Origin of the sequence: Burkholderia contaminans (assembly GCF_029633825.1) — a bacterium.
GTDB lineage: Bacteria > Pseudomonadota > Gammaproteobacteria > Burkholderiales > Burkholderiaceae > Burkholderia > Burkholderia contaminans.
In genome coordinates this window covers 692,060-922,745 of the sequence record NZ_CP090642.1, presented here as the reverse complement: position 1 = coordinate 922,745, position 230,686 = coordinate 692,060, and the positions used below count along the sequence as shown (strand labels likewise).

At 67.2% G+C, this 230,686-nt stretch carries 192 protein-coding genes and 7 pseudogenes (2 of these 199 cut by a window edge); 116 read left to right on the top strand and 83 right to left on the bottom strand.

Annotated features, from left to right (window positions below):
- From LXE91_RS36265 to argE, 4 genes are all read left to right on the top strand, one after another.
- Positions 1-716, top strand: the 3' portion of a protein-coding gene (locus LXE91_RS36265) for a flavin-containing monooxygenase (protein WP_039342420.1). It extends 637 nt beyond the left edge of the window; 716 of the gene's 1,353 nt are visible here — the last part of the coding sequence; the start codon falls outside the window, past its left edge; the stop codon is at positions 714-716.
- A 75-nt stretch (positions 717-791) separates the two neighbouring features.
- The gene (locus LXE91_RS36260) at positions 792-1,241 is read left to right on the top strand and encodes a RidA family protein (protein WP_039342422.1); all 450 of its coding nucleotides are present in this window, start codon (positions 792-794) and stop codon (positions 1,239-1,241) included.
- Entirely contained in the window at positions 1,238-1,915 is a 678-nt protein-coding gene (locus LXE91_RS36255) for a DUF1028 domain-containing protein (RefSeq protein WP_039342424.1), read from the top strand. Before LXE91_RS36260 ends, LXE91_RS36255 begins: the two co-directional genes overlap by 4 nt.
- Positions 1,908-3,071 carry an acetylornithine deacetylase gene (gene argE / locus LXE91_RS36250; protein WP_039342427.1) on the top strand — a complete coding sequence of 388 codons (1,164 nt, stop codon included), beginning with the start codon at positions 1,908-1,910 and terminating at the stop codon, positions 3,069-3,071. Before LXE91_RS36255 ends, argE begins: the two co-directional genes overlap by 8 nt.
- 71 nt (positions 3,072-3,142) lie before the next feature.
- Here argE and LXE91_RS36245 read toward each other — a convergent pair whose 3' ends face one another.
- A complete protein-coding gene (locus tag LXE91_RS36245) occupies positions 3,143-4,066 on the bottom strand; it encodes a LysR substrate-binding domain-containing protein (protein WP_039342428.1) in 924 nt (307 codons plus the stop codon).
- Positions 4,067-4,462: 396 nt separating this feature from the next.
- Between LXE91_RS36245 and LXE91_RS36240 the strand changes: the two genes are divergently transcribed.
- Positions 4,463-5,884: a purine-cytosine permease family protein gene (locus tag LXE91_RS36240; RefSeq protein WP_039342430.1), complete on the top strand. Its 1,422-nt coding sequence runs from the start codon at positions 4,463-4,465 to the stop codon at positions 5,882-5,884.
- 103 nt (positions 5,885-5,987) lie between these two features.
- Here the strand turns inward: LXE91_RS36240 and LXE91_RS36235 are convergent, their stop codons facing one another.
- The 10 genes and pseudogenes from LXE91_RS36235 to LXE91_RS36190 form a co-directional block, all read right to left on the bottom strand.
- Complete coding sequence (locus LXE91_RS36235; RefSeq protein ID WP_039342432.1) at positions 5,988-8,267, bottom strand: FdhF/YdeP family oxidoreductase; 2,280 nt, start codon at positions 8,265-8,267, stop codon at positions 5,988-5,990.
- A gap of 125 nt (positions 8,268-8,392) precedes the next feature.
- Positions 8,393-11,239, bottom strand: coding sequence for an ATP-dependent Clp protease ATP-binding subunit (locus LXE91_RS36230; protein ID WP_039342435.1), 2,847 nt, complete (start codon positions 11,237-11,239; stop codon positions 8,393-8,395).
- A 621-nt stretch (positions 11,240-11,860) separates the two neighbouring features.
- Positions 11,861-12,130 carry a hypothetical protein gene (locus LXE91_RS36225; protein ID WP_039342437.1) on the bottom strand — a complete coding sequence of 90 codons (270 nt, stop codon included), beginning with the start codon at positions 12,128-12,130 and terminating at the stop codon, positions 11,861-11,863.
- Positions 12,131-12,232: 102 nt separating this feature from the next.
- Positions 12,233-13,048, bottom strand: coding sequence for a family 1 encapsulin nanocompartment shell protein (locus tag LXE91_RS36220; RefSeq protein ID WP_039342440.1), 816 nt, complete (start codon positions 13,046-13,048; stop codon positions 12,233-12,235).
- A gap of 508 nt (positions 13,049-13,556) precedes the next feature.
- Positions 13,557-13,697 (bottom strand): annotated as a pseudogene (locus LXE91_RS36215) (Dyp-type peroxidase); the annotation flags it as partial.
- A 191-nt stretch (positions 13,698-13,888) separates the two neighbouring features.
- Positions 13,889-14,110 carry a hypothetical protein gene (locus LXE91_RS36210; protein WP_046197085.1) on the bottom strand — a complete coding sequence of 74 codons (222 nt, stop codon included), beginning with the start codon at positions 14,108-14,110 and terminating at the stop codon, positions 13,889-13,891.
- 27 nt (positions 14,111-14,137) lie between these two features.
- Entirely contained in the window at positions 14,138-14,797 is a 660-nt protein-coding gene (locus tag LXE91_RS36205) for a hypothetical protein (RefSeq protein WP_135370818.1), read from the bottom strand.
- Positions 14,798-15,074: 277 nt separating this feature from the next.
- The gene (locus LXE91_RS36200) at positions 15,075-15,749 is read right to left on the bottom strand and encodes an HNH endonuclease family protein (RefSeq protein ID WP_198113704.1); all 675 of its coding nucleotides are present in this window, start codon (positions 15,747-15,749) and stop codon (positions 15,075-15,077) included.
- Between the two features lie 159 nt (positions 15,750-15,908).
- Positions 15,909-16,793: a DUF262 domain-containing protein gene (locus LXE91_RS36195; protein WP_198113703.1), complete on the bottom strand. Its 885-nt coding sequence runs from the start codon at positions 16,791-16,793 to the stop codon at positions 15,909-15,911.
- Between the two features lie 463 nt (positions 16,794-17,256).
- Positions 17,257-18,318, bottom strand: a complete 1,062-nt coding sequence (locus LXE91_RS36190) for a Dyp-type peroxidase (RefSeq protein WP_039342446.1) — start codon at positions 18,316-18,318, stop codon at positions 17,257-17,259.
- Between the two features lie 365 nt (positions 18,319-18,683).
- Between LXE91_RS36190 and LXE91_RS36185 the strand changes: the two genes are divergently transcribed.
- The 6 genes from LXE91_RS36185 (at position 18,684) to LXE91_RS36160 (ending at position 22,391) form a co-directional block, all read left to right on the top strand.
- On the top strand, positions 18,684-19,064 hold the full coding sequence (locus LXE91_RS36185; RefSeq protein ID WP_039342449.1) for a LysR family transcriptional regulator: 381 nt from the start codon (positions 18,684-18,686) through the stop codon (positions 19,062-19,064).
- A complete protein-coding gene (locus tag LXE91_RS36180) occupies positions 19,061-19,510 on the top strand; it encodes a phosphate-starvation-inducible protein PsiE (RefSeq protein ID WP_039342451.1) in 450 nt (149 codons plus the stop codon). Before LXE91_RS36185 ends, LXE91_RS36180 begins: the two co-directional genes overlap by 4 nt.
- Before the next feature lie 54 nt (positions 19,511-19,564).
- Positions 19,565-19,762 (top strand): hypothetical protein, encoded by a 198-nt coding sequence (locus LXE91_RS36175; protein WP_039342454.1) that lies wholly within the window; start codon positions 19,565-19,567, stop codon positions 19,760-19,762.
- 67 nt (positions 19,763-19,829) lie between these two features.
- Complete coding sequence (locus LXE91_RS36170; RefSeq protein ID WP_039342457.1) at positions 19,830-20,285, top strand: DUF1269 domain-containing protein; 456 nt, start codon at positions 19,830-19,832, stop codon at positions 20,283-20,285.
- A gap of 34 nt (positions 20,286-20,319) precedes the next feature.
- Positions 20,320-20,574: a hypothetical protein gene (locus tag LXE91_RS36165; RefSeq protein ID WP_039342460.1), complete on the top strand. Its 255-nt coding sequence runs from the start codon at positions 20,320-20,322 to the stop codon at positions 20,572-20,574.
- Between the two features lie 392 nt (positions 20,575-20,966).
- Positions 20,967-22,391 (top strand): aminotransferase-like domain-containing protein, encoded by a 1,425-nt coding sequence (locus LXE91_RS36160; RefSeq protein WP_046543606.1) that lies wholly within the window; start codon positions 20,967-20,969, stop codon positions 22,389-22,391.
- 43 nt (positions 22,392-22,434) lie between these two features.
- Here the strand turns inward: LXE91_RS36160 and LXE91_RS36155 are convergent, their stop codons facing one another.
- Positions 22,435-23,595: an NAD-dependent formate dehydrogenase gene (locus tag LXE91_RS36155; RefSeq protein ID WP_039371518.1), complete on the bottom strand. Its 1,161-nt coding sequence runs from the start codon at positions 23,593-23,595 to the stop codon at positions 22,435-22,437.
- Positions 23,596-23,832: 237 nt separating this feature from the next.
- Between LXE91_RS36155 and LXE91_RS36150 the strand changes: the two genes are divergently transcribed.
- Together LXE91_RS36150 and LXE91_RS36145 are read left to right on the top strand one after the other, a co-directional pair.
- Positions 23,833-25,365 carry an FAD-dependent oxidoreductase gene (locus LXE91_RS36150; protein ID WP_039371521.1) on the top strand — a complete coding sequence of 511 codons (1,533 nt, stop codon included), beginning with the start codon at positions 23,833-23,835 and terminating at the stop codon, positions 25,363-25,365.
- Positions 25,366-25,402: 37 nt separating this feature from the next.
- Entirely contained in the window at positions 25,403-25,780 is a 378-nt protein-coding gene (locus tag LXE91_RS36145) for a DUF5594 family protein (protein WP_039371523.1), read from the top strand.
- A 38-nt stretch (positions 25,781-25,818) separates the two neighbouring features.
- Here LXE91_RS36145 and LXE91_RS36140 read toward each other — a convergent pair whose 3' ends face one another.
- Positions 25,819-26,037, bottom strand: coding sequence for a DUF6566 family protein (locus LXE91_RS36140; protein ID WP_039371527.1), 219 nt, complete (start codon positions 26,035-26,037; stop codon positions 25,819-25,821).
- Positions 26,038-26,171: 134 nt separating this feature from the next.
- Between LXE91_RS36140 and LXE91_RS36135 the strand changes: the two genes are divergently transcribed.
- The 9 genes and pseudogenes from LXE91_RS36135 (at position 26,172) to LXE91_RS36095 (ending at position 34,762) form a co-directional block, all read left to right on the top strand.
- On the top strand, positions 26,172-26,810 hold the full coding sequence (locus LXE91_RS36135; RefSeq protein WP_039371530.1) for a MarC family protein: 639 nt from the start codon (positions 26,172-26,174) through the stop codon (positions 26,808-26,810).
- A 45-nt stretch (positions 26,811-26,855) separates the two neighbouring features.
- A complete protein-coding gene (locus LXE91_RS36130) occupies positions 26,856-27,320 on the top strand; it encodes a DUF1269 domain-containing protein (RefSeq protein WP_039371534.1) in 465 nt (154 codons plus the stop codon).
- 461 nt (positions 27,321-27,781) lie between these two features.
- Positions 27,782-29,149 (top strand): sigma-54-dependent transcriptional regulator, encoded by a 1,368-nt coding sequence (locus LXE91_RS36125; protein WP_039371537.1) that lies wholly within the window; start codon positions 27,782-27,784, stop codon positions 29,147-29,149.
- A gap of 37 nt (positions 29,150-29,186) precedes the next feature.
- Positions 29,187-31,493, top strand: a complete 2,307-nt coding sequence (locus LXE91_RS36120; protein ID WP_039371541.1) for a hybrid sensor histidine kinase/response regulator — start codon at positions 29,187-29,189, stop codon at positions 31,491-31,493.
- A 435-nt stretch (positions 31,494-31,928) separates the two neighbouring features.
- A pseudogene (locus tag LXE91_RS43830) lies at positions 31,929-32,237 on the top strand (hypothetical protein).
- Positions 32,238-32,444: 207 nt separating this feature from the next.
- The gene (locus LXE91_RS36110; RefSeq protein ID WP_039371547.1) at positions 32,445-33,905 is read left to right on the top strand and encodes an RNA polymerase factor sigma-54; all 1,461 of its coding nucleotides are present in this window, start codon (positions 32,445-32,447) and stop codon (positions 33,903-33,905) included.
- Positions 33,902-34,171: a DUF3008 family protein gene (locus tag LXE91_RS36105; RefSeq protein WP_306453762.1), complete on the top strand. Its 270-nt coding sequence runs from the start codon at positions 33,902-33,904 to the stop codon at positions 34,169-34,171. The genes LXE91_RS36110 and LXE91_RS36105 overlap by 4 nt, the downstream gene beginning before the upstream one ends.
- Before the next feature lie 46 nt (positions 34,172-34,217).
- Positions 34,218-34,379 (top strand): DUF1328 domain-containing protein, encoded by a 162-nt coding sequence (locus tag LXE91_RS36100; RefSeq protein WP_011349711.1) that lies wholly within the window; start codon positions 34,218-34,220, stop codon positions 34,377-34,379.
- Positions 34,376-34,762 carry a DUF3022 domain-containing protein gene (locus tag LXE91_RS36095; RefSeq protein ID WP_039371555.1) on the top strand — a complete coding sequence of 129 codons (387 nt, stop codon included), beginning with the start codon at positions 34,376-34,378 and terminating at the stop codon, positions 34,760-34,762. Before LXE91_RS36100 ends, LXE91_RS36095 begins: the two co-directional genes overlap by 4 nt.
- A gap of 129 nt (positions 34,763-34,891) precedes the next feature.
- Here LXE91_RS36095 and LXE91_RS36090 read toward each other — a convergent pair whose 3' ends face one another.
- Both LXE91_RS36090 and LXE91_RS36085 read right to left on the bottom strand, forming a co-directional pair.
- On the bottom strand, positions 34,892-36,211 hold the full coding sequence (locus LXE91_RS36090) for a cation:proton antiporter (RefSeq protein ID WP_039371558.1): 1,320 nt from the start codon (positions 36,209-36,211) through the stop codon (positions 34,892-34,894).
- Between the two features lie 37 nt (positions 36,212-36,248).
- Positions 36,249-36,605, bottom strand: coding sequence for a DUF3175 domain-containing protein (locus LXE91_RS36085; RefSeq protein ID WP_039371561.1), 357 nt, complete (start codon positions 36,603-36,605; stop codon positions 36,249-36,251).
- Positions 36,606-36,773: 168 nt separating this feature from the next.
- Here LXE91_RS36085 and LXE91_RS36080 point away from each other — a divergent pair, with 168 nt between their 5' ends.
- The 3 genes from LXE91_RS36080 to LXE91_RS36070 all read left to right on the top strand — a co-directional run bounded on the left by LXE91_RS36080 (position 36,774) and on the right by LXE91_RS36070 (position 38,165).
- Positions 36,774-37,145 (top strand): DUF3022 domain-containing protein, encoded by a 372-nt coding sequence (locus LXE91_RS36080; protein ID WP_039371564.1) that lies wholly within the window; start codon positions 36,774-36,776, stop codon positions 37,143-37,145.
- Between the two features lie 207 nt (positions 37,146-37,352).
- Positions 37,353-37,706 (top strand): DUF1488 family protein, encoded by a 354-nt coding sequence (locus tag LXE91_RS36075; RefSeq protein ID WP_039371565.1) that lies wholly within the window; start codon positions 37,353-37,355, stop codon positions 37,704-37,706.
- A 231-nt stretch (positions 37,707-37,937) separates the two neighbouring features.
- Entirely contained in the window at positions 37,938-38,165 is a 228-nt protein-coding gene (locus tag LXE91_RS36070) for a hypothetical protein (protein ID WP_039371568.1), read from the top strand.
- Here LXE91_RS36070 and treY read toward each other — a convergent pair.
- The 9 genes and pseudogenes from treY to LXE91_RS36025 form a co-directional block, all read right to left on the bottom strand.
- Positions 38,152-40,925, bottom strand: a pseudogene (gene treY, locus LXE91_RS36065) (malto-oligosyltrehalose synthase). The gene LXE91_RS36070 and the pseudogene treY overlap by 14 nt on opposite strands.
- Positions 40,922-43,137: pseudogene (gene malQ, locus LXE91_RS36060) on the bottom strand (4-alpha-glucanotransferase). Before malQ ends, treY begins: the two co-directional pseudogenes overlap by 4 nt.
- Positions 43,134-45,005: a malto-oligosyltrehalose trehalohydrolase gene (gene treZ / locus LXE91_RS36055; protein ID WP_039371577.1), complete on the bottom strand. Its 1,872-nt coding sequence runs from the start codon at positions 45,003-45,005 to the stop codon at positions 43,134-43,136. The pseudogene malQ and the gene treZ overlap by 4 nt, the downstream one beginning before the upstream one ends.
- Positions 45,002-47,128 carry a glycogen debranching protein GlgX gene (glgX, locus tag LXE91_RS36050; RefSeq protein WP_039371933.1) on the bottom strand — a complete coding sequence of 709 codons (2,127 nt, stop codon included), beginning with the start codon at positions 47,126-47,128 and terminating at the stop codon, positions 45,002-45,004. Before glgX ends, treZ begins: the two co-directional genes overlap by 4 nt.
- A gap of 29 nt (positions 47,129-47,157) precedes the next feature.
- Positions 47,158-49,368 (bottom strand): 1,4-alpha-glucan branching protein GlgB, encoded by a 2,211-nt coding sequence (gene glgB, locus LXE91_RS36045; RefSeq protein WP_039371580.1) that lies wholly within the window; start codon positions 49,366-49,368, stop codon positions 47,158-47,160.
- Positions 49,365-52,778 (bottom strand): maltose alpha-D-glucosyltransferase, encoded by a 3,414-nt coding sequence (gene treS, locus LXE91_RS36040; protein WP_039371583.1) that lies wholly within the window; start codon positions 52,776-52,778, stop codon positions 49,365-49,367. The genes glgB and treS overlap by 4 nt, the downstream gene beginning before the upstream one ends.
- Entirely contained in the window at positions 52,778-56,170 is a 3,393-nt protein-coding gene (locus LXE91_RS36035; protein WP_039371586.1) for a maltotransferase domain-containing protein, read from the bottom strand. The genes treS and LXE91_RS36035 overlap by 1 nt, the downstream gene beginning before the upstream one ends.
- 149 nt (positions 56,171-56,319) lie before the next feature.
- Positions 56,320-56,808: a phage protein NinX family protein gene (locus LXE91_RS36030; protein ID WP_039371589.1), complete on the bottom strand. Its 489-nt coding sequence runs from the start codon at positions 56,806-56,808 to the stop codon at positions 56,320-56,322.
- A 69-nt stretch (positions 56,809-56,877) separates the two neighbouring features.
- Entirely contained in the window at positions 56,878-57,162 is a 285-nt protein-coding gene (locus tag LXE91_RS36025; RefSeq protein ID WP_046197105.1) for a hypothetical protein, read from the bottom strand.
- 343 nt (positions 57,163-57,505) lie between these two features.
- On the opposite strand from LXE91_RS36025, the gene LXE91_RS36020 reads away from it, so the two are divergent.
- Positions 57,506-57,748, top strand: coding sequence for a DUF6566 family protein (locus LXE91_RS36020; protein WP_039371596.1), 243 nt, complete (start codon positions 57,506-57,508; stop codon positions 57,746-57,748).
- A gap of 109 nt (positions 57,749-57,857) precedes the next feature.
- Here LXE91_RS36020 and LXE91_RS36015 read toward each other — a convergent pair whose 3' ends face one another.
- Positions 57,858-58,532: an HAD family hydrolase gene (locus LXE91_RS36015; protein WP_011349726.1), complete on the bottom strand. Its 675-nt coding sequence runs from the start codon at positions 58,530-58,532 to the stop codon at positions 57,858-57,860.
- A 217-nt stretch (positions 58,533-58,749) separates the two neighbouring features.
- Here LXE91_RS36015 and LXE91_RS36010 point away from each other — a divergent pair, with 217 nt between their 5' ends.
- Positions 58,750-59,934, top strand: coding sequence for a sugar transporter (locus tag LXE91_RS36010; protein WP_039371600.1), 1,185 nt, complete (start codon positions 58,750-58,752; stop codon positions 59,932-59,934).
- Between the two features lie 74 nt (positions 59,935-60,008).
- Here LXE91_RS36010 and LXE91_RS36005 read toward each other — a convergent pair whose 3' ends face one another.
- Entirely contained in the window at positions 60,009-60,785 is a 777-nt protein-coding gene (locus LXE91_RS36005) for an SDR family NAD(P)-dependent oxidoreductase (RefSeq protein ID WP_039371603.1), read from the bottom strand.
- Between the two features lie 184 nt (positions 60,786-60,969).
- On the opposite strand from LXE91_RS36005, the gene LXE91_RS36000 reads away from it, so the two are divergent.
- The 4 genes from LXE91_RS36000 to iaaH all read left to right on the top strand — a co-directional run bounded on the left by LXE91_RS36000 (position 60,970) and on the right by iaaH (position 65,134).
- Complete coding sequence (locus LXE91_RS36000) at positions 60,970-61,872, top strand: LysR family transcriptional regulator (RefSeq protein WP_039371606.1); 903 nt, start codon at positions 60,970-60,972, stop codon at positions 61,870-61,872.
- Between the two features lie 204 nt (positions 61,873-62,076).
- Positions 62,077-62,514 (top strand): hypothetical protein, encoded by a 438-nt coding sequence (locus LXE91_RS35995; RefSeq protein WP_135370817.1) that lies wholly within the window; start codon positions 62,077-62,079, stop codon positions 62,512-62,514.
- A gap of 299 nt (positions 62,515-62,813) precedes the next feature.
- Positions 62,814-63,527 carry a helix-turn-helix transcriptional regulator gene (locus LXE91_RS35990; protein ID WP_039371934.1) on the top strand — a complete coding sequence of 238 codons (714 nt, stop codon included), beginning with the start codon at positions 62,814-62,816 and terminating at the stop codon, positions 63,525-63,527.
- 176 nt (positions 63,528-63,703) lie between these two features.
- Entirely contained in the window at positions 63,704-65,134 is a 1,431-nt protein-coding gene (iaaH, locus tag LXE91_RS35985; protein WP_052760066.1) for an indoleacetamide hydrolase, read from the top strand.
- Positions 65,135-65,403: 269 nt separating this feature from the next.
- On the opposite strand, the gene LXE91_RS35980 is transcribed toward iaaH, so the two are convergent.
- A complete protein-coding gene (locus LXE91_RS35980; protein WP_046543605.1) occupies positions 65,404-65,718 on the bottom strand; it encodes a hypothetical protein in 315 nt (104 codons plus the stop codon).
- On the opposite strand from LXE91_RS35980, the gene LXE91_RS35975 reads away from it, so the two are divergent.
- The 10 genes and pseudogenes from LXE91_RS35975 to LXE91_RS35930 all read left to right on the top strand — a co-directional run.
- Positions 65,702-66,838 (top strand): muconate/chloromuconate family cycloisomerase, encoded by a 1,137-nt coding sequence (locus LXE91_RS35975; RefSeq protein WP_039371611.1) that lies wholly within the window; start codon positions 65,702-65,704, stop codon positions 66,836-66,838. The two genes, LXE91_RS35980 and LXE91_RS35975, sit on opposite strands and share 17 nt — an antisense overlap.
- A 51-nt stretch (positions 66,839-66,889) precedes the next feature.
- Positions 66,890-67,834, top strand: coding sequence for a catechol 1,2-dioxygenase (gene catA, locus LXE91_RS35970; RefSeq protein WP_039371613.1), 945 nt, complete (start codon positions 66,890-66,892; stop codon positions 67,832-67,834).
- 121 nt (positions 67,835-67,955) lie between these two features.
- Entirely contained in the window at positions 67,956-69,314 is a 1,359-nt protein-coding gene (locus tag LXE91_RS35965) for a Rieske 2Fe-2S domain-containing protein (protein WP_039371616.1), read from the top strand.
- The gene (gene benB / locus LXE91_RS35960) at positions 69,311-69,799 is read left to right on the top strand and encodes a benzoate 1,2-dioxygenase small subunit (protein ID WP_039371619.1); all 489 of its coding nucleotides are present in this window, start codon (positions 69,311-69,313) and stop codon (positions 69,797-69,799) included. Before LXE91_RS35965 ends, benB begins: the two co-directional genes overlap by 4 nt.
- 45 nt (positions 69,800-69,844) lie before the next feature.
- A complete protein-coding gene (gene benC / locus LXE91_RS35955) occupies positions 69,845-70,867 on the top strand; it encodes a benzoate 1,2-dioxygenase electron transfer component BenC (protein WP_039371621.1) in 1,023 nt (340 codons plus the stop codon).
- A 2-nt stretch (positions 70,868-70,869) separates the two neighbouring features.
- Positions 70,870-71,640 (top strand): benzoate diol dehydrogenase BenD, encoded by a 771-nt coding sequence (gene benD / locus LXE91_RS35950; RefSeq protein WP_039371625.1) that lies wholly within the window; start codon positions 70,870-70,872, stop codon positions 71,638-71,640.
- A gap of 92 nt (positions 71,641-71,732) precedes the next feature.
- Positions 71,733-72,131: a RidA family protein gene (locus LXE91_RS35945; RefSeq protein ID WP_039371628.1), complete on the top strand. Its 399-nt coding sequence runs from the start codon at positions 71,733-71,735 to the stop codon at positions 72,129-72,131.
- A gap of 230 nt (positions 72,132-72,361) precedes the next feature.
- Positions 72,362-73,174, top strand: coding sequence for a creatininase family protein (locus LXE91_RS35940; RefSeq protein ID WP_039371631.1), 813 nt, complete (start codon positions 72,362-72,364; stop codon positions 73,172-73,174).
- 61 nt (positions 73,175-73,235) lie between these two features.
- A complete protein-coding gene (locus LXE91_RS35935; RefSeq protein WP_039371634.1) occupies positions 73,236-74,411 on the top strand; it encodes a YncE family protein in 1,176 nt (391 codons plus the stop codon).
- Positions 74,412-74,433: 22 nt separating this feature from the next.
- A pseudogene (locus LXE91_RS35930) lies at positions 74,434-74,535 on the top strand (DUF1641 domain-containing protein); the annotation flags it as partial.
- A gap of 42 nt (positions 74,536-74,577) precedes the next feature.
- On the opposite strand, the gene LXE91_RS35925 reads toward LXE91_RS35930, so the two are convergent.
- The gene (locus tag LXE91_RS35925) at positions 74,578-75,288 is read right to left on the bottom strand and encodes a response regulator (protein WP_039371638.1); all 711 of its coding nucleotides are present in this window, start codon (positions 75,286-75,288) and stop codon (positions 74,578-74,580) included.
- Between the two features lie 250 nt (positions 75,289-75,538).
- On the opposite strand from LXE91_RS35925, the gene LXE91_RS35920 reads away from it, so the two are divergent.
- From LXE91_RS35920 to LXE91_RS35910, 3 genes are all read left to right on the top strand, one after another.
- Positions 75,539-75,775: a hypothetical protein gene (locus tag LXE91_RS35920; RefSeq protein WP_135370816.1), complete on the top strand. Its 237-nt coding sequence runs from the start codon at positions 75,539-75,541 to the stop codon at positions 75,773-75,775.
- 142 nt (positions 75,776-75,917) lie between these two features.
- Entirely contained in the window at positions 75,918-76,283 is a 366-nt protein-coding gene (locus LXE91_RS35915) for a hypothetical protein (protein WP_052760065.1), read from the top strand.
- A 19-nt stretch (positions 76,284-76,302) separates the two neighbouring features.
- Positions 76,303-76,557 carry a hypothetical protein gene (locus LXE91_RS35910; protein WP_223274442.1) on the top strand — a complete coding sequence of 85 codons (255 nt, stop codon included), beginning with the start codon at positions 76,303-76,305 and terminating at the stop codon, positions 76,555-76,557.
- A gap of 69 nt (positions 76,558-76,626) precedes the next feature.
- On the opposite strand, the gene LXE91_RS35905 is transcribed toward LXE91_RS35910, so the two are convergent.
- The 3 genes from LXE91_RS35905 to LXE91_RS35895 form a co-directional block, all read right to left on the bottom strand.
- Positions 76,627-77,166, bottom strand: coding sequence for a GNAT family N-acetyltransferase (locus tag LXE91_RS35905; RefSeq protein ID WP_039371641.1), 540 nt, complete (start codon positions 77,164-77,166; stop codon positions 76,627-76,629).
- 248 nt (positions 77,167-77,414) lie between these two features.
- A complete protein-coding gene (locus LXE91_RS35900; protein WP_039371644.1) occupies positions 77,415-77,636 on the bottom strand; it encodes a hypothetical protein in 222 nt (73 codons plus the stop codon).
- 63 nt (positions 77,637-77,699) lie between these two features.
- The gene (locus LXE91_RS35895; protein ID WP_039371647.1) at positions 77,700-77,963 is read right to left on the bottom strand and encodes an HPr family phosphocarrier protein; all 264 of its coding nucleotides are present in this window, start codon (positions 77,961-77,963) and stop codon (positions 77,700-77,702) included.
- A gap of 124 nt (positions 77,964-78,087) precedes the next feature.
- On the opposite strand from LXE91_RS35895, the gene LXE91_RS35890 reads away from it, so the two are divergent.
- The 3 genes from LXE91_RS35890 to LXE91_RS35880 are packed head-to-tail and all read left to right on the top strand — an operon-like array spanning position 78,088 to position 79,551.
- Positions 78,088-78,330, top strand: coding sequence for a hypothetical protein (locus tag LXE91_RS35890; RefSeq protein ID WP_135370815.1), 243 nt, complete (start codon positions 78,088-78,090; stop codon positions 78,328-78,330).
- Positions 78,327-78,671 carry a zinc ribbon domain-containing protein YjdM gene (locus LXE91_RS35885; RefSeq protein WP_039371651.1) on the top strand — a complete coding sequence of 115 codons (345 nt, stop codon included), beginning with the start codon at positions 78,327-78,329 and terminating at the stop codon, positions 78,669-78,671. The genes LXE91_RS35890 and LXE91_RS35885 overlap by 4 nt, the downstream gene beginning before the upstream one ends.
- A gap of 43 nt (positions 78,672-78,714) precedes the next feature.
- Positions 78,715-79,551 carry a spermine/spermidine synthase domain-containing protein gene (locus LXE91_RS35880; protein ID WP_039371656.1) on the top strand — a complete coding sequence of 279 codons (837 nt, stop codon included), beginning with the start codon at positions 78,715-78,717 and terminating at the stop codon, positions 79,549-79,551.
- 46 nt (positions 79,552-79,597) lie between these two features.
- Here the strand turns inward: LXE91_RS35880 and LXE91_RS35875 are convergent, their stop codons facing one another.
- Together LXE91_RS35875 and LXE91_RS35870 are read right to left on the bottom strand one after the other, a co-directional pair.
- Positions 79,598-79,783, bottom strand: a complete 186-nt coding sequence (locus tag LXE91_RS35875) for a ribbon-helix-helix protein, CopG family (RefSeq protein ID WP_021158209.1) — start codon at positions 79,781-79,783, stop codon at positions 79,598-79,600.
- Between the two features lie 87 nt (positions 79,784-79,870).
- The gene (locus tag LXE91_RS35870) at positions 79,871-80,629 is read right to left on the bottom strand and encodes a YoaK family protein (RefSeq protein WP_039371660.1); all 759 of its coding nucleotides are present in this window, start codon (positions 80,627-80,629) and stop codon (positions 79,871-79,873) included.
- 260 nt (positions 80,630-80,889) lie between these two features.
- Between LXE91_RS35870 and LXE91_RS35865 the strand changes: the two genes are divergently transcribed.
- The 3 genes from LXE91_RS35865 (at position 80,890) to LXE91_RS35855 (ending at position 83,164) form a co-directional block, all read left to right on the top strand.
- Positions 80,890-81,240: a hypothetical protein gene (locus LXE91_RS35865; protein ID WP_027792574.1), complete on the top strand. Its 351-nt coding sequence runs from the start codon at positions 80,890-80,892 to the stop codon at positions 81,238-81,240.
- On the top strand, positions 81,237-81,449 hold the full coding sequence (locus LXE91_RS35860) for a twin transmembrane helix small protein (RefSeq protein ID WP_006489184.1): 213 nt from the start codon (positions 81,237-81,239) through the stop codon (positions 81,447-81,449). The genes LXE91_RS35865 and LXE91_RS35860 overlap by 4 nt, the downstream gene beginning before the upstream one ends.
- A gap of 272 nt (positions 81,450-81,721) precedes the next feature.
- Positions 81,722-83,164 carry a sensor histidine kinase gene (locus LXE91_RS35855; RefSeq protein ID WP_039371667.1) on the top strand — a complete coding sequence of 481 codons (1,443 nt, stop codon included), beginning with the start codon at positions 81,722-81,724 and terminating at the stop codon, positions 83,162-83,164.
- Positions 83,165-83,177: 13 nt separating this feature from the next.
- Here LXE91_RS35855 and LXE91_RS35850 read toward each other — a convergent pair whose 3' ends face one another.
- The gene (locus tag LXE91_RS35850) at positions 83,178-83,651 is read right to left on the bottom strand and encodes an acyl-CoA thioesterase (protein ID WP_039371669.1); all 474 of its coding nucleotides are present in this window, start codon (positions 83,649-83,651) and stop codon (positions 83,178-83,180) included.
- 231 nt (positions 83,652-83,882) lie between these two features.
- Here LXE91_RS35850 and LXE91_RS35845 point away from each other — a divergent pair, with 231 nt between their 5' ends.
- Positions 83,883-84,821 (top strand): response regulator, encoded by a 939-nt coding sequence (locus tag LXE91_RS35845; RefSeq protein ID WP_039371672.1) that lies wholly within the window; start codon positions 83,883-83,885, stop codon positions 84,819-84,821.
- A 324-nt stretch (positions 84,822-85,145) separates the two neighbouring features.
- On the opposite strand, the gene LXE91_RS35840 is transcribed toward LXE91_RS35845, so the two are convergent.
- On the bottom strand, positions 85,146-86,066 hold the full coding sequence (locus LXE91_RS35840; protein ID WP_039371675.1) for an AraC family transcriptional regulator: 921 nt from the start codon (positions 86,064-86,066) through the stop codon (positions 85,146-85,148).
- 139 nt (positions 86,067-86,205) lie between these two features.
- Here LXE91_RS35840 and LXE91_RS35835 point away from each other — a divergent pair, with 139 nt between their 5' ends.
- From LXE91_RS35835 to LXE91_RS35800, 8 genes are all read left to right on the top strand, one after another.
- A complete protein-coding gene (locus LXE91_RS35835) occupies positions 86,206-87,171 on the top strand; it encodes an SDR family NAD(P)-dependent oxidoreductase (RefSeq protein WP_039371678.1) in 966 nt (321 codons plus the stop codon).
- 326 nt (positions 87,172-87,497) lie between these two features.
- A complete protein-coding gene (locus tag LXE91_RS35830) occupies positions 87,498-88,739 on the top strand; it encodes a hypothetical protein (RefSeq protein WP_069301804.1) in 1,242 nt (413 codons plus the stop codon).
- A gap of 171 nt (positions 88,740-88,910) precedes the next feature.
- On the top strand, positions 88,911-89,840 hold the full coding sequence (locus LXE91_RS35825; protein ID WP_039371681.1) for a TauD/TfdA dioxygenase family protein: 930 nt from the start codon (positions 88,911-88,913) through the stop codon (positions 89,838-89,840).
- A 49-nt stretch (positions 89,841-89,889) separates the two neighbouring features.
- Positions 89,890-90,921, top strand: coding sequence for an ABC transporter substrate-binding protein (locus LXE91_RS35820; RefSeq protein WP_039371684.1), 1,032 nt, complete (start codon positions 89,890-89,892; stop codon positions 90,919-90,921).
- Positions 90,922-90,985: 64 nt separating this feature from the next.
- Complete coding sequence (locus tag LXE91_RS35815; protein WP_039371687.1) at positions 90,986-91,975, top strand: ABC transporter ATP-binding protein; 990 nt, start codon at positions 90,986-90,988, stop codon at positions 91,973-91,975.
- Positions 91,972-92,859 carry an ABC transporter permease gene (locus LXE91_RS35810; protein ID WP_039371690.1) on the top strand — a complete coding sequence of 296 codons (888 nt, stop codon included), beginning with the start codon at positions 91,972-91,974 and terminating at the stop codon, positions 92,857-92,859. Before LXE91_RS35815 ends, LXE91_RS35810 begins: the two co-directional genes overlap by 4 nt.
- A gap of 167 nt (positions 92,860-93,026) precedes the next feature.
- Positions 93,027-94,244, top strand: coding sequence for an acyl-CoA dehydrogenase family protein (locus LXE91_RS35805; RefSeq protein ID WP_039371693.1), 1,218 nt, complete (start codon positions 93,027-93,029; stop codon positions 94,242-94,244).
- Between the two features lie 41 nt (positions 94,245-94,285).
- Positions 94,286-95,656 (top strand): LLM class flavin-dependent oxidoreductase, encoded by a 1,371-nt coding sequence (locus tag LXE91_RS35800; protein ID WP_039371696.1) that lies wholly within the window; start codon positions 94,286-94,288, stop codon positions 95,654-95,656.
- A 2-nt stretch (positions 95,657-95,658) separates the two neighbouring features.
- On the opposite strand, the gene LXE91_RS35795 is transcribed toward LXE91_RS35800, so the two are convergent.
- The 4 genes from LXE91_RS35795 to LXE91_RS35780 form a co-directional block, all read right to left on the bottom strand.
- A complete protein-coding gene (locus LXE91_RS35795) occupies positions 95,659-96,846 on the bottom strand; it encodes an LLM class flavin-dependent oxidoreductase (RefSeq protein ID WP_039371699.1) in 1,188 nt (395 codons plus the stop codon).
- Between the two features lie 109 nt (positions 96,847-96,955).
- On the bottom strand, positions 96,956-97,480 hold the full coding sequence (locus LXE91_RS35790) for a c-type cytochrome (RefSeq protein WP_039371703.1): 525 nt from the start codon (positions 97,478-97,480) through the stop codon (positions 96,956-96,958).
- Positions 97,473-98,747 carry a sulfite dehydrogenase gene (soxC, locus tag LXE91_RS35785; protein WP_039371705.1) on the bottom strand — a complete coding sequence of 425 codons (1,275 nt, stop codon included), beginning with the start codon at positions 98,745-98,747 and terminating at the stop codon, positions 97,473-97,475. The genes LXE91_RS35790 and soxC overlap by 8 nt, the downstream gene beginning before the upstream one ends.
- 143 nt (positions 98,748-98,890) lie before the next feature.
- Positions 98,891-100,075 (bottom strand): porin, encoded by a 1,185-nt coding sequence (locus LXE91_RS35780; protein WP_039371708.1) that lies wholly within the window; start codon positions 100,073-100,075, stop codon positions 98,891-98,893.
- A 483-nt stretch (positions 100,076-100,558) separates the two neighbouring features.
- Here LXE91_RS35780 and LXE91_RS35775 point away from each other — a divergent pair, with 483 nt between their 5' ends.
- Together LXE91_RS35775 and LXE91_RS35770 are read left to right on the top strand one after the other, a co-directional pair.
- A complete protein-coding gene (locus LXE91_RS35775) occupies positions 100,559-100,903 on the top strand; it encodes a DUF3088 domain-containing protein (RefSeq protein ID WP_039371714.1) in 345 nt (114 codons plus the stop codon).
- Between the two features lie 46 nt (positions 100,904-100,949).
- A complete protein-coding gene (locus LXE91_RS35770) occupies positions 100,950-101,948 on the top strand; it encodes an ABC transporter substrate-binding protein (RefSeq protein ID WP_039371717.1) in 999 nt (332 codons plus the stop codon).
- A gap of 133 nt (positions 101,949-102,081) precedes the next feature.
- Here the strand turns inward: LXE91_RS35770 and LXE91_RS35765 are convergent, their stop codons facing one another.
- Positions 102,082-102,402, bottom strand: a complete 321-nt coding sequence (locus LXE91_RS35765; protein WP_039371720.1) for a hypothetical protein — start codon at positions 102,400-102,402, stop codon at positions 102,082-102,084.
- 517 nt (positions 102,403-102,919) lie between these two features.
- Here LXE91_RS35765 and LXE91_RS35760 point away from each other — a divergent pair.
- Positions 102,920-104,041 carry a DUF2827 domain-containing protein gene (locus LXE91_RS35760; protein ID WP_039371723.1) on the top strand — a complete coding sequence of 374 codons (1,122 nt, stop codon included), beginning with the start codon at positions 102,920-102,922 and terminating at the stop codon, positions 104,039-104,041.
- Between the two features lie 276 nt (positions 104,042-104,317).
- On the opposite strand, the gene LXE91_RS35755 is transcribed toward LXE91_RS35760, so the two are convergent.
- Complete coding sequence (locus LXE91_RS35755; RefSeq protein ID WP_039371726.1) at positions 104,318-106,810, bottom strand: xanthine dehydrogenase family protein molybdopterin-binding subunit; 2,493 nt, start codon at positions 106,808-106,810, stop codon at positions 104,318-104,320.
- Positions 106,811-106,831: 21 nt separating this feature from the next.
- Positions 106,832-107,290 carry a (2Fe-2S)-binding protein gene (locus LXE91_RS35750; protein WP_039371974.1) on the bottom strand — a complete coding sequence of 153 codons (459 nt, stop codon included), beginning with the start codon at positions 107,288-107,290 and terminating at the stop codon, positions 106,832-106,834.
- Between the two features lie 748 nt (positions 107,291-108,038).
- Between LXE91_RS35750 and LXE91_RS43825 the strand changes: the two genes are divergently transcribed.
- The 3 genes from LXE91_RS43825 (at position 108,039) to LXE91_RS35740 (ending at position 121,087) form a co-directional block, all read left to right on the top strand.
- On the top strand, positions 108,039-110,177 hold the full coding sequence (locus LXE91_RS43825; protein ID WP_423191629.1) for a beta strand repeat-containing protein: 2,139 nt from the start codon (positions 108,039-108,041) through the stop codon (positions 110,175-110,177).
- Between the two features lie 164 nt (positions 110,178-110,341).
- Entirely contained in the window at positions 110,342-120,742 is a 10,401-nt protein-coding gene (locus LXE91_RS35745; protein ID WP_423191628.1) for an autotransporter-associated beta strand repeat-containing protein, read from the top strand.
- Positions 120,743-120,772: 30 nt separating this feature from the next.
- The gene (locus tag LXE91_RS35740) at positions 120,773-121,087 is read left to right on the top strand and encodes a hypothetical protein (protein ID WP_039371730.1); all 315 of its coding nucleotides are present in this window, start codon (positions 120,773-120,775) and stop codon (positions 121,085-121,087) included.
- Between the two features lie 275 nt (positions 121,088-121,362).
- Here the strand turns inward: LXE91_RS35740 and LXE91_RS35735 are convergent, their stop codons facing one another.
- A complete protein-coding gene (locus LXE91_RS35735) occupies positions 121,363-122,400 on the bottom strand; it encodes a LysR family transcriptional regulator (RefSeq protein WP_039371976.1) in 1,038 nt (345 codons plus the stop codon).
- 82 nt (positions 122,401-122,482) lie between these two features.
- Complete coding sequence (locus tag LXE91_RS35730; protein ID WP_039371732.1) at positions 122,483-123,226, bottom strand: SDR family oxidoreductase; 744 nt, start codon at positions 123,224-123,226, stop codon at positions 122,483-122,485.
- Positions 123,227-123,431: 205 nt separating this feature from the next.
- On the opposite strand from LXE91_RS35730, the gene pdxR reads away from it, so the two are divergent.
- The 15 genes and pseudogenes from pdxR to LXE91_RS35655 all read left to right on the top strand — a co-directional run bounded on the left by pdxR (position 123,432) and on the right by LXE91_RS35655 (position 137,777).
- Positions 123,432-124,973 carry a MocR-like pyridoxine biosynthesis transcription factor PdxR gene (gene pdxR / locus LXE91_RS35725; protein WP_039371734.1) on the top strand — a complete coding sequence of 514 codons (1,542 nt, stop codon included), beginning with the start codon at positions 123,432-123,434 and terminating at the stop codon, positions 124,971-124,973.
- A gap of 309 nt (positions 124,974-125,282) precedes the next feature.
- Positions 125,283-125,783, top strand: a complete 501-nt coding sequence (locus LXE91_RS35720; protein ID WP_039371735.1) for an Ohr family peroxiredoxin — start codon at positions 125,283-125,285, stop codon at positions 125,781-125,783.
- 121 nt (positions 125,784-125,904) lie between these two features.
- Positions 125,905-126,906: a bestrophin family protein gene (locus LXE91_RS35715; protein WP_039371736.1), complete on the top strand. Its 1,002-nt coding sequence runs from the start codon at positions 125,905-125,907 to the stop codon at positions 126,904-126,906.
- A 470-nt stretch (positions 126,907-127,376) separates the two neighbouring features.
- Positions 127,377-127,877, top strand: a complete 501-nt coding sequence (locus LXE91_RS35710) for an Ohr family peroxiredoxin (protein WP_039371738.1) — start codon at positions 127,377-127,379, stop codon at positions 127,875-127,877.
- 179 nt (positions 127,878-128,056) lie between these two features.
- Positions 128,057-128,536: a carboxymuconolactone decarboxylase family protein gene (locus tag LXE91_RS35705; protein WP_039371739.1), complete on the top strand. Its 480-nt coding sequence runs from the start codon at positions 128,057-128,059 to the stop codon at positions 128,534-128,536.
- A gap of 4 nt (positions 128,537-128,540) precedes the next feature.
- Positions 128,541-128,945, top strand: a complete 405-nt coding sequence (locus LXE91_RS35700) for a cupin domain-containing protein (protein WP_039371741.1) — start codon at positions 128,541-128,543, stop codon at positions 128,943-128,945.
- A gap of 96 nt (positions 128,946-129,041) precedes the next feature.
- Positions 129,042-129,974, top strand: coding sequence for an MBL fold metallo-hydrolase (locus tag LXE91_RS35695; RefSeq protein ID WP_039371744.1), 933 nt, complete (start codon positions 129,042-129,044; stop codon positions 129,972-129,974).
- Between the two features lie 350 nt (positions 129,975-130,324).
- Positions 130,325-130,903, top strand: a complete 579-nt coding sequence (locus LXE91_RS35690) for a YbhB/YbcL family Raf kinase inhibitor-like protein (protein WP_039371747.1) — start codon at positions 130,325-130,327, stop codon at positions 130,901-130,903.
- An 89-nt stretch (positions 130,904-130,992) separates the two neighbouring features.
- Positions 130,993-131,064 (top strand): annotated as a pseudogene (locus LXE91_RS35685) (H-NS family nucleoid-associated regulatory protein); the annotation flags it as partial.
- 1,098 nt (positions 131,065-132,162) lie between these two features.
- The gene (locus LXE91_RS35680) at positions 132,163-132,753 is read left to right on the top strand and encodes an ATP-binding protein (RefSeq protein ID WP_135370814.1); all 591 of its coding nucleotides are present in this window, start codon (positions 132,163-132,165) and stop codon (positions 132,751-132,753) included.
- The gene (locus tag LXE91_RS35675) at positions 132,735-134,114 is read left to right on the top strand and encodes a sigma-54-dependent transcriptional regulator (protein ID WP_039371753.1); all 1,380 of its coding nucleotides are present in this window, start codon (positions 132,735-132,737) and stop codon (positions 134,112-134,114) included. The genes LXE91_RS35680 and LXE91_RS35675 overlap by 19 nt, the downstream gene beginning before the upstream one ends.
- Before the next feature lie 332 nt (positions 134,115-134,446).
- A complete protein-coding gene (locus tag LXE91_RS35670; protein WP_039371755.1) occupies positions 134,447-136,177 on the top strand; it encodes a methyl-accepting chemotaxis protein in 1,731 nt (576 codons plus the stop codon).
- A 34-nt stretch (positions 136,178-136,211) separates the two neighbouring features.
- Positions 136,212-136,727: a hypothetical protein gene (locus LXE91_RS35665; protein ID WP_046197096.1), complete on the top strand. Its 516-nt coding sequence runs from the start codon at positions 136,212-136,214 to the stop codon at positions 136,725-136,727.
- A 100-nt stretch (positions 136,728-136,827) separates the two neighbouring features.
- The gene (locus tag LXE91_RS35660; RefSeq protein WP_046197097.1) at positions 136,828-137,376 is read left to right on the top strand and encodes a chemotaxis protein CheW; all 549 of its coding nucleotides are present in this window, start codon (positions 136,828-136,830) and stop codon (positions 137,374-137,376) included.
- Positions 137,373-137,777 carry a hypothetical protein gene (locus LXE91_RS35655; protein ID WP_052760063.1) on the top strand — a complete coding sequence of 135 codons (405 nt, stop codon included), beginning with the start codon at positions 137,373-137,375 and terminating at the stop codon, positions 137,775-137,777. Before LXE91_RS35660 ends, LXE91_RS35655 begins: the two co-directional genes overlap by 4 nt.
- Before the next feature lie 384 nt (positions 137,778-138,161).
- Here the strand turns inward: LXE91_RS35655 and LXE91_RS35650 are convergent, their stop codons facing one another.
- The 3 genes from LXE91_RS35650 to LXE91_RS35640 form a co-directional block, all read right to left on the bottom strand.
- Complete coding sequence (locus LXE91_RS35650) at positions 138,162-138,479, bottom strand: hypothetical protein (RefSeq protein ID WP_157644918.1); 318 nt, start codon at positions 138,477-138,479, stop codon at positions 138,162-138,164.
- A 58-nt stretch (positions 138,480-138,537) separates the two neighbouring features.
- Positions 138,538-140,106 carry a methyl-accepting chemotaxis protein gene (locus LXE91_RS35645; protein ID WP_039371761.1) on the bottom strand — a complete coding sequence of 523 codons (1,569 nt, stop codon included), beginning with the start codon at positions 140,104-140,106 and terminating at the stop codon, positions 138,538-138,540.
- Between the two features lie 171 nt (positions 140,107-140,277).
- A complete protein-coding gene (locus LXE91_RS35640; RefSeq protein WP_157644919.1) occupies positions 140,278-140,430 on the bottom strand; it encodes a hypothetical protein in 153 nt (50 codons plus the stop codon).
- A gap of 225 nt (positions 140,431-140,655) precedes the next feature.
- On the opposite strand from LXE91_RS35640, the gene LXE91_RS35635 reads away from it, so the two are divergent.
- Positions 140,656-141,072 carry a hypothetical protein gene (locus LXE91_RS35635; protein ID WP_052760062.1) on the top strand — a complete coding sequence of 139 codons (417 nt, stop codon included), beginning with the start codon at positions 140,656-140,658 and terminating at the stop codon, positions 141,070-141,072.
- Here the strand turns inward: LXE91_RS35635 and LXE91_RS35630 are convergent.
- The 8 genes from LXE91_RS35630 to LXE91_RS35595 form a co-directional block, all read right to left on the bottom strand.
- The gene (locus LXE91_RS35630) at positions 141,034-141,969 is read right to left on the bottom strand and encodes an endo alpha-1,4 polygalactosaminidase (protein ID WP_223274277.1); all 936 of its coding nucleotides are present in this window, start codon (positions 141,967-141,969) and stop codon (positions 141,034-141,036) included. The two genes, LXE91_RS35635 and LXE91_RS35630, sit on opposite strands and share 39 nt — an antisense overlap.
- 45 nt (positions 141,970-142,014) lie before the next feature.
- A complete protein-coding gene (gene pelG, locus LXE91_RS35625) occupies positions 142,015-143,388 on the bottom strand; it encodes an exopolysaccharide Pel transporter PelG (protein WP_039371764.1) in 1,374 nt (457 codons plus the stop codon).
- Entirely contained in the window at positions 143,388-145,034 is a 1,647-nt protein-coding gene (gene pelF, locus LXE91_RS35620; RefSeq protein ID WP_039371766.1) for a GT4 family glycosyltransferase PelF, read from the bottom strand. The genes pelG and pelF overlap by 1 nt, the downstream gene beginning before the upstream one ends.
- Positions 145,031-146,065 carry a tetratricopeptide repeat protein gene (locus LXE91_RS35615; RefSeq protein ID WP_052760081.1) on the bottom strand — a complete coding sequence of 345 codons (1,035 nt, stop codon included), beginning with the start codon at positions 146,063-146,065 and terminating at the stop codon, positions 145,031-145,033. Before LXE91_RS35615 ends, pelF begins: the two co-directional genes overlap by 4 nt.
- A 64-nt stretch (positions 146,066-146,129) precedes the next feature.
- Positions 146,130-147,590 (bottom strand): PelD GGDEF domain-containing protein, encoded by a 1,461-nt coding sequence (locus tag LXE91_RS35610; protein ID WP_046197098.1) that lies wholly within the window; start codon positions 147,588-147,590, stop codon positions 146,130-146,132.
- Positions 147,591-147,624: 34 nt separating this feature from the next.
- Positions 147,625-148,212: a hypothetical protein gene (locus LXE91_RS35605; protein ID WP_052760061.1), complete on the bottom strand. Its 588-nt coding sequence runs from the start codon at positions 148,210-148,212 to the stop codon at positions 147,625-147,627.
- Between the two features lie 81 nt (positions 148,213-148,293).
- Positions 148,294-152,427: a tetratricopeptide repeat protein gene (locus tag LXE91_RS35600; RefSeq protein ID WP_046197100.1), complete on the bottom strand. Its 4,134-nt coding sequence runs from the start codon at positions 152,425-152,427 to the stop codon at positions 148,294-148,296.
- Positions 152,417-155,119, bottom strand: a complete 2,703-nt coding sequence (locus LXE91_RS35595; RefSeq protein WP_223274281.1) for a bifunctional glycoside hydrolase/polysaccharide deacetylase family protein — start codon at positions 155,117-155,119, stop codon at positions 152,417-152,419. The genes LXE91_RS35600 and LXE91_RS35595 overlap by 11 nt, the downstream gene beginning before the upstream one ends.
- Before the next feature lie 835 nt (positions 155,120-155,954).
- On the opposite strand from LXE91_RS35595, the gene LXE91_RS35590 reads away from it, so the two are divergent.
- From LXE91_RS35590 to LXE91_RS35570, 5 genes and pseudogenes are all read left to right on the top strand, one after another.
- Entirely contained in the window at positions 155,955-156,242 is a 288-nt protein-coding gene (locus LXE91_RS35590) for a hypothetical protein (protein WP_046197101.1), read from the top strand.
- Positions 156,243-156,554: 312 nt separating this feature from the next.
- Positions 156,555-157,166, top strand: a complete 612-nt coding sequence (locus LXE91_RS35585; RefSeq protein ID WP_135370813.1) for a hypothetical protein — start codon at positions 156,555-156,557, stop codon at positions 157,164-157,166.
- Between the two features lie 151 nt (positions 157,167-157,317).
- Positions 157,318-157,602, top strand: a complete 285-nt coding sequence (locus LXE91_RS35580) for a hypothetical protein (protein ID WP_046197110.1) — start codon at positions 157,318-157,320, stop codon at positions 157,600-157,602.
- A 12-nt stretch (positions 157,603-157,614) separates the two neighbouring features.
- The gene (locus LXE91_RS35575; RefSeq protein ID WP_039371782.1) at positions 157,615-159,135 is read left to right on the top strand and encodes a sensor domain-containing diguanylate cyclase; all 1,521 of its coding nucleotides are present in this window, start codon (positions 157,615-157,617) and stop codon (positions 159,133-159,135) included.
- A 283-nt stretch (positions 159,136-159,418) separates the two neighbouring features.
- A pseudogene (locus LXE91_RS35570) lies at positions 159,419-159,571 on the top strand (ISNCY family transposase); the annotation flags it as partial.
- Positions 159,572-159,594: 23 nt separating this feature from the next.
- Here LXE91_RS35570 and LXE91_RS35565 read toward each other — a convergent pair.
- The 20 genes from LXE91_RS35565 to LXE91_RS35470 all read right to left on the bottom strand — a co-directional run bounded on the left by LXE91_RS35565 (position 159,595) and on the right by LXE91_RS35470 (position 183,054).
- Positions 159,595-160,938, bottom strand: coding sequence for an LLM class flavin-dependent oxidoreductase (locus LXE91_RS35565; RefSeq protein WP_046197102.1), 1,344 nt, complete (start codon positions 160,936-160,938; stop codon positions 159,595-159,597).
- A 141-nt stretch (positions 160,939-161,079) separates the two neighbouring features.
- Positions 161,080-161,511 (bottom strand): ExbD/TolR family protein, encoded by a 432-nt coding sequence (locus LXE91_RS35560; protein WP_039371786.1) that lies wholly within the window; start codon positions 161,509-161,511, stop codon positions 161,080-161,082.
- Between the two features lie 12 nt (positions 161,512-161,523).
- Entirely contained in the window at positions 161,524-161,946 is a 423-nt protein-coding gene (locus tag LXE91_RS35555) for an ExbD/TolR family protein (RefSeq protein ID WP_039371790.1), read from the bottom strand.
- A gap of 12 nt (positions 161,947-161,958) precedes the next feature.
- Entirely contained in the window at positions 161,959-162,885 is a 927-nt protein-coding gene (locus tag LXE91_RS35550) for a MotA/TolQ/ExbB proton channel family protein (protein WP_039371793.1), read from the bottom strand.
- 69 nt (positions 162,886-162,954) lie between these two features.
- Complete coding sequence (locus LXE91_RS35545; RefSeq protein ID WP_039371796.1) at positions 162,955-163,650, bottom strand: energy transducer TonB; 696 nt, start codon at positions 163,648-163,650, stop codon at positions 162,955-162,957.
- Between the two features lie 162 nt (positions 163,651-163,812).
- Complete coding sequence (locus tag LXE91_RS35540; RefSeq protein ID WP_063779156.1) at positions 163,813-164,862, bottom strand: LLM class flavin-dependent oxidoreductase; 1,050 nt, start codon at positions 164,860-164,862, stop codon at positions 163,813-163,815.
- A gap of 79 nt (positions 164,863-164,941) precedes the next feature.
- Positions 164,942-166,753, bottom strand: coding sequence for an amino acid ABC transporter permease/ATP-binding protein (locus LXE91_RS35535; protein WP_076841483.1), 1,812 nt, complete (start codon positions 166,751-166,753; stop codon positions 164,942-164,944).
- Positions 166,753-168,075, bottom strand: a complete 1,323-nt coding sequence (locus tag LXE91_RS35530) for an LLM class flavin-dependent oxidoreductase (RefSeq protein WP_039372021.1) — start codon at positions 168,073-168,075, stop codon at positions 166,753-166,755. The genes LXE91_RS35535 and LXE91_RS35530 overlap by 1 nt, the downstream gene beginning before the upstream one ends.
- A gap of 43 nt (positions 168,076-168,118) precedes the next feature.
- Positions 168,119-169,120, bottom strand: a complete 1,002-nt coding sequence (locus LXE91_RS35525; RefSeq protein ID WP_039371798.1) for an LLM class flavin-dependent oxidoreductase — start codon at positions 169,118-169,120, stop codon at positions 168,119-168,121.
- Between the two features lie 151 nt (positions 169,121-169,271).
- Positions 169,272-171,749: a TonB-dependent receptor plug domain-containing protein gene (locus LXE91_RS35520; RefSeq protein WP_039371802.1), complete on the bottom strand. Its 2,478-nt coding sequence runs from the start codon at positions 171,747-171,749 to the stop codon at positions 169,272-169,274.
- 118 nt (positions 171,750-171,867) lie between these two features.
- The gene (locus LXE91_RS35515) at positions 171,868-172,809 is read right to left on the bottom strand and encodes an ABC transporter substrate-binding protein (protein WP_039371804.1); all 942 of its coding nucleotides are present in this window, start codon (positions 172,807-172,809) and stop codon (positions 171,868-171,870) included.
- Positions 172,810-172,839: 30 nt separating this feature from the next.
- Complete coding sequence (locus tag LXE91_RS35510; RefSeq protein WP_039371806.1) at positions 172,840-173,397, bottom strand: GNAT family N-acetyltransferase; 558 nt, start codon at positions 173,395-173,397, stop codon at positions 172,840-172,842.
- Positions 173,398-173,615: 218 nt separating this feature from the next.
- Complete coding sequence (locus LXE91_RS35505) at positions 173,616-175,148, bottom strand: MFS transporter (RefSeq protein ID WP_039371809.1); 1,533 nt, start codon at positions 175,146-175,148, stop codon at positions 173,616-173,618.
- A gap of 4 nt (positions 175,149-175,152) precedes the next feature.
- Positions 175,153-175,698, bottom strand: coding sequence for a GNAT family N-acetyltransferase (locus LXE91_RS35500; RefSeq protein WP_046197103.1), 546 nt, complete (start codon positions 175,696-175,698; stop codon positions 175,153-175,155).
- Between the two features lie 78 nt (positions 175,699-175,776).
- Positions 175,777-176,661, bottom strand: coding sequence for an alpha/beta fold hydrolase (locus tag LXE91_RS35495; RefSeq protein ID WP_039371812.1), 885 nt, complete (start codon positions 176,659-176,661; stop codon positions 175,777-175,779).
- Positions 176,658-178,355: a dipeptide ABC transporter ATP-binding protein gene (locus LXE91_RS35490; RefSeq protein ID WP_039371815.1), complete on the bottom strand. Its 1,698-nt coding sequence runs from the start codon at positions 178,353-178,355 to the stop codon at positions 176,658-176,660. Before LXE91_RS35490 ends, LXE91_RS35495 begins: the two co-directional genes overlap by 4 nt.
- Positions 178,352-179,182: an ABC transporter permease gene (locus LXE91_RS35485; RefSeq protein ID WP_039371818.1), complete on the bottom strand. Its 831-nt coding sequence runs from the start codon at positions 179,180-179,182 to the stop codon at positions 178,352-178,354. The genes LXE91_RS35490 and LXE91_RS35485 overlap by 4 nt, the downstream gene beginning before the upstream one ends.
- Entirely contained in the window at positions 179,179-180,180 is a 1,002-nt protein-coding gene (locus tag LXE91_RS35480; protein WP_039371822.1) for an ABC transporter permease, read from the bottom strand. Before LXE91_RS35480 ends, LXE91_RS35485 begins: the two co-directional genes overlap by 4 nt.
- Positions 180,181-180,184: 4 nt before the next feature.
- Entirely contained in the window at positions 180,185-181,813 is a 1,629-nt protein-coding gene (locus LXE91_RS35475) for an ABC transporter substrate-binding protein (RefSeq protein WP_223274278.1), read from the bottom strand.
- Positions 181,813-183,054, bottom strand: a complete 1,242-nt coding sequence (locus LXE91_RS35470; RefSeq protein ID WP_039371825.1) for an SfnB family sulfur acquisition oxidoreductase — start codon at positions 183,052-183,054, stop codon at positions 181,813-181,815. Before LXE91_RS35470 ends, LXE91_RS35475 begins: the two co-directional genes overlap by 1 nt.
- Between LXE91_RS35470 and LXE91_RS35465 the strand changes: the two genes are divergently transcribed.
- The 6 genes from LXE91_RS35465 to LXE91_RS35440 are packed head-to-tail and all read left to right on the top strand — an operon-like array spanning position 183,053 to position 191,113.
- Entirely contained in the window at positions 183,053-183,403 is a 351-nt protein-coding gene (locus tag LXE91_RS35465; protein WP_135370812.1) for a hypothetical protein, read from the top strand. The two genes, LXE91_RS35470 and LXE91_RS35465, sit on opposite strands and share 2 nt — an antisense overlap.
- 38 nt (positions 183,404-183,441) lie before the next feature.
- The gene (locus LXE91_RS35460) at positions 183,442-185,799 is read left to right on the top strand and encodes a TonB-dependent receptor (RefSeq protein WP_082139496.1); all 2,358 of its coding nucleotides are present in this window, start codon (positions 183,442-183,444) and stop codon (positions 185,797-185,799) included.
- 13 nt (positions 185,800-185,812) lie between these two features.
- Positions 185,813-187,186, top strand: a complete 1,374-nt coding sequence (locus LXE91_RS35455) for an LLM class flavin-dependent oxidoreductase (RefSeq protein WP_039371831.1) — start codon at positions 185,813-185,815, stop codon at positions 187,184-187,186.
- Positions 187,183-188,205 carry an LLM class flavin-dependent oxidoreductase gene (locus tag LXE91_RS35450; protein ID WP_039371834.1) on the top strand — a complete coding sequence of 341 codons (1,023 nt, stop codon included), beginning with the start codon at positions 187,183-187,185 and terminating at the stop codon, positions 188,203-188,205. Before LXE91_RS35455 ends, LXE91_RS35450 begins: the two co-directional genes overlap by 4 nt.
- Positions 188,202-189,257, top strand: coding sequence for an LLM class flavin-dependent oxidoreductase (locus tag LXE91_RS35445; RefSeq protein ID WP_046197104.1), 1,056 nt, complete (start codon positions 188,202-188,204; stop codon positions 189,255-189,257). Before LXE91_RS35450 ends, LXE91_RS35445 begins: the two co-directional genes overlap by 4 nt.
- Positions 189,254-191,113: an LLM class flavin-dependent oxidoreductase gene (locus tag LXE91_RS35440; protein ID WP_278068186.1), complete on the top strand. Its 1,860-nt coding sequence runs from the start codon at positions 189,254-189,256 to the stop codon at positions 191,111-191,113. The genes LXE91_RS35445 and LXE91_RS35440 overlap by 4 nt, the downstream gene beginning before the upstream one ends.
- A gap of 88 nt (positions 191,114-191,201) precedes the next feature.
- Here LXE91_RS35440 and LXE91_RS35435 read toward each other — a convergent pair whose 3' ends face one another.
- The 3 genes from LXE91_RS35435 to LXE91_RS35425 all read right to left on the bottom strand — a co-directional run bounded on the left by LXE91_RS35435 (position 191,202) and on the right by LXE91_RS35425 (position 193,610).
- Positions 191,202-192,290 (bottom strand): sigma-54 interaction domain-containing protein, encoded by a 1,089-nt coding sequence (locus LXE91_RS35435; RefSeq protein ID WP_039371841.1) that lies wholly within the window; start codon positions 192,288-192,290, stop codon positions 191,202-191,204.
- A 262-nt stretch (positions 192,291-192,552) separates the two neighbouring features.
- Positions 192,553-193,470 (bottom strand): AEC family transporter, encoded by a 918-nt coding sequence (locus LXE91_RS35430; protein WP_039371844.1) that lies wholly within the window; start codon positions 193,468-193,470, stop codon positions 192,553-192,555.
- 14 nt (positions 193,471-193,484) lie between these two features.
- A complete protein-coding gene (locus tag LXE91_RS35425; RefSeq protein WP_256093542.1) occupies positions 193,485-193,610 on the bottom strand; it encodes a hypothetical protein in 126 nt (41 codons plus the stop codon).
- Positions 193,611-193,811: 201 nt separating this feature from the next.
- On the opposite strand from LXE91_RS35425, the gene LXE91_RS35420 reads away from it, so the two are divergent.
- From LXE91_RS35420 to LXE91_RS35405, 4 genes are read left to right on the top strand one after another with little or no spacing between them, the layout of a single operon-like run.
- On the top strand, positions 193,812-194,765 hold the full coding sequence (locus LXE91_RS35420; RefSeq protein WP_172625609.1) for a transporter substrate-binding domain-containing protein: 954 nt from the start codon (positions 193,812-193,814) through the stop codon (positions 194,763-194,765).
- The gene (locus tag LXE91_RS35415) at positions 194,762-195,496 is read left to right on the top strand and encodes an amino acid ABC transporter permease (RefSeq protein WP_039371851.1); all 735 of its coding nucleotides are present in this window, start codon (positions 194,762-194,764) and stop codon (positions 195,494-195,496) included. Before LXE91_RS35420 ends, LXE91_RS35415 begins: the two co-directional genes overlap by 4 nt.
- Positions 195,486-196,271 carry an amino acid ABC transporter permease gene (locus LXE91_RS35410; RefSeq protein ID WP_039371854.1) on the top strand — a complete coding sequence of 262 codons (786 nt, stop codon included), beginning with the start codon at positions 195,486-195,488 and terminating at the stop codon, positions 196,269-196,271. The genes LXE91_RS35415 and LXE91_RS35410 overlap by 11 nt, the downstream gene beginning before the upstream one ends.
- The gene (locus LXE91_RS35405) at positions 196,258-197,097 is read left to right on the top strand and encodes an amino acid ABC transporter ATP-binding protein (protein WP_039371858.1); all 840 of its coding nucleotides are present in this window, start codon (positions 196,258-196,260) and stop codon (positions 197,095-197,097) included. Before LXE91_RS35410 ends, LXE91_RS35405 begins: the two co-directional genes overlap by 14 nt.
- 1 nt (position 197,098) lies before the next feature.
- Here LXE91_RS35405 and LXE91_RS35400 read toward each other — a convergent pair whose 3' ends face one another.
- The 3 genes from LXE91_RS35400 to LXE91_RS35390 form a co-directional block, all read right to left on the bottom strand.
- Positions 197,099-198,430 (bottom strand): LLM class flavin-dependent oxidoreductase, encoded by a 1,332-nt coding sequence (locus LXE91_RS35400; RefSeq protein WP_039371861.1) that lies wholly within the window; start codon positions 198,428-198,430, stop codon positions 197,099-197,101.
- Positions 198,427-199,782, bottom strand: coding sequence for an MmgE/PrpD family protein (locus tag LXE91_RS35395; protein WP_039371864.1), 1,356 nt, complete (start codon positions 199,780-199,782; stop codon positions 198,427-198,429). Before LXE91_RS35395 ends, LXE91_RS35400 begins: the two co-directional genes overlap by 4 nt.
- A 359-nt stretch (positions 199,783-200,141) precedes the next feature.
- On the bottom strand, positions 200,142-200,927 hold the full coding sequence (locus LXE91_RS35390) for a GntR family transcriptional regulator (RefSeq protein WP_039371868.1): 786 nt from the start codon (positions 200,925-200,927) through the stop codon (positions 200,142-200,144).
- A gap of 165 nt (positions 200,928-201,092) precedes the next feature.
- Here LXE91_RS35390 and LXE91_RS35385 point away from each other — a divergent pair, with 165 nt between their 5' ends.
- The 3 genes from LXE91_RS35385 to LXE91_RS35375 all read left to right on the top strand — a co-directional run bounded on the left by LXE91_RS35385 (position 201,093) and on the right by LXE91_RS35375 (position 205,647).
- A complete protein-coding gene (locus LXE91_RS35385) occupies positions 201,093-202,655 on the top strand; it encodes an SLC13 family permease (RefSeq protein WP_223274279.1) in 1,563 nt (520 codons plus the stop codon).
- A gap of 39 nt (positions 202,656-202,694) precedes the next feature.
- A complete protein-coding gene (locus tag LXE91_RS35380; RefSeq protein ID WP_039371876.1) occupies positions 202,695-205,103 on the top strand; it encodes a hypothetical protein in 2,409 nt (802 codons plus the stop codon).
- 256 nt (positions 205,104-205,359) lie between these two features.
- A complete protein-coding gene (locus LXE91_RS35375) occupies positions 205,360-205,647 on the top strand; it encodes a helix-turn-helix domain-containing protein (protein WP_052760058.1) in 288 nt (95 codons plus the stop codon).
- A gap of 39 nt (positions 205,648-205,686) precedes the next feature.
- On the opposite strand, the gene LXE91_RS35370 is transcribed toward LXE91_RS35375, so the two are convergent.
- Positions 205,687-206,385, bottom strand: a complete 699-nt coding sequence (locus tag LXE91_RS35370; RefSeq protein WP_039371878.1) for a TetR/AcrR family transcriptional regulator — start codon at positions 206,383-206,385, stop codon at positions 205,687-205,689.
- Positions 206,386-206,879: 494 nt separating this feature from the next.
- Between LXE91_RS35370 and LXE91_RS35365 the strand changes: the two genes are divergently transcribed.
- From LXE91_RS35365 to LXE91_RS35295, 15 genes are all read left to right on the top strand, one after another.
- On the top strand, positions 206,880-208,046 hold the full coding sequence (locus LXE91_RS35365) for an efflux RND transporter periplasmic adaptor subunit (protein WP_039371882.1): 1,167 nt from the start codon (positions 206,880-206,882) through the stop codon (positions 208,044-208,046).
- Positions 208,043-211,213, top strand: a complete 3,171-nt coding sequence (locus tag LXE91_RS35360) for an efflux RND transporter permease subunit (RefSeq protein ID WP_039371886.1) — start codon at positions 208,043-208,045, stop codon at positions 211,211-211,213. Before LXE91_RS35365 ends, LXE91_RS35360 begins: the two co-directional genes overlap by 4 nt.
- Positions 211,213-212,679, top strand: coding sequence for an efflux transporter outer membrane subunit (locus LXE91_RS35355; protein ID WP_278068185.1), 1,467 nt, complete (start codon positions 211,213-211,215; stop codon positions 212,677-212,679). Before LXE91_RS35360 ends, LXE91_RS35355 begins: the two co-directional genes overlap by 1 nt.
- A gap of 124 nt (positions 212,680-212,803) precedes the next feature.
- Entirely contained in the window at positions 212,804-214,174 is a 1,371-nt protein-coding gene (locus LXE91_RS35350) for a paraquat-inducible protein A (protein WP_039371888.1), read from the top strand.
- Between the two features lie 40 nt (positions 214,175-214,214).
- Positions 214,215-215,810, top strand: a complete 1,596-nt coding sequence (locus LXE91_RS35345; protein WP_039371890.1) for a PqiB family protein — start codon at positions 214,215-214,217, stop codon at positions 215,808-215,810.
- Positions 215,807-216,508, top strand: a complete 702-nt coding sequence (locus tag LXE91_RS35340; protein WP_039371891.1) for a PqiC family protein — start codon at positions 215,807-215,809, stop codon at positions 216,506-216,508. Before LXE91_RS35345 ends, LXE91_RS35340 begins: the two co-directional genes overlap by 4 nt.
- 170 nt (positions 216,509-216,678) lie before the next feature.
- Positions 216,679-217,248: a TetR/AcrR family transcriptional regulator gene (locus tag LXE91_RS35335; RefSeq protein ID WP_223274280.1), complete on the top strand. Its 570-nt coding sequence runs from the start codon at positions 216,679-216,681 to the stop codon at positions 217,246-217,248.
- A 77-nt stretch (positions 217,249-217,325) separates the two neighbouring features.
- Positions 217,326-218,087, top strand: a complete 762-nt coding sequence (locus LXE91_RS35330) for a response regulator (protein WP_039371894.1) — start codon at positions 217,326-217,328, stop codon at positions 218,085-218,087.
- Between the two features lie 158 nt (positions 218,088-218,245).
- Positions 218,246-219,940 (top strand): PAS domain-containing sensor histidine kinase, encoded by a 1,695-nt coding sequence (locus LXE91_RS35325; RefSeq protein WP_052760057.1) that lies wholly within the window; start codon positions 218,246-218,248, stop codon positions 219,938-219,940.
- Positions 219,941-220,099: 159 nt separating this feature from the next.
- On the top strand, positions 220,100-221,515 hold the full coding sequence (locus LXE91_RS35320; protein ID WP_039371896.1) for a cytochrome ubiquinol oxidase subunit I: 1,416 nt from the start codon (positions 220,100-220,102) through the stop codon (positions 221,513-221,515).
- Between the two features lie 11 nt (positions 221,516-221,526).
- On the top strand, positions 221,527-222,507 hold the full coding sequence (cydB, locus tag LXE91_RS35315) for a cytochrome d ubiquinol oxidase subunit II (protein WP_052760056.1): 981 nt from the start codon (positions 221,527-221,529) through the stop codon (positions 222,505-222,507).
- A 39-nt stretch (positions 222,508-222,546) separates the two neighbouring features.
- The gene (locus LXE91_RS35310) at positions 222,547-223,290 is read left to right on the top strand and encodes a (Fe-S)-binding protein (RefSeq protein ID WP_039371897.1); all 744 of its coding nucleotides are present in this window, start codon (positions 222,547-222,549) and stop codon (positions 223,288-223,290) included.
- A complete protein-coding gene (locus LXE91_RS35305) occupies positions 223,287-224,660 on the top strand; it encodes a lactate utilization protein B (RefSeq protein ID WP_039371899.1) in 1,374 nt (457 codons plus the stop codon). Before LXE91_RS35310 ends, LXE91_RS35305 begins: the two co-directional genes overlap by 4 nt.
- Positions 224,657-225,256, top strand: coding sequence for a LutC/YkgG family protein (locus tag LXE91_RS35300; protein ID WP_039371900.1), 600 nt, complete (start codon positions 224,657-224,659; stop codon positions 225,254-225,256). Before LXE91_RS35305 ends, LXE91_RS35300 begins: the two co-directional genes overlap by 4 nt.
- Before the next feature lie 14 nt (positions 225,257-225,270).
- A complete protein-coding gene (locus tag LXE91_RS35295) occupies positions 225,271-227,301 on the top strand; it encodes an FUSC family protein (protein ID WP_082139469.1) in 2,031 nt (676 codons plus the stop codon).
- Between the two features lie 212 nt (positions 227,302-227,513).
- On the opposite strand, the gene LXE91_RS35290 is transcribed toward LXE91_RS35295, so the two are convergent.
- The gene (locus LXE91_RS35290) at positions 227,514-228,278 is read right to left on the bottom strand and encodes a TetR/AcrR family transcriptional regulator (protein WP_039371901.1); all 765 of its coding nucleotides are present in this window, start codon (positions 228,276-228,278) and stop codon (positions 227,514-227,516) included.
- A 136-nt stretch (positions 228,279-228,414) separates the two neighbouring features.
- Here LXE91_RS35290 and LXE91_RS35285 point away from each other — a divergent pair, with 136 nt between their 5' ends.
- Entirely contained in the window at positions 228,415-230,106 is a 1,692-nt protein-coding gene (locus LXE91_RS35285) for a bifunctional 3-(3-hydroxy-phenyl)propionate/3-hydroxycinnamic acid hydroxylase (protein ID WP_039371908.1), read from the top strand.
- Positions 230,107-230,118: 12 nt separating this feature from the next.
- Positions 230,119-230,686: the 5' portion of a VOC family protein gene (locus tag LXE91_RS35280; RefSeq protein ID WP_039371909.1), read on the top strand. Its footprint extends 503 nt past the window's final position; 568 of the gene's 1,071 nt are visible here — the first part of the coding sequence; the start codon lies at positions 230,119-230,121; the stop codon falls past the right edge of the window.

Genomic DNA, 230,686 nt, shown 5'->3' with positions numbered 1-230,686 from the left:
TCTGCTGGTGGCTCGGCGTGCTCGGCGAATGGGACAAGGAAGTCGCGACGCCCGGCCGCGAACACGTGACGATCGCGGTGAGCGGCGCGCGCGGCGGCCATACGGTGGATTTCCGCAAGCTCGCGAACCAGGGCGTGACGCTCGTCGGGTTGACGAAGTCGTTCGACGGCGGCGTGGCCATGTTCGAACGCGATCTGGCGATCAATCTCGCACGCGGCGACGAAAACTACCTGTCGCTGCTCGACGCGGCCGACGCCTATGCGGCGCGTAACGGCCTCGACCTGCCGGAAGAGCCGGAAGCCCGCCGCATCCTGCCGAACCCCGATTGCGTCGCGCATCCGATCCTCGCGCTCGACCTGGCCGGCGCCGGCGTCGCGTCGATCATCTGGGCGACCGGCTACGCGGTCGACTACGGCTGGCTGAAGGTCGACGCGTTCGCCGACAACGGCAAGCCGCAGCACCAGCGCGGCGTGTCGAAGGAGCCGGGCATCTATTTCCTCGGGCTGCCGTGGCTGTCGCGGCGCGGCTCCAGCTTCATCTGGGGCGTGTGGCACGACGCGCGGCACATCGCCGATCACATCGCGATCCAGCGCACCTACCTCGAGTACCACGACGCATCGCGGCGCCGCTCGACCGCGCACGCGGAGCAGGACGGCGCCGCGCCGCCCGCCGCGCCGCACGCCGATACGCAGCCGCTCGCCGACGCGGTGAACTGACCGAACCCATGCCGCCTGCCGCACCGCGTCTGCTTCCGGTGCGGCGGCGTGACCCCTGACGACTGAAGGATCCCGATGAGCCAACCCACCCATACCCGTATCCGCATGTTCAACACGAAGGATACGTACCCGAACCAGACGCTCGACAACGACCTGTGCCAGGCCGTGCGGGCCGGCAACACCGTGTACGTGCGCGGCCAGGTCGGCACCGATTTCGACGGCAGGCTGATCGGCCTCGGCGACGCGCGCGCGCAGGCCGAGCAGGCGATGAAGAACGTCAAGCAGCTGCTGGAGGAAGCCGGCAGCGACCTCACGCACATCGTGAAGACGACGACCTACCTGATCGATCCGCGCTATCGCGAGCCGGTCTACCAGGAAGTCGGCAAGTGGCTGAAGGGCGTGTATCCGATCTCGACGGGGCTCGTCGTGTCCGCGCTCGGCCAGCCGCAATGGCTGATGGAAATCGACGTGATCGCCGTGATCCCGGACAACTGGCAGCCGAACCGCGCACCGGAGGCGACATGACTTTCTCCATCGTCGGGCGTTGCCCGGAGACGGGCCAGCTCGGGATCGCGATCAGCTCGTCGAGCATCGCGGTGGGTGCGCGCTGCCCGTGGGTGCGCGCGGGCGTCGGCGCCGTCGCGACGCAGAACATCACGCTGCCGGCGCTTGGGCCCCAGATCCTCGACCTGATCGAGCACGGGCAGCTCGCGCCCGCCGCGGCGCTCGACCGCGCGCTGAGCGCGAACGGCTGGAGCCAGTACCGGCAGGTCACGGTGATCGACGGGCAGGGGCAGACGGCGTGCTTCACCGGCAAGGAAGCGCTCGGCACGCATCACGCGGTGCAGGGCGAGCAATGCGTGGCGGCGGGCAACCTGCTGGCCGCACCGGCCGTGATCGATGCGATGGCGCGTGCGTTCGAACAGGCGCCCGGCCTGCTCGCCGATCGGCTGCTGGCCGCGATGCATGCGGCGATGGCGGCCGGCGGCGAAGCGGGGCCGGTGCATTCGGCCGCGCTGAAAGTGGCCGGCGACGTGACCTGGCCGATCGTCGACCTGCGCGTCGACTGGGCCGAGGCCGACCCGATCGGGCAGCTCGATGCGCTGTGGCACGCATATCGGCCGCAGATGCAGGACTACCAGACGCGCGCGCTGAACCCCACCGCCGCGCCGAGCTACGGAGTGCCGGGCGATGAATGACACGGCGAGCCGCGCACTGCTGGAACGGCTGATCGGTTTCGCGACGGTCAGCCGCGATTCGAACCTCGAGATGATCGGTTTCATCGGCGACTATCTCGCCGGTTTCGGCGTCGAGAGCGAACTGTTCTACAACGCGGAACGCACGAAGGCGAGCCTGTACGCGACGATCGGGCCGCGCGATCGCGGCGGCATCGCGCTGTCCGGCCATACCGACGTGGTGCCGGTCGACGGGCAGGCGTGGACGGTCGAACCGTTCCGGCTGACCGAGCGCGACGGCCGCTTGTACGGGCGCGGCACGGCCGACATGAAAGGCTTCATCGCATCGGTGCTCGCGGCCGTGCCGGCGTTCGTTGCCCGGCCGCTGAGCGTGCCGGTGCATCTCGCGTTCTCGTACGACGAGGAAGTCGGCTGCCTCGGCGTGCGGCCGATGCTCGATGCACTGGCCGCGCGCGCGCACCGGCCGCGCCTGTGCCTGATCGGCGAGCCGACCGAACTGAAGCCGGTGCTCGGTCACAAAGGCAAGCTCGCGATGCGCTGCCATGTGAAGGGCGCCGCGTGCCACTCGGCGTACGCGCCGTCGGGCGTCAACGCGATCGACTATGCGGCGAAGCTGATCGGCCGGCTCGGCGAGATCGGTGCGGCGCTCGCGCGGCCCGAACGGCACGACGAACGATTCGATCCGCCGTTCTCGACCGTGCAGACCGGCCTGATCAAGGGCGGCCGCGCGCTGAACATCGTGCCGGCCGAATGCGAGTTCGATTTCGAGGTACGGGCGCTGCCGGATTTCGATGCGCACGACGTGCCGAGGACGCTGCAGGACTATGCGGAATCCGAACTGCTGCCGAGGATGCGCGCGGTGCAGCCCGATACCGACATTCGGTTGCAGCCGCTGGGCGCGTATCCGGGGCTTGCGACCGCGCCCGACAGCGAGGCCGCGCGCCTGCTCGCGATGCTGAGCGGCTCCGATGCCTTCGGCACGGTGGCGTTCGGCACCGAGGGCGGGCTGTTCGGGCAGGCCGGCATTCCGACCGTGGTGTGCGGGCCCGGCAGCATGGACCAGGGGCACAAGCCCGACGAATTCGTCACGCTCGACCAGCTCCACGGCTGCGACGCGATGCTCGGGCGGCTGGCCGCCCATCTCTGCGCGGCCGCCTGACGCGGCACGCCCGATCGACACGCACGCACCGCATCCCGCGGCGCGTGCGTGTTCGCGTTCCTTCCGGTTCCTTAGCGCGCCGTTTCCGCGACGATCTGCGCGAGCCGCTCGCGGCAGAAATCGACGAACGACTGCGCCTGCTTCGTGAGTTGCCCGCGTTTCAGCCGTGCGCTCACGAGCCCCGACGGGCTCACCGTTTCGCTGAGGCCGATCGTCACGACGCGCTGGCCGTCGTACGTGTACTCGGAATGCGGGCGCGTGACGAGCAGCGAAAAACCGAACCCCTGGCCGACCATCCCGCGCACCATCTCGATCGACGGCGACCCGAACACGATGTTCGGCGTGAGCCCGAGTTCGTGAAAGAGGCTGACGAAATACGTGCGGCTCGGCTGCACGTCGAGCAGGATCATCGGCTCGACGCAGAGGTCGCGCAGCGACACGTGCGTCTGGCCCGCGAACCGGTGGTGCTCCGGCAGCAGCACGTACGGCTGCTGCGGCGGCATCAGCGGCTCGGTCTCGATCGTGCCGTCGAGATCGTGGTCGTACATGAGCGCGAGATCGAACGTGCCGGACGTGAGGCCCTGCACGAGTTCCTGCTGGTCGCCGTCGCGCAGCCGGATGTTCACGCCCGGGTAGCGCTCGCGAAAGCCCGCGATCAGTTGCGGCAGATAGAGCGGCGCGACCGTCTCGAAGCAGCCGATGTCGATCTGCCCGGTGATCACGTCGTTGTCGGCCAGCGCGTTCTGTTCGAATTCGTGCGCGATGCGCAGCAGTTCCTGCGCTTTCCGGTAGAAGCGCGTGCCGCTCGGCGTGAGCGACACGCCCTGCGCGTGATGGCGGATGAACAGCTTCACGCCGAAGCTTTCCTCCAGACCCTTGATCGCGCTGGAGATCGACGGCTGCGCGATGAAGAGCTGGCGCGACGCCTCGGCCACGCTGCCGGATTCCACCGTCGTCACGAAGTATTTCAGTTGCCGCAAAGTGTAGTGAGCCACAAGCACCTCTGATGCACGGCCCCGGCGTGCCGCCGCGGGCGCACTCTGTCCATGGTTGTGCGTAGCACCTTACCTGAAAGCCTCCCGGTGCCGAAATTGCCGCTGCAGAGCTTTTTCGTATGTCCCGGAAATATTTTTAGTATTTTCCGGTCGCGAGGGTCGTGGCGCACCATCGTCTCCAACCTGGATCACGACGATCACGAAGCGATTGCACACGCGGCAACGGGGCATGTCATCCGTTTCCGCATGCGCGCCGTCCGCTTCGTCCGACATCGCCGCGCGTGCGCGCGGCGCGTCGTCGCTCGCGCATCCGGACCCGATTGCCGGCGCGCCCCCCCAACGCGCGCCGGCTGACACGGCAAGCGCGCATCGTCGCGCAGGAAAGGAGACATCACCATGACGAACGTGGACCGCAACGCGTCCCCGATGATAGAGAAGCACACGATCGGCTACGTGCCGCCCGCGGAGCGCCACGGCAAGGTGCGCGACCTGTTCACGCTCTGGTTCGGCGGCAACATCGCGCCGCTGCCGATCGTGACCGGCGCGCTCGGCGTGCAGCTGTTCCACCTGAACCTGATGTGGGGCATCGTCGCGATCGTCGTCGGCCAGGCGGTCGGCGGCGTGCTGATGGCGCTGCATTCGGCGCAGGGGCCGCAGATGGGCATCCCGCAGATGATCCAGAGCCGCGCGCAGTTCGGCTCGTGGGGCGCGCTGCTCGTGACCGTGATCGCGGCCGTGATGTACGTCGGCTTCTTCGCGTCGAACATCGTGCTCGCCGGCAAGTCGGTGCACGGCATCGCATCGTCGGTGCCGGTGCCCGTCGGCATCGTGATCGGCGCGGTGGGCTCCGGGCTGATCGGCATCGTCGGCTACCGGTTCATCCACATCCTGAACCGGATCGGCACGTGGGTGCTCGGCATCGGCATCCTGGTCGGCTTCTGGATGATCCTCACGCACGTGACGACCGACGACTTCCTGACGCGCGGCGGCTTCAACTTCGCCGGATGGCTCGCGACGGTGTCGCTTTCGGCGTTGTGGCAGATCGCGTTCGCGCCGTACGTGTCGGACTATTCGCGCTATCTGCCGGAAGACGTCGGTGTGGCGTCGACGTTCTGGGCGACCTATCTCGGCTGCACGATCGGCTCGACGCTCGCGTTCATCTTCGGCGCGGTCGCGGTGCTCGCGGTGCCGGCCGGCGCGGACGCGATGGATGCGGTCAAGCAGGCGACGGGCCCGCTCGGCCCGCTGATGCTCGTGCTGTTCCTGCTGAGCGTGATCAGCCACAACGCGCTGAACCTGTACGGCGCGGTGCTCGCGGTGATCACGTCGGTGCAGACGTTCGCCTACAAGTGGATTCCGACCGCGAAGACGCGCGCGGTGGTGTCGGTCGTGATCTTCGTCGCGTGCTGCTACGCGGCGATCGGCGCGTCGACGAACTTCGTCGGCAACCTCGTGGATCTCGTGCTCGCGCTGCTCGTCGTGCTGGTGCCGTGGACGGCGATCAACCTGATCGACTTCTACGTGATCCACAAGGGCAAGTACGACATCAAGTCGATCTTCATGGTCGATGGCGGGATCTACGGCCGCTTCAACCCGCAGGCGCTGCTCGCGTATGCGATCGGCATCCTCGTGCAGATTCCGTTCATGAACACGCCGATGTATGCGGGCCCGATTCCCGCGCATCTCGGCGGCGCGGACCTGTCGTGGCTCGTGGGGCTCGCGCTGACGTCGCCGCTGTACTACTGGCTCGCGTCGCGCGACAGCGCGTACCGGCGCCGGCAGACGGGCGCGACGATGCCGCCGACGGCGGCGCGGTAAACACGGGGAAGGGGGCGGGCCGCCGCGTCGATGGCGAGACGGTGGCCCGTGGAGGAAGTCGGACGGGCTCGCGGTTGTTGTGCGCCGCGAGCCCGCCCGTGAATCAGACCACCGCCGAGCGCGCGACGCGCACCGGCACCGACTTGTACGACGGCGTGCCGCTTTCCTTGTCGATGTAGTCGAGCGGCACGAGCACGTTCGCTTCCGGGTAGTACGCGCCGACCGACCCCGGCGCGATGTCGTACTCGATCGCGGTGATCTTCTCGAGGCGCAGCGTGCGGCCCGATGCGGTGACCGTCTCGATGTCGACGAGGTCGCCGTGTTCGAGCCCGTACCTGGCGAGATCGGCAGGGTTCATGAACAGCACGTCGCGCCGGCCGAACACGCCGCGATAGCGGTCGTCGAGCCCGTAGATCGTCGTGTTGTACTGGTCGTGGCTGCGCAGCGTGATCAGCCGCAGCACCTGCTCGGCGCCGAGCACGTCGGCATCTTCCTTCACGCCCTTGTAGACCGAGAACATCGCCTTGCCGGTGGGCGTCGGCCATACGCGCTCGGTGGGCGGCAGCGGCAGGCGGAAGCCGCCCGGCGTGCGGATGCGCTCGTTGAACGCCTCGAAGCCGGACACCGTGCGGTCGATCAGGTCGCGGATGCGGTCGTAGTCGTCGATCAGGTCGAGCCACGCGACCTTGCTGGCCGGCAGCGTCGCATGCGCGATGCCCGCGACGATCGCCGGCTCCGAGCGCAACTGGTCGGACGCCGGCTTGAGCTTGCCGGCCGACGCATGAACCATCGACATCGAATCCTCGACGGTGATCGACTGCCGGCCGGTGGCCTGCATGTCGAGCTCGGTGCGGCCGAGCACCGGCAGCACGAAGGTTTCCTTCGCGACCAGCAGGTGCGAGCGGTTCAGCTTGGTGCCGAGATGCACGCTCAGGTCGAGCTTCGCCATCGCCGGGAACGACTGTTCCGGATCGGGCAGCGCGACCGCGAAGTTGCCGCCGAGGCACAGCAGCGCCTTCGCGGTGCCGTCGATCATCGCCTGCATCGCCTGCACGGCGTCATGCCCGTGATGGGCGGGCGGCGTGAAGCCGCACACGTCCTCGATCTTCTTCAGGAACTCGGGCGACGGCTTCTCGGTGATGCCGACCGTGCGGTTGCCCTGCACGTTCGAGTGGCCGCGCAGCGGGCACACTCCGGCGCCGGGCTTGCCGATGTTGCCGCGCATCAGCAGCAGGTCGGCGATCAGGCGCACGGTTGCCGTGCCCTTGTTGTGCTGCGTGACGCCCATCCCGTACGTGACGATCGTCGCGTTCGACTTCGCATACGCGAGCGCGACCTGTTCGAGCTGCGCCTGGCTGAGCCCGCTCGCGCGCTCGATGTCGTCCCACGACGTGGCTTCGAGGTCGGCCGAGAACGCGTCGAAGCCGTTGGTGTGCTGCGCGATGAAGTCGCGGTCGAGCACGTTGCCGCGCTCGGCTTCGAGCTGCAGCAGCGCCTTCATGATGCCCTTCAGCGCGGCCGCGTCGCCGCCCGCGTCGACCTGGTAGTACGTCGATGCGATCCGCGTCGAGCCGAACGACGCCATCTCGATCATGTCCTGTGGGTCGGCGAAGCGTTCGAGCGCGCGTTCGCGCAGCGGGTTGAACACGATGATCGGCACGTTGCGGCGCGCGCACTCGTGCAGCGTGCCCATCATCCGCGGGTGGTTCGTGCCGGGGTTGTGGCCGATCGAGATGATCAGCTCGCAGTGGTCGAAGTCCTCCAGCGATACGGTGCCCTTGCCGATGCCGATCGATTGCGGCAGGCCGACGCTGGTCGGCTCGTGGCACATGTTCGAGCAGTCGGGGAAGTTGTTGGTGCCGAGCTCGCGCGCGAACAGCTGGTACAGGTACGCGGCTTCGTTCGACGCGCGGCCCGACGTATAGAACTCGACCTGGTCGGGCGGCAGCGCGCGCAGCACTTCGCCGATGCGCGCGAACGCGTCGTCCCATTCGATCGCGCGGAACGTGTCGGTCGCGCGATCGTAGACGAGCGGATGCGTGAGCCGGCCCATGTTCTCCAGCTCGTAGTCCGACATGCGCAGCAGCGACGACACGGTGTTCGCCGCGAAGAACTCGGGCGTCACGCGCTTGGTCGTCGCTTCCCATGTGACGGCCTTCGCGCCGTTCTCGCAGAACTGGAACGTCGACTTGTGTTCCTTGTCGGGCCACGCGCAGCCGGGGCAGTCGAAGCCGTCGGGCTGGTTGGTCCGCATCAGCACGATCGGCGCCTCGATGGTTTCCATTTGCGTGCGCACCGCATCGGCTGTCGCGCGAAGCGCGCCCCAACCGCCGGCGGGCCCGTCGTATTTCCTGATGCCTGGCACTTCGCGTCGATTTGTCATGTGAATCTCCATCAGCCTTGCCCGATGTGGGCGGCTCGGTTTGCGCCGTGTCGCGGCGTGGGGCGGCTCCGTCCGGTGGACGGAGCCGGTCATGCGTGCCCCGTGCGTGCGGGGCATGCCGGGTTTCAGTGCGCGTCCTTCTTCGCGCCGGACGACTTCTTGCCGGACGCTTTCGCGGCAGGAGCGGGCGGCGGGGCGTCGGCAGGCGTGTCGTCCGCCTTCGCGTCTGCCGCTGCCTTGGCCGCCTTGCCGTTCGGTTTGGCGTTGCCGTCGGCGTCCTTTGCGTCTTTCGCTTCCTTCGCTTCAGGCGCGGCGAGCTTGGTGAACTTCACCTCGTCGCTGGCCTTGTCGTAGTCGACCTCGCACTTGTCGCCCGACTTCAATCGGTCGGCGAGGATCTCCTTCGCGAGCCGCGTCTCGATGGTCTGGCGGATCTGGCGTTTCAGCTCGCGCGCGCCGAACTCCGGCTGGTAGCCGGCTTCGGTCAGGTGCTCGACGAGCGCGTCGCCCATCACCAGCGTGATGTCCTGCGCGGCGGCCGTGCGCACCACGCGGTCGAGCTGGATCTGCACGATCGCGCGGATGTTCTCCTTCGACAGCGCGTGGAAGACGATCACCTCGTCGATCCGGTTCAGGAACTCGGGGCGGAAATGGCCCTTCAGCACCTGCATCAGCTCCTCGCGGATCGCCTTGTCGGTCTTGCGTGCGGCTTCCGGTTGCGTGAGGTTGTCCATGATGATCGCGGCGCCGAGGTTGCTCGTCGCGATGATGATCGTGTTGCTGAAGTCGACCACGCGGCCCTTGCCGTCGGTGAGACGCCCGTCGTCGAACACCTGCAGCAGCACGTTGTAAACGTCCGGATGCGCCTTCTCGATCTCGTCGAGCAGGATCACGCTGTACGGGCGGCGCCGCACGCGTTCGGTGAGCTGGCCGCCTTCGTCGTAGCCGACGTAGCCGGGCGGCGCGCCGATCAGCCGCGCGACCGCGTGCCGCTCCATGTACTCGGACATGTCGATGCGGATGATCGCCTGTTCGTCGCCGAACACGGTTTCGGCGAGCGCCTTCGCGAGCTCGGTCTTGCCGACGCCCGTCGGCCCGAGGAACAGGAACGTCGCGATCGGCCGGTGCGTCTGGCCGAGCCCCGCGCGCGACAGCCGCACGGCATCGCTGACGGCCACCACCGCGTCGCTCTGGCCGACCACGCGCTCGCGCAGTTGCTCTTCCATCTTCAACAGCTTCTGGCGTTCTTCCTGCGTGAGTTCGGACACGGGGATGCCGGTGAGCCGCGACACGACCTCGGCCACCGATTCGACGGTGACCTCGAGCGTCTCGGAGCCCGTCTTGCGCTGCCACGCCTCCATCTTCTCGTCGACGGATTTCTGCTTCGCGTTGATCTGCTCCTCGAACTGCTTCGCCTCGTCGAAGCGCTTGCGCGACGTCGCGTAGTCCTGCTCGCGCTTCAGTTGCGCGATCTGCGCTTCGCCTTCCTGAATGTCGACCGGGCGCGAGGTCGCGCCGATCCGCACGCGCGCGGCGGCCTGGTCGATCAGGTCGATCGCCTTGTCGGGGAGGAAGCGCGACGTGATGTAGCGATCGGCGAACTCGGCGGCCGCGACGAACGCATCGTCGGCGAACGTCACCTGGTGGTGCGCCTCGAGGCTGTCGCGCAGCCCGCGCAGGATCACGATCGTCTGCTCGACGCTCGGCTCCGGCACGAACACCGGCTGGAAGCGCCGTTCGAGCGCGGCGTCCTTCTCGATGTACTTCTGGTATTCGTTGAGCGTCGTCGCGCCGATCAGGCTCAGCTCGCCGCGCGCAAGCGCGGGCTTCAGCACGTTCGCGATGTCGAGGCCGCCTTCGCCGCCGCCCTGGCCCGCGCCGACGATCGTGTGCAGCTCGTCGATGAACAGGATCAGTTCGTCCTGCTTCGCCGTGACTTCGTCGATCAGCTGCTTCGCGCGTTCCTCGAATTCGCCGCGATACTTCGCGCCGGCCACCATCGAGTTGATGTTGACTTCGACGAGCCGCTTGTCGCGCAGCACTTCGGGCACGTCGCCGTTGACGATCCGCTGCGCGAGCCCTTCGACGATTGCCGTCTTGCCGACGCCCGGCTCGCCGATCAGCACCGGATTGTTCTTCTTGCGGCGCGCGAGCACCTCGATCGTGCTCTCGATTTCCTGCGCGCGGCCGAGCACCGGGTCGAGCTTGCCCTGGCGCGCGATCGCGGTGAGGTCGCGGCCGAACTTGTCGAGGTTCGGCGTGCCGGTCGGCGCATCGACGCGGCCGTCCTCGGCGCCTTTGCCGACCACCTTCACGACTTTCTGGCGCAGCGCCTCGGGCGTCACGCCGTATTTCTTCAGCAGCGTGCCGGCGACGCTGTCCGGCACCGATGCGAGCCCGATCAGCAGGTGCTCGGGGCCGATGTACGAGTGGCCGAGATCGCGCGACGCCTGGAACGCGTACTGCACGGCCTTCTTCACGCGCGGCGAGATCGACAGCTTGTCGAGCGGCGCATCGACGGCGGCCGTGCCGGTGTGCGCATGCTCGTCGATGTACGACCGGATGTCCTGCGGCGACAGCTTCAGTTCCTTCAGCAGCGCGGCGCACACGTCGGTGTCCGCGAGCGCGTACAGCAGGTGTTCGGAATCGAGCTCGCTGCGGCGCAGCTCGTGCGCCTTCTCGGCCGCGCGCTGCAGCAGCTCCAGCGTCTGCTCGCTGAACGCGTCGGTCGGGTCGACCGATTCGCGCGGAATCTCGGCCGCGAGGGGCGATTCGTCGTCGAGCCCGCCGAACAGCGACGACGAGCCGCCACCACCCAGCAGCGAATCGAACGGGTTCAGCATGCTCTGATGCCGCATCAGCTGACGGAAGTGGTAATCGCAGATCGAGATCGTCTTGCGCTCGCCGTCCTGCATCACGGTTGCGCGCGCGACGGCCGGCCGCGCGTGGCAGATATCGCAAAGTGCGGGCATGGTGGTCTGGCTCCTGTCGGTGAAAGTGGGTCGAAGGGTGAAGTCCCGATGCGGTGCGGCGCTTGGCGCATGCCGACCACGAACGCACGACGCGCGGCACGGCGGCCCGCGGGCGGCACCGGTGCTGTCATGCAGCGCGCGTCGGCGTCGTGCACGGTCGCGGTCAGGGCGGCAAGCGTGCGTGCCGGGAGGAGCCCACGGCATCGCTTCGACTGCGTTCAAAATAGCGAATCGGCGCAGGCTATCCAAGGCACAGTTCCGCACCGGCCCGGCCCTGAATTGCACCCTCGCATGCGCGCGCGCACGGGCGGCAAGGAGTACAGACGGGTGCGCGCACGGCGGCACGGGCGTGCGCGGCGTACGCAGCGTGTGATGGCAGGAAGCGGAAGCGGGTGGAACGCGAACGGATCGCGGTGCGACATCGGCGCGCAGGTCGCCCGTTGCCGGGAGGTGACAGGCACCGCGGGTGGGGAGGCGCGACGGCAGCGCCGCAGGGCTCGCGCGCCGCGAGCGGCCAGGGTCGACCACGCACGCACCGCGGACGATGCGTGTGGGGTGGCCGAAGGCGAGGGCGGGTTGCACGGTCCGGGCCGGACGCGGCGCAACCGTGGCGTGCCGCGGTCAGTCCGGGAGCGTCATCGCAAGCCGCTGCCGGGCGATCCGCTTCACGTCCGTTGACAGTGCCGCATCCGGCAGGCCATTGGCCCAGACGGAGAACGAATCCTCGATCAGGTTGCGCGTGTCGGGCGGCAACTCCGCCAGGACCAGCGACAAGACGGTGAACAGCACGGCGGTGTCGCCGGCGTGGCTGCTCGCGTTCGCATCGACCGCCTGCCTCAGGTGATCGACCGACGCCTGCAGCGCCTGCAATGCCTCATTCGACTCGCTCATCACACACTCCATGCAAGATGGGTTTGATCGGCGACGAACATGCGGCCGGCGGTGCGGCCGCTCGCGCGCGACGCCGGGCCGGCATCGCGCGGGCAACCGCGATCAGGCTGCCGTGTTGCCCTGCGGCGCCACGGCCACCGATGCTTCGCTCGTCAGCATCAGGAACGTGAACGTTTCGCGCAGGTACAGGCGGACGACCTTGTCGGTATGACTCGTGTAGCCGATCGATACGTCTTCCCCGAGGTGCAGCTCGTAATCGCCGCCGCGCGTGGACAGCACGCAGCCGCCGCTGATCGCCGGCGCCCAGATGATCTCGCCGCTGACGATCCGCTTGATGTGGCCGAGGACCGGATAGCCCTGGTCGCGCGCTTCGCTGAGTGCCGTGTACGCATCCGAGCCGAGCACGACCGAGTACGGGCCGTCGACGCCGGCAAGCCGCAGCGCTTCGAGCGCGTCGCTGATCGCGTCGGGATATGCGCTGACGTCGGCCGGCAGCGTGAGCTTGCGGTTCGACGTGCCTTCGCGGATACCGACGATGCCGGCGGCCGGGTAGCCGTCGAAAATCGCGCCGTCCTCGGCGAACGCGAGCCGCTGCGCGGCGTCCTTCGCCGGTTGCCAGTCGGCGTCGCGCGCGCCGCGCTCGACGCTGTCGATCGCATCGCGGCTCAACTCGAACGGCACCGTCAGCTCGACGATCGTGCGGACTTCGCGCAGCCGCGCATTCACCAGCTCGCGCGGGGCGGCGACGTCGACGAGGTGCCCGGTGCCGACGGCCGACAGCTCGGGCCCCTCGGGGCCGTCGACATCGACGACGCGGCGGCCGGCCACGGATCGTTTGAACGTGCGTGCCACTTCCTCCTCGATTTGCTCCCAGGCGGAGGACGAGATCGGGGCGAGTTCGCGGTGCAGGTTATTCATGGGTTTGGGTTGCCTCACGTCAGCGGAAACACTTCATGGTGGGCCGATCGGCTGACGGACTGCGCTGAGCCCGGCGGGCCGATCGCGGACGAAAATCAATATTAGCAGGCTCTATTGACACCGCTGCAGCACAAATCCGGACGACATCCTGCGGCGGCGCAACTGTTCTGCAATTCGCGTGTGGGGCGACGGAGCGTATGCGCTGAACGGTGCGACCGGATGACGATACCCCGGGGGCGCGCCGGCGCTCGCGTCGCGCGGGCCGGGCCCGATGGCGCGCCGAACCTGTTGGCGGCCGACGGCCCATCGCGTGTCGTGCATTCTTGCGAACATTCATCCGGCAGGGTTCCCGGACGCCGGGGCTCGGCGGTATTCAGTTGCACGGACCGTGCCCGGATGAATCATAGACGCAGCCTATTGAAGCTTCACGACAAGTGAGGGGCGTTCATCGCATGGCCGCGCGTCTCGCCCGGCGCGCGGTGGGCGCGCCGGACTTTGGCGATGGGCGTTACGACGGCACGCCTTTCAGCGAGCCGTCGCGATGCGGTGCGAATGACGCCGGTTCCGGCGCCGCGGCATCGGCGGCCGGCACGAAGAACAGCGAACCGGTAACCGCGCGGCTGTAGTCGAGCAGGCGGTCGTAATTGCCGAATTCGGCAGCTATATCACTGGATATGCGCGCTCGCCGGCACTGATCAAACAGATACTCGAGAACGTGTTCGTGGCCACCTGCGTCGGTAGGTCCAACGTAGCAACTCTTTTTGCCGTTGAAAAGGTTGGCAGCCTGTGCCTAACACCGGCTGCCAACCGGATGATGAAACGAATAAATTGCTGTGTGATTTAGTCGAGCGGACCTCTCCGTTTCATCCTAAGATCAAAAACGACTTGGCCAGTTTCGGTATCCACCGTCGCAGCGTAAGACAGCAGTTCGTTCCCGTCGACATTGAAGCCTTCACTGAACACGTGCAGTACCGAAGCGAGCGGCACTTGAATTCGTCGATGTTCGGCATCTGCGCCGTAGGTGTCGACGTGCCCGACAGATTGGGTCTGATACTTCGTCATGGTGATATCTTGAGAAAGTAAATCTGCTCAGACTGCGCCTTCTGGAAAGTCGTTCCCGGAGGCATTGATTATCTGAGGGGTTGAAACGAAGAGATCGTCAAATTCGGACGCTTCGACTGTGGCCCATCTTGCGAAGTTCGACCGTGCTTTGTCGGAGAGATGGCTCCCGATCTTCTCTATCACATCTGCGTTTGCGATAACAAGTTGTTTTGTAGTGTCATAAAGTTCGCAGCGTAGTAATTTTACCGCTCGATCGCGGGCTGCCGGTTCACATAATGCAGGATTTGATGCACATTGCAGGTTGACCAGAAGCTCAAGATGCTCAGCTGCTTTAGCAAAATCTGATACTGCGGTTTCAATTTCAGCCTTCCGAGCGATCTCGATTTGAACTTGACCGTTTGAGAGCGATTCTGCGAGTACCCCCGCGAATAGCACTTGGACCCGATCTCTGAGATATCCAGAAATTGCATCTGTCGTGCCGACGGGACGATGAAGTATGACTGTGGCGCTTCCGTCGTGCGGTACATCTTCCGTCTCATGCCCGCTGCCCTGGAAACGAAGTTCGAGCGGGCCCATCATGAAGCCCAGCCTTCGAGCAACGACGTGGTGCCCGGCTTCATGTTGGCCGATTCGTTGCATTGAGATTCTTCTTTTTCTTTCCCATTCTGGAAGGGTGTCGTAATTCATGGGCTTATCTTCTGTCCGCCTGTGTTTGTACGTAGCGCGATCTCATACTTGAGGTGGTGACATCTTTGGGTCGTAACGATTGGAAAACCAAGTCACTACGCTCCAGCCGACGTAGCGGCGCGGATTCTCATTCGTACGTTTCGGATCCGAGCAGGATGCTCACGTCTTCTAGCAGACGGGGAATTGGGACGGGACTGCGTAGTCAAGTAAGCAGTCCCGGTCTCTCGAATTCAATGCGACATTTTCGGGGGCGGCCGAAAAGCGCAACTTTCACCGGCTACCCTTTGATTGACCAAACCTTGGCTGCAATTTCGGCCATCGCAGCTTGACGTTTTTCAACCGCATCCGTGTTCCAAGTGCTAAGCTTGCTTACCCCGTTCGTAAAATGAAATGCTGAAGTTGAGAAACTGGATTTTTTCTTTGAGAATTCCTCGTTCCCAATGGTGCTGTTGATTTTTGCTCCCATGATCGCCATGTTGCCTAACCGCTTTTGATAAGCTTTGACATCGTCAAGTGACCATGTCTTCATCCATTTTTCAGACGGATTGATGGGGAGAATGTGCTCTAAATTAACTTGACCAGCGTCGGTGCTTGGCACAAGCTCGCCGGAGGCGCCAGGCACACCACTCTCAAGCATCCGGAGGTAGTATCTGGCAAGTGACTGCTTCGATACTGTAGCTACGGAAAACGCTGCAATGAATGTGGGGTCAGTCGGTAGAGTGGTAAATCCTTTCAATATATCTTGGATTGAATTGAGCTTTCCCTCTGTAACCCCTTTTGCTGCATCGCTGTAGATTCGCTCTAAGGTGCCACCGCCTGCGCCACCAACGATTTGGAATCTTACGGCGACCGCAACAAGCTTTTTAAATGCTGCTGATACTTTTTTGGGCTCGAATTTATCTAGGATTGCAAGCAAAAGCGGGCGAACTTGAACCATTCCAAGAAGGTTCATTGCATAGACCGCTTCTCGAGTTGCAATGTCATATTCTCGCCAAAGGTCGTGATCAGTATTGATTAAAGCGGCATAAGTTTTTGCTGTATTGCTTAGCTCTGTTGAAAATTGAAGTGCGAGCTTCTTGCTGGTTACTTTTCGCTTAATGATTCCGAATAATTATTTTTCTCTGACAAGTCCATACTTCGACATGGCAAAATGGCGAAGATATGTGACAATTAGAGGGTCTTCGGATGCGCTTTCAAGGGTTGCGACCATGGTTAGCCATCGATTTTTTGTTTCTTCTATTTTGTCACTTGATCGATGGAATAAGTAATTTTTCAGTAGATCGGAGATTGCAAGTTCTAGGCCGCGATCATTTAGCGTTTCGAATATCACGAACGCGTTACTGTCGTCTGGTGCGGTTACCAAAATTACTTTTAAATTGGTTTCCAGGTAATCGAGCCATTCGTGCAATGTTTCTTCTGAATCGGCTGATTGTGCGCATAGATCATCAATATATCCGCGCATACATTTTGATGCGGCAAGAAGGCGCTTGTGCGATTGCCGTGGGTAGCGCGACGAGTCTATGGAAGAGTGGTCCTCGATTAATTCTTGATAAAGCTCATTGTCTACTTCGTTTAGAGCTAATTTTGGCTCTCTTTCCTTTGTTTTTCGATCAACGTTGGCAAGAAAATCATCGCGAATGGATTTCTCAGCTTCCTGGTCACCCTCTTCCCGGAAACGGTCTCGAATAGCGGAAATCAGTAAGCTGACAGTCGTGAGACGTTGTTGGCCGTCAACCACCTCGTAACGACGATCGACGGGACCGGTTACAACTATCGACCCGAGGAAGTACTCCTTTTCCTTGGATTTGATAGCATCGTTTACGTCCGTGAGCAACGCTTCGACGTGTTCTGCTTCCCAAGCGTACGATCGCTGATATGCCGGAACCCGAAACCGCCTTGTTTTCAATACGTTGCTGATTCCGTCGAGCTGGATGCTAATCTCTTGAACTTGTGACATTGAGTCCCCGTAATACCGTTTTCCGGTGCCATTCGTCATGAACTCACACGCGTAAGCCAAACTGTACAAGGCTGCGAAGCGAGGCTGGCCGTCTCCGTGTGTCGTATCCGTATATTAGCCGATGATTTGGTGGTATGAGGTGCCCGGATGGCTCGATCTACATTGACATCGCACCTGCGATTCTTGAGAAGACCTGCAGCGCGTCATGAATCTGTCGAATCGAGTTGCATGTTGTACTTAGTAGTTCTCTGCTTCGCGTATTCCATCTGGTGATTCGCATAACTACTCGTAGCGTAGATTGAAAACTAGAAGCAGATAGAGGTCGGACACGATTGCACCTTATCAAGGCCGTCGTTGCCAGAGAAGGATTGGTAAGGTGCTAGTTTACGCCTCTCGCGAGCCAATGATGATCTGATGGCGTGCGTTAAAACGGATGTATTTATCGTGTGCAAGGGGCCGTAATACACGGATCTATGCACAAGATCTTCATTAATATTGGGCGTTACGACGGCACGCCTTTCAGCGAGCCGATTTTCAGCGAACCGTCGCGATGCGGCGCGGATGACGCCGGTTCCGGCGCCGCGGCATCGGTGGCCGGCGCCGGGCGATCGGCGAGCGCCTCGAGCAGGTCGGCGGACGGCACGAAGAACAGCGAACCGGTAACCGCGCGGCTGTAGTCGAGCAGGCGGTCGTAATTGCCGGGCGGGCGGCCCACGAACATGTTCTCGAGCATCTGCTCGATCGGCGCCGGCGAGCGTGCATAGCCGATGAAGTAGGTGCCGAATTCGCCCGCGCCCGGGCGCCCGAACGGCATGTTGTCGCGCAGGATCTTCACTTCCTGGCCGCCCTCGTCGAGCGTGGTCAGCGAGCTGTGCGAACACGACGGCTTCACGTCCGGCGCAAGCTCGATGTCGGACAATTTGGTGCGGCCGATGATGCGCTCCTGCGTCTCGACCGCGAGCGCGTTCCAGCCGGCCATGTCGTGCAGGTACTTCTGCACGATCACGTAGCTGCCGCCCGCGAATTCCGCGTCTTCGTCGCCGATCACCGTGAAGTCGACCGCCTCGCGGCCTTCCGGGTTCTCGGTGCCGTCGACGAAGCCGATCATCGCGCGCTGGTCGAAATTGCGGAAGCCGTGCACCTCGTCGACGACCGTGACGGCATCGCCGAGCGCGCCGAGCAACTGCGTCGCGAGTTCGAAGCACAGGTCCATCGCTTCCGCGCGAATGTGCAGCAGGATGTCGCCCGGCGTCGCGACCGCGACGCGCTGACCCGCGCCGAATTCACGGAACGGATGCAGCGCGGCAGGGCGCGGGTTGCCGAACAGCGCATCCCACGCGTCGGCGCCGAAGCCGCATACGCAGGTGAGGTTGCCGCCCGGCACGCGCTTGCCGACCGAGCGCACGAGCGCGGCGATGTCGCCGCACCATGAGCGGATCGTGTCGGCGTGATCGGCGCCGGGATTGATCGTCGCCACGAGGAAGATCGCGCTGCGCGTGGTCGTGCTGTGAACGTTCTGGGAGAGCGGGGGAGGTGTCTGCATCGTGGGCTGCCGGTCAGTCATGTCGGGACGGAAGTGCCGTGGCGCGCGCTGGCGAACGGTTGAACTGTGTCATGCGACGGTTCTCTTTGTGTCATGCGGATGAAGGACGCCGCGCGGGCATCGCGCAACGGGCCGCAGCGGTGGCGGCCGCACGGGGCGCGTGACCTGCCCGCACCGCGTCACCTCGTCGAGCAAGCAATCTAGCAGCTTCGGCCGGTCTTTGGAACACGAATTGCCAAACTGTCATGCGAATGCGTCAAACAGGGCCGGATTTTGCCCGGCGCCCGCTCAGCTGTACTCCTGGCGCATGCGGCGCTGTGCTCTTGAGCGTGCGTGCCGCGTGCAGTAGATTAGGTTCCGCTGCGCCAGCCACGAGGAGCGTCATCATGAACCTGCTGGAAGCGATGCGTGTGTATGTCGCGGTGGTCGAGCATGGCGGCCTGTCCGGTGCGGCGTCCGAGTTGCAACTCGACGAAGCGCAGGTGAGCGAACGGATCGACGGCCTCGAACGGTATCTCGGCTGCCGCCTGCTGCTGTGCCGGGACCACGACGACGTCGCCTGCACCGATGCGGGCGACGCGTTCCACGTGTGCTGCCGGCGGACGCTGTCCGCGGTCGAGCAGGCGGTCGGTGCGGCCGGCGCGCACATGCCCGGCATGCCGGACAGGCCCGACGCGCACGATACCGTGCATGCCGCCGCGCGCGATGCGACGTTCCCGCCGCCACCCGGCGCCGCTCACGCCTCAACACAGCGACTGTCACCTTGAATACGACCACCATTCCCTGCTCGCCCGCCGAGCGCATACGCCGCCGCTTCGGCCATTTCCTGCACGCGGCCGAACTGGCCGGCCTGATCGTGATCGGGCTCGCGACCGCGTTCGCGATGGCGCAGGAAGCGTGGAAGGTCGTGCTCGCGGGCGAGGTGTCGCTGACCGACCTGTTGCTCATGTTCCTGTATCTGGAGGTGCTCGCGATGGACGTGCGCTACCTGCGGCTCGGCCGCTTGCCCGTGCGGTTTCCGCTGTTCATTGCGATGACGTCGCTCGCGCGCGACCTGATACTGCGCGGGGCAACCGACAGCCCCGAGCGGATGCTGATGACGACCGTCGGGATCGTGCTGCTCGCCGTCGGCGTGCTGATCCTGAGTTTCGGCCAGCACCGCTTCCCGGCCGACGTCGCCGATGTCGAGGACGATGCGCAGGCGCGCAGGTGAAGCGCGGGCGGCAAGCCGCATGCATGGCCGATGTCCCTGCAAGGAGGGTGCCGGATGAGCACGCATTCCGTCGAAACGAAACGGGCGGTCGAGCTGCAGCACGCGGCATCGGACGCCTACCGGCTGGCGCGCGACACGCGCGATGCCGATCCGGCGCTTGCACGCGCGCTGTCCGTTGCCGGCTTGCAGCGGGAGGCTGCATACGCCCATGTCGATGCGGTGCGTGCACGCGAGGCGGCCATCGGCATCTGAATCGAACCCCGGCGTGCCGCATTCGGTGCGGCGCCGCCACCGACCATCCAACCGAGCGAGGTAGCGCATGACCAAGCAACTGATCGTCGCCGTGTTCGGCAACGTCGACACGGCCCGCCAGGCCGCGAACGATTTCGAGGCGCTGTCGGAGAAGGACGAAGGATTCCACGTCGAGAACGGCGTCGTCGTCGAGAAGGACGCGACCGGCAAGCTTGCGGTCCTCCACGCCGAATCGCGGCCGTTCAAGGGCGGTGTGATCGGCGCGATCGCGGGCGGCTTGCTCGGCCTGCTCGCCGGGCCGCTCGGCGTGGTCACCGGCATGGCGGCCGGTGCGGGGGCTGGCATTCTCGCGGAAGCGGCCGGCAACGCGCTGCTCGACGGCACGTTCGTCGAGACGGTTGCGGCGCGGCTCGTGCCCGGCAGCGTCGCGATCATCCTGGAAGCGAAGGAAGACACGCCGTTCTCGGTCGACAACGTCGTGACGGGATTCGGCGGCAAGGTGTTTCGCCAGTCGCTCGATTGAGCGTGTCGTTGTCGAACCGCACAGGGAGCACCGCATGCGCATCGAACAATCGTACCGGCGCTTCGACATCGCGGCGACGCTGTCGCCGCTGCCCGGCCACGGCAACCGCGCGATCGCGAGCGTCGACGTGACGACCGACGATCCGGCCCGCATCGCCGATCTCGGCACCGGGCAATTCCTGCAGATCCGCAAGTGGGTCGAGTCGAACGACATCGCATTGCTGACGGTGGTGTTCGACGAGTGCAAGGTCGCGATCGATCACTACGCGGACAACGTCGACGACGCTTGAGTGCACGCGGGGCCCGCGCATGGCCGGGCTTCGCGTGATTGCCGCTTGACGGCCATCGGCAAACCGCGACGACGCGCGCCGACACCGCGCCCGGCGAATGCGTGCCAAGCGATCGCGCGGGGCCGTTTGCCGTCGCGTTCGAATCTGTTCACCACGCCGGCCGGATTTCACGTTTCCTCGCCAAACTGTCACTTACATTCGTCGAAATGACGCAGTAGGATGCCGAACCTTGTCTAGATGAGATTCGCATTGCTATCCGCCTTCAATTTCGATAACGGACGAGGTTCGCACCGGGACGCCCGCGCCCGGGCACGGCTATCCGGCTTCGTGCACTGGCGCGGCCATGCCGCCCGTGCATCGCACGCCGGTTCACCGCTGGCGGGGCGAGGCGGATGAAGCTCTACGAGAAATTTGCAAACGACATAGAGAGACTCATCCGGCAGGGCGTATATCGACACGGCGATCGTGTCCCTTCGGTGCGGCAGGCGAGCCAGCAGCACCGGATCAGCATCACGACCGTGCTGCACGCGTATCTGCTGCTGGAAAGCCGCGGGCTGCTCGAAAGCCGCCCGCAGTCGGGCTATTTCGTGAACCTGCGGCGCGACGACGGCCATGCGCCGGTACGCGAGCTGCGGCCGTCGAAGCCGATCGCGATCTCGTCGTCGGTGGACGTGAGCCGGCTCGTGCTGTCGACGCTGCGCTCGATCGGCACCGACGACGCGGTGCCGCTCGGCTCGCCGTATCCGGACCCGAGCCTGTTTCCGTTCGAGAAGCTGAACCGCTACGCGTATGCGGCCGGCCGTGACAAGTCGTTGTGGGGCGTGACGGACGGGCTGCCGCCCGGCCACCCGCGGCTGATCCGCCAGATCGCACGCCGCTACCTGGAAAACGGGATGTCGGTGGACCCGAACGAAATCATCGTGACGGTCGGCGCGACGGAAGCGATCAACCTGTGCCTGCAGGCCGTTGCGAAACCGGGCGACACGATTGCAGTGGAATCGCCGACGTTCTACGCGATGCTGCATGCGATCGAACGGATGGGAATGAAGGCGATCGAGGTGGCCACGCATCCGGAATACGGGATCGACATCGCGGCACTGGCCGCGATCGCGAAGTCGCAGCCGATCGCCGCATGCATGGTGATGCCGAATTTCCAGAACCCGCTCGGCTTCCAGATGCCGGACGAACGCAAGCGCGAGCTGGTCGAGTTCGCCGCGAAAGCCGACCTGCCGATCATCGAGAACGGTGTGTATAACGAACTGTACTTCGGCAACATGCATCCGAGCACGCTGAAGTCGTTCGACCGGCACGACATCGTGCTGCATTGCTCGTCGTTCTCGAAAAGCCTGACGGCCGCATACCGGATCGGCTGGGCGCTGCCGGGCCGCTATCGCGAGCAGGTCGAGAAGCTGAAATTCCTGAACACGCTCGCGACGCCGTCATTGCCGCAGCTCGCGATCGCGGAGTTTCTCGAACGCGACGGCTACGAGCATCACCTGCGGCGGATTCGCAAGGCCTACGCGCAGCAGGCGAACCTGATGCGCACGATGGTGTCGCGGTTCTTTCCGGAAGGCACGCGCATCTCGAGCCCGGCGGGCGGGTACGTGCTGTGGACCGAGCTGCCTGCGCAGATCGACGCGATGCGGCTGTACCAGCTCGCGCTGGAGCAGGGGATCACGATCGGGCCCGGCTACATGTTCTCGATCACGGACAGCTACCGGAACTTCATCCGGTTGAACTACAGCAGCCCGTGGTCGCCGGAGATCGAGCAGGCGGTGATCGCGGTCGGCAAGCTCGCCGCCTACTGCCTCGATTGAGTGAGCCGCCGCGAGTCGTGCGGCGTGCGCCGCGCGCGCGGCGTCACGTCAGCCGGTACGACTGCGCGCCGGTTCCCGCGAGCGTGCCGCCGTCGACGATCAGGTATTCGTTGCGGATCGGCTTGCCGTCGAACCAGCATTGCAGGATCTCCAGCGTGCCGGCCGCGTAGCGTGCCTGCGCGGACAGCGACGTGCCCGAGATGTGCGGGGTCATCCCGTTGAACGGCATCGTGCGCCACGGATGATCGGCCGGCGCCGGCTGCGGAAACCACACGTCGCCGCCGTAGCCCGCGAGATGCCCGGACGTGACGGCATGCACGACCGCGTCGCGATCCACCAGCTTGGCGCGCGCGGTGTTGATCAGGTACGCGCCGCGCTTCATGCGCGCGATCATCGCCGCGTCGAACAGGTGCTCGGTCGACGGGTACAGCGGAATCTGCAGGTTGACGATGTCGACGGCGCTCGCGAGCGACGCGGCATCGGCGTGATACGTGAGCCCGAGCGCCTGTTCGATCGACGCATCGAGCCGGTGGCGCTGTGTGTAGTGCAGATGCAGCCCGAACGGTTTCAGCCGGTGCAGCACCGCGAGCCCGATGCGCCCCGCGCCGACCGTACCGAAATGCATGCCTTCGACGTCGTAGCTGCGCGACACGCAATCGGCGATGTTCCAGCCGCCTTGCTGCGCGATCGCATGCGACGGCAAGTAGTTGCGCACCAGCGCGAGTGTCGTCATCACCACGTGCTCGGCCACGCTGATGCTGTTCGAGCCGGTGACTTCGGCGACGGTGATGTGTGCGCGCGCGGCGGCGTCGAGATCGACGTGATCGGAGCCGATGCCGGCCGTCAGCGCGAGCTTCAGCTTCGGCGCGCGGGCGATCCGTTCGGCCGTCAGGTACGCGGGCCAGAACGGCTGCGAGATCACCACGTCCGCTTCGGGCAGCCGGCGCTCGAATTCGGAGTCGGGGCCGTCCTTGTCGCTCGTGACGATCAGCGTGTGGCCGTGCGCTTCCATATAGGCGCGCAAGCCGAGCGCGCCGGACACCGAGCCGACGAGTTCGCCGGGGCGAAAGCCGGGCGGGCCGGCCGGCGTCGGTGCGGTTTGTCCGTCCGCGTAGTGCGTGATGACCGGAATCGCATCGCGCACGTAGCGCGGCGGGTAGCCGTCCACGGGATCGGGGTAGAGCACGCACAGGACGGTGGCCATCGGGTAGTACTCCTGGTGACGGGGGAAGGCGCGCGGCACGCAGATTGCGCAGGATGCCCGACGTGCGCGGCGATCGGCTGCCGTGTTGCGCCGCAACGTTGATGACGTTCTACGCCCCTCATGGATCTCGTACAAGCTACAGTGCGTGTTTGCGTGCGCTGCGGGGACGTCTGTACCTGTTCTTTTCAGGAGGGATGTCGATAATGGGATCGTTACCTGACTTTTCGGGAGCCCGTCATGACTGAACGCGACGATTCGTCGTCACGCCCCGATCTCACGCAAGGCATTGCGCTCGACGATCTCGCCGACGGCGCAATGATCGAGGGCCATGTCGGCGATACGGCGGTGCTGCTCGTGCGCCGCGCCGATGAGCTGTTTGCCGTGGGCGCGCAGTGCCCGCACTACGGCGCGCCGCTCGCCGACGGCCTGCTGGAGGGCGACACGATTCACTGCCCGTGGCATCACGCGGCGTTCTGCCTGCGCACCGGCGAGTTGCTGCGCGCGCCGGCGCTCGACGGGCTGCCGTGCTGGCGCGTCGAACGCCGCGACGGCCGCGCCGTCGTGCTCGATGCACGGCCGGCCGCCGTGCCGCCCGCGCTGAATGCGGCCGGACTGCCCGCGTCGGTGGTGATCGTCGGCGGCGGTGCGGCGGCCATCGCGGCCGCGGTGACGCTGCGGCAGGAAGGCTATCCGCATCCCGTCACGCTGCTCACGGCCGATGCCGATCCACCGTACGACCGGCCGAACCTGTCGAAAGACTATCTCGCCGGCACCGCGGATGCCGACTGGTTGCCGTTGCGTGCGCCGTCGTTCTATGCGGACCACCATATCGACGTGCGGTGCGGCACGCGCGTCGTACGCATCGACCCCGCGCAGCAGGCGGTCGAGCTGGCCGACGGCAGCCGCGTCGGATACGGCGCGCTGCTGCTTGCAACGGGCGCCGAGCCGAACCGGCTGACCGTGCCCGGTGCGGATCTGCCGCACGTGTGCGTGCTGCGCTCGCGCGCCGATTGCGACGCGCTGATCGGCAAGCTGAAAACCGCGCGCCGCTGCGTCGTGGTCGGCGCGAGCTTCATCGGGCTCGAAGCGGCCGCGGCGCTGCGCACGCGCGGGCTCGACGTGCAGGTCGTCGCGCCCGATGCGCATCCGATGGCACGCGTGCTCGGCGAAGCGCTCGGCAGCACGATCCAGGCGCTGCACGAATCGCACGGCGTCGTGTTCCATCTCGGCGCGACACCCGCGCGGATCACGCCGGACAGCGTGACGCTGTCGACCGGCGACGTGCTGCCGGCCGATCTCGTGGTGGTCGGCATCGGCGTGCATCCGAACGTGGCGCTCGCGCAGGACGCGGGGCTGGCCGTCGAGCGCGGCGTGACGGTCGACTGCTTCCTTCAGACGAGTGCGCCCGGCATCTACGCGGCCGGCGACATCGCGCGCTGGCCCGATCCGCTGACGGGCGAGCGGATTCGCGTCGAGCACTGGGTCGTCGCCGAGCGGCAGGGCAGCGTCGCCGCGCGCAACATGCTCGGGCAGCAGCGGCCGTTCGACGCGGTGCCGTTCTTCTGGAGCCAGCATTACGACCTGACGGTCAACTATGTCGGGCATGCGGAGCAATTCGATCGTGTCGAGATCGATGGCGACCTCGGCGCGCACGATTGCTCGATCGCGTACTGGCGCGGCAACACACGGCTCGCGGTCGCGACGGTTGGCCGCGATCTCGACAGCCTGAAGGCGGAAGCGGCATTCGAGCGGCAGATTGCAGCCGCGTGACAGCGGTGTGACGACATGATTCGAACCCGGAGGCGAGATGAATCCCGATGTACGTGCACGTTTCGAAACCGAGTTTGCGCCGCGCATCGCGGCGCGCTTACTCGGCCTGTATCAGCCTGGCGAAGTGAGGGTGGACGTCGTGCCGCACGACGGGCAAGGTAGCCCGACCCGTGTCGACGTAATCGGGCTCACGTCGACGGTCGGATTGCCGAACCGGCTGAACGCGCGGCTCGCGTGGCGTGACGATGCGATCGATGCGTTGCTGGCCGAGCCCGACCGCAGCCGCTTCGATCGCTATCTCGCGGCGCTGCCGGTCACGATCGAACGCTGGCAGATGGAATTGCCGGTCGATTTCAGCACGCGCACCCAGCGCGATCGCGAGATCCTGATCGGCGATCTGGATTTCGATGCGTGAATCGCGTCGCGCGATGCGTGCCGATGCGCCGGTTGCCGCTACCGGTCGCGTGTCCTGATGATCACGCGGCCCTGGTCGATGCCGCCGCGCAGTGCTTCGTCGCACGTGAGCCATTCGGGTGTGACGAGCTCGGGCGCGGGCAGGTCGACCGGCGCGCCGTCGCGGAAGATCGGCACCTGCGCGACCCACGCGCCGTTCGCGTTGCGCGTCGCATCGACGCGAATCTCGTGATCCATGAAGGTATCGGTGGCTTGCATCGGTCGGAGCCCTCCGTCATGCGTGAACGCGGTGCGTCGATCGTAGCAGCATGGCGTGCGCCGTGCATCCGAAACCAAGCGGAACCCTCGCGCGATTCGACGCACGTGTCGACACGCGAGACGGGAGCGAACCAGTGGCCTTCGACCTGACTTTCTCCATCAAGGTGTTCGCGGCGCTGTTCGCGATCATGAACCCGATCGCGAACATCCCCGTGTTCCTGTCGCTGACGGAAGGCGCGGCGGACGGCGTGCGCCGCAAGGTCGCGCTGACGGCCACGATCGGCGTGACGGTCGGCTGCATCGTGTCGGCGGTCGCAGGCGGCGCGATCCTGCATGTGTTCGGCCTGACGATCGACGATTTCCGCCTCGCGGGCGGGCTGCTGGTGCTGCTGATCGCGCTGTCGATGCTGCACGGCGCACCGAGCCGCCAGCATTCGCCGGGCGACGACGAAGGCGCCGCTCCGGCCGCGGCCGAGAGCGTCGCGATCTATCCGCTGACGATCCCGCTGCTCGTCGGCCCCGGCACGATCGCGACGATGATCGTGCTCGGGCATGGCGCGTTGTCGACCGGGCAGGTATTTGCGTTCGCACTCGGGCTCGCCGCGTTTCTCGTGTTGCTGGCCGTCTCGCTGCTGTCGGCACCGCTGATCGGCCATTACCTGTCGCCGCGCGTGACGGCGGTGACGCAACGGCTGATGGGCATGATTCTCGCGGCGATCGCGATGCAGATGATCGTCGCGAGCCTGAAGGCCGCGTTCGGGTTGCCGCATTGAGCGCGGCGCACCCCGAACCGGCTGCCTGATCACACGGAGTGGCTGATGAACACGCTGATCGTATTGTCCTATCCCGACCTCGCGGCCGCTCATCGCGCGCTCGCCGAACTCGATACGTTGCGCGACCGGCACGTCGTCGCGCTGTCGGGCGTGGCGATCGTCGAGTGCGCAGCCGACGGACAGTTGCGCGCGCATGCAGTCGACCCGGGGCGCACGCCGCCCGGATCGCTGCTCGACAGCGTGGTCGAGCATATCGAATCGTCGCTCGATGCATGGCGCGAGAAGCCGGTGGACGATACGCTGATCGACCGCGTCGCGCGCAAGGCGCGCCCCGGCACCGTGTCGCTCGGGCTGGCCGCGACGCAACTCGATATCTACGCACTGAGCACGGCGCTCGCACCGTTCGGCGGAGAGGTGATCGACACGACGCTGTCGACCGACGACGAACTGAAACTCGTCGAAGCGATTTCGACAATGCGCGACGGCGGCCGTCAGGCCTCGACCGACTGACGGATCGACGAAGCGGATGGAATGCGCGATGCGCGGCAAGTCACGCGGCAGGGTCCGAATCGAACGCAAGCGATCGCGCGGTCACTGTCGTCATGCGAGGATTTCGACATGCGAAAAATCAGACCGGAAAGTTTGACCGCATTGCGCGGCAAAGCGTGCAAATGACGTGATCTACGCGACTTCGCGCCACATGATCCCCTTGAAACGATGACGTTCTTACCGATTGCCGCGCATTGAATCTTGCAATGCAGGTGACGTGCGCAGATAGATTTATTCGATGATCGGCGAATGCGCGACATGCCTCTCCTATACTGATAGGGACCGCTTTTCACGGGAGGACCGCCCATCCGCACGAGTGCATCGATCAAGCCATATCGTCGTGCGACCGACGGCCGGACCTCGCTACCATCCGCCGCGGTCCCGGCAGGCAAGCGCGCCGGGCCGCCTCACAAGGAGCCACGATGCCCTACGTCCTGATCGTCGAAGACGATGCCGATACGCGGACGATGCTCGCGGCGCTCGCGCGCACGCAGCAGCTGGCCTGTGACACGGCCGCGACGCTGGAAGAAGCGCGCACGCTCGTCACGACGAATACCCCCGATCTCATTCTGTGCGATCTCGTGCTGCCGGACGGCAACGGGATGGATCTCTTCGATGCGTTGCCCAAGCGTTCGCACTGCGAAATGGTGATGACCACCGGCCACGCGAGCCTCGAGACCGCGATCGACGCACTGCGGCGCGGCGCGACCGACTACCTGGTGAAGCCGCTGAACATGCAGCGGCTGAACAGCATCTTCGCGCGCGTGCCGCGCACCACCGCACTGCATGAAGAGATTGCCGAACTGCGCTCGGAGCTGAAGCGCCTCGGCCGCTTCGGCCGCATGCTCGGCAGCTCGCCCGCGATGCAGACCGTCTACGACGCAATCGGCCGGGTCGCCCGCACCGAGGCGTCGGTGCTGCTGACGGGCGAATCGGGCACCGGCAAGGAGCTGGCCGCGCAGACGGTGCACGACCTGAGCCTGCGCCGGCGCGGCCCGTTCCTCGCGGTGAACTGCGGTGCGATCGCCGCGAACCTCGTCGAGAGCGAGATGTTCGGCCATGACCGCGGCAGCTTCACGGGCGCGGAGCGCCAGCACAAGGGCTTCTTCGAACGCGCGGACGGCGGCACGCTGTTTCTCGACGAAATCACCGAGATGCCGCTCGAGTCGCAGGTCAAGCTGCTGCGCGTGCTCGAGACGGGGCGTCTCACGCGGCTCGGCTCGACGCGCGAGATCGACGTCGACGTACGCATCGTCGCGGCGACCAACCGCGACCCGGAAGCCGCGATGGCCGACGGCAAGCTGCGGCCCGACCTGTTCCACCGGATCAACGTGTTCCCGATCCCGCTGCCGTCGCTGCGCGAGCGCGGCGACGATATCCCGATGCTGGCCGATGCATTCCTGCAGCAGTTCAACGCCGAAAGCGGCCGGAACCTGAGCTTCGCGCCGGCCGCGCGCGACGCGCTGAAGACTTATGCATGGCCCGGCAACGTACGCGAGCTGCGCAACTTCGTGCAGCGCGCGAGCATCTTCTGCGACACGGACGTGATCGATACGCTGCCGCCGCCGATCATGGACGAACTGTCGAACATGGTCGATTCGCACGAGGATCGTGTGACCGTGCCGTTCGGCACGTCGCTCGAGGAAGCCGACCGGCGGCTGATCCTCGGCACGATCGCGCAATGCGGCGGCGTGAAGGCGCAGGCGGCCGAGGTGCTCGACGTCAGCCTGAAGACGATCTACAACCGGCTCGCCCAGCTCGAAGACGAGGCGGGCAAGCCGGAATCCTGATGCCACCGCGACCGACTCGCCGGCAGGAGCATGATCGATGATCGATATTTCGCGCACACGCGCCGGCAACTACGTCACGGCCGTGATGCTGGTTGCGATCGCCACCGTCCTGCAGGCGCTCGCGATCCGCTTCGGCGGCGTGAACCTGCCGCTCGTCCTCTACTACCCGCTCCTCGCGGGCGCCGCGTGGGCGACGTCGTTCCTGTTCGGGATGGTCGCGACCGTCGTCAGCGGCCTGCTCGTGTGGACGCTGTTCCTCTCTGATCCCGCCGCCTATACGCAGCCGCTGCCTGACCGCCTCGTGCGGCTCGGCACCTTCGTGCTGATCTGCGCGCTCGTCTGCGCGATCGCGTCGATGCTGCGCCACGCCCGCTTCACGAACAACGCGGCGCTACGGCGCGAAGCCGCCGCGCGCCGGCGGCTCGAAGCCGTGCTGCAGGCGTTGCCGCAGGGCGTGATCGCCACCGATACGAACGGGCGGCTCACCTGCATCAACGCCGCCGCGGCCGCACTCGTCGGCTGCCGGCCGGACGATGCGATAGGTCGCGCCGCGCGCGACGTGCTGCGGATCGTCGATCGCGACGGCCGGCGCGTTCAATCGACACCGCTCGAGCTCGCGCTCGGCGGCGAGGGTGTCGCGTCGGATCGCCACTGGCTGCAGGTAGAGGGTGGCGCGCCGGTGCCGATCGTCGAGGTGGCCGCGCCGCTCGGCGATGCGGACGGCAACGTCGACGGCGCCGTGCTGCTGCTGCGCGACGCCGGCCCGGACCGTTCGCGGGCCGATGCGTCGCGGTTGCAGCGCGCCGTCGTCGACGCGTCGCCCGACGCGATCGTCGGCATCGATACCGACGGCCGCATCGTCAGCTGGAACCCGGCCGCGCAACGCATGTTCGGCTACGACGAAAGCCATGCGCACGGGCGCATGTTCGAATCGCTGGTGGCGATGCGCTGGCTGAAACGCAAGCCGCTCGTCGAGTCGTTCGACGACATGCACGCAGCGGTCGGCCCGATCGACCTGCTGTGCGTGCGGCGCGATGGCCGGCGCTTTCGTGCGACCGTGTCGGCGGGCGCGGTACGCGGCGACGTGCGAGCTTCCGTCGCGCTGGCGCTGACGCTGCGCGAAACCGGCGCGCAGCGCCGCCGCGACCTGCGCGCGCAACGGTCGCTGCAGGGCGCTCGCGACGCGCGTGACCAGGCCGATACGTCGAACCGCCTGAAGGACGAACTGCTCGCGACGGTGTCGCACGAGTTGCGCACGCCGCTGAACGTGATCTACGGCTGGGTCGAGGTGCTGCGCAATTCGGGCGACAGCGCGCTGCAGCAGCAGGCGATCGACGCGATCGACCGCAGCGCGCGCTCGCTCACGCGGATGGTCGGCGACATCCTCGACGCGTCGTCGCTCGCCACCGGCAAGCTGCAGCTCGACGCGATGCCGGTGGACGTCGTGCGGCTGTTCTCCGATTCGGTCGGCGCGTTCCAGACGGCTGCGTCGTCGGCTGGCATCGTGCTCGAATTCGACTGTGCGGTGTCGACCTGCGTGGTGTCGGGCGATGCCGAGCGCTTGCGGCAGATGCTGTCGAACCTCGTGTCGAACGCGCTGAAGTTCACGCCGACGGGCGGCAGCGTGACGGTCGGGCTCGCACGCAACGACGCGCGGGTGGTGCTGACCGTGAGCGACACGGGGCAGGGCATCGTGCCGGCGTTCCTGCCGTACGTGTTCGACATGTTCCGCCGCGCGGAGGATTCGCCGGCGTCGTCGCGGCGCGGGCTCGGCCTCGGCCTGTCGATCGTGCGGCATATCGCCCAGCTGCACGGCGGCAGCGTGACGGTCGAAAGCGCGGGCCGCAATCGCGGCGCGACGTTTACGGTGACGCTGCCGGCCGGCTGGCAGCCGGTCGGCGCGATGGCGTGGGGGAGTGCGCACCTGGACGGCCATCGCTCCCCGCTGACGCTCGATACGCATCGCATCCTGATCGTCGATGACGATCCGACGACGCGCGAGAGCCTCACCGCGGCGCTGACGACGTTCGGCGCCGCCGTCGCGATCGCGTCGTCGGGGCGCGAAGCGCTCGCGGTGGCCGCCGACCTGCGGCCGACCGTCGTGCTGTCCGATCTCGCGATGCCCGATGGCGACGGCTTCTGGCTGCTCGACGCGTTGCGGCGCGCCGGCATGAACGTCGGCGGCGGGCCGGCAGGCGTGCGGGTGCTCGCCGTGACCGCGCATGCGGGCCTGGCCGACGAACGCCGTGCGCTCGAGGCCGGGTTCGACGGCTATCTGTGCAAGCCGGTCGACGTGCGCGAACTGGCGGACAAGATCGTGCGCGTGACGAAGCAGGACGGCTGACGCGGCGGCCATTCATCGTTTCGCTGTCGCGAAGGCCTGTTTCGGCGAGGCAGGGCCGAGCTTGAACGAAGGCCGGCAGGCGGCATCGCGCGCACGGGATGTTCGAGGGCAAGGCCGACGTGCGGCCGCTCGGAGAAGAGACGTTCGGCGCGACCGAGGCGGCGAGATTCGCGCTGCGGCGTGCATGCGGGCCCGCCCACGCATATGCGCTTGCGGCGCGCGTGCGCGACGATGCCCGCGAGCTGTGGCTCGTGATGGCCGCGTACGACGCATGGCGGCGAGCGGGCACGCATCGCAGCGAACGACGGTGGTCCTTGCGCCCGGCGCACTGCGGGACGGCGTGCTTGACGCGTGAACGGACGGCACGGGGATTGCGGATTGGTCGGGACCTGCCCAACCGATTCCGCGGCTGCCGCGGATGTCAGGAGGTGTTCGATGAAACCGACCCGCACGATACGCACGGGTGCATGCCTGATCGCGGCCGCGTGCGCGCTGGCCGCATGCACGCAACCTGCTCCCTACGGCGCGCGAGGCGCGCCGCCCGCGCCGCCGGCGCCCACCCGCCTTCGCCTGGCGTGACGATGCCCGATGCCAATACGCGTTACGAGACGCGTCCGTCGCCGGGCAACACGATGCCGCCGGGCGCGGTTGGCGGCGACCCGGCCGACGATGCCGCCACCGGGCCCGAACGGCACGCCGGGCGACCCGCCGCTGCCGGGCACGCCGCCGTCGATGCAGTACTGATTCATTCGACGGCCTGCGTGTGACGGTGCGCGAAACGCGTGCCCAAAACTTGCCGACACCTTGTAAAAAGGCGGCACCGCTGGTCGGCAACGCGGGGTACGAACCCGCGTGACGCGCGGCGCGCAGCGATCGACCCGCTTGGCATGGAAACTGCATGAATCCTGACCGAATACGAAGCTAAACCCCGAAACGTCAGGAGGACCATCGATGTCCGTCTCGCTTGCGCTGCAGATGCGACAGCATCTGGCACTTACGCCGAGGCTTCAGCAGTCGCTGCGGTTGCTGCAGTTGTCCTCGCTCGAATTTCAACAGGAGTTGCGGCAGGCGCTCGATCAGAATCCGTTCCTCGAGGATGGCCAGGCAGAGGAGGAGGCGGCAGCCGATGCACCCGTGCAGCCGGCCGAAGCCGCCGCGCCCGAAGCGGCATCCGAGCCCGACGACGCTCGCCCGCACGACGGCGAAGCCCCCGAAGTGCCCGAGTTGTCCGAAGTGTCGTTGACGGCCGCGCCTGCGTCGCACGGCACGAGCCGCCAGGGCGACGATGCGGGTGGCCAGTCGCCCGGCGAATGGCTGGCCGCGGAGCCATCGCTGAATCAGCAGTTGCACGATGCATTGCGGCTCTATCCGTTGAACCGGCGCGACCGCGAAGCCGCGCGCATCGTGATCGACGCGCTCGACGACGACGGCTACCTGCGCCAGGAACTGGCCGAACTGCTGGTCGCGGCCGACCCCGCGCTGCTGCTGTCGGAGCAGGATCTCGCGATCGCGCTGCGGCTCGTGCAGATGCTCGACCGCCCGGGCCTGGCCGCGCGCTCGCTGTCGGAGTGTCTCGTGCTGCAACTCGACGCGATGCCGGCCGGCACGCCGGCGCTCGCGGAGGCGAAGGCAATCGCGCGCGAGCACCTCGAGCGTCTTGCCCGCCGCGAGACGGCCGAGATCCAGCGGCGGATCGGCTGCAATGCGGCGACGCTGCAGGCGGCCTGCGCGCTGGTGCGCGGGCTCGACCCGCGCCCCGGCAATCATTACGGCAGCACGCGCGGCGACTACGTGGTGCCCGACGTGATCGTGCGCCAGGTGCGCGACGAGTGGATCGTGACGATCAACCCGGCCGTACTGCCGCGCGCGCGGCTGCATGAACGCTATGCGACGCTGTTCGCGCAGTCGAGCGGCGAACGCGATTCGCCGCTCGGCCAGCAGCTGCAGGAAGCGCGCTGGCTGATCCGCAACGTGCAGAAGCGCTTCGAGACGATCCAGCGCGTCGGCGAATGCATCGTCGCGCGCCAGCGCGATTTCTTCCGCTACGGCGAAATCGCGATGAAGCCGCTCGTGCTGCGCGACATCGCCGAGGAACTCGACCTGCACGAATCGACCGTGTCGCGCGCAACGGGCAACAAATACATGGCCACGCCGCACGGCACGTTCGAGTTCAAGCATTTCTTCCCGCGCAAGCTCGAGGCGGCCGGCAAGGGCGTGTGCTCGGCAGCAGCCGCGAAGGTGCTGATCCGCGACATGATCGCGGCCGAGCGGCACACCGATCCGCTGTCCGACGTCACGCTCGCGCAGAACCTCGCGGGCCGCGGCATCCTGCTTGCACGTCGCACGGTCACGAAGTATCGCCAGGCGATGAAGATTCCGCCGGCCGACCTGCGGCGCCGCGACGCCGCATGATGGCGGCCCGGAAGAGCGCATTGCATGCGCGTGCCGACCGTCGCGTCGACGCGTGCGCGCACGACAGGCGCGCAACCATGCCGGCAAAGGCACCGGCTCGACGGCGGACGGCGGGCGCCGCGCTGCCGGCCGGACGAGGCAAGACGAAAATTCAGGACCTCATGCCGCCGGCGAAGTCGACGGCTGGGTCGATGAGTACAAGGAAACGCGTAAAAACGGCGTCCACGCCGAAGCGCGGCAAACCGGAGCACAAGTACGATGCGTGACCGGCGACGACGTGTATTGACCACTGCTGCCATCCAGGAGGTATCCATGCTGCGATACGCCGTCATCTTCTTCATCATCGCGATCGTCGCGGCCGTGTTCGGCTTCGGCGGGATCGCGGCCGGCGCGGCCGAGATCGCGAAGATCCTGTTCTACATCTTCGTCGTGATCTTCCTCGTCACGCTGCTGTTGGGCGTCGTGCGACGATGAGCGGCGCAACCGACCGGTCGCAGCGCATCGCGGAGCTCGAACACGCGCTCGCGAACGGCTTTCCCTCGGAATCGACCATCGTCGTGCACGCGGACGACACGTCCGGGCGGCTGACGATCCAGGTGTCGTGGGTGCGTGTGCCGTCCGACGAGGACGCGCGCGAATGGCGTTGCACGGTCGACCTGCGGTTCGAGCCGGACGTGATCACGCGCTATGCGTCGCTCGGCGCGGCCGACCGGCTGCGCGTGCGCACGGTTCTGTGCGACCACGCGCGGCGCGCGGTGGACGAGCGCAAGCCGCGCGTCGAGGAGGCGGCGATCGAATGCAACGTCGCGCTCGACGTGACGCGCGCCGAACTCGACGCTGCGCTGCGCGCGCCCTGACACTGCTGCCGCTCGCGGGTTGCCGACACGGCGATCCGCGTGGCCGCTGCATCCCGAACGCGGCGAGCGCACGGGGATGCTTCCCTCGCATACCCCGGCGCCGCCCCCCCCGTGGCGGGCATGCATGCCTCAGCGCCGCTGCTGCAGCCGGTGATACCAGTTCATCAGCGGCGTCGCCGTGATCCCGTGCGCGATCACCGATGCCGACACGACGGCGAGCACGGGGGCCGCGAGCGGGCGCACCGTTTCGGCGGGCCCGTGTTCGAGCGCGAACAGCAGGTAGTAGAACGAGCCGATGCCGCGGATGCCGAACCACGCCATCAGCCGTCGCTGCGCATGCGTCGCGCGCGACCCGGTGAGCGTGGCCAGCACCGCGAGCGGGCGTACGGCGACGAACAGCACGACGGCCAGCGCGGCCGCGCCCCACGTGAGCAGCGGGCCGGGCAGGGTCGCGAGCAGGCTGCCGATCATCGTCATCACGATGGCTTCCGCGATCCGTTCGAGTTCGATCGTGAAGCCGAGCACCGATTCGGCCATGAACGCATGTGCTTTCTCCGGATGCTTCTCGGTCGCGACGACGTCTTCCGAGTCGATCTGGCCGATCGCTTCGCGCGGCCTGCGGTCGCCGCTCGCGCGATGCTCGACCCGGCGCATCGCGACCCCGGCCGCGAACGTCGCGATGAAGCCGAACGTATGCGCGAGCTGCGCGGCGCCGAACGACAGCACGATCAGCGCGAGCGCGAAGAAGCCTTCGAGGCCGAGCGCCTGGGCGTGACGCGTGCGCAGCCACCCGATCGTCATCGTCGTCATCCAGCCGAGCCCGCCGCCGATCGCGGCGGCGCCGGCGATGCCCCACAGCGTGACGAGCGCGAACGTGCCGGACAGGGGCGGCAGTCCGTCCGTCGCGTCGCGCGCGCCGCACAGCGCGAGCCCCGCGAGCGCGAACGGCAGCGCGATGCCGTCGTTCATGCCGCCTTCGCCGGACAACGCGAAGCGCACGAGATCGCGGTCGCCCGGATCGTGCACCTGTACGTCGTGCGCGAGCACGGGGTCGGTCGGCGCGAGGATCGCCGCGAGCAGCAACGCCGGGCCCCAGCCGAGCCCGAGTGCCAGCACGGCGCAGGCGGCGAGCAGCGGCACCGTGACGATCATCGCGAGCAGCCCGAGGCGGCACGGCACGAGCCACAGCCGGTCGGTAAGCGGTACGCGCAGCCGCAGCCCGATCGCGAACAGCGAGACGAGCAGCGCGATCTCGACGATTTCACGCAGCAGCCGCGCGTCGCGTTCGAGGTCGAGGTTCAGCAGGCCGGCGCCGGCCGGGCCGAGCGCGATGCCCACCGCGAGATAGATCATCGCAGTGCTGACGGGCAGGTGGCGCAGCGCGGACGTCGCGACGCCCATGCCCAGCAGCACCGTGCCGACGATCAGGTACCAGAGGGTTTCGTGCATGTGTGCGGTAACAGATCGATCACGTGGCCGCGTGCCGTCACGGCTTGCGGCCGAACGCCTCGCGCAGCTTCCGCTTCGCGCGCTCGAGCGTTGCGCGGCGCGCTTTCGGCAGGTTGCGGCCCGCGCGGTTCACGTAGAAGTTCAGCATCGACATCGCCGACTGGAACGGCGACGCCTTGCGGCGGCGGCTGCGTTCGGCCGAATGCTTGAGCGACGCGGCGATCGCGGCCGGGTCATCGGACTTGAAGATGTCGGGTTCGATGTCGAGCGCATCGCTTTTTTGCATCACGTCGGCGGACCAGCGCTTGCGGTGGTGCGGATCGGTGCCGCGGGCGCGGCCCGGGCGCCGAGTCAGGCGCTTGCCGTGCGCGTGGGTGGCGGTAGCGGAAGGCATTACGTGGGCTCCATTTGGGGGACAGGGGTGTAGTGACGCGTGTTGGCGGCGCAAGCCCCGTGCCGCGCGGCGCGCGTCATCCGTACGACGAACCCGTGCGGGGCGGCACGGGTGTTGCTGGAAAGGACCGGCAGGACATGCGATCCCGCCATCACGCAGGAGGACACCATGCAATCGCATTCCCGGATCTGGCTGGAAAACGACGAGATCGACAACGATGCCGATGGCGACACGATCGACGCGGACGATCTCGATACGACGGTCCATGTCGACGTCGAAACGGGCAGGATCACGTTTCAGGCGGCGTGGGCGGAGGCGGCCGATCCGCCGCCCGAGACCGCACGGCATTCGGTCGAGCTCGTGCTCGACTGCGACACGATGGAGCGCTATGCGGATCTCGACGAAAGCACGCGGATGCGCGTGCACGCGATCCTGCACGCCACCGTGGAGGATCTGGTCGACCGCCTGCCGGACGAACACGCGACGCTGACGATCGAGCTGACCGATGCAATGCTCGATGCCGCGAGCCGTCTGCAGTAGCCGCGCTGATCAGCCTTTCGATACGCGATTTGCGCGAGCGGACAGGCTCGCAGGCACGCCGCTTGCGACGCGACACGCATGGCACGACGCGTGCCGCCACGCTAACGGAGGGTTTCATGAGCAGCAGGTCGGGGCATTGCAGGGCAGCCATTCTCACGGTCGGGAACGCGCCGGCCGATCGCCTTTCGGCGCGGGGCGCCTGAGACCATGGCCACCGATTCCGCACGCCGCGTGACGCTGGTCGACGAGCCGCCCGTGTTCGACGGGGCGGCGCTGCAGTTGCGTTTCGTCGTCGATGTCGATGGCGAACTGCAAACCGGCGCAATCACGGTCGAGGCGCTGGAAGATCATTTCGGCGCACGCTCCGCGCTAGAGGACGACTTGCGCGACGCGTTCGAACAGGGCCGCGCGCGCATCGAAGCCGCATGCGCCGACGTGCTGGGCGGCGACGACGGGGGCAGCAACGGCAACGGTAACGGCGGCGTGGTGCTGCACAGCGGCTATTTCCGTGCGCCGGCCGGCCGTGCGCGAGCGGGCCTGTTCCGGTCCCGGCGATCCTGACCCGGCCGGCGTTCCCGGCGTGTCGTGCGCCGGTTTCACCCCTTCCGTTTTTCCTCCCGCATTACACACCGTTGAAAACTTTGCACCGCGCATGGGCCGCCCGTGTGGTGCCACATCGCGCCGCGCGCACGCGGCATGGACGACGGAGGCACCACGCAAACCGGCATGGTCCGTGCATGCACAGCTGCTCGCGGCCGCGTATCTCGCGCAGCCGCCAACGGGGGAACGAGCATGCTGACCGCACATGAATTCGCCACGCTGCTCCTGGTGCATCGCGCACCGGAGCAGATCCAGATCGATCGAGAGGATGTCTTTGCGCTGGTCGAACAGCGCCTGATCGTGATGCAGCACGACAACGTGTCCAGCGAGCGCCGGCCTGCGTTGACGCCCGACGGACTGTCGGTCGTGCAGTGCGTGCAGCGCAACGACGCGAGCGAGCCCGATCTTACTGACGCGTGACGGGCGGACGCGCGGCGACGAGCACCGCGACGGGCAAGGCGGGCAAGCAGCGCTCGAGCGGCAAAATGCGTCCCCGCACGTCAATCGTGCCCCGCGCCTCCAGCCCGTCCATCCATGGCCCGTCGATATCGCGCGGCAGCACGACCGCCGTATCGCCCCATTGCGCGGGCTCCACGCGCGGCAATTCCGGTGCGTCGCCGAGCAATGGGCCCGCAAGCCGTGTCGCGACCACCACCACGGTGGCCTCGTCGCTGCACCGCGCAAACGCCACCACATGACGCCCGAGCGGGCCGCGTACGCGCAGCGGCACGTACGCGCCGCTCGCGAACGTCGCCGGCCATCGCGCGCGCAGCGCCAGCATGCGCTCGACCAGTGCCCGCTTCACGCGCCCGTCGGGCCACGCCGCCAGATACGATGCGACCGGCCCGTCGACCCGTTCGGCCGCGAGCGCCGCGAACGGCACGTCACGGCGGTTGTCCGGATCGACGAGCGAGTAATCCCATGATTCAGATCCTTGATACAGGTCGGGCACGCCGGGCGATGCCATCCGCAGCACGGCCTGCGTCAGGCTGTTGACGACGCCCGCCGGCGCGATCCGCGCGACGAACGCATGGAGCCGGTGCGCGAAGTCGCCGGCGCCTCGGGGCCTCAGGATCGCGCGGACGAACGCCTCGCAATCGCGCTCGTAGCGCATATCGGGCGCGAGCCAGTCGGTGTGCCGCTTCGCCTCGCGCAGCGCTTTCGTCTGCCACTGCACGACGCGTTCGGTGAGCGCCGCGAGCCCCACCGCGTCGTCGGGCACGAGACCAGGCGGCCAGCAGCCCGCGAGCGTCTGGTACAGCATCGCCTCGGCGGCCGGCCCCGGCGCCCATGCGAGGTCGCGATGCGCGCCGCCGCGATGCGGCCGGTTGAGCGCGGACCAGTCGAGCGACACCGCGCGCCACGCGTCGGGGATCTCGCTGAGCACGGCCAGCCGCGCGCGGGCATCCTCGCCGCGCTTGTGGTCGTGCGTGGCGGTGGCGACGAGCCCGTGCGGCACGGTGCGCGCGCGGCGCCGGTTGCGCGCATGGAACGCGCCGCGCGACAGGCTGAAGTCGCCGGCGTCGGCGCCGACCTCGTTGCGCGACAGGAGCCGGCCGTAACGGTAGTGGGCCGTATCCTCGACGCCCTTCGCAGCCAGCGGCGCGGTGAGCTGCGCGAACGCGACGCGCGCCGCGTGCAGTGCGGCGGCGTCCGCGCGCGGCACGCGTGCGACCGGCCACCCGAGCCAGGTCGCGACGTGATCGAGTGCGAACCGGTCGGCAGGATCGACGGCCGCATACGCCCGTTCGTACGCCTGCGCGAGCACATGACGGTCGGCGTCGGCGGGTTCTTCGTCCTGCACCGGATACATCCGGTACACGGGTAGCTGCACCGCGAGTTCACCGAGTACGCGTCGAATCGCGATCAGGCTGACGTCGCGCGTCGCGGGTGCCGCACGCGCGACGCCGTGCAACGCCCGCGCGGCGCGCGCATGCTCGACGGCGAGCTGGCGCATCAGCACGCGCCGCTTGCCGTCGAGCGCTTCCTGCGTGAACGTGAGCGACGAACCCGACACGTGCGCCCAGTGCGCGGCGAGCGGCGCGGCGCCGGCCGGGTCGTGCAGCAGTGCGCCGACGTCGTTCATGAAGTCGTAGCCGGTCGTGCCGTCGACGGCCCAGTCGGCGCGCAGCGTTTCGCCGGGGGCGAGGATCTTCTCGACGACGATGTACGGCCGCGCGTCGCGTTGTGCGGCAAGCCGCTCACGCAGCCGCCGGCAATACGCGCGCGGATCGGCGAGGCCGTCCACGTGATCGACGCGCAGGCCATCGATGTAGCCGGCCGCATGAAGCCGCAGCGGCAGCGCATGGACGGCATCGAACACCGCATCGTCGTCGACGCGGATGGCCGCGAGCGTCGCGATGTCGAAGAAGCGCCGCCAGTTCAGCTCGTCGGCGGCCGTGCGCCACCACGCGAGCCGGTAGTGCTGGCGTTCGAGCAGCCGATGCAGGCAGGCGCGGGAGCGCGCGCGGCGCGGATCGGCGCCGCGCAGCACCGCGTCGAGCGCATGCGGGCCGTGCGTGGCCGCGTGATCGCGCAGCGCCGCATGCGCGGCGGCGGGCGTGTGCTGTCGCGCGGCGGCGCGGCGTCGAAGCGTTCGGCGAGCGCGTTCAGGTCCGCACGGTTCGCGATGCGCAGGAGCTCCGCGTAGGTGGCGGCGGCCACCGGCAGCCGTCGCCCGGGGCACGACACGAAGAAGCGTCCCGTAGCCGGGTCGACTTCTAGCGTGATGTCGCCCGCCGCGAGCGCTTCACCGTACGGCGTGCCGAGGCAGGGCAGCAGCACCTTGCCGTCGAGCGCCGCGTCGGGCGAGTGCCAGTCGATGTCGAAGTGGTGCGCGTACGGGCTCGCGGGGCCCCATTCGAGCACGTCGTTCCACCAGCCGTTCAACGAACCGCCTACGCCCATGTGGTTCGGCACGATGTCGACGATCACGCCCAGCCCGTGGGCGCGCAGCGCATCGACGAGCCGGACGAAGCCGGCTTCGCCGCCGAGTTCGGGGTTGAGCGTGCCGTAATCCACAGTGTCGTAGCCGTGCCGCGAACCGGGTTCGGCCGTCGCGACCGGCGACAGGTACAGGTGGCTCACGCCGAGCCGCGCGAAATAGCCGGCGTGCGCGGCCGCGTCGTCGAACGTGAAGCCCGCATGCAGCTGCAGTCGCAGCGTCGCGCGTGGCGTCATGGGCCGGGCTCCCGCGAACCGCGTGCGCGCACCACGGCCGCGATGCGGTCGCGCACGTCGGCGTCGAACAGCGCGTCGATCGCGCGTGGCAGGCGCTGCCGCCAGTTCGGGTGCCCGCAGGGCGGCCCCGGCAGGTTCGGCTGCATGTCGAGCGCAAGGAGATCCTCGAGCGGCAGGATCGCGAGCGGCGACGGGCTGCGCGCGACGTACGCGAGTATCTCGGCGACGGGCGGCGAAGCGGCCGGCGGGGCGGCGTCACCGGCCGGCGCGCAGCCTGCTTCCTGCAACGCTTGCCACAGCGCCGCGCGTTCGGTGGCGCGCGCGGCATGCGCCGCGACGACGTCGGGGTCGACGGCGGGCGGCGGAGCGGCAGGGCCGGCTTCCGGGGCGGCGTGGTGTCGGCCGAGGGCCGCGCGCGGCACGGTGTCGTCGTGCTCGTGCCCGGTCATCTCGTCCGCCCGCGCAGGCGGCGCCACGTTGCGCGCATCCGTGTCGTCGGACTGCTGCGCCGCCTCGGCCGCGATCCGCCGCCAGGCCAGATCGATCCCGCGCCACCAGCCGGCCACGGTCGGCAGATCGTGGGTCGACGTCATCGCGATCGCGTCGCGGTCCCATGCCGACGGCGGCCGGAAGGCGCCGTCGGTGTCCCGTTCGAACCACAGCACGCGCATCCCGGCGATGCCCTGCGCGCCGAGCCGTTCGCGGAAGCCGGCCGGCACCGTGCCGAGATCCTCGCCGATCGCCAGCGCGCGATGACGGGCCGCCTCGAGCGCGACGAGCCGCACGAGATCGTCGACCGGATAGCGCAGGTAGGCGCCGTCGCGCGGCGAGCCGCCGTCCGGCACGATCCACATCCGCGCGAAGCCGAGCACGTGATCGACGCGGATGCCGCCCGCATGTGCGAACGCCGAGCGCAACAGCTCGACGAACGGCACGAAGCCTTCCTCACGCAGCGCGGCGGGCGTCCAGGTCGTCACCCCCCACGCCTGGCCGGCCGCGTTGAACAGGTCGGGCGGCGCCCCGAGCGACACCCCGCGCAGCAGCGTCGCGCCGTGCGCCCACGCGTCGCTGCCCGCGCGATCCGAGCCGACCGCGAGATCGGCGATCAGCCCGGTGGCCATGCCCGCACCGCGTGCCGCGTGCTGCGCGTCGCCGAGCGCGCGCGACGCGCACCATTGCAGGTACGTGTGGAACGCGACCGTGTCGGCATGGGCGTGCGCGAACGCATCGACTTCAGCCGATCCCGGCTCGCGCCACGGCGCCGGCCATTTCCGCCAGTCAACGCCGGCCCCGTGCTCGAGGCAGAACGCCTGCAATGCGTCGAAGCGCGCATGCGCATCGAGCTCCGCCCCGCCCGTGGCGCGAAACCGCTCGAATGCGTCACGTGACGGGTCGTCGCTGGCGCGCCATGCGTCGAAGCACGCACGCAGGCGCCGCAGTTTCAGCGGCAGCACGTGCGGCCAGTCGATCAGCGGTGCGTCGGCCGCGGCACCGTTTGCGTGATGCACGGCAGCGGCGCCCGGCACAGCATCGCAGTCGAGATACGCGACGTTGTGCCAGCGCCGCGACGACGGCGAATACGGGCTGTCATGCGTGGGCAGCGCCGGAAAGCCGGCGTGCGTCGGGCTGATCGCCACCGCCTGTGCACCGTGCCGTGCCGCATGCGCGGCCAGCCGCGCGAGCGCGGTGTAGTCGCCCGCGCCGTCGTCGCCGGCGCGGCGCAGGCTGTAGAGCTGTGCCGCGATGCCCCAGCGGCCGCCCGCATCCGTTGCGCGCGGGTCGACCGGTTGCGGGCGCGGCGGCGCGATCGTGAGTCCGATGCGCTGGTCGCCGACGTCGAGCGCGTGATAACCGGGGATCGCGAGCGGCGGCAGCGTGCCGTGTTCGCCTTCGCCGCCCACACGGCCGTCCACATGGCCGCCTGCTTCGAAGGTGATCCGGAAGCGCGCGCCGGGCGGGGCGATCGCGGCCGGCATGGGCAGCGGCAGGCCGGCGTCGCCGGTGACGATGCGCGGGGCGCCGCGTTCGAGTCGGCGAGCGCGGCGGCGCTTTCCACTCGCTGGGCCGCCGTGCCGCACGGCCAGCCGAGCGCGTCGACGAGCGCGACGAGGGCCTCATCGTCCACCCGCCGCGCGTTGCCGCCCGCATCGGTCCAGTCGGTTTCCAGGCCGGCCGCGCGCGCGAGTTCGTCGATCGACACGTCGGAAGTCATGATCGTCCCTGCCCATTCATGCGGTGCTGCCGTGCATCGTGGTTGACCTCGCCGTCGCGCCACACGATGCACGCGCGGGGCGGCAGCCGCAGGTCGCGCAACCGGTCGCGTGCACGTGGCGGCGTCTCGAACACGATCTTGCCGACCGGCAGCGCGGGCAGCACCGCGTCGTGGGAGCCGAGGTTCAACGCGATCGTCAGCGTGCTGCCGTCGCCGAGGCGCCAGCGCGCGGCGAGCGCCTGCGGGTCGCCGTCGCCTGCAAGCACGTCGACGCCGAGTGCGCGCGCGCCGGGCAGGTTCGGTGTCACGAGCGCCGCACGCACCGTCAGCGCGCTGCGGTAGAAGCGCCGCCATGCGTCGGTGTCGGGCGTGGTTTCGTCGCTGCTGCCGTGCAGCGTCGAACGCACGAACGTCGCGATGTCGTTCGGATCGGGAATCGCGTCGCGATGCGCGGCGTCGGTGAACGCCGGAAAGGCCGCGAACTCGCGGCGGCGGCCTTCGCGCACCGCGTCGGCGAGCGCGCCGCGATAGTCGGTGAAGAACTGGAACGGCTGCGTGCTGCCGTCTTCCTCGCCCATGAACAGCAGCGGGATCGACGGCGCAAGCAGCAGCAGCGCGGTCGCCGCGCGCACCGCGTCTTCGTTCGCGAGCGTGCGCAGCCGTTCGCCGAACGCGCGGTTGCCGACCTGGTCGTGGTTCTGCAGGAATGCGACGAACGCGGTCGGCGGCAGGTGCGCGCTCGGTTCGCCGCGCGGGGCGCCGTCGTGCAGCGGCGACGGCTCGCCCTGGTACGCGAAGCCTTCGCCGAGCGTGCGCGCGAGATGGCGCAGCGGCGCGTCGGCATACGCGCGGTAGTAGCCGTCGCGTTCGCCGGTCAGCAGCACGTGCGCGCTGTTGTGGAAGTCGTCGTTCCATTGCGCGTCGAAGCCGCCGGGCCCGAGCAGGCTCGCCGCGTTGCGCTCGTTCTCGAGCACGAGGTGCACATGGCGCGTGTCGCCGGCGGTCGCGCGTACGCGGCGCGCGAGTTCGCGCAGCCATGCGTCGTCGTCGATCGCGTGCGCGGCATCGATGCGCAGCCCGTCGAAACGGAATTCGTCGAGCCAGTACAGCGCGTTCTCGATGAAGAACGCGCTCGTCTGCTCGCGCGAAAAGTCGATGGCCGGCCCCCACGCGGTCTGCCGGTCCGCGCGGAAGAACGCGGGCGCGTAGCGCGGCAGCAGGTTGCCTTCCGGGCCGAAGTGGTTGTACACGACGTCGAGAAACACCTGCAGCCCGAGCCCGTGCGCGGCGTCGATCAGCGCCTTCAGTTCCTCCGGCCGTCCGTACGACGGATCGGGCGCGAACGGCAGCACGCCGTCGTAACCCCAGTTGCGCGCGCCGGGAAACGTGTTGACGGGCATCAGCTCGATCGCGGTCACGCCGAGCGCGGCGATGTCCGGCAGCCGCCGCTCGACGCTCGCATGGCCGCCGCAAGCGCCGACGTGCAGCTCGTACAGCACGGTCTCGTGCCACGGGCGGCCGCGCCATGCGTCATGGCGCCAGCGGTACGCAGCCGGATCGACGACCTGGCTCGGGCCGTCCACGCCGCCAGGCTGGAAGCGCGACGCGGGATCGGGCACCGCGAGATCGCCGTCGAGCCGGTAGCGATACAGCGTACCGGGGCCGCACGGCACGACGGCCTCGAACCAGCCGTCGCCCATCGCGGTCATCGGGACGGCGGGCAGGTTTTCGCCTTCGATTTCGACGGCGGCCGTGCGGCTCGCGGGCGCCCACAGCCGGAAGCGCGTGCGGTCGGGCTCGACGCAGGTCGCGCCGAACGACGTGTCGAACGCGTGCGAACCCGATGGACGGGCGGGGCGTGATCTCATGTCGGGTCTCCCGGAGACAGGTCGGGCGGCACGGCGGCCACCGCGATCGCGGCCGCGTGCGCGGCGACGTCGAGGCCGTCGGCCGGCCACGCGCGCGGGCCGGCATCCGGCGTCGCCGTGTCGACCAGCACGCGATAGTCGAGCGCCGGCGCGGGCGGCGCGAACACCACCGTCTCGGACGACGCGTTCAGCATCACGAGCAGCGCCTCGGTGCGCCCGGTGCGGCCCGTGCCGACGCGCCGCATCGTCAGCGCGCGGCGCTCGTGGTCCTGCCACGCGGGCACGGTCATCGCGTCGCCGTGCTCGTCGAACCAGCCGATCTCGGCCATGCCCGGCGCCGCGTCGCGGTCGCCCGACGGATAGCCCGGCGTGGACATCACCGGATACATGCGCCGCAGCGCGGCAAGCCGCGACACGAAGCGCATCAGCGTTACCGCTTCGTCGCTGCGCGCCAGATCCCAGTCGAGCCATGACAGCTCGTTGTCCTGGCAGTACGCGTTGTTGTTGCCGTGCTGCGTGCGGCCGAACTCGTCGCCGGCCACCAGCATCGGCGTGCCGAGCGCGGTGAACAGCGTCGCGAGCATCGAGCGCGCGACGCGTGCGCGCACGTCACGGATCGCCGCGTCGTCGCTCGGCCCTTCGACGCCCCAGTTCGCGCTGCAGTTGTCGTCGCGGCCGTCGCGGTTGTCCTCGCCGTTGGCTTCGTTGTGTTTGGTCGAATACGAAGCGAGATCGGCGAGCGTGAAGCCGTCGTGCGCGGTGATGAAATTGACCGACGCCCAGGTATGCCGGCGCTGGTGGTTGAACAGGTCGGCCGAGCCCGCAAGGCGCGCGGCGAGCTCCGGCCGCTGGCCCGGGTCGCCGCGCCAGAAGCGCCGCACGGTGTCGCGAAAGCGGTCGTTCCACTCGGCGAAACCGGGCGGGTGGCGGCCGAGCTGATAGCCGCCGGGGCCGAGATCCCACGGCTCGGTGATCAGCTTGCGCTGCGCGAGCACCGGGTCCTGCCGCAACGCGTCGAAAAAACCCGCGCCGGGATCGAAACCGTGCTCCTCGCGGCCGAGCGTCACGCCGAGGTCGAAGCGGAAGCCGTCGATGTTGAACGCGGTCGCCCAGTAGCGCAGCGAATCCATCACCATCTGCACGACGCGCGGATGCGACAGGTTCAGCGTGTTGCCGCAGCCCGTTTCGTCGACATGAAAGCGGCGGTTGTCCGGCATCAGCCGGTAGTAGCTCGCGTTGTCGAGGCCGCGCCACGACAGCGTCGGGCCGAGCTCGTTGCCCTCGCACGTATGGTTGTAGACGACGTCGAGCACGACCTCGATGCCGGCCGCATGCAGCTGGCGGATCGCGATGCGCATCTCGTCGAGCCGCCGCGTCGCGAGATACGCGGGCTCCGGCGCGAAGAACGCGGCCGTGTCGTAGCCCCAGTAGTTGCGCAGCCCGCGGTTCACGAGCGCGCGCTGCTGCAGGAACGCGTGGACGGGCAGCAGCTCGACCGTCGTCACGCCGATCGACAGCAGGTGATCGATGAACGCCGGATGCGCGAACGACGCGAACGTGCCTCGCTCGGGCGGGCGCAACCCGGCACGCCGCATCGATGCGCCGCGCACGTGGGTCTCGTAGATCACCGTATTGCGCCACGACACGCGCGGGCGCCGGTCGGTGCTCCAGTCGAACGCTTCGTCGACCACCACGCACTTCGGCATCGCGGGCGCCGAGTCGCGTCGGTCCATCGACAGGTCCGCGCGGTTCGAATGCAGGCGATAGCCGAACAGCGCGTCCGACCAGCGGAACTGGCCGACCAGCTTGCGCGCATACGGGTCGAGCAGCAGCTTGGTCGGGTTGAAGCGATGGCCGTGCTGCGGCTGGTACGGGCCGTCCGCGCGAAACCCGTACACGGTGCCCGGATGCGCGTTGGGCAGGTAGCCGTGCCAGATCTCGTCGGTGCATTCGGGCAGGTCCAGGCGCGCAAGCTCCTTGCGGCCGGTCGGATCGAACACGCACAGCTGGATGCGCTGCGCGTGCGCGGAAAACACCGCGAAGTTGGTCCCGAGGCCGTCCCAGGTCGCGCCGAGCGGATAGCTGCGGCCGGATTCGAGACGGGTGGGCAGGGCGGTCGGCATGGGGCGGATCTCCGTGTCGAAGGCACGATTCATGAGGCGGGCGTCAGCCACAGCGTCGCGAGCGGCGGCAGGCGCAAGGTCGCCGACCACGCTTCGCCGTGGGCGGGCACGGCTTCGGCCCACACGGCGCCGTCGTTGCCGGCGTTGGTGCCGCCGTACGGCGCGGCATCGGTGTTCATCAGTTCGCGCCAGTGGCCGGGCGCGGGCAGCCCGACGCGATAACCGGCGCGCGGCACGGGCGTGAAGTTGCAGACCGCGACGACGAGATGCCCCGCGTCGTCGCGGCGCGCGAACGCGAACACGCTGTTGTCGCGATCGTCGCCGATCAGCCAGGAGAAGCCGGCCGCGTGGCAGTCGAGCGCATGCAGCGCCGGTTCGGCCGCATAGGTGCGGTTCAGGTCGCGCACGAGCCGCTGCACGCCGCGATGCGCAGGTGCGTCGAGCAGGTCCCAGTGCGGCGTCGCGTCGTGCGCGAACTCGGCCCATTGCGCGAATTCGCTGCCCATGAACAGCAGCTTCTTGCCCGGGTGGGCCCACATGAAGCCGAAGTACGCGCGCAGTGTCGCGAGCCGCTGCCATGCGTCGCCGGGCATCTTCGCGACGAGCGAGCCCTTGCCGTGCACGACTTCGTCGTGCGACAGCGGCAGCACGAAACGCTCGGAGAACGCGTACACGAGCCCGAACGTCATCCGGTCGTGGTGATAGCGGCGGTGGATCGGGTCTTCGTGCAGATACGCGAGCGTGTCGTGCATCCAGCCCATGTTCCACTTGAAGTCGAAGCCGAGCCCGCCGTCGCCGGTCGGCGCGGTGACGCCCGGCCACGCGGTCGATTCCTCCGCGACGGTGACGACGCCCGCCGGCGCGGCCGCACCGTGCAACGTGTCGTTCAGCATGCGCAGGAATGCGACCGATTCGAGGTTCTCGCGGCCGCCGTGCACGTTCGGCACCCATTCGCCTTCCGCACGCGAATAGTCGCGGTACAGCATCGACGCGACCGCGTCGACGCGGATGCCGTCGACGTGATACCGGCGCGCCCACGCGAGCGCCGACGCGACGAGGAATGCGCCGACTTCGGTGCGCCCGACGTTGAACACGCACGTGTTCCAGTCCGGGTGCATCCCTTCGCGCGGATCGGCATGCTCGTACAGCGCGCTGCCGTCGAATTGCGCGAGCCCGTGCGCATCGTTCGGGAAGTGGGCGGGCACCCAGTCGACGAGCACGCCGATGCCGGCCGCATGCGCGCGGTCGACGAAGCGCGCGAAACCGTCGACCGGCCCGAAGCGCGCGGACGGCGCGAACTGCGCGAGCGGCTGGTAGCCCCACGAGCCGCCGAACGGGTATTCGGCGATCGGCATGAACTCGACGTGCGTGAAGCCCATGCCCTTCACGTATGGAATCAGCCGCTCGGCGAGTTCGTCCCAGGTCGCGCTGCGGTTCATCTCCTCGGGCACGCGTAGCCACGATTCCGCATGCACCTCGTAGATCGACCACGGCACGCGGTAGCGGTCGGCGTGCGGCCGCGCGTGCATCCAGCTGTCGTCGTGCCACGCGAACGCGTCGAGCGCCGCGACGTCGGCGACGACCGACGCCGTGCGCGGCGGCGCCTCGGTCGCGCGTGCGCAGGGATCGGCCTTGTGCGGCAGCACGCGCCCGTCGGCCGCGCGCAGCTCGTACTTGTAGCACTCGCCCGCGCCGATGCCCGGCACGAACAGCTCCCACACGCCCGACGGCCGCCGCAGCCGCATCGGATGCCGGCGGCCGTCCCATCCGTTGAAATCGCCGACCACCGACACGCGCTGCGCGTTCGGCGCCCAGACCGCGAAGCGCACGCCGTCGGTGTCGTCGATGCACGTGGGCGTAGCGCCGAGGCAGTCGAGCACGGCGGCCGGGTCGCCGGCGGAGAAGCGGGCGAGCACCGCGTCGTCGAGCAGCGTGCCGAACGCATACGCATCGTCGATCACCTGCCGCGCGTCGGGCCAGTCGATCGCGAGCAGATAGTGGGGCGCGCCGCCGTTGCGCGGGATCGTTCCCGCGAAGCAGCCGGCGCGATCGACGCAGGCGAGCGTGCCGAGCTCGGCGCCTTCCGGCGACAGCGCATGCACGCTTTTCGCGCCGGGCAGCAGTGCGCGCACGACGACCTGGTCGGCCTGCCCGTGCGGGCCGAGGCACGCGAACGGATCGGGATGACGGCCGGCGAGCAGCGCATCGATATCGGATCGTTCGAACAGCGTCCCGGTCATTGCTTTCCTCCTTCGTCGGATGCGCCGCCGTGATCGAGCAGCCGTTCGACCAGCGCGGCGAGCCCGCCGACCGGCACGCTCAGCCAGTCGGGGCGGTTCGCGGCTTCGTAGCACAGCTCGTACGACGCCTTGTCGATCAGGAACAGCGCGAGCAGGCGATCGGCGTAGCGCGGGTCGACGAAACGCGCGGGCGCCTGCTCGGCGGCCGTGCGATAGCAGTCGACGAAGCGGTCGGCGGCGGCCTGCCCGAAGCGGTCGAACAGCGCGCGCTTGCGGCCGGCCGCCTGCGGCGGCGCCTTCTCGATCGCGAATTGCGCGGTCGCGCTCACGTACGACAGCGAACGCAGCAGGCCGGCCACGTCGCGCAGCGGATGCGATTTCGCGCGGCGGTGTTCGAGCGGGCGCGCCGGCTCGCCTTCGAAGTCGATCAGCAGCGCGTCGCCTTGCACGTCGAGCACCTGGCCCAGATGGAAATCGCCGTGGATCCGCATGCATTGCGCATCGAGCGTGCGCGGCACGAGCTCGCCGAGCGCGCGGACGGCCGCATCGCGCGACGCGAGCAGCGTGTCGGCCGCCGCGCGCATCGCGGGATCGAGCGCCTCGAGCCGCGTGTGCAGCACATCGAGCGCGTGCTCGAACGACGCGATCGCGTCCGCGCACCAGCCGTCGACGTGGCCGGGCGTCGCGGGCTCCGGCGCGAACGCGGGATCGTCGGACGGCTGCGCGAGCGCGACGTGCAGCTGGCCGAGCCGCGTGCCGATGATCCCCGCGAACGCCGCATAGCCGAGCAGTGCGTCGGGTTCCTCGTTCGCGTCGTCGGTCTCGTCTTCGCCGGCCGCCGGCAGCGCGAGTTCGTCCACCGCGCGCCGCAGGAAGTCGAACGAGCGCGTCCACGCGTCGCCCTGGTTGTCCACGTAGCGCTGCAGGATCGCGACCGTGTGCGGCCTGCCGTCCGGATCGACGTGCACGACCTCACCCGCGAGCGTCGCGGTGTTCGGGTAGCCGATCCGCGTCAGGTAACGGCTCATTTCCGCTTCCGGATGCACGCCGTGCGCGACCTTGCGCACCAGCTTCAGCACGATCGCGTCGCCGATCACGAGCGAGCTGTTGCTCTGCTCGGCCGCGAGCCAGCGCACTTCCGCGTCGTCGCCGGGATCGAGCGCGGCGAGCGCATCTTCCGGCAGGAACGCGAGCCGGCCGCCGTCGGTGGTCGGCACCGTCGCGCCGTCGCGCAGCTTGCGCAGCATCCCGTGTGCGAACGCCGGCAGCGCGAACGCGTCGGTCAGGTAGCCGACCGAATGGCCGCGCCGCACGCGCGCCAGCGCAAGCTGCGCGAACAGCGGATGCGAGGTCTCGCCGCCCCACGCGGCCGCGAGCGGCACGACGTAGCGTTCGACATCGCCCGATTCGTCGGATTCGACCCAGGCCTCCGCATACTGGAACGGCTCGCCCGGCACCGGCGTGACGACGTTCAGCCGGGCCGTGCCGATCGCGCGGTCCTTCGATGCGAACCAGCGCCGCCGCGCGAGCCAGGCGGGCAATGCATCGTGCGCGAGCACGTGCAGCTGTTCGACGTCCGGCCGCTCATCGCCGCGCCGCATCACGAGCGTCACGTATTCGGGCAGCGGCTCCGCATGGGGCTGCCGCCACGACGGCTCGCGGCCGTGCTCGGCGAGCACGAACCACAGGAACCCGTACGGCGGAAAGGTGAGCAGGTAGGTGAGCTGCCCGATCGGCGGAAACGGCGAATCCGACGTCATCTCGATCGGCACGCGGCCCGCGAATTCGGACAGGTCGAGCTCGACGGCCTGCGACGCGCGCGACAGGTTCGCGACGCACAGCACCGGATCGTGGCCGTCCAGCTCGCGCAGGTACGCGAGCACCTTGCGGTTCTCCGGGCGCAGGAAGCGGATCTTGCCGCGCCCGAACGCCTGCGACGCGCGGCGCGTCGACAGGATACGGCGCGTCCAGTTCAGCAGCGAATGCGGGTCGCGCGTCTGCGCCTCGACGTTGACCGCGTCATAGCCGTACAGCGAGCCCATCACCGGCGGCAGCACGAGCTGTTCGGGGTCGGCGCGCGAGAAGCCGCCGTTGCGGTCCGACGACCACTGCATCGGCGTGCGCACGCCGTCGCGGTCGCCGAGGTGGATGTTGTCGCCCATCCCGATCTCGTCGCCGTAGTAGATCACCGGCGTGCCCGGCATCGACAGCAGCAGCGAGTTGATCAGCTCGATGCGGCGCCGGTCGCGCTCCATCAGCGGCGCGAGCCGGCGCCGGATGCCGAGGTTCAGCCGCGCGCGCCGGTCGCTCGCATAGGTCTGCCACAGCAGGTCGCGCTCGGAGTCGGTGACCATCTCGAGCGTCAGCTCGTCGTGGTTGCGCAGGAACACGGCCCACTGGTTGCTCGGCGCGAGTTCCGGCGTCTGCCGCATGATGTCGACGATCGGGAAGCGGTCCTCGCTCGCGATCGACATGTAGATGCGCGGCATCAGCGGGAAATGGAATGCCATGTGGCATTCGTCCTCGTTGCCGAAGTATTCCTGCACGTCTTCCGGCCACTGGTTCGCCTCCGCGAGCAGCATCCGGTTCGGATACTCGGCGTCGATCGTCGCGCGGATCCGCTTCAGGATCGCGTGCGTCTCGGGCAGGTTCTCGTTGCTGGTGCCTTCGCGCGCGACCAGATACGGCACCGCGTCGAGGCGCAGCCCGTCGATGCCGAGGTCGAGCCAGAAGCGCATCACCTGCATCACCTCGCGCACGACGGCCGGGTTGTCGAAGTTCAGGTCCGGCTGGTGCGAATAGAAGCGATGCCAGTAGTACTGGCCGGCGATCGGGTCGTGCGCCCAGTTCGACGTTTCCGTATCGAGGAAGATGATCCGCGTGCCCGCGTATTTCGTGTCGGTGTCCGACCACACGTAATAGTCGCGATGCGTCGAACCCGGCTTCGCGCGGCGCGCGCGCTGGAACCACGGATGCTGGTCCGACGTGTGGTTGATCACCAGTTCGGCGATCACGCGAATGCCGCGCGCATGCGCTTCGCGGATGAAGCGCCGCACGTCGGCGAGCGTGCCGTAGTCGGGATGCACGCCGCGGTAGTCGGCGATGTCGTAGCCGTCGTCGCGGCGCGGCGACGGGTAGAACGGCAGCAGCCAGATCGTGTCGACGCCGAGTTCGGCGATGTAGTCGAGCTTCGCGATCAGGCCGGGGAAATCGCCGATGCCGTCGTTGTTCGAGTCGAAGAACGACTTCACGTGCACCTGGTAGATGATCGCGTCCTTGTACCACAGCGGATCGTCCGCGCAGAGCGCCGGCGCGCGGCGGCGTGCACGGCGCCGGCGCGGGGTGCCGGCCGGCGCGAGCGACGGGAATTGCGCGCGGCGCACGTCGTCGAGGGAATCTTCGCGTTTCATCATCCATGGGCTCCCGAGGAGGGCCGGGCGTCGCCCGGTTCGCGCGCCGCCGCCCGCGCGGCGCCTGGAGACGGCGTGAGCCGCCAGATCGCATACGGGCGCACATGCGGATCGAGCGAGACGTACTGGCGATGCCCTCGCCAGGTTTCCGCATGCGTGGCGTCCTGTTCGAGCGCGTCGAGCGGTTCGCCGTCAACGAGCCCCAGGCCACGCCACAGCGACGCATCGAGCGTGAAATTCGCGACCTGCGGATGCCACGGATCGGTGCTGATCGCGACGACGACCACGCTGTCGAACGCGGGCGTCGCCTTCACGAACACGAGCACCGTGTCGTTGTCCGCGTCGGCGAACGTGATGCCGAGATGGGTCTGCAGCGCCGGGTTAGCGCGCCGCGCGCGGTTCAGCCGCGCGACCTCGGCGCCGATATGCGCGGCCTTGCTCCAGTCGCGCGCCCGCAGCTCGTACTTCTCCGCGTCCGCGTATTCCTCGCTGTCGGGCAGCGGGGCCGATTCGCCGAGCTCGAAGCCCGAATACATGCCCCACGAGCCGGAGAGCGTCGCCGCGAGCGCCGCGCGGATCACGAACTGCGTGCGCGGCGCGTTCTGCAGGTGGCGCGGATTGATGTCGGGCGTGTTGACGAAGAAGTTCGGCCGGAAGAAGTCGCGCGCGGGGCCGGTCGTCAGCTCGGTCAGGTAGTCGATGAAGTCGCGTTTCGACTCGCGCCACGTGAAGTACGTGTACGACTGCGAGAACCCGACTTTCGCGAGCCGGAACATCATGCCCGGCCGCGTGAATGCTTCGGACAGGAACACGACGTCCGGGTGCCGGCCGCGCACGTCGTCGATCATCCACGCCCAGAACGGCAGCGGCTTCGTGTGCGGATTGTCGACGCGGAAGATCCGCACGCCCGCGTCGACCCAGAACAGCACCGCGTCGCGCAGTGCGAGCCACAGGTCGGGCAGCGCGTCCGGCGCGTAGAAATCGGGGTTCACGATGTCCTGGTAACGCTTCGGCGGATTCTCCGCGAAGCGCAGCGAGCCGTCGGGCCGCCACGCGAACCAGCCCGGATGCGCGGCGAGCCACGGATGGTCGGGCGAGCACTGGATCGCGAAATCGAGCGCGATCTCGAGCCCGTGGCCGCGCGCGGCATCGACCAGCGTGCGGAACGAGTCGAGCGTGCCGAGCTGCGGATGCACGGCCGTGTGGCCGCCGTCCGGCGAGCCGATCGCATACGGGCTGCCGACGTCGTCGGGGCCGGCCGTCAGGCTGTTGTTGCGCCCCTTGCGCGCGGTCGTGCCGATCGGGTGGATCGGCGGGAAATACAGCACGTCGAAGCCCATGTCGCGGATGCGCGGCAGGTGGGCGATCACGTCGTCGAACGTGCCGTGCCGGTGCGGATCGTCGCTCGCCGAGCGCGGAAACATCTCGTACCAGCTGGAGAAGCGCGCCGCGCGGCGCTCGACGTCCACCGGGAAGGTCGTCGTGTCGTGCGTGACGAACGGCCGGTAGCGCAGCGCCGCGAACGCTTCGGCGAGCGGTGCCGCGCCGAGCTGCGCGAGCCGCGCGTCGGCCGGCGCTTCCTTGAATTCGGCGACGAGTCGTTTCATCCGGGTCAGTGCGCGCGCATCGAGCGGATCGGCGAGCTTGAGCGCGGTCGCGAGCAACAGCTGCGCTTCGCGCAGTTCGAGCGCCACGTCCTGGCCGGCCGCGTGTTTCTTCTCGACATCGTGGACGAGCGATGCCCAGTCGTCGCGCCAGGCAATCACGCGAAATTCATGGCGGCCGAGCCGATCGAGCGCGACGCGCGCGCGCCAGCGGTCGTTCGGTTCGGCTTCGAAAGGGATTTCGCGCCAGTCGTCGTCGCCGGCGGCACGCCACTGCAGCGCGGCCGCGAGATGCGCGTGCCCGTCGGTGAAGATCGATGCGTGGACCACGAGCGTCTCGCCGATCACGCGCTTGACCGCGAAGCGGCCGCCGTCGACCGACGGCTCGACGCGCTCGATCGCGATCCGGTCGGCCGCGAGCGCCGCGGACAGCACGCCGCGCTCGCGTGCGGCGTCGTGGCGTGTCGTGACGGGTGGCGCCTGCCACGCAGGCAGCAGCGCGTACGCGCCGGGGTCGAGCGTGAACGGTTCGAGCGCGGCCGGCGGGTGGGCTTGCGTGCCGTCGTGCGTGGCGACGCGCGTGAATCCGCCCGGCACGCCGGGCAGGATCGTCGCGGGGTCGACCGTCACCGCTGCGTCGAGATCGGGATTCAACGCGATCAGCAGCGCCGCTTCGTCGTGTTCGAGCGATGGCCCGGTGCCGCGCAGCAACGCGGTCGCCGGCGCGCCGGGCGCGCTCAACTGCACGATTTCGCCGCGCGCAGCCGCGACGGGCGTGGCGCGGCGCCACGCGTTCGCATCGGCGATGGTGCCCGACAGGTCGAAGCGCGCGCGCTCGAACGCGGCGCGGTAGCGCGCCGCATCGGCATCGCGCGCCATCAGCGGCACCGTGACGCCGCGCTCGAAGCCCATTGGCACGAGCCAGCCGGTGCCGACGGCGGCAGCAGTCCACAGCGCGCGGCGATAGGCGCGGGCGAGGGTGTCATCCGGCGCGTCGGGCCAGGCGTCGGCGAGGCGCGCGCCGTCGAACGCGTCGGGAAACGCGATCGGGGAGCCGATGCGCCGCAGCAGCCGGTGTTCGTCGACGAACCACGGCGCGCGCAGATCCCACCAGCGTACCGATGAAAACACCGCGTCGAACCCCGCGCCTTCGAGCTGCGCCAGCGCGTCGCGCGCATGGCCGGGCACGCCGGCGAGCACCGCGACGTCCGGGCGGGTACGGCGCAGCGCTGCGCGCCAGCCGGGCCACCAGCCGGCCGGCAGATGATGCGGCGCGTCGATCAGGAAGCCGGCCGCGCCCGCATCGGCGAACGCGGCGAGGTGCTTGCACCACCACGCGGACAGCGCGTCGCGCGCGGCTTCATCGCCGAGGTTCGCGTGGGCGACATCCGCCGCGTGCGCGGTGCCGCGCGGATCGATCAGCGCGTCGTCGTGCGTGCGCTCGACGTACCAGTCCGGATGCTCGGCGCGCAGCGGGTTCTCGCGCGCGACCCGATCCGGCACGACTTCGAGCAGCAGGCGCAGCCCGTGGCCGTGTGCGAGCTGGGCGAGCCGCGAGAAGGTTTCGAGCGCGCTCGCGCCTGTCTCGAACGATTGGGACGGCCGGTGGAAATCGGCTATGTGGCGCGGAAAGCCGGCGATGCTCGCGGCCCAGAACGCGCCGACGAGCACATGATCGAAGCCCATGCCGGCGACATGCGCGAACGTCTGCGGCCACGCGTCGAGCGGCCCGACGAGGCGGGCGTCGCAGAAGTAGAGGTGCGGAGAAAAGGGCGGCGTGGAGTCCATGGCGCGGGCGTAGGGGCGGCAGTCGATGACGCCGGTTCGTCGCAACGCGCGTGCCTGCCGGGTGGTTTCCCCGTGGGGCAAGGGCGGGCGGGAGACCCGCGGCGGCGGGGACTGTCGTTTTTACATGACTGCTGGGTACATGCATGCACTTACATGCGCGGCACCGAGCGGATATCCGTGCTGTCGCCCGTGGCTCGATCGTCATCGGTTTCGGGAAGCGGCACGCCGGGCTCGCAGCGCACCACCGCACCGTGTTCGATCCGGTGCGGGAACGGCGGCGGTGCGTCGATTTCGTCGCCAAAGCGTGCCCGCACGAACGCCCGCAGCAGTGCCACGCGCGCATCGCGCCCGTGCGCGCCGCAGGTGGACGGGCCGTCGACGAAGGTCGCGTCGCATTCGACGTCGTCGCCGTGCCGCGCGATTCGAAGATCGTCGACCCGGTCGAGCACCGCGCCCGCGTCGGACCACGACGCCGACGGTGCAAAACACGCGTCGAGCCGCCTGAGTGCGTCGCATGCAGCCGTCACGACCACGTGCGGCGCGACGGCGGTGAAACTCAGCGTGTCTTCGTCATCGGCGCACAGCGCGCGTGCACACCAGTAGTCGAGATCGTTTCCGTCGAGTGCGTCGGTTCGCATGGGGCGGCTCCGCCGGATCAAAACGCGCTCATCGCGCAAGCGGCGTGCCCGTCGCGCGGCACGGCACGATCACCATGCGTCGACGTCCCGGTTGCCTTCGATCCGCTGCAGCAGTACATCGCAACGTTCGCGCAGCGCGTTCAGTTCCGGCGAATCGGCGTCGAGCCGCACACGTTCACCGCTGTCGGGATCGCGGTTCGCGACCGCGATATCGTAGATCCCTTGCGCGATCGTCGCGGATGCGTCCGCGATCCTGACGCGCGCAAGCCATCCGCATTCGGCGTGATGGCACGCGAGCCACATCCGCTGCACGTCGACGAGCTGACCGGTCGTGAGCCATGCGCCGGACCGCATGCGCGCGGCCAGCTGGCTCGTCACGAGATAGGAGAGCAGATCGGTCGTTTGATTCACACGAGGCTCCTTGGCGAAGGTCGGGACGTTCGATCCGCGAACCGGGTCGCGGGGAGCGGGAGCCGGGGAAGGCGTCGGTGCGCGGATCGTCGTCCGGTTGCGGGAGGAACCTGTCACGGGCTCGCGGCGCGTGCCCATGGCGGTTCCGTCTGCGATCGGCGCGCAAACCGCGTGCCAGCAGGCGGGCGCCGGGCACGGCGCGTGCGCGCGGGGCCGACGGGGCGCGCGGCGATCATGCGGCGCGTATTTTTTGCATCGTCATCGCAGATAGGTACAGGAGGCCACCGTGCAAAATCAACAGGACGCACAGATTCGGGACCCGTATCGCGGGCACGAGATACGCGTGTGGGCGCGGCGCAACGACCGCGGCGCATGGCGCGACGAGGTACAGGTGTATGTCGGCGGCGAACGCATCGAGCTGGTCGCGCCGGCGGCCGATGGCCCCGACTGGATGACCGAGAACGAGGCGCTGCTCGCGGGCGTCGAGCGGGGCCGTTATCTGATCGACAAGCGCATTGACGACGATTGAGCCGCTCGGCGGCCACGTGCCGATACGGCGGGGATGTGGCCGATGGTCGTTCGCGACCTGGCGAAGCCGACGGCGATCAGGCGCGGGCGCCGTCGGCGAAGCAGGCGTTTCAGGGCCGCGCAGCAATCTCGTCGAGATGCCACAGCAGATCCGCCGGATCGTCGTACACGCGCAGCGCGCCTGCGCGTTCGAGTTCGTCGCTGCCGTATCCGCCCGACAGCAGCCCGACGCCGAGCGAGCGGCAACGGGCGGCGGCGAGCATGTCCCAGATGCTGTCGCCGACCACGACCGTGTGCTCGATCGGCACGTTCAGTTGCGCGGCGGCCGTCAGGAACAGGTCGGGGTCGGGCTTCGCGTACTTGACCTGGTCGCGCGTGACCACCACGTTCTTCGCCGGATCGACGCCGAGCGCCTCGAGGTTGATGGCGGCCGTCTCCATCCGCCCGCTGGTCGCGATCGCCCAGCGGATGCCCGCCGACGACAGCGCGGCCAGCAGTTCGCGCGCACCCGGCAGCGGCCGGACCTGCGCGCGCAGCCGCTGGTATGCGGCCGCATGAAGGCGCGCCAGCCGCTCGACGCGCTCCGCGTCGAGGTCGCCCGACGTCTCGCGCAGCAACTGATTCAAAAACAGGCCGCCGCTCATGCCGATCTTGCGGTGGATGCGCCACACCGACAGTTCGATGCCTTCGGCATCGAGCGCTTCCTTCCACGCAAGCACGTGCTGGTAGACGCTGTCGACGAGCGTGCCGTCGAGATCGAACAGAAAAGACGTTTCAATGCGCATGTGTATCTCCTGGCTCGAAAGGGGGCGAGCGAACGGGTCGTGAAGCGTGTCCGCACATTATCGGCGCGCGGCGATGTCATGACCATGTCCCGCGGCCCGCCGACGCGACGCCACCCCGTGCCGCGCCGTGTCATGTGCCGCTGGTACAATCGCGGCGATCGCCGGGCCGGGCTCTCCGCGCCGCGCGCCCCCAACCCTCGTCTCGCCGATTCCAGGTATGGCTACACCGGACGCCGTCAGTTCCAAGCACTCGTGGTGGGGTGTCCTGGCCCTGGCACTCACCGCCTTCATCTTCAATACCACCGAATTCGTGCCCGTCGCGCTGCTCAGCGCGATCGGCGACAGCCTGCACATGCAGCCGACCGACGTCGGCCTGATGCTGACGATCTACGCGTGGGCCGTGGCCGTCGTGTCCTTGCCGCTGACGCTGGCCACGCGCCACGTCGAGCGCCGCAAGCTGCTGACGGGGGCATTGCTGGTATTCATCGCGAGCCACGTCGTGACCGGTGTCGCGTGGAATTTCGCGGTGCTGATGGTCGGCCGGCTGGGCATCGCATGTGCGCATGCGGTGTTCTGGTCGATTTCCGTGCCGCTGGCCGTGCGGCTCGCGCCGAGCGACCGGAAAAGCCGCGCGCTCAGCCTGCTGGCGATGGGCACGGCGATCGCGATGGTGGCCGGCATTCCGCTCGGGCGCGTGGTCGGCGAGACGTTCGGCTGGCGCGTCACGTTCCTGATCATTGCCGGCGCGGCCGGCGTCGCGTTGCTGCTGCTGCGCGCGACGTTGCCGGTATCGCCGAGCCAGGGCGCCGGGTCGCTCGGCAGCATCGGCGTGTTCCTGCGCAAGCCCGCGCTGGTGGCGTTGTACGCGATCACCGTGCTCGTCGTGTCCGCGCACTTCACGTCGTACACGTACATCGAGCCTTTCGTCCAGAGCGTCAACCACGCGAGCAGCAGCCGGATCACGTATGTGCTGATCCTGTTCGGCGTCGCCGGCATACCGGCCGCGATCTGCTTCAACCGCATCTATCCGCACCGGCCGGACGACTTCCTGCTCGGGTCGATCGTCGCGCTGGCGGGATGCCTGCTGATCCTGTTCCCGTGCGCGCTGAACATCGTCACGCTGTCCGTGCATACGCTGGTGTGGGGCGGGGCGATCGTCTGCTTCGGGCTGGCGATGCAGGCATGGGTGCTGAAGCTGGCGCCGGAGGGGACCGACCTCGCGGTGTCGATCTTCTCCGGGCTGTACAACGTCGGGATCGGCGCGGGCGCGCTGATCGGCAACCATATCGCCGGCGACTTCGGGCTGCCGTGGATCGGCACGTTCGGCGGCGTGGTCGGCGCGGTGGCCGTCGGGATCGCGTGGCTGGCGTTGCGGCTGCACGCGAGGCAGGCGGCGGCCTAGCCAGCGCCGGCTGGCGGCGTCCGGCATGGGGCGCAGGTCGCCACGGCCCGGCCTCGCGCTTCGCGCTTCGCGGGTCATGCCACCGAGTAGCCGCCGTCGGCCACGAGCGCATGACCTGACACATAGCTGGAGTCATCCGATGCGAGGAACGCGACGATCGTCGCCATCTCCTCGGCAGAGCCCCAGCGTCCGGCCGGTGTCGATGCGGCAAACGCTTGCTGCGCTTCTTCCGACGGCCAGATGCCGCGATGATGGAACGGCGTTTCGATCAGCCCCGGGCACAGCGCGTTCACCCGCACGCCGCGCTTGAACCATTCGATCGAAGCGGTCTTCGTCATCCCGATCACCGCGTGCTTGCTCGCGATATAGACCGACGCATTCTCGAAGCCGATCAGCCCGCCCATCGATGCGTTGTTGATGATGCTGCCCGAACCCTGCCGCAGCATGATTTCAGCGGCGTACTTCATCGAGTTGAATACACCGCGCACGTTCGGCTCGAACACCATGTCGAACCGCTCGGCATCCTGCTCGAGCAGCGGCGCGAACACGCCTTCCGTGCCCGCATTGTTGAACGCGACGTCGAGGCGGCCGTAGGTCGATACCGTGAAATCGAACAGCTTGCGCAGATCGTCTTCGTTCGCGACGTCCGCGACGAAGGCCTTCGCTTCGCCGCCGGCGGTCACGATTTCGTCGACCAGTTGATCGAGCTCGGGCTTGCGCCGCGCGGAGACGACGACCTTTGCGCCGCGACGCGCGAGTTCGATGGCCGACGCGCGGCCGATGCCGGAGCTGGCGCCCGTTACCAGGGCGATGCGGCCGTCGAGTTGGGCCGGTTTCGTGATTGCGTTCATGATGAAGTTCTCCAGAGTGATGTTTGAAAGCGACGCATGTGGCTGAGTCGAATCGGTTGCGATGCACGCTTTACGAGCATTGTGGTCGCTCGCGCGTCGTAAAAAAATGGAACAATGGCGCATTCAGAATTCCCGTTTCGGGAATGAAGCGCGAAGCCGCATGCGCGCGCCAGGAGGGTTCTCCATGCTCAATCGACTCGACATCCTGAAGATCTTTGCCGCGGCCGCCGCGGCGCCCACGTTCCGCGAGGCGGCCGCGCGCCTCGGCGTGTCGCCGCAGGTGGTGACACGCGCGGTGCGCGACCTGGAGGAGATGCTCGGCGAAACGCTGTTTCACCGGACGACCCGGAGCATCCGGATCACCGCGTTCGGGCAAGCCTTCGCGCGCGACGCGCAGACGGCGCTGGCTGCCGTCGACGGGCTGTTCGGCCCCGCGACCGGCCAGGCCGACGAGCCGGTGGGCGTCGTGCGGATCACGGCGCCGTCGGGCATGGGGCGTCGTTACGTCCAGCCGATCCTGGGCGATCTCATGCAGCGGTACCCGGGGCTCGTGCCCGACTTGCGGCTGTCGGACGTGCCGTCGCCGGTGGTCGACGAGCAGATCGACATCGGCGTGCGCGTCGGGGCCATCGGCGACAACCGCTTCGTCGCGCGCATGGTCGGGCCGTTGCCGATGTGGATCGTCGGCGCGCCGTCGCTGATCCGGCGGCTGGGTGAGCCCAAAAACCGCAAGGACCTCGAATCGATGCCGGTGACGTGCCTGATCGATCGCGCGAGCGGCCGCGCGTGGCCGTGGATGTTTCGGGGGGAGCAGCAGTTCGTCCCGTCGTCGCCGGCGTACCTGACGGACGATACCGAGGTGGAGATCGAGGCCATCTGTGCGGGGGTGGGGCTGGGGCAGTGCTCGGAGTACCTCGTCCGGCCGTACGTCGACAACGGGCGCCTCGTGCGGCTGCTGCCCGGCCTCGAGCCCGAGCCGTGGAAGCTGCACGTCTATCGGCCGCGGCGCGGGCCGATGCCCCGGCGCATCCGGGTCGTGTACGACGAGCTGGTGGCGAAGCTCGCGGACGCGACGTGGCGGGGGTAGGCGGTGCGGCCCGGCCGCGGGTCGCGTTGGCGCGAAGCGGTGTCAGCCACGGCTCGACGACGTCGGCGCACCTGCGAACCAGTAACGTGCGTCGCGCACGGCTATCCGGCCTGGCGTGGTACGCGGCAAACCGACATATTGCGGCATCATCATGGACGCTGACGCACCCGCATTCGGTGCCCGATATTCGACTGGAGACGTTACATGCCGATACCCCGGATTGAAACCCGCGACGCGATGGGCGACCCCGATGTGGTCTATCTCAACCCGGATCACGTGCTGTGGATGTCACAGCCGACCGCTGCGCAGCGGCGGCCGGGCGGCACGGCGATTCGCGTGGACGACCGCGTGAAGGGCGGTTCGTTGCTGATGGCCGACCATCCGCCGGCCGCCCAACTGCTGCAGGATCTCGGGCCGTTCGTGACGGTGACGCTGGCGAACCCGTCGTCCGACTATCCGGACGGTCTCGTCCATGTGCGTGCGCAGGCGATCGTCAAGATCGCGACGGACGACCACGACAAGCCGCTCGCCGAGCGCACGCTCGGCTGGGTCCACGTCAAGGACGGCTCCGCGTTCAAGGTCAGCGATTACGCCGGCGTGGCCGCGCAATGGCAGGCGTCGGTGGCGGGTGCCGGCCGCTGAACGGGGCTTCACGCCTGCGTAATGGCGCTGCGGCCCGTCGTGCCGCAGTCGGCCGGCCGTGGTTCTCCGCGGCAAAACGGATGCCGTGCCTCGTGCACCGCGGCGAACGGCTCAGGTGCCGCCTGGCCGGGCGAACCATGCGCCCACCCGGTGCCGCATTCGATACGCATTGCACCGATCCCCCGAGTAACATGGCGCATCGCGACGAACCGGCGCCCGTTCGGGCCTTCGCCGCGAACGCGCCCGTCGAAGCGCCCGATGCAGGTGTTCTCCACCGGCTTGCCGAGGAACCATCCGTCATGAACCTTTCCGCGTCCGATATCACACCGGAGGAACTCCGGCTGTTCGGCGACATCATCGCCCGCCTGGAAGAACTGGGGCCGGTCGTCGACGTGAGGACGGTCGTGCTGCCCGCGATCGCGCAACTGCTCCGCGCCGATTTCGCCGCGTCGTTCGATTGCGACGAACACACCGGCCTGTGGCGCAACGGCTTCTCGTACAACATCGATCCGTTGCAGATCGCCCGGTACGAAGCGTGGTTCCAGCATATCGATCCGGTCACATCGCAACTGCGCGCGCGCCGCGTGGCGACCTGCGTCGACGAGGTGGTGAGCCGGTGCGAACTGGAACGGACCGAGTTCTACAACGACTTCCTGTGCCGCGACGGCATGCATCACGGCATCAACGTCTATGCGTTCGACGGCGCGACGCATGTCGGCGACCTGCGCATCTGGCGGGCGAAAGGGCGGCCCGATTTCACCGAGCGCGACAAACTGCTGCTGAACGGCATCGAGCCGTTCTTCCGGCGCGCGCTGCTGCGGCGGCGCCATGCGTGTGCGGGGCTGACCGAGCGCGAGAGCGACGTCGCGCGGCTGGTTGCCGCCGGTTATACCGACAAGGACGTCGCGCGCACGCTCGGCATCGGGGTGCCGACGGTCCGCACGCATCTGCGGCGCGTGATGGCGAAGAAGGGCGTCGCCAACCGCGCGAGCCTGGCGGCCGCGCTGGCGTGACCGGCTGTTCGGCCTCCGGTGGCAGACCGGCATCATCCATTGTGATGATGGGCGTCAAAATCGGCGCCCCCTACCTTGTGACGATCCCCTGTTACGAGGAACGACGACGATGCCCACCTTGGCAACCCTGACGCTCACCGAAGCCCGGAACGCGATCCTGCGCCGTGAGTTTTCCTGTGTCGAATAACGCATACGCAACGATCGAGCGGCACGCACGCTGGCGCTACCTGAACGGCTTTACGTGCGTCGACGATGCGCGGCTGCTCGCCGAAGCGGCGCGCTGCGACCGCGACCTCGCGACGTCGTCCACCCCGCACGCGTTGCTGGGCCTGCCGATCGCGATCAAGGACAACATCGACACCGCTTGCCTGCCGACCGGCAACGGTACGCTGGCGCTGCACAACCGCGTGCCGCCGCAGCATGCGCCAGTCGTCGCGCGGCTGCTCGCCCAAGGGGCGCTGATCGCGGGCAAGGCCAACCTGCACGAGCTGGCGTTCGGCGTATCGGGCAACAACCGCGTGACCGGCGCGGTACGCAATCCGTACGATTTCAACCGGATTCCGGGCGGCAGCAGCAGCGGCTCGGGCGCGCTGGTCGGTGCGGGCGTGGTGCCCGCCGCGCTCGGGACGGATACCGGCGGTTCAGTCCGGATTCCGGCGGCACTGTGCGGTGCCGTCGGTCTCCGGCCAACCGTGGGGCGCTACCCATCAGGCGGCGTGGCGCCGATTTCGCGCACGCGCGACACCGTCGGTCCGATCGCGCGGTCGGTCGACGATATCGCGCTGCTCGACGCGATTCTGTCGGGCACCGGCACCGGCACCGGCACCGGTGCGGGCGAGCCGACGTCGCTGCCGAACCACAGCGCGACGCGCCCCGTGCGCCTGGCGGTTCCGCTCACGACGTTCTGGCGCGGCCTCGCACAGGATGTCGAGACGGTGGCGAATGCCGCTGTGGCGAAACTGGCACAGGCGGGATTCGAGTGCGTCGATATCGACCTGAACGACTATCCGGGGTTCTTCGACGACGAGCCGGCGATCATCGCCATGTACGAGTTCCGTTCGTCGATGCACGCCTATCTGGTCGAGAACGGCTACGAACTGTCGGTCGACGACATCGTCGCGAACGTGGGGAGCCCGGACGTCGCGAAGATCGCCCGCCATGTCACCGGTCCCGACGGTATCGGCGAAGCGGCGTACCGCACCGCGCTCGACCGGCGTACGCGGTCGCGTGCCGCGTATCGGCAGTGCCTCGCCGACAGCGGGGCCGATGCGCTCGTGTTTCCGACCACGATCGCCGCCGCGTGCCGGATTCCGTCGGGCGACACGATGATGCTCAACGGCGAAACCGTGTCGGTGTTCTCGACCTACATCCGGAATACCGAGCCGGGCAGTAACGCCGGCGTACCGGGCATGACCGTCCCGGCCGGCCTGACGATGGCGGGGCTGCCGGTCGGCCTCGCGCTGGATGGGGCGGCCGGCACCGACCGCGAGCTCATCGCGGTCGCGCTGGAGGTCGAGCGGGTGCTCGGCCGGTTGCCGCCGCCGGACGACGGGTATGGGGTAGAGGGCAGGTTGGGTGGGTACGCGGGCGTCGATGGGGAATCGTGACGCCGAGCCGCCGAGCGCGGGGGGCGGTGCGGCGGTTGAGTTGCCGGAGCCGGTGACGTTCGCCATGAAGCCGGCCAGCATGCGCGCGAGGCAGACCGCCCTGATGCAAGACCCTTCGTGTGCCTGACCCGATGCGCAAGCACCGCTGACGGAAACCCCGCCAGCGCCACCGGGTCTCGAGCCGACAACCAGCCGAACAAAGCGCACGCGAAGCCGGCCGCCAACCGCGCATATCGAGAAATTCGCCCACGAGCCCTCCGGGTGAGGCATCAGGAAAACCCTGACAGCGGCACGCCGAGGCCATTTTTTTGCGTCGCCGCGCGCGTGGCGACCGATGCCATTCGCGTCTTCGGCTGCCCATATCCCGGGTGGCCGCTCCCCCCGATCCAGCATGGCTTCCAGACCGCACCACCTGTCAAGACAGGTATGGTAAACAGCGACATCCGGCGAATATCCCAGAATTTCAATACCTGCCAGGTATTGAAATGACCGCCTAAAAGTATTGGACGCTCGATCTGGCCGAGACGTATAAATCGCCTCAAGAACTTCACCCACACGGCGTGCCCCATGTCCTCCGTCACCATCGAACGCATCGAAACCCGCCTCGTCGACCTGCCGACGATCCGCCCGCACAAGCTGTCGGTGGCCACGATGCACGGCCAGACGCTGATGCTCGTGAAGGTGTTCTGCAGCGACGGCGTGACGGGTCTCGGCGAAGGCACGACGATCGCCGGGATGGCGTACGGCCCGGAAAGCCCCGAGGCGATGAAGCTGGCGATCGACACGTATCTCGCGCCGGCGATCATCGGCAAGGACGCAACGCGCATCCAGACGCTGATGGCGTTCCTCGGCAAGCTCGCGAAGGTCAACCACTTCGCGAAGAGCGCGCTCGAAACCGCGCTGCTCGACGCGCACGGCAAGCGGCTCGGCGTGCCGGTGAGCGAGCTGCTCGGCGGCCGCCGCCGTGACCGTCTCCCGGTCGCATGGACGCTCGCATCGGGCGACACGGCCACCGACATCGCCGAAGCCGAGCGGATGCTCGACCTGCGCCGCCACAACGTGTTCAAGCTGAAGATCGGCGCGAAGGCGCCCGAGGCCGATATCCGCCACGTGGCCGCGATCAAGCAGGCCGTCGGCGATCGCGCGTCGGTGCGAGTCGACGTGAACATGGCGTGGAGCGAAACGCAGGCCGCGCGCGCGATTCCGGCGCTGGCCGATGCCGGCTGCGAACTGGTCGAGCAGCCGGTGGCCTCGGCCGCGGCGCTGGCGCGCCTGATGCGCCGCTTCCCGGTCGCGCTGATGGCCGACGAAATCCTGCAGGGCCCCGACAGCGCGTTCGACATCGCGAAGCATCACGGCGCGGACGTGTTCGCGATCAAGATCGAGCAAAGCGGCGGCCTGTTCGCCGCGCAGCGCGTCGCCGCGATCGCGGATGCGGCCGGCATCGAGCTGTACGGCGGCACGATGCTCGAAGGCGCGTTCAGCACGGTGGCGTCCGCGCACCTGTTCGCGAGTTTCGCGAACCTGCAATGGGGCACCGAACTGTTCGGGCCGCTGCTGATCACCGAAGAGATCCTGACGCAGCCGCTCGATTACAGCGACTTCGAACTGACCGTGCCGGACGGCCCTGGCCTCGGCATCGAACTCGACGAGGACAAGGTCAGGCGTTTTACCCGCGACGGGCTGACGAAAGTCGCGCGATAACCCTGGCCGGGCAAAGGCCGTCATTCCCCCAATACACGTGGAGACATCATCATGAGCGTCAAAGTTTTCGATACCCGGGAAGTGCAGGATCTGCTGAAGGCCGCGTCGAACGCGGGCGCGAGCGGCACGAACGGCGGCAACGCGCGCACGCAGCAGGTCGTGCTGCGGCTGCTCGGCGACCTGTTCAAGGCGATCGACGATCTCGACATCACGCCCGACGAAGTGTGGGCCGGCGTCAACTACCTGAACAAGCTCGGCCAGGACGGCGAAGCGGCGCTGCTTGCGGCCGGCCTCGGTCTCGAGAAGTTTCTCGACATCCGGATGGATGCCGCCGACAAGGCGATCGGCCTCGACGGCGGCACGCCGCGCACGATCGAAGGGCCGCTGTACGTGGCCGGCGCGCCCGTGCGCGACGGCGTGTCGAAGATCGACCTCGACGCGGACGACGGCGCGGGTCCGCTCGTGATCCACGGCACGGTCACGGGCCTCGACGGCAAGCCGGTCGCGGGCGCGGTGGTCGAATGCTGGCACGCGAACTCGCACGGCTTCTATTCGCACTTCGACCCGACCGGCAAGCAGAGCGATTTCAACCTGCGCGGCGCGGTGAAGACGGGCGCCGACGGCAAATACGAATTCCGCACGCTGATGCCGGTCGGCTACGGCTGCCCGCCGCAGGGCGCGACGCAGCAACTGCTGAACCGCCTCGGCCGCCACGGCAACCGTCCGGCGCACGTGCACTTCTTCGTCGACAGCCACGACCACCGCAAGCTGACGACGCAGTTCAACATCGAAGGCGATCCGCTGATCTGGGATGACTTCGCGTATGCGACGCGCGAGGAGCTGATCCCGCCCGTGGTCGACAAGACCGGCGGCACGGCGCTCGGCATGAAGGCCGATGCGTACAAGGACATCGAGTTCAACTTCGTGCTGACGCCGCTGGTGCAGGGCAAGGACAACCAGATCGTCCACCGCCTGCGCGCGGCCGCGACGGCGTAACCGCCAACTGCCCGCCGGCGCGGCGCCGATACGCCGCCGCCGGCCGGGTTCCCGCGAGATTCAACCGATTACCGATGCGAGCGTGCTTGCAGGACGCGGCACGCGCATGGGAGGAGCCAACATGTCCGCCACGACCGACCAAGCCACCGACCTGGATCACCTGCTCGCCACCGCCGTGCAGGACGACAAGGAAGCCGGCGTATTCCGCTGCCGCCGCGACATCTTCACGAACGCCGAGCTGTACGAGCTCGAGATGAAGCACATCTTCGAGAGCAACTGGGTGTACCTGGCGCACGAAAGCCAGATCCCGGCCAACAACGATTACTACACGACGTGGATCGGCCGACAGCCGATCGTGATCACGCGCGACAAGACCGGCGAGCTGCACGCGGTGATCAACGCCTGCGCGCACAAGGGCGCGATGCTGTGCCGCCGCAAGCACGGCAACAAGGGCAGCTTCACGTGCCCGTTCCACGGCTGGACGTTCTCGAACACCGGCAAGCTGCTGAAGGTGAAGGACGAGAAGACGACCGAGTACCCGGTGCAGTTCAACACGCACGGCTCGCACGACCTGAAGAAGGTTGCGCGCTTCGCGAACTATCGCGGCTTCCTGTTCGGCAGCCTCAGCGCCGACGTGCTGCCGCTCGAGGAGTATCTCGGCGGAGCGCGCGTGATCATCGACCAGATCGTCGACCAGGCGCCGAACGGGCTCGAAGTGCTGCGCGGCAACTCGTCCTACATCTACGAAGGCAACTGGAAGATGCAGATGGAGAACGGCTGCGACGGCTACCACGTCAGCACCGTGCACTGGAACTACGCGGCGACGATGGGCCGCCGCAAGGAGGACGGCACCAAGGCCGTCGATGCGAACAGCTGGAGCAAGTCGGTCGCCGGCGTGTACGGCTTCGACAACGGCCACATCCTGCTGTGGACCAAGACGATGAACCCCGAAGTGCGGCCCGTGTATCAGCACCGTGACGAGATCAAGGCGCGCGTCGGCGACGTGCAGGCCGACTTCATCGTCAACCAGACGCGCAACCTGTGCGTGTACCCGAACGTGTTCCTGATGGATCAGTTCAGCACGCAGATCCGCGTGGTGCGGCCGCTCGGCGTCGACAAGACCGAAGTCACGATCTTCTGCTTCGCGCCGAAGGGCGAGAGCGAGGCCGACCGCACGGTGCGGATCCGCCAGTACGAGGATTTCTTCAACGTGACGGGCATGGGCACCGCCGACGATCTCGAGGAGTTCCGCGCATGCCAGGCCGGTTACGCGGGCATCACGGCGATGTGGAACGACCTGTCGCGCGGTGCGCCGCTGTGGATCGACGGGCCCGACGAGAACGCGAAGAAGATGGGGCTGCACCCGCGCATTTCCGGCGAGCGCAGCGAGGACGAAGGGCTGTTCGTGTGCCAGCACGAACACTGGGTGAACGTGATGCGCGATGCGCTGAAGAAGGAACGCGGGGAGGTGGCAGCATGAGCTTCGATTACCGGACTGTCTGCGCGGCGCTGTATCGCGAAGCGCGCCTGCTCGACGATCGCCAGTGGGACGCGTGGCTGACCTGCTACACGGAGGACGTCACGTACTGGATGCCCGCATGGGACGACGACGATCGTCCGACCGACGATCACCAGAGCCAGATCTCGCTGATGTACTACCCGGACCGCGGCGGCCTCGAGGATCGCGTGTTCCGGATCAAGACGGAGCGCAGCGGCGCATCGACGCCCGAGCCGCGCACCAGCCACAACGTGACGAACGTCGAGGTGCTGGCCGAACGCGACGACGAGGTGGACGTGCGCTACAACTTTCACACGCTGAACCACCGCTACCGCGTGACCGATCACTTCTTCGGCACGATGTTCGTCACGTTGCGTCAGGTGGGCGATGAACTGCTGATCTCGTACAAGAAGATCGTGCTGAAGAACGACTACATCCGGCAGGTGCTCGACGTCTATCACGTCTGACGCCCGTTGTTTCGTCATGAAAGACAAGGAAGTGGAGACGACGCCATGTCCAGCTACACGATTGCACTGAACTTCGAGGACGGGGTAACCCGCTTCATCGACTGCAAGGCCGGCGAGAAGGTGCTCGACGCGGCCTTCCGCGCGAAGATCAACCTGCCGATGGATTGCTCCGACGGCGTGTGCGGCACCTGCAAGTGCCGCGCCGAAAGCGGCCGCTACGACCTCGGCGACGACTACATCGACGACGCGCTCACCGAAGACGAAAAGGACGGCGGCCTCGTGCTGACCTGCCAGATGGTGCCGCAGAGCGATTGCGTGATCGCGGTGCCGACGTCGTCGGTCGCATGCAAGACGGGCCAGAGCGGCTTTGCCGCGACGGTGACGAAGGTCGAGCAGCACAACGATGCGGCCGTCGTGCTCGAACTCGACGTCGGCGCGGCCGCGCCCGTGTTCCTGCCGGGCCAGTACGTGAACATCGACGTGCCCGCGAGCGGGCAGCATCGTTCCTATTCGTTCTCGTCGGCGCCGGCCGATGCGAAGGTGAGCTTCCTGATCAAGAAGATTCCCGGCGGCGTGATGAGCACGTGGCTCGACTCGGCGCAGCCCGGCGACACGCTGCAACTGCACGGGCCGCTCGGCAGCTTCTACCTGCGCGACGTGCAGCGGCCGCTGCTGTTCCTCGCGGGCGGCACGGGGCTCGCGCCGTTCCTGTCGATGCTCGAGGTGCTCGCGCGCACCGGGTCGCAGCAGAAGGTGCACCTGATTTACGGCGTGACCCGCGATCTCGACCTCGTGCTGGTCGACGCGATCGAAGCCTATGCGGCGAAACTGCCGAACTTCAGCTTCGCGACGGTCGTCGCGGATGGGGCGTCGAGCCATGCGCGCAAGGGCTGGGTCACACAGCACATCCCGGCCGATGCGCTGAACGACGGCGACGTCGACGTGTATCTGTGCGGGCCGCCGCCGATGGTCGACGCGGTGCGCAAGTATTTCGACGACGAAGGCGTGAAGCCGAACAGCTTCCACTACGAGAAGTTCACCCCCAACGTCACGGCAAAGGCGGCGTGATCATGCAACGATTCTCTGGCAAGGTCATCGTCGTCACGGGCGCCGCGCAGGGCATCGGCCGCGGCGTCGCGCTGCGCGCGGCGGCCGAAGGCGGCAGGGTGCTGTTCGTCGATCGCGCGGATTTCGTCGCCGAGGTCGCGGCCGAAGCGGCGGGGGGCGAGACGGCCGGCTTCGTCGCCGATCTCGAAACGTACGACGGTGCGCATGCGGCGATCGCGCACGCCGTGCAGACGTTCGGCGGCATCGACATCCTGATCAACGGCGTCGGCGGCGCGATCCGCATGCGCCCGTTCGCCGAATTCGAGCCGGCGCAGATCGATGCGGAAATCCGCCGTTCGCTGATGCCGACGCTTTATACATGCCACGCGGTGCTGCCGCACCTGCTCGCGCGCGGCGGCGGCACGATCGTCAACATCTCGTCGAACGCGACGCGCGGCATCCGCCGCGTGCCGTACTCGGCGGCGAAAGGCGGCGTCAATGCGCTTACGGCGGCGCTCGCGATGGAATACGCCGAGCACAACATCCGGGTCGTGGCCACCGCGCCGGGCGGTACCAGCGCGCCGCCGCGCCGCGTGCCGCGCAACGCGGCCGGCGACAGCGAGCAGGAACAGGCATGGATGGGCGAGGCCGTGCGCCAGGTCACGGAATCGACGTTCTTCAAGCGCTACGGCAGCCTCGACGAACAGATCGCGCCGATCCTGTTCCTCGCGTCCGACGAGGCGAGCTACATCACCGGCACGGTGCTGCCGGTCGCGGGCGGCGATACGGGTTGAGCGGCGTGTCGTGACGCCGCCTGCACGCGGTCAACGTGTATTCATCGACAACCCCACCGGCCGGCGCGAAGACGCCGGCCACGGAGACTCCCATGAGTAATCGCAAAGCCATCGTTCCGGCGGGAATGGAAGCGGTGTACGAGAAAATCGGCTATGCACCGGGCCTGAAGGTCGGCGATACGCTGTACGTATCCGGCCAGATCGGCCGCGATGCGGCGATGCAGCTCGTCGAAGGCCGTGAAGCGCAGATCGTGCAGGCGTTCGAAAATCTGAAGCTCGTGCTGGAAGCCGCCGGCGCGTCGTTCAACGACGTGGTCGACCTGACGACCTTCCATACCGACATGCGCGACCTGCCGTTGTTCATGCAGGTACGCGACCGTTACCTCGCCGCGCACCCGAAGCCGGCGTGGACGGCGGTCGGTGCGCACATGCTGGGCGGCGCGCCCGGGTATATCGTCGAGATCAAGGCGGTGGCCGTATTGCCGGCGTGACGGGCGGTGACGAGGAGCGGGCGCGAGAGGCTCTGGTCCGCGCCTCGAACGGGCTCGTCGCGTGCTGACCGGGAGCGGCAGGCTTCGCGACGCGAGACGGAATCCTGACGAATGGCTTTCTCGCGACCTTCGGCGTGAATCGTTGCGCCACGTCAGCGACAAGCCGGGCGAGTTCGTTTATGGTTCGAGGAAACGCAGCGTCACCCCTTTCCCTCCGCCGAGAATCCGCGATGAAATGCCTGCCACGCGCCGTCTTCGCCGCCCTCGCTGTCACCGTCGCGCAGGCCGCGCTCGCCCAGGCGCCGGCAACGGTGCAGCTCGAAGACATGACCTGGACCGAACTGCGCGACAGCATCCGGGCCGGCAAGACCACCCTGCTGATTCCGATCGGCGGGACCGAGCAGAGCGGGCCGTACGTCGCGCTCGGCAAGCACAACGCGCGGGTCAGGGTGCTGTCCGAGCGGATCGCGGAAGGCCTCGGCAACGCGATCGTCGCACCCGTCATCGCCTATGTGCCAGAGGGCGGCTATGCGCCGCCGACGTCGCACATGCGCTTCCCGGGCACGATCACCGTGCCCGACGACGCCTTCGAAAAGACCCTCGAATCCGCCGCCAACAGTTTCCGCGTGCACGGCTTCACGAACATCGTGTTTCTCGGCGACCACGGCGGCTACCAGAACGACATCAAGCAGTCGGTCGCCCGGCTCAACAAGTCGTGGGCCGGCACGGGGGCGCGCGCGTTCGTGCCGGCCGCGTATTACGGCACCAGTTCCGACGGTTATGACCAGATCCTGCGCGAGCATGGCGTGCCGGCCGCGGATATCGGCACGCATGCGGGGCTGGCCGATACGGCGCTGCTGCTGGCGGTCGAGCCGCGCATGGTCCGGGTCGACAAGCTGCGCAACGCCGCAAAACCGGGCGCCGTCGACGGCGTTTACGGCGGCGATCCGCGTCACGCGAGTGTCGAACTGGGCCGGCTGGGCACCGACGCCATCGTGTCGCGCACCGTCGACGCGATCAGAAAGGAAATCGCCGGCCGCTGACGCGGCCACGCCATCGCGCTAATTTTCTCGTCGTTCCACTCAATCGAACCGGGGCATCGTCATGCAACCGCGCTTTTGCCGTCACCTCCGCTTCTCCCGCCCCGCGATCGTCATCGTGGCAGCGCTGGCCTTCGGTGCCCGCGGGGCGATCGCGGCGGCCGCCGTCGCGACCGTACCCGGCATGCCGCCCGTCCTCCATCCCGACAACCTGTACAGCGAGGCGGAGGCCGGCCGCATGAGCGCGGCGGTAGCGGGCGCGTTGCCGCGCATCTACGTGCCGAACCTGAGATCGAACGACGTCTACGTGATCGACCCGGCCACGTACAAGGTCGTCGACCGGTTCGCGGTCGGCCGTAGCCCGCAGCACGTCGTGCCGGCATGGGACCTGCAGACGCTGTGGGTTGCGAACAATGCGGAAGGGCGAACCGACGGCAGCCTGACGCCGATCGACCCGAAGACGGGCAAGCCCGGCCAGACAGTGAACGTCGACGATCCGTACAACATGTATTTCACGCCCGACGGCAAGGACGCGATCGTGGTGGCCGAGGCACATGCGCGGCTCGACTTCCACGACCCGAAAACGATGGCGCTGAAATCGAGCCTCGAGGTGCCGCAATGCAAGGGCATCAACCATGCCGACTTTTCGATCGACGGCCGGTACGCGCTCTTCACGTGCGAGTTCGGCGGCAAGCTGGCCAAGATCGATTTCGTGAACCGCAAGGTGGTCGGCTATCTCGAACTCGACCGCAAAGGGATGCCGCAGGACATCCGCGTGTCGCCCGATGGCAAGGTGTTCTATGTGGCCGACATGATGGCGGACGGTGTCTACGTCGTCGATGGCGACGCGTTCACGAAGATCGGCTTCATCCCGACGGGCGTCGGAACGCACGGCCTCTACCCGAGCCGCGACGGCACGAAGCTCTATATCGCGAATCGCGGCTCCAATCGCGTCCACGGGCCGCGTCACGGCAAGGGCAGTGTATCGGTGCTCGATTTCGCGACGCGCAAGGTGGTCGCAACCTGGCCGATTCCCGGCGGCGGCAGCCCCGACATGGGCAACGTCAGCGCGGACGGCAACACGCTGTGGCTGTCGGGACGCTTCGATGACGTCGTCTACGCGATCGACACCGCGAGCGGCGCGGTCCGGTCGATTCCCGTCGGCATGGAGCCGCACGGCCTGACGGTGTGGCCGCAGCCGGGGCGCTATTCGCTCGGTCATACGGGAAACATGCGGTAGGGCGGCAGCCGGTCGGCGCGTTCGGCTCCTGCACGACAAAGCGCTGTGGGACGCGCTGACGCCGTTGCTCGAAGGGTTGAAGGTGTTCGCGCAACGGCTGGTGCTCGCCCCGGAGCCCCCGTTACCGCGCTCGGCGAGAAGACCGCAGGCCCCCGATCGCAGCCAATCAATCCCACCCGTGCTTGCTGAACTGATAGCCCTTGCAGCGGATCGTCTTGATCCGCTTCGGTTCCGTCAGGTCGTCACGCAGCTTGCGGCGCAGCTTCGAGATGCGGCCGTCGATCGAGCGGTCGAAGCCGTCGAACTCGATGCCGCGTAGCAGCAGCGTCAGGTCCTTTCGGCTGACCACCTCGCCGGCCCGGCAGACGAGCGCCCACAGCAGGTCGAACTCGGTCGACGTCAGGCGGGGTGTGCTGCCGTCGGGAAGACGAACCTTGCGATCGGCCCGGTCGATCGAAAACTTGCCGAACTCGAAACGATGAGGCGATGCCGGTGCGGCATCGTCCGGGCGCATGCGCACCCGTCGCAGATGGGCCTTGATCCGCGCGAGCAGGATGCGCGGCTCGACCGGCTTGTGGAGAAAGTCGTCCGCGCCGAATTCCAGGCCGAGCAACTCGTCGAACTGTTCGTCGCGGGCCGTCATCATGATGACGATGCCGTCGTACTGCATGCGTGCCTCGCGACAAATCTCGAAGCCGTCCTTGCCCGGCAGATTGATGTCGAGCAGCACCAGGTCGGGGTGACGCGCGACGATCGTGGCTACGGCGTCGGTGCCGTCGAACAGGCGGTCCACCTCGTACTGATGCGTGCGCAGATAGTCCGCGATCAGCGCGGACAATTGGACGTCGTCTTCGACGAGCAGGATTCGGATGGGCATCGCTAAACGAGGGGATGAAACGGGATGGTGGCGAGCGCTCAAGCCCAGTCCGACATGGGGTAGCTGAAGAGACGCGCATGATACTTCTGAACATTCCCGTGGAATGTGGCGAAATCTGCATCACCGGGCCGCTCCGTCCGCACGCGAATCACCACACCCATGCGGCCAGGTAGGCGGGCAAAAGTGTGAAGTCGCGTCGCCGTGGAACGGGAGATGGCTGGGCGATAAGGTCAGGCGTGGTATCCGGCTCATGGCCGGCAGCAATGGCGGGCGCGGTGTCGTGCGCGCGAAAACGTTTGCGGAAAAATGGCGCGTGGAAAGCACGCCTGCCGGGCCGCAAACCGGTAAAGATTGCTCGACATATCATTACAAAATATTACGAAACGGGCAACGGACAGGTCCTTACAATCGTGGCGATTCGGTGGCGAGCATGAAGCACACCCGCTTCCGGCTGGCCGCCGAAGGAATCCAGATGCGAAGGCGGTGACCGACAGCGTGCCATTGCTCGCCATGTGCGTCCGTTCGGCGACGCACTGCCGAGGTTCGACGCGTGTGAATCGATGCCGACGTCACCTCCGCCTTCCAGAGGCAAACGTAAGGCCGGTACGACATTTTGACAGGAATGCGAAATGACGCCGTTTCAAATCATCCGGAGTCTCGATTCACTCACGAACGCGATCGAAGTCGCAGTTGCCAGTGCCGACTGGAGCGAGGCCGTCCGGGCGGCAGAAACACGTTCTGCATTCCTGATGGCGCTGTCACCCGATCAACCCGACGAGGTTCACACGGCGATCGGCAGAATGCGGGAGATCGATATCCGGATCTCGATCACCGCACGGGAAACGCTGGAGACACTCGTCGCGGAGGGCCGCAAGGCGTTGCACGAAACCGGGCTGGCGCCCCGGCCGCCGTCGCCCGGGGCGGATGTCATGGCCGCCCGATCCCCTTCGTGGCGCGCATCCATTTCACGGCGTTTCGCGCCGCACATGCATTGACACGGACACGTTCTTGAACGTGCCGTTCAGGTCTCAACATTTCGGTGGTGGTATGCGATTTCGAAAACGCATCAGTTATGTCGATGCAACACGGTGGTTCGCCGATGGCGACCATGATCGGGTGGAAACCCGTGAAGGCGGACGAGCGATCGCCACACCGGAGGGCTGGCGTTCGGTAAAGTCGGGCGACTGGATCTTGCGCGATGATTGCGGCAACTGCTGGCCGATGGACAACGAGCTCTTTACGCGCCTTTATGAGCCGGCGGGGGAATGAGCAGGGAGGGCGCGCCGGCGCCGCCAGTTGATGCGGCGCGCGGGCGGCAACCTGTCCGTCGTCAACAGCCTATCGGCTCGCGCGCGAGAACAGCAACGAGTCGGTGTCGTTGAACCGGATCTGCACCGGCTCCCCGTAACCCGCCTTTTCCGCCACGCGGATCGACGCGACGTTGGTCGGCGCGATGAGACACACGCTGCGCTCGAACCGGTGTTGCCCGTCGAGCCATGCCAGCGCGGCCGAGAGCGCCTCGGTCGCGTAACCCTTGCCGTGCGCCCACGTCGCGAGGGCCCAGCCGGCTTCCGGCACGCCACGAATCGACGGCTCGATGAGCCGGTGGAAATCGGCGAAGCCGAGATCGCCGACATAACGGCCCGATGCCTTCTCGCGAATCGCCCAGTAGCCATAGCCGAGCAGCGGCCACAGCCCGCGATACGCGAGCATGCGCATCCACGAGTCGCGCGGCGCGGAGGGCGCGCCGTTGAAGATGTGCTCGACGACCTTCGGCTCGGCCCACATCGTGGCGAGCGCCTCGAAGTCGCCGAGCGGATGGCCTTCGAGGATGAGACGTGGCGTGTCGAGAACGGGCGGGGAGGAGACAGGCGGCATCGTGGTTTCCGGAGATGAGGGGGCATGGGACGGCCACGCCGTCAGCATGTCGATGCCGCGCTGGTTGGGTTCCGTTCACGCGCCGGCAGGCGGATCGGTCGGCGCTGTTCCTCGGCGAGCGACGACGTGCGATTGACGGCAGGCGACGGCGGCCCGCTGCGAGCGGGCATGTCCAATTCGGCAAGACAGGGAGCCGGAATGATAGCAAAACCCCTGCACGGACGGGCCGCGGTGCAGCCGCTGGCGGCCTACTTCCGGTTCTTCAGGAAGGTCCGGCCTTCGGCCGTGATCGACGCGCCCGAGCGGCCGTGCGCGGGATGGCTGACGAAGCCCGCGCTGACGAGTTCGCTCGCGATCGACCAGCCGAGCGCCGGCGCATCGCGCCCGTAGCGGACGTCGGCGAGACGTTCGAGCGCCCAGATGGCGGAGGCCGACAGGTTCGGGGTGTTGGACGTGAAGTTATCGCTCATCGCTTCCTCGTGAAAAGGGGATTCGGGGTGGGCGGGATGCCGTGACATCGGGTGGCGCGCCGGTCAGCGCGCTTGCAGCACGGGCAGCAGCGCCTGCAGTGCCGCCTCCTCGTCGGGGCCGGTGGCCAGCACCTGCGCGGACGTGCCGCCGTGCACCTGCAGCGCCGCGACGGCGGCGCTGTCCTTCGCATCGCTGCTGATCCCGTTCGCGATCAGCAGGATGTCGCTTGCGAAGCCGCGCGCCGCGTCGACGGCTGCTTCTCGTGCGGCGTAGCCGCGGTTGCGGTTCCACGCGGCGCCGATTTCAACGTACACAACGGTTGCCACGATGTCGGAGAGCCTCTGGACGGAACGTCGGGATCGGTGTGCGGCGCCGGGCCGGCGGTGTGCCAGGCAAGCGAGAAATGCGCTTTTCCGCATGACTCCGGAAAGCCGGCAGCGCAGCCGGGGCATGGATATCCTGCGCGCATGTGCCGGCATTCTCGGCGAAACGGGCTACAAGTCCGGCGAACGGCGTGAAAACGCTGATTATAATACAACAACCAATATATGTGTATTGCATTATAATGCCGTGTGCGCCGGAGGCGGGCCGCCGATCCGTCGGCGCGTGCCTTCAGGCCGGCCGGGCCGCGCTGCCAGCGCGCCCGGCCTTTTTATCGACGACTCAACTCCCCCTGAATGGAAGCTGCAATGAACGCCGCCCCCGCCTGCCCGCAATGCGCGATGGACAACACTTACCCCGACGGCACGCTGACCGTATGCGCGGACTGCGGCCATGAATGGTCGGCCGGCGCCGGCGCCGAAACGGGCGACGAACCGGCGGGCGACGTCGTCAAGGACGCCAACGGCAACGTGCTGTCGGATGGCGACTCGGTCGTGCTGATCAAGGATTTGCGCGTGAAGGGCTCGTCGATCACGCTTAAGATGGGCACCAAGGTCAAGAGCATCCGGCTCGTCGGCGGCGACCACGAGGTCGACTGCAAGACCGACATGGGCGGCTTCATGCTGAAGGCCTGCTACCTGAAGAAAGTCTGAGCGCGCACGCTCCAATCCACCGTCAGCAATCGACTGCCCGTTCATGGCCGAGGATCGAATTTCCTACGACGCGTTCATCAGGTTCCTGGCGACGCCGCTGAACGATGGCCGACCGTTCGTGCTGGAGACGCAGCACGCGCTGTCGCTGCATTTCGACCATCTCGGCACGCAGAGCTTCATGTCGCTGCGGGATCCGGGCCGGCTCGAGCTCGGCTATACGCGCGTGATGATGGGCTTTCTGCTGCTGCAGCCCGAGCCCGCGCACATCTGCATGCTCGGGCTCGGCGGCGGTTCGCTGGCGAAGTACTGCTACCGGCACTTGCCCGGTGCGACGATCGACGCGGTCGAGATCAACCCGGACGTGATCGCGCTGCGTGACGTTTTCCGGATTCCCGCTGACGACGGCCGGTTCACGGTGGTGTGCGCCGACGGCGCGGATCATCTGGAACGGGTGGATGTCAGGACGGACGTGATCCTGCATGACGCGTTCGTCGCCGACGGCATGCGGGGCCGCTGTACGGGCGCCGCATTCCTCGCCGCATGTCACGCGCGCCTGAGCGAGAACGGCGTGCTGGCCATCAACTTCATGGACGACGATCCGGCGCTGCCCGAGCATCTCGAGCAGTTGCGATCGATATTCGGTGTGTCGTATACGCTGGTGCCGTGCGGCGACGACAACAACTTCATCGCGTTCGCATGGAAGGGCGGCAACCGGCTGCCGTCGCTCCGCATCCTGCTCGAACGCGCACTTGCGTGCGCACGGGCCGGCGAGCTCAAGCTGGCTGCCACGGCGAGGCGGATGAAGGCCGGGGAGGGCGTTGACCCGCAACGGCTGCTGATGCGTGCGCAGCCGCATGCGCGATGGGAAATCGGCGCGTAGCCGGCATGAGGGCGCCGCTGCCGGCGCGGGCCCCGTACGGCCACGCTTATTTCACGCGTTTGCCGAGCGCGCTCTTGGTCTTGTACGTCACGCCGTGACGGTCGAGATACTCGCGGATCAGTTGCCGCACGACTTGCGAAGGCGTGAGGTCCTGCTCTGCGCAGAGCATCTCGAAGGCTTCCTTTTTTGCGGGGTCGATCAGGACGGTCAGGCGGGCGGTTTTCGTTTCCATTGCGAGGCGAGGGTGGTCGGTATGTTAATCAAATTATAATCGATCCGCCTTCGGCACCACCGCCGAAAGCGCTCTCCCGATGCGCGATCAGCGCCTGCTGCGGATCAATACAAGCAGGTCGTCGATCACCGGTACGATCGCGAGCGTGACGAGTACCGCGGCGAGCGGCACGGTCGATACGTAGCCGACATGCTTGAAGCCGATCGCGCCGGCCAGGCCGCCGATGAAGAACGACGCGAGCATCGTCGCGTGAATCCGCAGTTTCGAGCGGTTGGCGATGACCGCATGCGCGTCGACGTCGACTGCCGACCGGTTCCAGTAGAACAGCTTCCCGAGCTCGATGCCGAGGTCGGTCACGATGCCGGTCATGTGCGTCGTGCGGATCTCCGCGCCCGACAGCTTCGTGATCGTCGCGTTCTGCAGCCCCATGATGAAGCACAGCAGCGTCACGGTCACCGGCACGAAGAAGGTTTCCCACAGCGCGAGGTGGCTGCCGAGCAGCCCGAACAGGAGCAGCAGCGCGGCCTCGACCAAAAGCGGCAGCATGAACTGGCTGTGCAGGCCGCGGCGGCGGCCCCAGTTGACGAGGATCGCCGAGCAACTGGCGCCGATCAGGAACGATCCCAGCGAGCTGATGCCGGCCAGCGCGAGCGGCACGTCGCCGAGCGCCATCTGGTCGGCGATCGCCGACACGATGCCGCTCATGTGCGACGTATATTGCTTGACCGCGAGGTAGCCGCCGGCATTGGCCGCGCCGGCGACGAACGCCAGCGAGAACCCGAGCTGACGGTTCGCGGTCGCGCTGCGGTGTTTTCCCGTCAGGTTTCGAAAGTACTGCGCTGGCATAGGGGCTCAGGGGTTTCGCTCAATCGCCGCGGATCGCGGGCACGGACATGACGACCGGCACCGGACGGCAGGACGGGCATGCCGCCTGCGTACAAGGTGCCGGATCTCTCGAATCATGTGCTGAACATGATAATGCCATTATCATACTCTGTTAGTCGAATAGGGCATTCAGTACAATGTCACCCGACGCGGCCGGCCTGCGGCTTCGCTGCCGCACGGCCGCGCCGACCGCCTTCGCGATCACTTCTGCCCACCGTTTCATGACCCCGATCAAGTTCATTCTGCGCTACACGGCGATCCCGTTCACGGCCATCGTGGCCGTGGTGATCTGGACTGTCATACCATCGTCGAAAGAGATCGATGCGAGACAATATGCGGCGCTGTCGCGCGCGTACGCGAGTTTCCCGCTGCCGTTCCGGCGCGAGATCTCGGAAACGATGGACCACGGCCGGATCAACGACCGGCGCTACCAGGCGCTCGTGCGCGATTCGCTGGGCAATGGCGTCGCGCTGGACTGGCCGGCGTCGGGCGTCGGCGCGCTCGCCGACGAGCGGCAAAAACTGGCCGAACTGATTCAGGCCGATTCCGATCTTCAAGGGCATCACCAATGAAAACTCTGCTGGTTTCCGTGGCATTCGCGATGATCATCGCGAGCCTGATCTTCGCGCTGTACTTCATGAATCACGATCGCGGCAAATCCAAGCGGATGGCATGGTCGCTCGCGGCACGCGTCGGGCTGTCGGTCACGCTGTTCCTGTCGCTGCTGATCGCTTACAAGCTGGGCTGGATCGAGCCGACCGGGTTGCCGATCGGGCGGTGAAAGGCGAACGCCTCGTTGCATGCGGGGCGTTTGCACAAATGCGAGTTCGGCTCTTCAATCGCGCTATTGTGATAAGAAAACTTATCGTGATGGCGTGACCTGCATGATCAAAATCGGGTTTCGCACAACGCACGCAACGATGGTGATGCACTGAGGCCCCGTGGACAAACCCGCCGCGCTCGCTCGCCTGCCGCGGCGTGCTACTCTCGCGAATGGCACCGGCCAGGACAGTTCAGTGGTGCGCGACCAGTAAACATTGTGGATTCACGCATATGTACTCGATCTTGCCTGCGTTTGTCTCTGCGTTGTTTCTCGGGTTTGGCCTCTACGTGCTGGCCACCAAGGGCCTCACGCGGGTATCCGTCCCGTTCGCCTTGATGTGCGCGACGACCTTCGTCTGGCAGGGAACGTGGGCCTTCCTGTTCCAGACGACCGACGCGGACGTCGCCAACGTGTTGGTCAAGGCTGGCTATCTGTTCATCCTTTTTCTGCCGACGACCTTCTATCATTTCGTGACGGAGGTCGTGTCGCGTCGGGGCGAGCGGCCGTTCATATTCGCGTCCTACGGACTCTGCGTCCTGCTGGCCGTGCTGCTGGTCACGAGCAATGCGGTCGTCGATGGATTTCGCCCGCATTTCTTTGGCCCGTATCCCAACGCGGGCCCACTGCATCCGTTGCACGTCGCACAGACGGTACTCCTGGTCGTCCGCAGCGGTTGGCTCCTGATCGACGCAAGACGCGAGGGGCGGGCACGCGACGTCCGGCAGTTGCTCACGCAATGTCTCGTCAGCCTCGGCCTCTACTCGCTCGCGGCGACCGACTATGCGGTGAACTACGGCGTCGAGTTCTATCCGGTGGGGGTGCTGTTTATCGCGATCAGCCTCGGGATTCTCGCGACGTCGATCGTCCGCTACGGCCTGATGGGCCCCTATCTGCTGGCCGCGACGGTCGCGCACGAAGTGGCCACGCCGCTGGCGGCGATCGGCCTGCACGCGGACGAGCTGCGCACCGTCCTGCCGGTGCTGCTGCGCGGGTATCGGCTGGCAGTGGAGCACCGGTTGTGCGCCGACGCTTTGTATCCGGGGCAACTGGAGCGGCTACCGGCGCTCGCGTCGTCGATCCGGCGCCAGGTCGACACCACGAGTACGGTGGTCGAGATGTCCCTGGCGTCCTTTACGCTGGACCGACTCGATCGCCACAGCTTCGCGGCCTATCCGATACGGGCCTGTGTCGACGCCGCCGTGGATCGCTTTCCGTTCCGTCCGGGTGAGCGGGACCGCGTGTCGGTCGACGCGATCGATACGGACATCCAGTTTTTCGGATCCGACTCGCTCGTGATCTTCGTCATCTTCAATCTGCTGAAAAACGCCCTGTACGCGATCCATGCAAACGGCCGTGGGCAGATCGAGATCGACGCGCATCGCAGCAACGGTTACTGCGTGATGCGTTTCAGCGATACGGGCCCGGGCATCGCCCCCGATGTGCTCCCTCAAATCTTCGACGCCTTTTTCTCGACCAAGTCGCACGGGCGCGGCGCCGGCATGGGCCTGAGTTTTTGCCGCCGCGCATGTGAAGCGCTCGGTGGCACCATCACGTGTGAATCCGTCCCCGGCGTGCGGACCACGTTCACGATTCGGCTGCCGGAGCCCGGAGCGCCGGCGGACCATGCATTGCGCGATCCGCCGGCGCTCCCCCGGCGCTATCGCATCGGGTAGGTCGGTCTCACGTTCAGTTCGCGGCGGACGGCAGGATCAGTTCATACGCCTTGACCCGCTCGATGATGCCCGGCGGAAACCGGCGGATCCGCTTGTCGGGACCGGCAAACACGATTTGCTGGTACCCCAGCGACACCTGCCGGCCGTCAACGTAGAAGCGAAACAGCAGGTAGGCCGAACATTGCCGGACCTCGAACGTATTGAGAAAGCAATCCACGCGTTGGAACGGAAACGTCTCGTGGATGTATTCCTGATGCGCGCGCTTCGTCACGAATGCCCCGCCGGCCGCCATCAGGTTGTTGTGGATGCATTCGTGAAACCAGCGTTCACGGCACACGCCCTGCCATTCGAAATAGCGTGCGAAATAGGTATTCATGAAGGCATTGGAATCCTTGAGGTAAATGTCGACCACGTGGTGGAAGGTTTTCTCGGACAGATGTGCCGTTTCGTTGGAAAGGACGTGAAGAATCGCGTCTCGCGTCAACATGGATAACTCCTTGAATCGCTACTGGCGGTAGCTGCGCATTCCCTCAACGAGAAGGAATGGCCCGATTCTCCCCGTGCAATTCTGCTGCGCGGCGCGTTTGAAACGTGCAGAATTCACGGATGCGGATCAGTTGATGTGCGTCTCGTTTTCACCGGATAATTGCGGCGATAATCATTCGCGGTAAAGCGTCTCCGATACCGTTTCTTTTTCTGCTGATTTATCGAGACTCATATGCAACCCTTCGTTAGGCAGCCGGTGCTCTATCCCGTGTCCGTGGTATTTGTCGACGACAATCCGGATTTCCTGCAGGCGCTGCGGGGCGCATTTCCGGACGAACGCCTGAACCACTTCTTTACGCACCCCCAGGCGGCGCTCGACTTCGTGTCGTCGCGTGACACGGAGATGCCGCCAACGGCCGCGGACTATTTCGGTGCGGAGAAAACAGGCGGGAATGCGATCGGCGAGGATGCGCTCGCCGATCCTGCCCGATTCGAGGCGGTGGGCGCGGTGGTCGTCGATTATTCGATGCCGGAGGTCGACGGCATCCAGTTTCTGACCTCCATCCGCAACGCGAACTGCACGAAAATCCTGCTCACCGGCATCGCCGACGAGCGCGAGGCGGTGGCCGCGTTCAACGCGGGGCTGATCGATTGCTATCTGAAGAAAACCGACGTCGAGATGGCGCGCAAGCTGGCAACCGCGCTGGACGACGCGAAGCGCAAGTGCTGCGCGGCCCGCGGGCACATCAGCCTGCACGAGGCGGGGGCGACCTACCAGGATCCCCGGATCGTCAAACTGATCGACGAGGTGGCCGCGCGGGAAGGCATCGTCGAATACTACTGGCGCCCCAATCAGGACGCGGTGCTGATGTTCGATGCCGCCGGCGCGCCAAGTGTATTTCTCGCCTGGAGCGAAGAGGACTGGTCGTTCCACTGCGATATCGTGTCCGACGCGGGCGGACCGGCCGAATTGCGCCAAGGCATGGAAGCGCGCCGCATCATGCCGCTGTTCTGGCCATCGCAGGCCTATCGGCCGGGCCTCGCGGACATTCGCTGCGCGGCCCCGCTACCCGTTCCGGGATGGCACGGCACGTTTTACAGCTGGATCCGTCTGGATGATCCGGCCGCCGAGCGCGATCTGCCTACATTGGCAAAATGGCGTCACGCGTAAAAGCGCATCCGCCCATTTCCGGACGGAAAGGATCGGCGAGGCGGTACTGTCGTCGACCCGGCAGCCACTCGAATTGGAACAATCCCTGTCAATGTTGACAGTTATCAGCGGCGCGGGATTTTGTTTCAATTAAACCTTGTTCCGAGGGCCGCCCACTTTTCCAATATTCCAATAGACGGCACATCCATTCAGTGCAGACCGTTGACCAACGGTCTGCACGCGCTTTCAATATCGATCGATTGTCGATCTGATATTGTCATCACGTTTCACAAAAACTGCAGCGACAAACGATCCGCAAATTTCCGACGGGTTTTCAACGGCCTGCTAACCGCGGGATTCGCTCGCAAAGTCATGGCGATACGCGCGGGGAGAGCAGCCCACGATGCGCTTGAAAGCATGTCCGAACGCGCTATCCGAGTCGTAGCCGAGCATCTGTGCGATCGCCGATATCGACGCGTTCGAGCGTCGTAGTTCCCGCATCGCGAGCTGCACGCGCCAGCGCAGGACGTACTCGAGCGGCCCGAATCCCAGCCGCCGCTTGAAATGCAGCGCGAACGTCGAACGCGATACGTGGCAGCAGGTCGCGAGTTCGTCGACGGTCCAGCGTCGCGCGGGCTCCGCATGAATGGCGACAAGTGCCGTGCTCACCCGGGAATCCGAGAACCCGGCAAGCCACCCGACATCACTGCTCGCGCCGTCGTCCACGTAGCGCCACAGGATCTCGACCAGCATCATGTGACCGAGATGCCGAACCATCAACGATGCCCCTGGCGATGGCTTGCCGAATTCATGCGCGAGCCGCTGGAGCGCCCAGCGCAACACCGCCGCCTGCTCGGAGTCCCCGCTCACGACGACTACGGGCGGCAGGCTGCCCAGCAGCAGCGGCATGCCTTCCTCGTACGAGAAGCGGCCACCGATCAGGAAGCAGTTCACCGGGTCGCCATGGTGCGCGATACCGCGTTCGACGTTCCGGTACACGTCGGCGGCAGGCACCGGCGTAACCGATGGATCGCTCGCCAGCCGGAATGCCCGCGGCGAGGCGAGCAGGAAGCAGTCTCCCGTGCGCAACTGGATGGGCGGTCCGGCGCCGTCGACGCTCAGCCAGCAGCTTCCTTCGACAACCGCATTGAACTTGATGCCCTCGGGCGGCGGAATGGCAACCGCCCACGCGCCGCCTGCTTTCAGGCCGGTGAAATACGAATCGCGCGTTTCCAGCAGCGACAGCACTTCCGATAGAGGATCCACGCTCACGCTCCGGACGATCTCGCCGAAAAACCGGATTCTATTGCATTCACAGTCCAGGGGCATCGCCGGAAAATGAATTCGTGCAGTGACGCGGCCGACAGGCGGGCGCGTGCTTCACGCATCGTTCCAGGAGCCTTCAATGACGAGCAGGCAACACCCCCTTCATTCCGGATTCGGCGCTGCATCGACGGCAAGCGACGTACTGGCCGATCTCGACCTTCATGGCAAGACCGCGATCGTCACGGGCGGCCATTCGGGTCTCGGCCTGGAAACGACGCGCGCACTGGCGGAAGCCGGTGCGACCGTCATCGTCGGCGCACGGAGCGTCGATGCCGCGCGCGAAGCAACGCGTGGCGTCGCCGGTGTGGAGGTTGCGGCGCTCGACCTCGCCGATCTCGCGAGCGTGGCCGCGTTCGCGGCGCGGTTCGTCGACGCGCACCGCGACGTGGACATCGTCATCAACAGCGCGGGCGTCATGGCGTGCCCGGAGACGCGGGTCGGCGATGGCCGCGAAGCGCAGATGGCCGTCAACCATCTTGGGCACTACGCGCTCGTCAACGGACTGTGGCCCGTGCTCGCGCAGGGTGACGGCGCCCGCGTGGTCGCGGTGTCGTCGCTTGGGCACCGGCTGTCACCGATTCGCTGGGATGACGTCCAGTTCGCACACGGCTACGACAAATGGCTGGCGTACGGGCAGTCGAAGACCGCGAACGCGCTGTTCGCGGTTCAGCTCGACGCGCTCGGCGCCCCGTTTGGCGTACGCGCCTATTCGCTGCATCCGGGCAAGATCGCGACACCGCTGCAGCGTCACCTGACACGCGAAGAGATGATGGCTCAGGGCTGGGTGGACGAGCACGGCGTGCCGATCGATCCGACCTTCAAGACGCCCGCCCAAGGGGCGGCGACCCAGGTCTGGGCGGCAACGTCGCCGCGCGTTGCCGGGATAGGCGGGGTCTATTGCGAGGATTGCGACATCGCGGTTGTCACGGAGGGAAACGAGGAGTCGGGTGTGCGGCCGCATGCGATCGATCCGGAGCAGGCGGTGCGTCTGTGGGCGTGGTCCGCGGAGGTGACCGGGATCGATGCCTTTGCGGCGCGCCGTTGATGCCCGGGCGCTCATGCTGGAGTGCATGGGCATCGGCGGCGACACGGGCAGGCGGCCGGTACGAAATCCGCGCGAATCCGGATGCAACGACGCGCTCAGGTTGTCGCCCGCAACCTGACAACGCCCATTCTGCGGGCCGGTACCGTCGACTCGCGATTCGTCTCCCGGCCCGGGTGGGCTTGAAGCCTTGCATGACGGACATCACCGGCTGGCCTGTGCAGCACGCGAATGTCACGAACGGGCCGGGTCGGCGCACGTCCGCATGGTTAGAATGACCGCCGCACCTCCGTTCATTCCGTGGCCCGTCACCGGGCCGGCACAAGCCCATGACCTTGCAAGAACTCGAAAAACTGATGCGGCGCCTGTTCGAGGATGAGAGCCTCGACATCGTCGGCGATACCGGCTACAGCCTTTCCTTCCTCGTGCCCGGCAAGGTCCGGGACGTGAAAGCCGCGCTGCAGGCACGCACCGGCCCGGCCGGGTGGGACGGCGAGGCAGTGCACTGGTTCTACCGGTGCGACGACGAGGACTGGGCGCTGTACCTGCGCTCGGTCCCGCATGCGGTGTACTGCATCGCATCCGTGCAGTCGCTGCATGCGCGCCACATGCAGCAGGTCGAGGAGGCGTCGAAAGTCACGCCGGAACAGCAGGCCATCTACGACGCGGAGGAAGCGCAGCGCCGCGAGGCGGCGGAAGCACGGCGCCTGCGCGATACGCGCAACGAGCCGCTCGCGCCGCTCGGCGGGCCGTTCCATAGCGATGGCGAACGTGTCTGGGCGCGCACCGGCAGCGGGGATCAGTATTGCGCGCTCAATAATTTCGATCTCGCCAGCTTCCGGCACCTGGTCGACAACTTTGCCGTCGATGCATCGGGGCTGCGCTACTACGCGGCCGGCGCCGCGTTCAGCTACGACCATGCAGGCGAAGGCCTCATTGCCGACGGCGATGCCGCCACGCTGGAATCCGTGGGCGGCGACTGGTACCGCGATGCCCGGCAGGCTTACTACTTCGAGCGCGACCCTTACGATCCCGATCGCGGCCAATGCCATCTGACCGTCGTCAAGGCCGACGTAGCCACCCTGACGCACATCGGCGGCGCGTACGCGCGGGATGCGAAGCACCTGTTCTGCGCCGGCGTGCGCAAGCGCGGCATCGACGATCCGGCCGGCGTGGTCGGCCTCGGGTACCGGTACGCACGCCTCGGCGCGCAGATTCTTTACGACGGCAAGGTCGTGGACAAGCCCGGGCGTGTCGATGTCGAGACCGCGCGCGGCGTCTTTCACGACATGCTGATCGACGCCAGCGGGCACGTATTGTGGGGCAAGAACTACCGCAAGCCGTTGCCGGGAATCGACCCCGGAAGCCTGCGCTTCCTGAACTGGGCCTTCGCGGTCGACGACCAGCGCGTGTACTACCGGACCAACACGAACCTGGCCGTGTGCGAAGGCATCGACCGCGCGAGCGTGGAAGCCGTGCCGCCGTTACGCATCCGCGACAAGAATGGGCTGGTCGACATCCGGTATCCGGAAGGCGCCGTGCACGTATCCGACCCTTCGACGGAGTCGTGACAGCGGCCGCGGCCGGCCGTTTTCGCACGTGAGCCCGCCGCCCGCTGCCGCGCCGTATGCGGGAGCAGCGATCTTTATCAGCGCAGCAGATAAACGTATCGGAATCGCTTCGTTGACGCCGTCCGGCACGCACTCGTAGATTCGCGTTTTGACCGAATCTGGGGCCGTGCCGTGACGACTACCGCCATCCGCGACGACGCATCGCTTTCCGCCGGGCATCCGCCCGCATCGCGGCCGCACGTTGCGGCGCAGCACTTCGACATCGTGCCGTTCGATGCACCGCTCGGCGCCGAAGTGATCGGCCTCGACCTGTCGCAACCGCTCGGCGCCGACGATTTCGCGCGCATTCATCGCGCGCATCTCGATCACCACGTGCTGGTGTTTCGCGACCAGCGCATCACGCCGGACGAGCACATCGCGTTCAGCCGCCGCTTCGGCCCGCTGCAGATCCACGTGCTGCACCAGTTCGCGCTGGCCGGCCATCCGGAGGTGCTGATCGTGTCGAACATCGTCGAGAACGGCAAACCGGTCGGGCTCGGCGATGCGGGCCATTTCTGGCATTCCGACCTGTCGTACAAGGAAAAACCAAGCCTCGGCTCGCTGCTGCATGCGCAGGAGCTGCCGGCCGAAGGCGGCGACACGCTGTTCGCGAACATGCATCTCGCGTGGGACACGCTGCCCGCGCACCTGCGCCGCGCGGTGGAAGGGCGGCGCGCCGAGCATACGTATCTCGCACGCTATGCGGAGCTGCAGGCGCGCAGTCCATGGCGGCCGAACCTGTCGCCCGAGCAGATCGCGCAGGTTGCCGCGGTCGTGCATCCGGTCGTGCGCACGCATCCGGAAACGGGCCGCAAGGCGCTGTTCGTCAGCGAGCATTTCACGACGCGCATCGTCGGGCTGCCCGACGACGAAAGCCGCGCGCTGCTCGACGAGCTGTTCGCACACAGCGTGCGTGCCGAGCATGTGTACCGGCACCAGTGGCGCGAGCACGATCTGGTGTTCTGGGACAACCGTTCGCTGATGCATCTCGCCGCCGGCACGCCCGACCACCTGCGCCGCAAGCTGTACCGCACGACGATCGAAGGCGACGCGCCTTTCTGAGCCACGTGCCGCCGCGTCAATCTTCCGCCCCATCCTGACTGGAGTTCCGATGTCGTTTTCGTTTTTGCCGGCGCGCCGCGCGCTGGCGGCAACCCTGACCGCGGCGCTCGCGTTCGCCGGCGCACTCGCCTCGCAAGCCGCGCACGCGGAAGGCCGCATCCGCATCGCCGAGCAGTTCGGCGTCGTCTACCTGATGCTGAACGTCGCGCGCGACCAGCAGTTGATCGAAAAGGAAGGGCGCAAGGCCGGCCTCGACATCAAGGTCGACTGGGTGCGGCTGTCGGGCGGCGCGGCCGTGAACGACGCGCTGTTGTCCGGCGCGGTCGACATCGCGGGCGCGGGCGTCGGGCCGCTGCTGACCGTGTGGGACCGCACGCGCGGCCGGCAGAACGTGAAGGGCGTCGCGTCGCTCGGCAATTTCCCGTACTACCTCGTCAGCAGCAATCCGAACGTGAAGACGATCGCCGACCTGAGCGCGAAGGACCGCATCGCGGTGCCGGCGGTCGGTGTGTCGGTGCAGTCGCGCGTGCTGCAGTACGCGGCCGCGAAGCAGTGGGGCGACAAGCAGTTCGACAAGCTCGATGCGCTCACGCAGGCGATTCCGCATCCGGACGCGACGGCCGCCATCCTGGCGAACAGCAGCGTGATTACCGGCCATTTCGGCAATCCGCCGTTTCAGGAGCAGGAACTCGCCGGCAACCCGAATGCGCACATCGTGCTGAATTCCTATGACGTGCTCGGCGGCCCGAGCTCCGCGACGGTGCTGTATGCCACCCAGAAATTCCGCGACGACAACCCGAAGACCTATCGCGCATTCGTTGCCGCGCTTGCCGATGCCGCGCGGCAGATCGCGGCCGATCCCGAGCGCGCGGCCGATACCTATATCCGCGTGAACGCATCGAAGATCGATCGCGCGCTGCTGCTGAAGATCCTGCGCAATCCGCAGGTGCAGTTCAAGACCGCGCCGCAGAACACGCTCGCGCTCGCGCAGTTCATGCATCGCACCGGCGCGATCCGCAACGAACCGAAGTCGTGGCGCGACTACTTCTTCGACGATCCGGCGACGGCCGGCGGCAGTTGACCGGAGCCGCTTCGACGCCGCAATCGACGCTTATGCGTCGGCGCGGTTTCGATATGTGCAATCGATGGTTGGTCCGCGACAGGGCTGGCCGCATGCTGATGCTTTACCCGCAAGAGATTCGATCGTGAACGCCACTTCTCCCCGAACCTGGCTGCCGCCGTATGCGGCACGCGGCGGCGCGGCGCCTGCCGGCCACCCCGTGCCCGATGCGCCGGTCGCCGGCCGGCCCGCGCCGGATGCCGCGCAGGCCGGCGCGCACAGTGAACGCCTGCTCGCGATCGACCGCGTGAACCTCGAATACCGGAGCGGCGCGCGGATCGTGCGCGCGACCCACCAGGTCAGCTTCGACGTGTACGGCAGCGACCGCTTCGTGCTGCTCGGCCCGTCGGGGTGCGGAAAGTCGACGCTGCTGAAGGCGATTGCCGGCTTCATCGAGCCCGTATCGGGTTCGATCGCGCTCGACGGTCGGCCGGTGCGCGGTCCGGGGCCTGACCGCGTCGTGGTGTTCCAGGAATTCGACCAGTTGCCGCCGTGGAAGACGGTCGTCGAAAACGTCGCGTTTCCGTTGCGTGCCGCCGCAAAGTTGTCACGCACCGAAGCAAGGGAGCGCGCGCTGCATTATCTCGACAAGGTCGGGTTGAGCGGGTTCGCCGACGCCTATCCGCACACGCTGTCGGGCGGCATGAAGCAGCGCGTCGCGATCGCGCGCGCACTGGCGATGCAGCCGCGCGTGCTGCTGATGGACGAGCCGTTCGCCGCGCTCGACGCGTTGACGCGCCGCAAGATGCAAGAGGAACTGCTGCGCCTGTGGGACGAGTTCCGCTTCACGCTGCTGTTCGTCACGCATTCGATCGAGGAAGCGCTCGTCGTCGGCAACCGGATCCTGCTGCTGTCGCCCCATCCGGGCCGCGTGCGTGCGGAACTCAACAGCCACGAGCATTCGCTCGACGACGTCGACACCGGCGACTTCCGCGACAACGTCGCGCGAATACATCGCCTGCTGTTCGATACCGACACGACCAGCGCCCCGACGACGGAGGAAGCCGCATCATGAGCACGATCGATCCGGCCCTCCCGCCGCTACCGCCCGTGCGCGCCGAATACGAACGCACGCTCGACGCAGTGCCCGATGCCGAACGTGCCGTGCCGGCTCCGCTGTGGCGTCGCGTCGCCGGTACGGGATGGTTTCGGCGCAGCGTCATCGCACTCGTGCTGATTGCCGGATGGGAGATCGTCGCGCGCATCGTCGCGAACGATCTGCTCGTGCCGACCTTCGGCGCGACGCTGGCCGCGTTCGTGCAGGGCATCGAATCGGGCGAACTGCTGGTGAAGACGGGCATCTCGCTGTCGGTGCTGCTGCGCGGCTACGCGCTGGGCGTGTTCTTCGCATTTGCGCTGACGTCGCTCGCGGTATCGACGCGCATCGGCCGCGACCTGCTGGCGATGCTGACGTCGATGTTCAATCCGCTGCCGTCGATCGCGTTGCTGCCGATCGCGCTGCTGTGGTTCGGGCTCGGCACCGGCAGCCTGCTGTTCGTGCTCGTGCACGCGGTGCTGTGGCCGCTCGCGCTCAGCATGTATACAGGCTTTGCGGGCGTGCCGGCCACGCTGAAGATGGCGGGGCGCAACTACGGCCTCACGGGCCTGCGCCAGATCGCGCTGATCCTCGTGCCGGCCGCACTGCCGTCGATCCTGTCGGGCCTGCGCGTCGGCTGGGCGTTTGCGTGGCGAACGCTGATCGCGGCCGAGCTGGTATTCGGTGCGAGTGCGGGCCAGGGCGGGCTCGGCTGGTACATCTTCCAGAACCGCAACGAGCTGTATACGGATCGCGTGTTCGCAGGCCTCGCGGCCGTCATCGTGATCGGCCTGCTCGTCGAGAACCTCGTGTTCGACACGCTCGAACGCGTGACCGTGCGGCGCTGGGGCATCCAGCATTGACGTAACCGCACGCGGCAATTCCCGGCGCACGCATAACGTAAGCTGAAATCGGCTTTTCACGCGCGCCGGGTGCGTCCCTATACTTTGCGATGCTGCGCACGCGGCGGTTCGCGAATGCCGCGATCGCGCGACGCAGCGTCCGATCTTCTCGAACAAGGACCTGCCGAATGACTGCCCGTGATGCCGTCGATCCGCGCGACGCGTTGCGCGACGCGCTTGCCGCGCTACCCGATCTCGCGAACGCGATCGGGCAGGATGCCGCGCAACGCGAGGCGCGTCGCGAACTGCCGTTCGAGGGTTTCGCGATCTTCCGGCGTTCCGCGCTGGGCGTGCTGCGGATTCCGGTCGCACGCGGCGGCCTCGGCGGCACGCTGGTCGACCTGTTCGACACGATCGCAACGCTGGCCGCCGCCGATTCTAATCTCGCGCACGCGCTGCGGATCCACTACGACCAGATCGAGACGCTGCGGCTTTCGCCGCGCACGCCGTTCAACGATGTACAGCTCGAGCGCGCGCTGGCCGGTGCGATCTTCGGCGGCGCGTCAACCGAGCGCGGCACGTCGCGGCCCGGCGAGAACACCACGGTACTGCGCCGGGACGGCGATCACTATCGCGTGACGGGCCGCAAATACTATTCGACCGGCACCGCGTTTGCCGATTTCGCGCGCATCAACGTGGAGACCGAGCAGGGCGACGCGGTCGCCGTGATCATTCCCGTCACGCGCGACGGCGTGCAGGTGCTCGACGACTGGGACGGCATGGGCCAGCGCATGACCGCGAGCGGCAGCCTGTTGCTGAACGACGTGCAGGTGTTCGCGGAGGAAGTAGCCGCGCGAGACGGTTCGACGCTCGTCGGCCGCCATTGCGGCGCGCTGCGGCAGCTGCATCTCGTCGCGACAGGCGCGGGCATCGTGCGCAACGTGGTTGCCGATGCGCGTCGCTACGTGCTCGCGCACGGCCGCCCGGTGCTGCACAGCCCGGCGCCGACCGCGCGCGACGATCATTTCATCCAGCAGGTCGTCGGCGAGCTGTCCGCGCACAGTCATGCAATCGATGCGCTCGTCCGCGAAAACGCGCGGGCGCTCGACCGTTCCGCCGACGCGATCGAAGCCGGCGATGCCGATGCGCATGCGCTGGTGCTCGACAGCGCACTCGCGACGGCACGCACGCAGCTCATCGTCAGCAAGCTGGCGCTGCATGCGGCGGAGCGGCTGTTCGAAGTCGGCGGCGCGTCGGCGACGGCGCGCGAACACAACCTCGACCGGCACTGGCGCAACCTGCGCACGATCTTCAGTCATAACCCGTTGCTGCACAAGGCACGCGTGATCGGCGACTACGAGCTGAACGGCGTGACGACGCACCTGACCGAAGGCCGCGTGTTCTGACCCGGCCACGCGCGCGGCCCCCTTTACCGGAAACCCTCCCGATGACGACCCGCACCGGACACCTGCATCTCGGCGCATTCCTGTACCCGACCGGCCATCACATCGCCGCGTGGCGTCATCCCGATTCGCAGGCCGACGCGGGCGTCGATTTCGGCCACTACGTGCGGCTCGCGCAGGCAGCCGAGGCCGCGAAGTTCGATCTCGTGTTCCTTGCCGACGGCGTCGGCACGCGCGGCGACGACGTCGAGTTCCTGAGCCGCACCGCGCACAGCTACGTCGCGCAGTTCGAGCCGCTGACGCTGCTGTCGGCGCTCGCGGCCGTCACCGAGCGGATCGGCCTCGTCGGCACCGCGTCGACGAGTTTCAACGAGCCGTTTCACATCGCGCGCAAGTTCGCTTCGCTCGACCACATCAGCGGCGGCCGCGCGGGCTGGAACCTCGTCACGTCGTCGAGTGCGCACGAGGCGCGCAACTTCAATCGCGACGCGCATTTCGATCATGCGGAACGCTATGCGCGCGCGGAGGAATTCGCGGATGTCGTGCGCGGCCTGTGGGATAGCTGGGACGACGATGCGTTCGTGCGCGATCGCGCATCGGGCCGTTTCTTCGATCCCCGCAAGCGCCACGTCCTCGACCATCGCGGCCGCTTCTTCCAGGTGCGCGGGCCCTTGAACGTCGCGCGGCCGCCGCAGGGACACCCGGTCGTCGTGCAGGCAGGCTCGTCGCCGGCCGGTACGCGGCTGGCCGCGCGCACCGCCGAGGTGATCTTCACCGCGCAGCAGACGCTCGACGACGCGGTCGCGTTTTATGCGGACGTGAAGGGCCAGCTCGCGGCGTTCGGCCGCGACCCCGATACGCTGAAGATCATGCCCGGCGTGTTTCCGGTGGTGGGCCGTACCGAAAGCGAAGCGAAGGAGAAATTCGACGCGCTGCAGTCGTTGATCGACCCGGCGGTCGGGCTCGCGCTCGTATCCGGCCTCACCGGCGGGTTCGACCTGTCCGCCTATCCGCTCGACGGCCCGATTCCGCCGCTGCCGGAGACCAACGCCAGCAAGAGCCGGCAGGCGCTGACGATCGAGCTCGCGCGCCGCGAGAACCTGACGATTCGCGAACTCTACTTGCGCATTGCGGGGGCGCGCGGCCACTGGCAGCTCGTCGGCACGCCGGAGCAGATCGTCGACCAGCTCGAGGAGCGCTTCGTGCATTACGGCGCGGACGGCTACAACGTGATGGCGCCGACGTTGCCCGGCGGCCTCGACGATTTCATCGCGCTGGTGCTGCCCGAGTTGCGCCGCCGCGGGCTGTTTCGCCACGACTATGCCGGCCATACGCTGCGCGAGCATCTCGGGCTGCGGCGGCCCGTGCGCCACGCCACCGCCGCTCAGGCCGCTCATGCCGATACTGCCGCCTGACGTCAGCGCCGCAGGCCGGCGTCGCGCAGCAGCGGAAGCACGCGCTCGCCGAAGAAGTCGAGATCGGGCTTGAAGTCGTAGAAGCTCAGCTGGATGCCGTCGATGCCCGCGCGGTGCAAGCGCACGATCGTATCGGCGACTTCCTCGGGCGAGCCCGTGATCGAGATATTGCCGCCGATCGCGCGCGAAGCCGCCTGCGAGCGCTGATCGAAGCCGCCGCGCCACGCATGCGCATCGCTGTCGAAGCGATGAAAGCTGCCTTCGTCCGCATGCGCGACGATTGCGTCGCGGTACGCCCGCGCTTCGGCCGCCGTTTCGCGGCAGATCACGAGCGGGTTGAGCAGCGTGCGGATCGCCCGGCCGCGGGCCGCGGCCGCCGCCTTCACACGCGCGGTATGCGCGGGCAGTGCATCGATCGCGCGTTCGGCGTCGGGGCCGGCCGGGCTCGTGACGAACACGATGTCCGAATAGCGTGCCGCGAAGTCGATGCCCGCGTCGGACCCGGTCGCGTTGATCAGCAGCGGGCGGCCGTAGCGCGGCTTCGGCGTCACGAAGGCTCCGCCCAGCCGCCAGCTCGACAGTTCGGGCGTGTAGCTGAAATTGTCCGGTTGCGCCCACAGCTGCTGGACCGCATCGACGAACTCGGCGGCCATTTCGTAGCGCCGGTCGTGTTCGATCAGGTTCCAGCCAAACATCTCGTGCTCGATCGCGCGGTGGCCGGTCACGACGTTGATGCCCCAGCGCCCGCGCGAGATGTGATCGAGCGTCGCGGTGAACTTCGCGAAATGCAGCGGATGCCATGGGCCGTAGAGCACGTGGCTCGTCGCGACGAGGATGATCCGTTCGGTACGCGCGGTCAGCGCGGCCAGCGTCATGAACGAGTCGAGCGCGTGGCCGTCGAACACGCCGCCGTAGCCGCCTTTCGGCAGCCACTGCGACAGCGCGAACACGAGATCGAAGCCGAGCGCCTCCGCGCGCGCGACCAGGTCGGCGTTGTAGTCGAAGGTCCAGTCGGTCGTGCGCGGCAGCGTCGACGCGCTCCAGCCGCCGGCCTGGATCGGCAGGAACAGCCCGAGCATCAGCGGCTGCGCGAGGACGCGCGACACCGGGCTGTCGGGGAAATCCGCCGGCGAGCGGACGTCGACGAACGGCGACGGCGCGACCGGAGCGGCGAAGGTGGTGTCGCTCATGATGGGTTCCTTGCGGATAGGGCACGTACCGGGCCACAACGGCGCGCACGGGCGGCGGCGAATCGCGCGGGTGCCGTGCACGACGGGCCTGCGAGTGGATCGAGCGGCGTCATAGCGTGCCGGGCCTCGGATCGGGCACGAAACCTTCGCGATTCGGCATCCGCACGCGTGGCAGCGTGCGCGAGTCGAGCCGTGCATCGCCGGGCACGATGCCGTTCAGATGGAGCACATACGCGGTGACCGCATAGACTTCGTCCGCGCTCAGCGATTGCGGTGCGTTGTACGGCATCGCGCGGCGGATGTAGTCGAACAGCGTCGTCGCATACGGCCAGTAGCTGCCGACCGTCTTTTTCGGCTTGGCGCTCGCGAGCGAGCCGATGCCGCCGACGAGCGGATCGCCGACGCCGCCTTCGCCGCCGGCGCCGTGGCACATCGCGCATTTGTCCGCGAACACGTGAGCGCCGCGCGCGACCGTGCCCGCGCCGGGCGGCAGGCCGCTGCCGTCTGGCGCGATGTCGATGTCCCACGCGGCAAGCGCGGCACGGTCGACCGGCTGGCCGAGACCGTAGCCCGCGCCGAATGCACTCGGAACCAGCAGGGATGCGGCGAGCAGGCAGGCAAGCAGCTTACGCATTGCGCACCTCGCCGTCCGCGCCGACGCGCCAGTTCTGGATGCCGTTGTAGTGGTACTGCGAGTTGACGCCGCGCACGGCGACGAGCGCTTCGCGGGTCGGTTGAACATAGCCGGTGTCGTCGGTGGCGCGGCTTTGCAGGTCGGCCGGCTCGCCGTTCCAGATCCAGTCGGCTTCGAAGCGCGTCAGCGCGCGATCGCGCACGTCGCCCGTGAGTCGCGCGGGCCGCCACGTGCGGCCGCCGTCGGTCGAGACGTCGACCGCGCGAATCCGGCCGCGTCCCGACCACGCGTAGCCGCCGATCGGGTAATAGCCGTGCGCGGTGAGCCGATGGCCGGCCGACGGCCGCGTGATGACCGACTTCGCATCCATCTCGAACACGAACTGGCGCGCGCAGCCGCCGGGCAGCAGGTTCGTGTATTTCGACGTTTCCTCGCGCGTCATCTCCGGCGCGCGCACCAGCTTCAGCCGCCGCAGCCACTTGATGTTCGTGTTGCCTTCGAAACCCGGCACGATCAGCCGCACCGGATAGCCGTTCTCGGGGCGCAGCCGTTCGCCGTTCTGCGCATAGACGACGAGCGCGCGCTCGAGGATCCGGTCGAGCGGCAGGCTGCGTGTCATCGCCGCGCCGTCGGCGCCTTCGGCAAGCAGCCAGCGTGCGTCCGGATCGATGCCGGTTTCGTCGAGCAGCGTCGACAGCCGGACACCCGTCCATTCGCAGCACGACAGCAGCCCGTGCGTGAACTGAACGGGCAGCCCGCTCGGGCCATTCCATTCGCTGCCGGTGTTGCCCGAGCATTCGAGGAAGTGGATCCGCGATTCGGACGGAAAGCGCAGCAGGTCATCGATCGTGAACACGCGCGGCTCGCGCACGAGGCCGTGCACGACGATGCGATGACGCTGCGCATCGATCTCGGGTACGCCCGCGTGATGACGCTCGTAGACGAGGCCGTTCGGCGTGATGTCGCCGAACAGGTCGGCGAGCGGTGTCATCGACGAGCCGGAGCCGGGCAACGCCGGCGTACGGGCGCTGCGGCGGATCACGTCGCGCTCGTGCGGTCCCGGCATGCCGTAGGGCGGCGACAGCAGCGGCGCGCCCGGACCGCGGGTCCATGGCGGCACGTCGAGCGCAGAGAGCGGGGCGAGCGGCTGGCTCGCCAGCGCGCCGCCGGCAGGCAGCATCGCTGCCGCCCATCCGCCGGCGAGCCGGCGCAGTGCTGCGCGCCGGCCGCTGCGCGGTGGACGGGGCGGGAAACGGGAGTCGGTCATGGTCGAACGCGTATCGCGCGCCGGGGCAGCGCGCGGGGAAACGCCCATTCTCGGCAACCGGACCCGGCGCGGCAAACAACGATTCCCGCTTTGCTTATCGCGCCCCGCCGCAGCACGCCGCGCCGCGCCCGATGCACGCGCCGTCAGAACTTCACGCGCAGCCCGCTGACGAACGCGACCTGGCGGTTCGTCGACGAAGCGCTCCCGATGTTCGAGATCGCCGCGATCCTGCGATAGCCGCCCGCCGTCGCCGTGCTCGGATCGCCGGCCGCGAGCTGGTAGATGCCGGACAGGTAGATATCCGTGCGCTTCGACAACGCGTAGTCGAACCCGAGCGTGAACTGGTGCCAGCGCGGCTTCAGCGTCTGGCCGCCGGTGCCCGGCAGGCCGCTCGCGCGCCCGTCGGTGAACGTGTAGACACCGATCAGCGTGGCGGCCGGTGTGATCTGGTAACGCGCGTTCACGTCGTAGTTGTTGAACTTGCGCGACGAACGGTCGAGATAGTCGAGCTGCGTGTGGCTCCACGCGAAGCCCAGCGTCGTACGGCCGAGCGCGTAGTTCGCGCCCACCACGCCGATCTGCTGCTTGAGCACGCCGCCGTTCAGCCCGTAGAAGAATCCGCCGCTGTAATCGTTGCCGGTGGTGGAGGTCGCACCGCCCACCGCGCCGCTCGTATTCGACGTCGAATTCGGATGATTGATGCGGACATAGCCGGCGCCCACCGACAACGGGCCGTTCACGTAGTTCGCCGACGCGCCCCACGCGTTGTTGTTCGAGAACCCGGTGCCCGCGCCACCGTTGGCCTGGTTGCTGAACGCGTAGAGCAGGTCGGCCGTGAAGCCGGCGATCGTGTCGCTGCGGAACTTCACCGCGTTGTTCAGGCGGAAGCTCTGGTTCATGTTGTCGTTGTCGCCCACGTGCGTGGCCGGCGACCAGAAGCCGGACCCCGAGTACTGCGCAACGAGGTCGGTGATCGGCTCGTACTGGCGGCCGAAGGTCAGCGTGCCGAGCCCCTTGCTGGCCAGGCCCACGTATGCGGAGCGGCCGAACAGGCGGCCGCCCTGGCCGAGCCCGCCGTCGCTCGGCCGGAACCCGCTTTCGAGCGTGAAGACCGCCTGCAGCCCGCCGCCGAGATCTTCCACGCCTTTCAAGCCCCAGCGGCTGCCGCTCAGCTTGCCGCTCGTCTGCTGGATGTTGCTTGCGCCACCCTGGTTGTTCGTATAAGCGAAACCGGCATCGACGACACCGTACAACGTGACCGAACTCTGCGCATGCGCGCTGACCGAACCGATCGAAACCAAACCCAGGACTACCGATTTTCTGATCATGACTATCCTCTTTTTTATGGGTACATCTGCGAGGATCACGATCCTATTGATGACGGCGGTGCCGGCGAACGGTCGATCCGTGGTTTGCAAATCGCTGCGCGGCCGATTTGCAATAGGCGTTGCCGCAAGCCCTGCATGTGCGCCGCGATCGCGTCCGGCACCCATGCTGCGGCGAACGTATCGCGCGAACGGCGAACGTCGGGCACCGGATACACGCGGGCGCCGTCATATCGATCGCTGAAATCGTTCGATGTGCGCAATACCTGCGTCCCGGCGCGCGATGTTTTTACGCAACGCCCGCTGTGCGGCGGGCGCCCGGTGCGCTACGCGCGGCCGCATATCGATTCCGCAAAACGTTGGTAGGGCCGTGCGACGCGTGACGGTAGAGTCGGGCATCCGGCCTCGGGCCGGCATGCTCCGGGAACAGAAGGGCGCCCAAGCGCATTCATCCCGGCTGAACAACAAACACGGGAGCTGTCTGTCATGAGTCGCGATGTGCTGTTTCTGCTGGAACCGGGCTTTGCCGATCCGAAGCATCCGGGCCAGCGCTTCGTCTGCCCGCATGGATTGTCGATCGAGGGGCTGCTGGCGAGCGCGCCCGATCGCGCGAATCGAATCGACGTGAAACGTGTCGGCTTCGAGCGGCCGCGGCACGCGGTGATCGACGCGCTCGACGATGCGCACCAGGGGCTGCCGGTCCTCGTGCTCGGCCGCGACCAGCCGGCGCCGGACGACGCACAGACGCTCGGCGACGTGCGCTTCGTCACCGACGCGCGCCGCATCCTCGAACTGCTGGCCGAACGCCACGGATTTCCGGTGCTGCATTGACGCGGCGATTTTCACTTCCCGTTTGATCGACCGACAGGAGCATCCGATGTCGTCAATTTCGGCGGCGCGTCGCCGTTTGCTGTTTGCCGGCGCCGCGGTGGCGGCGGCGCCCTGGGCCGCGAAGGCCGCGTTCGCCACGCCCGCTGCCAACAGCGATCTCGCCGGCACCACGTTGCGTGTCGCAACCTACAAGGGTGGCTGGCGCGCGCTGCTGCAGGCGGCCGGGCTGGCCGACACACCGTACCGGATCGACTGGCGCGAGCTGAACAACGGCGTGCTGCATATCGAGGCGCTCAACGCGGATGCGCTCGACATCGGTTCGGGAAGCGAAATTCCGGCCGTATTCGCCGCGCGGCAGAAGGCCAACGTGCGGCTCATCACCCGCGTGCGCGAAGACCTGAACAACCAGGTCACGCTCGCGCGCAAGGACACGCCGATCCGCAGCATTGCAGACCTGAAGGGCAAGCGTGTCGGGTACGTGCGTGCGACGACGTCGCACTACTTCCTGTATCGCCAGCTCACGGAGGCCGGCCTGAGCTTCGACGACATCCAGCCGATCAACCTGTCGCCAAGCGACGGCTTGTCCGCCTACGATCGCGGCGACATCGACGCGTGGGCGATCTACGGCTACAACGGCCAGCTCGCGCGCAATCGCTACGGTGCACGTGTGTTGAAGACGGGGAAGGGCTATCTGTCGGGCAACTTCCCGGTCTATGCGAACCCGCGCACGCTCGACGATGCGCGCCGTCGCGCGGCAACGGGCGATCTGCTGCTGCGATTCCGGCGCGCGTATGCATGGGCGAACGGGCATTTCCGCGACTATGCGCTCGCGCAGAACAGCGAGACGCGCGTGCCGGTCGCCGATCTCGTCGCGATGTTCGATCAGCGCAGCGAAGACTACGCGCTGCTGCCGGTGACGCCCGACGTGGTGGCGCAGCATCAGCAGGTCGCGGATGTGTTCGCGCGGATCGGTGTGCTGGACGGGCCGGCCAATGTTGCGCCGCTGTGGGATACGTCGTTCAATGCGCTGGTCGCGGCGACGTGATCGAGCGTAACGAGAAGGCGCCCGAGTGAGTGGGGGATGCGGATGAACACGTGCTCTCGAAGGCGCTGTTCACCGCGCGCGAACCCGGCATCCCGCCTGCAGTGAGTCTCGTCGCGAGATCCGGTCGACCGGATCAGGCGAACGTCGTCGCGACCATGATGCCGAACACGACGCCGATCGCAATTCCGCAGAGCCGGCCGTAAATCGATGCGCGCACATTGTCGTCGAGCACGAACGGCGAGCGTTTGTGCTTCCATACCGTGCTGAATGCGACGGGGCGCGTCAGCAGGGTGACGCACGCGATCAGCACCGGCGTGGCGATGAGCATCGCGATGCGCGGCCCGTTCCAGTCGACGCCGTGCATCGCCAGCGAAACGATCGCGGCAAGCGGAACCTCGACGCACAAGCCCAGCAACGAACCGTTGACGAATGAATCTCCGGGGGACTGGAACATGATCGGTCCTGGCATTCAAATGAAATCGGCGCCCGGCTCGAGCTCCCGAAGTTGAAAAAACCGTGGCCATTGCCCAAGGTCGCTCGACCGCATTCGACATCAGCCAGGATGACGGGCGGATAGTACGGCAAATCATTCGCACGTTGGCGGTCGCTCAAGCTATTTAACAAACGTCCCGGGTAGGCGCGTGTTTTCATGCTGCGTCGGGATATCGCGCCGTGATGAAATCGGGCACCTTGTCGAGGTTGGCGCGCGTGGAGGCTGCGTGATCGACCTGGCTGCAGGGCATTGCCGTTCCGGCACGAAATATGATCCGTACGAGGCCATCGCGGTGTGGATCTCGCACGTTCGCCGATCCGGCGTACGCGCGGATTGATGGCGCCAACGGTCGCGGCCCGAGGAAGCAGGGTCAACCGTGCCGAGCCGCCTGTCATATTTTGACAGTTCTTGACAGCTCGGGATGAGTGCAGCGCTATGATCTAACTCCTTTTCGGATCGGCACCCTGGAGAACCTCCCATGAGTTTGGCACGCTCACTCAGCATCGGTATCACAATTGGCCTTCACCACGCGGCGGAGAGTCTCTGGGTCAACGGCATCAAGCAGAATGCCTTGTATCTGATGAAGCTCTTTCAACACTCGCCGCTTGGCCATCAGGTAACCCTCGTCAATACCACGAACGTCAGGATCACGTCGGAACTTCCGTGGGATACCACGCAGTATCCGATCCGCTCGTTCGACGATGCGAAAGACTCGCTCGATGTGCTGATCGAACTCGGGGGACAAATTGACCAGCAGCAAACCGCGTATCTGCAGGCACGTGGTACAAAAGTGGTGAGTTACTGCTGCGGGCCGGAATACGTGCACATGATGCAGGCGATGATTTTCGGCAGACGCCATGCGGAAACGGTATTCATCAACCAGCGTTATGATCAGGTGTGGATCATCCCGCAAGTTGTCGATACCAGCGCGAGCTACTTCAGCGTATTACGGCGCCAGCCGGTTCGTGAAGTCCCGTTCGTCTGGGACCCGATGTGCGTCGAAGAGCGGTCGGCAGCACTCCCGCATCACGGGGAGTATCGTCCAACCGGGCAGCCGAAGCGCCTCTCCATCATGGAGCCGAATATCGACGTGACGAAGTTCTGCCTCTATCCGCTCTTGATCGCAGAACTGGGCTATCGAAAATTTGGCGAAAAGATAGCTTATGTGCACGCGACGAACACCGAGCATCTTGCAAAAAACAGCCCCGAATTCATTGGTATCGCGCACCACCTCGACCTGGTGCGAGATTCTAAAATAAGCTTTGTCGGCTATTACAACACCCCTCAATTTCTTTCCGAATTCACCGACATCGTAATATCCCATCAATCAGGGCTCGCACTGAATTACTTCTATTTCGATGTTTGCTGGAACGGGTATGCATTGATTCATAACGCATACCTCTGCCGTGAGCTTGGTTATTTTTATAACGAACAGGATGCGGAGGAGGGTGCATTGCAACTCGGTCAGGCAATCGATTCGCACGATGAAAAATGGATTGATTACAAGAATCGGCAGCGTGAATTCATCGGTGGATTTCTATCGACAAATTCGAAGCAAATCGAGTCATATGACAGGCTGCTGATCGGTCTTTTCGACTAAATTCACGGCATTTCATTGGGAAAACGGATAAGCCACTGACTGAAGCGAGTGAAACTCGATTCGGAATGCGCATGTCGCTCTCGCCTCGAGATCGGGGTTGACTGCGCGCCGGTAGCCACAAGCGGAGCAAGGTTCGCCTTGCACGTTGAGTGCGCGATTCGCTGATCAACGCATATCTCGAGCTGCACGCTCGCCGGCGATGTGTCGAGGGTCATGCGGCCGCCGGCCCGGCCCGGTGGAGCGGGCCAGGCGCGGACGCTTGCCGGATCCTCTACGTCACACCGTGCCTTTCTTCAGATCCTCGATACACGGAATCCCGGCGCGCCGCTTTGGCCGCAGGAATTTCGGTACCGCGGGCGCCTGGCCGACGCCCGCCTGGCTTTGATCGACCCTCGGCTTCAACGCGGCAGGCTTGACCTTGTGCGGCAGCCGGCAGCCGCCGGCCGGCAGGTTGCCGTACGGATCCTCGTCGGCCGCCGTCGCGGGGGCCGCCGGCATCACGGGGGCGGTCGACGCGACCAGCATCGGGGGGAACGGCAACGCATGCACCCGCTCGCCGGTCAGCACGAACGCACCGTTGGCCACCGCCGGCGCGATCGGCGGCACGCCGGCGTCGCTCAACCCGGTCGGCTGGGCGTCCGACGGCACGAAGAAGACATCCACCGGCGGCGCTTCCTGCATGCGTATCGGCGAATAGTCGGCGAAACCGGCGTTGCGGACCGCGCCATGGTCGACGTCGATCGCGAAGCCGGGCTTCGTCGTCGCGAGACCGAACAGCGCGCCGCCCTGGATCTGCGCTTGCGCGCCGGTCGGGTTGACGATGCGGCCCGCATACACGCCGGCCGTCACGCGATGCACGCGCGGTTGTTGCGCTTCGATCGACACTTCCGTCACGTACGCGACGACCGAGCCGGCCGTTTCGTGCATCGCGACGCCCCACGCGTGCCCGGCCGGCAGCGTGCGCGCGCCGTAGCCGGACTTGTCGACGGCCAGCGCGAGCGCCTGCCGATGCGCGGCGTGCTCGGGGCCGGCCAGCCGCGTCATCCGGTAGGCGACCGGATCCTGCCGCGCCGAGTGCGCGAGCTCGTCGACCAGCGTTTCCATCACGAACGCCGTATGCGAGTTGCCGCCCGAGCGCCACGTCTGGACCGGCACGTCGGCCTCGGTCTGATGAACCGATACCTGCATCGGGAAGCCGTACGGGCTGTTCGTCACGCCTTCGGTCAGGCTCGGATCGGTGCCGCGCTTGAGCATCGTCGTGCGCTCGAGCGGCGAGCCCTTCAGCACAGACTGGCCGACGACCACGTGCTGCCAGTCGCGCACGGCGCCGCTGCCGTCCACGCCGATGTCGACGCGATGCAGCACCATCGGGCGGTAATAGCCGCCGCGCAGATCGTCCTCGCGCGTCCAGATCGTCTTGACGGGGCCGAGATGGCCGGCCGCGAGGTACGCGGCGGACACGTGGGCGGCTTCGACCACGTAGTCCGACGTCGGCGTCGAGCGCCGGCCATAGTCGCCGCCCGAGGTCAGCGTGAAGATCTGGACTTTCTCCGGGGCGACGCCGAGCGCCTTCGCGACCGCCGCGCGGTCGGTCGTCTGCAGCGACGAGCCGCCCCAGATCTTGATCCCGCACGCGCAGCTCGCCGGCCCGACGTCGACCGTGCAGCTGAGCGGCTCCATCGCCGCATGCGCGAGATACGGAAATTCGTAATCCTGCCGAATGCGCGTGGCCGCCGGCGGCGCGCTGCCGGCGTCGGCCGTGCGCACCACGGTCCCCGGCGTGCCGGCGAGCTGCTTGTACGCCTGCATCTGTTCGGATGACGTGACGGTCGAGCCGGCATCCTTCCACGTGATCTTCAGCGCGTCGCGGCCGAGCTTGGCCGGCCAGTAGCCGTTCGCGATCACGGCCACGCCGGTGCCGCCGCGATCGGTCGGGATCTCGACGACCTCGACCACGCCCTTGACGGCACGGGCCGCCGCCGCGTCGTAGCTCGCGACCTTGCCGCCGAAGCGCGGCGGGCGCGCGACCACGGCCACCATCGTGTCCGGCAGACGCCAGTCCATCCCGTACTTGAGCGTGCCGTCGAGCATCCCGCGCGCGTCGATGCGCGGCGTCGGCTTGCCGATGATGCGGAACTGGTCCGGCGACTTCAACGACACCTGCTGCGGCACCGGCATCGCCATCGCGGCCGGTGCGAGTTCGCCGTAGGTCGCGCGGTAGTTGCCGGAGGTCACGACACCGTTCGCCGTCCGGCACGTGGCGGGATCGACGTTCCAGCGCTGCGCGGCCGCCGCGACGAGCATCGCGCGGGCGGATGCGCCGAGTTCGCGGTATTGCGCGAACGAGTGATTGACCGACGTCGAACCGGCCGTCATCTGGATGCCCGTCACCGGATCCTTGTAAGGCTCGCCGGCCGGCGCGAGCACGGTGCGCACGTTGCGCCAGTCGGCATCGAGTTCGTCGGCCAGCGCCATCGGCAGCGCGGTGCTGACGCCCTGGCCGGACTCCGTCCGGTTGACGGCAACGGTCACGGTGTTGTCCGGCGCGATGATCAGGAATGCTTGCGGAGGCGAAGCCTGAAACGCTTTGCCGGCTTCGGCCGTGGCCCGGGTCGGCGCGATGCCCAGCGCAAGGCAGCCGCTCGCCGCCATCGTGAACTTCAGGAAGCCACGCCGGCCGAGCTTCGGAGAACCTGTTCCGGCGACCGGTGAGGCGTCGGAGTGGGGGGTGTCGGTGCTCGCCGGGCGCCCGGCTGTGCGAATACGCATGGTCAATGTCTCCCGGCAGGCTCAGGCAAGCGCGCTGGCCGCATCGTGAATCGCGGCGCGGATGCGCTGGTAGGTCGCGCAACGGCACAGGTTGCCGGCCATCGCGCGATCGATGTCGGCGTCGGTCGGCGCCTTGTTGCCGTGCAGCAGGCCGGCTGCGCTCATCATCTGGCCGCTCTGGCAGTAGCCGCATTGCGCGACGTCGTGCCGGATCCAGGCGTCGAGGACGGCCTTGCCGACCGCATCGTCGGCGAGATGTTCGGACGTCGTGATGTGCGCGCTCCCCACCGCCGACAGCGCCAGCGTGCAGCTTCGGGCCGGCCGGCCGTCGACATGAACGGTGCAGGCGCCGCAGTCGCCGGTGCCGCATCCGAACTTGGTGCCGGTCAGCCCGAGGTTGTCGCGCAGCACCCAGAGCACCGGTGTCGAGGGATCGGCGTCGATCTCGGCCGGCCGGTTGTTGATGTTCAACGTCACCATCGTGAAGTTCTCCATTGGACACCTCGTCATGGTTCGCGAGGCCAAAGCGTAATGCGGCGGACGTGAATCAATTAAAGCAGATTCGAGAAAAACCCAGCATCTGCAAATTCGATTTTTTTGCCTTTCTTAATGATTTTCGGCCGAAGATTAAAATATAAAATTTACGTTTTCCGTACAAATCATCGAATCTTTTTGAAAGATTGTTGAGTTTTGACAAGATCTTTGCCGACCCGTGGCAAACGTTTGCCAGTCGAGCCTATATTTCACTCGCGATCAATGCGGAAGGCGTGCAAATCGGATAACAGAAACCGAAGATTCAATATCCCGGAAATCTGTACCTCACCGGGTTGACCGGATGATTGGCCTGTTCGTTTACCGGGCGGTCATCCCCGTCCCGTCTGGAGCAACGGGACGGGCGGTCGTTCGGGACGGAGACATCGAGACACGGGCGGGCATGGGTCGCCGGACGGTAATTTCGAATCGTCCGATACAGCCGCCTCTAAATGAAAATGGGAAAAATTACCGGGCAGGGGGTTCAAAAGTAAAAAATGCCAATTAAATAATTCTCGTTGATTAATTCTCGTTTGTTGCCAATTCAGCCATCCGCTCGTGTTTGGTGACGGGAAGATATTTTCCAAAAAATATCGAATAACGCATTCCGGTATTTTCCTTCGGCATTCCGATGCGCGAAAGGGAGTTTCGGCGGCTTCGATTCTCTTTATGGGAAGGTGTGATTATGCGTATGCGCATGGGCTCGAACAAAAAGCGCGCGAAAGCACGTCCGGCATTCCTCGTCCCGACCGGCATGCTGGTCGCGCTGGTCGGCGCCGGGATCGTCCCCGTCGACGCACTGGCTGCCTGCACCGGAACGACGACCGTCAGTTGTACCGGAGCCAGCACGTCCTATTCGAACGGCACGAACAATCTCAACCTGACCGTCCAGCCCGGCGCGACCGTATCCGTGGTGCCGTTGCTCGGCGGCACGGCGCTGTCGCTGACGGGCAGTGGCGTCACGCTGATCAACAACGGCAGGATCGACCCCGCGTTGTCCGGGTTGAGCATCGTGTCGAACGGCACGGTGGTCGGCAATAGCGCGTCGGCGAGCATCGTCAACGTCACGAACGCCAGCTCGGGCGTGATGATGGGGTCGACGAGCTCGCTGCTCAACGGGCCGGCATTGACCGTATACAACGGCATCGGCGGCACGACGAACATCACCAATGCCGGCACGATCGGCACGACCGGCCTGCTGGGCTTCGGCGCGGGGCCCGCCGCGCAGGTCGTCACCACGTCGGGTGGCGCACAGGCCAACTTCACCAACGCGAACGGCGGCGTGATCAACGGTTCGGTGGCGCTCGCGCCCAGCGGGACGCCGGGCGCCGGGAACACGTTCACCAACGCCGGCGCCGTCACGGGCAACGTGTCGCTGGGCGCGGCCGTCGGCACGTCCAACACGTTCAATGCGCTGACCGGGTCGTCAGTCGGGCTCGGCGTCGATGCGGGGCTGGGCGGCAACAACACGCTGAACCTGCAACTGAACACGGCCACCGGCGGCGCGACGAACGGCGCCATCGCGGTCGATACGTTCGGCAATTTCAACAACCTCGCCGTGCAGGGCGGCACGTGGGACATCACCGGCGCATCGACCGCGACGAACGCATCGCTGACCGGCGGCACCGCGATCGTCCACGGCGCGGGTGCGCTGGGCACCGGCACGATCGTCGGCGGCGGCGGCACGCTGGAAGCCGGCGCGGCCGGCATCAATCTGCTCAACAACGTGACATTGACCGGCGGCCTGACGGTCGACGGCGCGAACGGGCTCGCGCTGTCGGGCGCGATCGGCGGCGGTGGCGCGCTGAACGTGAGCGGCACCGGCACGCTGGCGCTGAACGGCGTCAATTCATTCACGGGCGGAACGAATCTGACGGGCGGCGGCGGACTGCTCGTGGGCACGAGCGGGGCGCTCGGCGGCGGCGCGCTGAACGTGACGGGCGCGGGCGGCACGCTCGGCACGAGCATCGGCGGCACGGTGCTCGGCAATGCGGTCAATCTCGGCGCGGGCGTGACGCTGGGCCTGAACGGGTCGGCCAACCTCGGTCTGGGCGGCACGATCGCAGGTAACGGCGGTCTCGCGCAAACCGGCACGGGCACGACGACGCTGCTCGGCGTGAACACCTTCACGGGCGGGACGGCGCTCAGTGGTGGCGGGCTGATCGCCGGCAACGGCGCGGCGCTCGGCGCCGGCGCGCTGCACGTGACCGGCGCGGGCGGCTCGCTGGCGACGAACGTGGGCGGTACGCTGCTCGGCAATGCAGTGAATCTCGATGCAGGCGCCACGCTGGGCCTGAACGGTGCGGCCGGCCTGAGCCTCGGCGGCACGATCGCCGGAAACGGCGGCCTCGCGCAAAGCGGCACGGGCACGACGACGCTGCTCGGCGCGAACACGTTCTCGGGCGGCACGGCGCTGAGCGGCGGCGGGTTGATCGCCGGCAATGGCGCGGCGCTCGGCACGGGCGCGCTGAACGTGTCCGGCACGGGCGGCACGCTCGCGACGAACGTCGGCGGCACCGTGCTCGGCAATGCGGTGAATCTGGGCGCAGGCGCGACGCTCGGCCTGAACGGCACGGCCGACCTGGGCCTCGGCGGTGTGATAGGCGGGGGCGGCCACCTGGCGCAAACCGGCAGCGGCACGACGACGCTGCTCGGTGCGAATACGTTCACGGGCGGCACGGTGCTGAGCGGCGGCGGCCTCATCGCCGGCAACGGCGCGGCACTAGGCACGGGCGCGCTGAACGTGACCGGCATCGGGGGCACGCTTGCGACCAACGTCGGCGGCACCGTGCTCGGCAACGCGGTCAACCTGGGGCGGGCGCCACGCTCGGCCTGAACGGCGCGGCCGATCTCGGCCTGAACGGCACGATCTCGGGCGCGGGCGGCTCGGCGCTCGGCGGCACCGGCGCCACGACGCTGTCCGGCGCGAATACGTTCACCGGCGGCGCGAGCCTGACGGGCGGCGGCAGCCTGATCGTCGAAGGCGGCACGGCGCTCGGCGTGGGCGGCGCGTTGAACGTGAGCGGCCTCGGCGGTTCGCTGAGCGCGGATCTGGCCGCGGGCGCGGCCCTCGCGAACGGCATCAACCTGAACGGCGCCTCGCTGACGCTGAATGGCGCGAACAACCTTGGCCTGAGCGGCACGATCGGCGGCAGCGGCGGCCTCGTGCTGAGCGGCACCGGCACGACGACGCTGTCCGGCGCGAACACCTTCGGCGGCGGCACGACGCTCAGCGCCGGGACGCTGCTGGCCGGCAGCAACACGGCGCTGGGCAGCGGCGCGCTGAACGTCGCGGGCGCGGGCGGCGCACTCGGCGCGAGCGTGAGCGGCACCGCGTTGGGCAACGCGGTCAACCTCGGCACGGGCGCGACGCTCGCGCTGACTGGCGCGAACGATCTCGGCCTGAACGGCGTGATCGCGGGTACCGGCGCTCTCGCGCAAATCGGCTCGGGCATCACGACGCTGACCGGTGCGAACACGTTCTCGGGCGGCACGACGCTGAGCGGCGGCGGAATCCTCGCCGGCAACGGCGCCGCACTGGGCACGGGTGCGCTGAACGTGACGGGCGCGGGCGGCTCGCTCGGCACGACCGTCGGCGGCACGGTGCTCGGCAACGCGATCCAGCTCGGCGCAGGCGCGGCGCTGACGGTTGGCGGTACGAACGATCTCGGGCTGGGCGGGATCATTTCCGGTGCAGGCGGCCTCTCCGTGAACGGCCCGGGCACGACGACGCTCACCGCGGCCGAGACGTTCACCGGCGGCACCACGATCGGCAGCGGCACGCTGGCGATCGGTGCGGGCGGCAGCCTCGCCGCGTCGAGCCCCGTCAACCTGACGGGCGCGAGCGCGCAATTCAGCATCGCCGGCGCGACCACGCCGCAGTCGATCGGCACGCTGTCGGGTGTCGCGGGTTCGGCGATCGATCTCGGCGCGAACAACCTGACGCTGGCCGGTAGCGGCAACGGCGTCTTCGCCGGCAACATCGGCGGTGCGGGCGGGCTGACGCTTTCCGGCACCGGCTCGCAGGCGCTCACCGGCAACAACACCTACGCGGGCGGCACGGCGCTGACGGGCGGCAGCCTGCTCGTCGGCAGCGGCGCGGCGCTCGGCCTCGGCGCACTCGACGTCAACGGCTCGGCTTCGCTCGGCGCGAGCGTGCCGGGCGTGACGCTCGGCAACGCGGTCAATCTCGGTACCGGCGTCACGCTGGGATTCAACGGTACGAACGATCTAGGCCTGAGCGGCACGATCGCCGGCAACGGCAGCCTCGCGCAAACCGGCACCGGCACGACCACGCTGCTCGGCGCGAACACGTTCTCGGGCGGCACCACGCTGAGCGGCGGCGGGCTGATCGCCGGCAACGGCGCGGCGCTCGGCTCGGGCGCGCTGACCGTCGCCGGCACGGGCGGCACGCTTGCGACGAACGTCGCCGGTACGGTGCTCGGCAACGCCGTCAACCTCGGCGCGGGCGCGACGCTCGGCCTGAACGGCGCGGCCGATCTGAGCTCGGGCGGCGTGATCGCCGGCGGCGGCAGCCTCGCGCAAACCGGCACCGGCACGACCACGCTGCTCGGCGCGAACACGTTCACCGGCGGCACGACGCTGAGCGGCGGCGGGCTCATCGCGGGCAATGGCTCGGCGCTCGGCACGGGCGCGTTGAACGTGACCGGCGCGGGCGGCTCGCTCGGCACGAGCGTCGGCGGCACGGTGCTCGGCAACGCGGTGAATCTCGGCACGGGTGCGACGCTGACGGTCGGCGGTGCGAACAACATCGGCCTCGGCGGTGCGATCTCGGGCGGCGGCAATCTCGCGGTGAGCGGCCCGTCGATCACGACGCTGACCGGCGCCGGCTCGTATACCGGCGGCACGACGATCGGCACCGGCAGCACGCTGGCAGTCGGCGCGGGCGGCAGCCTGTCGGGCGGCAGCGCGATCAACCTGGCCGGCGCGGGCTCGACGCTGGACGTCAGCGCGGCCACGTCGCCGCAGACGACCGGCACGCTGTCGGGCACGGCAGGCTCTGCGGTGAACCTCGGCGGCAATACGCTGACGCTCGGCGGGTCGGGTAACGGCACGTTCGGCGGCACGATCGGCGGGGCCGGCGGGCTGACGATGGCAGGCACCGGCACGGAGACGCTGACCGGCGCGAACACGTACACCGGCGGCACGACGATCAACGGCGGCACGCTGGCGATCGGCGCGGGCGGCAGCCTGGCAGCGGCCGGCGCAGTCAACCTGGGCGGGGCAGGCGCGACGTTCGACCTGAGCGGCGCGGCGCTGCCGCAGGCGATCGGCACGCTGTCGGGCGTGGCCGGTTCGACGGTGAACCTCGGCGGCAACGGCCTGACGCTCGGCGGAGCCGGCAACGGCACGTTCGGCGGCACGATCGCGGGGGCAGGCGGCAGCCTCACGCTGTCGGGCACCGGCACCGAAACGTTGAACGGGGCCAACACATACACGGGCGGCACGAACCTCAACGGCGGCGGCACGCTGATCGCCGGCAACGGCGCGGCACTCGGCACGGGTGCGTTGAACGTCGGCGGCGCGGGCGGCACGCTGGCCGCGAGCGTGGCCGGCACGACGCTGAACAACGCGGTGAATCTCGGCGCCGGTTCGGCACTCACGCTCGGCGGCACGAACGACCTGGGCCTCGGCGGCATCATCGCCGGCGGCGGCAGTCTCGCGCAAACCGGCACCGGAACGACCGCGCTCACCGGCGCGAACACGTACACGGGCGGCACCACGCTGAGTGCCGGCGGCCTGTCGGTCGGCAACAACACGGCGCTCGGCACGGGCGCGCTCAGCGTGACCGGCAGCGGTGGCGCAATCAGCGCGAGCACGGCGAACCTGCTGCTGGCGAACGCCGTCGATCTGGGCGCCGGCTCGGCGCTGAATCTCGGCGGCGCGTTCGGCTTCGGCCTGAACGGGACGATTTCCGGGGCAGGCGGCGTGGTGCAGTCCGGCACGGGCACGACCACGCTCGGCGGCACGAACACCTACAGCGGCGGGACGACGCTGAACAGCGGCGGGCTGAGCGTCGGCAGCAACACGGCGCTCGGTTCCGGCGCATTGAACGTGACCGGCAACGGCACGTTGAACGCGAGCGTGAGCGGCACGACGCTCGGCAATGCGGTCACGCTCGGTGCGGGCGCGACGCTCGGGCTGAACGGCGCGAACGATCTCGGCCTGACCGGCACGATTTCCGGCAGCGGCGCGCTTGCGCAGACCGGCGCGGGCACCACCACGCTCACCGGCACGAACACCTATGCCGGCGGCACGACGCTGAGCGGCGGCGGCCTCATCGCCGGCAACGGCTCGGCGCTCGGCACGGGCGCGTTGAACGTGACGGGCGCGGGCGGCTCGCTCGGCACGAGCGTCGGCGGCACGGTGCTCGGCAATACGGTGAATCTCGGTGCGGGATCGACGCTGACGGTTGGTGGGGCGAACGATATCGGGCTGGGCGGCGGGATCTCGGGCAGCGGCGGCCTGTCGGTGAGCGGCCCGTCGACGACCACGCTCACGGGCGTGAACACCTATACCGGCAACACGACGATCGGCGGCGGCAGCACGCTGGCGGTTGGCGCGGGCGGCAGCCTGTCGGCGGGCAGCGCGCTCGACCTCGCCGGCACGGGCGCAAAGCTCGACATCAGCGCGGCGACCACGCCGCAGACGAGCGGGATGCTGTCCGGCGTGGCGGGCACGAACGTGAATCTCGGCGGCAACACGCTGACGCTCGCCGGCACGGGCAACGGCAGCTATGCCGGGACGATCGGCGGTACCGGCGGGCTGACGATGGCAGGCACCGGCACGGAGACGCTGACCGGCGCGAACACGTACACCGGCGCGACGACGATCAACAGCGGCACGCTGGCGATCGGCGCGGGCGGCAGCCTGTCGGCCAGCAGCCCGGTGAATCTGGCCGGCGCAGGCGCCACCTTCGACGTCAGCGGCGCGACCACGCCGCAGACGACGGGCACGCTGTCGGGCGTGGCCGGTTCGACGGTGAACCTCGGCGGCAACAACCTGACGCTCGGCGGCACGGGCAGCGGCTCATACGGCGGCACGATCGCCGGCGCGGGCGGCAGCCTCACGTTGTCGGGCACCGGTACCGAAACGCTGACGGGCAACAACACGTACACCGGCGGCACGACCTTGAGCGGCGGCGGCACGTTGATCGCGGGCAGCGGGTCGGCGCTTGGCACCGGCACGCTGCACACCAGCGGCGCGGGCGGCTCGCTTGGCACGAGCGTGGCCGGCACGACGCTGTCCAACGGGATCGATCTCGGCGCGGGTTCGACGCTGACGGTTGGCGGTGCGAACAATCTGGGCCTGGGAGGCGGGATCTCCGGCAGCGGCAACCTCGCGGTGAGCGGCCCGTCGACGACGACGCTCACGGGTGCCAGCTCGTACACCGGCAACACGACGATCGGCGGCGGCAGCACGCTGGCGGTCGGCGCGGGCGGCAGCCTGTCGGGCGGCAGCGCAATCAATCTGGCCGGCGCGGGCTCGACGCTGGACGTCAGCGCGGCCACGTCGCCGCAGTCGACCGGCACGCTGTCGGGCGCGGCGGGCTCGGCGGTGAACCTCGGCGGCAATACGCTGACGCTCGGCGGGTCGGGCAACGGCACGTTCGGCGGAACGGTCGGCGGCACGGGCGGCCTGACGCTGTCGGGTACCGGCACCGAAACGCTGACGGGCAACAACACGTATACCGGCGCGACGACGATCAACAGCGGCACGCTCGCGATCGGCGCAGGCGGCAGCCTGTCCGCCAGCAGCCCGGTGAATCTGGCCGGTGCGGGCGCCACCTTCGACGTCAGCGGCGCGACCACGCCACAGACGACCGGCACGCTGTCGGGCGTGGCCGGTTCGACGGTGAACCTCGGCGGCAACAACCTGACGCTCGGCGGCACCGGCAACGGCACGTACGGCGGCACGATCGCCGGCGCGGGCGGCAGCCTCACGTTGTCGGGCACCGGTACCGAAACGCTGACGGGCAACAACACGTACACGGGCGGCACGACCCTGAGCGGCGGCGGCACGTTGATCGCGGGCAGCGGCTCGGCGCTCGGCACCGGCACGTTGAACACGAGCGGCGCAGGCGGCACGCTGGCCGCGAGCACGCCCGGCACGACGCTCGGCAACGCGGTGAATCTCGGCGCGGGTTCGACGCTGACGGTGGGCGGCACGAACAATCTGGGCCTCGGCGGCGGGATCTCGGGTGGCGGCAACCTCGCGGTGAGCGGCCCGTCGACGACGACGCTCACGGGGGCCAGCTCGTACACCGGCAGCACGACGATCGGCAACGGCAGCACGCTGGCGGTCGGCGCGGGCGGCAGCCTGTCGGGCGGCAGCGCGATCGACCTCGCCGGCACCGGCGCCACGCTCGACCTGAGCGGGGCCACCTCCGCACAGACGACGGGCGCGCTGTCCGGCGGCGCGGGCACGAACGTCAACCTCGGCGGCAATACGCTCACGCTCGGCGGCGCAGGCAGCGGCACGTACGGCGGCGTGATCGGCGGCACGGGCGGGTTGACGCTGTCGGGCACCGGCACCGAAACGCTGACGGGCACCAACACGTATACCGGCGCGACGACGATCAACAGCGGCACGCTGGCGATCAGCGGCAACGGCAGCCTGTCGTCGAGCAGCCCGGTCAGCCTGACCGCGTCCGGCGCGACGCTCGACCTGAGCGGTGCGTCGTCGCCGCAATCGACCGGCACGATCTCGGGGGTGGCCGGCTCGACGGTGAACCTGGGCAACAACAACCTGACGCTCGGCGGCACGAGCAGCGGCACCTATGCGGGCAACATCGCCGGCACCGGCGGCGTGACGATGAACGGCACGGGCACCGAAACGCTGACGGGCGCGAATTCCTACACGGGGGCGACGACGATCAACAGCGGCACGCTGGCGATCGGCGCGGGCGGCAGCCTGTCGGGGACGACGCCGGTGAGCCTGACGGGTGCGGGCGCAACCTTCGACCTGAGCGGCGCGACCACGCCGCAGACGACGGGCACGCTGTCGGGCGTCGCCGGTTCGACGGTGAATCTCGGCGGCAACAACCTGACGCTCGGCGGCACGGGTAGCGGCACGTACGACGGCACGATCGCCGGCACGGGCGGCAGCCTGACGCTGGCGGGCACGGGCACCGAAACGCTGAACGGGACGAACACGTACACGGGCGGTACGAGCCTGACGGGCGGCGGCACGCTGATCGCCGGCAACGGCTCGGCGTTCGGCTCCGGAGCGTTGAACACCAGCGGCGCAGGCGGCACACTCGGCACCAGCGTGGCCGGCACGACGCTGGGCAACGCGGTGAATCTCGGTGCGGGTTCGACGCTGACGGTTGGCGGTGCGAACAATCTGGGCCTCGGTGGAGGGATCTCGGGCAGCGGTAATCTGGCGGTGAGCGGTCCGTCGACGACGACGCTCACGGGTGCCAGCTCGTACACCGGCAGCACGACGATCGGCAACGGCAGCACGCTCGCGGTCGGTGCGGGCGGCAGCCTGTCGGGCGGCAGCGCGGTCGATCTGGCCGGCGCTGGGGCGACGCTCGATCTGAGCGCCGCCACGACGCCGCAGTCGACTGGTGCGTTGTCGGGCGTGTCGGGCTCGACCGTGAACCTCGGCGGCAATGCGCTGACGCTCGGCGGTTCCGGCAGCGGCACATACGGCGGCACGATCGCCGGCACGGGCGGCAGCCTGACGCTGGCGGGCACCGGTACCGAAACGCTGAACGGGACGAACACGTACACGGGCGGCACGAACCTCACCGGCGGCGGCACGCTGCTCGCCGGCAACGGCTCGGCGCTCGGCACCGGTGCGTTGAACACCAGCGGCGCGGGCGGCGCGCTCGGCACCAGCGCGGCCGGCACGACGCTCACCAACGCGATCAATCTCGGCGCGGGGTCGACGCTGACGGTTGGCGGTGCGAACAATCTGGGCCTGGGCGGCGCGATCGGCGGCAGCGGCAACCTCGCGGTGAACGGTCCGTCGACGACGACGCTCACGGGGGCCAGCTCGTACACGGGCAGCACGACGATCGGCAACGGCAGCACGCTCGCGGTCGGCGCGGGCGGCAGCCTGTCGGCGGGCAGTGCGGTCGATCTTTCCGGTACGGGCGCCACGCTGGACCTGAGCGCCGCGACGACGCCACAGACCACGGGCGCAGTGTCGGGCGTGTCGGGTTCGACCGTGAATCTGGGCAGCAACACGCTGACGCTGGGTGGCTCCGGTAACGGCACGTACGGCGGCACCGTCGCGGGCACGGGTGGGTTGACGCTGTCAGGCACCGGCACCGAAACGCTGACGGGCAGCAACACGTATACCGGCGCGACGACGATCAACAGCGGCACGCTCGCGATCGGCGCGGGCGGCAGCCTCTCCGGCAGCAGCCCGCTGAACCTGGCCGGTGCGGGCGCAACCTTCGACGTCAGCGGCGCGACGACGCCGCAAACGACGACCGGGTTGTCGGGCGTGGCCGGTTCGACGGTCAACCTCGGCGGCAACAACCTGACGCTCGGCGGGGCGGGCAGCGGCACGTACGGCGGCACGATCGCCGGCACGGGCGGCAGCCTGACACTCGGCGGCACGGGCACCGAGACGCTGACCGGTTCGAACACGTATTCGGGCGGCACGAACCTGACCGGTGGCGGCACGCTGGTCGCAGGCAGCAACACGGCGCTCGGGACCGGCGCGCTGAACACCGGCGGCGCGGGCGGCACGCTGGCAGCCGGCACGCCGGGCACGACGCTCGCCAATGCGGTGAACCTCGGGACGGGTTCGACGCTGACGGTAAGCGGCCCGAACAGCCTCGGCCTGACCGGCGCGATTTCCGGTAACGGCAATCTGTCGGTCACCGGCCCGGCGACGACGACGCTGTCGGGTGCCAACACCTACACCGGCGGCACGAGCGTCACCGGCGGCGGCACGCTGGTCGCCGGCACCCCGACCGCACTCGGCAGCGGCACGCTGAGTGTCGGCGGCAACGGCGGCACGCTCGGCACCAGCGTGGCCGGCACGACGCTCGGCAACGCCGTGACCCTCGGCACGGGTTCGACGCTGACGGTGGGCGGCGCCAACAACCTCGGCCTGAGCGGCCCGATCTCGGGCGGCGGCAACCTGGCGGTGAGCGGCCCGTCGACGACGACCCTCAGCGGCGCGAGCTCGTACACGGGCGGCACGACGATCGGCAACGGCAGCACGCTGGCGGTCGGCGGCAACGGCGGCCTGTCGGCGGGTAGCGCACTGACGCTGGCCGGCAACGGCGCGACGCTCGATGTCAGCGCGGCCAGGACGCCGCAGACGGCGAGCGCGCTGTCGGGCGCCGCCGGTTCGACCGTGAATCTCGGCGGCAATACGCTGACCGTGGCCGGTCCGACGGGCGGCAGCTTCGGCGGCATGATCGCGGGCACCGGCGGCTTCGCGGTGCAGGGCGGCGGCACGCAGACGCTGACGGGCGCCAACACGTACACCGGCAACACGACGATCGGCAGCGGCAGCACGCTCGCGCTGGCCGGCTCAGGCAGCCTCGCGTCGACGAGCCCGGTGATGCTCGCGGGCAGCGGTGCGACGCTGAACCTGGCGGCTGCGAGCGCGCCGCAGTCGATCGGCACGCTGTCGGGTACGACGGGCTCGAACGTGAATCTCGGCAGCACGCCGCTGACGGTCAATACCGCGGGCACCAGCTCGTTCGCGGGCACGCTCGCGGGTACCGGCCCGCTGACGCTGGCCGGCACGGGCGCGCAGGTGCTGAGCGGGACGAACACGCTGTCCGGGCCGACGAACGTGACCGGCGGCACGCTCGCCGTCACCGGTTCGCTGGCCAGCTCGCCGGTGACCGTCGGCAGCGGCGCGACCGTCACCGGGACGGGCACGATCGGCGGCCTGGTCGTGTCGGGCGGCGGCACCGCGTCGGTCCTCCAGCTCGGGCAGCCGCTGAAGGTCGCGGGCAACGCGACCTTCCAGCCGGGCTCGACGCTGCAGGTCGGCGCCACGCCGCAGCAGAGCGGCGGCCTCGACGTAACCGGCTCCGCGACGCTCAACGGCGGGGCGGTGCAGGTCGTCGCGGCGACCGGGCAGTACCAGCCGGGCAAGCTCTACACGATCGTGAATGCCGGCGCGGGCGTGCAGGGGCAATTCAGTGCGGTGAACTCGACGTATGCGTTCCTCACGCCGACGCTCACGTACAACCCGGCGCAGGTGCTGATGTCGCTGACACCGAACGGCACGCCGTTCTCGTCGGTCGCGACGACGCCTGACGGGCAAGCGGTGGCGGGCGCGGTCGGCACGCTCGGCGCAGGAAACCCGCTGTTCGATACGGTGCTGACGTCGGATTCGACTACCGCGAACCGCGCGTTCACGCAGCTCGCCGGCGATCTGTATCCGAGTACGCGAAGCGTGCTGCTGTCGGATAGCCGCTACGTGCGCGATGCGGTGCTCGATCGCGCGCGGCTCGGTTCGCAGCCTGGCGGGGCGCTGTGCGGATGCGAGGCGCCGGTGTCGGCGGACGATCACGCGGCGGCGCTCGATCGGCGCATGGCCGCGGAGAACGGCTGCACGCCGGCCAAGTCGTTCAAGCCCGCGGTGTGGGGCCGTCTGTACGGCTCGCATAGCCGGTTCGACGGCGACGGCGTCGCTTCGATCGATCGCAACCTGTACGGCTTCATCGTCGGGACGGATGCGGAGGTCAGCAGCCACTGGCGCGTCGGTATCGCGGGCGGTGCGTCGCGCAGCCAGCTCAATACCGACCAGAACGAATCGGCGAAGGTCAACGGCGAGACGATCGCGCTGTACGCGAGCGGCCGATACGACGCGTGGAACGTGCGCGGTGGCGTGGCGCAGTCGTGGTACCGCGTGCATGGCGAGCGCAATCCGTCGTTCGGCGGCTTCTCCGATCACGACACCGCCAGCTACGACGCGAACGCGACGCAGGTGTTCACCGAGCTCGGTTACTCGACGGCGATTCGCAACGTCCAACTCGAGCCGTTCGTCGGGCTCGCGTTCGCGAGCCTGCACACCGGCGGCTTCAAGGAGAACGGCGGTGCGGCTGCCCTGCAGGGCGATTCCGACACGACGGGCCTCGGGTTCTCGACGCTCGGCCTGCGGGCTTCGACGGACGTCGCGGTCACGACGAAGGGCAAGGTCACGACCTTCGGCACGATCGGCTGGCGGCATGCGTTCGGCAACACGCAACCGGCTTCGGCGCTGTCGTTCGCGAGCGGTGGCGCGCCGTTCAGCGTGGTCGGCGTGCCGATCGCGCGCGATGCGGCCGTGCTCGAGGTCGGTGTCGATGCGGCCGTGACGAAGAACCTGTCGCTCGGCCTGTCGTATAGCGGCCAGCTCGGCGGCCACATCAGCGACCACGCGCTGTACGGCAATCTGTTGTGGAAATTCTAAGGGGAGGGGCGGCGACCGCTCGCGCACACGGTGACCGGTACCGCCGGCGCGGTCGCCGGAACGTTTCCGGCACTGAGCGTCGCGCTCAACGGCGGCACTGCAGCGGGCGCGGTCGGCGGTGTGACGAATGCCGCCGGGGCGCTCATCTCTGGTGGTGCGACGATCGCCAAGGCGGCGGTGCAATCGGTCGGTTCGGCCGTCGGCTCGGTGGCCGGCGTCGTTCCCGCGCTGGCGGTTTCGCTGAACGGCAATTCCGCGCAAGGAGGAGGTAGCGCGTCGGGCGGTCTGCTGGCACCCGTGACGTCGCTCGTCACCGCGCTCACCGTCCCGGTGATCAAGAAGTAGGCGACGTCGATACCGCGGCCGCCGCATGCTCCGGGCAGCCGCGAATCTTCACGCGTCAGGCGCGTCACCTGTGACGCCCGCGGAACGACTAATTGTGTCGAATCGCGCGGCGTTGCATCGGTGACGCGCCATTTCTCATTTCGAAAGTTCGCGGCGATTCCGGCTCAGATTTAACGTCAATTCTTTATTTGACATAATGCTGATGATCGCATTTTTTGTTTGTAGTAGCTAAGCTCAAATGTCCGCTTTCGGGCCGCGTAAGCTAACCGGTCCCATCAAGCAGCTAATGCCGGCGATGACTCATCCGTGATATCCGGGTTGAAACGGGTCATGCAGTTCAGGTCAAGTGCGCGTATTTGCTCGGTCATGAAGTCGACGAAGATACGAATGCGTGTCGGCAGATGTTGCCGACTGAGATAGCAGATATAGTGGCCGCGATCTTCCGGCAAATACTTCGCCAGCGCGACGACGAGCTCGTTCGATGCAAGGTGGTCGCGAATCTGATAGCCCGCCATCTGCGCGATACCCGCTCCGCGTAGAACCGCCTGCAACACCAGCTCCGCGTCATTGAACGTGAGGCGGGACGTCGGCAAGTACTTTTGTACTCGGCCGTCGACGTTGAATTCCCATTCGAAGATGCGGCCGCTCGCGAATCGGAAGTTGACGCACTCGTGCCGGTCGAGATCCGCCAGACTCTTCGGGAGCCCGTGCTTTGCCACGTACGATGGCGCTGCGCAAAGCGCCATCTGCATCGGAATCAATTGCCGCGCAATGATGCTGGAGTCCTCGATGCGGCCATTGCGAAACGCCACGTCGATCCGTTCCGACACTAGGTCGATCGGCCGGTCGTCGAGCAGTAGGTCGAAGACGATGTCGGGGTACGCCCGCGCAAACGTTTCCAGCAGCGGCGCAACGATTTTCCGGCCAAACCCCACCGCCGAGCTGATACGGATCAGGCCGCGCGGCGGCCCCTGCCGCAGTTCCAGCATGTCGTTCATGGCCTCGACGATCTGCGCGACGCCCTGGCGGCAGTTCTCGAAGAATCGCTGGCCTTCGCTCGTCAGCTCGGTCATGCGCGTAGTCCGCTGGAACAGCCGCGTACTTAACTGCGCTTCGAGCTTCTGGACATTCCGGCTCACGGCTGGCCGTCCGACGCCGAGCTTTTCGGCGGCCTTGGTAAAGCTTCCCTCGCTCGCCACTGCAACGAAGGCGAGGATGCCTGCATAGCTCGCACCGAAGCTCGCGGACAGCGCATCGGCGCGACCGATCAGGTCGCGACAAACGCCGTGCTCCGAAGGTTCCGAATGATTCATTTCCGCTTCCTCAGACATGTCGTTCACTTCGATTGCCCGTTGCCGGCGTGCGCCGGCGAACCGCTGCACATACGAACGCGAATCAGCTTCTTGTGAGCCACTGGTCGAGACCAATGCGGCCGAGTCGCGCCTCCCCGAGCGGCACCAGCGATTTCTCCTCGACGCGACCGCCGTAGTAACGGGCGTCGCGATCGGTCACCACCGCGCGCGGATCGCCGACCGACTTCAGGTAGCGCGCGACGATCTCCGCGAACGGCGCGCGATCCGGGCCCGCGATCTCGACCGTGCCGTTCTGCGGCGCGGCCAGCGCGACCTGCGCGACGAGCGCCGACACGTCTTCCGCGGCGATCGGCTGAAACAGGCCGTCACCGATGCGGACCGTGCCGTCTTGCGTGCTGAAATCCGCAATCCCGCCGATGAATTCCATGAATTGCGTCGCGCGCACGATCGTGTACGGCACGCCCGCCGCTTCGATCGCCTGCTCCTGCGCGACCTTGGCCAGGAAATAGCCGTTCTCCGGCATCCGGTCGCAGCCGACGATCGACAGCGCGACGTGATGGCGCACGCCCGCGGCCACTTCGGCCTTGCCGAGATTGCGTGCCGCCGTGCGGAAGAAATCCAGTACCGCCTGCGGCTCCCACGACGGCGCGTTCACCACGTCCACCACGACATCCGCGTCCGTCAATACATCGGCCAGGCCCTCTCCCGTGACGGTATTGACGCCGGTGCTCGGCGAGGCGGCCAGCGCCTGATGACCCGCTTCGGCGAGCAGCGTGACGACACGTGAGCCGATCCGGCCCGAACCACCGATGACAACGATTTTCATCGCACAATCTCCTGACGATTGGATTTGACGGGAATGCGACCAGGCTTGGCGGGTGCCGGATCCGGAGAAGGCGGCCATGTCCGTCGCATCGCGTGACGCAATTGTGGAAGAATCATGTCCTATCCATCAGTGCCAAGAATCGGCGATCGGACTAGTCCAAGCTGGATCCGATCCTGTCCCTGCGTGCGTGACCTGAGAAGCCGTGATGTCCGAGCCCACCCTTCCGCTGACCATCGAAATCGATCGGCAGCACCAGTTGCCGCTCTATCTGCAGATTTGCGAGCGATTCCGGGCCGCGATCGCCGCCGGCCACCTGCGCCCCGGCGACCGCGTACCCGCGCTGCGCGGCCTGGCGACGCAACTGAACACGGCGCGCGGCACCGTCGAACAGGCCTATACGATCCTGGTCGACGAGGGCTATCTGCAGATGCGCGGCGCGGCAGGCACGTTCGTCTCGCCGTCGCTGCCGGTCTCGCTCACCCGGGCGTCGCCTCCGCGCACCGGCGCACCGCCGAACCGGCCCGGCGAACCGGCGAGCCCGCCTCGGGCGTCGGCCCCGGCGGCCCCGTCGGTCGCGCCCGCCGACCTCCTGCCGTCGCCGCGCCCGCAGCCGATCGCCGTCGCGATGAGCGGCGAGCCGAGCCCGCTGCAACCCGGGCTCCCGGCGCTCGACGCGTTTCCGCGCAAGGTCTGGCACCGGCTCGTGTCGCAGCGCGCGCGCAGCGGCGAACGTGCGCTGCTCGGCTATCCGAATCCGGCCGGCTACCGGCCGCTGCGCGAACACATCGCCACCTATCTGACGCTGTCGCGCGGCGTCACCTGCATGCCGGAACAGGTGTTCGTCACCGGCGGCTACCGCGCCACGCTGGAACTCATACTGCGCAGCCTCGCGCGGGCGGACGAGCGCGTGTGGTTCGAGGATCCCGGCTATCTGCTCGCACGCGGGTTCCTGTCCGAGACCGGCGTACAACTCGTCCCCGTGCCGGTGGACGCCGACGGGATCGACGTCGAACGCGGCATGCAGCTGGACGCACAGGCACGCTTCGCGGTGGTGACGCCGTCGCATCAGAGTCCGCTCGGGCATACGCTGTCGCTGTCCCGCCGCATCGCGTTGCTCGACTGGGCGGAAAAAAAGTCGGGGTGGATCGTCGAGGACGACTACGACAGCGAGTTTCGCTATCTCGGCCGCCCGCTGCCCGCGTTGAAGAGTCTCGACCGGCGCGATCGCGTGATCTATTGCAGTACCTTCAGCAAGGCGATGTACCCCGGTTTGCGGCTCGCCTACGCGGTCGTGCCGGAGCGCGCCGTGGAGCGCGTCGAACGAGTGGCGTGCAGCATGAATGCCGGGTCGCCACCGCTCCTGCAGGCGGCTCTGGCGGATTTCATCGAACAGGGGCACTTTGCCCGCCATCTGAAGCGCATGCGCGCGCTGTACGGCGAGCGCCGCATGCTGATCGTGCATGCATTGCGCGAGGCGTTCCGCGAGCGGCTGATCGTCGAATTGCCGGTGGGCGGCATCCAGTTCGCGGTGCGATTCACCGACGGGCCCGAGGGGCCGGTCGACGACGTCGCCGTCGCCGCACGCGCCCGCGACGCCGGGCTCGCGGTCGTGCCGCTGTCGATCTGGTATACGAACAGCCACACGCCGCTCACGCCGCGCGGCCTCGTCATCGGGTTCGCGAACATCGTCGATGCGGACGAAGCGCAGCGTCACGCGACAACGCTGCGCGCCTGCGTCGGCCGCTAACGCGGGGGCCGCAGCCGGTGGGGTGTCACAGTCCTGCGTCACGGCTCCGATTGGTGTTCGGCGGGAAACATTGAATCACCCGCGACGGCCATACCGTCGCACGGTACGCTCCGCTAGCATGGGGGCGCCCTTCTGCATGGACAAACCTGGATTCGGGCTGCACCGGAAGATCGCCGCGCTCCGCATACGGTCGATCGCTCCACTTGTTCGTGAAGACGCCATTTGCCCGGGCCGTGCAACCCCCTTTACAACACGCTTCGACAAATGAATGACCGGGTATCGAAGCGTCGCTGAACTCGAGCAAGCATCATGAATGACAACACGCTGCAGGCCCCTCCGCTCTCCCTCCTCGACAGATATCGGGGTCGGGATTTCCAGCCTCTCTATATGACGAGCGTCACCGTGTCCGGTGGCGAGACGGGACACGGCCGCGCATCCGGCGTCGTGCGCTCGGACGACGGGAACCTCGCCGTCGATCTGCGCCTGCCCACCGAGTTGGGCGGACCCGGCAACGGGACCAACCCCGAGCAATTGTTCGCGGCGGGCTTCGCCGCGTGCTTTCACGGTGCGCTGAACCTGCTCGAGCAACGCGCCGGCATGGAACCTGCCGATACGGTCGTGGAGGTGCGGGTTTCGTTTGGCCGCGATCCGATGGACGGCGGTCATGCGCTGCTCGTCGACATCCGCGTCCGGATGCCCGGCGTCGATCAGGACATCGCGGAAGAACGGGTTCGAGCCGCGGAGCGCCTGTGCCCGTACGCAAAGATGGCCAGACCAGCCACCGTCAATATCGTGACTGTCGTTGATTGACGCGACGCCCGTCGGGCGGTAGCGGCGCCTGTCCGCTGAAGATCGTCGTTGCTGCCCTGTCGCGCGTGGCCGCCGCGCCGTGCATTCGGGGACGCGCCGAGTCCTCGATGAGGCAAAGGAAATGCATCTCGGAAAATCGTACAAGTTGTCGGAGTTCCTGATCTGGACACGCTGGAACATCTATGCGCTCTTCGTCTTCGGGACTGTGCCGGTCATTCTGTACAAGTTCCTGTGCGTCACATGGTTGTCGATCCCGCTGACGATCGTGGTTCTCCTCGGAACCGCGACGTCGTTCATCGTCGGCTTCAAGAATGTCCAGACGTACAACCGCGCAACGGACGCGCTGGAAATCTGGACCGAAATCGTGGGCAAGAGCCGTCGCTGGGGCCAACTCGCGCGCGATTTTGCCGGCGACGAAGCGATTTCCCGCACGTTGATCGATCGACACCTTGGATGGCTGACCGCGCTGCGATACGAACTGCGTCGCCCTCGGGTCTGGGAAAGCACGAGCAAACGCTACAACGCGGAGTACCGCCGGTACTATCGCGTTCCGGAGTGGGAACGGGACATCAGGGAAGTGTTGCTGAAATACCTGTCGCCGTCTGAGACGGCACAGGCGCTCTCTTCCATGTCCATCGCGACATTCGTGCTGAACCTGCAATGCAGTGCGCTCGGGACGCTTCACGCGGCCGGTCGGCTGAATACGAGCTTCTACATGGAGCTTCACAAGACGATCGGGGATTTCATCGCGCTCCAGTCGAGATCAGAACGTTTCAAGAACTTCCCGTATCCGCGACAGTACGCGACCGTCAGCTCGCTGTTCGTCCGGTTCTTCTGCCTTTCCCTACCGTTCGGTCTTCTGAGCGAATTCAACCGGCTGAACGACGGCGTGAGCGGCTTCATGCATGGCAACATGGTGTGGCTGGTCGTGCCATGCAGCGTCGCGGTGTCGTGGATGTATACGTCGCTCGACCAGGTCGGCGAAAGCACCGAGAATCCGTTCGAAGGCGGTGCGAACGACGTTCCCATTTCGACGCTGTGCGCCACGATCGAGCGCGATCTGAAAGCAATGCTCGGAGATCCTGCCGACCATCGGTGCGACCACACGATCATCGCGCTATAGAGAACCGGGCTGTTTCTCGCTGGCATCGGGTCGAAGGTGGCGCACGTCCGTTCACCTGCGTACGATTCCCGGCGGTCTCTTTCAGTGCGCATCCCCGCCATGCCACCACCGCCCCCGGCGAGCTTGGTGAGCCAGACCAGCGGCACGACCACGATGAAGATGATCGACGCAACCAGCGCCCATCGGGCGCCTACCGCAGTCGTGGAGAAATCCATGCGCCCGGGCACCCGTCGCGCTCGCCGTATTGGTACGAAGCGGGCAACACCATGCATCCCGAGTCGATCTGGTCCGGCGGCACGTCTTTGACTAGCATGCGAGAGCGCGTCGGCTATCGTTCGAACGATGGGTGATGGCATCAACTTGCCGGCAAGGCCAGCCCCCTTGCGCCGATGTGCGTTGACGTACCACGCACCATCCGGATACGCAAGATTCGGAACGTTCGCGTTCGCCGATTACAGACCGGGAGAAGTATGGAGAACGAGAGGTTGCAACCTCCGCCGCTGACGCTGCTCGACAAATACCGGGGGCGGGAATTCGCCCCCCTCTATACGACGACGGTCACCGTCTCCGGAGGCGAATCCGGGCACGGCCGTGCTTCGGGCGTCGCGCGCTCCGACGACGGCTGTCTCGCCCTCGATCTGCGGTTGCCGACCGAGCTCGGTGGTCCGGGCGGCGGGACCAATCCCGAACAGCTCCTTGCCGCCGGCTACGCCGCGTGCTTTCACGGCGCGCTGAGCCTGCTCGCGCAGCGCGAGCGGATCAATATTCGCGACGCCACCGTGGCCGTCGAAGTCACGTTCGGTCGTGATCCGATGGATGGCGGATATGCGCTGATCGCCAACATCACCGTCCGCATGCCGGGTATCGACCGGCAGCTTGCGGAACGTCTTGTCCGAGATACAGAACGCCTGTGCCCCTATATGAAGATGGCGCGGCAGGGAATCTGCAGTGTCGTCGCCGTGTCGGCGTGACTGAATCTCGCCGGCATGCGTGACGAACGATTGGTGCCGAAGCAACAACAGAGTGCGCACGCGGCCGGTACTACTGGCCCGCGGGACCCGCGATTACGATGGCTGCCAAGCGGGTCGTGCGATCAATCGCGATACGCAGGGCCGGCAGTACCAACTTCCACAAATCAGGAGAACGGATCATGTCGCAACGTATCAACTACTTTCAGCAATCGCCGGAATTCACCAGGAAACTCGTCGAACTCGACGGGTTGTTTCAAAAGACGACGATCGAAGCGCCGGTCCGCGAGCTCGTCGAGATTCGCGCATCGCAACTGAACGGCTGCGCGTTCTGCGTCGATATGCACGTCAAGATGGCCCGGATCCACGGCGAGCGCGAGCTGCGCATGCATCACGTCGCGATCTGGCGCGAGTCGACGCTCTTTTCGCCGCGCGAACGCGCCGCGCTCGCATGGACCGAAGCCCTGACGCATCTTTCGTCGGATGGCTTGCCGGATGATCTCTACGAACGCGTGCGTGCCCACTATTCCGAAAAGGAGTTGTCGGATCTGACCTTCCTCGTCGGTGCGATCAACTGCTGGAACCGGCTGAACGTCGCGTTCCGCATCGTGCCCGGATCGTTCGACAAGACGTTCGGGCTCGACAAGGCCAACATGGAGTAACAACATGAAACGCATCCTGCTCGCACTTGCACCGCTCGCGCTGTCACTGCTGATGCCAGTTCAGCCGGCCGCCGCCGCGCCGCAAGCGATCGTTACAACGCTGACCACGGAGCCGTTGCCCGAGTATCCGGGCAAGGAGGTCGAGATGATCGTCGTGGATTATCCGCCCGGCAGCGTCGATCCCGTTCATCGTCACGACGCGCACGCATTCGTCTATGTGCTGGACGGCAGCATCGTGATGGGCCTGAATGGCGGGAAGGAAGTCACGCTCCATGCCGGCGATACCTTCCACGAAGGCCCGAAAGACATACACACGGTCGGCCGAAATGCCAGCAGCACGAAGCCGGCAAGATTCGTCGTGTTCCTGATCAAGAACAAGGGGGCGCCGGTCCTCACCCCCGTGAATTAGTGCAGTCGTCGTCGAGGCCCGGCACCGCCGGGCCGTTTTGACCGTGCCGTGCCGTGCTGTGCGACTTACCCCACTTAATCAATAGGACTATAGAAGATGAGCGAAACGATCCGAAATTTGCAGCCAGTCACCGCCAACCTTGGGAAAGGCGGAGCAGGCGAACTCGTGCCTTCCCGCTATGCCGTGCGCGTGGGTGACGTCGACGTCGTGTTGATCAGCGATGGCGTTTTGCCGCTGCCGACGTCCACCATGTCAACCAACGTGAGCGAAGCTGACCGAAACGAATGGTTCGACGGCCGGTTCCTCCAGCGCGACATGTTCGACTGGGCGCTGAATATCGCGCTTGTGCGTAGCGGCGAACGCCTGATCCTGATCGACTCGGGCGTGGGCGACGGATTCGAATACTTTTCGCGCGCCGGTCGGTCGGTGATGCGCCTGGAAGCCGCCGGCATCGACCTGGCGGCGATCACCGATATCGTGATTACGCATATGCACATGGATCATGTCGGCGGACTGAACGTCGATGGCGTCAAGGCCAAACTGCGCCACGACGTGCGCATTCACGTGTCGGCCACGGAAGTTGAATTCTGGAAAGACCCCGACTTCAGCAAGACGGTGATGCCGGAAACGGTACCTCCCGCGCTGCGCAAGGCTGCTGCAAGGTTCGTGGAACTCTACCGCGAAAACATCGTGCCGTTCGATCGGACCGTGGAAGTCGCCGCGGGCGTGTCGGCCCGCGTGACGGGTGGTCACACGCCGGGACACTGCGTCGTGGACATCGCGTCCAACGGCGAGAAACTCACGTTCGTGGGGGACGCGATTTTCGAAGTCAACTTCGACAATCCCGATTGGCAAAATGGCTTCGAGCACGATCCTGAAGGCGCTATCGACGTGCGTATAGCGCTGCTCAACGAAGCGGCTGAAACCGGCTCACTGCTGGCCGCGGCTCATGTCGCTTTTCCCTCCATCGGTCACATTGCAAAGAGCGGTGAAGGTTTCCGCTTCGTGCCGGTGCAGTGGGACTACTGATCGACGCTCGACTATCGACCGTAGTCGTATAGGTTGCGTTGACGAGTGCCGGAGAACCGCCGCGAACTCACATGACTCGCGGCGGTTCTTTTTTAAACAATCGCTAGTTCGGGCGGTGGCCACTCGTTCAAAGGCGCTTGCACGCTCATTCAACGCCCGCCGCTGCTGCTCTCGTTATGCAGACGCTCGACCTCGCCGGCACGAGCGACGACCGAATCGACTGAAAGTCCTGCCAACGACGTTGCTGCGAAGGCAACACCGTGGTTCGCGAATCTGCCTTCCGGGGCGAATCGCTACACGATACGGTTGATACCGTTGTACTGAACTCTTACCCTTCAACGGAGCACCTCATGCGATCGAAGATTTTATTTCCCGCGATTCTATGCATTTCGGCGGCACTAGCGGTCATCCCGGCGTCAGCCAGCGCGGCGCCGTTCACAATCAGGGTCGACGGCCTCAGTCACGGACACTTTACGAACGAACACGTGTACGGAGGCTTTGGCTGTCACGGTCAGAACGTTTCGCCCCGCATTTCGTGGGCTAACGTTCCGCGCGGCACGAAGAGCATCGTCGTGACAATTTTCGACCCCGATGCGCCAACCGGCGGGCTCGGCTGGACCCATTGGGAGGTCGTCAATATTCCACCTTCGGAGTCGTCGATCGAAAAAGGCGCTTCCGGCAATCCGAAGTTCTTGCCGGCGGGCGCTGTCGAGACGTTGACTGACTTTGGCGAATCCAGATACGGTGGCCCCTGCCCGCCTCAGGGGGCGTCGCATCGATATGTCGTGACGGCGTCGGCCTTGGACGTGGCAAGAATTGACGTGGCGCCGGCGGCGAGTCCTGCGCTCGTCGCCTATCAGATGCACGGGAAAGTCATCGCTCAGGCGAAGTACGTCGCCAAATATCATCGCGCCTTGACTAACGATTGATGGTCGCAATTACGCCAATGACATTCCACCATCGACCTTCATATAGATGGTCCACATGCTTTTGGGTCCGTTCGTTACGCCGACCGGACCCCGCCGAGCCGAAATACCAGGATCCGAAAACCGGCGCCACCTGGAATGGTCGAGGCAAGCCACCGTCGTGAATCGCCAAGGCCAAAAATCGAGACCGCTTCCTGATTCCTCAAAAAACTGAGCTGGCGAGCCACCGTCGGTGACTCACCGAGATCACGCGGCTCACTGCATTCGCCGAACCATTGTTTTCGAGACTCCCCCATCGTTTGCCGATTTCGTAAGGAATCCATTTTACATAACAAATATACATCGCGAACGCACTGGCTGTCGATCAGTCAAGGCTGGCGGGCAACTAGCGCAAGAGGAATGGCACGGCGAGTAACCCAACACGGAACGACGAATCGTGTGGCACGCCCTCCGGCCCGTACGGAGTATTCCTCCCGTCTCGCACAGCCCGCGCGCGGGGCAAGTCGCCACCGGGCTCCGTACAAGTATTCTCTGGACGATGCCGACACACCGGCGCCATCATCGGCCTTTCGATCCAGTAGTTCAATTCCCTTACTCATGCGGACCGGTCCAGTCTCTTCATGGCCGAGTCCCGCCCGATGTAAGGGGCAGCGCCGAAACAGCGCCCGTGCCGGCCGACGGCCTGACGCCCGAACGCTTCGACCGTCCGCGGGATGTGCCGCATCCATTGGAAACCGCCGGTGATCGCCGGCGCGGCCGGCGACCGCCGGAAGTTCCAGATCGCCACGCGACGTGCTGGCCGACTACCGCGGCCACGTTGCTTTTGTTGACGAGAACCACACGCAAACGATTGCGAGCAAGACGCGAACAAAACATTTATGTACTATTTAGATAATAAGGATCGCTTCCATATATGAATGCAACCCGCTCTGACACATGCATTTCATTATCTACCTAGGATGGGCGTGAAACGGAACGCTCCCCGCCAGCGCCTCATGTGGGTGCTTCCGCGCGTCGTGGGCGAACGGTTGGAGGGCGGCGAACTCCATCACCGTATTGTCTGATAAAAACCGACAAACGCGTGATGCGAGCGGGTACGTAGCGCATACCATCGCCTGCTTCAAATACGAGCGGCCTGTCCTATCATCCCCACCCCTGCCAATCTATCCTCGACTGAATGTCGACGCAGACGAAGCGCGATTGCGCTGCATTCCGTAGACCGTTTCCATGAGAACAGACGTAGCACCATTCGACGCAAGGCTATGACGCTAGTCAGACCAAGGTTTTCGACGCAATTGTCGCTACTCAGGGCACTTGCCGCCGCGTTATGCGCATCGCTGGTCGCAATCGTATGGTTAATGGCCAGTTGCACCGAAAGCCACCGCATCGCATCCGCCAAGCAGCGCGCGAGCGAAGCGTGCGAGGCAATTGCATCCCACTACACGCTGTCGTTACCGCACGCGACGGAGCCGAACGTTCAACTGTTGCACGACGTGCTCAACGCGGCCCTTGCCGGATCGGCGGGCATCGAGGGAGGATTCCGGAGGCTAGGCGCGCCGCGTTCCGGGCCACCGGGCAGCGCGTCCGAGCATGCCGGTGGATTCCTCGCTTACGCGTTTCCGTCTTACCCGGGCAGCGGCATTAAGCGCGACATTCCGGAAGCAGAAACACCGCTGATCCTGAGCGCGCTCACGCGTATCTTCGAACCCTTCGTCAGCGCGCGGCCAGGCGGCTGCGGGCTGGGTCTCCCGCTGGTTCGAGAGATCGCAGCGTCGCACGGCGGCACCGCCTATCACGCCGCCCCCCCTACTGCCTGCTTTGTCATCGATATCCCATGGCAACCATCCTACTGATCGACGACGACGATGCCTTCTGCGAAGGATTGTCCGAAACACTGACCGATCTCGGTCACGAAACCCTATGCGCCGGCACGGGAGAGCACGCGCTCGCCCGCATCGAGCGAGGTCTGCAACCCGCCTGCATATTCCTTGACATCCGGCTGCCCGACATGGACGGAATAGCCGTACTCGAGAGGCTGCGGCGCGTCCATCGACTCGCGACGGTACCCGTCGTGGTACTGACCGCCTATGCCCGTAGCGGTAATACGATCGCCGCCATGCGCTTGGGTGCGTTCGACCACCTGACGAAGCCGGTCGGCCGCGACGATATCGCGAGCCTGCTCGAGCGCATCTTCGCGGCCCATTCTCCACCCGACGCCGGTACCCATGCGCAGGCGAACGTCGACGCGTTCGACGAGCCTGTCGGTACGGAGCCGCGCTTGCTCGGCATCAGCACGGCGATGCGCGAAGTACAGAAATGTATCGGCCGCGCCGCGGCGTCGGACGCGACCGTTCTCATCACCGGGGAAACGGGAACCGGCAAGGAAGTCGCGGCCAGGGTGCTCCACGTTGCGTCGTCGCGTTGCGCCGGCCCGTTCGTTGCCGTCAATTGCGCGGCGATTCCTCATGAGCTTCTCGAAAGCGAGCTCTTCGGCCACTGCAAAGGCGCTTTCACGGGCGCCACGGCCGCACGGACGGGCCGAATCGTCGAAGCCGATGGAGGCACGCTTTTCCTGGATGAAGTCGGCGACATGGCGACCTCCATGCAGGCCAAGCTGCTGCGCGTTCTGCAGGACCAGCAAGTCACCCCGCTCGGCGTCAACCGGTCCATTTCGGTGAACGTCCGCGTGGTTGCGGCCACCCACCGGGACCTGCGGACCATGGTCGCGAACGGAACGTTTCGCGAAGACCTGCTTTACCGACTCAACGTCATACCCATTCATCTGCCACCGCTGCGCGAGCGGCTGGCTGATATCCTGCCGCTCGCCGTCCATTTTCTCGACACGACGTCGAGCGCGACTACGACGAAGCGACTGTCCGTGCAGGCGGAGCGCCGTCTGATCGCGTATGCGTGGCCGGGCAACGTACGCGAACTGCGCAACGCGATCGCGCGCGTGAATGCGCTCGCGCCCGGGGCCGTCGTCACTGGATGCGATCTCGCGTTCCTCGATGAACCCGGTGTTTCGTCGCGCGACGCGCTGCTGCCTGCCGCGATGCTCAATCGTCCGCTGTCGGAAGCACTGGCCGCCGTCGAGCGCGAGATGATCCTGCGCACGCTGGAACTCACCGGCGACAATCGCGCGGAAGCAGCGAAGCAGCTCGGCATCAGCCGCCAGTCGCTATACACGCGCATGGCGAACCTCGACATCGGCTAGCGTCGGATTTCCGGACACACGTGTCGGGGTGCGTTGACAGTCTCGCTGTCGCACTGTCGGCAAAGCCTTGTCCGACAGTCCCCTTTATGTGGCACACCGCTTGCATGTATTGCCCGGAACGATCTCGCAGATCGCACCGGGCAGGCGGCGCTCACCCTTCGCGAAACGGCACGCGAAGACATCGAAGCACGGTACCGGTCCCTGCGTGGTCGTGATTTCAACGACGGGATGCGGATGAGCGTCGACGGATGTCGATGCCTTCCCGACCCAGCGTTCATAACAAGCACAACGACAACCGCTCGATCAAGGCGAACGACAGGGGAAGATCAAAGATGAGCTTCGGACAATTGACCGTGCGAGCGAAACTCGCGCTGACCTTCGGCATGATGGCCGCGCTGGTGGTTCTGGTTTCGGTGATCGCACTCAGTGCGCTCGGGGATGCGAACGACAGTTTCGCCAGCTACGTCGACGGTGCGCGCGCACGCGCGGCGTTGACGGAGAAAATTCGCGCGGCGGTACTTCAGCGCGCGGTCGCCGTCCGTAATCTCGTGCTCGTGACGAAACCCGCCGATGTCGAAGCAGAGCGCGTTGCGATGACGCAGGCGCATGACGAAGTGCAGGCACGGCTTCGCCAGCTAAACGAAGCAATCGCCACCAACCCCGACGTGACGGCGAAAGCCCGTGTGCTGGTGGCCGAAATCAACCGCATTGAATCGCGATATGGCCCGGTGGCCGTCGCGATCGGCGACGCTGCGTTACATGGCCAGCGGGACCAGGCGATCGCGATGATCGACGATCAATGCCGGCCGCTACTGAAGGAACTCGTCGCAGCAGCCGACACCTACGTCGGTTTCGCAAGCAATCGGGCGGCTGAAAGCAAGCAGGCGTCCGTGCAACAGTACGACAGACACCGCGCGTTACTGATCGGCATCTGTCTCGCTGCCGTCGCGGTCGCCGTCGTTGCGGCGTTCCTGATCACGCGCAGCATCACGCGCGCACTCGGCGCGGAACCCGTCGACCTGAGCGACATCACACGCCGCGTCGCGGCGGGCGACCTCGGCACCGTCGACGGCGCCGCAGCCGCGCCGCGAGGCAGCGTGCTCGCCTCGATGGGCGAGATGCAGGCGAGCCTCGTCCGGCTGATCGGGCAAGTCCGCACCGCCGCCGACAGCATCGCGACGGGATCCAGCCAGATTGCGTCGGGCAACCAGGACCTGTCGTCCCGCACGGAGCAACAGGCGGCGTCGCTGCAGGAGACGGCATCGAGCATGGAACAGCTCACCGCCACCGTGCGGCAGAACGCGGAGAGCGCGCAACATGCGAGCGCGTTGGCCGGCGGTGCGTCGGACGTCGCCCACAAAGGCAGCGCGGTGGTCAGCCAGGTCGTGGACACCATGACCGACATCAGCCACAGCTCGTCGAAGATAGCCGAGATCACCGGGATCATCGAAGGCATCGCGTTCCAGACCAATATTCTTGCGCTGAACGCTGCCGTGGAGGCTGCCCGTGCGGGTGAACAAGGTCGCGGCTTCGCTGTCGTGGCGAGCGAAGTGAGAAGCCTCGCGCAACGTTCGTCGAATGCAGCGAAGGAAATCAAGGCGTTGATCGGCGCATCCGTCCAGAAGATTCGGGACGGCTCCCGTTTTGCCGACGATGCGGGCCATACGATGGCCGAAGTGACGAAAGCCGTGGCACGTGTGACGGACATCATGGGCGAAATCGCCGCGGCGTCCTCCGAACAAAGTCGCGGGATCGAACAGGTCAACATCGCGATCACGCAGATGGATGAAGTCACGCAACAGAACGCGGCACTGGTGGAAGAAGCGGCGGCCGCATCGAAGTCGCTCGAAGACCAGGGCCATCGATTGACCGAGGCTGTCTCGTTCTTCCGTGTCGGGTCCGCAGAGAGCCGTGCATACAACCAGCCGGCGGCGCACCGGACTGTGGCAACCACGGCGGTCGTGCCACGGCCGGTGCGACCCGGCCGCACGCCCGTGACGGAGGCAAGAACGCCATCACCCCGTGCCGCAGTGAACGCTGCAGGAGACTGGACCGCCTTTTGATACGGCGCGCCCCCTTCCGCTTTCGGACCATGCCATGACAGAACCCAAGACGACCTTATCGGATGCGCCGCCCTGCGACGACGATGAAGAAACCGTCGCATCGGTGCCCGCCACGTCCCTGTGCGGCGATGAGGAGAACGGTATCGAGATCGCGTTTCTGACGCGCCTGCTCGAGCTCGCCATCGCGGTAGTCACCGCTTGTGCCTGCGCAATCAGTCGCAGTGCCGAAGAAGCGGCAGCCGAGGTGAACAGGCTCGTACAGCGTGCGCCAGGAGAAGCGAAGGCGATCGAAGTCCGGCCGGCCTCATCCGCGCAGGAAATTCGGGTCGACGCGCGTCTCGCCGACGACTCCATCCGCATGACGACCCAGGCCGTCAGCACGGCGGCGCAGCAGGCAGGCATCGCAGACCGGTTCGCCACGACATCCGCGAACAGCACAGCGGCATCGAGCAGATCGACGCCACGATCCTTTTGGCGGGCGCGGCCTCATGGCCAAACACGACACGGGTGGAAGAGGCGGTGGTCGGCTCGAAACCCCTCGAGTCCTTGATCGGGACGAGAACGACATCTCTCGCATGTGTGAGCGCATGCGACGGTCAACTGAAATGCCATCTGAATCGGCACGATCCAACCATCTTTTGGAGCATGACATGACGGAAGCAGTTGAAATCGCGGAGAGCACACCCGTATGCGATAGCGCCGGCGACGCGACCATGCAGGTATGCGTCGCCTTCGCGCTCGGCAACGACGAATACGGAATCGATATCCAGAGTGTCCGCGAAATTCGCCCCTATGTAGAACCGACGCCCGCCGTCGATGCGCCGCCGTTCGTCAAAGGCACGATCGACCTGCGCGGCCTCGTCATGCCGATCGTCGACCTGCGCATGAAGTTCTCGCCGGACCCGATCGGCGACACCGTACCGACCGCCATCATCGTACTCAACGGTGCAGAACAGGCGATCGGCCTGATCGTCGACTCCGTGAGCGGCGTCGTCGATGTCGATCTCTCCGCTCGCCTTCCTGCGCCGGAGGTCGGGGCCGCGACGCAAACGGAATTCATCACGGGCCTCGCCATCCACGAAGGAGACGACGGTGAGCACATGCTGGCCTTGCTCGACATCGATCGACTGATGGAAACGATCGATGTCGGCGCGCGCTGGAACCGTCCTAGCGGAGCCCGATCGACATTCCAACGATGACGAAAGTCACGCAACGGCCACCGATATGGCGGCCCATCGAGTTTTTGCCGATCCTGTTCTATCTGGTCGACGCTCAACTGGACGAAGCCCGCGCGACCTTCGACAAGCTGACCCGGCACACCGCGGAAGGACGCATGCCGGACCCTGCGATGCGCGAGCGAGTCAGGCATCACTACACAAATCAACGGAAGCTGATGCCGATTCAATACGAGCAATTCATGCGTTGGCAATGGGAAGCCACGACCGCGGAGCAACGGGACATGCTGACGCGGTTCGGTGCCCGCGCCGACCACCTCGCCGCGCTGTACGATTCGATCATCGTGTGGCTCGACGAATCGTCCCGGGCAACATCCGGCGTCAAACAGCCGAACGTCCCTTCCCAATCCATTTTGGTTGATTGACAACCATAAAACAACACCAGCTTCACCCGCGATCGACGTCTAATTTTTTGACGCCAGTGTATCGATTGATTGACACCGCTGATTTCACGCTGTCGGCAGCGCCTTGTCCGGCATAGGCCTTGACGTGGCACGTCGCTTGCATATTTCACGCGAACAAAAAGCGGTCAATGCAACGGCTCACGTAGTCGAAAGCGGGCCGGATAGTGCGGCATGCCCGCGTAAACGCCATGCATGACCACATGCGCGGAGAAATACCTAGGGTTTTCACAACAGGTGCCAAGGATGAACATGCAACCGATCGAGAGCACGCTACCCGTTTTGACGGATGCGGCCACGTTGCAATTTTCAGCGTATGGATTTGGTTGGGGATATCGTTCGTTTTCGTTATTGCGCGAGACGGTCCGCGCGTGCCTCGGCGCCCGGGATACGAGCGAACAGCAGATTCGGCTGGCCTTCGAACTGAACCGGCACCGGATCCTTCGCGCGGTCGGACCGTGCTCGGAGATGCCGTATCAAGGCGAGACAATCCCCGTTCCGGTCGAGAATCTGTAGAAGGCTTGCGCCGACATTCATCCACGCCTGGATAGCAGCGAAACGACATGCGTGCACGATGTCGTCGTCACCCGGAAGCGCGATACGGCCGGCGTTCGTTTCACCGGACATCCGGCGACAAACTGCTTCGATCCACGAAAGCATCGCCACGCGAGCGACTCGGCGCCCGTCGCATCGACTTCCGACGCAGCACCGAGATTCGAGTCCGTTAGTGCGCGAGCGCGCGTCCCACCCTGAATACCCCGACCACCTTGCGCAGCGCGGTGGCTTGCTGCGCCATCGCCTGCGCGGCCGCCGATGCCTGCTCCACGAGTGCCGCGTTCTGCTGCGTGACCGAGTCCATCTGGCCCACGGCGACGTTGACCTGCTCGATACCCGTTCCCTGTTCGTCCGAGGCCGATGCAATTTCATTCATGATGTCGGTCACTCGCCGCACAGACTGCACGATATCCGACATCGTCGCGCCCGCGCGTTCGACCTGCTGGGACCCTTGCGCCACGCTCTCCACCGAACCCGTGATGAGGTCCTTGACTTCCTTGGCCGCGTTCGCGCTGCGTTGCGCCAACGTGCGCACTTCGCCGGCCACCACCGCAAAGCCGCGCCCCTGCTCGCCCGCACGCGCGGCCTCGACTGCCGCGTTCAGCGCGAGAATGTTCGTCTGGAACGCAATCCCTTCGATTACCGTAATGATTTCGGCAACCTTGCCCGAACTGCTCGAAATGGCGCGCATGGAGTCGACCACCTGGTTCACCACTTCGCCGCCGCGCATCGCAACCTCGCAGGCGCTGCCTGCGAGCGCGTTCGCCTGCCTGGCGTTCTCCGTATTTTGACGCACCGTCGCGGTCAACTGCTCCATGCTGGCCGCCGTTTCCTCGAGTGAAGCCGCCTGCTCTTCCGTGCGCTGCGACAGATCCAGGTTGCCCTGCGCGATTTCGCCGGCCGACGTCGTGATCGATTCCGCGGTCGATTGAATTTCCGACACGATGCCGCTCAGTTGCCGCCGCATCGATTCGAGCGACGCCATCAGGCTGCCGCGATCGTTCGGCGCGACCGGCACGGGTGCTTCGAGATTGCCTTCGGCAATACGCCCGGCCACGACCGCGGCGTCGGCAGGTTCACCGCCCAGCGACCGCATGATTCCGCGCGTGATGACGGTTCCCAGCACGATCGACAGGATGACGGTGATGACGCCTGCTGCCGCGAGCGTCAACTTGGTCAACGCAGTCAAGCTCGCCACGTCCCCTGAACGCTGATCGAGCAGCGACTGCTCGGCCTCGTTCAGCTCGGCCGCCACGGCTCGATAGCGATCCATGAACTGCTTGTCGTCGCCCTGCTTGAAGTAGTCGATCAGCACATTGGCAGGCTGCGTGCCTGCATTGACGTCACGCCGCATGGCGATCAGCTTGTCGTCGACCTCCGCCACCTTCCGGTGCATGTCGCGCAGTGTCTCGAGACGACGCTGTTGCGCTGCATTGTCCGAAGTGAGGCTGCGGACGAGATCGAACGACGTGGCGAACTGCTTGAGGCCGGCCTTGTAGGGCTCCAGGAACCGGTCATCCCCCGAGGCCACGTAGCCGCGCACCCCTGTCTCCAGGTTGACCATGCTGGTCAGCATGTCGTCGTTCGCTCGCAGGACCTGGTAACTATGAATGTTCCAGCCGTTCGCCTGATTCAGCTTCAGAAAATTGACGATCGAGATCGCGCTGCCGATCAACGATATGAGTACGACGATACCGAATGCTACGCCCAGCTTCCTGCCGACTGTCATGGAGCCCATGCTCTTCCTCCGTGTATTGCTGCTTTGTCGGCACGCAAGCAAACTTACTGTAATGCACGCATTCCCCGCCTGAAGAGACATTTCGCAGGACGGTCGAATTTATCGGTCGGCTTGCCCTGACACGCAGTCGCATCAGGTGACTATTCGTCCTCGCAAACGATCGCGGGCGGATTATCTTTTTATCGGTTGCCGCAAAGAACATTGCGCATGGTGTGAATCCCTCATCGCCTCACGCAGGTCGATGCGATGCGCGGCCGCGAATACGACCGTTCTCGTCACCAGGAAAAGAGGAATCGGCAAGGAGAGCGCGGCCAGGTTCTCCATGTCGTGCCGTCTCGTACGGATTTCCATACACCCGTGTCACGATCCGTTGACACACGGGTTGCAGCACTGCCCGCAAACCCTTGACGGAACGAGCGGACCAGATGGCATGCGTATTGCGTGCATTGCGCGGTCGATGCCGGTCCAGGGCGTTCAATACCGGCTCCCGCAGCGTGATGGGCTCTCGACACAGATCGACAAAACAGTTATCCCGGCGGATTTCGAACGATGAACGACACCACGCGACAAGCGCCGACATGGCGGCCGATCCAGTTTTTGCCGACCTTCCTTTATTTGTTCGACGCCCAACTGGACGAAGCGCGTGGGATACAGGTCAAACTCATCACGCACAAAATGGAGCCGCACGCGCTGGACGGCTCGATGCTCAAACGAATCCGGCATTACTACGCGCGGCAACGAGGCACATTACCGATTCAGGACGAGCAGTTCATGCGCTGGCAAGCAGAGGCCACGACCGCGGAGCAGCGAGAAATGCTTGCTCGCGTCAGTGTGTACGCCGATGAACTCTCCGGGCTGTTCAATTCGATCATTGCGGCAATCGATGCGCTGTCTCGAGATGCGCTCGACAGCAGGAGACTGGATGCGTCAACCTCCGCCCGACCTCGCATCGCGGCATCGCCATGACGCCGTCACATCGGGGCCCATGCCGACGGTGCGCAACGCTTCGTCCGTCACGTACGGAATGAGACCCGTCGCGCGAATCTTCGCAGCGATCGTGCCGCGGCAAGCCGCATCGTCCGGCGCGCAATAGTCGATCGAGATCACCGGTATTGCGTAGCGCGCTTCAATCGCCTTTGCTTGCGCGAGCAGCCAGTCTCGATCCGCGGCAGGGACGGCGCCGTAATGCCGGTTGCGCTGATCCCAGTTGCCGAACAGCGATTCGAATGCAACCGCGGCGACCGCGTCGTGCACCTTCGGCAAGATCTCGAAGCCGCGGTTCAGGATCAGTTGCACAGTCGGGTAGCGCGATTTCACGGCGCGGATCACCGCGACCAGGCCTGCCTCCTGCTTCGCGCGTGCCGCTTCCGTCTTCGCGACGAGCTGGTACGAATCCAGCGTATCGAAAAAGAAGCCGCGGTAACCGTGCGCCCACAGCGGCGCGATCACCTGTTCGACGAAAAACGACGGCCACCCCGGCGCCGACTGATCGACGACCGCCGACGCCCATGTCGTATTACGCCCGAACAACCACTGTTTCGGCATCCTGCGCGCATAGTCACGCTCTTGCGTGACTTCGCCGACGCTCACATAGGCGAACCACGCAGGGCGTCGCACGTCTTGCGCACGTGGATCGAAGCCGCTGTCGGGTTCGACGACCGCGATATCGAACTTTTCCAGCTGGCGAACCGGCACGTCGTTGCCGTAGAAAAACGCGACGGAGTGCGGACGCATCGCGTCGGCCGGATCGCACGCGTCAGGCGACGATACGGGCTGTGCGGGCTGCGCATAACCTGCCCGCCCGCCCAGCGCGCCGATGATGACGAATGCGATGACAGCCACGGACGATGCGGTCGCCATCATCGACGGCCTGCGCGACGGACGAATGCGGAGTGAAAACATATCCCCTCAATGACGCAACATATAGGTTTCGTATTCGAGGCGGCCGAACTTGCGGTCGAGCAGCAGCACCGCCGCGACGTCGAGAATGAGCAGTGCAAGAGCAAAGCCGTAGCCGTATGCATCCGGCGTCATCCATAGCGTGATACCGGTCAGCACGCCGTTGAGCGCGACGAAGGCCGCCGACAGCGCCATGACCAGCCGGCGCGCGTCGAGATAGAAGAATACGTTCAGCAAACCCAACAGCAGCACCTGCAGACTCGCGGCGATCACGTCGACGAGCAGAAGCGGAAGGTACAGCGTCGAGATATGCAGGGCCGCCAGCAGCCAGTGACCGAATGCGACGATCAGCACCAGCACGGCAGCCTGCACCTTGATGATTTCATACAGCCCGGCGCGCACGCTGCCGACCATCATGTCGCGCATGTCGTTGATGTGCCGCAGCGTCGCACCGCTGCGCACGGCTTCGTAAAACGCATCGTAATACTCGACGAAGTCCGCCTCGATGCGCACCAGAAACGTCGCCATCCCGGGCATCACGCAAACGTACGCGATGAACACGGGAATGTCGTAGATCACCGATGCATGCAACGGCCCGATCACCTGCGCGCCCGTGCCCCGCGCATACCAGAACATGAACTTGTCGAGCCATACGCCGAGATTGAACAGCAGTCCGACGAGCGCCAGCGTCGGATACGCGAAGCGCCGGTCGAGCATGTCGAACGAGACGAAGCGATCGCTGCGGTAGTTTCGGTAGATCAACCCCGAAAGCCCGGTAAGCAGGACGAGATGCCCGGCGACGAAACCGCCGAGCAGGCCGCAGATGCCCTGCCGGTTCAGCATCAGCGCGAACGCGACCGTGCAGCCGTATCCGACCAGGAATACCGCAAGAATCTGTCGATACTGCTTCACGCTGGACAAAAATATCACCGCGATCCAGATATTGCTGACGATGACGAATCCCGCGACCATCAGCAGCCGATACAGCAGCGGCTCGCCGCGAAAACCCGCCCCCACCGCGATGAAGCCGACGCATCCCGACGCCACCGTGGCAATCAGCGCCACACCGTTATAGTTCGACAGCACGAGATCGTCGCGCTTCTCGAACAGCCGGTCGGAGATGAAGCGCGTGAACGACAATTGCAGCGGCCCGGTCAAAATCAGGCTGCACGCGATCAGGTAAGTCACCGACACCTGAAACTGGACGATCGCATATTTCGGTATCACGAACGCGACGCTCATCACGCCGATGATCAGAATTCCGAATATAGAAAGAATCAGCGGACCGGAACTGATCAGCCCCGCATACGCGTACGCGCGTGCGACGCCGAAGAGCGTCTGCTGCCGCAGGATCTTGCGCAACTCGAAGCCAATGCCTGCCATCAGCGGCCCTCGTTGCGCGAGCCGGATGCAGCCACGCCCGCACCCGCTTGATGCACCGGGCAACCGGCTTCGAACGGACGCCCGCGACGCATCCCGTCGGGGGCGATCGCGAGCGCATCGTACAACGCCCGATACCGGTCGATCATCTGTGCGCGCGTGTAGAAGCGTCGGACCCGGGAGAGGCCGGCTTGCTGCGCGGCCTGCCAGCGCTGCGCGTCGCCGAGCAGGTCGAGCGACGCCTGCGCGAACGCGGCAGGATTCGCGATCGGCACGACCGCACCGGCGGCCCCGAACGCGCGGTCGTCCTCTCCGAGCCCTTCGATCAGTTGCCGGCACGACCCGACGTCCGTCGTAATCGACGGCACGCCGGCCGCGAAGCCTTCGAGCACGACGAGCGGGAGCGCCTCGCTGATCGACGTCAGCGCGAGCACGTCGACTTTCGGCAAAATGTCGTGAATCCGCTGAAAGCCGAGAAAGCGCACCGTCGTCGCGAGCCCGAGGCTCTGCGCGAGCGCCCGGCATTCCAGCGCATACGCGGGATCCTCTTCTTCCGGCCCGACGATCCAGCCTTCGATTTCCGGCATCGTCCGCGATGCGATGAACATCGCGCGGACGAACGTCTTGATGTCCTTGATCGGCACCACACGGCCGATCAGCGCGACGATGCGGCGCGGGCCGCCGTCCCGCTTGTCCAGCAGCGGTGCGAAGCCGTCCACGTCGACGCCGTTCGGAATGTTGCGGGTCCGGGCGGCATCGGCCCCGTCAGCGATCTGACGGTGTCGATTGGCCTCATAGAGCGCGACGATCTCGTCGGCCGCGTCGTATGCGAGCTTGCCGAGCGCTTCAAAGAAACGCACCCACAGCGCGCGGAAATAGCTGATCGTCGATACGTCCCGCTCGAACGCGCCCCGGTTGTCGCGGATCCACTCGCTCTGCAGCAGATCGATCTTGCGTTCCTTGGTATAGATGCCGTGCTCGGAAACGAGCAGCGGTCGGCCCGTTCGGTAATGCAACAGCGCACCGAGAAAGCCCGCATAACCCGTCGACACGGTGTGATAGACCCGCGCCGGCGGCAGCCCGCGTGCGATCCGCGCAAGCTGCCACAGCGGCTTGTGCATGATCCGAACCGTCCAGAAGTAGTCGGTGAAGGAAGGGTCGGTGCAGTAGCGGTGATAACGCTCGACGATGAAGTCCCACGCCGCGCGGCTGGTGGAAAACTGCTGCTCGTTCAGCGGTCCGTCATCGCCGATCAGTTGGACCAGGTCGGCCATCAGTGCAGCCGGGTTCGCCGCGACGCCGTCCGCGCTCAGCCCTCGCCACGCATCGTGCAGCGCAGCCGAACGCTTGAACGCTTCGGGGTCGCCGGGAATCTGCCGTGCGCCGCCCGTATCGGCAGGCACGTCGCCATACAGATAATGGGATTCGAAGTGAACGACGTTGTCGGGCAACGCGTATGCGGCGCCATGATAGTCGTCTTCCCGGCTGCCGATGAACACGATCGCGAAACGCTTGTGCGGATATGCACGGATCATCTCGTTGACCCAACTCGATACGCCGCCTCGCACATACGGGAACGTGCCTTCGAGCAGCAGGCAGACGTCGATCGCGGTCGACGGACCGGCACGGCGGTGAATGGACGGATTCATGACGACCAGTAGCGAACGACGGGATTGAGAACGGGCAGCGCGGCCGCGTTGCCGAGCGACGCGAGCAGCTCGGCCGCACGCGAATACTCGCCGCGCAGGAACGCGGCCTCCGCAAGCCACGGCACGAGACGCTCGCGCGGAAAGCCCCATTCGAGCGCGCGGCTCATGTATTGCACTGCTGCATCCGCGTCGCCGGTCGCGAGTGCGAGGCGGCCGCGAACGAGCCACATCGCCGCGTCGCCTTCGTCGATCGCGAGCGCGGCCTGCGCGTGGCGGTCGGCCTGTTCGCGCGTGTGCCCGTGCACCGCGCCGAGCACGAGATTCTGATAGACCAGCTCGAAGTACAGCTCGGCAAGCCGGCGATGGGTCGCCTGGCGCGTTGCGTCGTCGTGGGCGGCGTCGAGCGTCTGCTGCGCGCGGAAGATGTTCTGCGCGATCTCGTTCTCGGCGCGGTCGAGCGTGCCGTATGCAATGAGCCGCACGTCTTCGAGAGGATCGGCGAGCAGATCGCGCAGCAGCGTGCCGGTCGTGCGCGTCGGCATGCTCTGGATCGCCACCAGCGCGGAAAGACGATCCGACGCGGCCACCCGCGTATTCACGAGACGCGCCTGCAGACGCGCACCGCCGCCGTGCGAGACGCGCGACACGAGATAGGTGACGAATTCGGGCAAAGGCACGTCGGCGTATGCGTCGTCGTCCTGCTTCGCGGGCCAGCAAGCCGCCCACACACCACTCGCCAGCACGACAAGGCCGCCGCCGACGGGCACGAACGTGCATGCGAGCCAGAGCGCCGCGAGCGTCCCGTTGCGCGGCGTTCGGTAACGTTGCGGCAGCAACTGCCGGTACAGCACCGCCTGCGCCGCGCCGCCTGCCACCATCGCGCCGAACACGGGCCACAGGGGGTCAACCGGCGGTGCGGGAACGGGCATCGCCGCCCCCGCCTGGGCGAACCCGCCGAACCGCGCGAGCACGGCATACTGCAGCGCCGCGACGATCGCAATGCCGACGGACGACGCGAGTGCGGCCAGCATCGACGCCGGCGGCACCCGTAACGCGTGGCGCCCCGGACTGGGCGCCCACGAACCGGATCGCAGCCTACACATGAACGCCGCTTCCCTTCAGCAGGCGCTGCAATGCCGGCCCCGGTTCGAGGCTGCCCAGATGCAGCGTATGCACGCCGATCCGCGCGCCTTCGAGATCGAGACCGAACTGCGCATCGAGGCTCGCCTCGATGCGTGCGAGATAGCCGTCGACGCCGGCCGTATCGGTTGCCGGCATCAGGTTCACGAGCACCGATTGCGTCGGCGTCCTCAGCGGCCATATGAGATCGAGCGAACGGCGCCCGCGCACCACATGCTCGAACAGCGAATCGTCCGCCTCGTCGTGCTGGAACACGAGCGCAACCAGCGACGACGCGATCCCCGACTCGCGCTGCAGGCGCGTCAGACGCGCGATGTCGAGCGCGAATTCGTACGGGCATGCCGGTACTGCCGCCACCACGTCGCGCACGCACGCCGCATGCTCGACGCCGTCCGCGTAATAGCCGAGCAGCACCAGCAGCAGTTGCAGATTGTCGAAGTTCAGCGACAGAAACGGCATGCGCTTGATCGCGAGCAACGCGATCAAGCGGCCGTCGGCGCACACGACCGGCGCGGCGACCAGCAGTGCCGTATTCGGCGCCACGTCGCTGCTGCTTTTCGGATGGGCGACGCATTTCGTCTCGAGCGCTCGGGCCACGAGGCCGTCGCGCGGATCGAAATCGAATGCATCGCCGAGCCGCGCAACCGGTTCGCACACGATTCTGGGCGAGTTCGTCGCACCTTCGACCGGATACAGCGCCGCCACCTCGATCTGACATGCCTGTGCGACGAATTCGAGCAGCGCGTGCGCACCGGGTAGCCGCACCTTGCTCGCCGCGCCCTGCGGCGGCGCATCGAATCCGTGCGCGAGCGACAGGCGGCGCAATTCGGTGATCGAATCCCGCAGCGTGGTCGGCTTCGACAGCAGATCCTTTTCCAGCCGCTCGTGCGACAGGCGCATCAGGTAGTGGCTCTTCGTGATCGCGACGAGCCGGTCGTTCAGATAGTCGTTGAGCGCGTTCGCCCGATTGGCGCGAGCGCCCCACGTGTCGCCGAAATGGCCGACGACGATCGTCTGCAGCAACCCGCCGGCGAAGCGCTGCAGCGGCCACGCTTCGCCGGCCGCGGCGGGATGCAGGTGGGCGACGCATTGCCATGCACCGATCATCAGCGCGTTCGCGAGCAGTCCGAGCAGCGTCCCGTAACGCAGCGCGACGATGAACGGGCCGAACCACAGCCACGGAAAATCCGCACGCAGCAGCAGCGGATCGCTCCGGTCGAAGTGCCATGCAAGCGCAAGCACGATCAGCATGAACACGATCGTTTCCACGACCGATATCGGCCGTGCAGCGGCAGGCGCGACGAGACGGCGTACCGCGCCCAGATGACCGAACGGATTCGTCTGGCGCGACCGGAGCGACGCCGGCGCCGGGCCCTTTCCGCCGTGACGGTTGCCGGTAGCGTTCGCGGCGCTCATGGTCGTCCCCCGGTGCGGTCGTGTCGGGCGCGCATCACGAGTGCGGCCGCAACGGCGCGAGCAGGCGGCCGACCAGCGCATTCGCGACGCCGGACAGACTTGAACGGCTCCAGCCGCTGCGCGTGCCCGCCGCGCTCCAGACGACCCGGCCCGACTCGACGTCGACGAGTTCGAAGGTCAGGCCCGCGACCGGCTCGCCGTCGACCCCCACCTTGTAGCGCCACTCCTCGACGGCGCCGGCCAGCACGTACTTCACGCGATGCTCGCGCGCCCACGCGAGCCGACGCTCGCCCGTGTCGCGCTGCGCGGTGTCGAACATCGCGTTGCCATCGGCGTCGGCCGGCGCGAGACGCACGTCGGCCAGCCCGTTCGCGCGCAATACGGTCGCCGCGAGCGCCGCGGCGCTCCCGCCCGCCGCGGGCGTTTCGGTGAAGTTCGCAATCGGCCCGATCGCCACCGCATCGCTGGCCGCGAGCGTCGGCGCCGCGGTCTGTCGCATCGAGCCGCAGCCGGCGAGCACCGCCGTCGACAGCGCGATCGCCGCGCCCCAGCGGACGAGCCGGGCCGCCTTCGCGCAGCGCAACCATCCGAACCGTACAGCCGCTTCGTTCATTTCATTCATCGAACCACTCCCTACTCACTTCGTCGTATGCATCATCGTGCGCATCGTTCCGTTCGCGCCGCGCCACGATGGAAACCGGAATCAATAAAGCCAGCGGTACTGCGCGCCGACCACCGTCACAGGTGTGCCGAGGCGTGATACACGCTGGTGCTCGATGAACAATGCCGCGTGATCCCCGCCGAGCACCGAACCCGCGATGCCGGCATCGATGGTAGCTCCGTTGCCCTGGATCGAATCGTGCACGACGCCGACCTCGAGAAACGGCCGCCACCGATGCGTGTACCGCTCGCGCAGATCGGCCCCGAATCCCGCGAACAATCCGTATTGCGTGTACGTGGCCGGCACGAAGTTTCCTGCGGAGGCCGAGCGGCTCGCGGCGGGCAGAAGCGACGAAATCAGCGCGTCCGCCCGCCCTCCCGCACCATAATCGCCATGCGTGCCGACGACGCGGATCGTATAGTCCGGGTACGCCGTCCGAATTCGATAGCTCACCTGCGCGGTCGACAGCACGCCGCTACCGAGATAGGTGCGCGCCTGGCTGTAGAAGCGGTCCATCTCGACACGGCCGGACACCGTCACGCGTTCGTTCGCCTGCCAGCTTCCATCGGCGATCAGGTTGTCCTTCATCCCGCCGATCCGCAACGTCGGCAGTTCATCGGCGACCTGATCGCGGCCCGCACGTATGCCGAACCGCAGCGGTCCGTTGCGTCCGAATTCCGCGCCCAGTCCGATCGTATAGAAGGCGTCGAGTCCTTCGCGGCGGCCCGCACTCACCGTGAACGCGTCGTCACGCGCCTGCCGCCCGGCATGGACGACCAGCGAGCGGTCCGCCGAGGGCACGTCGACCAGTTGCGACGCGTCCGTCGATCGCTGGAGGTCCAGCGCGGCGGTCATGCCGATCAGGTAATGCCCGGCGATCCGGCGGCTTGCCGCGATCGTCTGCTCGCTGTAGTCGAGCGGACGTTCCGCGTAGCGCGTCATGCTCGCGTCGAGCGACTGCGGCCGCTCGAGCGCGGTTTCGACGAAGCGCCGGTGCATTTCACTGTCGTCGGGCGCGCCATCGAGGCCGTCGAACGCGAGCGCTTGCGCTTGCGCCGGACGGTCGACGGCTTGGGCCGCATCGATCCGGTCGTAGCGCGGCAGGTGCACGCCCTGATCGAGCAGACGCTCCATCGTTCCGATGTCGCCGTCGGCAAGCGCGACGGTCAATTGCGCGGACGCCGGCCGTGCGAACAGGTTCGCCGCCTGCAACGCGAGCCACCGCTTCGCAAGCGGATTCGCCTCGTGCGACAGCGCCCATGTAATCGCCACCTCCTGCGCGACCGCGGCGTACGCACGGCGGTCTTTTTCCAGCATGTCCTGCATCGATTTCGTGTGGCCCCGCGCCGACGATTGAAGCGGCGAAAGACCGCGTGCATCGCCGAGCAAGGTACGGCGTTCGCTGATGAAATCGGCCGCCGCCGAGCCGTCCTTCAGGAGTTCGTCGAGCAGCGCGACCGCGTGGTCGGCGTTCGAATATTGCGCAGCCAGATCGACGCCGCGGCTGCGCAGCTCCAGGCGCGTCTCGATGTCCTGCGATGTACGCGCCGGAACACCGCGCTGCATGGGTTGCGCGGCTTGCCGCTCGTGCGTCGTTCGTCGCGACGACGAGGACGGTGCATCCCGTTCCTGCGGCGTCTGCCGCACCTGCGTCCGGCCGAATGCGCCGATCTGCAGCCACACCTTGCGACGAATCGACCACGCGAGATCCGGACGTCCTGCCATTTCCTGCGCATCGGCATACGTGAGCAGCCACAGCGGATCGTGCGACATCATCACGGCCTGACGACGCAGATATTCGAGCGCATCGACGGGCCGGTTCAGGCGCAGTTGGGCCGCGGCATACGGTCCCCACAGCGGCGCGTCAGCCGAAGCCTTGTCGCGCCAGCGGTCGAGCGCCGCGCGTAACTCGGCATTCGTGCCGTAATCGACCAGCGTCCACAGTAGCGCCGCATCCAGATCCGCCGATGCGCCCGGCAAATCGACCGCACGCCGCAGATCGTGCAACGCATCGAGCGGACGGCCCGCTTGCCGCTCGTACTCGGCACGGACGCCGAGAAAACCCGGCGACGCCTCGGCTGCCTCGCGCTCCTGCGGCGTGAGGCTCGCGAGCAACGTGTCGATGCGTTCCATCGCGCCGGCCGCGGTGTAGTAGTAAACCGCCTGCTGCAGCGCGCGCACGGTATGGTCGCGCCGGTAGTGCAGCGCCGAGATGCGGCCGGCGTCGATCGGGTACGCATCGTAGAAGTACGACATGTCGGCCAGATCGTCGGGCGTTGCCGCGTCGCTCGCCAGCAGGTGACGATACGCGTCGTGCGCCGCATCGTCGCGTTGCAGCAGGCGCGCAAGTTCGCCGTAGTTGCGCCAGAACGCCACGTCGCCGTCCTGCGCGTAACGGCTCGCGTTCGTCATTGCATCGAGCGCACCCGCGTAGTCGCCGTCGCGGTACAGGACATTGGCGGTGTGCAGCGCGTAGCGCGGATTGCGCGGCTCGCGCCGTTGCAGCCGACGGTAGATCGCGAGCGCCTCGTCGTCGTGGCCGGCGCGTTCCGCGAGCGCACCGGCGCGTTCGTCGAGCGCGTTCGCTTCGCGGCCGTGCGGCAGGCGGTCGAGGAACGCAATCGCGTCGTCCGGCCGCCCGAGGCGTTCATACGTTGCGGTGATGGAATCGACGAGCTCGAGATCGTTGGGCGTCGCCCGTGCCGCCTGCAACAAAGCGGCCAGATAGGCGTCGTCGTCGTCCAGCATCGGGGCGATGCGCCGAACGTTCCGCCAGCCGACGGGGTCGCCCGTTTGTCGCGCATAGTCGAGCCACGACTTCAGCGCGAGCTGCGACGCCCCGTTCCACTCGGCCACCTGCGCCAAGCGCTCGCGCCAAAGCGCCGAATGCGGTTCCTTGGCGAGCTGCGCAAGCGCGACTTTCTGCGCATTGGCGGGATCGGCGGATTCCAGAAACGACTGATAGAGGAGATCAGCAACGTCGGACCTGTCGGCAGGGGGCGGCGATGGAAGTTGCGCCGCTCCCGCGTGCTTCGATACCTGCGTCACGGCGACGAAGCGCATCATTGCATCGCGTCGTTGCAGCGAGACCTTCACGATGTGCGCCCGCGGTTGCGTCCGTGCGATGCGTTGCGCTCGGGCCGCGTCGATGAACGGGCCGTGGCCGTCCTGGCCTGCCGGGAGCTGCCACGCGACGCTACCGCGACGTGCACGGCCCCAGACCATCGGACCGTCCAGATACGCATACGCCCGCAGCGTCGAACCCAACCGGCGAACCGCCGGCATCGTGAGCACGCGCCCCGCACGCCTGCTCCGATAGGCAATTCCGCCGATCCCCGCACGCCGCGCCAACGCCTTCGCATACCGCTCGATCAGATCCGGCCGCTGCGCCGCCCGTGCGAGATCGAGCAATGCGACGAGCGTCGGCTGATCGTCGATGAACGCGTCGTTCTGGCGCTGCGCAACCGCGATTGCATCGGCGGTCAGATCGCCGGCCTGCAGCACACGAATGCCCGCGATGAAGCAGCGTCGCTGCGCGCCGAGCGTCGTCGCGTTCTGCTGACGCCGGAACCAGCTGTCGGCCGCCTCCCTGTAGTCGCCGATCTGGAGCGCGTAGCGCGACACGTATCCGTCCCACGTATCGCGATGCGCGGTGTCGCGTCGCGCGAGGCGCGCATAGAAACGCAGCGCGAGCGCGGGTGCGCCGACCGATGCCGCGGATTGCGCGAACCATTCGAGATCGCGATCGGGCCAGTCGAGCGCGACCGCGTCGGAGATCTGCCGGCGCAATGCGGCAAGCGCAGCGGAACGGCGCGGATCGTCGGCCCGCATCTCGTTCGTGCGTTGCTGCGCGATCGCAAGCTGCAGCTTCATCGCGGCCTGCCGCAGTGGCGGGGAAGCCGCCTCGTCCATTCGTTGAACGACCCGCTCCGCGTCCGCGAGCCGGCCCAGCGACACATATTGCTCACCGAGCATCGCCAGTAGCGCTTCGTCGCGCGGCCGCACCTTCAGCCACGCTTCGAGATACGCCGCACTCAGATCGCTCGGGCCGCCCACCGCGGCCATCCGCTCACGCAGCCCGCCATGCGGCGCAACCGCATAGCCGGCCAGCAGCACGACGCCTGCCAGCACCAGCACGAGCCACGGCGACGCGATACGCGGGCGCTTACCGGTCACACGCAATCTCGACCGACTGGTAGCGCATCGGCTGACGGACGTCGGCCGCCGCTTCGAAACGGAGAACCGTTCCGTCGCGCCGTGCGTCGATCGGTCGGCCCGCGATGCGCACACGGCACCGCTGCGCGTCGGCGAGTTCGACGAACGGCTGGTAGTAGCCGCCGAACTCGAACGACATCCCGTCGGCGGTACGGTGAAAATTCCGGACGAATCCGTTCGCTTGCGCGATGTACGGTGTCCCGCCCGGGCCATGCGGTTGCGCTCCGCCGCGCAAGCCGTTCTCCGTGTCGCGCTCGAACACGACACGTGCGGCGCCGTCGGCAATATGGATATAGAGGCCGTCGGGGCCACGCGCATAACCGGTCACGCCCTGCGATGCACGCAGGTCCGGCACGTCGTTGCGCGGCCAGTGCAACTCGCGCACGTCGCCGTTGCCGCGCACGACCCATGCGCCGCCGGCCATTTCACGCGCGACCACGAAACCGCGCCAGTCCAGCACCTTGTGCGTGTAATCGGTGATGTAGACGGGCAGCACCGGCTGCTTCAGCACAGTCGAGTAGATCTGGTCCAGCGCGCGCAGCGACGCGATCTTCGTGCCGCTGTACATGTGGTAGTACACGTCGATCGGTTTGAAGCGATACGGACGCTCCGTCATGTCGTAGGTTTCGAGTACCTGCGTGAAACCATAAAACGGTCCCTGCCAGTTGTTCGTGTAAACGTTCTCGTCCTGATCCGGCGCGTATACCTGGTACGCACCCGGCCCTTTGTCGACGCCGAGCGGCGCGATATGGGTCCAGCTGTTCACCGACTTGCGGATGATCGTGTCGCCGCCGTTGATGTTCTGCACGCCGGCCGCATAGGCCTTGCGCACGGCGATCGCGGGCGGCTCGCAGTCGCCCGGCCATTGCAGCACTTCGGTCCGCTTGCCCGGCGGCGCGAGACGCGAGTCGATGTAGGCGATCGAGCCGGCGATCTCGCGGTCGAGATCGAACGTGTAGCCCGGGATATCCAGCGAGAACGCCGTGTCGCCGCCGTTGCCGCGCTCGACGTTGTTCCGGTGGTCGACGCGTGCGCCCGTCGTCGCATCGAGATCGGCCATCTGGAACGGATGCGAGTACGTGTGCGAACCGATCTGAACCCATGGCAGCGCGAACATCTGCCGCGCGAGCGCCTCGAGGCGCGGCGACAGTTGCGGATACAGTCCGGTCGGCCCCACTTCGCCTTCGATGACCGATAACGTCATCGGCACCTTGTAGCGCGTGAAGATACGTCGATAGAGTGCGTCTCCCGAATAATCGGCGCCGGGGAATTCCGCCCGCGACGCATAGCCGTCGCCGTCGACGTGCGTCATGAACAGGCGCCGGCCGTTCTCGGTCGTGACGCTCGGCGACGGCATCCGCACGAGACGCAGCGCGTCGGTCACGAACGCGATCGGCTGGATCGCCCAACGCGTCTGCCCGATGCCGTTCAGCGAAACGACCGTGTACGGACTCAGCGTATAGCCGCCCCACGGCGTGATCGCGGCCGCGTCGACGTTCGTGCCGGCCGCCGCGAGCCGCAACAGCACGCGGCTGCGCGATCCGACGCGCATCCCGACGAGATCGCGCGCATCCGGCCTCGGTTCGATCTCGAAGTGCATCATCGGATCGCGTGTCACGACGCTGAGCGGCGCCGTGAACGGGCCGGACACCGGCTGCAGATCGAGTGCCGCGCCCTCTTCCTGCGCGGCGTCGAAACCGAACTGTCCCATGAAGGCGACCGGCACGTGATCCGCGATGCGTGCATCGATCCAGCGCCGCCATCTCGCGGGATCGGCGGGCTCCGTGCCCTCGATCCAGGCGACGACGCCCGCGTAACGGTCCGGTGTGATATCGGCCGGCAACGGCGCGTCGAGATCCGCGTATTCGACGTCGTAGCCGAGATAATTGAGCGGCATCGCGAGGTCGCGTACGCCGCGCGTTTCGTCCACGGGCGTATCGGCATCGCGGTTCTGTACGATCAGCACCTTGCGCGGCAGTACTTCGATCGCACCGATACCGACGACGTCACGGCCGGCGTCCGTCACGTACGGCGTCACGCCAGCCGCGACGACCTGCGCGGCCGTCGCGCGTGCACATGCCCGGTCGGCGCGCTCACAGATCTCGAGCGACAACACCGGCACGTGCGTCTCGCGCATGAAAATCCGTGCCGCGTCGACGCCTGCGGCGCGGTCCGCGGCGGCGACGTCGCGTACCGAACCCATGTCGTCACCGTCCATGAAACCGCGTACCAGCGGCGAACCGAGCACCGCGTAAAGCACATTCGCATGCGGTTGCGCCGCGCGCAGCGCATCGTTGCCGCCGACGATCAGCCGCGCGTCAGGATAGGTCGCATGAATCGTCTCGCTCGAGGCGATCGCCTCCGGCGTGTCGAGCAGGAAGCCACGATAGCCGCGCGCCCACAGCGGCTCGATGCGTTGCGAGACAAACGCAGACGGCCCAAGGGCCGAGCCCGACGCGTCATGCGGTACCCGCGCGATCCAAACGGTATGCGCGAGCGGGTGCGTCGCCGGATCGAAGCCACGAGACGGATCGAGCACAACGGCATCGAAAGCTTGCAGCAACCCGACGGGCGGCTGCGCGCCGCTGAAGAACGCGACATTCGCACGTGGCACGGCCGGTGCGGACGGAAGTGACCCGGTGTCGACAGCCATTGCGTGCAACGAAGCAAGTGCCAATACCGCACCGAACAGGGTCGCGGCCAGGCGACCGCGTGCCGCGAGCACGGCGGGGGCCGTGCCTGCTTTCTGATCGTGATTCAATTCGGATCGTTCCTGACGTGAAGCGATGCCGACGCCTGGGGCGCCGGTAGGGCCCGGATGAGATTCAGCGGACGGATTCGACAGTCCAGGGGCAGCCACGCATACTCGCCGGACCGCTGCGCCCCGCTGGGGCATGTGCATGGAGCAGCCACGTCGAGGAAGACGTCGTTCGCGCACATCAGATGCCGAGGCACGGGGATGCCGTGGGACGACGTGCCCGCGAGCGCATTGCGACTCTTGAATCCGATTCTGCATCGGCAGCCGATACGACGGTGACTTGAAGTGCTCCGACGGCGTGCTTGTTCGAGAAATATTTGTCGCCGCCCGTCTTCTCGATCAACACCCCACGCGGCAAAACTTCCCTTCCATAAAGGACGGACACACGGCACGCAATTGCCGGTGTCCGCAAAGTCCACACCACAAATAGCGGAAGCCGCCTCGCATTCCGGCTCTCGATTCCAGAAGCGCCGACGGAACGATCGGCAAGCATCGCACTGGATGCTCCTTCCAAATTGGCCATGTTTGTATTTCCCCGACTTATATATTTTTTAAACTACCATGCCGCCACTCAAAATTTCGCACCCTTACATAAATTTATATTTTTGATATGGCATCGCAACTGTTGCGAAAGCATCTCGACGGGTGCTTGTCGCTTGGCGAGCTGATGTGATTTGCATGCTCCGGTTCGAAACGATCGACAGGACAACCGAGATTATCCCGACCGAAGATGACCTGCTTGTGGCATCCGGCATGCCATGTGCACCGCTTCAATTCCAACATCCACCACCGCATCCGCACACGTTTGCTCCACCGAATCCGGAAATTCACGCTCACGCCGATCTCGAGTACCAGCCGCATCGTGGAAGCCCTCGGCGGCACGCTGCTACTCGTCGAACGCGTGATGATTCTGCGCGCGCTCAAACCCGTGGGTGACAACCATGCAAAGGCCGCAAAGCATCTTCGGATCATTCGCCGGTCGCTATCCATGCGAAAGGCGAAATTCAATATCGATTAGTGTCGGATTTTCTGACACACGTGTCATTATTTGTTGACACTTCTTGTTCTGTTATACCGGGAGAGCCTTGTCTGGTCGTACTCTCCATGTGGCATGCCTATTGCTGTTATTGCGCGCAGTTGCACGCGAGTGAAAAGAGCCGATGGCTGACTTCCGTTGCAACCGTCACGCGGATAAATCTGGAAACTCCATGCGGCGCACGCGTTTTTGCGGCTGGGGTTCAGTCGGCACTGAGACCTGTCGCAACCTCCGCGATCGACGCTTCAAACAATATGATTTAGATTAATACGGCAGATACGGGGATGCTCAGGCATGCGGTTCAGACAGACGACAATGCGAGCCCGACTTGCATTGACTTTCGGCATAGTGGTCGCGCTGGTTCTATTGGTTTCGGTGCTCGCACTAGGCGACGTCAACGATAGTCCTGCAAGTCATGGCGCTCGCGCTGCGCTGATGGGACAGGTCTGTGCAGCGGCAATTCGATGTGCGATCGCCGTCCGCAACCTCGTTCGGGTGACGAAGCCTGACGATGTCCGAGTGGAACGTGTCGTCATGACATGGATACATGGCGATGCCGAGGCGCGGCCGGAACGATTGAACCGTGCGAATGCCTCCAATCTCGACGTGACCGATAAAACCCGTTCCTTGATGACGGAGATCAACCTCATCGAAGCGCGAGATAGCCTCGTGGCTCTCTCGATCGCTGACGCCGCCCTGCAGGTTCAGCGCGAGCAAGCGATCGGGAGGCTTGAACCGATGCCGCCCGCTGCCGGCCGAGTTAGCCGCCACGACCAGTGCCTGTGGCGATCGATGCGGGGAGCCTCGCAGTTGACGCGCGCTAGCGAACCGGACACCACTCGCCTATTCAACTGCCCCCGGCTTTCCCGAGCAGGCTGCATGGGCGGCCCGGCCGCAACGCAATGAAGGTACTGCTGCGACGGCAATCATGGGCGGCCGTGGCAATCCGCCATCCGACGACGGTGTACGCTCCGTTCCGGAGCGAATCGGACGTAAGCGATGAGTTGCTGTCCGAACACAACAATTTCCCCACATGGTTTGCGAACAGGTGACAACGATGAACGTGCAGCCGATCCGGAGCACACTCCTGGTCCTTCTGCCCAATACAGCCACTCTGCGCTTTTCCGCTTATGGATTTGGTTGGGGATATCGTTCGTTTTCGTTGCCATACGCGATCGTCCGTGAGTTCCTGGGCGCCTCGGATACGAGCGAGCAGCAGATAAGACTCGCCTTCGAGCTGAACAGGCTACAACTTCTCAGTGCCATCGTGCCGTGCGCCGAGACGCCCTATCAAGGCGAGGTCATCGCGGTTCCAATCAAAAACCTACAGCCGTCTCCCTAAAAGAGTGCAAGCATGCCTGCATTCGCTTCAATCGATAAAATCGCCGACTGGTCCGGACGAAACCATCTGGTCATCGGTGCACTAGGAACGCTGATATCAATCGCGGCGCTCGGCATCAGCGCGGCGACGCTGTGGGCGTCGCAAAGCGAAGTTATCGATCATGCGCACGAGACGTCACGCAACATTGCCGCCGTCCTGGTCGGCGAAATCGCTCGGACCGTCGACACGTCGAACAGCACACTAATCGCACTTGCCTCCAATTTCAGCAATCCCGCCGTGCGACGCATGGATCCGACGTTGCGCCATGATCTGCTCTTCAAGCGTACCATCGCACCGTACATGACCGGCATGGGCGTGACGGACCGGCACGGCCAGTTGATCGATGGATGTTGCGGGCCGAACCATCGTTGGAACTTCGGCAACCGCGACTACTTTACAGTCCATCGCGATTCTGACAACGTCGGACTTTATATGTCCGATGTGTATCGCGCGCGATCTCGCAATGGAAAGGAATCCATTGCACTATCACGGCGCATCGAACTGCCGGATCATAGGTTCAACGGAATCGCGGTGGTCGCCATCGACCTCGCGTATTTCGATCATCTCCTGTCCGGCCTCGATGTCGGGCCGAACGGGGTCAGTGGAATTGTGCGCATAGACGGCACGGTCCTCGCGAGAAACCCGCCTGCGAACGATAAGCAGATCGCAAGTTTTCGCCGCTCAAAATCCTTCGAGCGGATGGCAAGCAGCGAAGCAGGCTTCTTTGCCGCCCGTTCGAGCATCGACGGCACCGAGCGACTGTATACGTACCAGCGGGTACCGGGAACGCAGCTGATCGCCGTCGTCGCACCGGCCGAGCATGACGTGCTTGCGGGCATTACGCGCCTGTCGTGGACTGTCGGCGTGTCGGCATCCGTGATTAGCGCGGTGTTCTGCGCAGTGGTGTGGCTGCTGGCGTTCGCATTGCGGGACAATCTTCGCAAACAGACTCTGCTCACGGACCTCACGCACACCGATCCACTGACGGGTCTGCGCAACCGCCGTGCGCTCGATATCGCGCTGGAGGACGAATGGGAACGGCTGCAGCGTGGCAACGACGGCAGCCTGTCGATACTGTTCATCGACGCCGACTACTTCAAGCAGTACAACGACCGGCACGGACACTCGCAGGGCGATACGGCGCTACGCTTTCTCGCCTCGTGTATCGGCACGCATACGCGGCGGCGATGCGATCTCGCCGCGCGCTACGGTGGCGAGGAGTTCGTCGTGGTGTTGCCGGATACGGGCGAAAGCGGCGCCGTGAAGGTCGCGGAGGCGATCCGCAGCGAAGTCGAACGCAACCGGCTCGACGGGTTTGCGGAAACCGTTCCGGCCTTCACCGTCAGTATCGGCTGCGCAACCGGTCATCGTGCTCGCCCCGCGTCCGTACAAGCGCTGGCACATCTAGCCGACATGGCACTCTATCGCGCGAAGCGCGAAGGACGAAACCGCGTGTGTTGCGCGGAAACGAAGCCGTTCGTGTGCGTGGCGTGACCGGGCATGATTGAACCTGGCGTCGATCAAGTCATTCTCAAGCACATCGATGAGCACTTCGGCGGCCAAGGCCCGCGGGTGAACGTAAGCGCCCTGCTGCTTCAGGCTCGGCGCTTCAACGCTGAAGGACGGAAAAGCCGATGAAACATGCGACATCTGTATTTAGCTGGCGCTATGACATCTGAATCCGGGCATGACATGAATTGTGGTCGCTAGATTGAAATGTCCGCTTTCGGGTCGCGTAAACTGACCGGCCGCCGGGTGTCCGGCGCCGGAGGCTTCGATGGCTGCAACGGAACGGATCACGATGACGATGCGAGAGCTGGACCGATTCAAGGCCATTCAGGACGTAGCCGACGGCAAGCTCAAGCCATGGCGTGCGCCCGAACGGCTCGCGTTGACGACACGCCAGGTTCGCCGACTGGTCGCCCGGCTGCCCCGAATCGCGTTTGTGCCGAATCATGCAGCAGAATAGCGATTACTCGGATAGCGCACGCCCAGATGGTCACGCAAGGTCGTGCCTTCGTACTCGCTACGAAACAGGCCTCTCTCCCGAAGGATCGGCACCACCTGCTCGACGAAGTCGGTGAATGCTCTTGGCGTACCGCCGCCGACGATGAAACCGTCCGCGGCGGCAGCGTCGAACCATTCCTGCAAGCCGTCCGCAATATGCTCGGGCGTACCGATGAAACGCGGCCGCGGCGCAGCGGCTTCGAGCGCGACCTGGCGCAACGTCAGTCCCCGCGCGCGCGCATTGCGCTTGATCTCGTCAGTCCCGCTGCGAAAACTGTTGCTGCCGAGTTCGCCCAACTCGGGAAACGGCTCGTCCAGCGCATACTGGCCGAAATCGTGATGTTCGAAAAATCGCCCCAGATGGTCGAGCGCGCTGCCGATCGTGATCAGTTTCAGGCTCTCCTGGTATTGCTGCTCCGCGTCCTCGGCTGTCCGCCCGACGATCACGCCGATCCCCTGAAAAATCTTCAGATCGGCAGGTTGACGCCCCTGCTCGATCACCTGCTGCTTGAGATCCGCATAGAACTCGCGCGCTTGAGCGAGCGTATCGTGATGGGTGAAAACCGCGTCCGCATGCGTGGCCGCGAGCTGCTTGCCGGCTTCGGACGCACCGGCCTGAAACAGGATCGGGCGAGCCTGGGGCGTACGCCCCACGTTCAGCGGCCCCTCGACCGAGAAATACTTGCCCTTGTGATCGAGCGTATGGAGCTTGGCCGGATCGAAGAACACCCCGCTCGCGCGGTCGCGCACGAAAGCGTCTTCCTCCCATGAATCCCAGAGCCCCTTCGTCACCTCGAGATATTCGTCGGCGATCCGGTAACGCTCATCATGTTCCGGATGCTCGGTGCGTGAGAAATTCCGTGCGGAGCCTTCAAGCGGCGACGTCACGACATTCCAGCCCGCTCGCCCGCGGCTCAGGTGATCGAGGCTCGCGAACTGTCGGGCAACCGTGAACGGCTCGCTGTACGACGTCGACAGCGTTCCCACCAGCCCCACCCGCTCGGTGACGGCCGACAGTGCCGACAGCAGCGTGAGCGGCTCGAAACGATTCAGGAAGTGCGGGATCGATTTCGCGTTGATATGCAGCCCGTCCGCGACGAACACGAAGTCGAACTTTGCCGCCTCGGCCTGGCGGGCCACGTTCTTCGCGAAATCCGGATTGATGCTCGCATCGATTACCGCGTCGGGATGGCGCCACCCGGCGTAATGTCCGCCGGGACCGTGGATCGTCGCGCCAAGATGAATCCGCCTGGACCGATCGTTCGTCCGCTCTGTTTGCGCTTCGCTCATGATGTCATTTTCATTGGCTGTACTGACGTTCAAGGTAGTCATGCTTTCGATTTCCGCGTCGCCTTAATCGGTGCGGCGGCACAGGACGCATTGCTGGCCCGAAGAACGACGCGCGGGCGCGCGACGAACCTGCCGCGCCATTCATTGGGTGAACTGTTCGCTACCGATCAACCCGATTTTCGTCGCCCCTTCGCGTTGAGCCGAGGCCAGCACTTCGGCAACGGCGCGGTACGGCGCCGCCTTGTCCGGGCGCAGGCGGATTTCGTCCTGGTCGGCTTCGGCCGCGACTGCGCGGAACTTCGCATCCAGCCCCGCTCCGCCGTGAACCGCCACGCCGTTCCAGTTGACCGATCCATCGGCGCCGACATCGATCTGCACCACCTGAGGCGGATGCGGCGGAACCGGCGGGTTCCCGACCGGCAGGTTCATCTTCACCGAATGCATCTGGATCGGGATCGTGATGATCAACATGATCAGCAGCACCAGCATCACGTCGATCAGCGGCGTGGTGTTGATGTCCACCATCACGTCTGGTTCGTCCCTGCCCGCGCGGGCACCTGCACTCCTGCTCATCGTTCGAACTCCCTAGCCGCCCCGTGCGGGCGGTTGCGTTATGAAGGCGACCTTGCCGATCCCGGCTCGCTCGCACGCGGTCACCACCTTGCCGATGTACTGATATGGCGTGGCCTGATCGCCGCGCACGTGCACGTCCGGCTGCGGCGTTTGCGCCGACACGTCTTTCAGCCGCGCCACCAGCGTCGGCTGGTCCACATGCTCCGTGCCCCAGAAAACGTCGCCCTCCCGGTTCACCGCGATCTCGACGCTTTTCGGCTGCGTCTGCAGCGGCTGGACGCGCTCCGCCGGCAATTGCACCTGGATCGTATGGGTCACCACCGGGATCGTGATCAGGAAGATGATCAGCAACACCAGCATCACGTCCACGAGCGGCGTCGTGTTGATCGCCGAGATGACCTCGTCGTTGTCGTCACTGCCGACACTGATTGCCATGGCGCGCCCCGCTTACGACTGCACCGCCAGCGCCTGCGGCGCCTGTGCCGCCGGCGTCGCGACGCTGCCTGCCGCGCGCCGGCCACCCGCGAGCAATACCGTGTGCAGCTGCGCGCCGAAATCGCGCACGCGCTCCATCACGGACTTGTTGCGGCGCACGAGGAAGTTGTAGCCGAGCACGGCCGGCACGGCGACGGCGAGGCCGATCGCCGTCATGATCAGCGCCTCGCCGACCGGGCCGGCGACCTTGTCGATCGACGCCTGGCCCGCGATGCCGATGGCGGTCAGCGCGTGATAAATGCCCCACACGGTGCCGAACAGGCCGACGAACGGCGCGGTGGAACCCACCGTGCCCAGGAAGGCCAGGCCGTCCTGCAGCCGGTTCGATACGCTGGTGATCGAACGCTCGATGTTCAGGTCGATCCAGGTATTGCGGTCGACCGAATCGAGCAGCGCGGTGTCGTGGTGTTCGCCCGCTTCGATCGCATTCTCGGCAATGAAGCGGAACGGCGACGCATCGTCGAGCTGGGCGGCACCCTCGGCCAGCGTCGGCGCATTCCAGACCTGCTCGTCGGCGGATTTCGCGCGGCCGTTGGCCCGCACCTGCTCGACGAACTTGGTGATCATGATGTACCAGCTGCCGAGCGACATGACCACGAGCAGCCCGAGCACGAAGCGGGCGACGAAATCGCCGTTTGCCCACAGCGCCCCCAGGCCGTACGGATTCTCGACTGTTGCCGACGTCGCGGGCTCGGGCGGCGGCACCGCGCTTGCGGTAGCCGGCGCGGCGGAGGTCGGCGCCCCGCCGGAGGCCGCCTGGCTCGGCGCGGACGCCGCTGCTTGCTGTGCAAGCACGGCTTGCGGTGCGACCAGCGTGCCGCCGATGCCGGCCGTGATCATCAGACTTGCCGCGACCGCGGCGCGAAAGCGCTTGTTCATAAGGACTCCGTATGCGTCATGTATCGATGTGAAAAACCGGCCCGGTCGAACGGCTTGCCGTGGCCAGCGTCAATTCAGGTTGAAGGAAAACGGTACGCGCACGCGCACGGGCTCCCCCTGCGCAATGCAGTGAAACCGCTTGACCGCGTTGAGCGCCGCACGATTGAGCACCGGGTCGGCCGGCTGCGCGACCCGCAGGTTCGTGACGCGGCCGTCCGGGTCCACCGTGAATTCGACCGTGACATCGCCCGTGATGTTGTTGTCCTGCGCCTCCGACGGGTAGACGATCGACGACCGGACTTCGTCCGAATTCGGGCAGACCACGCCGATCTCGCGGTTCACCGGCTTCGCGACCGGCACCGGTGCCGGCGCGGGCGGCGCCTCGTGCACGGGGGCGCTCGGCGCCGGCACGTCCTGGTGCGTGATGGTCGGCTGCGGCGGCGCCTGCACGCGCACCTCGGGCGGCGGCACGAACGGCGGCGGCGGTGGCGCCACCCGCGGCTTCGACACGACCTTCTCGACCGGCTTCGGCGGAGGGGGTGGCGGAGGCGGCTTCACCGGCACGATGATTCGCGTTTCGATCGGTTGCTGGACGATCTGGACGACCCGGGTGGCGAGCCCGTTCACGAGCGCCCAGACCAGCACGAGATGCAGGACGATCGCAATCGCGATGCCGCCGAAGCGGCGCACCGGATGAGTCTGCTTGTTGCCGAAGCGGCGCGGGCGGCCGATTGTCGCGAGCTGTGATTGAGAAGCGGTTGTCATGTTCGGTCCAGTTGCAACGAGGTCGAAGGTGCGTCGCCGCCCGCTCGCCGCGCGTCACGCGGTATGCGTACGCGCCGGGCTCGCACGACGTGCCCGGCAGCCTCCGGCGCCTCGCCGGCTTCGATCACGGGCGGCATTCGATGGAAGGTCATGTCGAGCACCTCAGGCCGCAGCGGACGCTCTCCCGCCAACCGGCTGCCAGCCGAGTGCGGGGGCGATACGCGTGATGAAGTCCTCCAGGATCTGCCGGTAATTCTCGAACGGCAGGTCGTAAGGCAATTCGAGGCGCAACTCATGCACCTGTCCGACCACCGGGTCGGCAAGCAACCGCTCGACGATCTCGTCCGAAGTACCCACGAGATCCGGCGCGAACAGCGTGCGCCGCTCGCCCTGCGGCGCAAGCGTGCGCGCATGGCGGCCTTCGGCGAATGCGCGATAGCGTTCGCGCTCGCGAGCATTCGCACCGTCGGTCGGCACGATCACGCGCCCCAGCGCGATGCGCGGAGCGACGGCTTCGTTCCAATGAGCGCGGTACAGCTCGAGTTGCCGGAGTTGGGCGTCGACGTAACTGTCCGTCCCCTCGCCCGTCGTCAGATTGCCGATCAGCAGGTTGAAGCCGTTTTTGGCAGCCCACTCGATCGAGCGCCTCGAACCGCCTCCATACCAGAGCCGGCCCGTCAATCCGGGCGCATAAGGGCTCACGCGCGGCCGCACCTTGCCCGCGGCCGACTCCACGAACGTGTCGTCGTCGCCGAGCCAGTCGCCGGCGAGATTGCGGCGCAGGCGCGCCACACGCGCATGCGAGAAATCGACCAGATCCGGATCGGTATCGAACAGGCGCTCGCCGAGCAGCGCGCCGTGATTCGGCGCGCCCGCGCTGAGCCCGACATTGAGCCGACCGTGCGACAACACGTCCACGGTCGCGAGATCCTCGGCCAGCCGGAACGGATTCTCGTAGCCCATCTGGATCACCGCCGCGCCGAGCCCGATCCGGGTCGTCCGCTGGCTCGCCGCCGCGAGAAACGTGGCTGCCGACGATACGGCACGCTCGAGATGGCGCTGCCGAACCCACGCGCTGTCGTAACCCAGCGCCTCGCCCACGCGGAACAGTTCGAGCGTCCGCTCGAATCCCGCACGCGCGTCCTCGCCGGGATAATTGCCCGGCGTCAGGAATGCAATATGATCAATGCGTACGTTGCTCACCTTTTTCATCCTTCGACATTTGCGGTGGTCGCGGCCCCTGTCGCCCACGCGATACGCCCGGCGGAACATGCGGCCATGCGCAGCCCCACTACGACAACACCTTCGACAGGAACTCGCGCGTGCGCGGATGCGCCGGAGCCGTCAGCACCGCCGACGGCGGACCCGACTCCACGACGCGCCCGCCGTCCATGAAGACGATCGTGTCCGCCACTTCCCGCGCGAAACCGATTTCGTGCGTCACGATGATCAGCGTGGTCCCGGAACGGGCCAACTGACGAATCACGTCGAGCACTTCGTTCACGAGTTCCGGATCGAGCGCGGAAGTCGGCTCGTCGAACAGCAACACCTTGGGCTTCAGCGCAAGCGCGCGCGCGATCGCGACGCGCTGCTGCTGGCCGCCGGACAACTGACGCGGCCACGCGTCGGCCTTGCCGGCCAGGCCCACCCGAGTGAGCAGCGCGCGTGCTTCCGCTTCCGCCTGCACGCGCGGCAGGCCGGCCGCGACCGGCGCCTCGACGATGTTCTCGAGCACGGTCAGATGCGGAAACAGGTTGAAGCCCTGGAACACCATGCCGACTTCGGCGCGGCGGCGCAGGATGTCCTTTTCCTTGAGCTCGTACAGCGTGCGCCCGTCGCGGCGATAACCGACCAGTTCGCCGTCGATGTCGATGAACCCCTCGTCCACGCGCTCCAGATGGTTGATCGTGCGCAACAACGTCGACTTGCCCGATCCCGACTGCCCGAGCACGACCGTCACGCTCCCGGACGGGATCGCCAGCGACACGTTGTCGAGCACCTTCAACAATCCGAAGCTCTTCGATACGCGGTGAATGCCGACCGCCGCGCCGATGCGCTGCTTCGCCCAGCCGGCCGTCTCCGCACTCGGCGCGGCAGCAGCGTCAGGCCGGGTGTGAGCCACCGAGCTACGGAACGGCAATGCCTCGACCGCAAGACGGCTTTTGCGCAGGACTGCGAAGAGGCCCGGCACGGCGACCGCGTCGCGCGTCGCACCGCGCGCATAGTGGCGCTCGATATGCACCTGGATCGCCGACAGCACGGTCAGGATCACCAGATACCAGACGGTCGCGACCATCAGCATCGGGATCACTTCGAGGTTGCGGTGGTAAATGATCTGCACCGTGTAGAACAGATCCGGCATCGCGAGGATATAGACGACCGCCGTGCCCTTCGCGAGGCCGATCACGTCGTTGAACGCGGCAGGCAGGATCGCGCGCATCGCCTGAGGCAACACGATGCGCCAGGTCTGTCGCGCGCGCGGCAGGCCGAGCGCGGCCGCGGCTTCGCGTTGCCCGTGATCGACCGACAGGATGCCGCCGCGGATCGCCTCTGCCGCAAACGCGGCCTGCGTCAGCGTGAGCCCGAGAACGGCCGCCATGAACGGCGTGATCAGATCCGTGGTCGGGCCGTGCAGGAACACGATGTCCGTGAACGGGATACCCAGCCTGACCGTGTCGTACAGATAGCCGAGATTGTTCAGCAACAGCAGCAGGACGATGGCTGGAATCGAGCGGAACAGCCAGATGTACGCCCATGAGCACGACGACAGCAGCGGCGAACGCGAGAGCCGCGCGAGTGCGAGCGGAATCGCCAGCGCGAAGCCGAGCACCGCACCGAGGGCCGTCAGCAGCAGCGTCTGCCCGAGACCCGCGAGCACGGCTTCCGAGAAAAACCAGTGGGCAAAGACGTTCCAGCCCCAGCGCGGATTACCGAGCACCGAATAGAGGACGGCCGCGATCAGCACGATCGCCGCGACGGTGCCGGCCGTTCTCGCCGGATAGCGGGCGGGAACGACACGGTAATTCGCGTAGTCGGGGCCCGCCGGCGCCGCGGTGTCGGGCACGAACGGTGCGCGGCCGGCAAGCCGGGAGAGGTCGTTCATCACGCGGTCTCTGCGGTTGCGTAGCGGCTCGCGCGGCGCGGCAAGCCGAGATGGTCGCGCAGCGTGGCACCCGGTAACGCGCGGTCGTAGCGGCCTCGCGCTTCGAGTGCGGGAATCACGTAACGGACGAAATCGTCGAGCCCTTCCTTCTGCACCTGGAAGCCGAGGATGAAGCCGTCAGCCGCGCCTGCATCGAACCAGCGGATCAGTTCGTCCGCGACGTCCTCGCCGGTGCCGATGAACCCCGGTTTCGGCGTGGCGACTTCAAGCGCGACTTCCCTGAGCGTCGAGCCGTTTTTCCGGGCCTCTTCCTTGATGCGATCGGTCGTGGAGCGGAAACTGTTCCTGCCGAGTTCGCCCAGTTCGGGAAACGGCGCATCGAGCGGATACTGCGAAAAGTCGTGATGCTCGAAAAAGCGGCCGAGGTAGGCCAACGCCTCGTCGATCGTCAGCAAGTCGCGAATCGCGCGGTATTTCGCGTCGGCTTCCTCGCGCGTCGCGCCGACGATCGGCCCGATGCCGGGGAAGATCTTCACGTCGCTGCGCGCCCGGCCGTGCGCCACCGCGCTGTCGCGCACGCGCTCGGCAAATTCGCGCGTCTCGTCCAGCGACGGCGCGTGCGTGAACACCGCATCGGCATACTTGCCGGCCAGCCCGATGCCCGCATCCGACGAGCCGGCCTGGAAAATCACCGGTTGGCCCTGCGGCGAGCGCTGGATGTTGAGCGGCCCGGCGACCTCGAAAAAGCGGCCCTTGTGGTTCAGCGTGTGCAGTTTTTCGCGATCGAAGAAGCGGCCGTTTGCGCGGTCGCGCACGAAGGCATCATCGTCCCAGCTGTCCCACAGGCCTTGCACCGTTTCCAGATATTCATCGGCGATCTCGTAACGCAGCGCATGATCCGGATGTTCGCCGCCGTAGTTCTTCGCCGAACCCTCGAGCGGCGACGTCACGACGTTCCATCCGGCACGCCCGCCGCTGATCAGGTCGAGCGATGCGAACTGGCGGGCCACCGTGAACGGATGGCTGTACGACGTGGACAGCGTGCCGGCGAGCCCGATCTTCGATGTCGCCGTCGCAAGCGCGGACAGGATCGAGATCGGCTCGAAGCGGTTCAGGAAATGCGGGATCGACTTCTCGTTGATGTAGAGGCCGTCCGCGACGAACACGAAGGCCACGCCGTTCGCTTCGGCCTTCTGCGCGATGCCGGTGACGAAATCGATATTGACGCTTGCGTCCGCCGGGCCGGCCGGATGCTTCCACGAATTCATGTGGCCGCCGGCGCCGTGAAGGATCAGTCCGAATGTCAGGTTACGTTGGGTCATGTTCAGATCCACATGCGAGAAATGGAAAAGGCGCAAATCGCAGTCAGACGACGATCAGCTGCTCGACGCGTGCCAGCGCTTCGACCGATGCAAGACGTTTCGCCGGGTCCGTCACCGGGTTGTCGATCACGAACTCGTCGATCCCGAAACGCTCGTGCAACGCATCCAGTTCCCGGTGCACTTCTTGCGCGGTGCCGGCCAGCACCTGCGGATGCAGTTCGTCGATCCGGTAGTCGGTCACGCCGATCTGGCGCGCGAAATCGGCCGCCGCCTCCGCGCTTGGCAGGTTGACGCTCTGCCCGTCTCCGAAACGAAGCTTGAAGATTCTCAGCGCGCCGACCTGACGTTTCGCGTCTTCGGACGACTCCGCGGCGACCGCGAACAGCGCGAGCAGCGGCACGCGGCCCGTCGCGTCGCGATAGACGTCGATCGACCGCTCGATATTGGCAACGTCGCCGTTGAAGTGGCCCGCGTAGCAGAACTGCCAGCCGTGCCGCGCGGCCAGTTCGGCGCTTTCCGGGCTGCCCCCCAGCAGGATCCGCTGCGGCGGTTCCGCAGGAGAAGGCAGCGCGAGCGCGCCGGCCAGCGGATGATCCGGCGCGACGCCGTCACCGAGAAACGCATCGAGCTCGGCGAGTTGTCCGGCGAAATCCGGCTTCTTCGACTTGTCGTGAAACCACTGCAATGCGCGCGTGGAGAGCGGCAGCCCGCCGGGCGCCTTGCCCACGCCGAGGTCGACGCGCCCGGGCGCGATGGACGCCAGCACGCGAAACGATTCCGCGACCTTGTAAGGGCTGTAATGTTGAAGCATCACGCCGCCCGATCCGACGCGAATTCGGGACGTGTGCGCGAGCAGATGCGACACGACGATTTCCGGTGCCGAACTCGCGAGCCCGGGCGCGCCGTGGTGTTCCGCGATCCAGTAGCGCTTGTAGCCGAGCGCTTCGGCACGCTTCGCGAGCGCGATCGTGAAATTCAGTGCGTCGTGCGCGCTCGCCCCTTCTGCAATCGGGCTTTTGTCGAGAATCGAAAGGGAATAAGACATGAAGCTCAACCTTTTAGAACGGCTGACCCGCCGGCACGAAGCGGCGTCCGGCGGGTGCCGATACAGCGGAAAACACCGGGCAGACCCGTTATTATCGATAACGGATCAACGTCCCGTTACGGTCATTTCTGCTATGGATATGGTCGTTCGATCAGAACAGATAGCGCGCGCGCAGATAATAAAATCCGCCGTTGACGCCGATCGTGCTGCCGCCGCTGTACTGAATACCTTCCAGTTGCGTCTCGAAAGGCAGCTTGCTCGGGCGAACGTCGAACAGGTTTTGCGCGCCCGCCGCGATCTGGAACTGCTTGGTCACGTCGTAGCGCACTTCCAGGTCGGTCACGTACCGCGCGGCCTCCTCGTAGTGAACGAACTGCGACGTCGAGAATGCGTTCGGGCCGACGAAGTACGTCCCCTCGCCCGAGGTCTTCCCGTAGCGCGTTTCATGCAGCGTGACCGCCCACTTGTCGAGACGCCAGGTGCCGCCGATGATGATCTTGTTCTTCGGTGTCGTCGTGGACAGCGACGCGATCTGCTGTCCGTTCAGCGACGGCTTCCCGTTCGATCCGTTCGCCACGTGCGTGACCGACGTCGTATTCAGGTTCACGCCGAAATCCCAGTCCACCTGGCCGTAGCGACCGAACCCGGTGTGATAGGTGCCCGCGAGGTCGATCCCGCGCGTGCGCGTGTTCGCGCCGTTGGTGAAGTAACTTGCGCTGACCGCCGATGCCGGCACCGAGCCCGGCACGCTCAGGCCCGCCCCTTCGAGCGCGGCGATGGCCGCGGCGCCCGACGCAGTTCCGCCAAGAACGATCCGGTTGCGGATATTGATCTGGTACGCGTCGATCGTCAGCTGCAGGTTGCGAACGGGATTGAGCACCAATCCGAAGTTGTAGCTGGTCGACTGCTCCGGCTTCAGCGCCTGCGCGCCGATCAGGCGCGCGCCGGGCGACGTCGTTGCCAGGATGCCGCCCACGGAGGCCGGCGACGTCGTCACGCTGGTATAGGACTCCTGGGCCAGCGACGGCGCACGAAAGCCCGAACTCACGCTGCCGCGAACCGCGATGGCCGGCGAGAACTGGTAGCGGGTGGAAACCTTGCCGTTGGTCGTGTCGCCGACGTCGTTGTAGTGCTCGTAACGGCCCGCCAGGTTCACCTGCCATTTCGGCGTCAGGTAGGTCGACAGATCGACGTACGTGCCGATCACGTTGCGCGAGATGTCGCTCGCGCTGACCGGCGCCAGGCCCGGCAACGCAGCCGACCCGCCATCGATCCACGATGCCTGCTCGCCATTTCGGATCGTATAGGTTTCGCGACGCTGCTCGACGCCCACGGCGACATTCAGCGGTGCGGGCAGCAGCGGGACATTGAATGCCCGCGACAGGTCGAGGTTGTTCGTCAACTGGGTGTTGCTGACGGTCGACAGATGGAAGGTGGTCGGCGTTGATCCCGTTGCCGCGTACAACCCGGTGTTGGCGGAATTGCGCATCCCGAACACGCTGTAGTCGCCGCCATAGGTCGTGCTCAGATCCCATGCCCAGCCGAACAGGTTCTTGCCCTTCACACCGGCCGTCACCGAGTAATCGTTCTCGTTGATCGTTTCGACCGGCACGAACCCGTTCGGGTAGACCTGCGGCAGGACCGACGGTGGACGATAGTTCTGGTACGCGTCGCCGTTGCGGTGCGCATAGGTGCCGAACCCGTAGAGCTCGACGTCGTCGCCGAGGTAGTAGCCGGCGTTGAAGCCGACCGTCTCGCGCGAGCTGGACGGGTCGCCGAGGATCGGGTTGTAATAGCCCTGCCCCTGCGGAAACCGCCCGAAATAGTCGTCGGGCCCCGTGCGGATCGTATGGTTCTGCCGGTCGAATCCGGCGCTCAGATCGAGGAAACCCTTGTCGGCGATGTTCAGGCCGATCGTCGCGGATTCGCTGGTCTTGAAGCCGTCGCCCGAATACGTCTGTCCGTTGGTCGTCGCGAGTTCGCCGCCGTGCGTGTTGCGCTTCAGGATGATGTTGATCACGCCCGCGATCGCGTCGGAGCCGTACTGCGCGGAAGCACCGTCACGCAGCACTTCGATATGGTCGATCAGGCCCACCGGAATGGTATCGATATCCACGCCGGTCGAGCCCTGGTTCAGTCCCGGGTCGAGCGTGATGTTGGCCGTCGTGTGGCGGCGCTTGCCATTCACCAGCACGAGCACGTGGTCGGGTGTCAGGCCATGCAGCGACAGCGTGTCGGTCAATACGCCGGTATCGCCCGAGTACGAGGTCCGCGTGATCGACGGCGACAGTTTCACCAACGCATCGCGCAGGTTGGTCTGCCCCGTCGCGCGCAACTGATCGCCGCCGATCACGTCGATCGGCGTCAGGCTCTTGCTCGCGCGCGTCTCGGTGCGCGAACCGGTGATCACGACGCGGTCCTGAACCTGTACCTTGCCGTCCGGCGCGGCCGAAGCCGACGATGCCGGTGCGACCGCGCTACTCGCCGGTGTCGCGACCGCTGCCGCTGCGTCCCCCGCTCCCGCTTCCTGCGCCCAGGCCGCGCCATGAAAAACGCCAGCCGCCACCGCCACCGATATCACCGTCCTGCGCGTCTTCGGCGAAACCCCTTCGCCCCGTTTGTGCTGCATGATTTCTCTGCCCCTTGTCGATTGAAGGCACGTTGCAAGCTGCCTTTCAGTAGTAGTACATATGATTTATAAAACGCCATTCTCAGCGGCGGTCCTTCTTCATCCGCTCAAGACCGAATCAGAGATCGGGAAGCCCCGGCGGATTCGTCGACGCTTTCGTGATCGCCTCACTTTCGAGATTCCAGCGGCTCAGTACCTGGCGATATTTGCCGTTCTGAATGAGGTCGTTGATCGCATAGGTAATGGGCGCCGCGAGCCCGCCGTCCTTGCGAGTCGTGACAGCGAGCTCTGCCGTGCGCGGCCACCCGCCGCTTACCGCGCCGACCTGCCTGATCTTCGCACCCTGGCTCACCTGGTAAGCCAACACCGCATTGACGCTGAAAATCGCGTCGGCGCGTCCCGATGCCAGCGCCAGCGTGCGCACGGAGGGATCCTCGTAATACAGCACGTGAATCGGCTTCAGCCCGTGTGCGACGTTTTCCTTGTCCCATGCCAACAGGATTTTTTCCTGGTTGGTGCCCGAGTCACCGATGACCCGCAGTCCGGCGATATCCTTCGGCTCGCGAATCTGCTTGATCGCGCTGTTCTGCTCGACGTAGAAGCCGAGCACGTCGCGTCGATAGGTCGAGAAGTCGAACTTCTGCTTGCGCGCCTCGGTCACGGTCACGTTCGACAGTACCGCGTCGACTTTCCCCGACGCGACGGCGAGCGGCCAGTCTGCCCACGCGAGCGGCACGAGCTTGAGCTTCAGGCCGAGTTCGTCCGCCACCAGTTGCGCGAGATCCGGATCGGCCCCGACGATCGTTTTCGCATCCGTGGCATACACACTGATCGGCGGAACACTCACCGAGATCCCGACCGTCAGCACGCCCTTCTCGACGAAGCGGAAGTTCTCCGGAATCAGCTTGATGGCCGCGGCGTCCGGCGTGCCGCGCGGGCGATCTTGCTGATCGGGGCTCAGATTCAACGATGGCGCCGACTGTGCGAGGCCGGCCACCCCCATGACGACGAGGGCAAGCGCACCGGACACTGCCAGGCTGATTCCGCGACGACGATTCATGTTTCGATATCCCGTAGAAGTATTCATCCGTCATGCGCCGAACGGCCGACCCAACGGCCGGTCCGGCTTCAAATCCTGCAAACGATCGGTACGGCCAGGCTCGAGCAGATCCTTGGCGAACGGCAGCCGCCAATGCACTTCCGGTGCGATCGCCGGATCGTATAGCGGGACATAGCCGGTGCCGGCATAGAGCGCGGAGGCCTCCGGTTGACGAAATCCGGTCGTGAGATAGACGCGCCGGTAGCCTTGCCGCAACGCACGGGATTCCAGTTCGGCCACCACGCGGCGCGCAACGCCCTGGCGACGCACGCCGGAATGCGCCCAGATGCGCTTGAGCTCGGCGGTCGTTGCGTCGTAGCGCTGGAATGCGCCGCCCCCCACGACTTCGTCACCCCGGCGAATCAGCACGAAGGCGCCGTCGGGCGGTGCAAACAGTGCGGCCGGATATGCCAGGAGTTCATCACGCACGACTTCCGCGGGCACCGAGCGAAAGTCCTGATATCGCGTGGAATACTCGACCGACAACTCGTCGAACATGGGCAGCGCGAGCGGGTCAAGCGGGGAGGTGTCGATTACTTCGTCTGTCACGGATACGCCAGATGCTTCGAGTCATCTGCCTCTGATTTGCCGGATTGGATCGATTTGTTCGACACGGTTAACTTCCTGTGTCGCGAGGCCCAATAGTGCGCGTTAACCATTCATGCGCAAACCAAGCATTTTTGAAATCGTTATGCACACAGATACACATAATCAGGATGACATATCGTAAAGGTCGGAATGCAACAAAAGCATGGATCGTCTGCCGGTCACGTCGTCGGGCACTGTGCTCGCCTGCTTGCCCAGTCCGTGCATGCCGCCACGAACGCACCGGCGACCAACAGCAAGATCGGCATCAGCACTTCGACGAATGCATCTCGGTATGCCGTCAAACCGGCGGAAGACGATGCCTGCACCAGGAACACCCCCGTTCCCCACGACATGCCGATCGAGCACGCAAGCCGCTGCGATAACTGCAGAAACCCTGCAGCCAGCCCACGCCCCTCATCCTGGCCGATCTGCGCGAGCGTCATCGCCTGATTCGGCGCATGAATCAGGCCGCCGGCGACGCCCTGCAGCAACGCGATCGCGGGATACGTGAGTACGATCCAGCGAATCTCGAAGAATTCGGCCGCGCAACCTTGCGCGGCCACGGCAAGCGCATGACACGCGATCGCGAACACGGTTCCGCCGCGGCCGAAACGCCGGACGAAACGCCAGCTCCACATCGCCGATGCGGTCGATGCCAGCGCGGCAGGAATCGACAGCGCCGCATAGAGCAGCGGGTCGACATGCAAGCCGTCGAGAAAGAACAACGCACTGACCATCCCGAGCGTGACGCCCGCTGCGAACTGGCACATCGCGACGATCGTACCGAGCACATAGCCGCGCGAGCCGACCAGACTGCGCGACAGGATCGGTGTGCCGCCGCGACGCTGATACGCGGCTTCCCACGCGAGAAACAACGGCAGCCCGGCCAACGCGACCGCGAGGCACACGCGCCGCGACGGCATCGCGGCACTTCCGACCAACGTGGCGAGCATGAGCGCGAGCGTGATCGCGGACAAAAGAATCAACCCGATCAGGTCGATCGAAAACCGGCGAGCCGACGGCCGGTGGCGCGGCAAATACCGAAGCGCCACGCAGAAGACGGCAACGCCGAACGGGGCATTGACGAGGAACAGCAGCCGCCAGCCGATGTCCGTCGGAACCGATGCAAGAACCAGCCCACCGAGAAGCGGGCCGACGAGCGCAGACAAGCCGCCGGCCATCGCGTATCGCCCGAGCGCCCTGGCTTGCGCCGTGCCGGTGAACAAGTCCTGGATCAGGCCGAATATCTGCGTATTGATCATCCCCGCGCCGAGCCCTTGCAGCACGCGTGCGGCGATCACCGTTCGCGCATCGTCCGCCAATCCGCCCAGTACGCTGAAACCGGTAAACATCGCGAGCCCGACCAGAAACAGCAGGCGGCGCCCGATCACGTCGCCCAGCCGGCCGGCAGGGACGAGCGCGATACCGAACGCGATGGAATAAACCGACGTGATCAGCTGTATTTCCGCTGTCGACGCGCGCAGTCCGCTCCTGAGCGCCGGCACCGCAAGCGTGAAGATCGCCTGATCGAGAAGCGTGGTGAAGCCCATCGCGACGCAGATGCCCAGCACGATGTCGGCACGGGTGTCGTGCGAAGCACCGCGCGCATCGAGCCGTCGCACGAGCCAGCCGAACCGGCCGGACGGTCGCGCGCGGGCAACGGCATCTGCAAGCTCGGTGTGCACGCAAGCGTGCGGCTCGTCCGGCGTCATCGACTCATTCCACGTGGCCGGTATGCACCGGCTGAACCGGCAGCAGATATTTCTCGAACAACACGCCGGGCGGCGCATCCTCGCCGAAATCGTGCGACGACAGCAGCGTATAGCCGGAGGACCGGTAAAGGCCGACCGCTTCGGGTTGCCGCGGCCCGGTTCCCAGATGCACGCGCGTGTAGCCTTGCCGGCCAGCCTGCGCTTCCAGCTCGGCCAGTACGCGCCGCGCCAACCCCTGACGCCGATGCGCGCGACTGACCCAGATGCGCTTGAACTCCGCGGTGGCCGGCGTGTGATGACGCATGAACGCACCGCCCGCGATCGCCCGGCCCTCACGCAACAGCAGCAGGAACGCGCCATGAGGCGGCGCGAAAGCTTCGACCGGATAGCGCACGAGCTCCCTGGCGAGTTCCTCCTCGGGGATATAAGCCGCGTAACGGCTGCTGTACTCGTACGCGAGCTCGTCGAACAGCGGCTGCGCGAGCGGGTCCCGGGCCGACACATAGACGAGCCGGTCCTGCCGATCCAACGAAACTTCGACTTCAGACATCAAACGCCTCCTCTTCCACCGTTATTCGAACCCCTGGCCGGTTTGACATGATCCATCGGCCGACGCATACATCGACGCTCACGCCGACGGCGCCGGCTGAACGGCGCGCTCGAGCAGCGCACGCAATGCGGCGCCGACCTGATCGGGCCGCTCGAGCATCAACTGATGCCCGCAGGCAGCCAGCACGTCGAACGTCGCATTCGGCAGCGCATCGGCCAGCGCACGCCCGCCGGCCGGCGGCGTCAGCCCATCGGCATCGCCGGCCAGCACGGCGACCGGCAAGTCGAGCACGGCCAGCCGCGCCGCGTCCGGCCACGGCGCGTCGCGCAGCACGGCCTGGAACGTCGTCATCCGGTTGCGGCGCGCCACGCGCGACTCGTACGCGACCAGCGCCGGATCGGCTTGCGGATGCCATGCGAGCCGCCGAAACCGCCGTGCGAACACCGGCTTGATCCATTCGAGCAGCCAGCCCGGCAATGCCGGTGGCCGGGTCACCGGGCGCGCGAGCTGCGTGCCGAGCAGCAGCGCGCCGCTTGCTTCATGCAGCCGCCCGAGCGCCGCGAGCCGATCGAGCAACGCGAGCGTGCTGCCCGTGCCGAGCGAATGCGCGACGAGCACGTTGTGCGCGCCCTTGTATCGGTCGAACAGCGCGAGATAGTCGAGCAGCGTTTCGTCGCCGTGATAAGCGCCGCTTCGCACGGGTGGGCGCGGGCTGTCGCCGTGGCCGAGAAAATCCCATGCGACGAGTTCGTAGCCCGCATCGGCGAACGTGCGCCACTGCGCGCGCCACTGGTTCTTGTTGCCGCCGCCGCCGTGCGCGAAGAACAGCACCGTCCCCGCATGCGGCGAGCCGAGCGGCGCGGCGCGATGCGCGACACTCAGCGTGCGGCCCGCACGCACCTCGACCGGCACGCCGGCCACGACGGCCGAAGCATCGGCCGCGACGTTCGAAACGGAGGTCATGATTGTTCCTCGTTGATGCGATGAGCACGCGCGGCTGCGTCCGCGGTGCCGCTCGCTGCCGCACGCGCGGGCAATACCGGTATCGCGTCGAGCAGCGCGCGCGTGTACGGATGGCGCGCAGCGCCGAACACCTGGGCGGTGTCGCCCAGCTCGACGATCCGCCCCGCCTGCATCACCGCGATCCGGTCGCAGATCTGCGCGGCGACGCGCAGGTCGTGCGTGACGAACACGATCGCCATCGCGCGGCGTCGCTGCACCGACGCGAGCAGATCGAGCACCTGCGCCTGCACCGACACGTCGAGCCCCGAGACCATTTCGTCGGCGACGAGAATCGACGGGTCGAGCGCCAGCGCGCGGGCGAGGCTGATCCGTTGTCGCTGCCCGCCGGAGAATTCGTGCGGATACCGGTCGAGTGCATCCGGCGGCAAGCCGACCTGCGCGAGCAGCTCGGCCGCCCGCCGATACGCGTCGCGGCGGCCGACACCGTGCGCGAGCGGGCCGGTCGCGACGATCTGCGCGATCGTCTGGCGCGTGTTCAGCGATGCGTACGGATCCTGGAACACCATCTGGACGTCCCGACGCAGCGGTCTCAACGCAGAGTCGGCCAGGCGCACGAGATCGTGCTCGCCGCGCAGGACGATCCGGCCCGCATCCACCCGCGCGAGCCGCACCAGCGCACGCGCGAGCGTCGACTTCCCCGAACCCGATTCGCCGACGATGCCGAGCGTCTCGCCGGCATGCAGCGTGAAACCGACGTCCATCAGCGCATCGACGCCGCTCCGGCCGCGCACCGGCAGGAACGGCAACGCACGACGCGACGCATAACGCTTGTGCAGGCCGTGCACGTCCAGCAGCGGCACGCCGCTGCGAATGACGATGCGCGGCTCGACGCGGCCGTGCGGCACCGCATCGAGCAACGCGCGCGTGTAGGGATGACGCGGCGCACGCAGCACGTCGGCCGCGCGGCCACGCTCGACAGGTTCGCCGTCGCGCAACACCACGACGCGATCGGCGACACGCGCGACCACGCCAAAGTCGTGCGTGATCAGCAGCACGCCGGTTCGCCGCGTGCGCGCCGCGTGCTCGATCAACGCCAGGATGCGCGCCTGCGTGGTGACGTCGAGCGCCGTGGTCGGTTCGTCCGCGATCAGCAGCGCCGGTTCGAGCGCGAGCGCCATCGCGATCAGCACGCGCTGGCGCTGGCCGCCCGACAGCGCATCGGGATACGCATGCCGCAGCCGCTCGGGCTCCGGCAGGCCGACGTCGCGCAACAGCGCCGTCACGCGCGCGGCGCGCGCCGCACCGTCGCCGCGACCGCCCAGCACACGGTGGATGCGCAACACTTCATCGACCTGCGCACCGACCGTCATCAGCGGATTCAGCGCGGCGAGCGGTTCCTGGAAGATCATCGACACGTCGCGGCCGCGAATCGCGCGCCATTCGGCGTCGCTGCACTGCGCGAGGTCCCGTCCGCGCAGCGCGATCCGCCCGGCAGCATGCCGCACGCCGCGCGGCAGCAGGCCGGCGATCGCAGCCGCGAGCAGCGACTTGCCCGAGCCGGACGCGCCGACCACGCACAGCACCTCGCCGGGCGCGAGCGTCAGCGACACGTCGCGCACCGCGTCGCGGCGTTCCGCGCCGGCCGGCAACGCGAGCGTGAGCCGCTCGATCGACAACAGCGGCGCGCCGCTCATCGCCCGTGCTCCGCAAGCGCCGACGCGTGGCGCAACCCTTCGCCGACCCGGTTGACCGCGAGCGCGGTCGCGACGATCGCGAGCCCCGGCCAGATGCTCAGCCACCACGCGTCGCGCACCACATTGCGCGCCGCGCCGATCATGAAGCCCCAGCTCATCTGCGACGGATCGCCGAGCCCGAGGAACGACAGCGCTGATTCGGTGAGGATCGCGGTTGCGACCATCAGCGCGGCCAGCACCGCCAGCGGCGGCCAGACGTGCGGCAGGATCTGGCGCCGCACGAGCGCGGCGGGCGACTCGCCCGCAAGCCGTGCGGCGAGCACGAACTCCCGTTGCGCGAGCCCGATGAATTCGCCGCGCACGAGCCGCGCGATCGCCGGCCACGATACGGCGGCGATCGCGACGATCGTCGATTCGAGCGACGCACCGAGCACGGCCGCGATCGTGACCGCGACCGCGAACTGCGGCACCGTCTGGAACAGCGTCGTGACCGCCATCAGCGCCCGGTCGACCGAGCCGCCGCACCAGCCAGCAAGCGCGCCGATCGACACGCCGAGTGCAAAGGTCGCGACGGTCGCCGCGAGCCCGACGAACAGCGACACGCGCGCGCTCCATAGCAGCGCGACCAGCACGTCCCGCCCGAGCATGTCGGTGCCGAGCGGATGGCCGGCCTGCAGCGGCCGCAGCAACGGCTCGCCGGCCATGCGCCACGGCGACGGCAGCCACAGCGGCGCACTCAACGCGACGAGCGCGACGACGGCAAGGAACAGCATGCCGGCCGCCGCACCGCGCGCACGCACGAAACGGCGCAGGAAGCCGCGCGTCATCGCGCCCCCCGCCAGTCGATGCGCGGATCGACGATCCCGTACAGCAGATCGGTCAACGCGTTGAACAGCACCACGAGCGCCGCGACCACGGCGAGCAGCCCGAGCAGCACCGGATAGTCGCGCTGCAGCAGCGCGTCGTACATCAGTCCGCCGAGACCGGGCCATGCGAACACGATCTCGGTGACGAGCGCGCCGCCCGCGAGTTGCCCGAGCTGCAACCCGCCCAGCGTGACGACCGGCAACAGCGCATTGCGCAGCACGTGGCGAATCATCACGCGCCGATCGGACGCACCCTTCGCGCGCGCGGTGCGGACGAACTCGCGTTCGATCACCTCGAGCATCGCGGCGCGCGTGAGCTGCACGTAGATCGCGCCGTACACGAGCCCGAGCGTCGCGGCCGGCAGCACCAGGTGCGCGGCCACGTCGAGCGCCCGGCGCCAGCCCGTGTAGCCGGCGCCGACGCTTTCCATCCCGAACGACGGCAGCCAGCCGAGCACCACCGAGAACACGATCACGCTCATCAGCGACAGCCAGAACAACGGCGTCGCATAGACGATCACCGCGAGCGCGCCGATCGCGCGGGCGACGCGGCGCATCCATGGGCCGCCGCGCGACTCGCCATAGGCGGCAACCGCACCCGCCGTCACGCCCGTGACGACCGACACGGCAAACGCGGCCGCCATCAGCAGCAGCGTCGCGGGAAGGCGGTCCAGGACGAGCTGCAAGACCGGCAACTGGTTGCGGTACGAGAAGCCGAAATCGACGTGCGCAAGATCACGCAGATACAGCGCGAACTGCTCGACGAGCGGCCGGCTCAGCCCGAGCTGCGCACGCAGCCGCTCGACGTACGCGGCGTCGCCCGAGCCCGCGTCACCGGCGAGCATCAACGCGGGGTCGCCCGGCGCGAGCCGGATCAGGAAGAAGTTCACGATCAGCACGCCCAGCACGACCGCAAGGCCCCTGAGCACCGTCGACGTCAAACGCAGCGCCGTGTTCATCGCGTCATCCGATCCACGTGTCCTCGAGGCTGTCGTTCACGCTGGTGGCCGTGCGCAGCAGGTTGTGGACGTTGCGCCGGTACACCGTCGGGTTCACCATCTCGAAGATGTTCGCGATCGCCGCGTCGTTCGCGAGCGTGGTCTGGATCTGCGCGTAGCGCGCGCGGCGCGCGGCCGGATCGGTGTCCAGCGCGGCCGCGTCCCACAGCGCGTCGGCCTGCGGATTGCGATAGCCCGCGACGTTGCCGAACGGCGAGCCCTTCGAGATGCCGTCGATCCGGTACAGCGGCGCGACGCCGAAATCCGGGTCCGCGTTCTGGAACAGGAAGTTGTAGCTCAGGTCGAAATCCCAGTTCGCGACGCGCGCATACCAGCCGGCTGCGTCGGTCGTCTGCACGCGCAGCCGGAAGCCGGCCTGGCCGAGCGCCTGCTGCGTGTATTCAGCCACCCGCTCCCACGCGCCGCCCTTCTCGCCATTGATCAGCACGAGCGGAAACTTGCCGACGTCGACGCCCGACTGCCGGATCAGTGCCCGCGCCCGCTCCGGGTCGTACGCGAAACGCGGCACGTTCGGATCGTAGAACGGCGACGACGACACGAACGGCCCGTTCGCGACCTTGCCGTAGCCGAAGAAGATCCGGTCGACGATGAACTGGCGATCGAGCGCGTGCAGCACCGCCTGGCGTACAAGCACGTTGTCGAACGGCGGCTTGCGCTGGTTCAGTTCGAGAAAGGCCATGCCGGTGAACAGTTCCCAGCCCTGCGTCGTGATCGCGACACCCGGCAGCTTCGCGAGCCGAGCGATGTCCGCGTAGTCGACGTCGCCCGCACGCAGCGCATGGATCTGCCCGCGCTCGAACGCGATCGAGCGCGCGGCCGCGTCGGGTACGACGTTGAACACGATCCCGTCGAGATACGGCAGCCCCTTCTTCCAGTAATCCGGGTTGCGCGCGACACGGATGTACGCGCCGCGCTTCCATTCGCGGAACACGAACGGGCCGGTGCCGACCGGATGCTGGTTCGCGGGATTGCCGCGCGGGTCCTTGCCCTGGTACAGGTGCGCCGGCAGGATCGGCAGCAGCCCGCTGCCGAGCAGGTTGATCAGCCCCGCGTACGGCTTCTTCAGGCGGATCGTCACCTGCAGCGGGCCGCTCGCATCGATCGACGCGACGTATTTGTCGAACGTCACCTTCGTGCGCGGCAGCGCCTGCGGCGCGATTTCCTTCAGCGTGACGACCACGTCCTGCGCGCCGAACGGCTGCCCGTCATGCCAGCGCACGCCCGGTTGCAGGTCGAACGTGTACGTCAGCGCGTCGGCCGACACACGCCAGCTGCGCGCGAGCACCGGCACCGCACGCAGTTGCGGGTCGAAGCCGAGCAGCCCCTGGAAGATCTTGCCGCCGACGTATTGCGATGCGACATGCGGCGTCAGCGCGTTGACGAGCGACGGCGGCTCCGGCTGCGCGAACAGCGACAGCGTGCCGCCGCGCACCGGCGCCCCTGCGGCGTCCGCCGCGAACACCCGCGCTGCGCCGCCGAGCCCGGCCGCGGCCCACGCGGCGGCGAGCGCATAACGGCGCCGCGCCGGGTCCGTCGGCGCGAACGGCGATGGAGTGGTAAGCGTGCCGGTCATCACAGGTAGCCGTGGCGCGGCGGGTTGACGTGGTTGAGCACGTAGTTGCCGATCGCGTGGTATTTCCAGCGCACCGGGTCGTGCAACGTATGCGTGCGTGCATTGCGCCAGTGACGGTCGAGGTTGTATTCGCTCAGCACCGAGCGCGTGCCCGACAGTTCGAACAGCTTGTTGGTCGCGAGAATCGCGACCTCGGTGCTGAGCACCTTCGCGGCCGCGACCTGCACCGATGCATGCGCGACCTGCGCGTCGTCGAGTTCGGCCGGCAACGCGTCGAGCGCCGCAGCCGCGCGATCGAGCAGCGCTTCGGTCGCGAGCAGGCGAACCTGCACGTCCGCGACGTCGCGGATCACGTACGGATCGTCGGACGCGCGCGCGATCCCGCTGTCCGCCCACGGCCGGCTGCGCGTGCGCACGAAGTCGAGCGTGTCGGCCAGCGCCGCGCGCGCGATGCCGACGTCGATGTTCGCGTGCAGGTACTGCGACACCGGGCCCGCGAGCGTCGGGCGCTCGAACGCGGCCTGGATCGACACCACGTCCTGCTCGTCGACCTCCACGCCCGACAACGTCAGCGTGCCGCTCGCCGTCGTGCGCTGCCCGAAGCCGCTCCAGTCGTCGACGATGTCGAGCCCCGGCCGGTCGCGCTCGACCAGCGCCTGCACGTAGCGGCCGTCGTCGTCGATCGCGAGCACCGCGATCCAGTCGGCGAACAGCGCACCCGTCGAATAGAACTTCTGGCCGTCGAGCACGAGCCGGCCGCCGCGCCGCGACAGCCGCGTGCCGATCTCGAGCGCGTTCTTCGTCCCGCGCTCGGACGCCGCATGGCCGATCCGCGCGCCGTCGAGCACGAGGCCGAAGAACTTGCGGCGCTGCGCGTCGTCGCCCGTCAGCCGGATCACGTCGAGCGCGTGGAAGTGATTCTTCGGCAACTGGCCGATCGACGGGTCCGCCTGCGCGATGGTCCGCACGACTTCGCCGAGCGTCGCGAGCGACACGTCCGCGCCGCCGAACGCGCGCGGCACCGTGATGCCCCACAACCCGCTGCCCGAGAACAGGTCGAGCTCCTCGAACGGCAGGCGCCGCTCACGGTCGCGCAACGCCGCGTCGCGCGCCAGTTCGCCGGCGAGCCGGCGCGCGGTTTCAAGCGCATGCGCGTCGTCGGCGATGCGGCTCGCGGGCGGACGGGAGGACAGCGGGGACGACGCGCGGGCCGGCGTGTCGGCGGACGTGAAAGCGTTCATGAAGATCCTCGTGGACGGGTGCATGGCTTCCGTCGACAGCAAGCACCGTGCCAATGCCGTCCTGTCGGCCTGTGCGGCGATCGCACCGCATGCGGCGCGCTGGATTTCCAGCGAGATGCCGCAAATGCAGCACGCCGTGGGCCGCGCGGCGGCGCTGCTGGAAATCCAGCAAAACGACTGGAACGCATGTGCGCGCGCCGTGTTGCCGAGGCGGTGCTTTAAGCGCCAGGCCTTTGCGGGGCGTGCTCGAGCGCCCATTGGCACGCCTGTTGCGAAGCCCCGCTCACGCACTGCCGAACCGCGCCGCCATCGATCCGATGCGCGGCACCGCGCCGGACCACACGCATAACAACGCTTCGATTTGGGGATATACGGATGAAATACACGATGTTGAGCGCCTCCCTCGGCGCATCGGCACTGCTGGCCGCCTCGCCGGCGCTGCATGCGCAGCAGCAGCCGGCCGTGACCGCGGCGCCGATCGCCGCGTCGTCGGCGGCGGCCGCACCGATCACACCGGCGGCACCCGCTGCATCGGCTGCATCGACCAGCCCGGCGGCGGCGGCCTCCGGCACGACGCCTGCGACCGGCAGCGCGCCGGTCGCCGAGGCCCAGCTCAAGGACGTGATCGTCACCGCGCAGCGGCGGCAGCAATCCGCGCAGCGCGTCGGCACGTCGATGTCGGTGCTATCGGGCAGCGATCTGAAGACGCTGAACGTCGAGACCGTCAACGACCTGCAGCACGCGACCGCGAGCGTCGAAGTCGAGCCGGCGTTCGGCGGCGGCCAGCCGCAGTTCCGGATTCGCGGCATCGGCTTCACCGACTACACGTCGAACAACGCATCGACGGTCGGCATCAACGTCGACGACGTCGCGTACGCGCTGCCGATCCAGACCCAGGGGCAACTGTTCGACATTGCGCGCGTCGAAGTGTTGCGCGGCCCGCAGGGCACGCTGTACGGCCGCAACACGACGGGCGGCACGGTGAACTTCATCACGAACCAGCCGACCCGCGATTTCGAAGCCGGCGCGAGCGTCGAATACGGCACGCACAACCTGCTGACGACCGAAGGCTACGTGTCCGGGCCGCTGAGCGACCGCGTGCGCGGCCGCTTCGCGTTCACGACGCAGGACTTCGGCGCATGGCAGAACAACCGCGCGACCAACCAGACGCTCGGCAACCACGACAGCGCCGCCGCGCGCGCGCAGCTCGACTGGGACGTCGCCCGCGATTTCAAGCTGCACTTCGGCGCGCATGGCGGCTTCGACAAGTCCGACAACACGGGGCTCTACCTGTTTACGCCTTACACGTCGGCCAAGACCGGCGAGGTGATCCCGGCCGACGCCGACCACACGAAGACGGGCTGGGGCGTAAGCCCCGCGTTTTCGCGCGTGACGGGCCTGTCGACCGACGCGAAGCCGGGGCGCAACAACGTGAACGGCGGCGTCGACCTGACCGCGACGTGGAACCTCGGCCCGGTCGAACTGAAGAGCATCACCGCGTACAACTACCTGCACCGCCGCGAATATTCGGACTGGGACGCGACGCGATACCACGACTCCGACGAATACTTCGACGACACCGTCAACGAAGTCACGCAGGAGCTGCGCGCGTCGTCACGCGGCGATACGCGATTGCGCTGGGTCACCGGCCTGTTCTACTCGCACGACGACCTCGACGAGAAGTTCTATTCCGACTTCAGCGACCGGCTCGGCTTCATCGCGCTCACGCGCTACCGGCAGTCGGTCGATACGCTCGGCGTCTACGGCCAGGCGACCTACGACATCACGAAACGCCTGCGCGGCATCGTCGGCGTGCGCCAGGAACACGAGAAGCGTGAACTGCGCGGCTTCGCGTCGGGCATGCTGACGCCGTCGTTCGTGCCGTTCGCGGGCTTCCAGGGCGGCGACGCGAACCAGTCGCTGACGTCGAACGGCACGTCGGGCAAGGTCGGCCTCGAATTCGATCTCGCACCGGCGACCATGCTTTACGCGACCGTCAGCCGCGGCTACAAGTCGGGCGGCTTCACCGCGCACAACACCGGCAATTCGAATGCGCTCGCGCCGTTCAAGCCGGAATCGCTGACCGCATACGAAGTGGGCTTCAAGGCCGACCTCACGCGTACCCTGCGCTGGAACGCGTCGGCGTTCCATTACGACTATCGCGACCAGCAGGTGCTGTCGGCCACCTTCGACCCGAACTCGCAATCGCTGATCGGCACGTTCGTCAACGCGCCGAAATCGCGCATCGACGGCTTCGAGACCGACCTGAAATGGCAGCCGGTGCGCGGGCTGGAGATCTCGCAGTACGTCGGCTACAAGAGCGGCAAGTACACGTCGCCGTTCGTCACGTACAACACGCAGGCGTCGGCGGCCAGCGGCCACAACGTGTTCACCGACTACAACGGCAGCGCGCTCAGCTTCCCGCGCCTGAGCTACGGCGGACAAGTCGCGTACAGCTGGCTCGCCGGCGGCTACCGGCTGCGCGCGGAGACCAACTACAGCTACCGCGACGCGTATTCGCAATTGCTGCTGCTCGGCCCGAACTACACGGTCGACAGCTACTGGCTCGTCAATGCGAGCCTGACCGTCACGTCGCCCGACCGGCACTGGGACGTCGCGCTGTGGGCGCGCAACCTGTTCAACCGCCAGTACGACCTGACGAAGAACTTCTTCCTGCCCGGCACCAACGTCGCCGCGGCCGGCGAGCCGCGCACCGTCGGCGTGCGCGTGACCTACACGTATTGAGGGCTCCATCCGAATGACGCGCCGCACCGACACCCTGAAACTCAACGCGATGCTGAACGGCGGCGGCAGCCACGTGGTCGGCTGGCGCCATCCGCTCGCGCAGCCGAACGGCAACCGCGACTTCGCGCATTTCCGCCGGATGGCGCAGACGGCCGAGCGCGGCAAGCTCGATGCGCTGTTCGTCGCGGACGTGGTCGCCACGCAGGGCAGCCACATCGATTCGCTGCGCCGCAGTGCGCGCGCCGACACCTTCGAGCCGCTCACGCTGCTCGCCGCGCTCGCGGCCGTCACGCATCGCATCGGGCTGATCGCGACCGCGACGACGACCTACAACGCGCCGTACCACATCGCCCGCAAGTTCGCGTCGCTCGATCATCTGAGCGGCGGGCGCGCCGGGTGGAACCTCGTCACGTCGGTGGTGCCCGACGAAGCGGCGAACTTCGGCGCGACGCCGCACCTCGCGCACGCCGATCGCTACGCGCGCGCCGACGAGTTCCAGCGCGTCGTGGCCGGGCTCTGGGACAGCTGGGAAGACGACGCGTTCATCGAGGACAAGGCGGCCGGCCTGCATTTCAATCATCGCAAGCTGCACGTGCTCGATCATCACGGGCCGCACTTCAGCGTGCGCGGCCCGCTGAACGTCGCGCGCACGCCGCAGGGGCATCCGGTGCTCGTACAGGCCGGCTCGTCGGAAGCGGGCCGCGAACTCGCGGCGCGCTGCGCGGAAGTGATCTTCACCGCGCAGCACCGGCTCGACGACGCGCAGGCGTTCTATGCGGACGTCAAGGGCCGCCTCGCGCAATACGGTCGCCGCCCGGAGCACCTGAAGATCCTGCCCGGCGTGATGCCGATCGTCGGCGCGACCGAGGCCGACGCGCGCGACAAGCTGCGCGCGCTGCAGGACCTGATCGACCCGGTGCTCGGGCTGCGGCTGCTCGCCGACAACGCGGGCGATTTCGACCTGTCCGGCTATCCGCTCGACGGCCCGCTGCCCGAGCTGCCGCCGAGCAATCGCAGCAAGAGCCGCCAGCAACTGATCGTCGATCTCGCGCGCCGCGAGAACCTGACGATCCGCCAGCTTTACGAGCGCTTTGCCAGCGCGGGTGTCGTGACCGGCACGCCGAAGACCATCGCCGATCGCTTCGAGGAATGGTTCCACTCGTACGGCGCCGACGGGTTCAACGTCGCATTCGCATGGGTACCCGGCGGCCTCGACGATTTCGTCGATCTCGTCGTGCCCGAACTGCAGCGCCGCGGGCTGTTCCGCACCGAGTACGAAGGCCCGACGCTGCGCGATCAGCTCGGGCTGCCGCGGCCGCCCTTCTTCCGTCGCCCGTCGTCGCTACGCGGCGATACGGTCGCGCCCGTCGGCGGAGGCGCCGCATGACACGCCCGTTTCGCCTCGGCGTGCTCACGCGCGTATACGCGCCCGACGCGTCACCGCGCGTGCTGCACGACACGCTCGCGCTGATCGACACGGCGGAAGCGCTCGGCTTCGATAGCGCGTGGGTCGCCCAGCACCATTTCGGCAGCGAAACGGGCCGCCTGCCGTCGCCGCTCGTGCTGCTCGCCGCCGCCGCGCGCCGTACGCGGCGCATCGCGCTCGGCACCGGCGTGATCGTGCTGCCGCTCGAATCGGTGCTGCGCGTCGCCGAGGATGCGGCCGTGCTCGACGCGTTGGCCGACGGCCGCCTGCAGCTCGGCGTCGGCGCCGGCTTCGAGCCGGACGTGTTCGCCGCGTTCGGTCGCGATTTCGCTGCGCGCGCGGCGCTGCAGGCCGACGCGCTCGCGTCGTTGCGGCGCGCGCTTGACGGCGCGCCGCTCGGCCCGGCCGGCGTGACGCTGCAGCCGGATGCGCGCACGCTGGCCGCGCGTTTGTGGCAAGCGACCGGCGATGCCGAGGCGGTCGCACGCAACGGCCACGGGCTGATCGTCGCGCGCACGCGCCCGGATCAGGACGGCGAAGCGGCGCTCGTCGCGCGCTATCGCGGCGCGTGGACGCATCCCGGCGCCCCGCGCGTCGCGCTCGTTCGGGCGGTCGTGCCCGGCGACGATGCGGCGAGCGTCGAAACCGCACTCGGCCCCGACATCCTGCGTTACGCCGAGCGGCTCGCGCGGGCCGCCAACGTACCGGCGCCTGCGGCGGCCGACGTACCCGTGCTGCTGGACCGCTTCGGCGTGCTGCGCGGCACGACCGCCGACATCGTGTCGGCCTTGCAAGCCGATCCCGCGCTGCCCGGCACGACCGAACTCGTCGTGCAGGTGCAGACCGCCAGCACCTCGCACCGCGACGCGCTACGGCGACTCGAAACCGTCGCGGCAGCGATCGCACCGGCGCTCGGCTGGACGCCTGCCGTCGCCGGGCCCGAAGCTGCGTCGCTCACCTCCGATCCGATCCCGACATGACCCATTCGCTCTCTCCCGCACCGGCCGCCCGACGGCCGTTCAAGCTCGGCTTTCTCACGCACGTGCACGGTACCGGCGACGCGCGCCGCGTCTACGCGGATCTCGAGACGCTGTTCGTCGCCGCGGAACAGCTCGGCTTCGACGGCGGCTTCGTCGCGCAGCATCATTTCCGCGCGGAGTACGGCCGGCTGCCGTCGCCGCTTGTGCTGCTGGCCGCGGTCGCGCAACGCACCCGTCGTATCGAGCTCGGTACCGGCATCGTCACGCTGTCGCTCGAGGATCCGCTGCGGCTCGCCGAGGATGCGGCGGTACTCGATACGCTGGCCGGCGGCCGGCTGCAACTCGGGCTCGGCAGCGGCGGCGCGAACCTCGACGCGTTCGCCGCGTTCGGCTTCGACGTCGATACGCGCCAGGCGCGCTTTGCGTCCGCGCTCGAACGCCTGCAGGACGCACTCGCCGGCCAGCCGGTCGCGCACGGCCCCGCCGATACGCCGCCGCTCGTGCTGCAGCCCGCGGCGCCGGGCGTGCGCGCGCGCCTGTGGCATTCGCACGCGTCGCCCGACGGCGCGCGGTTCGCCGCGCGGCACGGCAACGGCCTGCTGCTCGGCACCGCCGTGCACGATCCCCGCACCGTGCAGCTGCCGCTCGCGCACGCGTATCTCGACGCATGGCGCGACCGTGCGCACACCGACGCGGCGCGGCCCCGCATCGGCGTGGTGCGCGCGGTGTTTCCCGCGCGGGACCGGCGCACTGCACTCGCCGCGCTGGCGCCCGATGTCGTGCGGCACATTCCGTGGCTCGCGGCGAGCGGCCATCCCGACGTGACCGAGCCCGAGCAGATCGTGCGGCTGCTGAACGTCCATTACGGGCATCCGGACGACGTGATCGAAAGCCTGCGCGGCGACCCGGCGCTGTTCCCGTTCGCCGACTATTTCCTGCCGGTCGTGCAATCGGAAAGCTCGTCGCTCGACGACGCGCTGGCGCGGCTGCGCACGCTCGCGGAAACGATTGCGCCGGCGCTCGGCTGGCAGCCGGCGCAGCCCGTTGCATGAGCGCGCCGCGTCTGCTGCTGCGGCTCGATACCGGCTACGACATCGGTAGCGACGCCGGCTGCCACGCCACGCGGCGCGACCTGGTTGCCGACTGGGTCGCGATCGCCGAGGCCGGCGTGTCGGCCGGCTGCGATGCGATCCTGCTGCCCGTGCAGCGCACCGGCCCCGATCCGTGGATGGCGGCCTCGGCGCTCGTCGACGCGCTGCCGTCGCTGCGCGTGATGGTGACGCTGCAGGCCGGCGCGATGCTACCCGTCGCCGCCGCGCATCTCGCGCAGAGCCTGCAGTCGCTGAGCCGCGGCCGCGCCTGGCTCGCACTCGAAGCCGATGCGCCGGACGTCGACTCGACCGACCGCGCGATGCACCTGAACCGCGACCAGCGGCTGGCGCGCAGTGCCGAGTTCCTGTCGATCCTGCGCGCGCTGTGGGCGACCGAGTCGCCGCTGCAGTATCGCGGCACCTATTACCGCGCCGAGCACGCGCGCCTGCCGGATCTCGCCGCTCGGCGGCCGCCCGTCTACTGGTCGGTGGCGCAGCGGCACGAGATCGCGTTCGCCGCGTCGTGGTGCGACGGGCTGCTGGTGCCCGCCAGTGCGCCGCCGCTCGCGGCGGCCGTCGAACTATGCCTATCGCGCACGCGGCCTCGCGCCGCCGCCGGCCGGCATCGCGCTTCGGCGCACGATCCGGTTCGACGCTGCGCGCCGCGCGCGCGTCGCGCAGCGCGCAAGCCGGCGGCGAGGGGATGCATGAGCGTGGATTTCGCGTGGTTCCTGCCGACCAACGGCGACGGGCCGCATCTGGCCAACAGCGGCCTGCCGCGCCCGCCGACCTTCATGCAGGACTATCGGCCGGCGACGCCCGAATACCTGCGCGGCGTCGCCCGCGCGGCCGAGGCCGCCGGCTTCGACAGCCTGCTGCTGCCGATGGCTGCGGGCTTCGAGGATCCGTGGCTCGTCAGCGCGCAGCTCGTGCGCGCGACCCGCCGCATCGCGTTGATCGTCACGTTCCGGCCCGGACTCGAGCAGCCCGAGCAGATCGCACGCAGGGCCGCGACGCTGCAGCACATGAGCGGCGCGCGCCTGCGCCTGTTCGCGGTGAACGGCTCGAGCGCTTACGAGCAGCGCGCGCTCGGCGATTTTCTCGATCACGACGCGCGCTACCAGCGCACGTCCGAATACCTGCGGGTACTGCGGCGTCTGTGGCAAGGCGGCGGCCATTCCGTCGCCGGCCGCTACTACATGCTGAGCCCCGCGCACGCCGGCGTGCCGCTCGCGACCCCGCCCGCGCTCTATCTCGGCGGCGCGTCGACGCTCGCCGAGCAGGTGGCCGCAAGCCAGGCCGATACCTACCTGCTGTGGGGCGAGCCGCCCGACGCCGTGCGCGAGCGGCTCGCGCGGCTGCGCGCGCTGGCCGCGATGCACGGCCGCCGGCTGCGCTTCGGGCTGCGCGTGCACGTGATCGCCCGCGCGACCGAACGCGCCGCGTGGGCGCGCGCAGACGAATTGCTGAGCGAGATCTCCGACCAGACCTATGTCGACGCGCAGCGCAAGCTCGCCGCCTACGAATCGGTCGGCCAGCAACGGCAGACCGCGTTGAGCCGCGGCGCGCTGCGCTCGTTGCGCGAGCTGGAGGTGTATCCGAATCTGTGGGCGGGCGTCGGCCTGATTCGCGGCGGCGCGGGCACTGCGATCGTCGGCAGCTACGACCAGGTCGCCGCGCGCATCCACGAATACCGCGCGCTCGGCATCGAGACGTTCCTGCTGTCGTCCTATCCGAACCTCGAGGAAGCGGCACGCGTGGGCGAGGATGTATTGCCGCGCGTCCGCACGCGCCTGGCACGCGCGAGTCTGCCGTAACCGACCGAAACCCCGCCGGCCGCGACGCGGGCCGCCGGGACGCCGGACCGCCGGTCACCGGGATGCCGGCCACCGGGACGCCGGCCGGTCAGTTGTCGAACGCGGATTCCGGGCGCTGCTCGTTCAGCAGCCCGTAGCGCGCGAGCAACGTGCGCATCGTATTGCGCGTGACGCCGAGCAGCGCCGCGGTGCGCACCTGGCTGAACCGGCAGTGCTCGAACGCCTCGCACACGACCAGTTCCTCGATGTCGCGCAACAGGCTTTCGCCGGGCGCGCGAAACAGGCGGCGCACGCCCGCGCGGATGTCGTCCTGCGGCAGAGTCGCCGCGGCGGCGTCGGCTTGCGCATAGCCGGCGAGTGCCTCCGAGAACTTCAGGTGCTCCGGCCGGATCAGGTTGCCGTTCGACACGAGCAGCGCCAGATGCATGACGTTTTCCAGCTCGCGGATATTGCCGGGCCACGGATACGCGTGCAGCGCCTGGACGGTGCCCTCGGACAGCATCGGCTGCGGCCGCCTCAGCTGCGCGCAATAGCGCCCGCGGAAATGCTCGGCGAGCGGCAGGATGTCCTGCGGCCGCTCGCGCAGCGGCGGCAGGCGCACGCGCGCGAGATTGATCCGGTAGAACAGGTCCATCCGGAAATTGCCGGCCAGCACGGCCTGCTCGAGATCGACGTTGGTTGCCGCGACGACGCGCACGTCGACCGGCCGCCCACGCGTCGCGCCGACGCGGGTTACCTCGCCCTCCTGCAGCACGCGCAGCAGCTTCGCCTGCAGCGGGAGTGCGAGATCGCCGATCTCGTCGAGAAAGATCGTGCCGCCGTGCGCTTCCTCGAAATAGCCTGCGCGGCGCCCGTGCGCGCCCGTGAACGCGCCGGCCTCGTGGCCGAACAGTTCGCTCTCCGCAAGCTGCTGGCTGATCGCACCGCAGTTGACCGCGATGAACGCGCCGGAGCGGCCGCTGACGTGGTGGATATGGCGCGCGACCAGCTCCTTGCCGGTGCCCGTCTCGCCGAGGATCAGCGCGGGCGCCGCGCTGGGCCCGATCTGCTCGACGAAACGCAGCACGGCGCGTGACGCGGGATCGGCAAACACGAGCGCCTTCGCGCGCACCGAGAGTGGGCGGTGCTCGCTCTCAGGCAGGGAAATGAGCGGTGGGGAATCTGTGCGGTTGTCCATGATTCAGGCGTGGGCGGACCGGTTGGCGATACGGGCGTCCGCCCGAGGGCTTGATCTTAGTCAACCTCGGGCGCGCGCAAAATACCGATTGGTATGATGCTTCGCTGCCGCGCGCAGATATCGAATCCCGTATGCGTCGCGCACCGCGCGCGGCATCCGATGCGAATGCGCGCCGCAGACAAGAAAGGCCAGCCAGGGCGACCCGACCGGCCTTTGCCATTTTCATTGCGCCGCGCCGGCGCGGCCGCGGGCGCGAACCGGTTCAACCGTGCAACACGAGCAGCACCAGCGGCATCGTGACGGCCGCGAACGCCGTCTGAACGGTAATGATGCCGGCAGACAAACGATGATCGCCGCCGAGCAGCTTCGCCATGATGTAGGCGGAGGGCGTGCACGGCAACGCATTGAACAGGACGATCGTCGTCAACGCCGGGCCGCGGATACCGAGGCTGAAACCGATCCAGAAGGTCAGCAGCGGCACGAGCAGCAACTTGACGACCGACGACTGGAACACCGGCCCGCGCGCCGCCTTCGCAGCCTTCACGTCGAGGCCCGCGCCCACCGCGAGCAGGCCGAGCGGCAGCGACGCCGCGCCGAGAATCGACAGCACGCTCGCCATCACGCCCGGCAAACGCAGCCCGCCGAGATTGAACGCGGCGCCAAGCACGACCGACATGATGACCGGGTTCCTCAGCAGCGCGCCGCCGATCTGCCGCGCCGACGGCGCGCCACCACGGCCGTGCTGCATCAGGACGACGATCGACGCAACGTTCAGCAGCGGAATCGCGACCGCTATGCTGATCGACGTGAGCGTGAGTCCGACGCTGCCGTACAACGCTGCCGCGGCGGCAACGCCCACATACGTATTGGGCCGCAGCGCGCCCTGGATCACCGACGAGAACACCGTCCCGGGCTGCCGGCTCCACGCGCGCCACGCGTACAGCAGCGCCGCGCTTGCCGCCACCGCGCCGAGGAGCGCGACCGCGATCGGCCGGACCGGAAACTGCGTCAGATTCGCTTTCGCGACCTGGCCGAACATCAGCGCGGGAAACATGTAGTAGTAGTTCAGCGTTTCACATGGCAGCCAGAATTCGTCCGGCAGCAGGCGGCGCTGCCGCAGCAGGAATCCCGTCAGGATCAGCACGAAAATCGGAACCAGCGCGGTCAGGACGTTCTGCATCGATCGGGCTCCCGTCACACGAAGACTCGCGTCTTCGCCGGCACGACCGCGCCATGGACGCCGATGAACGCGGTCGTTGCGCGCTCGTACAACGGCGCACCGGCCCGCGCGAACGTCGCGATGAGGGTGGTCTTTGACATTTTTCTCGTCCGATGAATTCGTCGGACAGGAATATGACAGAACCATTAAATTCCTAAAAAGAATAAAAAATATGAAATCCAGATCAAAAGGTAATTTAAAAAACGTCGTCGCCGATGCGGCCGCAACCCCTCCGCCACATCGCCATTCCGGTCGTGCGAGCGTCGTGTTCGTCTGCGTAAATCGGAGGACCAGATAACGGTATGAGAATTTCTTGGTTCTTGGATGCGTTCCGCATCCCGAAAATACACGCTCCCGACAACCGGGCGCGCGACGCGCCGCCCCGCTTCACCCAAACAACGTCTCTCTTTCCCATGTTCAGCAGATCGTTTCGCATTACGTCGGGCCACGCGTTGCTCGTCGCCGCCCTTCTTTCGGCTTTTTCCGGTGTGGCTCGCGCGGACAGCACACTCGATCGCATCCATCAACGTCACAAGATCACCATCGGCGTGATCCTGTCGGGCCCGCCGTTCGGCTCGCTCGATCCCGCGACGCAAAAACCGGTCGGCTTCAACGTCGATCTGGCGAACGACGTGGCGAAACGGCTCGGCGTCGACGTGGAACTGACGCCCGTGCAGCCGTCGAACCGCGTGCAGTTCCTGCAGCAGGGCAAGGTCGACGCGCTGATCGCCAACATGGAGCTGACGACGGAGCGCGCGGAAATCCTGTCGTATGCGCCGACGCCGTTCGAATTCATCGGCGGCGCACTGATCACGCGCAAGGACAGCGGCATCAAGACCTGGGCCGACGTGCGCGGCAAGCCGGTCTGCGTGTCGCAAGGCAGCAACTACACGAAGCCGCTCGCGACGGAATACGGTGCGCAGGTGAAGGCGTTCCGCGGCCAGCCCGAATCGCTGCTCGCGCTTCGCGGCAACAATTGCGTGGCCGCCGTGCACGTCGCGCCGACGTTGCGCATGCTCGTCGCCCACAATCCGGACTGGAAGGACTATGCGACGCCGCTGCCGACCGACCTGATTCCGTCGCCGTCGGTCATTTGGGTCCGCAAGGGCGAGACCGATACGCAGAACGCGCTCGACCGGATCGTCCAGGACTGGCATCGCAGCGGCTGGCTGCTCGACGTCGAGCGCAAGAACGGCATGACGCCATCGCAAGCCGTGCTCGACCTGCGCGCGAAGCTCAAGGCGCAACGCACATGACGGCGGCCGCCGCCGTCGATGCGCTCCGCAAGCTCGGCCTCGACTACGGCTTCGTGCTCGCCCCCGACGAACGCGCGTCGTTCGTGCACGGGATGGGCGTGACGCTCGAACTGTCGGTCGCGACCGCGCTCGGCAGCCTCGCGTGCGGCGTCGTGCTCGCCGCGCTGCTGGTGTCGCCGCGCGCGGCACTGGCGCGCCCCGCGCGCGCCTTCGTCGAGCTCACCCGCAACACGCCGACGCTCGTGCAATTGTTCTGCGCATTCCTCGTCGTCAACATGCTGATCAGCGCCGCACTGCGCGGTCTGGGCGGCAATCCGCTGACGCCGTTCATCTGGAGCGTGATCGTGATCTCGCTGCACAAGGGCGCGTTCCATGCGGAAGCGCTGCGTGCGGGCCTCGAAGCGGTACCGCGCGCGACGCTCGAAGCCGCGCAGTCGCTCGGCTACAGCCGCCGCCAGCGGCTCTGGTACGTGCAGTTGCCGCTCGCGGTGCGCTTCGCGCTGCCCGCACTCGTCAACAACCTCGTCGACCTCGTGAAGATGACGACGGTTGCGTCGGCGATCGCGGTGGGCGACGTCACTTATGCGTCGATCATGATCTGGACGCAGCGCGACAACGTGCTCGAGCTGATGATCCTGATCCTGCTCTTCTTCGGCGCGCTCACGTTCACGGTCAACCTCGCGGGGCGCTGGCTCGAACACCGCTTGAGGATTCCCGGCTATGGCCATTGACTCGCTCGCTTCGCCCGCGCGCCTCCTGCGCTGGCCCGCGGTCGCGGCAATACTGGCCGCGCTGGCCGTCGTCGCGCTGGCTGTTGCCGGCCGGCACCATCCGACGTTCGTCGCGCTCGCCACATGGCTGCCCGCGCTCGGCAACGCGATGCTCATCAACATCGGCATCAGCGCACTGGCGATCGCGCTCGGCACGCTCGCCGGCCTCGTGCTCGGCCCGCTGACGCTGTCGCGGCTCGGCATCGCACGCGTTGCGGCGCGTGCGTACGTGCAGGTGTTCCGCAACGCGCCGCTGCTCGTGCTGATCTATTTCTCGACCTACGTATTCCCGTTCGAAATCAGGCTCGGCCACGCGTCGCTGCCGTTTCCGGACTGGTTCAAGGTGACGCTCGGCCTCGCGCTGCCGGCGAGCGCGAACTTCGCGGAAATCTTCCGCGGCGCGATCCAGTCGATTCCGCACGCGCAGTGGGACGCCGCGCGCTCGCTCGCGTTCAGCCGCGTGCAGGTGTTCCGCTGGATCATCCTGCCGCAATGCGTGCGCCGCATGCTGCCGCCGTGGATGAACCTGTACGCGAGCATCACGATGGCCACCGCGCTCGCGTCGCTCGTCGGCGTGCACGACCTGCTCGACACCGCGCAGGTCGCGAGCAACACCGTCGCGCGCGCCGACTTCACCGTCGTCGTCTATTTCACGGTACTCGGCCTGTTTTTCGCGTACTGCTATCCGATCGCCCGTTTCACCCGCCTTCTCGAACGACGTCATGCATTCCACTGAAACTCCGCGCGGCGCGGACGAGCCGCTCGTCCGCCTGCGCGACGTGCATCTGTCCTACGGCACGACGCCCGTGCTGCGCGGTATCGATCTCGACGTGCACCGCGGCCAGGCCGTGTCGATCATCGGGCCGTCCGGCTCCGGCAAATCGACGATCCTGCGCTGCATCACCGGGCTGTTGCGGCCGCAGCGCGGCCTGATAGACGTCGACGGCACGCGCGTCGACCGGCTCGCATCCGAGCGCGACGAAATCGCGCTGCGCAAGCGCGTCGGCTTCGTGTTCCAGCAATACAACCTGTTTCCGCACCTGAGCGTGCTCGACAACCTCGTCGCCGCGCCGGTCAGGATTCTCGGCCGCGATCGCGCCGAAGCGGTGCGCACCGCGCACGCGCTGCTCGAACGCGTGCGCCTCGCCGACAAGGCGCATGCGTACCCCGGCGAGCTGTCGGGCGGCCAGCAGCAGCGCGTCGCGATCGCCCGCGCGCTCGCGATGCAGCCCGACCTGATCCTGTTCGACGAGGTGACGTCCGCACTCGATCCGGAAACCGTCGGCGACGTGCTGGCGGTGATTCGCGACCTCGTGCGCGACGGCATGACCTGCGTACTCGTCACGCACGAGATGCGGTTCGCCGAGGAAATCAGCGACGTCGTCTACTTCACCGAGGCGGGCGTGATCGTCGAGCACGGGCCGGCCACGCAACTGTTCCGCGCGCCGCAAAGCGCGCGCACGCGGGCTTTCCTCGCGCATGCGCTCGGCCCGACCGGGAGCCCGCACCCCAGCCGCGACAGCGCGCCGATCGCACTCGACCTGACGCGCTTCGCGGTCTGAGTCAACGCGCTGCGTAGCGGCTCGGCGGGCGCGCGAGCCCGAGATGGTCGCGCAGCGTCGTGCCCGCGTATTCGGTGCGGAACAGGCCGCGGCGTTGCAGTTCCGGCACGACATGCTCGACGAAATCGTCGAGTCCGCCCGGGAAATAAGGCGGCATGATGTTGAAGCCGTCCGCGGCGCCACCCTCGAACCACTCCTCCAGCGCGTCCGCGACTTGCGTCGGCGTGCCCCACACGATCCGGTGCCCGCGCGCGCCGGCGACGAGATAGTAGAGCTCGCGCAGCGTGAGGTTCTCGCGGCGTGCGAGATCGGTCAGCAGCTTCGCGCGGCTCTTCAACTGATCGGATTCGGGCAGGTCGGGCAGCGGACCGTCGAGCGGATACTTCGACACGTCGTGGCCGAGACGGTCGGACAGCAGCGTCAGCGCGCCCGACGTATCCGTCCATTGCTGGAGCTGCGCATATTTGTCCTTGGCCTCCTGCTCGGTGCGGCCGATCACCGGAAATACGCCGGGCATCACGGCCAGTGCGTCCTCGGCGCGGCCGTATGCCGCGAGCCGCCCCTTCAGGTCGCGATAGAAGGCCTGCGCTTCCTCGAGCGTCTGCTGCGCGGTGAACACCACTTCCGCGGTGCGCGCGGCAAGATCCTGGCCAGGGCCCGACGAGCCGGCCTGAATCACGACAGGATGGCCTTGCGGCGGGCGCGACGCGTTCAGCGGCCCCTTCACGTTGAAGAAGCGTCCAGCGTGATCGAGCGCGTGCACCTTCGCCGGGTCGAAATACACGCCACGCGCCTTGTCCCTGACGACCGCGTCGTCGTCCCAGCTGTCCCACAGCCCCTTCACGACATCGACGAATTCGCCGGCCATCTCGTAACGCTGCGCGTGATCGGGATGGTTGCCGCGGGTGAAGTTCGCGGCGGTGCGGTCGTACGAGGTCGTCACGACGTTCCATGCGGCGCGCCCGCCGCTCAGGTGGTCGAGCGACGCGAACACACGCGCGATGTGGTAAGGCTCGCTGTACGTCGTCGACGCGGTGGCCGCGAGGCCGATGTGCCGCGTATGCATCGCGAGCGCCGACAGCAGGCTCAGCGGCTCGAAGCGCATCGCCATCGACGGATGCGCGTCCGGGCCGCTCGTCAGGCCGTCGGCGAGGAAGACCATGTCGAACTTTGCCCGCTCGGCGGTCTGCACGACGCGGCGCAGCAGGTCGAAGTTCTCGCTGCCGGATTCGGCATCGGGGTGGCGCCAGCCGGCGACGTGGTGTCCGGCGCCCTGGAGAAACAGCCCCAGGCGCATCTGGCGGCGGGAGGGTGTGCTGCGATCGGTGCTCATGATTGAAGCGACGTAAAGGTGTGGAATAGGCGTGCGAGATCGGCCGTGCTGCGCATCGTGTCAATCAGTTCCGGGACGAACGCGAGCGCGGGATCGTGGGCAGTTGCATCCGCGAACTTCGCGGCGAGATCGTCGGTGCCGACGAGGCGTTCGGTGCGCTGCTGCAGCGTGACACCGTCGCGCAGCGCGATCTCGACGACCGAGAAGCGCGTCGCGGGATCGGTCGATGCGCGCGGCGCGGCAGCGTCGTGACGCCGCGTGACACGGCCGGCAAGCGCGATCAGGTCGTCGCGCACGGGCACGTCGGCGAACGTCGCGACGCCGGGCGGCCCGTCCGTCAGTGCGGCGGCCACCGCGTACTCCACGCTGAAGCGCGCTTCGAGGCCGGTTGCCGGCAGCCGGTTCGACAGCGGCGTGTCGCCGCCCGGCGGGAAGGTGACCACGATGCCATCGATGTCCGCCGGCGCGATGCGGTGGCGAGCACGCAGATCGAGCGCGGCCTGCACCGCGTAATGGGTTGCCGTGCAGCACGGCCACGGCTTGAAGTACAGGCCGGGCGACACGATCTGCCACGGCGCGCCCCAGTCGGCCAGCACGCGCGCCGGCTGCGCCGCGCCGCCGCCGAACACGGCGAAGAATCCTTCCGGGCCGTCGAGTGCGCCCGGCGTGCCGGCCAGTCCCGCCTCGGCGAGTTCGGCGGCGAACAGCCCCGCGCGCGCTGCCAGCCCCGCGTGCAACGGCTTGACCTCGCTGCCGAACTGCAGCCGCAGCCCGGCCGACTGCGTCGCGGCGATGCCGAGCGCGTTGTCGGTGGCCGCCGCATCGAGCCCGAGCAGACGTGCCGCGGCGGCGGCCGCACCGAGCGTGCCGAGCGTCGCGGTATTGTGGAAACCGAGTTCGTAGTGGCGGCTGCCGAGCGCGAGACCGATCCGCGCCATCGTCTCGACGCCGACGACGTATGCGTCGAGCAGTTCGAGCGCGCTGCGTGCGCGCACCTGCGCGAGCGCGAGCAGCGCCGGCAGCAGCACGGTGCCGGGATGGCCGCGCACGCTGCTGTGCACGTCGTCGTAGTCGAGCGCGTGGCCTGCATAACCGTTGAGCAGCGCCGCATATTGCGGCGACGCCGGTGTCGCACTGCCGATGACCGCTGCTGCCCCGGCCGAATCGCGACTGCACACCGCCAGCAGCTTGCGGTAACCGTTGTCGCGCGCGCCGGCGAACGCCGCGGCAAGAAAATCGAGCAGGCCGCGCCGCGCGGCAGCGATGGCGGATGGATCACGCGAGGGCTCGGCGCACGCAATCGCGGCGGCCAGCCGGCGCGTGATGCCGTCGGGAATCGAGTGGGAAGACATGTCGGCAGTTGGGAAGTCGCGAAACGCCTCAACGGGCGGCGCAGCCGGAACCTTCCGGTTCCGGCTCCGATGGGAGCGTCGGATACTAGCGAAGCCTTCGTGCGGGCCCAACCAAGTATTCGAGCTTTCCATATCGCGTATTCAGCGTTGCCTGACGGGAGCCAGGCAACTTCGCTCCGTGCATGACGCCGTCGATGAACCGGGTCATTGCTGACGGGAAGCTTGCTGCTGCCGCGATGCGTCGGGCCGGCGCCGTGCCGCCCACATGACGGAGCGGCGAAATTCCAGGAAAGAATAAAAATCGGGAGGCTGAATCAGGACGGGATTTCCCAGGCGCCTGAACGATACGTCCAATCGATTTACCGCGCGGCGCCATCGTCGCGATCCCCGGCGGAAGGCGTGCCATGGGCGACAAATCGCGCTTCGACACCGCTTCGCACCACCAGGTCGAAGCGCTCCGGCCGAATATGAAACAGCGTGGATTCACACGTGCGGCCGTCGGCCAGGCGAGACGTACGCCGCAACACCAGCAGCGGCGCCAGCTTGCCGGTCTTCAGCAGGGCGGCGATATCGTCCGGCGCGGCCACGGCCGTCACCGACATGTCGGCGTCGGCAATGCGCCAGCCGAGCAACTGCTCCAGCAGTTCGTAAGTCGGCATGCTGTCGGCCTGCGCATAAGCGACGTCACTTGCCTCAGGCAACAGACAGGTCTGCGCGAGCGCGATCGGCTCGTCGTCAACCCAGTGCAGGCGTTCGAGATAAATGCAGCGCGTGACGTCGGCGGCGAATACTTGCCGCAAGCCCGGCGGTACGTCACATGTTTCCATTCGCAGCAACTCCATTCGCGCGCGTGCGCCCTGCCCGGCGATCGAATCGTGCAGCCCGCGCAGCACATCGAGCCTGTGCCTCAGCCGCTGCTTCGCGGCGAACGTGCCCTTGCCCTGCTTGCGCTCGACGATACGCGCGTCGGCCAGCCGATCGAGCGCGAGCCGCACGGTCACGCGGCTCACCTGAAAGCGCTCGCTCAGCTGCGCCTCGGACGGCAGCTTGCCGGTCGGCTCGTACATCCCCTGCTCGATCTCGTCGCGCAGCGTCGTCGCGATCTGCTCGTAAAGCGACGTCGCGTCGTCACGCACCAGCGTCATCGAATGTTCCTCTCCGTGCTCGGCTCGCGCTATGCGCGATCCCCGATATCGATATGAAAAGCAATTGGATCGCTCAACTTGTATTAATACGTATTATGACATCTCGACAGACGGTCGGGGCTGCCGTTTCAGTTTCAGGGGGCCCGACGCACGGGGAGCATATCAGTGACTGAAAACGCAATCGGCACGCCGCCGCTCGACGGCGCGCAGGCAAGTCGCCCGCCACGGGCTGAAACGGCAGCACCCCGATCCGCCGATCCGCATCCGGCAGCCCGATCGCCCAGCGCACAGTGGCGCGCCGCGATCGGCTTCGCCGCCGCATGGATCGCGTTCTTCGCGATCGCGTGGTGGCTGCCTGCGCCCGCGCATCTGTCCGCCGAAGGCAAGGCGACGCTCGCCGTGGTCGCGTGGGTCGCGATCGTATGGATCACCGAGGCGATTCCCGTCGGCGTGAGCGGCATCCTGCTGCCGATGCTGCTCGTGCTGTCGCACGCGAGCCCGTCGTTTCCGAAGGCGGCCAGCGGCTTCGCCGCCCCGGTCGTGTTCCTGTGTCTCGCCGCGTTCCTGTTCTCCGCGATCATGCAGGCGAGCGGGCTCGACCGCCGCATCGCGCTGCTCCTGCTCGACCGGCTGAAGGTGCGCACGGCCAACGGCGTGATCTGGGCGATGTTCGCGGTGAACTGCGTGATGGCGCTCGTCGTGCCGGCCGCGAACGCGCGTGCCGCGACGCTGCTGCCGGTCACGAACGGCATCGTCCGGCTGTTCGGCGAAACGCCGCGCGAACGCGCCGCACGCAAGGCGATCGTGATCCAGACGCTCGTGTACGGCGCGATGATCAGCGGTATGTGCATCCTGACGGCCCACCTGCCGAACATGGTCGTGTCCGGTTTGCTCGAGAAACAGCTCGGTATCCGGATCTCGTACGTGACGTGGCTGAAGCTCCAGTGGCCGTACCTGGGGATGTTCGTGATCACGCAAGCGTGGGTGCAGTTCCATTTCCGCTCGCGCGCCGTCGCGATTCCGGGTGGCCCCGGTGCGATCGCGGCGATGCGCGCCGCGCAGCCGCGCGCCGCGCGCAACGACTGGGCCGTGCTCGCGCTGTTCGCGGCCGTCGCCGTGTTGTGGGCCACCGAGCCGCTGCATCACCTGCCGTCGGAAATCGTCGCGCTGATCGCGCTGGCGCTGTTGTTCGCTCCGGGCGTGTTGCGCTTCGGCTGGGCCGAAGTCGAACAGCGCACGATCTGGGGCACGCTGTTCCTGCTCGCCGGTGCGTTGTCGCTGTCGTCGGCAATCAGCGCGTCGGGGCTCGCGAACTGGGCCGCCGATCACGTTTACGTTGCCGCGCGCGGGCACGGCTGGTGGCTGGCGATCGCGATCGTAATGCTCGGCACGCACGTGATCCGCATCGGCATGCTGTCCAATGTCGCGGCCGTCACGATGATTGCGCCGATCGCGCTGGCGCTCGCACCGCGCCTCGGGCTGCATCCGGTCGCGTTCACGATGCTCGTCAGCGATACCGACAGCTTCGCGTATCTGCTGCCGACGCAGATCACCGCCGGCGTCATCGCTTACAGCAGCGGCGCGTTCTCGACGGCCGACTACGCGAAGGTCGGCTCGGTGGCGGTGCTGATCGCCATCGTCTACGGCCTCTGCGTGATCGCACCGTGGTACGCGTACATGGGCATTCCCGTCTGGGACGCAAGCGCGCCCTGGCCGTTCGCGCATTGACGCGCGGCACCTTCCGTCGACATCAATTTGCATTCCACCATGAACGAATCCAACGACGCTCTCGATACCGTTGACGCGCGCGCCGCCGCGCTGCGCGACCGCCTGGGCCCGCACGTCGCGCCCCAGGGCTTGTACGAACGCCACAAACGCCTGCCGTTCGCCGGACGCGTGCAATGCAACGTCACCCGTCTCGAAGCCGGCGAGTGGAGCGAGATCGTGCTCGACTACGAGGTCGGTTCGTCCGGCATCGCCGATGGCGGCTGGCTGAAGGCGACCTTCAAGTTCTATTCGGACTGGGCGCTGTTCCAGACGAGCGACCCGAGCGCCGCGAACTACATCAGCGCCGAGTATCAGGCGGCGCCGCTCGTGCCCGGCCAGAGCCCGGCCACCGTGCAGGCGCTGAACGTGCGCTTCGACCAGAAGGGGCATGAGCGGCCGTTCCAGAAGGCCGTGATCGTCGACATCGTCGACGGCTACGTGAACGCCGGCGACCGGATCGTGATTCGCCTCGGCGACCGCCGCCGCGGCCCCGGCACGCGCGTGCAGACCTTCGCCGAAGACAATTTCCGCTTCCGGCTCTACGTCGACCCGCTCGGCACGTCGCGCTTCGTCGCGGTGCCCGGCGACGTATCGATCGACATCCGCGCCGGCGCGCCTTCCGACGTGCTGCTCAACGGCCCGCGCTTCGTGCAGCCCGGCACGCGCGCACCGTTCCGGCTGTCGCTGCAGGACCGCTGGGGCAACGCGTGCCGTGATGTCGGCGGTCATGCACGTGTCGTCGCGTATGACACCCGCGGCGAGATCGTCTACCGGCGCGAACACGCGCTGCCCGATACGGACTTTGCAAGCTGCGCGGTGGACGACCTGCCGGTCGACGCGGGCACACTGCGCATCGTCGCCGACGTGCCGACACGCCCGGACGTGCGCGCGGCCGAAGCATGGCTGACGATCGACGCGTCGCTGCCCGCGCCGCGCGCGCTGTATGCGGATCTGCATGTGCACGCACATGACACGGTCGGCACCAACAGCCCCGAGTACAACGCGCGCTACGCCCGCGACATCGGCGGCATCGACGTGCTCGGCTATACCGCGAACGACTTCCAGATCACCGACGAGAACTGGCAGCTTGGCGTCGACGCGGTCGAGCGCTTCAACGAACCGGGCCGCTTCGTCGTGTATCCGGTACAGGAATGGTGCGGCAGCTCGACCGCCGGCGGCGATCACAACGTGGTGTTCCTCGGCGACGCTCGACCGGATTTTCCGTACAACGCGCGCGGCGAGCACAATCGCACGCTCGTCTGGAACGAGGACATGAAAGGCACGGCGGTCGAGCTCGGCCGCTGGCCCGTCGAGGAACTGTGGGATGCGTATGCGGACGATGCCGCGCAGCATCTCGTGATGCCGCATGTCGGCGGCCGCCGCTACATTCCGGACTGGCACCACCCCGAGCTTGAACGGCTCGTCGAGATCGCGTCGTCGTGGGGCCACTTCGGCTGGCTGTATCAGGATGTGATCGAACGCGGCTACCGGCTCGGCGTCGCGGCCAGCGGCGACGAACATCGCGGCCGGCCGGGCGGCGGCGCACCCGGCGTGCAGGTCTTCGGCGTCCATGGCGGGCTGACGGGCGTGCTCGCACCCGCGCTCGACCGCAAGCACGTCGGCGAAGCACTGCGCGCGCGCCGCACGTGGGCGACCACCGGCGAGCACAGCGCGCTGCTCGTGCGCTGCGGCGATCACTGGCAAGGCGACGCATTCGCGCACCATGGGCCGGCGCGGCTCGACTACCGGCTGCTCGGCCAGTCAGGCTGGGAATACGTGGCCGCGTACGATCACGACGGTCTGCTTTGGGAGCGCAACCTGCATGCGGAACTCGGCTACGCGGAGCGCCTCGTCCGGGTGCGCTGGGGCGGCGCCCGCATTCGCGATCGCTACCGCTGGGCTGCGTGGCGCGGCCGGATCCGGATCGTCAACGGCACGATCCATCGTTTCGGGTCCAACGGGTTCGAGCATGTCGAGGAATCGGCATGGCGCACCGGCGCGACCGACGTCGAATTCCACAGCGACACCTACGGCGACGCCGACAGCATCGAGCTCGACATCGGCAATCTCGCCGCCGCGACGATCGTGGTCGAAGGCACGATCGACAGCTTCGCGAAGGTCGGCGATCCGCTGCAGCGTAATCCATTCGTCCATGCGCCTGAATTCCGTTTCGAGATCAGCGGTGCGGAACTGCTCGCGCGTGGTACGGCGACGCATGCGCTTGGCGGAACGGAGCTGTTCGTCGCGGTCGAGCGGCTGACCGACCAGCCGCTGCCCGTCGATCTCTCCGGCAGCATCGAGGTGGCGCCCGGCCATGCGGAATTCGGCTACCGCCCGGTCTATTTCTTTGGGCGGCAACGCAACGACAGCAAGGTGTGGTCGTCGGCGCAGTTCATCACGTTCGGCTAGGTTTTCAGCACCACCCTGCCGTGCTCGTTGCCGCCGTGCAACTGGAAGACATTCTTAGCCGGATCGATGCCAACAACCGCAGCCATCATGACGGGAGCGCCTGTTCGTGGACGTGGTGCACGCACAATCCTACTTCTGCACGACTGCGACGTTTCGGGTTGGGGCGTCCATCCCATTGCTTTCAGGCCGCGTAAGCTAATCGGCCGCCGGGTGCCCGGTGCCGGAGGCTGCGATCGCTGCAACGGAGCGGATCACGATGACGATGCGGGAACCGAACAGGTTCAAGGTCGTTCAGGACGTAGCCGACGGCAAGCTCAAGCCATGGCGTGCGGCAGAACGGCTGGCGTCAACGACGCCGCAGGTTCGCCGGCTGGCCGCCCGGCTACGTGAGCACGGTCAGGCAAGTTCGGTGTCGGGACACCGATCGAAGCTCGGCAACCGTCGTCTGGACCCAGGAGCCGCCGATCGTGCGCTGTCGATCATCCGCGACCGCTACGCCGATTTCGGCCCGACGCTGCCTGCGAGAACCCGTCGCGACGCTTGACGGGACGCAGCCGCCCTGGCAACGGCATGCCGCGAACAGTCACGCGGTATCCGCCGTGGCGAAGTCGCCCGGGGGCAACGGTCGGGTCGCGACATCGTGCGCCTCGGCGCGCGTGAGGCCGAGCGTCTGCAACACCAGCGCCGCCACCCGCTCCGGCATGCCGCTCGCCGACGCAGCCGTCGCGTGACACTCCGCGGCGATCGCCGCGAGAATCGTTCCGGTCATCGCTAGCACGCTCATCAGCGGATCGTCGACGACGAAGCGGCGTGCGGCGATGCCGCGTTCGCTGTCCCGCCGCAACCGCCGACCGAGCCCGTGGTCGAGCGCGCGCACCGAGAAGCCCTCGCGCATCAGGAACCGGGCCCACAGCCGCTCGCGGCGCGCACGCATCAGCGTGTGGCGTACGCAGACGGACACGACCTCTGCCGGATCGGACAAGCCGTTCGCGAGACGCTCGAGCCCGTCCGCAAAATCGTCGAACACCCACTCCGTAAGCGCAGCGAAGATGCCGTCCTTCGATTCGAAGTGGTAGTAGAACGAACCGAACCCCACATCCGCCGCCTCGGTGATCTCGCTGATCGCCACGTTGTCCGGCCCCTTTTCCGCCATCAGCCTGAACGCCGCGTGCAGCAACCGCATGCGCGTGGCCGCCTTGCGCCGGGCGCCGCGCGGCTGGCGCGGCGCCGCTACACCGGCGCTGCCGGCCGGCCGACGGGGCCCGATTGTCCGATCGTCCATGAGCCCGCCTCCTCTTCCTCTATTCGATAGAACTTTTTGCATGGCGCAATTTTAGATTACTCACTCATACTTGACAACTTTATCAGTTATGAGTCTAATCTCGAAAATCACAGCATCCGGCTCCTGTCGAGGGGCTGTGCCCGACGCGCGGCAGCAAGCGAAATCGGCGCCAAAAGCGCCGAGCACGCCGTCACCGCCGCTTCGTCACCTGTCGTGTCGCGCGCGGCTTCGGCCGCAACGACGAGCGGTGCCGCTCGGCTTCGCGCGGCCGTCGGGCCGCCGAAGCGCTGCGTGCGCATCCGCACGTTCGCGTCTGCCCCGCACAGGAAATCGGCATGCCGGCAGCCGGAGCAAGCCGTAATGGAAACATCGCAGTACTGATTGATATGAAGAATCGGCGGCGACGAACGCGCCGCACCGCATGTGCATGAATCGGGGCGCCCCCGTGGTCGCCCAACCCTGTTCAGTTGACCCTCACTTGTCCTGGAAACATCGTGAAATCACCCGGTCTTGACGCGCGAACCTTCACGCGCCCGCTTCTGACACGCATCGTCCCGCCGGCCCGGCGGGCGCCCGTCGCCATCGCGTGCTGCGCGATTCTGCTGACGGCCTGCCATTCCCACGAGACGCCCGCGCCCGAACTGCAGCCGGTCGTCGCGCTGGCGGTGCACGAGGACAACGGCACGGCGCAACGCGTGCTGCCGGCGCAGGTCCAGGCACGCTATTCGACGCCGCTGTCGTTTCGCGTCGGCGGCAAGATCGTCGAGCGGCGCGTGCGAATCGGCGACACGGTCAAGGCCGGCCAGGCCATCGCGACGCTCGACCCGGCCGATCTGCGCAACACGTTGCTGAATGCGCGTGCGCAGCTCGATGCGGCCGAGCACCGTGTCGCATACGCGAAACAGCAACTGGATCGCGATCGTGCGCAGGCGCAGGCCAACCTGATCGCACCGGCGCAGCTCGAGACGACGCAGGACGCGTATGCGTCGGCGGTCGCGCAGCGCGATTCCGCGCTCGCGCAAATGGCGCTCGCCGGCGATCACCTGCGCTACGCGACGCTGACGGCCGATCACGACGGCGTGATCACGTCCGAAGATGCCGATACCGGGCAAAACGTCGAGCCCGGCCAGGCCGTGTTCCATCTCGACTGGAGCGGCGATCTCGACATCGTGTGCGACGTGTCGGAGCGCGACCTGCCCGATCTCGCGGTCGGTCGCCCCGCTCGTGTCAGCCTGACGGCCCTTCCGGGCAAGGTGCTCGATGCACGCGTGCGCGAAGTCGCCGCTGCCGCCGATCCGCAGAGCCGCACCTGGCGCGTGAAGCTGACGCTGCTCTCGCCGGGCCCGGACGTACGCTCCGGCATGACGGCGAACGTGACGTTCGATGCTGCCGCCGGGCCCGCCGCGGACCAAGCGATCACGCTGCCGGCCACCGCGCTCTTTCACCGCGGCGAAGCCCCGGCCGTGTGGGTCGTCCGCAAGGGTAGCGACACGCTCGAACTGCGCGCGGTGACGATCGGCCGCTACGACGAACGCACGGTCACCGTCACGTCCGGCCTCGCGAACGACGAGCGCGTCGTGATGCAGGGCGTCCACACGGTCAGTGCCGGCCAGCACGTGCGCATCGTGCCACCGCTGCACGCGGAGGATCTCGCATCATGAACGCTCCGCAAACTCCGCACGGCACCGGCGACGGACATCGCGCCCAAGCCGGATCCGCGTCGCGCGACGACGACCGCTTCAACCTGTCCGCGTGGGCGTTGAAGCACCAGCAACTGGTGATCTTCCTGATCGGCCTCGCGACGATCTTCGGCGTGATCGGCTATACGCGTCTCGCGCAATCGGAGGATCCGCCGTTCACGTTCCGCACGATGGTGATCCAGACCTACTGGCCCGGCGCGACGGCGCGCGACGTGCAGGAACAGGTCACGGACCGGATCGGCCGCCAGCTGCAGGCGGCGCCGTACGTCGACAACATCAAGAGCTATTCGCGCCCCGGCGAGTCGATGATCTTCTTCTCGATGAAGGATTCGGCGCCGGTCGACCAGGTACCGGAGACCTGGTACCAGGTGCGCAAGAAGGTCGGCGACATCCGCTCGACACTGCCCAAAGGCACCGTCGGCCCGTTCTTCAACGATGAATTCGGCGACGTATACACCAATATCTACGCGCTGGAAGGCGACGGCTATTCGCCCGCGCAACTGCACGACTATGCGGACCGGCTGCGCGCCGCGCTGCTGCGTGTGCCGGGCGTCGCGAAGGTCGACTACTTCGGCGATCCCGCCCAGCACGTGTTCGTCGAGATCTCGAACGCGCAGTTGACGCGCCTCGCGATCACGCCGCAGCAGCTCGCGCAGGCGATCGACGCACAGAATGCCGTCGCGCCGGCCGGCACCATCACGACCGCGGACGACCGTGTGTTCGTTCGGCCGAGCGGCGCGTTCAAGGACACGCAGGCGCTCGCCGACATGCTCGTCACCGTGAACGGCCGCACGTTCCGGCTGGGCGACGTCGCGACCGTCACGCGCGGCTACGACGATCCGCCCGTCACGCAGATGCGGACGAACGGCCACGCGGTGCTCGGCATCGGCGTCACGATGCAGAAGGGCGGCGACGTGATCGACCTCGGCAAGGCGCTGGACGCGAAAGCGGCCGAGCTGCAGGCGGGCCTGCCGGCCGGCCTGAAGCTGACGGCGGTGGCGAGCATGCCGCACGCGGTCAAGCACTCGGTGGACGACTTCGTCGAAGCGGTCGGCGAAGCCGTCGCGATCGTGCTCGTCGTGAGCCTCGTGTCGCTCGGCCTGCGCACCGGCATGGTCGTGGTCATCACGATTCCGATCGTGCTTGCGGTGACGGCGCTCTGCATGCACGTATTCGGCATCGGCCTGGACAAGGTGTCGCTCGGCACGCTGGTGCTCGCGCTCGGGCTGCTGGTGGACGACGCGATCATCGCCGTCGAAATGATGGCCGTGAAGCTCGAACAGGGCTGGAGCCGTACGCGCGCCGCGGCATTCGCGTACACGAGCACGGCGTTCCCGATGCTCACGGGCACGCTCGTCACCGTGTCGGGCTTCCTGCCGATCGCGCTCGCGAAATCGAGCACCGGCGAATACACGCGCTCGATCTTCGAGGTATCGGCGATCGCGCTGATCGTGTCGTGGTTCGCGGCCGTCGTGCTGGTGCCGCTGCTCGGCTACCACATGCTGCCCGAACGCGCGCATCACGACGGTCACGCGCATGGCGACGCGGTGTACGACACGGGCTTCTACCGGCGCCTGTCCGGATGGATCTCGGCCTGCATCGAGCGCCGCTGGGTCGTGCTCGGCGTGACGGCCGTGCTGTTCGCGATCGCGATGGCCGCGTTCACGCGCGTGCCGCAGCAGTTTTTCCCGAATTCGGAACGACCGGAACTGCTGGTGGACATGCGCCTGCCGGAAGGCGCATCGTTCGACGCGACGCTGCGCGAGGCCAGGCGGCTCGAGAAGGTGCTCGACGGCCGGCCTGAAATCGCACACGTCGTCGATTTCGTCGGCACCGGCGCGCCGCGTTTCTACCTGCCGCTCGACCAGCAGCTGCAGCAGCCGAATTTCGCGCAGTTCGTGATCACGGCGAAGGACATCGAATCGCGCGATCGCCTGTCGCACTGGCTCGAGTCGACGCTCGCGAGCGGCTTCCCGACCGTGCGCACGCGTGTCGCGCGGCTCGAGAACGGCCCGCCCGTCGGCTTCCCGATCAAGTTCCGCGTCAGCGGCGACGACATCGCGACCGTACGCGGCATCGCCGAGAAAGTCGCGGACAAGGTGCGCGCCGACGCCCGCACACGCAACGTGCAGTTCGACTGGGACGAGCCGGCCGAGCGATCGGTGTCGTTCGACATCGACCAGCTCAAGGCACGCGAGCTCGGCGTGACGTCGGAAGACGTGTCGGGCTTCCTCGCGATGACGCTGTCGGGCTACACGGTCACGCAGTATCGCGAGCGCGACAAGCTGGTCGACGTCGACCTACGCGCGCCGAAGCGCGAACGCATCGACCCGTCGAAGCTCGCGGGCCTGGCGATCCCGACGCCGCACGGCCCGGTGCCGCTCGGCACGATCGGCCACGTGCGCGACACGCTCGAATACGGCGTGATCTGGGAACGCGACCGCCAGCCGACCGTCACCGTGCAGGCCGACGTGCGCGGCGAAGCGCCGAGCATCGGCGTGACGCGCGACATCGACGCGGCGCTCGCGACGGTGCGCGCCACGCTGCCGGCCGGATACCGGATCGAGATCGGCGGCGCCGCCGAGGAAAGCATGAAGGGCCAGACGTCGATCAACGCGCAGATGCCGCTGATGATCATCGCGGTGCTGACGCTGCTGATGATCCAGCTCAAGCGCTTCTCGCGCACCTTCATCGTCGTGCTGACGGCGCCGCTCGGCCTGATTGGCGTGGTCGCCGCGCTGCTGCTGTTCGGCAAGCCGTTCGGCTTCGTCGCGCTGCTCGGCGTGATCGCGATGTTCGGGATCATCATGCGCAACTCGGTGATCCTCGTCGACCAGATCGACCAGGACATCGCCGCCGGGCAGCCGCGCTTCACCGCGATCGTCGGCGCGACCGTGCGCCGCTTCCGGCCGATCATGCTGACCGCCGCCGCCGCGGTGCTGGCGCTGATCCCGCTGCTGCGCTCCGGCTTCTTCGGCCCGATGGCCACCGCGCTGATGGGCGGCATCACGATCGCGACGGTGCTGACCGTCTTCTTCCTGCCGGCCCTCTATGCGACGTGCTTCAAGGTACGCAGCGACGAACGCGAGTCGCGCGCAATGGACGTCGCCTCCTCGGAGACATGCTGATGAAATTCCCTCGTATCACCTCGGTGCTCGCCGCGAGCGCCGCGCTCGGCCTGGGCGGCTGCGCGATGGCCCCGAGCAGCACGCCGCCCGCGATGCCGTCGCCGGCTCACTACGGCGAGACGCCGCAGGCACCGCGCACCGCCGAAGCGGCCGGGCTCGCGCAGCAATTCGACATCGGCGCCGCGCCCGTCCCGCAGTGGTGGCGGCTATATCGCTCCAGCGCGCTCGACGCGCTGGTCGACGAAGGGCTGCGCGCGAATCCGACGCTCGCCGCGACGGAAAAGACGCTCGCCGCCGCGCAGGAGGAGCTGCGCGCGCAGGTTGGCGCGTCGACGCTGCCGTCGATCGATGCAAACGCGCAGGTGGCCCGCACGCGCACGCCGGACATTTCCGGCGCGGGCGCGCAAAACCTGCGCTACAACGTCTTCGTCGGACAACTGCAGGCGCATTACACGTTCGACCTGTTCGGCGCCACGCGGTATGCGAACGCGGCGAGCGCCGCGCGTGTCGACGTTCGCGGCTGCGAACTCGAAGCCGCGCGGCGCGCGCTGGCGGCCAACATCGTCGGCACCGCCATCGGCGCGGCGGCACTCGACCGCCAGATCCTGTTGACCGAGCGCACGGTCGCCGTGGCCGACGCGGCCGCGCGCGAGGACCAGCAGCGCTACGCGCTCGGCGCGATGTCGCACGTGCAGGCGCTGGCCTCGGCGCAGGATGCCGCGTCGCTTGCCGCGACGCTGCCGCCGTTGCGCCAGCAACGCGCACGCGCGGTTCACGCGCTGGCGATCCTGCTGGGCCGTACGCCTGACGCGGCGCCGCCGATTCCGGCGTTCAGCGGCTTGTCGCTGCCGGCGCACGTGCCCGTGGCCGTGCCGTCCGATCTGCTGCAGGCGCGCCCGGACATTCGCGCGGCCGCGGCGGCCGTGAAGGCCGCATCGGCCGACGTCGGCGAAGCGACCGCGCAGTTGTTCCCGAGCCTGTCGCTCACCGCGACGATGGGGCGCGGCGGCTTCAGCTGGCCGGCGCTGCTGTCGGGTGCGGGCGGCCTGTGGGCGGTCGGCGCCGGGCTGTCGCAGCCGCTGTTCCACGGCGGCGCGCTGCTGGCTCACCGCCGCGCGACGCGCGATGCGTACGACGCAGCCGTGCTGCAGTACAAGGCGACGGTGCTGTCCGCATTCGGCGACGTTGCCGATTCGCTTGCCGCGCTGGAAAACGACGCCGAGGCGCTGGCCGCGAACGAACTCGCGGCGCGCGCGGCCGGCGAAGGCTTCGACGAAACGGTGCAGCGCCGCGCGCTCGGTGCCGTGCCGATGACCGCGCAACGGGCGAGCGAGCGGCAGTACCTGAATGCGGAGCTCGATTCGGTGCGCGCCGCGAGCCGCCGGATGACCGATACGGCGGCACTCCTGCAGGCGATGGGCGAATTGCCGCCCGACGCCCGCACGGCAGTCGCGGCCCGGCAATGACGGCTGCTTGCGTCGACGGATCGGCCGCGTGCCGTTCGGCCGCCGCCGGCCCGGACCTCGACGCCCGGCGCACCGCGAGTACCGCGCCGCCGGGCACTCCTTGACCCCGCATGATCGATTCCCGATGAAACCCGAAAACCTCGTCGCCTGCCACGAATGCGACCTGCTGTTTTGGCGGCCGCCGCGCTTGCGCGCGCTGGCTGCGCACTGCCCGAGGTGCCGTGCCCGCGTGGGCGGCAGCGCGCACGGCCGTCCGGCGCTCGACCGGCGGTGCGCGATCGCGCTCGCCGCGCTGTTCACGCTCTTCATCGCGCAGGCCTTTCCCATCGTCGCGCTCGACGCCGCCGGCATCGCATCGCACGCGACGCTGGCCGACGCGGTGGCCGCGTTGCGCTTGAACGGGCAACCGGCGGTGGCGGCGATCGTGTTCTGCACGACGATGTTGTTCCCGCTGCTGGAACTCGCCGCGTGGCTGTACGTGCTCGTACCGTTGCGCGCGGGCCGCGTACCGCCCCGCTTCGAGCCGGTCCTGCGCAACATGCAGCGGCTGCGCCCGTGGAGCATGGTCGAGGTGTTCCTGCTCGGCATCCTGGTCACGATCGTCAAGATGACGAGCCTCGCGCACGTGATACCGGGCCCCGCGCTGTTTGCGTTCGGCGCCCTCACCGTGTTGCTCGGCTTTCTCGCGTCATTCGACCCGGGCGGCCTGTGGGAAGCGCGCGACGAAATCATCGCGCTGCGCGGCGGCGGTACGTCCGCCGCGGTATCGCGCCGGCGGCACACGCCGCGACGCGCTGCACCGGTGACGCCCGACACAGCGGACGCAACGAACGCGACCGGCGCGACCGGGCGCCACCGCTCGGCAAGCGTCACGGCCCGCGCCGCGGGGCTGGTCGCATGTCATACCTGCGGACGCGTGCAACCGCATACCGAAGCCGCCGACGCGCGCTGCACGCGCTGCGGTTCGACGCTGCACGAACGCCGCCCGCGCAGCGCCGCACGCACGGGCGCGCTCGTCATCGCGGCCGCGCTTCTCTACATCCCGGCGAACCTGCTGCCCATCATGCATGCGACCTCGCTCGGCCGCGCCGAGGACGACACCATTCTCGCCGGCGTCGCGTACTTCTGGACGTCCGGCGACTGGCCGCTCGCCGTCGTCGTGTTCGTCGCGAGCGTGCTCGTGCCGATGCTCAAGCTCGCGATTCTCGCGTTGCAGGCCATTGCCGCGCATCGCGGCACGCCATGGCGCCCGCTGGAACGCGCGCGGCTCCATCGACTGGTGGAGCGCGTGGGCCGCTGGTCGATGCTCGACGTGTTCGTCGTCGCACTGACGATCGCGCTCGTGCATTTCGGTTCGTTCGCCGAGATCACGCCCGGCCCCGGCGCACTGGCATTCGGCGCAGTGGTCGTGCTCACCATGTGTGCGTCGATGCAGTTCGATCCGCGACTCATCTGGGACGGCGCGCACCGCTGCGCCGCCAGCCCTCGATCCTGAACGGGCGCAAGCCCGTCACAACGCTACGTCCATTCACAAGATGCTTCCCCTCGATTTGCCTGAACCCGAGATCCGGCCGCGCAGCCGCTGGATCCCGTCCCTCGTCTGGATCGTGCCGCTCGTGTGCGCGCTGATCGGGCTGGCGCTCGTGTACCGCGGCATTGCCGCGACCGGCCCGACGATCACCGTCACGTTCGCGAACGCAGAAGGCCTCGAAGCCGGAAAGACCAAGGTCCGTTACAAGGACGTCGATATCGGCTCGGTGCAGGCCATCACGCTCACGCCCGACTTCAAGCGCGTGGTCGTGCGCATCCAGCTCACCAAGGACGCCGCGCAGTTCGCGAACCGCGATACGCGATTCTGGGTCGTTCGGCCGCGTATCGGCGCCACCGGTATCTCCGGGCTCGGCACGCTGCTCTCCGGCGCGTACATCGGTGCGGACCTCGGCCGCTCGCCGCACGAACAGACCGACTTCGCCGGACTCGAGACACCGCCCGCCGTCACCGCGGACCAGCAGGGCCGCCGCTACCTGCTGCACGGCGATTCGCTCGGCTCGATCGACATCGGCTCGCCGGTGTTCTATCGGCACCTGCAGGTCGGCCAGGTGGTCGGCTTCTCGCTCGACAAGGATGGCACGGGCGTCGACGTGCAAGCGTTCGTGAAGGCGCCGTACGACAAATACGTCGGCACCCAAACGCGCTGGTGGCACGCAAGCGGCTTGGACCTGCGGCTCGATTCGAACGGCCTGAAGCTGAACACGCAATCGCTCGCGACGGTGGTCGTCGGCGGCCTCGCGTTTCAGTCGCCGCCCGGGCAAGCCGATGCACCGCCGGCAGCCGACAACGCGTCGTTCCGGCTCGCGCAGGACGAAGCCGATGCGATGCGCGACCCCGACGGCACGCCGCTGATGGTCGTCATGCGCTTCGACCAGTCGCTGCGCGGACTGTCCGTCGGCGCGCCGGTCGATTTGCGCGGCATCGCGCTCGGTCAGGTCACGAACATCGGGATCGAGTACAACGAGCACTCGCGCACGTTCAGCATGAAGGTCACGATGGCGCTGTATCCGTCGAGACTGAGCCGGCACAGCGACACCGCGCTGCCGGCCCCCGATACGGCCGGCGGCCACGACCTCCTCGAGCACCTGGTGCTGCAGGGGCTGCGCGGGCAGTTGCGCACCGGCAGCCTGCTCACGGGCCAGTTGTACGTGGCGCTCGACATGTTCCCGAAAGCGCCGCGCGCGAGCGTGGACGTGCACCGCACGCCGGTCGAGCTGCCGACCGTTCCGAACACGCTCGACGAACTGCAGGTTCAGCTCGCCGACATCGCTCGGAAGCTCGACAAGGTTCCATTCGACCAGATCGGCAACAGCCTGAACGGTGCGCTCGAGCATGCGAACCAGTTGTTCGGACACCTCGACGAGCAAGTCGTGCCGCAGGCGCGCGACACGCTGGCGGCGGCGCAACGCACGTTCGACGCCGCGCAGGCGACGCTGCGGCAGGATTCGCCGATGCAATCGGACGTTCATGACGCGATGCAATCGCTCACGCAGACGCTCCAGTCGCTCAATACGCTGGCCGACTATCTCGAGCGGCATCCGGAAGCGCTGCTCTTCGGCAAGAAAGGAGAACCGAAATGACGCCGCATTCGTTTCGCACGTTCCGGATGCCGATCCGCATCGCGACGTGCATCGCGCTGGCCGTGCTCGGCGCCTGTACGTCGCCGCCCGTACGGTTCCATACGCTCGGGATGGCGGATGGCGCGGGCGGCGACACCGACGCCTCGCGTCCCGCATGGCTGATCGACATGCAGCGCGTGCACGTGGCGGCGCCGGCGGACGGCAACCGGCTCGCGGTGCAGCGCGGCCCCGAACGGGTCGACATCCTGGAACAGGAGCGCTGGGTTGCGCCGCTCGGCGACGAGATGCGCGACGGACTGTCGACGCGCGTCACGTCCCGGCTGAACACGTTCGACGTTCACCGCGTCGCTCATCCGGATGGCACGCCGGTCTATCGGGTCGCCGTGGACGTCCAGCGTGTCGAATCGTGGCCGGCGTCTCACGTGCTGCTCGATGCGACGTGGACGGTGGACGCCGGCTCAGGACAGCCGGCACTGACTTGCCGCAGCATCGTTCGGGCCGGTGCGTCGGCGGGCTACGACGCGCTCGTCGACGCGCATCGCCATGCGCTCGACACGCTCGCGCTCGGCATCGCCGCCGGCATTCGCGCGGCGGCCACGCACGCGCCGCCGCCCGCCGGATGCCGCGCGGGAACACCCGACCGACGGATCGCGCCAGCCACCGCCGAACGCGGCGCGCCGGATCCGCTCATCGATTGAATCGGGCAGGGAAAACGCGCGGCCGGGCCGGGTCGGGTCGGGTTGGGCGATCGGCCTCGCGCCGGTGCCCTGCCCGACCCAGCGACATCGTCAGGCGAAACCGTCCCGACGAACCACGAATCGGCGCGGCGGCGTTCCCGCGTCGATCCGGTATTTCGCGCGGCGCGGTGTTGCGCCGCTTCGATCATTTCCACCTGCATGGACCACCCTGGATGAAACCCGCCCGACTCACGCGCGAGCAACGCAGGCTCGACACCCGCGAACGGCTCATCGCTACCGCTCGCGCACTATTCATCGCGAAAGGCTTTGCCGATACGAGCGTCGAACATATCGCCGAGGGCGCCGGGTACACGCGCGGCGCGTTCTATGCGCACTTCGAACACAAGCGCGAGCTGTTGATCGAGATCCTTCGCCGCGACCATGATCGAATGCTCACGAAAGGTCGGCTAGTGGCACCGGTGAGCGGCAGCGCCTGCACCACGGCCGACTACGCGGAGATTGCCGCCGGCTGGGAATGTTTCCCGCTGTGGGTCGAGGTTCATCTGTACGCGCTGCGCGATGCCGGGTTTCGGCACATCGTCGACTGCCTGCACACCGAACCCGCCGCGCTACCGGAGACCACAAGCGGCACGGCGGGCGCCACCGATCGGATGCCGTCCGCGGCCGGCTGGGCGGCCGCGCTCGGCGTCGCACTGCTGAGCACCGGCGCGCGGGATGCCCGGCGCGACGATCCGGCGTAGCAAGCAGCCACGCGAGCGCCCGTTCGCCCCATCGCCCCGGCTATAATTTCAATCGTTCCCCGACGAGTATCCGCACAATGACGGACGCCAACCTTCCTCACGTGCTGGTAGTCGACGACGATCCGGCAATCCGCGAACTGCTGTCCGGCTATCTGTCCGACAACGACATCCGCGTGACGGTAGCCGATTCCGGCCAGGAAATGGCGGGCGCGCTGGACACCTTTGCAATCGATCTCGTGATTCTCGACCTGCGCATGCCGGGAGAAGACGGCGTGCAGATCGCCCGCGAGCTGCGCGCGCGCTCGAACCTGCCGATCATCATCGTGTCCGGCAAACGGGACGAAGCCGACCGCGTGATGGCGCTCGAGCTCGGCGCCGACGACTACCTGACCAAGCCGTTCAGCAACCGCGAGCTGCTCGCGCGCATCCGCGCGTTGCTGCGGCGGGCCGGCGCGACCGCCCCGGCGACCGGGCGCAACAGCGACGCCCGCGCGTATCGATTCGGCGGCTGGGAGTTGAACGTCGGCACCCGGCGGCTGACGGATCCGGACGGCGCCCCGGTCGAACTCACCAAAGGAGAATTCTGTCTGCTCAATGCGTTTCTCGCCGCACCCGGGCGCGTGCTGTCCCGCGACCGGTTGCTCGAGTCCAGCCGGATGTACGACGACGTGTACGACCGCTCGATCGACGTCCAGATCCTGCGCCTGCGCCGCAAGATCGAACCCGATCCGTCGCATCCGGTTTTCATCCGTACCGTGCGCGGCGCCGGTTACGTGATGGACGCGCCGGTTACCCGATTGAGCGCGGCGGCGGGCTGGACGAGCACGAGCGCCGAATGAGCGGGCCGGCCGCGCGCCCCGGGCGGCCTGTCCCTCCCCACGCCGTCACCGGCGCCGGGCGTGACAGTCGAAACCCGCCGTCGATGCAGGACTGAACGCCAATGTCACACACGTCGCCCCATCACCGTACGCTTTGGCGAGCCAGGCGCCACCGGGCCATGATGCTGGCCGGCTGCCTCGCGCTCCTGCTCGTACTCGCCGGGTTCGTTCACGACACGACGTTTCGCGTCGGCGCCATCGTCGTGTGCGTGATTCTGCTGATGTATGTGCTGACCGCGTACATGCGCCGGCTGGAACACGCGAGCCGGGCAATGCGCGCAAGCGAGCAGCACTGGCGCACCGTATTCGAGAACGCCCCCGTCGGGATCCTGGTGCTGCGCGCGCACGACCGCTACCTGATGGCCAACCCCGCCTTTCAGCAGATGGTCGGCTACAGCGACCGCGAGCTGGCTGAGCGGCGCGCATCGGACATCACGCATCCCGACGATCGGGCACTCACGCAGGATCATATCGACCAGTTGGTGCGCGGTCAGGATCGCGTCAGGTTTCAAAAGCGTTACGTGCACCGGGACGGCCGCGTCGTGTGGGCCGACATGAGCGTGGCGCGCGTGTTTTCCGCTCATCAGCCGGCCGACGCGGACGCGGAAGACCTGATCATCGCGACGATCGAGGACATCACGCAACGCCGGGCCGACGAAGAGGCGCGACATGGCCTCGAGCGCCAGTTGCGGCAGTCGCAGAAGCTCGAAGCGCTCGGCACCTTTGCCGGCGGTGTCGCGCACGACTTCAACAATATCCTTGCCGCGATTCTCGGCTTCGGCGATCGTGCGCTCGCCAGCGTCGCGCACGACGCACCGGCGCACCGCTACATCGAACAGGTGCTGAGGGCCGGTGAACGCGCGCGGCTGCTGGTCGAGCGCATCCTGACGTTCAGCCGCAGCGGCCGGACGGCCAGGGTGCCCGTCGATGTCGGCGCGGTGGTCGACGAGGCGATCGAGCTCGTACGCGAGACGCTGCCGGCGCAGGTCGCACTCGACGTGCGCATGCCGGCGCACGATGCGTGCATTCTGGGCGACGCCACGCATCTGCATCAGGTCGTGATGAACCTGTGCAGCAACGCGATCCATGCCATGCCTTCAGGCGGCACGCTGCGCGTCGACCTCGACCTGGCCTGCATCGAGACACCGCGCTCGCTGTCGCATGGCGCGGTGAGCGCCGGCCGTTTCGTGCGTCTGTCGGTTGCGGACAGCGGCAACGGCATTCCGGCCGAGATCCTCGAGCGAATCTTCAATCCGTTCTTCACGACGCGCGCCGCCGGCGAGGGAACCGGTCTCGGCCTGTCACTCGTCGACGGCATCGTCCGCGAACACGGCGGGGCCGTCGACGTCCACTCCACACCCGGCGAAGGTGCGCGTTTCGACGTTTATCTGCCCGCCGCGGACGCGCGCCCGCCCCGGCAAGCCGAGACGATCCCGGTGCCTCACGGCGGCGGGCAGGTGGTCATGCTGGTCGACGACGAGGACGCGCTCGTCCGGCTCGGGGAAGAGGTGCTGGCCGATCTCGGCTACGAACCGGTCGGATTTTCATCGAGCGAGGCCGCCTGGGCTGCCTTGGATGCCGATCCAGCCCGCTTCGACGTCGTCGTGACCGACCATGCGATGCCGCACCTGACGGGCCTGCAGCTCGCGGCGCGCCTCGCGCGGCGGCGCAACGACCTTCCGGTCATCCTGTGCAGCGGTTTCAGCACACCGGCGCTCGAACGAGAGGCCGACGCGCTCGGCGTCAGGATGGTGCTGCGCAAACCGCTGAAGACGCCCGATCTCGCGCGCGCGCTCGCCGCGGTGCTGCGCTGACGGCCCGCCGGGCCGGGCGCGCATGACGCTCATGACGCGCCGTCGCCGGCGACGGACCGTTCGATTTCAGATGTAACACGGCAGCCGCAATCTGCAACGCACGAGAAATGCCGGACGCCGACACTCCATTGCAACGCAATCTCGCAATGGAGCGTACGCATGGAAGCAACGGCACTCCTGCTGTCCCGAATCCAGTTCGCGGCCACGGTCTCGTTTCACATCATCTTCCCGTCGTTCACCATCGGGCTCGCGGCGTGGCTCGCGGTGCTCGAGGCCATGTCCGTTGCGACCGGCAATCGCGTGTACCGCCGCGTGTTCGCGTTCTGGCTGAAGATTTTCGGCGTCGCGTTCGGCATGGGCGTGGTCTCGGGCATCGTGATGGCGTTCCAGTTCGGCACGAACTGGAGCGAGCTGTCCCGCGCGAGCGGCCCGATCCAGGGGCCGCTGCTCACTTACGAATCGTTTACCGCGTTCGCGCTCGAGGCCACGTTTTTCGGCGTGATGATGTTCGGCCGCGCCCGGGTGCGGCCGTGGTTCTATCTGACGTCGTGCATCCTCGTCGCCGCCGGCACGACGATGTCGGCGTTCTGGATTCTCGTCAACAACTCGTGGATGCAGCATCCGGTCGGATACGTCGTACAAAACGGCGTATTCGTGCCGACCGACTGGGCGGCGATCATCTTCAACCACGTCGTATGGGTCCGCTTCCCGCACATGCTGCTGGGTGCCTATCTGACGACCGCATTTTGCGTGGCTGCCGTCGGCGCCGCATATCTGCTGAAGGATCGTTACCGGATCGAGGCCACCGTCATGGTACGGATGTCCGTGACCCTCGCCGCCGTACTCGTCCCGCTGCAGATCCTGTTCGGCCACCTCACCGGCGACTACCTGCACGACGATCAGCCGGCCAAATTCGCCGCGGTCGAAGGCCGATGGACCGACGAGCAGCCGGCCGCCGAAGTGATCTTCGCGATTCCCGATGCCGCGCATGAGCGCAATCGCCTCGAATGGAAAGTGCCCGTTCTCGGCAGCCTCGTGGCGTCAGGCACCGTCGACTCGCGTGAAGTCGGGCTGACCGATTTCGCCGCGGCCGACCGGCCGCCCGTGCTGATTCCGTTCTTCGCGTTCCGTGTCATGGCCGGGTGCGGGCTCGTCATGCTGGCGCTTGCGTGGGCAGGCACCGCCGTTGCCCGGCGCGGAAAGCTGGAGCAGCGACGCTGGCTGCTCTGGCCGCTCGCGCTCAGCTTCCCGCTCGGCTTCATCGCGATCCTGGCCGGCTGGTTCACGGCCGAAGTCGGGCGGCAGCCCTGGACCGTGTGGGGCGTGCTGCGCACCGCCGACGCGCTCACGCCCGGGCTCACCGCGCACTTCGCCGCCGCGACGCTCGCGCTGTTCGTCGCCATCTACGCGTTCATTTTCTGCTTCGGCGTGTACTACATCGTGCGAATCGTGCAGCGCGGCCTCGCCGACGGCAACGTGCTGACGGTCTGGAACGGCCATGTCATTGAACGGACGTATGCACTCGCGGCGCGGCCGGCGCGCGCACCGAAGCCGAACATCCACACGATTCGATAAGGAGAACTTCGATGATGAACTGGTTCTGGTTCGTCGAACTCGCGTTCGCGCTCGTCGCTTACCTGATGCTCGACGGGTTCGATCTCGGCGTCGGCATGCTGACGGCCTTCGCAGGCGATGCGCGCGACGAGATGATCGCGTCGATCGCGCCGGTGTGGGACGGCAACGGCACGTGGCTCGTCATTGCCGGCACGATCCTGTTCGGCGCATTTCCGTCGGTGTATTCGATCGTGCTGCCGGCGCTGTACGCGCCGCTCGGCATGATGCTGGCAGGCCTGATCATGCGCGGCGTCGCGATCGAGTTCCGCCACAAGGCGGTCCGCTCGCGCCGAATCTGGGACGTGCTGCTGTTCGCGGGTTCGCTGCTCGCAAGCGTCATGCAGGGCGTGTGCGTCGGCACCTACGCACAAGGGTTGCCGGTCGACCACCTGCGCTACGCAGGCAACGGCTTCGAATGGTGCTCGCCGTTCGCGCTGTGGTGCGGCGCGAGCCTCGCGCTCGGCTATGCGCTGCTCGGCTCGGGGTGGCTGGTTTTGAAGGGGCGCGACGCATTGCAGCGCATCGGTCGCGACGCGATCAACCGGCTCGCGCCGATCACCGCGCTGTTCGCCCTGTCGATCCTCGCGTCGACCCTGCTGACCGAAACTGCCGTCGAAACGCGCTGGCTCCTGCATCCGCTGCTGTTCGCGCTACCGATCGCCGCGTGCCTGACCTTCCTTTACGCGCCCACCGCGGCGCGACGCGAGGGTGCGTCGGCCTATCTGTTCGCCGCGGCCGGATGCATCGCGATGGTGCTGATGCTCGCCGCGTCGTATCTGCCGTTCATCGTGCCGTTCGACGTCACGCTCGACGCGGCTGCCGCGCCGCGTTCGAGCCAGACGTTCATGTTCTGGGGAGCCGGGCTGTTCGTCTTGCCGTTCATCGTGTTCTACACGTACGTCGCGTATTCGGTGTTCCGCGGCAAGGCGTCCAGCGTGCACGCGTACCACTGACGCATTCACTTCCAGCATTCGATTCAACCGAGGAATCCCATGAAAGTCGCCCTTTTCATTCCGTGTTTCATCGACGCGTTCTACCCGGAGGTCGGCATCGCCACGCTGCAGTTGCTCGAGCGCCTGGGCTGCGATGTCGACTATCCGCTCGACCAGACCTGCTGCGGCCAGCCGATGGGCAACAGCGGCTGCGAAAAGCAGGCCGCAGCGACCGAGAACCTGTTCGTGAAGAACTTCACCGGCTACGACTACATCGTCGCGCCGAGCGGCAGCTGCGTGCACCACGTGCGCGACCACCTCACGGCCGCCGACCAGACGCGCGACGCGGTCGCCGTGCGCAAGAACACGTACGAGCTCGTCGAATTTCTCCACGACGTGCTGCGTGTGCGCGAATTCCCGTGGGCCGAGTTCCCGCACAAGGTCGGGCTGCACAACAGTTGCGGCACGCTGCGCGGGCTGCGTACCGCGAAGATGTCGGAGATCGACGAGCCGTTCTTCTCGAAGCCGCTGGCGCTGCTCAAGGGCGTGCGCGGCATCGAATTCATCCAGCCCGACCGCCCCGACGAATGCTGCGGCTTCGGCGGCACCTTCTGCGTATCGGAGGCGCCCGTGTCGGCGCGCATGGGCGCGGACAAGGTTCGCGACCACCAGCGCAACGGCGCCGAGTACATCGTATCGGCCGATTCGTCGTGCCTGATGCACCAGAAAGGCTGCTCGGACCGCCTCGGGCTCGGCCTGAAATTCATCCATATCGCGCAGATCCTGAACGGAGCACGAGCATGAAACGCGTAGACCACGTCGGAGCGTCCGAGAAATTCATCGCGGACGAGAAACACATCCAGTTCCACGACAAGCGCTTGTGGGAGCTGCGCACGTCGCGCGACGCCGAAGTGCACGGCATCCCCGAATGGGAGGAGCTGCGTACGCTCGCGTCGGAGATCAAGGAACACACGCTCACGCACCTTCCCGAGTATCTCGAGGAATTCGAGCGCAACGCGACGGCCAACGGCGTCGTCGTCCACTGGGCGAAAGACGCCGAGGAACACAACCGGATCGTGTACGAGATCCTGGAGCGGCGCAACGCGAAGCTGCTCGTCAAGAGCAAGTCGATGCTGACCGAGGAATGCGAGATGCGTCCGTATCTGGAGGAGCGCGGCATCACGGTCGTCGAGACCGATCTCGGCGAGCAGATTCAGCAGCTCGACGATGAGCTGCCCTCGCACATCGTCGTGCCGGCCGTGCACAAGCTCGCGACCGACGTCGCCAGGATCTTCTCCGAGAAGATCGGCACCGATCCGAACGAAAGCAGCATTCCCAAACTGGCCGAAGCGCAGCGCAACGCCACGCGCCCGCTGATCCTGAACGCCGACGCAGGCATGACCGGATGCAACTTCGCGGTCGCGGAAACGGGCGGTATCACCGTGTGCACGAACGAAGGCAACGCGGACCTCAGCGCCAACGTGCCGCCGCTGCACATCGCGTCGATCGGCATCGAAAAACTGATTCCGAAGCTCGAACATCTCGGCGTGTTCATACGCATGCTGTCGCGCAACGCGATCGGCTCGCCGATCACGCAGTACACGTCGCACTTCCGCGGGCCTAAAAAAGGCGGCGAGATGCATTTCGTGCTGGTCGACAACGGCCGCTCGGAGCGACTCGGCATGGACGATTTCTGGTACTCGCTGAAGTGCATCCGCTGCGGTGCGTGCATGAACACGTGCCCGGTCTATCGTCGCAGCAGCGGCCTCAGCTATGGCGGTGTGTACTCGGGGCCGATCGGCGCGATCATCAACCCGACCTTCAACCTGCACAAGTACAGCTCGCTGCCGTTCGCGTCCACGATGAACGGCAGTTGCACCAGCGTGTGCCCGGTGAGGATCAACATCCACGAGCAAATCTACAAGTGGCGGCAGATCGTGGCCGAACAGCACGAACTGCCGTTCGTCAAGCAGGAGGCGATGAAAGTCGCCGGACAGGTGCTGTCGCGGCCCGCGCTGTATCGCGCGGCCGTCAAGACGGCGGGCACCGCGGTATCGGTGCTGCCGCGCGCCGTGCTCTACAACCCGCTCAACGTGTGGGGCAGGCAACGCGAAGTGCCCGACGCGCCCGAGCAGACTTTCCGTGACTGGTATCTGAAGAGGAACAAGAAATGAGCAGCCGAGACCTGATTCTGTCCCGTTTGCGCGAAGTGCGCCCCGCCCGCCGGCCGCTGCCGCAGGTGCCGATGTTCGACGCGAACCTGCCGCCCGCCGTCGACACGTTTCGCGCGTCGCTCGCGCGGCTCGGCGGCACGTGGTGCGCGTTGCCGGAGCGCACGTCGCTCGACGCATTCATCCGCTCCCGGTTTCCCGGCGCATCCGTGTTCTGCTCGGCGACCCCCGAGTTCGACGGCAACCGCGACCTCGCGGCGATCGACGATCCGCGCGCGCTGAACGATGTCGACGTCGGGATCGTGCGCCCCGCGTTCGCCGTCTCGGAGACAGGCTCGATATGGCTCAGCGAGACCGAATACAACGTCAACGCGCTCGGTTACCTGTCGCAGCACCTGGTCGCGCTGCTCGACCCCGCGGACATCGTCGGCAACCTGCATCACGCGTATCACCGCAACGAGTTCTTCGCGGCCAACTATGCGGTGCTGATGAGCGGACCGTCGGCGACCGCCGACATCGAGGGCGTACTGGTTCGCGGCGCGCAAGGCGTTCGGTCGCTCACCGTCATCCCGGTGCCGAGGCCCGTTACCACGCGATAACGCAGGAGCATGCGATGAGTGTCACCAAGCGCATCCGCGACACGATCGCCCGTGCACTGCGCGACGGGCGGCATCACCTGCCGCTCTCGGCAGCGCTCAAGGCCGGGCTGATCTGCGCGGCGCCCGCGCTGCTCGCCGCCATGCTGCACGCGCCGTTGCTGTGCTGGGCCGCGATCGCCACGTTCTGGACGTGTCTTGCGGACGATCCGTCCGAATCGATCCGCGCGCGGGCCGTCGCGGGGTTGTGGTTCGGTGCGATCGGTGCGCTCGCGTCCGTGTGCGCGACGACTGTCGCGGAGGTCGGGTGGCTCGCCGTCGCGCTGACGGGCGTCGCGGTCTACCTCGGCGGCCTCGCACGGCTCGGCGGCACAGTGACGGGCACGCGCGGGTTGCTGCTCGCCACCGCATGCGCTGTGTCGGCCGCGTTTCCCGCGCATCCATGGCCGGCGCCCGCCCAGTATGCCGCGAGCTTTGCCGGCGGAAGCCTGTGGGCGGTCGTCTGTCTCGTGGGCTTCTGGCGGGAAAGCCACGCAGCCCGCGCACGCAGGGCGGCCTTCGCCTACCTGTATGCGGCGAGTTCGTTCGTGCGCGCGCTGGTGCCGGTCGCACAGGATCCGCGGCGCGCGAGCGGCCCGAATCGCGCCGCGTTGCGAACGCGACTCGACGCGATGACGCGCACGGCCCAGGCCGAGCCGATCGGCGCCGGCGCGGCCGCCGTGGCGTGGCAACTCGGCGGCGAAAGGTCGATCGCATTGCTGGCGGGCCTCGAAAGCCTGCTGGGCAACCGTCCCGCGGACTGCGCCACCGCGGCCACCCTGCTCGTTCCGTTGCTGCACCGGCTCGTCGCGTTGATCGATGCGCATGCCGATGCGGTGCTCGAACGGCCGGGCTGCGACGCCGCGCTCGCTCGGCTGCGCAACCGGCTCGCGGCCGACATGCGCAGCGCGACGCTGCGCGCGGACGGTTCGGCACTCGACGACCACGCGCGCGCATGGCTGCAATCGTGCATGACGCTCGTGACGGCGTTCACCGAGATCGGCGATATCCGCGCCGGCGATCGAAACCAGGCGCCGCCCGCCGCGCCCGAACGGCCACGCCCATTCCAGGCGATCGGTTTCGCCATGGCGGCGGCGCTGACGGAAATTCGCGCAAACGGACGCGTCGCGCGATATGCACTGCGGCTGGCGGTGGCGACCATGCTCTCCGCCGTCCTTGCCCGCGCGCTTGGCGTTCAGCAAGGTTACTGGATCGTGCTGACCACGTTGTTCGTCATGCAGCCCACCGTGCCGCACACCGTCAGAATTTCCGGCCTGCGGGTATTCGGAACGATCCTGGGCGCGATCGTCGCATCGGGCGTCGCGCTCGCGTCTCACAACATGGCGCTTCTCGCGCTGGCGATCGTCCCGCTCGCAACCGGGACCTTTTCCACGCGGCCGGTCAGCTACGTGTCGTACATCCTGTTCCTCACGCCGCATTTCATTCTCGTTGCGTATCTCGGCACGCCCGTCGCATCGCCCTGGCTGCTCGCCGGCATACGGGTCGCGAACAGCGTCGCGGGCGCGCTCGTTGCGCTCGGCGTGAGCGTGCTCGCATGGCCGGAGTGGGAGCGGGGCAAGCTCGACGCCGTATCGAACCGGGCGATCGCCGCGGTGGCCGAATACATCGAGCTCGTCCGTGCATTCGTGTCGAAGCGCGGCGTCGAAGCAGACGCCCTGATTGCCGCGAGGCGGCGGGCATGCTGCGCGACCGACGAACTCGACGCGCTGTCGGCGGCCATGCGCCTGGAAACGGGCACGAAGCGATCGCGTATCGACGACGCTTGCGAGCTGGTCCGTCAGTTGCGCAATGCGGTCGGCGGCGCCGCGCCGCTCGAATGTCTCGCCGCGAGCATGAGCGACGCGCGCCGCGAACGGCTCGCCACGGTGGATCTATCGGGCGTCGAGATGCCGGCCGATGCGGCCGCGCGCGCCGTGACCGCTCGCGATTCGCGCGCGTGCCGTTTTATTCCGTTCAGAACCGATCACCCACCGACGCGAACGTCGTGATCGGATCGATCTTGATCCGCGTCGCGCTGGTCGCGGTTGCGACCGGCGCCGCATCGACGTCGTCACCGGCCAACCGGCCGTTCAGCGACGCGTAAGAAAGGGCCACCCGGCCGGAATTCGCCAAACATCGGCCACATTCCGGCCCAGGCTGCCGTGTCGCCGCTCATGCGCAATTGACTCACCGGAGCCTGGCAGCGGGCGACGGCGCTGCGTCACTGCTCCGTCTCGGCCGCTTCCACGACCGGCAGCGGCCGGTTCGCGATCTTCTCGGCTTCCGCGCGCTTGAGCCCGAGCGTTTGCAGCAGCGTGGCCGCCGTGCGTTCCGGAAAATGCTCGCCGCTGAAGCCGAGCTCCTGCAGCACACCGGCCGCCGGCGCGCCCGGCGCGACGAAGTTGAGCTCAGCCGCAATTGCGGTCAGCACCGTACCGCCAACCGACAGGAAGCCGATGAACGGGTCGGCGACCACGAAGCGTTTCTCGTCGATGCCGCGCCCGATGTCCCGCAGCAGGCGCTGACCGAGGCCGAGCGTCAGGACCCGCGCGGAAAAACCTTCGCGTATCAGGAAGTGACCCCATACGGGCTCCCGCCGTGCCCGCATCAGCGTGTGCCGGACCGCCACCGAAATGATCTCCGCGGGATCGGACAGGCCGCTCGCCAGGCGATCCAGCGAATCGGCGAACTCCTCGAATACCGTCTCGACGAGCGTCGTGTAGATCGCTTCCTTCGATTCGAAGTGGTTGTAGAACGACCCGAAGCCGACGTCGGCGGCTTCGGTGATCTCGTTGATGGCCACGCCTTCCATGCCTTTTTCAGCCATCAGCTTCAACGCCGCCTCGAGCAGACGGCCACGGGTTTCGCGCTTGCGCCGCGCCCCGCGCGGCTCGCGCTCTTCGGCAACCGGCGCGGCGACGTCGGCGGCGACGGCAGGCTCGGCGGCGGCACGCTTGGGTGCCCGGCGTTTAGGAGTGTTCGACATGACGGATCCGGTTCTGATATGGACCGAGTATAGATTCAAATGTCTACATTGACAAAGTCATCATCTATGACTTTAATGTCACCAAACACATCCGATCGCACGCGGCAGCCGAGATCGACAGACGAATGGAGACACGGTGGAGACATTTGAAGCAACGGGCGCGCATTCGCGCGCCGCGGGCAGCGCGGCGCAGTCCGACGCGCGCGGGCTGCCGTCGGCGGCCGACATCCTGATCGTCGGGTTCGGGCCGGTCGGCGCCGCGCTCGCGAACCTGCTGGCGCGTTACGGCGTGAAGGTCGTGGTGATCGACAAGGCAACCGGGATCTTTATGGCGCCGCGCGCCATCGCACTCGACAACGAAGCGCTGCGCATCCTGCAGATGGCGGGCGTCGACGAACGCGATTTCGACACGGTGCCGATCCCTTACGTCCGGATGCGCTCGCCCGCGCTCGGTGAATTCGCGCGGATCGATACGCTCGGCACGCTCGACGGCCATCCGAAACTCGTGACGTTCTACCAGCCCGATCTCGAACGCTGCCTGCGCGCGCGGCTGCGCGAGCGCGACAACGTGCACGTCGCACTCGGGATGACGTTCGAAGGTTTCGTCGACGAACGCGACGGCGTCGTTGCGTCGCTGACCGACGAGCATGGCCATGCGCACACGGTTCGTGCCCGCTACCTGGTCGGCGCGGACGGTGCAAGCTCGCAGGTGCGCCAGTTGATCGGCCAGCAGTTCAACGGCAAGACCTACGCCGAGGACTGGCTCATCGTCGATGCGCGTCACGTGCCGCGGCCGATCGATCATGTCGAGTTCATTTGCGACCATCGGCGCCCGACGCCGCACATGGTCGCGCCCGGCGCGCGCGAGCGCTGGGAGTTCATGCTGCACCCGGGCGAGCGCCGCGACGAGATGGAGTCGGATGCCCGCATTCGCGAACTGCTCGCGCCGTGGGGCAATGTCGACGAGCTCACCATCGAGCGCAAGGCGGTCTATCGCTTCCACGCGCGCACCGTGGACGCATTCTGCAACGGCCGGGTCTTTCTCGCGGGCGACGCCGCGCACATCACGCCGCCGTTCGTCGGCCAGGGGCTCGTCGCCGGGCTGCGCGACGCGGCCAACCTCGGCTGGAAGCTCGCCTGGGTGGTGCTCGGCCGCGCCGAGCCGCGCATTCTCGATACGTACGACGCGGAACGCCGGCCGCACGCACGCGCGATGATCCGGCTCGCGAAGCTCATGGGGCGCCTGGTGATGCCGCGCAACGCGGCCCTGGCGTACGCCACGCACGGGCTGATGCGCGCGCTGCGCTGCGTGCCGGTGCTGCGCGCGCAACTCGAGGAATTGCGCATCAAGCCGAAGAACGCGTTCCGCACCGGGCTCTTCGTGCGCGGCCGCTCGGGCGCGAAGCTCACGCGCGGCGCAACGCTCGCACAGGGATGGCTGAGGGGAGCCGACGGCACCGCGCGCCTGAGCGACGACGTGCTCGGCAACGGCTACACGCTGGTCGGCTTCGGCTGCGACCCGCGCGTCGGGCTCACGGCGGACGCCGCGACCGCGCTGGCGGGCGCCGGCGGCACCATCGTGCAGATCGCGCAACGCGGCCAGCGCCCGGATCGCGGCGGCCGCGATTGCTGGGAAGACCTGGAAGGCACCTTCCTTCCCGGCGTGGCGCGCGTCGGCTGGGTGGCCGTCGTGCGCCCCGACAAGACCGTCGTCCACGACGGGCCGGCCGCCGACGTCGAGCGCATCGTGCTCGACAGCCTGTCGCTGCTCGGCGCGGCGCCGCGCGCCGTGCCCGTTCCCGTTTCATCCGTCGTCCGTCCCTCCTGAGCCTCCATCGCCATGAAACTCACCACCGCCCAGCCTGCCCGCCATCCGCGGCCCACGACGAGAGCCGCCACCCTCGCCTACCTGGTCTTCGAGCGCCCGGATCTCGACGAAGCCGAACGTTTCCTGAATGACTTCGGATTGCGAACCACATCGCGCGATGCCGACCTGCTGCTGTTGCGCGCCACCGGCGCGTCCGGCTTCTGCTACGTGGTGCGCCGCGCGCCCAAGCCGGCGTTTGCCGGGTTCGGGCTCGAGGTCGACAGCCGCGCGGACCTCCTCGCGCTGACCGCCGTGCCCGGTGCGTCGGGCATCGAGCCGTCGGCGTGGCCGGGCGGCGGCGAGCGCGTGCGGCTCGTCGATCCGGCCGGTTTTCGCGTCGATGCGGTGGCCGGCATGACGCGACTGCCGGCGCTGGCGCACCGCGCGCCGCTCGCGTTCAACTCCGTGGATGCGCGCGTTCGCATCAACGACACGCAGCGCCCGCCCGCCGCGCCGCCGGAGATCGTCAGGATCGGCCACGTGGTGCTCGAGATCGCCGATTTCCAGGAAACGTGCGCGTGGTACACGCGGCATTTCGGTT

What these genes read in the sequence shown, in the direction of transcription:
- LXE91_RS36260 (WP_039342422.1), top strand. Translation starts at nt 792, where the DNA reads ATGAGCCAACCCACCCATACCCGTATCCGCATGTTCAACACGAAGGAT.
- LXE91_RS36255 (WP_039342424.1), top strand. Translation starts at nt 1,238, where the DNA reads ATGACTTTCTCCATCGTCGGGCGTTGCCCGGAGACGGGCCAGCTCGGG.
- argE (WP_039342427.1), top strand. Translation starts at nt 1,908, where the DNA reads ATGAATGACACGGCGAGCCGCGCACTGCTGGAACGGCTGATCGGTTTC.
- LXE91_RS36240 (WP_039342430.1), top strand. Translation starts at nt 4,463, where the DNA reads ATGACGAACGTGGACCGCAACGCGTCCCCGATGATAGAGAAGCACACG.
- LXE91_RS36235 (WP_039342432.1), bottom strand. Translation starts at nt 8,267, where the DNA reads ATGACAAATCGACGCGAAGTGCCAGGCATCAGGAAATACGACGGGCCC.
- LXE91_RS36230 (WP_039342435.1), bottom strand. Translation starts at nt 11,239, where the DNA reads ATGCCCGCACTTTGCGATATCTGCCACGCGCGGCCGGCCGTCGCGCGC.
- LXE91_RS36225 (WP_039342437.1), bottom strand. Translation starts at nt 12,130, where the DNA reads ATGAGCGAGTCGAATGAGGCATTGCAGGCGCTGCAGGCGTCGGTCGAT.
- LXE91_RS36220 (WP_039342440.1), bottom strand. Translation starts at nt 13,048, where the DNA reads ATGAATAACCTGCACCGCGAACTCGCCCCGATCTCGTCCTCCGCCTGG.
- LXE91_RS36210 (WP_046197085.1), bottom strand. Translation starts at nt 14,110, where the DNA reads ATGACGAAGTATCAGACCCAATCTGTCGGGCACGTCGACACCTACGGC.
- LXE91_RS36205 (WP_135370818.1), bottom strand. Translation starts at nt 14,797, where the DNA reads ATGAATTACGACACCCTTCCAGAATGGGAAAGAAAAAGAAGAATCTCA.
- LXE91_RS36200 (WP_198113704.1), bottom strand. Translation starts at nt 15,749, where the DNA reads ATGAACCTTCTTGGAATGGTTCAAGTTCGCCCGCTTTTGCTTGCAATC.
- LXE91_RS36195 (WP_198113703.1), bottom strand. Translation starts at nt 16,793, where the DNA reads ATGACGAATGGCACCGGAAAACGGTATTACGGGGACTCAATGTCACAA.
- LXE91_RS36190 (WP_039342446.1), bottom strand. Translation starts at nt 18,318, where the DNA reads ATGACTGACCGGCAGCCCACGATGCAGACACCTCCCCCGCTCTCCCAG.
- LXE91_RS36185 (WP_039342449.1), top strand. Translation starts at nt 18,684, where the DNA reads ATGAACCTGCTGGAAGCGATGCGTGTGTATGTCGCGGTGGTCGAGCAT.
- LXE91_RS36175 (WP_039342454.1), top strand. Translation starts at nt 19,565, where the DNA reads ATGAGCACGCATTCCGTCGAAACGAAACGGGCGGTCGAGCTGCAGCAC.
- LXE91_RS36170 (WP_039342457.1), top strand. Translation starts at nt 19,830, where the DNA reads ATGACCAAGCAACTGATCGTCGCCGTGTTCGGCAACGTCGACACGGCC.
- LXE91_RS36165 (WP_039342460.1), top strand. Translation starts at nt 20,320, where the DNA reads ATGCGCATCGAACAATCGTACCGGCGCTTCGACATCGCGGCGACGCTG.
- LXE91_RS36160 (WP_046543606.1), top strand. Translation starts at nt 20,967, where the DNA reads ATGAAGCTCTACGAGAAATTTGCAAACGACATAGAGAGACTCATCCGG.
- LXE91_RS36155 (WP_039371518.1), bottom strand. Translation starts at nt 23,595, where the DNA reads ATGGCCACCGTCCTGTGCGTGCTCTACCCCGATCCCGTGGACGGCTAC.
- LXE91_RS36150 (WP_039371521.1), top strand. Translation starts at nt 23,833, where the DNA reads ATGACTGAACGCGACGATTCGTCGTCACGCCCCGATCTCACGCAAGGC.
- LXE91_RS36145 (WP_039371523.1), top strand. Translation starts at nt 25,403, where the DNA reads ATGAATCCCGATGTACGTGCACGTTTCGAAACCGAGTTTGCGCCGCGC.
- LXE91_RS36140 (WP_039371527.1), bottom strand. Translation starts at nt 26,037, where the DNA reads ATGCAAGCCACCGATACCTTCATGGATCACGAGATTCGCGTCGATGCG.
- LXE91_RS36130 (WP_039371534.1), top strand. Translation starts at nt 26,856, where the DNA reads ATGAACACGCTGATCGTATTGTCCTATCCCGACCTCGCGGCCGCTCAT.
- LXE91_RS36125 (WP_039371537.1), top strand. Translation starts at nt 27,782, where the DNA reads ATGCCCTACGTCCTGATCGTCGAAGACGATGCCGATACGCGGACGATG.
- LXE91_RS36120 (WP_039371541.1), top strand. Translation starts at nt 29,187, where the DNA reads ATGATCGATATTTCGCGCACACGCGCCGGCAACTACGTCACGGCCGTG.
- LXE91_RS36110 (WP_039371547.1), top strand. Translation starts at nt 32,445, where the DNA reads ATGTCCGTCTCGCTTGCGCTGCAGATGCGACAGCATCTGGCACTTACG.
- LXE91_RS36105 (WP_306453762.1), top strand. Translation starts at nt 33,902, where the DNA reads ATGATGGCGGCCCGGAAGAGCGCATTGCATGCGCGTGCCGACCGTCGC.
- LXE91_RS36100 (WP_011349711.1), top strand. Translation starts at nt 34,218, where the DNA reads ATGCTGCGATACGCCGTCATCTTCTTCATCATCGCGATCGTCGCGGCC.
- LXE91_RS36095 (WP_039371555.1), top strand. Translation starts at nt 34,376, where the DNA reads ATGAGCGGCGCAACCGACCGGTCGCAGCGCATCGCGGAGCTCGAACAC.
- LXE91_RS36090 (WP_039371558.1), bottom strand. Translation starts at nt 36,211, where the DNA reads ATGCACGAAACCCTCTGGTACCTGATCGTCGGCACGGTGCTGCTGGGC.
- LXE91_RS36085 (WP_039371561.1), bottom strand. Translation starts at nt 36,605, where the DNA reads ATGCCTTCCGCTACCGCCACCCACGCGCACGGCAAGCGCCTGACTCGG.
- LXE91_RS36080 (WP_039371564.1), top strand. Translation starts at nt 36,774, where the DNA reads ATGCAATCGCATTCCCGGATCTGGCTGGAAAACGACGAGATCGACAAC.
- LXE91_RS36075 (WP_039371565.1), top strand. Translation starts at nt 37,353, where the DNA reads ATGGCCACCGATTCCGCACGCCGCGTGACGCTGGTCGACGAGCCGCCC.
- LXE91_RS36070 (WP_039371568.1), top strand. Translation starts at nt 37,938, where the DNA reads ATGCTGACCGCACATGAATTCGCCACGCTGCTCCTGGTGCATCGCGCA.
- treZ (WP_039371577.1), bottom strand. Translation starts at nt 45,005, where the DNA reads ATGAGATCACGCCCCGCCCGTCCATCGGGTTCGCACGCGTTCGACACG.
- glgX (WP_039371933.1), bottom strand. Translation starts at nt 47,128, where the DNA reads ATGCCGACCGCCCTGCCCACCCGTCTCGAATCCGGCCGCAGCTATCCG.
- glgB (WP_039371580.1), bottom strand. Translation starts at nt 49,368, where the DNA reads ATGACCGGGACGCTGTTCGAACGATCCGATATCGATGCGCTGCTCGCC.
- treS (WP_039371583.1), bottom strand. Translation starts at nt 52,778, where the DNA reads ATGAAACGCGAAGATTCCCTCGACGACGTGCGCCGCGCGCAATTCCCG.
- LXE91_RS36035 (WP_039371586.1), bottom strand. Translation starts at nt 56,170, where the DNA reads ATGGACTCCACGCCGCCCTTTTCTCCGCACCTCTACTTCTGCGACGCC.
- LXE91_RS36030 (WP_039371589.1), bottom strand. Translation starts at nt 56,808, where the DNA reads ATGCGAACCGACGCACTCGACGGAAACGATCTCGACTACTGGTGTGCA.
- LXE91_RS36025 (WP_046197105.1), bottom strand. Translation starts at nt 57,162, where the DNA reads ATGCGGTCCGGCGCATGGCTCACGACCGGTCAGCTCGTCGACGTGCAG.
- LXE91_RS36015 (WP_011349726.1), bottom strand. Translation starts at nt 58,532, where the DNA reads ATGCGCATTGAAACGTCTTTTCTGTTCGATCTCGACGGCACGCTCGTC.
- LXE91_RS36010 (WP_039371600.1), top strand. Translation starts at nt 58,750, where the DNA reads ATGGCTACACCGGACGCCGTCAGTTCCAAGCACTCGTGGTGGGGTGTC.
- LXE91_RS36005 (WP_039371603.1), bottom strand. Translation starts at nt 60,785, where the DNA reads ATGAACGCAATCACGAAACCGGCCCAACTCGACGGCCGCATCGCCCTG.
- LXE91_RS36000 (WP_039371606.1), top strand. Translation starts at nt 60,970, where the DNA reads ATGCTCAATCGACTCGACATCCTGAAGATCTTTGCCGCGGCCGCCGCG.
- LXE91_RS35995 (WP_135370817.1), top strand. Translation starts at nt 62,077, where the DNA reads ATGCCGATACCCCGGATTGAAACCCGCGACGCGATGGGCGACCCCGAT.
- LXE91_RS35990 (WP_039371934.1), top strand. Translation starts at nt 62,814, where the DNA reads ATGAACCTTTCCGCGTCCGATATCACACCGGAGGAACTCCGGCTGTTC.
- LXE91_RS35975 (WP_039371611.1), top strand. Translation starts at nt 65,702, where the DNA reads ATGTCCTCCGTCACCATCGAACGCATCGAAACCCGCCTCGTCGACCTG.
- LXE91_RS35980 (WP_046543605.1), bottom strand. Translation starts at nt 65,718, where the DNA reads ATGGTGACGGAGGACATGGGGCACGCCGTGTGGGTGAAGTTCTTGAGG.
- catA (WP_039371613.1), top strand. Translation starts at nt 66,890, where the DNA reads ATGAGCGTCAAAGTTTTCGATACCCGGGAAGTGCAGGATCTGCTGAAG.
- LXE91_RS35965 (WP_039371616.1), top strand. Translation starts at nt 67,956, where the DNA reads ATGTCCGCCACGACCGACCAAGCCACCGACCTGGATCACCTGCTCGCC.
- benB (WP_039371619.1), top strand. Translation starts at nt 69,311, where the DNA reads ATGAGCTTCGATTACCGGACTGTCTGCGCGGCGCTGTATCGCGAAGCG.
- benC (WP_039371621.1), top strand. Translation starts at nt 69,845, where the DNA reads ATGTCCAGCTACACGATTGCACTGAACTTCGAGGACGGGGTAACCCGC.
- benD (WP_039371625.1), top strand. Translation starts at nt 70,870, where the DNA reads ATGCAACGATTCTCTGGCAAGGTCATCGTCGTCACGGGCGCCGCGCAG.
- LXE91_RS35945 (WP_039371628.1), top strand. Translation starts at nt 71,733, where the DNA reads ATGAGTAATCGCAAAGCCATCGTTCCGGCGGGAATGGAAGCGGTGTAC.
- LXE91_RS35940 (WP_039371631.1), top strand. Translation starts at nt 72,362, where the DNA reads ATGAAATGCCTGCCACGCGCCGTCTTCGCCGCCCTCGCTGTCACCGTC.
- LXE91_RS35935 (WP_039371634.1), top strand. Translation starts at nt 73,236, where the DNA reads ATGCAACCGCGCTTTTGCCGTCACCTCCGCTTCTCCCGCCCCGCGATC.
- LXE91_RS35925 (WP_039371638.1), bottom strand. Translation starts at nt 75,288, where the DNA reads ATGCCCATCCGAATCCTGCTCGTCGAAGACGACGTCCAATTGTCCGCG.
- LXE91_RS35920 (WP_135370816.1), top strand. Translation starts at nt 75,539, where the DNA reads ATGGCCGGCAGCAATGGCGGGCGCGGTGTCGTGCGCGCGAAAACGTTT.
- LXE91_RS35915 (WP_052760065.1), top strand. Translation starts at nt 75,918, where the DNA reads ATGACGCCGTTTCAAATCATCCGGAGTCTCGATTCACTCACGAACGCG.
- LXE91_RS35905 (WP_039371641.1), bottom strand. Translation starts at nt 77,166, where the DNA reads ATGCCGCCTGTCTCCTCCCCGCCCGTTCTCGACACGCCACGTCTCATC.
- LXE91_RS35900 (WP_039371644.1), bottom strand. Translation starts at nt 77,636, where the DNA reads ATGAGCGATAACTTCACGTCCAACACCCCGAACCTGTCGGCCTCCGCC.
- LXE91_RS35890 (WP_135370815.1), top strand. Translation starts at nt 78,088, where the DNA reads ATGGATATCCTGCGCGCATGTGCCGGCATTCTCGGCGAAACGGGCTAC.
- LXE91_RS35885 (WP_039371651.1), top strand. Translation starts at nt 78,327, where the DNA reads ATGAACGCCGCCCCCGCCTGCCCGCAATGCGCGATGGACAACACTTAC.
- LXE91_RS35880 (WP_039371656.1), top strand. Translation starts at nt 78,715, where the DNA reads ATGGCCGAGGATCGAATTTCCTACGACGCGTTCATCAGGTTCCTGGCG.
- LXE91_RS35875 (WP_021158209.1), bottom strand. Translation starts at nt 79,783, where the DNA reads ATGGAAACGAAAACCGCCCGCCTGACCGTCCTGATCGACCCCGCAAAA.
- LXE91_RS35870 (WP_039371660.1), bottom strand. Translation starts at nt 80,629, where the DNA reads ATGCCAGCGCAGTACTTTCGAAACCTGACGGGAAAACACCGCAGCGCG.
- LXE91_RS35865 (WP_027792574.1), top strand. Translation starts at nt 80,890, where the DNA reads ATGACCCCGATCAAGTTCATTCTGCGCTACACGGCGATCCCGTTCACG.
- LXE91_RS35860 (WP_006489184.1), top strand. Translation starts at nt 81,237, where the DNA reads ATGAAAACTCTGCTGGTTTCCGTGGCATTCGCGATGATCATCGCGAGC.
- LXE91_RS35855 (WP_039371667.1), top strand. Translation starts at nt 81,722, where the DNA reads ATGTACTCGATCTTGCCTGCGTTTGTCTCTGCGTTGTTTCTCGGGTTT.
- LXE91_RS35850 (WP_039371669.1), bottom strand. Translation starts at nt 83,651, where the DNA reads ATGTTGACGCGAGACGCGATTCTTCACGTCCTTTCCAACGAAACGGCA.
- LXE91_RS35845 (WP_039371672.1), top strand. Translation starts at nt 83,883, where the DNA reads ATGCAACCCTTCGTTAGGCAGCCGGTGCTCTATCCCGTGTCCGTGGTA.
- LXE91_RS35835 (WP_039371678.1), top strand. Translation starts at nt 86,206, where the DNA reads ATGACGAGCAGGCAACACCCCCTTCATTCCGGATTCGGCGCTGCATCG.
- LXE91_RS35830 (WP_069301804.1), top strand. Translation starts at nt 87,498, where the DNA reads ATGACCTTGCAAGAACTCGAAAAACTGATGCGGCGCCTGTTCGAGGAT.
- LXE91_RS35820 (WP_039371684.1), top strand. Translation starts at nt 89,890, where the DNA reads ATGTCGTTTTCGTTTTTGCCGGCGCGCCGCGCGCTGGCGGCAACCCTG.
- LXE91_RS35815 (WP_039371687.1), top strand. Translation starts at nt 90,986, where the DNA reads ATGGTTGGTCCGCGACAGGGCTGGCCGCATGCTGATGCTTTACCCGCA.
- LXE91_RS35810 (WP_039371690.1), top strand. Translation starts at nt 91,972, where the DNA reads ATGAGCACGATCGATCCGGCCCTCCCGCCGCTACCGCCCGTGCGCGCC.
- LXE91_RS35805 (WP_039371693.1), top strand. Translation starts at nt 93,027, where the DNA reads ATGACTGCCCGTGATGCCGTCGATCCGCGCGACGCGTTGCGCGACGCG.
- LXE91_RS35800 (WP_039371696.1), top strand. Translation starts at nt 94,286, where the DNA reads ATGACGACCCGCACCGGACACCTGCATCTCGGCGCATTCCTGTACCCG.
- LXE91_RS35795 (WP_039371699.1), bottom strand. Translation starts at nt 96,846, where the DNA reads ATGAGCGACACCACCTTCGCCGCTCCGGTCGCGCCGTCGCCGTTCGTC.
- LXE91_RS35790 (WP_039371703.1), bottom strand. Translation starts at nt 97,480, where the DNA reads ATGCGTAAGCTGCTTGCCTGCCTGCTCGCCGCATCCCTGCTGGTTCCG.
- soxC (WP_039371705.1), bottom strand. Translation starts at nt 98,747, where the DNA reads ATGACCGACTCCCGTTTCCCGCCCCGTCCACCGCGCAGCGGCCGGCGC.
- LXE91_RS35780 (WP_039371708.1), bottom strand. Translation starts at nt 100,075, where the DNA reads ATGATCAGAAAATCGGTAGTCCTGGGTTTGGTTTCGATCGGTTCGGTC.
- LXE91_RS35775 (WP_039371714.1), top strand. Translation starts at nt 100,559, where the DNA reads ATGAGTCGCGATGTGCTGTTTCTGCTGGAACCGGGCTTTGCCGATCCG.
- LXE91_RS35770 (WP_039371717.1), top strand. Translation starts at nt 100,950, where the DNA reads ATGTCGTCAATTTCGGCGGCGCGTCGCCGTTTGCTGTTTGCCGGCGCC.
- LXE91_RS35765 (WP_039371720.1), bottom strand. Translation starts at nt 102,402, where the DNA reads ATGTTCCAGTCCCCCGGAGATTCATTCGTCAACGGTTCGTTGCTGGGC.
- LXE91_RS35760 (WP_039371723.1), top strand. Translation starts at nt 102,920, where the DNA reads ATGAGTTTGGCACGCTCACTCAGCATCGGTATCACAATTGGCCTTCAC.
- LXE91_RS35755 (WP_039371726.1), bottom strand. Translation starts at nt 106,810, where the DNA reads ATGCGTATTCGCACAGCCGGGCGCCCGGCGAGCACCGACACCCCCCAC.
- LXE91_RS35750 (WP_039371974.1), bottom strand. Translation starts at nt 107,290, where the DNA reads ATGGTGACGTTGAACATCAACAACCGGCCGGCCGAGATCGACGCCGAT.
- LXE91_RS43825 (WP_423191629.1), top strand. Translation starts at nt 108,039, where the DNA reads ATGGGCTCGAACAAAAAGCGCGCGAAAGCACGTCCGGCATTCCTCGTC.
- LXE91_RS35735 (WP_039371976.1), bottom strand. Translation starts at nt 122,400, where the DNA reads ATGAATCATTCGGAACCTTCGGAGCACGGCGTTTGTCGCGACCTGATC.
- LXE91_RS35730 (WP_039371732.1), bottom strand. Translation starts at nt 123,226, where the DNA reads ATGAAAATCGTTGTCATCGGTGGTTCGGGCCGGATCGGCTCACGTGTC.
- pdxR (WP_039371734.1), top strand. Translation starts at nt 123,432, where the DNA reads ATGTCCGAGCCCACCCTTCCGCTGACCATCGAAATCGATCGGCAGCAC.
- LXE91_RS35720 (WP_039371735.1), top strand. Translation starts at nt 125,283, where the DNA reads ATGAATGACAACACGCTGCAGGCCCCTCCGCTCTCCCTCCTCGACAGA.
- LXE91_RS35715 (WP_039371736.1), top strand. Translation starts at nt 125,905, where the DNA reads ATGCATCTCGGAAAATCGTACAAGTTGTCGGAGTTCCTGATCTGGACA.
- LXE91_RS35710 (WP_039371738.1), top strand. Translation starts at nt 127,377, where the DNA reads ATGGAGAACGAGAGGTTGCAACCTCCGCCGCTGACGCTGCTCGACAAA.
- LXE91_RS35705 (WP_039371739.1), top strand. Translation starts at nt 128,057, where the DNA reads ATGTCGCAACGTATCAACTACTTTCAGCAATCGCCGGAATTCACCAGG.
- LXE91_RS35700 (WP_039371741.1), top strand. Translation starts at nt 128,541, where the DNA reads ATGAAACGCATCCTGCTCGCACTTGCACCGCTCGCGCTGTCACTGCTG.
- LXE91_RS35695 (WP_039371744.1), top strand. Translation starts at nt 129,042, where the DNA reads ATGAGCGAAACGATCCGAAATTTGCAGCCAGTCACCGCCAACCTTGGG.
- LXE91_RS35690 (WP_039371747.1), top strand. Translation starts at nt 130,325, where the DNA reads ATGCGATCGAAGATTTTATTTCCCGCGATTCTATGCATTTCGGCGGCA.
- LXE91_RS35680 (WP_135370814.1), top strand. Translation starts at nt 132,163, where the DNA reads ATGACGCTAGTCAGACCAAGGTTTTCGACGCAATTGTCGCTACTCAGG.
- LXE91_RS35675 (WP_039371753.1), top strand. Translation starts at nt 132,735, where the DNA reads ATGGCAACCATCCTACTGATCGACGACGACGATGCCTTCTGCGAAGGA.
- LXE91_RS35670 (WP_039371755.1), top strand. Translation starts at nt 134,447, where the DNA reads ATGAGCTTCGGACAATTGACCGTGCGAGCGAAACTCGCGCTGACCTTC.
- LXE91_RS35665 (WP_046197096.1), top strand. Translation starts at nt 136,212, where the DNA reads ATGACAGAACCCAAGACGACCTTATCGGATGCGCCGCCCTGCGACGAC.
- LXE91_RS35660 (WP_046197097.1), top strand. Translation starts at nt 136,828, where the DNA reads ATGACGGAAGCAGTTGAAATCGCGGAGAGCACACCCGTATGCGATAGC.
- LXE91_RS35655 (WP_052760063.1), top strand. Translation starts at nt 137,373, where the DNA reads ATGACGAAAGTCACGCAACGGCCACCGATATGGCGGCCCATCGAGTTT.
- LXE91_RS35645 (WP_039371761.1), bottom strand. Translation starts at nt 140,106, where the DNA reads ATGGGCTCCATGACAGTCGGCAGGAAGCTGGGCGTAGCATTCGGTATC.
- LXE91_RS35640 (WP_157644919.1), bottom strand. Translation starts at nt 140,430, where the DNA reads ATGGAGAACCTGGCCGCGCTCTCCTTGCCGATTCCTCTTTTCCTGGTG.
- LXE91_RS35635 (WP_052760062.1), top strand. Translation starts at nt 140,656, where the DNA reads ATGAACGACACCACGCGACAAGCGCCGACATGGCGGCCGATCCAGTTT.
- LXE91_RS35630 (WP_223274277.1), bottom strand. Translation starts at nt 141,969, where the DNA reads ATGATGGCGACCGCATCGTCCGTGGCTGTCATCGCATTCGTCATCATC.
- pelG (WP_039371764.1), bottom strand. Translation starts at nt 143,388, where the DNA reads ATGGCAGGCATTGGCTTCGAGTTGCGCAAGATCCTGCGGCAGCAGACG.
- pelF (WP_039371766.1), bottom strand. Translation starts at nt 145,034, where the DNA reads ATGAATCCGTCCATTCACCGCCGTGCCGGTCCGTCGACCGCGATCGAC.
- LXE91_RS35615 (WP_052760081.1), bottom strand. Translation starts at nt 146,065, where the DNA reads ATGCTGGCCGCACTCGCGTCGTCCGTCGGCATTGCGATCGTCGCGGCG.
- LXE91_RS35610 (WP_046197098.1), bottom strand. Translation starts at nt 147,590, where the DNA reads ATGAGCGCCGCGAACGCTACCGGCAACCGTCACGGCGGAAAGGGCCCG.
- LXE91_RS35605 (WP_052760061.1), bottom strand. Translation starts at nt 148,212, where the DNA reads ATGAATGAAATGAACGAAGCGGCTGTACGGTTCGGATGGTTGCGCTGC.
- LXE91_RS35595 (WP_223274281.1), bottom strand. Translation starts at nt 155,119, where the DNA reads ATGGCTGTCGACACCGGGTCACTTCCGTCCGCACCGGCCGTGCCACGT.
- LXE91_RS35590 (WP_046197101.1), top strand. Translation starts at nt 155,955, where the DNA reads ATGACCTGCTTGTGGCATCCGGCATGCCATGTGCACCGCTTCAATTCC.
- LXE91_RS35585 (WP_135370813.1), top strand. Translation starts at nt 156,555, where the DNA reads ATGCGGTTCAGACAGACGACAATGCGAGCCCGACTTGCATTGACTTTC.
- LXE91_RS35580 (WP_046197110.1), top strand. Translation starts at nt 157,318, where the DNA reads ATGAACGTGCAGCCGATCCGGAGCACACTCCTGGTCCTTCTGCCCAAT.
- LXE91_RS35575 (WP_039371782.1), top strand. Translation starts at nt 157,615, where the DNA reads ATGCCTGCATTCGCTTCAATCGATAAAATCGCCGACTGGTCCGGACGA.
- LXE91_RS35565 (WP_046197102.1), bottom strand. Translation starts at nt 160,938, where the DNA reads ATGAGCGAAGCGCAAACAGAGCGGACGAACGATCGGTCCAGGCGGATT.
- LXE91_RS35560 (WP_039371786.1), bottom strand. Translation starts at nt 161,511, where the DNA reads ATGAGCAGGAGTGCAGGTGCCCGCGCGGGCAGGGACGAACCAGACGTG.
- LXE91_RS35555 (WP_039371790.1), bottom strand. Translation starts at nt 161,946, where the DNA reads ATGGCAATCAGTGTCGGCAGTGACGACAACGACGAGGTCATCTCGGCG.
- LXE91_RS35550 (WP_039371793.1), bottom strand. Translation starts at nt 162,885, where the DNA reads ATGAACAAGCGCTTTCGCGCCGCGGTCGCGGCAAGTCTGATGATCACG.
- LXE91_RS35545 (WP_039371796.1), bottom strand. Translation starts at nt 163,650, where the DNA reads ATGACAACCGCTTCTCAATCACAGCTCGCGACAATCGGCCGCCCGCGC.
- LXE91_RS35540 (WP_063779156.1), bottom strand. Translation starts at nt 164,862, where the DNA reads ATGAAAAAGGTGAGCAACGTACGCATTGATCATATTGCATTCCTGACG.
- LXE91_RS35535 (WP_076841483.1), bottom strand. Translation starts at nt 166,753, where the DNA reads ATGAACGACCTCTCCCGGCTTGCCGGCCGCGCACCGTTCGTGCCCGAC.
- LXE91_RS35530 (WP_039372021.1), bottom strand. Translation starts at nt 168,075, where the DNA reads ATGACCCAACGTAACCTGACATTCGGACTGATCCTTCACGGCGCCGGC.
- LXE91_RS35525 (WP_039371798.1), bottom strand. Translation starts at nt 169,120, where the DNA reads ATGTCTTATTCCCTTTCGATTCTCGACAAAAGCCCGATTGCAGAAGGG.
- LXE91_RS35520 (WP_039371802.1), bottom strand. Translation starts at nt 171,749, where the DNA reads ATGCAGCACAAACGGGGCGAAGGGGTTTCGCCGAAGACGCGCAGGACG.
- LXE91_RS35515 (WP_039371804.1), bottom strand. Translation starts at nt 172,809, where the DNA reads ATGAATCGTCGTCGCGGAATCAGCCTGGCAGTGTCCGGTGCGCTTGCC.
- LXE91_RS35505 (WP_039371809.1), bottom strand. Translation starts at nt 175,148, where the DNA reads ATGACGCCGGACGAGCCGCACGCTTGCGTGCACACCGAGCTTGCAGAT.
- LXE91_RS35500 (WP_046197103.1), bottom strand. Translation starts at nt 175,698, where the DNA reads ATGTCTGAAGTCGAAGTTTCGTTGGATCGGCAGGACCGGCTCGTCTAT.
- LXE91_RS35495 (WP_039371812.1), bottom strand. Translation starts at nt 176,661, where the DNA reads ATGACCTCCGTTTCGAACGTCGCGGCCGATGCTTCGGCCGTCGTGGCC.
- LXE91_RS35490 (WP_039371815.1), bottom strand. Translation starts at nt 178,355, where the DNA reads ATGAGCGGCGCGCCGCTGTTGTCGATCGAGCGGCTCACGCTCGCGTTG.
- LXE91_RS35485 (WP_039371818.1), bottom strand. Translation starts at nt 179,182, where the DNA reads ATGACGCGCGGCTTCCTGCGCCGTTTCGTGCGTGCGCGCGGTGCGGCG.
- LXE91_RS35480 (WP_039371822.1), bottom strand. Translation starts at nt 180,180, where the DNA reads ATGAACACGGCGCTGCGTTTGACGTCGACGGTGCTCAGGGGCCTTGCG.
- LXE91_RS35475 (WP_223274278.1), bottom strand. Translation starts at nt 181,813, where the DNA reads ATGACCGGCACGCTTACCACTCCATCGCCGTTCGCGCCGACGGACCCG.
- LXE91_RS35465 (WP_135370812.1), top strand. Translation starts at nt 183,053, where the DNA reads ATGAAGATCCTCGTGGACGGGTGCATGGCTTCCGTCGACAGCAAGCAC.
- LXE91_RS35470 (WP_039371825.1), bottom strand. Translation starts at nt 183,054, where the DNA reads ATGAACGCTTTCACGTCCGCCGACACGCCGGCCCGCGCGTCGTCCCCG.
- LXE91_RS35460 (WP_082139496.1), top strand. Translation starts at nt 183,442, where the DNA reads ATGTTGAGCGCCTCCCTCGGCGCATCGGCACTGCTGGCCGCCTCGCCG.
- LXE91_RS35455 (WP_039371831.1), top strand. Translation starts at nt 185,813, where the DNA reads ATGACGCGCCGCACCGACACCCTGAAACTCAACGCGATGCTGAACGGC.
- LXE91_RS35450 (WP_039371834.1), top strand. Translation starts at nt 187,183, where the DNA reads ATGACACGCCCGTTTCGCCTCGGCGTGCTCACGCGCGTATACGCGCCC.
- LXE91_RS35445 (WP_046197104.1), top strand. Translation starts at nt 188,202, where the DNA reads ATGACCCATTCGCTCTCTCCCGCACCGGCCGCCCGACGGCCGTTCAAG.
- LXE91_RS35440 (WP_278068186.1), top strand. Translation starts at nt 189,254, where the DNA reads ATGAGCGCGCCGCGTCTGCTGCTGCGGCTCGATACCGGCTACGACATC.
- LXE91_RS35435 (WP_039371841.1), bottom strand. Translation starts at nt 192,290, where the DNA reads ATGGACAACCGCACAGATTCCCCACCGCTCATTTCCCTGCCTGAGAGC.
- LXE91_RS35430 (WP_039371844.1), bottom strand. Translation starts at nt 193,470, where the DNA reads ATGCAGAACGTCCTGACCGCGCTGGTTCCGATTTTCGTGCTGATCCTG.
- LXE91_RS35425 (WP_256093542.1), bottom strand. Translation starts at nt 193,610, where the DNA reads ATGTCAAAGACCACCCTCATCGCGACGTTCGCGCGGGCCGGTGCGCCG.
- LXE91_RS35420 (WP_172625609.1), top strand. Translation starts at nt 193,812, where the DNA reads ATGAGAATTTCTTGGTTCTTGGATGCGTTCCGCATCCCGAAAATACAC.
- LXE91_RS35415 (WP_039371851.1), top strand. Translation starts at nt 194,762, where the DNA reads ATGACGGCGGCCGCCGCCGTCGATGCGCTCCGCAAGCTCGGCCTCGAC.
- LXE91_RS35410 (WP_039371854.1), top strand. Translation starts at nt 195,486, where the DNA reads ATGGCCATTGACTCGCTCGCTTCGCCCGCGCGCCTCCTGCGCTGGCCC.
- LXE91_RS35405 (WP_039371858.1), top strand. Translation starts at nt 196,258, where the DNA reads ATGCATTCCACTGAAACTCCGCGCGGCGCGGACGAGCCGCTCGTCCGC.
- LXE91_RS35400 (WP_039371861.1), bottom strand. Translation starts at nt 198,430, where the DNA reads ATGAGCACCGATCGCAGCACACCCTCCCGCCGCCAGATGCGCCTGGGG.
- LXE91_RS35395 (WP_039371864.1), bottom strand. Translation starts at nt 199,782, where the DNA reads ATGTCTTCCCACTCGATTCCCGACGGCATCACGCGCCGGCTGGCCGCC.
- LXE91_RS35390 (WP_039371868.1), bottom strand. Translation starts at nt 200,927, where the DNA reads ATGACGCTGGTGCGTGACGACGCGACGTCGCTTTACGAGCAGATCGCG.
- LXE91_RS35380 (WP_039371876.1), top strand. Translation starts at nt 202,695, where the DNA reads ATGAACGAATCCAACGACGCTCTCGATACCGTTGACGCGCGCGCCGCC.
- LXE91_RS35375 (WP_052760058.1), top strand. Translation starts at nt 205,360, where the DNA reads ATGACGATGCGGGAACCGAACAGGTTCAAGGTCGTTCAGGACGTAGCC.
- LXE91_RS35370 (WP_039371878.1), bottom strand. Translation starts at nt 206,385, where the DNA reads ATGGACGATCGGACAATCGGGCCCCGTCGGCCGGCCGGCAGCGCCGGT.
- LXE91_RS35360 (WP_039371886.1), top strand. Translation starts at nt 208,043, where the DNA reads ATGAACGCTCCGCAAACTCCGCACGGCACCGGCGACGGACATCGCGCC.
- LXE91_RS35355 (WP_278068185.1), top strand. Translation starts at nt 211,213, where the DNA reads ATGAAATTCCCTCGTATCACCTCGGTGCTCGCCGCGAGCGCCGCGCTC.
- LXE91_RS35350 (WP_039371888.1), top strand. Translation starts at nt 212,804, where the DNA reads ATGAAACCCGAAAACCTCGTCGCCTGCCACGAATGCGACCTGCTGTTT.
- LXE91_RS35345 (WP_039371890.1), top strand. Translation starts at nt 214,215, where the DNA reads ATGCTTCCCCTCGATTTGCCTGAACCCGAGATCCGGCCGCGCAGCCGC.
- LXE91_RS35340 (WP_039371891.1), top strand. Translation starts at nt 215,807, where the DNA reads ATGACGCCGCATTCGTTTCGCACGTTCCGGATGCCGATCCGCATCGCG.
- LXE91_RS35330 (WP_039371894.1), top strand. Translation starts at nt 217,326, where the DNA reads ATGACGGACGCCAACCTTCCTCACGTGCTGGTAGTCGACGACGATCCG.
- LXE91_RS35325 (WP_052760057.1), top strand. Translation starts at nt 218,246, where the DNA reads ATGATGCTGGCCGGCTGCCTCGCGCTCCTGCTCGTACTCGCCGGGTTC.
- LXE91_RS35320 (WP_039371896.1), top strand. Translation starts at nt 220,100, where the DNA reads ATGGAAGCAACGGCACTCCTGCTGTCCCGAATCCAGTTCGCGGCCACG.
- cydB (WP_052760056.1), top strand. Translation starts at nt 221,527, where the DNA reads ATGATGAACTGGTTCTGGTTCGTCGAACTCGCGTTCGCGCTCGTCGCT.
- LXE91_RS35310 (WP_039371897.1), top strand. Translation starts at nt 222,547, where the DNA reads ATGAAAGTCGCCCTTTTCATTCCGTGTTTCATCGACGCGTTCTACCCG.
- LXE91_RS35305 (WP_039371899.1), top strand. Translation starts at nt 223,287, where the DNA reads ATGAAACGCGTAGACCACGTCGGAGCGTCCGAGAAATTCATCGCGGAC.
- LXE91_RS35300 (WP_039371900.1), top strand. Translation starts at nt 224,657, where the DNA reads ATGAGCAGCCGAGACCTGATTCTGTCCCGTTTGCGCGAAGTGCGCCCC.
- LXE91_RS35295 (WP_082139469.1), top strand. Translation starts at nt 225,271, where the DNA reads ATGAGTGTCACCAAGCGCATCCGCGACACGATCGCCCGTGCACTGCGC.
- LXE91_RS35290 (WP_039371901.1), bottom strand. Translation starts at nt 228,278, where the DNA reads ATGTCGAACACTCCTAAACGCCGGGCACCCAAGCGTGCCGCCGCCGAG.